The sequence below is a fragment of the Bacillus sp. z50 genome (assembly GCF_058313585.1).
On the sequence record NZ_JBZFQL010000002.1, the window covers coordinates 346028 to 576713 of the forward strand.

The 230686-nt window shown below is 38.3% G+C and carries 237 protein-coding genes and 1 other annotated feature (2 of these 238 cut by a window edge); of the genes, 22 read left to right on the forward strand and 215 right to left on the reverse strand.

Going from position 1 to position 230686, the window contains the following annotated elements; all coding sequences use genetic code 11:
* From asd to AC4G3N_RS07965, 98 genes are all read right to left on the reverse strand, one after another.
* On the reverse strand, positions 1-1038 hold the 5' portion of the coding sequence (asd, locus tag AC4G3N_RS07480) for an aspartate-semialdehyde dehydrogenase (RefSeq protein WP_491089974.1). It extends 6 nt beyond the left edge of the window; only the first 1038 of its 1044 coding nucleotides appear in the window; the start codon lies at positions 1036-1038; its stop codon lies off the left edge, out of view.
* A gap of 181 nt (positions 1039-1219) precedes the next feature.
* Positions 1220-1813 (reverse strand): dipicolinate synthase subunit B, encoded by a 594-nt coding sequence (locus AC4G3N_RS07485; protein ID WP_139891556.1) that lies wholly within the window; start codon positions 1811-1813, stop codon positions 1220-1222.
* Complete coding sequence (gene dpaA, locus AC4G3N_RS07490; protein WP_066100326.1) at positions 1813-2712, reverse strand: dipicolinic acid synthetase subunit A; 900 nt, start codon at positions 2710-2712, stop codon at positions 1813-1815. Before dpaA ends, AC4G3N_RS07485 begins: the two co-directional genes overlap by 1 nt.
* Positions 2713-2831: 119 nt before the next feature.
* A complete protein-coding gene (locus AC4G3N_RS07495; protein ID WP_139891221.1) occupies positions 2832-3089 on the reverse strand; it encodes a YlmC/YmxH family sporulation protein in 258 nt (85 codons plus the stop codon).
* Between the two features lie 148 nt (positions 3090-3237).
* On the reverse strand, positions 3238-4470 hold the full coding sequence (locus AC4G3N_RS07500) for a M16 family metallopeptidase (RefSeq protein WP_066100332.1): 1233 nt from the start codon (positions 4468-4470) through the stop codon (positions 3238-3240).
* A gap of 107 nt (positions 4471-4577) precedes the next feature.
* Positions 4578-5537 carry a polysaccharide deacetylase family protein gene (locus tag AC4G3N_RS07505; protein ID WP_139891223.1) on the reverse strand — a complete coding sequence of 320 codons (960 nt, stop codon included), beginning with the start codon at positions 5535-5537 and terminating at the stop codon, positions 4578-4580.
* A 126-nt stretch (positions 5538-5663) separates the two neighbouring features.
* Positions 5664-7778, reverse strand: coding sequence for a polyribonucleotide nucleotidyltransferase (gene pnp, locus AC4G3N_RS07510; protein WP_491089976.1), 2115 nt, complete (start codon positions 7776-7778; stop codon positions 5664-5666).
* Between the two features lie 207 nt (positions 7779-7985).
* Positions 7986-8255 (reverse strand): 30S ribosomal protein S15, encoded by a 270-nt coding sequence (gene rpsO / locus AC4G3N_RS07515; protein WP_066100335.1) that lies wholly within the window; start codon positions 8253-8255, stop codon positions 7986-7988.
* Between the two features lie 128 nt (positions 8256-8383).
* Entirely contained in the window at positions 8384-9328 is a 945-nt protein-coding gene (gene ribF / locus AC4G3N_RS07520) for a bifunctional riboflavin kinase/FAD synthetase (RefSeq protein WP_490551802.1), read from the reverse strand.
* 39 nt (positions 9329-9367) lie between these two features.
* Positions 9368-10294, reverse strand: a complete 927-nt coding sequence (gene truB, locus AC4G3N_RS07525; protein WP_066102266.1) for a tRNA pseudouridine(55) synthase TruB — start codon at positions 10292-10294, stop codon at positions 9368-9370.
* Between the two features lie 66 nt (positions 10295-10360).
* A complete protein-coding gene (gene rbfA / locus AC4G3N_RS07530; RefSeq protein WP_066102267.1) occupies positions 10361-10720 on the reverse strand; it encodes a 30S ribosome-binding factor RbfA in 360 nt (119 codons plus the stop codon).
* Positions 10721-10734: 14 nt separating this feature from the next.
* Positions 10735-11013 (reverse strand): DUF503 domain-containing protein, encoded by a 279-nt coding sequence (locus AC4G3N_RS07535; protein WP_066100337.1) that lies wholly within the window; start codon positions 11011-11013, stop codon positions 10735-10737.
* Positions 11010-13313 (reverse strand): translation initiation factor IF-2, encoded by a 2304-nt coding sequence (gene infB, locus AC4G3N_RS07540; RefSeq protein WP_066100338.1) that lies wholly within the window; start codon positions 13311-13313, stop codon positions 11010-11012. Before infB ends, AC4G3N_RS07535 begins: the two co-directional genes overlap by 4 nt.
* 19 nt (positions 13314-13332) lie before the next feature.
* A complete protein-coding gene (locus tag AC4G3N_RS07545) occupies positions 13333-13635 on the reverse strand; it encodes a YlxQ family RNA-binding protein (RefSeq protein WP_139891224.1) in 303 nt (100 codons plus the stop codon).
* A complete protein-coding gene (gene rnpM, locus AC4G3N_RS07550; RefSeq protein WP_066102270.1) occupies positions 13632-13919 on the reverse strand; it encodes an RNase P modulator RnpM in 288 nt (95 codons plus the stop codon). The genes AC4G3N_RS07545 and rnpM overlap by 4 nt, the downstream gene beginning before the upstream one ends.
* A gap of 19 nt (positions 13920-13938) precedes the next feature.
* Positions 13939-15075, reverse strand: coding sequence for a transcription termination factor NusA (gene nusA / locus AC4G3N_RS07555; protein WP_066100344.1), 1137 nt, complete (start codon positions 15073-15075; stop codon positions 13939-13941).
* Positions 15076-15107: 32 nt separating this feature from the next.
* Positions 15108-15581 (reverse strand): ribosome maturation factor RimP, encoded by a 474-nt coding sequence (gene rimP / locus AC4G3N_RS07560; RefSeq protein ID WP_066100348.1) that lies wholly within the window; start codon positions 15579-15581, stop codon positions 15108-15110.
* A gap of 154 nt (positions 15582-15735) precedes the next feature.
* A complete protein-coding gene (locus AC4G3N_RS07565; RefSeq protein ID WP_066102272.1) occupies positions 15736-20055 on the reverse strand; it encodes a PolC-type DNA polymerase III in 4320 nt (1439 codons plus the stop codon).
* 250 nt (positions 20056-20305) lie between these two features.
* A complete protein-coding gene (locus tag AC4G3N_RS07570; protein ID WP_491089978.1) occupies positions 20306-22006 on the reverse strand; it encodes a proline--tRNA ligase in 1701 nt (566 codons plus the stop codon).
* Positions 22007-22089: 83 nt separating this feature from the next.
* Positions 22090-23349 (reverse strand): RIP metalloprotease RseP, encoded by a 1260-nt coding sequence (gene rseP / locus AC4G3N_RS07575; RefSeq protein WP_140461282.1) that lies wholly within the window; start codon positions 23347-23349, stop codon positions 22090-22092.
* 17 nt (positions 23350-23366) lie between these two features.
* Complete coding sequence (gene dxr / locus AC4G3N_RS07580; RefSeq protein ID WP_491089979.1) at positions 23367-24509, reverse strand: 1-deoxy-D-xylulose-5-phosphate reductoisomerase; 1143 nt, start codon at positions 24507-24509, stop codon at positions 23367-23369.
* A 36-nt stretch (positions 24510-24545) separates the two neighbouring features.
* Entirely contained in the window at positions 24546-25337 is a 792-nt protein-coding gene (locus AC4G3N_RS07585) for a phosphatidate cytidylyltransferase (RefSeq protein WP_139891228.1), read from the reverse strand.
* 22 nt (positions 25338-25359) lie between these two features.
* Entirely contained in the window at positions 25360-26133 is a 774-nt protein-coding gene (gene uppS / locus AC4G3N_RS07590; RefSeq protein WP_139891229.1) for an undecaprenyl pyrophosphate synthase, read from the reverse strand.
* Positions 26134-26402: 269 nt separating this feature from the next.
* Positions 26403-26960, reverse strand: coding sequence for a ribosome recycling factor (frr, locus tag AC4G3N_RS07595; protein ID WP_139891230.1), 558 nt, complete (start codon positions 26958-26960; stop codon positions 26403-26405).
* Complete coding sequence (pyrH, locus tag AC4G3N_RS07600) at positions 26960-27685, reverse strand: UMP kinase (protein WP_139891231.1); 726 nt, start codon at positions 27683-27685, stop codon at positions 26960-26962. The genes frr and pyrH overlap by 1 nt, the downstream gene beginning before the upstream one ends.
* 152 nt (positions 27686-27837) lie before the next feature.
* Positions 27838-28722, reverse strand: a complete 885-nt coding sequence (gene tsf, locus AC4G3N_RS07605; protein WP_066100367.1) for a translation elongation factor Ts — start codon at positions 28720-28722, stop codon at positions 27838-27840.
* Positions 28723-28853: 131 nt separating this feature from the next.
* Positions 28854-29618 (reverse strand): 30S ribosomal protein S2, encoded by a 765-nt coding sequence (rpsB, locus tag AC4G3N_RS07610; RefSeq protein ID WP_066100370.1) that lies wholly within the window; start codon positions 29616-29618, stop codon positions 28854-28856.
* 155 nt (positions 29619-29773) lie between these two features.
* Positions 29774-30304, reverse strand: a complete 531-nt coding sequence (locus AC4G3N_RS07615; RefSeq protein WP_066100372.1) for a hypothetical protein — start codon at positions 30302-30304, stop codon at positions 29774-29776.
* 11 nt (positions 30305-30315) lie between these two features.
* Positions 30316-30630: a hypothetical protein gene (locus AC4G3N_RS07620; RefSeq protein ID WP_066100375.1), complete on the reverse strand. Its 315-nt coding sequence runs from the start codon at positions 30628-30630 to the stop codon at positions 30316-30318.
* A 16-nt stretch (positions 30631-30646) separates the two neighbouring features.
* Positions 30647-31981, reverse strand: coding sequence for a flagellar assembly protein A (locus AC4G3N_RS07625; RefSeq protein WP_491089980.1), 1335 nt, complete (start codon positions 31979-31981; stop codon positions 30647-30649).
* Between the two features lie 24 nt (positions 31982-32005).
* Complete coding sequence (locus AC4G3N_RS07630) at positions 32006-32779, reverse strand: FliA/WhiG family RNA polymerase sigma factor (RefSeq protein WP_139891233.1); 774 nt, start codon at positions 32777-32779, stop codon at positions 32006-32008.
* 108 nt (positions 32780-32887) lie between these two features.
* The gene (locus AC4G3N_RS07635) at positions 32888-33391 is read right to left on the reverse strand and encodes a chemotaxis protein CheD (protein WP_066100389.1); all 504 of its coding nucleotides are present in this window, start codon (positions 33389-33391) and stop codon (positions 32888-32890) included.
* Entirely contained in the window at positions 33388-34026 is a 639-nt protein-coding gene (locus AC4G3N_RS07640) for a chemotaxis protein CheC (protein ID WP_139891234.1), read from the reverse strand. The genes AC4G3N_RS07635 and AC4G3N_RS07640 overlap by 4 nt, the downstream gene beginning before the upstream one ends.
* An 18-nt stretch (positions 34027-34044) precedes the next feature.
* Complete coding sequence (locus AC4G3N_RS07645) at positions 34045-34506, reverse strand: chemotaxis protein CheW (protein ID WP_139891235.1); 462 nt, start codon at positions 34504-34506, stop codon at positions 34045-34047.
* A gap of 29 nt (positions 34507-34535) precedes the next feature.
* Complete coding sequence (locus AC4G3N_RS07650) at positions 34536-36575, reverse strand: chemotaxis protein CheW (RefSeq protein ID WP_491090088.1); 2040 nt, start codon at positions 36573-36575, stop codon at positions 34536-34538.
* A 12-nt stretch (positions 36576-36587) separates the two neighbouring features.
* The gene (locus AC4G3N_RS07655) at positions 36588-37682 is read right to left on the reverse strand and encodes a protein-glutamate methylesterase/protein-glutamine glutaminase (protein WP_066100401.1); all 1095 of its coding nucleotides are present in this window, start codon (positions 37680-37682) and stop codon (positions 36588-36590) included.
* 3 nt (positions 37683-37685) lie between these two features.
* Positions 37686-38549, reverse strand: coding sequence for a MinD/ParA family protein (locus tag AC4G3N_RS07660; RefSeq protein WP_491089981.1), 864 nt, complete (start codon positions 38547-38549; stop codon positions 37686-37688).
* On the reverse strand, positions 38542-39714 hold the full coding sequence (flhF, locus tag AC4G3N_RS07665) for a flagellar biosynthesis GTPase FlhF (RefSeq protein ID WP_491089982.1): 1173 nt from the start codon (positions 39712-39714) through the stop codon (positions 38542-38544). Before flhF ends, AC4G3N_RS07660 begins: the two co-directional genes overlap by 8 nt.
* Positions 39711-41747, reverse strand: a complete 2037-nt coding sequence (gene flhA / locus AC4G3N_RS07670; RefSeq protein WP_066100412.1) for a flagellar biosynthesis protein FlhA — start codon at positions 41745-41747, stop codon at positions 39711-39713. Before flhA ends, flhF begins: the two co-directional genes overlap by 4 nt.
* 111 nt (positions 41748-41858) lie before the next feature.
* Positions 41859-42941, reverse strand: a complete 1083-nt coding sequence (gene flhB, locus AC4G3N_RS07675) for a flagellar biosynthesis protein FlhB (protein ID WP_491089983.1) — start codon at positions 42939-42941, stop codon at positions 41859-41861.
* A 1-nt stretch (position 42942) separates the two neighbouring features.
* Positions 42943-43719: a flagellar biosynthetic protein FliR gene (gene fliR / locus AC4G3N_RS07680; RefSeq protein ID WP_491089984.1), complete on the reverse strand. Its 777-nt coding sequence runs from the start codon at positions 43717-43719 to the stop codon at positions 42943-42945.
* 3 nt (positions 43720-43722) lie between these two features.
* Positions 43723-43992 (reverse strand): flagellar biosynthesis protein FliQ, encoded by a 270-nt coding sequence (gene fliQ, locus AC4G3N_RS07685; RefSeq protein WP_066100423.1) that lies wholly within the window; start codon positions 43990-43992, stop codon positions 43723-43725.
* A 15-nt stretch (positions 43993-44007) separates the two neighbouring features.
* Positions 44008-44673, reverse strand: coding sequence for a flagellar type III secretion system pore protein FliP (gene fliP / locus AC4G3N_RS07690; RefSeq protein WP_490995877.1), 666 nt, complete (start codon positions 44671-44673; stop codon positions 44008-44010).
* Positions 44666-45352: a flagellar biosynthetic protein FliO gene (locus tag AC4G3N_RS07695; RefSeq protein ID WP_254654688.1), complete on the reverse strand. Its 687-nt coding sequence runs from the start codon at positions 45350-45352 to the stop codon at positions 44666-44668. Before AC4G3N_RS07695 ends, fliP begins: the two co-directional genes overlap by 8 nt.
* A gap of 24 nt (positions 45353-45376) precedes the next feature.
* Positions 45377-45739 carry a response regulator gene (locus tag AC4G3N_RS07700; protein ID WP_491089985.1) on the reverse strand — a complete coding sequence of 121 codons (363 nt, stop codon included), beginning with the start codon at positions 45737-45739 and terminating at the stop codon, positions 45377-45379.
* 16 nt (positions 45740-45755) lie between these two features.
* Positions 45756-46982 (reverse strand): flagellar motor switch phosphatase FliY, encoded by a 1227-nt coding sequence (fliY, locus tag AC4G3N_RS07705; RefSeq protein ID WP_139891241.1) that lies wholly within the window; start codon positions 46980-46982, stop codon positions 45756-45758.
* On the reverse strand, positions 46979-47971 hold the full coding sequence (fliM, locus tag AC4G3N_RS07710) for a flagellar motor switch protein FliM (RefSeq protein WP_139891242.1): 993 nt from the start codon (positions 47969-47971) through the stop codon (positions 46979-46981). The genes fliY and fliM overlap by 4 nt, the downstream gene beginning before the upstream one ends.
* A 45-nt stretch (positions 47972-48016) precedes the next feature.
* Positions 48017-48433 (reverse strand): flagellar basal body-associated protein FliL, encoded by a 417-nt coding sequence (gene fliL, locus AC4G3N_RS07715; RefSeq protein ID WP_139891243.1) that lies wholly within the window; start codon positions 48431-48433, stop codon positions 48017-48019.
* A complete protein-coding gene (locus AC4G3N_RS07720; protein ID WP_139891244.1) occupies positions 48423-48644 on the reverse strand; it encodes a flagellar FlbD family protein in 222 nt (73 codons plus the stop codon). The genes fliL and AC4G3N_RS07720 overlap by 11 nt, the downstream gene beginning before the upstream one ends.
* Before the next feature lie 46 nt (positions 48645-48690).
* On the reverse strand, positions 48691-49482 hold the full coding sequence (flgG, locus tag AC4G3N_RS07725) for a flagellar basal body rod protein FlgG (RefSeq protein ID WP_491089986.1): 792 nt from the start codon (positions 49480-49482) through the stop codon (positions 48691-48693).
* A gap of 83 nt (positions 49483-49565) precedes the next feature.
* A complete protein-coding gene (locus AC4G3N_RS07730) occupies positions 49566-49955 on the reverse strand; it encodes a TIGR02530 family flagellar biosynthesis protein (RefSeq protein ID WP_139891246.1) in 390 nt (129 codons plus the stop codon).
* 18 nt (positions 49956-49973) lie between these two features.
* On the reverse strand, positions 49974-50609 hold the full coding sequence (gene flgD, locus AC4G3N_RS07735; RefSeq protein ID WP_225983672.1) for a flagellar hook assembly protein FlgD: 636 nt from the start codon (positions 50607-50609) through the stop codon (positions 49974-49976).
* A gap of 11 nt (positions 50610-50620) precedes the next feature.
* Positions 50621-51946 carry a flagellar hook-length control protein FliK gene (locus tag AC4G3N_RS07740; RefSeq protein ID WP_491089987.1) on the reverse strand — a complete coding sequence of 442 codons (1326 nt, stop codon included), beginning with the start codon at positions 51944-51946 and terminating at the stop codon, positions 50621-50623.
* Positions 51947-51980: 34 nt separating this feature from the next.
* On the reverse strand, positions 51981-52598 hold the full coding sequence (locus AC4G3N_RS07745; protein ID WP_140461270.1) for a MotE family protein: 618 nt from the start codon (positions 52596-52598) through the stop codon (positions 51981-51983).
* A 14-nt stretch (positions 52599-52612) separates the two neighbouring features.
* Positions 52613-53053 (reverse strand): flagellar export protein FliJ, encoded by a 441-nt coding sequence (gene fliJ / locus AC4G3N_RS07750; protein ID WP_139891250.1) that lies wholly within the window; start codon positions 53051-53053, stop codon positions 52613-52615.
* Positions 53054-53057: 4 nt separating this feature from the next.
* Positions 53058-54368 (reverse strand): flagellar protein export ATPase FliI, encoded by a 1311-nt coding sequence (gene fliI, locus AC4G3N_RS07755; RefSeq protein ID WP_491089988.1) that lies wholly within the window; start codon positions 54366-54368, stop codon positions 53058-53060.
* Entirely contained in the window at positions 54365-55129 is a 765-nt protein-coding gene (gene fliH, locus AC4G3N_RS07760) for a flagellar assembly protein FliH (protein ID WP_491089989.1), read from the reverse strand. Before fliH ends, fliI begins: the two co-directional genes overlap by 4 nt.
* Positions 55122-56141, reverse strand: a complete 1020-nt coding sequence (gene fliG, locus AC4G3N_RS07765; RefSeq protein ID WP_066100433.1) for a flagellar motor switch protein FliG — start codon at positions 56139-56141, stop codon at positions 55122-55124. The genes fliH and fliG overlap by 8 nt, the downstream gene beginning before the upstream one ends.
* 13 nt (positions 56142-56154) lie before the next feature.
* Positions 56155-57747: a flagellar basal-body MS-ring/collar protein FliF gene (fliF, locus tag AC4G3N_RS07770; RefSeq protein WP_491089990.1), complete on the reverse strand. Its 1593-nt coding sequence runs from the start codon at positions 57745-57747 to the stop codon at positions 56155-56157.
* Between the two features lie 107 nt (positions 57748-57854).
* On the reverse strand, positions 57855-58163 hold the full coding sequence (gene fliE, locus AC4G3N_RS07775) for a flagellar hook-basal body complex protein FliE (RefSeq protein WP_139891254.1): 309 nt from the start codon (positions 58161-58163) through the stop codon (positions 57855-57857).
* Between the two features lie 19 nt (positions 58164-58182).
* Positions 58183-58701 carry a flagellar basal body rod protein FlgC gene (locus AC4G3N_RS07780; protein ID WP_491089991.1) on the reverse strand — a complete coding sequence of 173 codons (519 nt, stop codon included), beginning with the start codon at positions 58699-58701 and terminating at the stop codon, positions 58183-58185.
* A 2-nt stretch (positions 58702-58703) separates the two neighbouring features.
* Positions 58704-59096: a flagellar basal body rod protein FlgB gene (gene flgB, locus AC4G3N_RS07785; protein WP_491089992.1), complete on the reverse strand. Its 393-nt coding sequence runs from the start codon at positions 59094-59096 to the stop codon at positions 58704-58706.
* 574 nt (positions 59097-59670) lie between these two features.
* On the reverse strand, positions 59671-60447 hold the full coding sequence (gene codY / locus AC4G3N_RS07790) for a GTP-sensing pleiotropic transcriptional regulator CodY (RefSeq protein WP_066100446.1): 777 nt from the start codon (positions 60445-60447) through the stop codon (positions 59671-59673).
* Positions 60448-60579: 132 nt separating this feature from the next.
* A complete protein-coding gene (hslU, locus tag AC4G3N_RS07795) occupies positions 60580-61995 on the reverse strand; it encodes an ATP-dependent protease ATPase subunit HslU (RefSeq protein WP_066100449.1) in 1416 nt (471 codons plus the stop codon).
* Between the two features lie 16 nt (positions 61996-62011).
* Positions 62012-62554, reverse strand: a complete 543-nt coding sequence (gene hslV, locus AC4G3N_RS07800; protein WP_491089993.1) for an ATP-dependent protease subunit HslV — start codon at positions 62552-62554, stop codon at positions 62012-62014.
* A gap of 38 nt (positions 62555-62592) precedes the next feature.
* Positions 62593-63492: a tyrosine recombinase XerC gene (gene xerC, locus AC4G3N_RS07805; RefSeq protein WP_066100455.1), complete on the reverse strand. Its 900-nt coding sequence runs from the start codon at positions 63490-63492 to the stop codon at positions 62593-62595.
* Positions 63493-63555: 63 nt separating this feature from the next.
* Positions 63556-64860, reverse strand: a complete 1305-nt coding sequence (gene trmFO, locus AC4G3N_RS07810) for an FADH(2)-oxidizing methylenetetrahydrofolate--tRNA-(uracil(54)-C(5))-methyltransferase TrmFO (RefSeq protein WP_139891257.1) — start codon at positions 64858-64860, stop codon at positions 63556-63558.
* Between the two features lie 165 nt (positions 64861-65025).
* Positions 65026-67101, reverse strand: coding sequence for a type I DNA topoisomerase (gene topA, locus AC4G3N_RS07815; RefSeq protein WP_066100462.1), 2076 nt, complete (start codon positions 67099-67101; stop codon positions 65026-65028).
* 269 nt (positions 67102-67370) lie between these two features.
* On the reverse strand, positions 67371-68240 hold the full coding sequence (gene dprA, locus AC4G3N_RS07820) for a DNA-processing protein DprA (protein WP_066100468.1): 870 nt from the start codon (positions 68238-68240) through the stop codon (positions 67371-67373).
* A 75-nt stretch (positions 68241-68315) separates the two neighbouring features.
* Positions 68316-69218: a succinate--CoA ligase subunit alpha gene (sucD, locus tag AC4G3N_RS07825; protein WP_066100471.1), complete on the reverse strand. Its 903-nt coding sequence runs from the start codon at positions 69216-69218 to the stop codon at positions 68316-68318.
* 18 nt (positions 69219-69236) lie between these two features.
* Positions 69237-70397 carry an ADP-forming succinate--CoA ligase subunit beta gene (gene sucC / locus AC4G3N_RS07830; RefSeq protein WP_139891259.1) on the reverse strand — a complete coding sequence of 387 codons (1161 nt, stop codon included), beginning with the start codon at positions 70395-70397 and terminating at the stop codon, positions 69237-69239.
* Between the two features lie 340 nt (positions 70398-70737).
* A complete protein-coding gene (locus AC4G3N_RS07835; RefSeq protein ID WP_066100479.1) occupies positions 70738-71028 on the reverse strand; it encodes a hypothetical protein in 291 nt (96 codons plus the stop codon).
* 105 nt (positions 71029-71133) lie between these two features.
* Positions 71134-71403 (reverse strand): EscU/YscU/HrcU family type III secretion system export apparatus switch protein, encoded by a 270-nt coding sequence (locus AC4G3N_RS07840; RefSeq protein ID WP_139891260.1) that lies wholly within the window; start codon positions 71401-71403, stop codon positions 71134-71136.
* Positions 71400-72878 (reverse strand): hypothetical protein, encoded by a 1479-nt coding sequence (locus tag AC4G3N_RS07845; RefSeq protein WP_491089994.1) that lies wholly within the window; start codon positions 72876-72878, stop codon positions 71400-71402. The genes AC4G3N_RS07840 and AC4G3N_RS07845 overlap by 4 nt, the downstream gene beginning before the upstream one ends.
* Before the next feature lie 18 nt (positions 72879-72896).
* Positions 72897-73667, reverse strand: a complete 771-nt coding sequence (rnhB, locus tag AC4G3N_RS07850) for a ribonuclease HII (protein WP_066100499.1) — start codon at positions 73665-73667, stop codon at positions 72897-72899.
* Positions 73668-73748: 81 nt separating this feature from the next.
* The gene (gene ylqF, locus AC4G3N_RS07855; protein ID WP_066100502.1) at positions 73749-74612 is read right to left on the reverse strand and encodes a ribosome biogenesis GTPase YlqF; all 864 of its coding nucleotides are present in this window, start codon (positions 74610-74612) and stop codon (positions 73749-73751) included.
* Between the two features lie 19 nt (positions 74613-74631).
* Positions 74632-75189 (reverse strand): signal peptidase I, encoded by a 558-nt coding sequence (lepB, locus tag AC4G3N_RS07860; RefSeq protein ID WP_491089995.1) that lies wholly within the window; start codon positions 75187-75189, stop codon positions 74632-74634.
* A 140-nt stretch (positions 75190-75329) separates the two neighbouring features.
* Positions 75330-75674: a 50S ribosomal protein L19 gene (rplS, locus tag AC4G3N_RS07865; protein ID WP_066100509.1), complete on the reverse strand. Its 345-nt coding sequence runs from the start codon at positions 75672-75674 to the stop codon at positions 75330-75332.
* Positions 75675-75809: 135 nt separating this feature from the next.
* A complete protein-coding gene (trmD, locus tag AC4G3N_RS07870; protein WP_066100512.1) occupies positions 75810-76550 on the reverse strand; it encodes a tRNA (guanosine(37)-N1)-methyltransferase TrmD in 741 nt (246 codons plus the stop codon).
* Positions 76550-77068, reverse strand: coding sequence for a ribosome maturation factor RimM (gene rimM, locus AC4G3N_RS07875; protein WP_139891559.1), 519 nt, complete (start codon positions 77066-77068; stop codon positions 76550-76552). The genes trmD and rimM overlap by 1 nt, the downstream gene beginning before the upstream one ends.
* Positions 77069-77084: 16 nt before the next feature.
* Entirely contained in the window at positions 77085-77471 is a 387-nt protein-coding gene (locus tag AC4G3N_RS07880; RefSeq protein ID WP_066102285.1) for a YlqD family protein, read from the reverse strand.
* Between the two features lie 850 nt (positions 77472-78321).
* Positions 78322-78552 (reverse strand): KH domain-containing protein, encoded by a 231-nt coding sequence (locus AC4G3N_RS07885; RefSeq protein WP_066100515.1) that lies wholly within the window; start codon positions 78550-78552, stop codon positions 78322-78324.
* Between the two features lie 14 nt (positions 78553-78566).
* Complete coding sequence (gene rpsP / locus AC4G3N_RS07890) at positions 78567-78839, reverse strand: 30S ribosomal protein S16 (protein WP_066100518.1); 273 nt, start codon at positions 78837-78839, stop codon at positions 78567-78569.
* Between the two features lie 95 nt (positions 78840-78934).
* The gene (gene ffh, locus AC4G3N_RS07895; protein WP_066100520.1) at positions 78935-80281 is read right to left on the reverse strand and encodes a signal recognition particle protein; all 1347 of its coding nucleotides are present in this window, start codon (positions 80279-80281) and stop codon (positions 78935-78937) included.
* A gap of 11 nt (positions 80282-80292) precedes the next feature.
* On the reverse strand, positions 80293-80631 hold the full coding sequence (locus AC4G3N_RS07900) for a putative DNA-binding protein (protein WP_066100523.1): 339 nt from the start codon (positions 80629-80631) through the stop codon (positions 80293-80295).
* A gap of 353 nt (positions 80632-80984) precedes the next feature.
* Positions 80985-81974 carry a signal recognition particle-docking protein FtsY gene (ftsY, locus tag AC4G3N_RS07905; protein WP_066100527.1) on the reverse strand — a complete coding sequence of 330 codons (990 nt, stop codon included), beginning with the start codon at positions 81972-81974 and terminating at the stop codon, positions 80985-80987.
* Between the two features lie 13 nt (positions 81975-81987).
* A complete protein-coding gene (smc, locus tag AC4G3N_RS07910; RefSeq protein ID WP_148630228.1) occupies positions 81988-85557 on the reverse strand; it encodes a chromosome segregation protein SMC in 3570 nt (1189 codons plus the stop codon).
* Between the two features lie 42 nt (positions 85558-85599).
* Positions 85600-86325, reverse strand: a complete 726-nt coding sequence (gene rnc / locus AC4G3N_RS07915) for a ribonuclease III (protein WP_066100529.1) — start codon at positions 86323-86325, stop codon at positions 85600-85602.
* 169 nt (positions 86326-86494) lie between these two features.
* Entirely contained in the window at positions 86495-86728 is a 234-nt protein-coding gene (locus tag AC4G3N_RS07920) for an acyl carrier protein (protein ID WP_066100531.1), read from the reverse strand.
* A 73-nt stretch (positions 86729-86801) separates the two neighbouring features.
* Positions 86802-87548 carry a 3-oxoacyl-[acyl-carrier-protein] reductase gene (gene fabG / locus AC4G3N_RS07925; protein ID WP_066100536.1) on the reverse strand — a complete coding sequence of 249 codons (747 nt, stop codon included), beginning with the start codon at positions 87546-87548 and terminating at the stop codon, positions 86802-86804.
* The gene (gene fabD, locus AC4G3N_RS07930; protein ID WP_066100539.1) at positions 87541-88500 is read right to left on the reverse strand and encodes an ACP S-malonyltransferase; all 960 of its coding nucleotides are present in this window, start codon (positions 88498-88500) and stop codon (positions 87541-87543) included. The genes fabG and fabD overlap by 8 nt, the downstream gene beginning before the upstream one ends.
* Positions 88501-88549: 49 nt before the next feature.
* Positions 88550-89527, reverse strand: a complete 978-nt coding sequence (gene plsX / locus AC4G3N_RS07935; protein ID WP_139891265.1) for a phosphate acyltransferase PlsX — start codon at positions 89525-89527, stop codon at positions 88550-88552.
* Complete coding sequence (fapR, locus tag AC4G3N_RS07940) at positions 89524-90108, reverse strand: transcription factor FapR (protein ID WP_491089997.1); 585 nt, start codon at positions 90106-90108, stop codon at positions 89524-89526. The genes plsX and fapR overlap by 4 nt, the downstream gene beginning before the upstream one ends.
* 102 nt (positions 90109-90210) lie before the next feature.
* Positions 90211-92259: an ATP-dependent DNA helicase RecG gene (gene recG / locus AC4G3N_RS07945; RefSeq protein WP_139891266.1), complete on the reverse strand. Its 2049-nt coding sequence runs from the start codon at positions 92257-92259 to the stop codon at positions 90211-90213.
* Position 92260: 1 nt separating this feature from the next.
* Positions 92261-92605: a hypothetical protein gene (locus AC4G3N_RS07950; RefSeq protein ID WP_491089998.1), complete on the reverse strand. Its 345-nt coding sequence runs from the start codon at positions 92603-92605 to the stop codon at positions 92261-92263.
* A gap of 32 nt (positions 92606-92637) precedes the next feature.
* Positions 92638-93300: an L-serine ammonia-lyase, iron-sulfur-dependent subunit beta gene (gene sdaAB, locus AC4G3N_RS07955; protein ID WP_066100561.1), complete on the reverse strand. Its 663-nt coding sequence runs from the start codon at positions 93298-93300 to the stop codon at positions 92638-92640.
* A 96-nt stretch (positions 93301-93396) separates the two neighbouring features.
* Positions 93397-95073, reverse strand: coding sequence for a DAK2 domain-containing protein (locus tag AC4G3N_RS07960; RefSeq protein ID WP_066100564.1), 1677 nt, complete (start codon positions 95071-95073; stop codon positions 93397-93399).
* Between the two features lie 18 nt (positions 95074-95091).
* A complete protein-coding gene (locus AC4G3N_RS07965) occupies positions 95092-95454 on the reverse strand; it encodes an Asp23/Gls24 family envelope stress response protein (protein ID WP_066100567.1) in 363 nt (120 codons plus the stop codon).
* Positions 95455-95698: 244 nt separating this feature from the next.
* Here AC4G3N_RS07965 and rpmB point away from each other — a divergent pair, with 244 nt between their 5' ends.
* Positions 95699-95887 carry a 50S ribosomal protein L28 gene (rpmB, locus tag AC4G3N_RS07970; RefSeq protein WP_066100570.1) on the forward strand — a complete coding sequence of 63 codons (189 nt, stop codon included), beginning with the start codon at positions 95699-95701 and terminating at the stop codon, positions 95885-95887.
* A gap of 211 nt (positions 95888-96098) precedes the next feature.
* On the opposite strand, the gene spoVM is transcribed toward rpmB, so the two are convergent.
* From spoVM to AC4G3N_RS08055, 17 genes are all read right to left on the reverse strand, one after another.
* On the reverse strand, positions 96099-96179 hold the full coding sequence (gene spoVM / locus AC4G3N_RS07975) for a stage V sporulation protein SpoVM (protein WP_049671465.1): 81 nt from the start codon (positions 96177-96179) through the stop codon (positions 96099-96101).
* 73 nt (positions 96180-96252) lie between these two features.
* A complete protein-coding gene (locus AC4G3N_RS07980; protein ID WP_139891268.1) occupies positions 96253-96897 on the reverse strand; it encodes a thiamine diphosphokinase in 645 nt (214 codons plus the stop codon).
* 248 nt (positions 96898-97145) lie between these two features.
* Positions 97146-97793, reverse strand: a complete 648-nt coding sequence (gene rpe / locus AC4G3N_RS07985; protein WP_139891269.1) for a ribulose-phosphate 3-epimerase — start codon at positions 97791-97793, stop codon at positions 97146-97148.
* A 2-nt stretch (positions 97794-97795) separates the two neighbouring features.
* Positions 97796-98677, reverse strand: a complete 882-nt coding sequence (gene rsgA / locus AC4G3N_RS07990; protein WP_139891270.1) for a ribosome small subunit-dependent GTPase A — start codon at positions 98675-98677, stop codon at positions 97796-97798.
* 18 nt (positions 98678-98695) lie between these two features.
* Positions 98696-100732, reverse strand: coding sequence for a Stk1 family PASTA domain-containing Ser/Thr kinase (pknB, locus tag AC4G3N_RS07995; protein ID WP_066100585.1), 2037 nt, complete (start codon positions 100730-100732; stop codon positions 98696-98698).
* A 5-nt stretch (positions 100733-100737) separates the two neighbouring features.
* Positions 100738-101490 carry a Stp1/IreP family PP2C-type Ser/Thr phosphatase gene (locus AC4G3N_RS08000; RefSeq protein ID WP_066100586.1) on the reverse strand — a complete coding sequence of 251 codons (753 nt, stop codon included), beginning with the start codon at positions 101488-101490 and terminating at the stop codon, positions 100738-100740.
* Positions 101491-101494: 4 nt separating this feature from the next.
* Positions 101495-102580 (reverse strand): dual-specificity RNA methyltransferase RlmN, encoded by a 1086-nt coding sequence (rlmN, locus tag AC4G3N_RS08005; protein ID WP_490551826.1) that lies wholly within the window; start codon positions 102578-102580, stop codon positions 101495-101497.
* A gap of 3 nt (positions 102581-102583) precedes the next feature.
* Positions 102584-103930, reverse strand: coding sequence for a 16S rRNA (cytosine(967)-C(5))-methyltransferase RsmB (gene rsmB / locus AC4G3N_RS08010; protein ID WP_148629556.1), 1347 nt, complete (start codon positions 103928-103930; stop codon positions 102584-102586).
* Positions 103931-103933: 3 nt separating this feature from the next.
* Complete coding sequence (gene fmt, locus AC4G3N_RS08015; RefSeq protein ID WP_066100596.1) at positions 103934-104875, reverse strand: methionyl-tRNA formyltransferase; 942 nt, start codon at positions 104873-104875, stop codon at positions 103934-103936.
* Positions 104872-105357: a peptide deformylase gene (gene def, locus AC4G3N_RS08020; RefSeq protein ID WP_066100599.1), complete on the reverse strand. Its 486-nt coding sequence runs from the start codon at positions 105355-105357 to the stop codon at positions 104872-104874. Before def (AC4G3N_RS08020) ends, fmt begins: the two co-directional genes overlap by 4 nt.
* A 22-nt stretch (positions 105358-105379) precedes the next feature.
* Positions 105380-107794: a primosomal protein N' gene (priA, locus tag AC4G3N_RS08025; RefSeq protein WP_491089999.1), complete on the reverse strand. Its 2415-nt coding sequence runs from the start codon at positions 107792-107794 to the stop codon at positions 105380-105382.
* A complete protein-coding gene (coaBC, locus tag AC4G3N_RS08030) occupies positions 107791-109005 on the reverse strand; it encodes a bifunctional phosphopantothenoylcysteine decarboxylase/phosphopantothenate--cysteine ligase CoaBC (protein WP_066100603.1) in 1215 nt (404 codons plus the stop codon). Before coaBC ends, priA begins: the two co-directional genes overlap by 4 nt.
* Before the next feature lie 178 nt (positions 109006-109183).
* On the reverse strand, positions 109184-109402 hold the full coding sequence (rpoZ, locus tag AC4G3N_RS08035) for a DNA-directed RNA polymerase subunit omega (protein WP_066100606.1): 219 nt from the start codon (positions 109400-109402) through the stop codon (positions 109184-109186).
* A gap of 1 nt (position 109403) precedes the next feature.
* Positions 109404-110021: a guanylate kinase gene (gene gmk / locus AC4G3N_RS08040; RefSeq protein WP_066102291.1), complete on the reverse strand. Its 618-nt coding sequence runs from the start codon at positions 110019-110021 to the stop codon at positions 109404-109406.
* Positions 110022-110030: 9 nt separating this feature from the next.
* Positions 110031-110294, reverse strand: a complete 264-nt coding sequence (gene remA / locus AC4G3N_RS08045) for an extracellular matrix/biofilm regulator RemA (RefSeq protein WP_066100607.1) — start codon at positions 110292-110294, stop codon at positions 110031-110033.
* 59 nt (positions 110295-110353) lie between these two features.
* Positions 110354-111229: a YicC/YloC family endoribonuclease gene (locus tag AC4G3N_RS08050; RefSeq protein WP_066100608.1), complete on the reverse strand. Its 876-nt coding sequence runs from the start codon at positions 111227-111229 to the stop codon at positions 110354-110356.
* Positions 111230-111323: 94 nt separating this feature from the next.
* Entirely contained in the window at positions 111324-113993 is a 2670-nt protein-coding gene (locus AC4G3N_RS08055) for a calcium-translocating P-type ATPase, SERCA-type (RefSeq protein ID WP_066100611.1), read from the reverse strand.
* A gap of 136 nt (positions 113994-114129) precedes the next feature.
* Here AC4G3N_RS08055 and AC4G3N_RS08060 point away from each other — a divergent pair, with 136 nt between their 5' ends.
* Positions 114130-115833 (forward strand): Rqc2 family fibronectin-binding protein, encoded by a 1704-nt coding sequence (locus AC4G3N_RS08060; RefSeq protein ID WP_491090000.1) that lies wholly within the window; start codon positions 114130-114132, stop codon positions 115831-115833.
* A gap of 43 nt (positions 115834-115876) precedes the next feature.
* Here AC4G3N_RS08060 and AC4G3N_RS08065 read toward each other — a convergent pair whose 3' ends face one another.
* From AC4G3N_RS08065 to AC4G3N_RS08280, 44 genes are all read right to left on the reverse strand, one after another.
* Positions 115877-116500 (reverse strand): SdpI family protein, encoded by a 624-nt coding sequence (locus AC4G3N_RS08065; protein WP_491090089.1) that lies wholly within the window; start codon positions 116498-116500, stop codon positions 115877-115879.
* A gap of 39 nt (positions 116501-116539) precedes the next feature.
* Complete coding sequence (locus AC4G3N_RS08070) at positions 116540-116806, reverse strand: autorepressor SdpR family transcription factor (RefSeq protein ID WP_066100620.1); 267 nt, start codon at positions 116804-116806, stop codon at positions 116540-116542.
* A gap of 313 nt (positions 116807-117119) precedes the next feature.
* The gene (locus AC4G3N_RS08075) at positions 117120-117866 is read right to left on the reverse strand and encodes an SDR family NAD(P)-dependent oxidoreductase (RefSeq protein WP_140461250.1); all 747 of its coding nucleotides are present in this window, start codon (positions 117864-117866) and stop codon (positions 117120-117122) included.
* Between the two features lie 138 nt (positions 117867-118004).
* A complete protein-coding gene (locus AC4G3N_RS08080) occupies positions 118005-118493 on the reverse strand; it encodes a YfgJ family double zinc ribbon protein (RefSeq protein ID WP_491090001.1) in 489 nt (162 codons plus the stop codon).
* A gap of 87 nt (positions 118494-118580) precedes the next feature.
* A complete protein-coding gene (locus AC4G3N_RS08085) occupies positions 118581-118841 on the reverse strand; it encodes a DNA-formamidopyrimidine glycosylase family protein (protein ID WP_491090002.1) in 261 nt (86 codons plus the stop codon).
* A 257-nt stretch (positions 118842-119098) separates the two neighbouring features.
* On the reverse strand, positions 119099-119728 hold the full coding sequence (pyrE, locus tag AC4G3N_RS08090; RefSeq protein WP_066100627.1) for an orotate phosphoribosyltransferase: 630 nt from the start codon (positions 119726-119728) through the stop codon (positions 119099-119101).
* Positions 119725-120438, reverse strand: a complete 714-nt coding sequence (pyrF, locus tag AC4G3N_RS08095) for an orotidine-5'-phosphate decarboxylase (protein WP_491090003.1) — start codon at positions 120436-120438, stop codon at positions 119725-119727. Before pyrF ends, pyrE begins: the two co-directional genes overlap by 4 nt.
* Positions 120410-121354: a dihydroorotate dehydrogenase gene (locus tag AC4G3N_RS08100; protein ID WP_491090004.1), complete on the reverse strand. Its 945-nt coding sequence runs from the start codon at positions 121352-121354 to the stop codon at positions 120410-120412. The genes pyrF and AC4G3N_RS08100 overlap by 29 nt, the downstream gene beginning before the upstream one ends.
* Positions 121351-122112: a dihydroorotate dehydrogenase electron transfer subunit gene (locus AC4G3N_RS08105; protein WP_148629550.1), complete on the reverse strand. Its 762-nt coding sequence runs from the start codon at positions 122110-122112 to the stop codon at positions 121351-121353. Before AC4G3N_RS08105 ends, AC4G3N_RS08100 begins: the two co-directional genes overlap by 4 nt.
* Entirely contained in the window at positions 122109-125321 is a 3213-nt protein-coding gene (gene carB / locus AC4G3N_RS08110; protein WP_491090005.1) for a carbamoyl-phosphate synthase large subunit, read from the reverse strand. The genes AC4G3N_RS08105 and carB overlap by 4 nt, the downstream gene beginning before the upstream one ends.
* Positions 125318-126406, reverse strand: coding sequence for a carbamoyl phosphate synthase small subunit (locus AC4G3N_RS08115; protein WP_140461243.1), 1089 nt, complete (start codon positions 126404-126406; stop codon positions 125318-125320). The genes carB and AC4G3N_RS08115 overlap by 4 nt, the downstream gene beginning before the upstream one ends.
* Entirely contained in the window at positions 126403-127689 is a 1287-nt protein-coding gene (gene pyrC / locus AC4G3N_RS08120; RefSeq protein ID WP_140461242.1) for a dihydroorotase, read from the reverse strand. The genes AC4G3N_RS08115 and pyrC overlap by 4 nt, the downstream gene beginning before the upstream one ends.
* Complete coding sequence (locus AC4G3N_RS08125; RefSeq protein WP_066100647.1) at positions 127652-128590, reverse strand: aspartate carbamoyltransferase catalytic subunit; 939 nt, start codon at positions 128588-128590, stop codon at positions 127652-127654. Before AC4G3N_RS08125 ends, pyrC begins: the two co-directional genes overlap by 38 nt.
* Positions 128591-128739: 149 nt before the next feature.
* Complete coding sequence (gene uraA, locus AC4G3N_RS08130) at positions 128740-130044, reverse strand: uracil permease (protein ID WP_491090006.1); 1305 nt, start codon at positions 130042-130044, stop codon at positions 128740-128742.
* Positions 130045-130158: 114 nt separating this feature from the next.
* Positions 130159-130698 carry a bifunctional pyr operon transcriptional regulator/uracil phosphoribosyltransferase PyrR gene (pyrR, locus tag AC4G3N_RS08135; RefSeq protein ID WP_066100653.1) on the reverse strand — a complete coding sequence of 180 codons (540 nt, stop codon included), beginning with the start codon at positions 130696-130698 and terminating at the stop codon, positions 130159-130161.
* Positions 130699-130881: 183 nt separating this feature from the next.
* Complete coding sequence (locus tag AC4G3N_RS08140; protein WP_066100655.1) at positions 130882-131796, reverse strand: RluA family pseudouridine synthase; 915 nt, start codon at positions 131794-131796, stop codon at positions 130882-130884.
* Positions 131789-132262 (reverse strand): signal peptidase II, encoded by a 474-nt coding sequence (lspA, locus tag AC4G3N_RS08145; protein WP_066100658.1) that lies wholly within the window; start codon positions 132260-132262, stop codon positions 131789-131791. The genes AC4G3N_RS08140 and lspA overlap by 8 nt, the downstream gene beginning before the upstream one ends.
* 278 nt (positions 132263-132540) lie before the next feature.
* The gene (ileS, locus tag AC4G3N_RS08150; RefSeq protein WP_491090007.1) at positions 132541-135315 is read right to left on the reverse strand and encodes an isoleucine--tRNA ligase; all 2775 of its coding nucleotides are present in this window, start codon (positions 135313-135315) and stop codon (positions 132541-132543) included.
* Between the two features lie 57 nt (positions 135316-135372).
* Positions 135373-135607: a binding site (T-box leader), on the reverse strand.
* A 59-nt stretch (positions 135608-135666) separates the two neighbouring features.
* Entirely contained in the window at positions 135667-136179 is a 513-nt protein-coding gene (locus tag AC4G3N_RS08155) for a DivIVA domain-containing protein (protein WP_066100664.1), read from the reverse strand.
* Between the two features lie 86 nt (positions 136180-136265).
* Positions 136266-137039, reverse strand: a complete 774-nt coding sequence (locus AC4G3N_RS08160) for a YlmH family RNA-binding protein (protein WP_139891290.1) — start codon at positions 137037-137039, stop codon at positions 136266-136268.
* Positions 137040-137098: 59 nt separating this feature from the next.
* A complete protein-coding gene (locus AC4G3N_RS08165; RefSeq protein ID WP_139891291.1) occupies positions 137099-137359 on the reverse strand; it encodes a YggT family protein in 261 nt (86 codons plus the stop codon).
* A gap of 7 nt (positions 137360-137366) precedes the next feature.
* Positions 137367-137810, reverse strand: a complete 444-nt coding sequence (locus tag AC4G3N_RS08170) for a cell division protein SepF (RefSeq protein WP_066100673.1) — start codon at positions 137808-137810, stop codon at positions 137367-137369.
* 16 nt (positions 137811-137826) lie between these two features.
* Entirely contained in the window at positions 137827-138501 is a 675-nt protein-coding gene (locus AC4G3N_RS08175; RefSeq protein WP_140461239.1) for a YggS family pyridoxal phosphate-dependent enzyme, read from the reverse strand.
* Positions 138502-138505: 4 nt separating this feature from the next.
* Positions 138506-139354 carry a peptidoglycan editing factor PgeF gene (gene pgeF, locus AC4G3N_RS08180; protein WP_139891293.1) on the reverse strand — a complete coding sequence of 283 codons (849 nt, stop codon included), beginning with the start codon at positions 139352-139354 and terminating at the stop codon, positions 138506-138508.
* A 30-nt stretch (positions 139355-139384) separates the two neighbouring features.
* Entirely contained in the window at positions 139385-139636 is a 252-nt protein-coding gene (locus AC4G3N_RS08185; protein ID WP_139891294.1) for a YlmC/YmxH family sporulation protein, read from the reverse strand.
* A gap of 322 nt (positions 139637-139958) precedes the next feature.
* Entirely contained in the window at positions 139959-140735 is a 777-nt protein-coding gene (gene sigG, locus AC4G3N_RS08190) for an RNA polymerase sporulation sigma factor SigG (RefSeq protein WP_066100680.1), read from the reverse strand.
* Positions 140736-140888: 153 nt separating this feature from the next.
* Complete coding sequence (gene sigE, locus AC4G3N_RS08195; RefSeq protein WP_066100683.1) at positions 140889-141608, reverse strand: RNA polymerase sporulation sigma factor SigE; 720 nt, start codon at positions 141606-141608, stop codon at positions 140889-140891.
* Between the two features lie 67 nt (positions 141609-141675).
* Positions 141676-142605, reverse strand: coding sequence for a sigma-E processing peptidase SpoIIGA (spoIIGA, locus tag AC4G3N_RS08200; RefSeq protein ID WP_181161983.1), 930 nt, complete (start codon positions 142603-142605; stop codon positions 141676-141678).
* A gap of 356 nt (positions 142606-142961) precedes the next feature.
* Positions 142962-144113: a cell division protein FtsZ gene (ftsZ, locus tag AC4G3N_RS08205; RefSeq protein WP_066100689.1), complete on the reverse strand. Its 1152-nt coding sequence runs from the start codon at positions 144111-144113 to the stop codon at positions 142962-142964.
* Between the two features lie 37 nt (positions 144114-144150).
* The gene (ftsA, locus tag AC4G3N_RS08210) at positions 144151-145440 is read right to left on the reverse strand and encodes a cell division protein FtsA (protein ID WP_139891296.1); all 1290 of its coding nucleotides are present in this window, start codon (positions 145438-145440) and stop codon (positions 144151-144153) included.
* A gap of 444 nt (positions 145441-145884) precedes the next feature.
* The gene (locus AC4G3N_RS08215) at positions 145885-146631 is read right to left on the reverse strand and encodes a cell division protein FtsQ/DivIB (protein ID WP_257468950.1); all 747 of its coding nucleotides are present in this window, start codon (positions 146629-146631) and stop codon (positions 145885-145887) included.
* Between the two features lie 472 nt (positions 146632-147103).
* On the reverse strand, positions 147104-148192 hold the full coding sequence (gene murG / locus AC4G3N_RS08220; RefSeq protein WP_139891298.1) for an undecaprenyldiphospho-muramoylpentapeptide beta-N-acetylglucosaminyltransferase: 1089 nt from the start codon (positions 148190-148192) through the stop codon (positions 147104-147106).
* A 182-nt stretch (positions 148193-148374) separates the two neighbouring features.
* Positions 148375-149475, reverse strand: coding sequence for a stage V sporulation protein E (spoVE, locus tag AC4G3N_RS08225; RefSeq protein WP_066102297.1), 1101 nt, complete (start codon positions 149473-149475; stop codon positions 148375-148377).
* 140 nt (positions 149476-149615) lie between these two features.
* The gene (gene murD, locus AC4G3N_RS08230) at positions 149616-150968 is read right to left on the reverse strand and encodes a UDP-N-acetylmuramoyl-L-alanine--D-glutamate ligase (protein ID WP_139891299.1); all 1353 of its coding nucleotides are present in this window, start codon (positions 150966-150968) and stop codon (positions 149616-149618) included.
* 1 nt (position 150969) lies between these two features.
* Positions 150970-151944, reverse strand: coding sequence for a phospho-N-acetylmuramoyl-pentapeptide-transferase (mraY, locus tag AC4G3N_RS08235; RefSeq protein WP_491090008.1), 975 nt, complete (start codon positions 151942-151944; stop codon positions 150970-150972).
* 4 nt (positions 151945-151948) lie between these two features.
* Positions 151949-153439: a UDP-N-acetylmuramoyl-L-alanyl-D-glutamate--2,6-diaminopimelate ligase gene (locus tag AC4G3N_RS08240; protein ID WP_066100709.1), complete on the reverse strand. Its 1491-nt coding sequence runs from the start codon at positions 153437-153439 to the stop codon at positions 151949-151951.
* A 216-nt stretch (positions 153440-153655) separates the two neighbouring features.
* A complete protein-coding gene (locus AC4G3N_RS08245; protein ID WP_491090009.1) occupies positions 153656-155584 on the reverse strand; it encodes a stage V sporulation protein D in 1929 nt (642 codons plus the stop codon).
* A 124-nt stretch (positions 155585-155708) separates the two neighbouring features.
* The gene (locus AC4G3N_RS08250; RefSeq protein WP_491090010.1) at positions 155709-157913 is read right to left on the reverse strand and encodes a penicillin-binding protein; all 2205 of its coding nucleotides are present in this window, start codon (positions 157911-157913) and stop codon (positions 155709-155711) included.
* Positions 157913-158263: a cell division protein FtsL gene (gene ftsL, locus AC4G3N_RS08255; protein WP_066100720.1), complete on the reverse strand. Its 351-nt coding sequence runs from the start codon at positions 158261-158263 to the stop codon at positions 157913-157915. The genes AC4G3N_RS08250 and ftsL overlap by 1 nt, the downstream gene beginning before the upstream one ends.
* A 38-nt stretch (positions 158264-158301) precedes the next feature.
* Complete coding sequence (gene rsmH / locus AC4G3N_RS08260) at positions 158302-159234, reverse strand: 16S rRNA (cytosine(1402)-N(4))-methyltransferase RsmH (protein WP_066102300.1); 933 nt, start codon at positions 159232-159234, stop codon at positions 158302-158304.
* Positions 159235-159265: 31 nt separating this feature from the next.
* The gene (mraZ, locus tag AC4G3N_RS08265) at positions 159266-159697 is read right to left on the reverse strand and encodes a division/cell wall cluster transcriptional repressor MraZ (RefSeq protein ID WP_066102303.1); all 432 of its coding nucleotides are present in this window, start codon (positions 159695-159697) and stop codon (positions 159266-159268) included.
* A 275-nt stretch (positions 159698-159972) separates the two neighbouring features.
* Positions 159973-161598 (reverse strand): bacillithiol biosynthesis cysteine-adding enzyme BshC, encoded by a 1626-nt coding sequence (bshC, locus tag AC4G3N_RS08270; protein ID WP_175354214.1) that lies wholly within the window; start codon positions 161596-161598, stop codon positions 159973-159975.
* A gap of 80 nt (positions 161599-161678) precedes the next feature.
* Entirely contained in the window at positions 161679-162068 is a 390-nt protein-coding gene (locus tag AC4G3N_RS08275) for a DUF3397 domain-containing protein (protein WP_077247941.1), read from the reverse strand.
* Positions 162069-162968 carry a 2-dehydropantoate 2-reductase gene (locus tag AC4G3N_RS08280; RefSeq protein WP_148629540.1) on the reverse strand — a complete coding sequence of 300 codons (900 nt, stop codon included), beginning with the start codon at positions 162966-162968 and terminating at the stop codon, positions 162069-162071.
* 395 nt (positions 162969-163363) lie between these two features.
* On the opposite strand from AC4G3N_RS08280, the gene AC4G3N_RS08285 reads away from it, so the two are divergent.
* The gene (locus AC4G3N_RS08285) at positions 163364-163825 is read left to right on the forward strand and encodes an N-acetyltransferase (RefSeq protein ID WP_139891303.1); all 462 of its coding nucleotides are present in this window, start codon (positions 163364-163366) and stop codon (positions 163823-163825) included.
* 94 nt (positions 163826-163919) lie between these two features.
* Here the strand turns inward: AC4G3N_RS08285 and AC4G3N_RS08290 are convergent, their stop codons facing one another.
* From AC4G3N_RS08290 to AC4G3N_RS08305, 4 genes are all read right to left on the reverse strand, one after another.
* Complete coding sequence (locus tag AC4G3N_RS08290) at positions 163920-164474, reverse strand: RsfA family transcriptional regulator (protein WP_139891304.1); 555 nt, start codon at positions 164472-164474, stop codon at positions 163920-163922.
* Between the two features lie 97 nt (positions 164475-164571).
* Positions 164572-165330 carry an enoyl-CoA hydratase/isomerase family protein gene (locus AC4G3N_RS08295; protein WP_066100732.1) on the reverse strand — a complete coding sequence of 253 codons (759 nt, stop codon included), beginning with the start codon at positions 165328-165330 and terminating at the stop codon, positions 164572-164574.
* 59 nt (positions 165331-165389) lie between these two features.
* The gene (gene rpmF, locus AC4G3N_RS08300; protein ID WP_066100735.1) at positions 165390-165563 is read right to left on the reverse strand and encodes a 50S ribosomal protein L32; all 174 of its coding nucleotides are present in this window, start codon (positions 165561-165563) and stop codon (positions 165390-165392) included.
* Positions 165564-165615: 52 nt separating this feature from the next.
* The gene (locus AC4G3N_RS08305) at positions 165616-166149 is read right to left on the reverse strand and encodes a YceD family protein (protein ID WP_066100738.1); all 534 of its coding nucleotides are present in this window, start codon (positions 166147-166149) and stop codon (positions 165616-165618) included.
* Positions 166150-166391: 242 nt separating this feature from the next.
* Here AC4G3N_RS08305 and AC4G3N_RS08310 point away from each other — a divergent pair, with 242 nt between their 5' ends.
* Entirely contained in the window at positions 166392-167603 is a 1212-nt protein-coding gene (locus AC4G3N_RS08310) for a nucleotidyltransferase (protein ID WP_139891306.1), read from the forward strand.
* A gap of 60 nt (positions 167604-167663) precedes the next feature.
* Here the strand turns inward: AC4G3N_RS08310 and AC4G3N_RS08315 are convergent, their stop codons facing one another.
* Complete coding sequence (locus tag AC4G3N_RS08315; protein ID WP_066100745.1) at positions 167664-168683, reverse strand: SepM family pheromone-processing serine protease; 1020 nt, start codon at positions 168681-168683, stop codon at positions 167664-167666.
* Entirely contained in the window at positions 168673-169464 is a 792-nt protein-coding gene (locus tag AC4G3N_RS08320; RefSeq protein ID WP_066100748.1) for a patatin-like phospholipase family protein, read from the reverse strand. The genes AC4G3N_RS08315 and AC4G3N_RS08320 overlap by 11 nt, the downstream gene beginning before the upstream one ends.
* Positions 169465-169664: 200 nt before the next feature.
* On the opposite strand from AC4G3N_RS08320, the gene ylbJ reads away from it, so the two are divergent.
* Entirely contained in the window at positions 169665-170894 is a 1230-nt protein-coding gene (gene ylbJ / locus AC4G3N_RS08325; protein ID WP_066100751.1) for a sporulation integral membrane protein YlbJ, read from the forward strand.
* A gap of 63 nt (positions 170895-170957) precedes the next feature.
* On the opposite strand, the gene coaD is transcribed toward ylbJ, so the two are convergent.
* Together coaD and rsmD are read right to left on the reverse strand one after the other, a co-directional pair.
* Positions 170958-171440: a pantetheine-phosphate adenylyltransferase gene (coaD, locus tag AC4G3N_RS08330; protein WP_066100752.1), complete on the reverse strand. Its 483-nt coding sequence runs from the start codon at positions 171438-171440 to the stop codon at positions 170958-170960.
* A 26-nt stretch (positions 171441-171466) separates the two neighbouring features.
* Entirely contained in the window at positions 171467-172018 is a 552-nt protein-coding gene (gene rsmD / locus AC4G3N_RS08335; RefSeq protein WP_066100754.1) for a 16S rRNA (guanine(966)-N(2))-methyltransferase RsmD, read from the reverse strand.
* A 477-nt stretch (positions 172019-172495) separates the two neighbouring features.
* Here rsmD and AC4G3N_RS08340 point away from each other — a divergent pair, with 477 nt between their 5' ends.
* Entirely contained in the window at positions 172496-172885 is a 390-nt protein-coding gene (locus AC4G3N_RS08340; RefSeq protein WP_066100755.1) for a DUF7147 family protein, read from the forward strand.
* A gap of 33 nt (positions 172886-172918) precedes the next feature.
* On the opposite strand, the gene AC4G3N_RS08345 is transcribed toward AC4G3N_RS08340, so the two are convergent.
* From AC4G3N_RS08345 to AC4G3N_RS08365, 5 genes are all read right to left on the reverse strand, one after another.
* Complete coding sequence (locus tag AC4G3N_RS08345) at positions 172919-173191, reverse strand: YlbG family protein (protein ID WP_066100758.1); 273 nt, start codon at positions 173189-173191, stop codon at positions 172919-172921.
* A gap of 348 nt (positions 173192-173539) precedes the next feature.
* Complete coding sequence (locus AC4G3N_RS08350; RefSeq protein ID WP_066100761.1) at positions 173540-173977, reverse strand: YlbF/YmcA family competence regulator; 438 nt, start codon at positions 173975-173977, stop codon at positions 173540-173542.
* Positions 173978-174166: 189 nt separating this feature from the next.
* Positions 174167-174406, reverse strand: a complete 240-nt coding sequence (locus tag AC4G3N_RS08355) for a YlbE-like family protein (RefSeq protein ID WP_066100764.1) — start codon at positions 174404-174406, stop codon at positions 174167-174169.
* 18 nt (positions 174407-174424) lie between these two features.
* Positions 174425-174826: a spore coat protein YlbD gene (gene ylbD / locus AC4G3N_RS08360; RefSeq protein ID WP_066100766.1), complete on the reverse strand. Its 402-nt coding sequence runs from the start codon at positions 174824-174826 to the stop codon at positions 174425-174427.
* A 177-nt stretch (positions 174827-175003) separates the two neighbouring features.
* The gene (locus tag AC4G3N_RS08365; RefSeq protein ID WP_491090012.1) at positions 175004-176068 is read right to left on the reverse strand and encodes a CAP domain-containing protein; all 1065 of its coding nucleotides are present in this window, start codon (positions 176066-176068) and stop codon (positions 175004-175006) included.
* Between the two features lie 273 nt (positions 176069-176341).
* Between AC4G3N_RS08365 and AC4G3N_RS08370 the strand changes: the two genes are divergently transcribed.
* A complete protein-coding gene (locus tag AC4G3N_RS08370) occupies positions 176342-176707 on the forward strand; it encodes a YugN family protein (RefSeq protein WP_066100769.1) in 366 nt (121 codons plus the stop codon).
* A 43-nt stretch (positions 176708-176750) separates the two neighbouring features.
* Here AC4G3N_RS08370 and AC4G3N_RS08375 read toward each other — a convergent pair whose 3' ends face one another.
* From AC4G3N_RS08375 to cyoE, 8 genes are all read right to left on the reverse strand, one after another.
* The gene (locus tag AC4G3N_RS08375; protein ID WP_139891308.1) at positions 176751-177248 is read right to left on the reverse strand and encodes a hypothetical protein; all 498 of its coding nucleotides are present in this window, start codon (positions 177246-177248) and stop codon (positions 176751-176753) included.
* A 160-nt stretch (positions 177249-177408) separates the two neighbouring features.
* Positions 177409-177876 carry a DUF420 domain-containing protein gene (locus AC4G3N_RS08380; RefSeq protein ID WP_066100775.1) on the reverse strand — a complete coding sequence of 156 codons (468 nt, stop codon included), beginning with the start codon at positions 177874-177876 and terminating at the stop codon, positions 177409-177411.
* Between the two features lie 108 nt (positions 177877-177984).
* Positions 177985-178866, reverse strand: a complete 882-nt coding sequence (ctaG, locus tag AC4G3N_RS08385) for a cytochrome c oxidase assembly factor CtaG (protein ID WP_066100778.1) — start codon at positions 178864-178866, stop codon at positions 177985-177987.
* A gap of 122 nt (positions 178867-178988) precedes the next feature.
* Positions 178989-179321: a cytochrome c oxidase subunit IVB gene (gene ctaF, locus AC4G3N_RS08390; protein WP_066100781.1), complete on the reverse strand. Its 333-nt coding sequence runs from the start codon at positions 179319-179321 to the stop codon at positions 178989-178991.
* Positions 179322-179327: 6 nt separating this feature from the next.
* The gene (locus tag AC4G3N_RS08395) at positions 179328-179960 is read right to left on the reverse strand and encodes a cytochrome (ubi)quinol oxidase subunit III (protein WP_066100784.1); all 633 of its coding nucleotides are present in this window, start codon (positions 179958-179960) and stop codon (positions 179328-179330) included.
* On the reverse strand, positions 179960-181840 hold the full coding sequence (gene ctaD / locus AC4G3N_RS08400; protein ID WP_066100787.1) for a cytochrome c oxidase subunit I: 1881 nt from the start codon (positions 181838-181840) through the stop codon (positions 179960-179962). The genes AC4G3N_RS08395 and ctaD overlap by 1 nt, the downstream gene beginning before the upstream one ends.
* A 33-nt stretch (positions 181841-181873) precedes the next feature.
* On the reverse strand, positions 181874-182941 hold the full coding sequence (gene coxB / locus AC4G3N_RS08405) for a cytochrome c oxidase subunit II (protein ID WP_066100788.1): 1068 nt from the start codon (positions 182939-182941) through the stop codon (positions 181874-181876).
* 90 nt (positions 182942-183031) lie between these two features.
* Entirely contained in the window at positions 183032-183994 is a 963-nt protein-coding gene (gene cyoE / locus AC4G3N_RS08410; RefSeq protein ID WP_491090013.1) for a heme o synthase, read from the reverse strand.
* Between the two features lie 510 nt (positions 183995-184504).
* On the opposite strand from cyoE, the gene AC4G3N_RS08415 reads away from it, so the two are divergent.
* Positions 184505-185449, forward strand: coding sequence for a COX15/CtaA family protein (locus AC4G3N_RS08415; RefSeq protein WP_491090014.1), 945 nt, complete (start codon positions 184505-184507; stop codon positions 185447-185449).
* A gap of 115 nt (positions 185450-185564) precedes the next feature.
* Here AC4G3N_RS08415 and pyc read toward each other — a convergent pair whose 3' ends face one another.
* From pyc to AC4G3N_RS08430, 3 genes are all read right to left on the reverse strand, one after another.
* Positions 185565-189002, reverse strand: coding sequence for a pyruvate carboxylase (gene pyc, locus AC4G3N_RS08420; protein WP_066100794.1), 3438 nt, complete (start codon positions 189000-189002; stop codon positions 185565-185567).
* A 101-nt stretch (positions 189003-189103) separates the two neighbouring features.
* Positions 189104-190291 carry an FtsW/RodA/SpoVE family cell cycle protein gene (locus AC4G3N_RS08425; protein ID WP_066100800.1) on the reverse strand — a complete coding sequence of 396 codons (1188 nt, stop codon included), beginning with the start codon at positions 190289-190291 and terminating at the stop codon, positions 189104-189106.
* A 112-nt stretch (positions 190292-190403) separates the two neighbouring features.
* Entirely contained in the window at positions 190404-190700 is a 297-nt protein-coding gene (locus AC4G3N_RS08430) for an Fpa/YlaN family protein (protein ID WP_373925453.1), read from the reverse strand.
* Positions 190701-190875: 175 nt separating this feature from the next.
* On the opposite strand from AC4G3N_RS08430, the gene AC4G3N_RS08435 reads away from it, so the two are divergent.
* Entirely contained in the window at positions 190876-191379 is a 504-nt protein-coding gene (locus tag AC4G3N_RS08435) for a peptidyl-prolyl cis-trans isomerase (RefSeq protein ID WP_148629532.1), read from the forward strand.
* A gap of 133 nt (positions 191380-191512) precedes the next feature.
* Here the strand turns inward: AC4G3N_RS08435 and AC4G3N_RS08440 are convergent, their stop codons facing one another.
* Positions 191513-192844: a PhoH family protein gene (locus tag AC4G3N_RS08440; RefSeq protein WP_175354235.1), complete on the reverse strand. Its 1332-nt coding sequence runs from the start codon at positions 192842-192844 to the stop codon at positions 191513-191515.
* Between the two features lie 355 nt (positions 192845-193199).
* On the opposite strand from AC4G3N_RS08440, the gene AC4G3N_RS08445 reads away from it, so the two are divergent.
* The gene (locus AC4G3N_RS08445; protein ID WP_066100812.1) at positions 193200-193400 is read left to right on the forward strand and encodes a YlaI family protein; all 201 of its coding nucleotides are present in this window, start codon (positions 193200-193202) and stop codon (positions 193398-193400) included.
* 98 nt (positions 193401-193498) lie between these two features.
* On the opposite strand, the gene AC4G3N_RS08450 is transcribed toward AC4G3N_RS08445, so the two are convergent.
* Genes AC4G3N_RS08450 through typA form a run of 3 tightly spaced genes read right to left on the reverse strand, consistent with a single transcriptional unit; the run spans position 193499 to position 195989 of the window.
* Positions 193499-193786, reverse strand: a complete 288-nt coding sequence (locus AC4G3N_RS08450; RefSeq protein ID WP_139891310.1) for a hypothetical protein — start codon at positions 193784-193786, stop codon at positions 193499-193501.
* Between the two features lie 11 nt (positions 193787-193797).
* Positions 193798-194118 (reverse strand): YlaH-like family protein, encoded by a 321-nt coding sequence (locus AC4G3N_RS08455; protein WP_139891311.1) that lies wholly within the window; start codon positions 194116-194118, stop codon positions 193798-193800.
* A gap of 32 nt (positions 194119-194150) precedes the next feature.
* Complete coding sequence (gene typA / locus AC4G3N_RS08460; protein ID WP_066100821.1) at positions 194151-195989, reverse strand: translational GTPase TypA; 1839 nt, start codon at positions 195987-195989, stop codon at positions 194151-194153.
* A gap of 119 nt (positions 195990-196108) precedes the next feature.
* Here typA and AC4G3N_RS08465 point away from each other — a divergent pair, with 119 nt between their 5' ends.
* Positions 196109-196285, forward strand: a complete 177-nt coding sequence (locus AC4G3N_RS08465) for a DUF5325 family protein (protein WP_175354216.1) — start codon at positions 196109-196111, stop codon at positions 196283-196285.
* Between the two features lie 91 nt (positions 196286-196376).
* Here AC4G3N_RS08465 and AC4G3N_RS08470 read toward each other — a convergent pair whose 3' ends face one another.
* Positions 196377-197168 carry an inositol monophosphatase family protein gene (locus tag AC4G3N_RS08470; RefSeq protein WP_066100824.1) on the reverse strand — a complete coding sequence of 264 codons (792 nt, stop codon included), beginning with the start codon at positions 197166-197168 and terminating at the stop codon, positions 196377-196379.
* A 152-nt stretch (positions 197169-197320) separates the two neighbouring features.
* Positions 197321-197518 (reverse strand): YkzI domain-containing protein, encoded by a 198-nt coding sequence (locus AC4G3N_RS08475; protein WP_066100827.1) that lies wholly within the window; start codon positions 197516-197518, stop codon positions 197321-197323.
* 180 nt (positions 197519-197698) lie between these two features.
* On the opposite strand from AC4G3N_RS08475, the gene AC4G3N_RS08480 reads away from it, so the two are divergent.
* Complete coding sequence (locus tag AC4G3N_RS08480) at positions 197699-198316, forward strand: DUF1054 domain-containing protein (protein ID WP_139891312.1); 618 nt, start codon at positions 197699-197701, stop codon at positions 198314-198316.
* 57 nt (positions 198317-198373) lie between these two features.
* Here AC4G3N_RS08480 and AC4G3N_RS08485 read toward each other — a convergent pair whose 3' ends face one another.
* The 3 genes from AC4G3N_RS08485 to AC4G3N_RS08495 form a co-directional block, all read right to left on the reverse strand.
* Entirely contained in the window at positions 198374-198649 is a 276-nt protein-coding gene (locus tag AC4G3N_RS08485; protein WP_066100834.1) for a UPF0223 family protein, read from the reverse strand.
* 12 nt (positions 198650-198661) lie between these two features.
* Positions 198662-199627 carry an NAD(P)H-dependent flavin oxidoreductase gene (locus AC4G3N_RS08490; RefSeq protein WP_066100837.1) on the reverse strand — a complete coding sequence of 322 codons (966 nt, stop codon included), beginning with the start codon at positions 199625-199627 and terminating at the stop codon, positions 198662-198664.
* A 262-nt stretch (positions 199628-199889) separates the two neighbouring features.
* Entirely contained in the window at positions 199890-200003 is a 114-nt protein-coding gene (locus AC4G3N_RS08495) for a GapA-binding peptide SR1P (RefSeq protein ID WP_077247942.1), read from the reverse strand.
* 372 nt (positions 200004-200375) lie between these two features.
* Between AC4G3N_RS08495 and AC4G3N_RS08500 the strand changes: the two genes are divergently transcribed.
* A complete protein-coding gene (locus AC4G3N_RS08500) occupies positions 200376-200807 on the forward strand; it encodes a DUF1885 family protein (RefSeq protein WP_066100840.1) in 432 nt (143 codons plus the stop codon).
* A 313-nt stretch (positions 200808-201120) separates the two neighbouring features.
* Here the strand turns inward: AC4G3N_RS08500 and AC4G3N_RS08505 are convergent, their stop codons facing one another.
* From AC4G3N_RS08505 to AC4G3N_RS08530, 6 genes are all read right to left on the reverse strand, one after another.
* Positions 201121-201948 carry a polysaccharide deacetylase family protein gene (locus AC4G3N_RS08505; RefSeq protein ID WP_491090015.1) on the reverse strand — a complete coding sequence of 276 codons (828 nt, stop codon included), beginning with the start codon at positions 201946-201948 and terminating at the stop codon, positions 201121-201123.
* A gap of 100 nt (positions 201949-202048) precedes the next feature.
* Entirely contained in the window at positions 202049-203458 is a 1410-nt protein-coding gene (gene lpdA / locus AC4G3N_RS08510; protein ID WP_066100846.1) for a dihydrolipoyl dehydrogenase, read from the reverse strand.
* 3 nt (positions 203459-203461) lie between these two features.
* On the reverse strand, positions 203462-204787 hold the full coding sequence (locus tag AC4G3N_RS08515; protein ID WP_066100849.1) for a dihydrolipoamide acetyltransferase family protein: 1326 nt from the start codon (positions 204785-204787) through the stop codon (positions 203462-203464).
* Positions 204788-204872: 85 nt separating this feature from the next.
* Positions 204873-205850, reverse strand: a complete 978-nt coding sequence (locus AC4G3N_RS08520) for an alpha-ketoacid dehydrogenase subunit beta (RefSeq protein ID WP_066100851.1) — start codon at positions 205848-205850, stop codon at positions 204873-204875.
* 3 nt (positions 205851-205853) lie between these two features.
* Positions 205854-206969, reverse strand: coding sequence for a pyruvate dehydrogenase (acetyl-transferring) E1 component subunit alpha (pdhA, locus tag AC4G3N_RS08525; RefSeq protein ID WP_148629531.1), 1116 nt, complete (start codon positions 206967-206969; stop codon positions 205854-205856).
* Positions 206970-207503: 534 nt separating this feature from the next.
* Entirely contained in the window at positions 207504-208169 is a 666-nt protein-coding gene (locus tag AC4G3N_RS08530) for a YkyA family protein (protein ID WP_066100857.1), read from the reverse strand.
* Between the two features lie 300 nt (positions 208170-208469).
* Between AC4G3N_RS08530 and def (AC4G3N_RS08535) the strand changes: the two genes are divergently transcribed.
* Positions 208470-209024: a peptide deformylase gene (def, locus tag AC4G3N_RS08535; RefSeq protein WP_066100859.1), complete on the forward strand. Its 555-nt coding sequence runs from the start codon at positions 208470-208472 to the stop codon at positions 209022-209024.
* A 151-nt stretch (positions 209025-209175) separates the two neighbouring features.
* Here def (AC4G3N_RS08535) and AC4G3N_RS08540 read toward each other — a convergent pair whose 3' ends face one another.
* Positions 209176-209946, reverse strand: a complete 771-nt coding sequence (locus tag AC4G3N_RS08540; protein ID WP_066100860.1) for a Cof-type HAD-IIB family hydrolase — start codon at positions 209944-209946, stop codon at positions 209176-209178.
* Positions 209947-210614: 668 nt separating this feature from the next.
* Here AC4G3N_RS08540 and AC4G3N_RS08545 point away from each other — a divergent pair.
* Positions 210615-210827 (forward strand): DNA-dependent RNA polymerase subunit epsilon, encoded by a 213-nt coding sequence (locus tag AC4G3N_RS08545; protein WP_491090016.1) that lies wholly within the window; start codon positions 210615-210617, stop codon positions 210825-210827.
* 3 nt (positions 210828-210830) lie between these two features.
* Positions 210831-212498, forward strand: coding sequence for a ribonuclease J1 (rnjA, locus tag AC4G3N_RS08550; protein ID WP_066100868.1), 1668 nt, complete (start codon positions 210831-210833; stop codon positions 212496-212498).
* 40 nt (positions 212499-212538) lie between these two features.
* Here rnjA and AC4G3N_RS08555 read toward each other — a convergent pair whose 3' ends face one another.
* Complete coding sequence (locus AC4G3N_RS08555) at positions 212539-213528, reverse strand: cytochrome d ubiquinol oxidase subunit II (RefSeq protein ID WP_066100870.1); 990 nt, start codon at positions 213526-213528, stop codon at positions 212539-212541.
* Positions 213529-214141: 613 nt separating this feature from the next.
* Between AC4G3N_RS08555 and AC4G3N_RS08560 the strand changes: the two genes are divergently transcribed.
* Positions 214142-214960, forward strand: a complete 819-nt coding sequence (locus AC4G3N_RS08560) for a mechanosensitive ion channel family protein (RefSeq protein ID WP_066100873.1) — start codon at positions 214142-214144, stop codon at positions 214958-214960.
* Positions 214961-215002: 42 nt separating this feature from the next.
* Here AC4G3N_RS08560 and AC4G3N_RS08565 read toward each other — a convergent pair whose 3' ends face one another.
* The 6 genes from AC4G3N_RS08565 to AC4G3N_RS08590 form a co-directional block, all read right to left on the reverse strand.
* Complete coding sequence (locus AC4G3N_RS08565) at positions 215003-216121, reverse strand: N-acetyldiaminopimelate deacetylase (protein WP_066100876.1); 1119 nt, start codon at positions 216119-216121, stop codon at positions 215003-215005.
* Positions 216122-216193: 72 nt separating this feature from the next.
* The gene (dapD, locus tag AC4G3N_RS08570) at positions 216194-216904 is read right to left on the reverse strand and encodes a 2,3,4,5-tetrahydropyridine-2,6-dicarboxylate N-acetyltransferase (RefSeq protein WP_066100880.1); all 711 of its coding nucleotides are present in this window, start codon (positions 216902-216904) and stop codon (positions 216194-216196) included.
* 79 nt (positions 216905-216983) lie between these two features.
* On the reverse strand, positions 216984-217856 hold the full coding sequence (gene ccpC / locus AC4G3N_RS08575) for a transcriptional regulator CcpC (protein ID WP_066100883.1): 873 nt from the start codon (positions 217854-217856) through the stop codon (positions 216984-216986).
* Between the two features lie 107 nt (positions 217857-217963).
* Positions 217964-219469 (reverse strand): MDR family MFS transporter, encoded by a 1506-nt coding sequence (locus AC4G3N_RS08580; protein ID WP_066100885.1) that lies wholly within the window; start codon positions 219467-219469, stop codon positions 217964-217966.
* A 259-nt stretch (positions 219470-219728) separates the two neighbouring features.
* Positions 219729-220175: a cyclic-di-AMP-binding protein CbpB gene (gene cbpB / locus AC4G3N_RS08585; protein ID WP_066100889.1), complete on the reverse strand. Its 447-nt coding sequence runs from the start codon at positions 220173-220175 to the stop codon at positions 219729-219731.
* A gap of 208 nt (positions 220176-220383) precedes the next feature.
* Positions 220384-220623, reverse strand: coding sequence for a YkuJ family protein (locus AC4G3N_RS08590; RefSeq protein ID WP_066100892.1), 240 nt, complete (start codon positions 220621-220623; stop codon positions 220384-220386).
* Between the two features lie 414 nt (positions 220624-221037).
* On the opposite strand from AC4G3N_RS08590, the gene AC4G3N_RS08595 reads away from it, so the two are divergent.
* Positions 221038-221277, forward strand: a complete 240-nt coding sequence (locus AC4G3N_RS08595) for a glutaredoxin family protein (protein ID WP_066100896.1) — start codon at positions 221038-221040, stop codon at positions 221275-221277.
* Between the two features lie 59 nt (positions 221278-221336).
* Here the strand turns inward: AC4G3N_RS08595 and AC4G3N_RS08600 are convergent, their stop codons facing one another.
* The 3 genes from AC4G3N_RS08600 to AC4G3N_RS08610 form a co-directional block, all read right to left on the reverse strand.
* Positions 221337-221975: a DUF3993 domain-containing protein gene (locus AC4G3N_RS08600; RefSeq protein WP_180349914.1), complete on the reverse strand. Its 639-nt coding sequence runs from the start codon at positions 221973-221975 to the stop codon at positions 221337-221339.
* Between the two features lie 228 nt (positions 221976-222203).
* The gene (gene fadH, locus AC4G3N_RS08605) at positions 222204-222968 is read right to left on the reverse strand and encodes a 2,4-dienoyl-CoA reductase (protein WP_066100902.1); all 765 of its coding nucleotides are present in this window, start codon (positions 222966-222968) and stop codon (positions 222204-222206) included.
* 195 nt (positions 222969-223163) lie between these two features.
* Positions 223164-223373 carry a hypothetical protein gene (locus tag AC4G3N_RS08610; protein ID WP_066100906.1) on the reverse strand — a complete coding sequence of 70 codons (210 nt, stop codon included), beginning with the start codon at positions 223371-223373 and terminating at the stop codon, positions 223164-223166.
* 326 nt (positions 223374-223699) lie between these two features.
* Between AC4G3N_RS08610 and AC4G3N_RS08615 the strand changes: the two genes are divergently transcribed.
* A complete protein-coding gene (locus AC4G3N_RS08615; protein ID WP_368072414.1) occupies positions 223700-224488 on the forward strand; it encodes a metallophosphoesterase in 789 nt (262 codons plus the stop codon).
* Positions 224489-224552: 64 nt separating this feature from the next.
* Here AC4G3N_RS08615 and AC4G3N_RS08620 read toward each other — a convergent pair whose 3' ends face one another.
* The 3 genes from AC4G3N_RS08620 to AC4G3N_RS08630 form a co-directional block, all read right to left on the reverse strand.
* Positions 224553-224708: a hypothetical protein gene (locus tag AC4G3N_RS08620; protein ID WP_175354217.1), complete on the reverse strand. Its 156-nt coding sequence runs from the start codon at positions 224706-224708 to the stop codon at positions 224553-224555.
* 93 nt (positions 224709-224801) lie between these two features.
* Positions 224802-225164 carry a fluoride efflux transporter FluC gene (locus AC4G3N_RS08625; RefSeq protein ID WP_077247944.1) on the reverse strand — a complete coding sequence of 121 codons (363 nt, stop codon included), beginning with the start codon at positions 225162-225164 and terminating at the stop codon, positions 224802-224804.
* A complete protein-coding gene (locus AC4G3N_RS08630; protein ID WP_140461227.1) occupies positions 225161-225541 on the reverse strand; it encodes a fluoride efflux transporter FluC in 381 nt (126 codons plus the stop codon). The genes AC4G3N_RS08625 and AC4G3N_RS08630 overlap by 4 nt, the downstream gene beginning before the upstream one ends.
* Positions 225542-225721: 180 nt before the next feature.
* Here AC4G3N_RS08630 and AC4G3N_RS08635 point away from each other — a divergent pair, with 180 nt between their 5' ends.
* Positions 225722-226216: a YkyB family protein gene (locus AC4G3N_RS08635; RefSeq protein WP_491090018.1), complete on the forward strand. Its 495-nt coding sequence runs from the start codon at positions 225722-225724 to the stop codon at positions 226214-226216.
* Between the two features lie 27 nt (positions 226217-226243).
* On the opposite strand, the gene AC4G3N_RS08640 is transcribed toward AC4G3N_RS08635, so the two are convergent.
* A complete protein-coding gene (locus AC4G3N_RS08640; RefSeq protein WP_148629530.1) occupies positions 226244-227149 on the reverse strand; it encodes a chemotaxis protein in 906 nt (301 codons plus the stop codon).
* A 228-nt stretch (positions 227150-227377) separates the two neighbouring features.
* Here AC4G3N_RS08640 and AC4G3N_RS08645 point away from each other — a divergent pair, with 228 nt between their 5' ends.
* Positions 227378-227548 carry a hypothetical protein gene (locus tag AC4G3N_RS08645; protein ID WP_175354218.1) on the forward strand — a complete coding sequence of 57 codons (171 nt, stop codon included), beginning with the start codon at positions 227378-227380 and terminating at the stop codon, positions 227546-227548.
* A gap of 76 nt (positions 227549-227624) precedes the next feature.
* On the opposite strand, the gene corA is transcribed toward AC4G3N_RS08645, so the two are convergent.
* Positions 227625-228581: a magnesium/cobalt transporter CorA gene (corA, locus tag AC4G3N_RS08650; protein WP_077247945.1), complete on the reverse strand. Its 957-nt coding sequence runs from the start codon at positions 228579-228581 to the stop codon at positions 227625-227627.
* A 167-nt stretch (positions 228582-228748) separates the two neighbouring features.
* Here corA and AC4G3N_RS08655 point away from each other — a divergent pair, with 167 nt between their 5' ends.
* On the forward strand, positions 228749-229903 hold the full coding sequence (locus tag AC4G3N_RS08655; protein WP_066100921.1) for an aminotransferase A: 1155 nt from the start codon (positions 228749-228751) through the stop codon (positions 229901-229903).
* A 64-nt stretch (positions 229904-229967) separates the two neighbouring features.
* On the opposite strand, the gene AC4G3N_RS08660 is transcribed toward AC4G3N_RS08655, so the two are convergent.
* Positions 229968-230686, reverse strand: the 3' portion of a protein-coding gene (locus tag AC4G3N_RS08660; RefSeq protein WP_373925465.1) for an NAD(P)-dependent oxidoreductase. Its footprint extends 160 nt past the window's final position; the window shows 719 of its 879 coding nt (coding positions 161-879); its start codon lies beyond the right edge, outside the window — the gene reads right to left on this strand; the stop codon is at positions 229968-229970.

Here is a 230686-nt window from a genome sequence, read left to right on the forward strand (position 1 = left end):
TAGCCCTAATCGAATAAGGCTCTCTGCAATTTGAACAGAATTCCAGGCGGCCCCTTTTAATAGGTTATCGGAAACAACCCACATATGGAACCCGGCATCTTCGTCCAAATCTTTCCTTACTCTCCCAACAAAAACTTCATTCTTCCCAACACAATCTGCCGGCATTGGATAGACTTGATTGGCGGGATCATCCTGAAGGACAATTCCAGGAGCATTTAGTAATATTTCTTTTACTTGCTCAGCACTGACACCGTTATTTTCAATTTCTATATACACGGATTCTGAATGACCAACTGCGATTGGAAGGCGAACGCATGTTGCTGCTACCTGCAGTGACGGCAAATGCATAATTTTCTTCGTTTCATTTACCATTTTCATTTCTTCAAATGTATACCCATTCTCACCGAAAACATCAATCTGAGGAATAGCATTAAAAGCTATCTGATAATGTTTTTCCGCACCTTTAACAGGTAATATAGATGGATTAACAGTCTTACCGGCTAAAATATCGCTTGCTTGCGTATTTAATTCCTCAACAGCTGCTGCACCCGCTCCAGAAACAGCCTGATAAGTGGAAACAATAATTTTTTTAAGTCCATAGGCTTTCCTGATTGGTTCAAGTGCTGCTACCATTTGGATTGTCGAACAATTAGGGTTAGCTATGATTCCCTGATGCTTACGAAGATCATCCTCATTCACCTCAGGAACTACAAGCGGAACATTTTCGTCCATACGGAAGGCACTTGTATTATCCACAACGATAGCACCCCTTTTAACAGCCTCAGGAGCTAATGCTTTAGATATACTTCCGCCAGCACTAAACAGGGCAATGTCTACCCCTTCAAAGCTCTCTGGCTTTGCTTCCTGTACTGTTATGGTCTCTCCATTAAATTCGATTTGTTTACCTGATGAACGAGAAGAGGATAACAGACTTATCTTCCCAATAGGGAAATTCCTTTTTTGAAGAGTGTCAATCATTTGCTGTCCAACTGCACCAGTAGCCCCGACTACAGCTACGTGTAATTTTTTTTCATTCATGTTTGTTACCCCTTCCTATAAAATTAGGTATTTATTTTCATGTAAACTACTAGAAATAATAAGATATGCTGTCATAGCTATTTATATATTTTTTATAAAAGGAGCAACCTTCTTTTCAGAACAATGAATATATTCTTCTATAAAATATATCATAAGATATCTTTTTTTTAAATCATGCACTTTAATCTCTGTATTTTTCGATGATAATAGGCTGGATTTGTTTTGCCTCAAGAGCATATTCCACCGTTTCCACGAGACTTTCCATTCGGGCAACCATAGAATTTGGTTTTTTTTCAGGATCATCCTGGCCAAATGGAATGAAGTATATGTCCTTAGTGCTTAAGAGTCTCATTAAATTCACACCATTTAAACCTAGGGCATCATTTGTCGATATACCGAGAACAACTGGGCGATGATTCCGAAGTGTAGCTTTTGCAGCCATTAAAACGGGTGAATCATTTTGTGCATTTGCAAATTTACTCATCGAAACACCTGTCAGGGGTGCAATCACCATACAATCCAACGGATATTTGGGACCTAAAGGCTCCGCATCGACGATGGTATCAATCGCTTTTCTGTTTGTCAGTTTTTCTATTCTTGCTATCCAATCCTCTCCCTTGCCAAATCTTGTGTCGGTATTTTTAACAGTATAACTGACAACAGGGACAACCTCGGCTCCTGCATGTACCAGCTTTTCAATTTGTGGATATACTTCATCATACGTACAGTGCGATCCTGTCAATCCAAACCCTATTCTCATCCCCTTAACATCCATCATGGTGTCTCCCTTCCATTTCCTAAATCATCCAACAATAACTGTCCCAGCACATTTGCAATAATCTGACCGGCTGTCTTTGGGGCCACTATACCGGGTAACCCTGGTGCTAATATGGCTTTAACTCCACGTTTTTCTGCATATCTAAAATCTGTTCCGCCCGGTTTCGAAGCCAAATCAATAATCAACGTTCGGGACGGCATCCTTGAAATAATTCCTGCGGTAATGATTTTGTGAGGAATCGTATTAATACAAATATCCACATTTTCAACCACAGATTCCAACGCAGATAAATGGAAGGGAGTTAACCCCATTTCCTCTATTCTGGCTATATGTTCTGATTTACGGGCACCAACTTGAACTTTGGCCCCCAGTCCATGGAAAGCACGTGCCACACTCATTCCCACTCTTCCTAATCCAAGAACAATCACATTTGATCCGTGTATCGTAAAATCTGTATGCTGAATGGCCATCATAATGGTACCTTCTACTGTGGGAATAGAATTATAAATAGCTACATCATCTCGTTCAAATAATTGAACTAGTTTACGGTTTGCCTGTTTCGTTATATTTATTAAATAATCATTGCTTATACCGGAATAGATTGTACAATGTTCCGGTGTCTCCTTTAAAAAAGCTTCTGTCAGGATGACTTGCATATTTGAAAAAATGGTATCCAGCTTACCTTCCATATTTGTGCCAGCAACAGGCAAAATAATCGCATCCAGCTCTTTTACCGGCAAATCTTCCAGTTTTTCCTTTACTGCTCCCGTGTATGCATGTGCTAACTGTTCAAAACCTGTTAAATATACCTTTGCGTCCAACTCGGTTAATTTTCGAATCACTTCAAGCTGCCTGGCATCTCCACCAAGAACGGCAATATTCATTCCTGTGAGCATGGAAGATTTTCACCTTCTTTATTTTTTAAAGATCAATTCATACAACCCATAGTATGAAATACAGGAACCAGACGTGATAAAAACGAGGTAAACAAAAAAAAAACGCCCTTCGGCGTTTTTTAAGTTTCCTTTATTGAATTTCCATCAGGAATATCAATGATGACCATATCCGTACCAATCTTTTTTATTTGACTCCATGGCACACGGACCTCATCACCATTCTTTCTAAAACCAAACCATTTTCCAGATGGGATTAAAAGGGCGGTTATTTGTCCGGTTAACTCATCGATCTCAAGGTCAGTTTGACCAAGGACGCCCAATCGTTCTGCTTTTTTTACATCCACAATTTCTTTGCCACTTAATTCGCTCAGCTTCATTTTAGGACACTCCTATCACATTCTGCTTAATCTCACTATATGAATGAGTGACATCCTTTTAGAAGAAAAAGTTGTTCCAAACACGCAAAAAAACAAGCCGGCGCAAAATCCAATGGATGTTCACGCCAGCTTGCCAGAGATTTATTTTTTAATCTAAGTTCCACTCATCTTGCGGACCCAATAAAGCTGCTGCATAGGAGTCTGTAAAAATATCTTCTATACACTGATTTACGCTGTTAAGCGAAACAGCATCGATTAATTCAACTATGTCATCAAGAGTTCGATGTCTACCCAATAACAGCTCATTTTTACCGTTACGGCTCATTCGGCTGTTTGTGCTTTCTAAGCTTAGCATCAAACTTCCTTTCAGCTGCTCTTTACAGTTATCAAGCTCTTTGGCAGTAATGCCGTCATTACGCAATTCAGTAAGAGTTTCCTGTATTGTATCATAAAGCTGATGAACTTGATTTGCCCCTGTTCCACCATAAATAACCACCATACCATTATCCTGATAGGAGGTATGATAGGAATAGACACTGTAAGCAAGCCCTTTTTCTTCTCGCACATTTTGGAATAAACGGCTGCTCATAGATCCTCCAAGTACATTGTTCAGAGTGATTAAGCTATAAATATTTTCATTGCCTATATCATAACCGTTATACCCAAGACATAAATGGGCTTGTTCGGTATCTTTTTTTCTGACAATCTTATTGGTATGGAAAGTTGGTTTTTCCAATTCAGGACGTGCTGTACCGCCTTCATAGCTTCCAAATAAACCTTCAACCTGCTTGATAAAACTCTCATCCACATTTCCTGCAATCGAGATTACCACTTTATCAGGTGTATAGTGATTATAGACATATTGTTTCAATGTCTCTGAATTAATGGTATCAAGAATTTTATCTGTACCTAAAATAGGGTAACCAAGCGGGTGTTTTTCGTAAACAGCCTGGCTTAAAATATCATGAACAATATCATCAGGTGTGTCTTCATACATCTTAATCTCTTCGCAAACTACATTTTTTTCTTTTTTCAATTCCTCTTCAGCAAATGTAGAATTAAAGAACATATCACCAAGAACATCCAGCGCATAAGGTGCATGATCGTCCAATACTTTGGCATAGTAGCACGTATATTCTTTTGAGGTGAAAGCATTTACCTGACCGCCAATCCGATCAAATGATTCGGCTATTTCTTTGGCAGATCTTGTTGTTGTTCCTTTAAAAAACATATGCTCCAAGAAATGCGAAATTCCATTATTTAAGGAATCTTCATTTCGGGAACCGGTTTTAATCCAAATACCAATCGCCACTGAACGAACAGTAGGGATTGTTTCCAATACGATACGGACCCCATTTTGACAAGTATATTTTTTTATCAACAAATGTTCCTCCTATTCATGATGCCCCTCTTTATTACCATACCCAATATGTATACATTTTTATAGCATAGAGAAACTTTCCCGCCAAAATAAAGGCAGGAAAGTCTTCAGGGACTTATACGTTCTTCTTTGAATGCCTCACTGACAGGTACAATTTTATATTCCTTCTCAATGTTCTTGATTAATATATCCATTGATTTTGATGTTGATTCTGTTGGGTGCATAAGAATAAGCGCACCTTTATGTATGTGGTCAAGGACCCTTTTTGTTAAGACTTCCGGTGTGGGTTTTTTCCAATCTACTGTATCAACTGTCCATAATATGGTTTCCATTCCAAGACTTGCTGCAACCTTAACTGTACGATCATTAAAACTTCCGCTCGGAGGTCCAAATAGCTTAGGAGTATATCCTGTTACCTCCTGGATGACCCGATTTGTTTCGCTGATTTCTTTCTCAGCAGCCGCAGCTGATAATTGTTGCATATTTGGATGAGTATATGAATGATTCCCTAATTCATGACCGGCTGCTGCTATCCGCTTGGCTAGATCCGGATTATTCTTTACCCAGCGTCCTTCCAATACAAATGTAGCATGAATCTTATGTCTCTTTAAAGTGTCCAGCATTCCTTCAATATACTCATTACCCCAGGCTACATTAATAATAAAGGATACAACGGGTTTATTTGGATTCGCACGGTATATTGGCGATGGTGACAAGTCTTGTAAATGAACATTAGGGCTGTTTTCTTTGAAAATGAGTTGAGCTTCCTGAAATTTACCCTTAGTTTTCATCTTTTTATAAGATTTCTCAATGTTGACCTGAATGCCATTGTATCCGGGTGTTTTCTTCCACACCTTATCTATAACAGCGTCTACAGGCTCTTGATTATATGTTTTAGCTGCTTGTTCAATTTGTTGGTACAGTTCATCATTTGTATTTGTAACATAAGCGACAGTTCCATTTGGAATACCTTTTACATATTGGTCCATAAATGAGCTTTGCACCAACACCCATGATATAACGCAAATGGTACAAAATGCAAGAAATTGCAACAATTTTTTATCCATCTCTTCTCCTCCTCACACAAAATGTATGAGCAGGTAGGACAGGTTAGAACCGCAAGAATCCATAATTAGATATGAACATGATTAAAAGACTAGGAAACCAATGTCTCCTAGCCGACCAAGTCATGTTTATTTCTGTTCTGCTTTTTCTTTTTGTTCTTTTAGAACTGCTTTACGAGAAAGGTTGACTCTTCCTTGTCTGTCTATTTCAGTTACCTTAACAAGGATCTCATCACCAATTTTTACTACATCCTCGACTTTTCCTACACGTTCTTCTGCCAGTTCAGAAATGTGGACAAGACCATCTTTACCTTTGAAGATTTCAACGAAGCATCCAAATTTCTCAATACGTTTAACCGTACCAAGATAAATTTGGCCAACTTCAACTTCGCGTACCAAATCTTCAATAATCATTTTAGCCTTTTCATTCATTTCCTGATCAGTGGATGCGATGTAGATTGTACCATCCTGCTCGATATCAATTTTTACACCGGTTTCTTCAATAATTTTATTGATTTGTTTTCCGCTTGGTCCAATAACGTCTCTGATTTTGTCAGGTTTAATAGCCATCGTTAAAATCTTAGGCGCATATTGAGAAAGATTTTTTCTTGGCTGCTCTAATGTGCTTGTAAGGTGATTCAGAATATGATTCCGGCCCTTTTGAGCTTGCATTAATGCTTCCTCTAAGATTTCACGAGTCAGACCTGCAATTTTTATGTCCATTTGAAGTGCAGTTACACCTTTTGCTGTACCTGCTACTTTAAAGTCCATATCTCCCAAGTGGTCTTCCATTCCTTGAATATCGGAAAGAACTGTATAATGTTCTCCCTTTTTAATAAGACCCATTGCAATTCCTGCTACCGGCGCTTTAATTGGAACACCCGCATCCATTAATGCCAATGTGCTTGCACAAATACTTGCCTGAGACGTAGAGCCATTAGATTCAAGTACTTCTGACACAAGACGAATAGTATATGGAAAATCATTTTCATTTGGAATAACCGGCTCAAGCGCTCTCTCACCTAATGCACCATGTCCGATTTCACGTCTGCCTGGTCCTCTGATAGGTCCAGTTTCACCAACGCTGAAATGCGGGAAATTATAATGATGCATGAAACGTTTAGACTCTTCAAGGCCAAGCCCGTCCAATATCTGAACATCTCCTAATGCACCCAGTGTAGCAATAGAAAGGGCTTGAGTTTGTCCACGAGTAAATAATCCGGAACCATGAGTACGAGGCAATAAGCCAACTTCAGAGGATAATGGACGAATTTCTTCAGGACTTCTTCCATCAGGGCGGATTTTCTCTTCCGTAATTAAACGGCGAACTTCATCCTTCACCAATTTACTCAAGATTTCATTTACTTGCTTAAGCTTTTCTTCATCAGCTTCTTTTTCTTCAAAGACAGCAACAACTTTTTCTCTTACTGCTTTGATTGCATCTTCACGAGCATGTTTTTCTTGAACTTGCACAGCAGTGTTCATTTCTTCTAAACACATACCTTTAACTTCCTCGATTAATTCTGCATCTAGCTCATAAAGAGTTATTTCACGTTTTTCTTTACCAACTGCAGCCACAATCTCATTTTGGAATGCAATCAGTTTCTTGATTTCATCATGTCCAAACATGATAGCTTCCAGCATGGTTTCTTCCGGCACTTCCTGTGCTCCTGCTTCAACCATGTTAATAGCATCCATTGTTCCTGCAACAGTTAAATGAATATCACTGTTTTCAAGTTGTTCGATCGTTGGGTTAATGACAAACTTACCATCAACGCGACCTACAATAACACCGGCAATTGGTCCTTCAAACGGGATATCAGAAACACAAAGTGCCAATGAGGATCCGAACATAGCTGCCATTTCAGTTGGGCAGTTTTGATCTACACTAAGAACCATACTGACTACTTGTACATCATTACGGAACCCATCTGCGAACAGCGGGCGAATTGGACGGTCGATTAGACGACTTGTAAGTACCGCTTTTTCACTTGGTCTACCCTCACGTTTAATGAACCCTCCAGGGATTTTACCTACTGCGTATAATTTTTCTTCATAGCTTACAGTTAATGGGAAGAAATCTAAATTCTTCGGTTCCTTTGAAGCTACAGCTGTACTTAATACGGCTGAATCGCCATAGCGAATCAAAGCAGCACCATTAGCTTGCTTTGCTAATTGGCCGATTTCAACCGTTAATGGACGTCCTGCCCAATCTAAAGAAAATGTGCGTTTTGTTTGCTCCATTTCTTCATTGCTCCTCTCTACTTACAATAATCTTACAAAATTTATCCTGTTTCTCATCATTTTGACAAGATCTGTTGGATTTCAATCAAATTAATATTAGTATACTCCATAGTTGTCGAGTTAAAAAGCGACATTACCCTTTAACTTTCCTCTTTCTCCTCTATGTATAACAAAAAAGCGGGAAAAATCCCGCTTTTTCTGAGTAGTTTATCGACGTAAACCAAGCTTGTTGATTAATTCGCGATAACGAGTAACGTCTTTATTACGCAGGTAAGTAAGTAAGTTACGACGTTTACCTACCATTTTCAAAAGACCGCGACGTGAGTGGTGATCTTTCTTGTGAGTGCGTAAGTGTTCGTTAAGTGTGTTGATTTGTTCAGTAAGGACAGCGATCTGAACTTCTGGAGAACCAGTGTCGCTCTCATGAGTTTTGTACTCATTAATGATCTCATTTTTACGCTCTTGCGTTAATGCCATCCTAATTCACCTCCTAAAATTTTCAAAATCCCCTATTCCTGAGCGAACGTTGGTGATGCGCTTAGCCAAGGAAAGGTTCTTTTCATACGATATTAAGAATACTACTTCTCGGTTAAAAAAGCAAGTACTTAATTCACTCCAAAATATTCTATTGCGAATTGTTTATCTTTTTCAAGCTGAGTAACCAATTGTTCCACAGAGCTGAATTTCTGTTCACTCCGTATGCGTTTATGCCACTCTACCACAACTCTCTCTTGATAGATATCAGCCTCAAAATCTAATAGATGTACTTCTATAGTGGGAATCTCTTCTTTTTCCATATGAAAAGTAGGTTTATAGCCTACATTACATATACCATTATACCAATTACCTCGTACTTTCATACGTACGCAATAAACTCCGGTACCAGGAAGATAATAATCGGGGTCCACTTCTATATTGGCAGTAGGAAACCCTAATAACCTCCCGCGTTTCTCTCCATCTACAATACATCCTTTAACAGTGAAATACCTGCTTAATAATTGATTAATTGTTTCAGTATGGCCGTTAATTAATTCCTCTCGAATACGAGTGGAACTGATTTTTTCCTCTCCAATATCTTGCTTTGACACGGTTGTTACATCAAACATACCCTTTGCATGGTGCGGAAGAGTTTCCATAGTTCCTCTTCCGTATTGTCCATATGAATAATCAAAGCCGGCAACCACATGCTGAATATGCAATGAAATCAAATAATCATCCACAAATTTTTGTGGTGAAAGACTTGAAAAATCAGGTGTGAATTGGACAATAAAAAGATAATCCAACCCTATGTTCTTCATTAATTCAATTTTATCCTGCAATGGTGTTAAAAGCCTCACGTGCTTTATATGTTTATTCAAAATGACAGATGGGTGAGGATCAAATGTCATCACCGCTGTTGCCAGCCCTTTTTCTTCACCAATTTGTTTTACCGTTTCAATAACCTTTTGATGGCCAATATGAACGCCATCAAAATAACCAAGAGCTACTGCTATTGGCGGAAAGTCCCCCCGCTTATAGTCATGGGGATGTGTAATATTGATTATTTTCATCTCTATTCCCCTCTAATTTCAATCTCCATCCATATCATACTATATAAATGGAATAACTTTAACCGGTTTACACAATCCTTTTTTCTCTGGATGATGCTGATAAATTGCCATTAGTTCTTCTTGTTCATTAAAAATAGCAAAAGGACTCTCCGTATTTTCAGCAGATAGGTTGTCAGAGGTCAGTACAGCACCATTACGGACTTTTTCTGCAATTTCACTGGAAACCTTAATAATCGGCAGATTGGGAACACCTTCTTCTATAGGCTTCAGTACGTCGCTTACAGTGCCCTTCTCCGCATGTAAAGCCAGCTGTTCAAGTGTAATTGCCTCCTCAAGGGTGAAAGCCGCTGAGCGTGACCTGATGAGCTTAGACATATGGGCTGGATAACCTAATTGGTCACCTATCATGCAGGAGAGCGTTCTGATATACGTTCCTTTCCCACATGAGACACGAAAAGAAAACGAAATGGATTCACCTTCAAATAGTTCTCTATCGTCCAAAAGTTCAATTTCATAAATATTCACCTTACGCGAGGGGATGTCTACCTTTTCTCCCTTTAATGCGTACTCATACAAGCGCTTTCCATTTACTTTAACAGCTGAGTAGATTGGAGGTGTTTGAACAATCGTTCCTGTGAGCGAGTTCAAAATCTCGATAATCTTAGTACGTTTTATCGGCTTCTCAATTACCTTCTTATCTACCATGTCGCCCGAAGCATCTTCTGTGGTTGTGGACCAGCCAATAGTCACTTCACCTATGTATTCTTTACCAGCATCCGTTATGTACTCCGCAACTCTGGTTGCTTTTCCAAGACATATAGGCAGTACACCTGTGACATCCGGATCCAATGTTCCTGTATGTCCGACTTTTTTCATCCTCAGTATTTTTCTGACTTTCATAATACAGTCATGAGAAGTAAATCCTGCCGGTTTATTGAGAATCAGGATTCCATTTAACTCTTCCATCACTATCACCCTGTTCTCCTAATTTTTTATATAAAAAGGGGATAGACATAACGTCTATCCTAGTCCTTATTCATTGGGTTCTTTATTTTCCTGATGAATTTGATGCAATAGATTTTCAATTCTGTTTCCATAGTCAATCGACTCATCAAATTCAAAAATAATTTCCGGAGTTTTTCGTAATCGAATACGCTGGCCCAGCTCAGAACGAATAAATCCAGTAGCTTTAGCAAGACCTTTAAGTGTATCTTCTCTTTTTTCGGCATCACCGAGAACTGATATATAGACTTTGGCTTGCTGAAGGTCTCCAGAAACTTCAACATCTGTGACAGTCACAAATCCAACTCGTGGATCTTTGATTTTTCTGCCAAGTATATCACTGAGTTCTTTTTTCATTTGCTCTCCCACACGGGTAGCTCTAAGGCTCATATTTTTCACCTCTTTTAAAGCCATTCTATATTTGTCGCAATACTCTCCAATTCAGGAAAAGAATCGAGGTAGGATAATGCTTTTTGCAATTCCCTTTCAGAACTGGTTCTGGACGACGAGACAACCACGATTGCGATAACCGTGCGTTGCCACATGTCCTGATAGTCAACCTCTGCGACAGAAACATTAAATTTTTGTTTTAATCGCGTCATAACGCGCTGCAGAACCGCTCTTTTTTCCTTTAAGGATTGAGCATTAGGAATCAAACATTCACATTCTGCCGCAGCAATCATGCTCTTTTAATTTCTTCCATTACATATGCTTCGATAACATCGCCTTCTTTAATATCATTAAAGTTTTTGATCGTTATTCCGCATTCGTAGCCTTGAGCTACTTCTTTCACGTCATCTTTGAAGCGTTTAAGTGTATCCAGTTCACCTTCAAAGATTACGATGCCTTCACGGATTAGACGGATTCCACTGTTACGTGTAATCTTACCATCTGTTACATAGCTTCCTGCAATTGTTCCTACTTTGGAAATTTTGATGGTTTGACGAACTTCAGCCTGACCGATTACTTTCTCCTCATACTCAGGATCAAGCATCCCTTTCATCGCTGCTTCGATTTCTTCGATTGCTTTATAGATAATTCTGTGCAGACGTACATCTACTTTTTCAGCTTCAGCAGCACGCTTAGCATTAACATCCGGACGCACGTTGAAACCAATTACAATTGCATTAGAGGCAGTCGCTAAAATAATATCGGATTCAGTAATTGCACCAACACCCGCATGAATAATTTTAACTTTTACGCCTTCAACCTCAATTTTTTGCAAGGAAGCAGCTACCGCTTCAACAGAACCTTGAACATCACCTTTTACAATGATATTAATTTCTTTTACTTCCCCTTGTTTTAATTGATCAAACAAGTTTTCAAGTGTTACACGGGAGCTTTCATTACGTGAAGCTAAGATATGTCTTTGAGCACGAGCTTCCCCAACCTGGCGTGCTGTTTTTTCATCTTCAAATACAACGAAGCGATCGCCTGCCTGAGGCACCTCGTTTAATCCGGTAATTTCAATCGGAGTGGATGGACCCGCTTCTTTAACACGGCGGCCTAAATCATTTACCATCGCACGTACTTTACCAAAAGTATCTCCAACAACAATTGGATCTCCTATACGCAGTGTTCCATTTTGAACAAGTAAAGTAGCGACAGATCCACGTCCTTTATCCAATTCCGCTTCAATAACCGTACCAATGGCTTTACGTTTAGGATTTGCCTTATATTCATTTACTTCACTTACAAGTAAAATCATTTCAAGCAATGTCTCGATACCTTCACCTTTTTTCGCAGACATTGGTACAAAAATAGTATCCCCGCCCCACTCTTCTGGTACCAGGCCATTTTCAACCAATTCCTGTTTTACGCGATCAGGATTAGCTCCTTCTTTATCCATCTTGTTAACTGCCACAATAATTGGAACCTCTGCTGCTTTAGCATGGTTAATCGCTTCAACTGTTTGTGGCATTACTCCATCGTCAGCAGCTACAACGATAATTGTAATATCCGTTACTTGAGCACCACGCGCACGCATTGTAGTGAAGGCAGCATGTCCCGGTGTATCAAGGAACGTGATTTTCTTACCATCTACCTCAACTTGATAAGCACCGATATGCTGCGTAATTCCGCCTGCTTCGCCTTCAGTAACTTTTGTATTTCTGATTGCATCCAGCAATGTTGTTTTACCATGGTCAACGTGACCCATAATCGTAACTACTGCCGGTCTTTCCACTGTATTTTCATCTGGATTTTCATCATCCGCAATGACAGCTTCAAGATCTGTTACATCAATTTTAATGATTTCTTCTACTTCTACGCCATAATCAGCACAAATAAGTTCAATTGCATCTTTATCTAATTCTGCATTAATCGTTGCCATGACTCCAAGCATAAATAGTTTTTTAATAATTTCACTTGGTTCACGATAAATCTTTTTACTTAACTCCTGCACAGACAGAGATTCGGTGAATGTGATTTTCTCCGGTAATTCTCTTTCTTTTCTAGGTGTTGGTTGATAAGTTGACTTACTTTGATGACGTTGGTTATTTTTTTTATTTCGATTATTTCTGAAGTTACCTCTTTTTTGATTATCTTGCACGCTTTTTTTCCCTTCATTACCCTTAGATGCCGGTTTATTCTTTGTATTTTGATTAGTTCCCTGGTTATTCCTAGTTGCTGTTACACCAGGATTAGGTCTTGCGGAACTTTGAGATTGCCTTGAAGCTTGCTGGCCACCTCTTTGCTGGTTACTATTTGTTTGCTGTTTTTGTTGTTGCCCGTTTATATTTCCTCGGTTTTGGTTCTGGTTCTGATTTTGACTAGTTCTAGTTTGGTTAGTATTTTGAGGTTTCTCGGTATTTATCTTTTCCGATTTAGGATTAAACAGTTTTTCTAATTTTTCTACTGCCTGATCCTCTAGAGCCGTCATATGATTATTGACGTCAATCCCCATATCTTTAAGTTTATTAATTACCACTTTACTAGAAACATTGTTCTTCTTCGCATATTCATATACACGTACTTTACCCATTCCTTCACCCCCGAATTAGTTAATCGAGCAAGGAGATTAATTTCTTTGCAAATCCATCATCAAGTACAGCGACTACCACTCTTGAATCCTTGCCTATTGCTTGACCAAGCACGGTTCGGTTTTCAACTCGGCATATCGGTACTTTGTAAAAATGACATTTGTCGGTGATTTTCTTTTCCGTATTTAAAGAAGCATCTTTTGATAATAAAACTATTTTCGCTCGACGAGAGCGTATTTCTTTTATAACCAATTCTTCCCCGGAAATAACTTTTCTCGCTCGATATGCGAGTCCCAAAAGGGACATCCATTGTTTTTGCATCATGGTCGTGATTTGTTCTCCTTAGCAGCCAGCTTTAAAAGTTCTTCGTATATAGAAGAATCTACATCTGCCTCCAGATGATTAGATAGGCTATTCTTCTTTTTGGCAGCGTTAATGGCTTCCTCAGATAGGCTCAAATAGGCCCCGCGGCCTGATTTCTTGCCGGTCGGATCTATTGAAACCTCTCCTTCCTTGGAGCGAACAATCCGGATCATTTCTTTTTTTGGTTTCATTTCACCGGTGCCGATACATTTTCTCAGCGGTACTTTCTTTCGGTTGTTCACCATTTTCACCTCACCAATAGGATCATTCTTCTGTTTCATCATCGAGTCCGAAAGTAAAGCCTTTAAATTCGAGCTCGTCTTCATCACTTTCTTCAGTCAGGCGATTAACAGGATAGATTCCCGCTTCACGCGCATCTGTTTCACTCTTAATATCTATCTTCCACCCAGTAAGCTTTGCAGCAAGGCGAGCATTTTGCCCACGTTTACCAATTGCCAGGGAAAGCTGATAGTCAGGTACAATAACTGTTGTTGCCTTCTCTTCTTCATTCACAATGACTTCAAGTACTTTTGAAGGACTTAAAGCATTAGCTACGAAAACAACAGGGTCATCTGACCATTTTACGATATCAATTTTTTCGCCTTTTAGTTCGTTTACAATCGCTTGAACACGTTGGCCTTTAGGACCTACACAAGCACCTACCGGATCCACCTCATGATTATCAGTATGAACTGATATTTTTGAGCGGTCTCCTGCTTCACGGGCAACAGATTTAATTTCAACTGTGCCGTCAAAAATCTCAGGCACCTCAAGTTCAAATAATCTCTTTAAAAGGCCCGGATGTGTACGTGAAACGAAAATTTGCGGCCCTTTTGAAGTTTTTTCTACTTTTGTTAGAAATACTTTATAACGTTCATGCGGTTGATAGGATTCATTCGGCATCTGCTCATTGGCTGGAAGCAATGCTTCTGTTTTACCGAGAGCTACATATATATATTTAGAATCACGGCGTTGGACAATTCCAGTCATAATGTCTTCTTCACGGTCAATAAATTCATTGTATACAATGCCTCTTTCAGCTTCACGTACACGTTGAGTTACAACTTGCTTAGCTGTTTGAGCTGCGATACGACCAAAGTTTTTTGGTGTAACTTCAAGCTCCAGAACATCTTCTACTTCATAGTTTGGATTGATGCTTTTTGCTTCTTCCAAAGAGATCTCAAGGCGGGAATCAAAAACTTCATCAACAATTTCTTTACGAGCAAATACACGCATGGATCCATTCACCAAATTAAAATCCACACGGACATTTTGAGCCTGATTAAAATTTCTCTTATAGGCTGATACAAGAGCGGCTTCAATCGCCTCTACGAGCACATCCCTTGAAATTCCTTTTTCCTTTTCTAAAATGGTCAGTGCATCGAGTAATTCATTACTCATTTTACTAATCCCCTCCTTACAATCTTAAACCCTTATGAAAAACTAATCGCTAATCTTGCCTTGGCAATCTTATCATAAGGAATAGTTATTTCCTTTTTACGTGTTTTAATTTTAATTTCGATTATAACGGTGTCACCATCAAAATCTTTTAAGATACCTTCAAACTCTTTTTCATTATCAATCGGTTCATATGTTTTAATATGTACATTTTTACCGACTGCCTTCATAAAATCGCTATCTTTTTTTAATGGGCGTTCAGCACCTGGAGAAGAAACCTCCAGGAAATAGTTATTGGAAATTGGATCTTTTTCATCGAGCTTCTCGCTCAACCTTTCAGAAACAATACCGCATTCTTCAATGTCCACACCGTTTTCCTTATCGATATACACTCTAAGGAACCAGTTTCTGCCCTCTTTTACATACTCTACTTCAACGAGCTCGAGGTTTAATTCTTCGAGGATCGGGGCAGCCATTTCCTCGACAATCTCAGTGACTTTCTTGCTCATGCTTTCACTCCTTTACGTCTATGTAAACGACTGAATATCATCCTAATACAAACGAAAGAGTGGGTTTCCCCACTCTTTAGCACATACGTATCAGCAGTAATTCTTACTTGAATATAACATAAAGAGTTGGTTTTTGCAAATTAGCGATTCTGTATCAGAATAAAGAAAGTTGGTTTTGATCAGGCATATCGCCCAAGCAACCGTGATTATCCAAGTATTCTAATATAGTTTTGGAAACTTTGCCTCTTTGCTGCAAATCTTCTTTAGATAAAAATTCGCCGTTTTCTCTAGCTTTCACAATATTGAAAGCCGCATTCGTTCCAAGTCCTGGGATTGAATTGAACGGTGGAATTAAAGTATTTCCGTCAATAATAAATTCATTTGCACTGGATCGATATAAATCAACTTTTTGGAAGCTATATCCTCGCTCACACATTTCAAGTGCTATTTCAAGAACAGTCATCAAGTTTTTCTCTTTAGTAGAGGCTTCGAGACCTTTTTGATTGATTTCATCAATGCGGGAACGAATCATTTCTGATCCTTTCACCATCGCATCAAGGTCAAAATCATCTGCACGAACCGTGAAATAAGCTGCGTAGTACAGGAGTGCATGGTGCACTTTAAAATAAGCAATTCGGACAGCCATTAATACATATGCTGCCGCATGGGCTTTCGGGAACATATATTTAATCTTTTTACATGAGCCAATATACCATCCTGGTACATTGTTCTTCAGCATTTCTTCTTCCATTTCCTCAGAGAGCCCTTTCCCCTTACGGACAGACTCCATAATTTTGAAGGCAAGTGATGGATCAAGACCCTGATAAATTAAATACACCATAATATCATCACGACAGCCAATTACCTGGCTTAGATTACAAATATTATCCTGAATCAATTCCTGTGCATTGCCCAGCCACACATCTGTACCGTGTGAGAGCCCGGATATTTGAACAAGCTCTGCAAAAGTGGTTGGCTTAGTATCCTCAAGCATTTGCCTTACAAAACGAGTACCAAATTCCGGTACACCCAGTGTACCTGTTTTGCAATTGATTTGTTCTGCAGTAACACCAAGTACTTCCGGTGTACTGAAAATCTTCATGACTTCAGGATCGTCTGTAGGAATCGTTTTTGGATCTATTCCGCTTAAATCCTGTAGCATCCGGATTACAGTTGGATCATCATGACCCAGAATATCAAGCTTCAAAATATTATCATGGATGGAATGGAAGTCGAAGTGAGTCGTTTTCCATTCAGAGTCACTCGCATCAGCCGGGAACTGGATAGGCGAGAAATCATAAATATCCATATAATCAGGAACTACAATAATTCCGCCCGGATGCTGCCCGGTTGTACGCTTAACACCTGTACATCCACTTACTAAACGATCTGTTTCTGCTGAACGGAAATGAAGATTATTTTCCTGGGCATATCCTCTAACATATCCATATGCCGTTTTTTCAGCTACCGTACCAATCGTTCCTGCTCGATATACATAATCTTCACCAAACAGGACTTTTGTGTAATTATGAGCCTGCGGCTGATATTCACCCGAGAAGTTTAAGTCAATATCTGGAACTTTGTCCCCCTTGAAGCCAAGGAATGTTTCAAACGGAATATCATGTCCATCTTTCACATAGCTTACAGCGCAGTCCGGACAATCCTTATCTGGGAGGTCAAAACCTGACCCGACCGATCCATCATTAAAGAATTCAGACTTCTTGCACTTCGGACATACATAATGGGGAGGCAATGGATTCACTTCCGTTATTTCAGTCATCGTTGCCACAAAGGATGAACCTACGGAACCACGGGATCCAACCAAGTATCCATCATCAAGTGATTTCTTAACCAGCTTATGCGAAATTAAGTAAATAACCGCAAATCCATGACCAATGATACTCTTCAATTCTTTTTCAAGACGAGCTTCCACGATCTCCGGCAAATTTTCACCGTAGATCATCCGTGCTCTTGTATAGCTCATTTCCCGAATATCCTCTTCAGCACCCTCGATTTTCGGTGTATATAAATCATCTTTAATCGGTTTGATTTCATCAATTAAATCGGCAATTTTATTGGTGTTTGTTACAACAATTTCTTTTGCTTTTTCTTGCCCAAGGAACGAGAAGCAATTCATCATCTCATCTGTTGTACGGAAATGTACATCAGGCAAGCTGTGGCGATTTAGAGGGTTTGCTCCCCCTTGTGAATTGATTAATATTTTTCGATAGATTTTATCATTTGGATTCAGGTAATGAACATTGCCTGTCGCCACAACTGGTTTGTTTAATTTCTCTCCCAGCTTTACAATATTGGCGATTATAGATTCAAGAGCCTTATCGCTTTGAACCAGTTCCATTTCGATAAGAGGAGCGTAAACTTCTTTTGGATGCACCTCAAGATAATCATAGAATTCAGCGACATCCTCTGCCTCTTCAAATGATTTTTGCATCATATTTTCAAATACTTCGCCGCGATCACAGCCGGATCCAACCAAAATCCCTTCTCGATATTGCATAAGGACGGATCTTGGAATCCTTGGGACACGGTAAAAATAATCAATATGAGCAATGGAAACAAGCTTAAATAAATTCTTTAAACCTTCCTGTGTTTGCGCGAGTAATGTGCAATGATACGGACGCGCTCTCTGGAATGCCTTTCCTTTTCCCATATTGTCATTTAATTGATTATGATTCGTAATGCCTTTTTCATTGGCATCCTTTAACATTTTCATTAACAAATGACCGGTTGTTTCAGCATCATAAATCGCACGGTGATGCTGAACAAGCTCAACATCAAATTTTTTCGCCAAATTATTCAGGCGGTGATTTTTCAAATCCGGATAGAGGAAACGAGCCAGCTCCAATGTATCTATGACCGGGTTGGTGGCTTTACCAAACCCAAGCTTTTTATAACCCATATTCAAGAAGCCCATATCAAAGCTCGCGTTATGCGCAACAAAAATTGCATCCTCAGACCAATCCCTGAACTTCGTCAAAACTTCATCGACTTCAGGAGCATTCTCTACAAGGTCATCGGTAATCCCTGTTAAATTAATGGTTGTAGATGATAATTTATGATGTGGATTGGCAAAAGACTCAAAGCGATCAATAATCTCACCATTTTTCATCTTAACTGCCGCAAGCTCGATAATGGTGTCATATATGGCAGAAAGTCCTGTTGTTTCCACGTCAAATACAACATATGTGCTTTCTTCCAAATTTAAATCTGCCGTATTGTAAGCAATCGGCACGCCATCATCCACTAAATTTACTTCTACGCCATATAAGATTTTAATATTATTTTTCTTTCCGGCAGCGTAAGCCTCAGGGAATGACTGTGCGACCGCATGATCTGTTATAGCAATCGCTTTATGTCCCCACTTAGCTGCCTGGGACACTAGTGTAGAGACAGGTGTAACAGCGTCCATTTGGCTCATTGGTGTATGCAAATGTAATTCAACACGCTTTTCATCTTCGGGTGCTGTATCCTTACGATTTTTACCTGCTATTTCATTAATATCATTTGCAATCATTACTAAGTCACGGACGAATGTATCATTTTGTACACTTCCTTGTACACGTACCCACATACCTTTTTTCACACGTGCCAATTGGCTTGCGTCTTCTCTGTCGCGTGAGAACATTTTAACAAGAATGCTATTTGTATAATCCGTAATTTTAAAGGTTAATAAGGTGCGTCCGCTCTTTAACTCTCTTGTTTCAGCATCGAAGACATACCCTTCAACGGCAATTCGACGTTCTTCTTCAACTATCTCATCAAGTGTCTTAAAATCAGCATCCGGCTTGATTTTGTACCCGATAACCAATGGGCCTTCAGGTACTCCGCCATCATCCTTAGCCTCTGCGGCCTTCTTCATATCCTGAACTGCCTGCAGAGCTTTTTCTTCATCTTCTATTTGCTTTTGCTTTTTGAATGTCTCCATTGCCTCACTGTATGCATCTTTATCTACAATGGCATCGAGCTGCAATGGCGGAAAACCAAAACGCTGATAAACTTCTGAAATTAAGCCGGTATATTTCCGTTTAAGCTGGCCGGCCTCTGCATCGTTACGAGCAGTTACAATCAGCTTATTCCCTTCAACCTTTGGAGCTTGTCCATGCAATAATTCCAGAATTGCCGGAGAAATTCCATCGATTTCGCTAATACAGTTTTTCCAATAATCCGTAATCAATTCATTCGTGATGAGTGGATTCCTAACCTCAACCGAATACCCGACAGTGGCTATTGGAGAAAAGACCTGCATTAATTGTGTCGTAAATCTGGTCCAAATACTGCAAGGAATTATATGTTCAAATCTGAAAAAGAAATGCCATTTGCGGGCAACTTTTTCAATGATTACTTTATCGATTTCCGCATTAGAAAAATGCACAACAACCGCATCTTCCGTCAGCTGAAGTTGCTGGAGCAACGTTCTGAATTTATCTTGTTTAATACGAGAATTCTCTTCCATTTCTATCTCTCCCAAACGTCATTCTCCTTTTCCGTCTTGTAATTATAACACAACTCTTTTTTATTCAAATCCCTTCTTGCAAAGATTAATGCTTTCATCAATTCAGAAAACACCTTTAGCCATACTTATTAAAAACCGGTGTTGGGAGTAAAAAGCATTATCCAAACCTTAAAACAACTATCAAAAAAAAATCGGCACGTAAAAAACAAGCTCTCCCCATTGCAAAAGGGAGAGCTTGTACTTTAATATTTTACAGGATTTCGTTTAATCGACCAGCAAGATCAGTAACAGGCACTTCAAAACTTTCCCCTGTTCGTCTCACTTTAACTTCTACGATTCCTTCGGCAGCTTTTTTACCAACTGTGACTCGAACAGGTAGTCCAATTAAATCAGAATCAGCAAATTTAACACCTGCACGTTCATTACGGTCATCCATTAATACATCATATCCAGCTTGCATAAGCTCGTCATATAATTTCTCACCTAGATTCCGTTGATTTTCATCCTTCATATTAACTGGAATAAGATGCACTTGATATGGAGCTATATTAGCAGGCCACATTAAACCTTTTTCATCATTAAATTGCTCAGCAATCGCCGCAACGGTTCTGGATACTCCAATTCCATAGCAACCCATAATCATCGGCTGACTGCGACCATTTTCATCCAAGTACGTACCGTTCATTGCTTCACTGTATCGTGTTCCTAACTTAAATACATGACCCACTTCTATTCCTTTAGCAAACTGAATGGTGCCTTTTCCATCTGGAGAAGCATCACCAGCCTGTATAAAACGAAGATCTTCATATTTCACATTAGTAAAATCACGGTCAGGATTTACATTAATGTAATGTATCCCTTCTTCATTGGCTCCACAAACCGCATTTTCCAAAACTTCAACAGCGAAATCAGCAATAATTGTCACGCGGTTTTCATCCACTCCAATTGGTCCAATAGAACCAACGCTGCAATTCAGTATATCCTGTGTCTCCTCCGGACTTGCAGGTTCAACGATTGTAGCATTAAAGATATTTTTTAGTTTAATATCATTTAATTCATGATCTCCTCTGATCAATACAAGCACAAACTGATCGTCCACTTTCCAAAGAAGTGATTTAATACACTTATCATTAGTTGTATTTAAATATCTTGATACTTCTTCGATTGTTTTTTGATCAGGTGTTGATACTTTAGTCAGTTCTTTAAGCTCTTCACCTGTTTTTACAGCCGTGTTAACAACAGGTGCCATTTCAATATTAGCTGCAAAGTCAGATGTATCCGAATAAGCGATTGTGTCCTCACCTATTTCAGAAAGCACCATAAATTCATGTGTATCTTTTCCGCCCATAGCTCCAGAATCTGCTATAACCGCTCTGAAATCAAGACCACAACGGCTGAAAATATTGGAATAGGCTGTAAAGATACGATCATACACTTCATCCAGGCTTTCCTGGCTGGAATGGAAAGAATACGCATCCTTCATAATAAATTCACGGCCGCGAAGCAAGCCGAAACGAGGACGCTTTTCATCGCGGAATTTTGTTTGAATTTGATAAAGAGTTAGAGGTAAACGTTTGTATGATTTCACCTCATCACGAAGTAAGCTTGTAATGACTTCTTCATGGGTTGGTCCCATTGCAAATTCACGATTATGGCGGTCATGCATTCTCATTAACTCAGGACCATAGGAATACCATCTGCCGGATTCCTGCCATAGCTCTGCCTGCTGCAGTGTCGGCATTAGTAATTCTACCGCTCCTGCGCGCTCCATCTCTTCTCGAATAATTTTTTCAACATTTTGGATTACTTTTAAACCAAGTGGAAGATAACTATATATTCCACTTGCATTTTGGCGCATAAATCCGGCACGAAGCAATAATTGATGACTTTTTACTTCAGCGTCTGATGGCACCTCTCTTAATGTTGGAATCATCGTCATACTTTGTCTCATATCTATTCACCTTTCTATCCTAATCACTTTACTTTATGTATAGCAGGAGCTTAACACGTGTTTAGCCCCCGCTACTGACTATTTTAAAAGAAAAATCGCTGTATATCATTCCAGGTGACGACGATCATTAATAGCATCAATAAGGCAAAACCAATAAAATGGAACATACCTTCCTTTTGCTTATCAACCGGTTTCCCTCTAATTGCTTCAATTGCAAAGAATAACAGCCTTCCTCCATCCAACGCGGGCAACGGCAAGAGATTCATAATCCCAAGGTTAATACTTAAGACCCCTGCCCATTTTATCAAGTAAAAAATACCTGATTTTGCCACCTCTTCTGTGGAAACATATATACCCACAGGACCTGATAATGCATCTATGGAGAATCCTCCTGTGATTAAATCACCAAGTACAATGAAAATTTGTTTAGTCCATAAATACGTTTCCGTAAATCCATAACCGATCGCTTTGATAAAGGATTTTTCCGTCGGAGCATAGACCCCTATGATTCCCCGTTTGCCGGCTGAATCATCCACTAATTTAGGTGTGACATTTATCTCCTTATTTTGGCCATCACGTTCAACCTCAAAAGTCAGTTCATTATTGGCATTCTTTTGAATAGTTGATTGAATATCACTCCATGAATCAACTTTTTCACCATTAATGGAGTGTACGATGTCTCCTGCCTTAAGTCCAGAGCTAATAGCAGGTCCATCTTCTGTCAGTTTGCCAAGCTTCGGCTCATCGACCACAACACCTTGGGCAATCCCAATAATCATGAATAACACAGCTGCTAAAACAAAATTCATCATCGGTCCGGCAAAGATTGCCATCGCTCTTTGCGGTAATGTTTTTGAATTAAACTGGCGGTCATATGGTGCTATTTGAAGCTCAAGGCCATCTTCTACCATTACCGCTTTTGGATGAACCTTAAAGGTTTGGATAGCTTCATCATTTCCATCTTCATATCCACGAATGATTAACTGATGATCCAGATCTGCTTGTTCCACCTCAATAATTCTTGCTTCAGGATATTTATCCTTGTTAGTGACAATGATTTTGTTAATTTCCTGATTTTCGTTAAACAGTACCCCAATTCGATAGCCTGGTTTCAACTCAACTGTTTCTGCGTCTTCACCAGCCATCCGTACAAAGCCTCCAAGCGGAAGTAAACGAATGGTATAGACAGTTTCATTCTTTTTTATTGTAAAGATTTTCGGCCCAAAACCGATGGCAAACTCTCGACAGAGTATACCTGCTCTTTTTGCAAAGATTAAGTGGCCTAATTCATGAAAAAACACTAATCCTCCAAAAATAAGTATAAACGCTAATATTGTTTCCACTTAATCGACCATCCCTTTTAATATAGTGACTCGATATACCTTCTTGTCTCCTGATCGACTTCCTGAATAGTCTCGAGTTCAGGTTTTTTGATTAGCTGATGACGCTCCATAGCTTTTTCCACCAGTGCCTCAATTTCCAAGAATGGAATCTTGCCCTGTAAGAACAATTCGACCGCCACCTCATTGGCAGCATTTAAAACAGTCGGCATTGATCCGCCAATTCTTCCGGCATTATAAGCGTATTGTAAACATGGATAGCGGTCAAAGTCCATCTTTTTAAAATGTAAAGTTGCCGCTTCTGCTAAATTAAGTCTCTTTGAAGAGAAAAGCGGTAACCGATCCGGATATGAAAGAGCATATTGGATAGGCACACGCATATCTGGGGTCCCCAGCTGCGCCATCACACTTGAATCGTGAAATTCCACCATAGAATGGATAATGCTTTCCTGGTGCAATAGGACATCAATCTGTTCATATGGCAAATTAAACAGCCAATGGGCTTCAATCACTTCAAGTCCCTTATTCATCATTGTGGCAGAATCTATTGTTATTTTTGCGCCCATAGACCAATTTGGATGATTGAGTGCATCTTTAACTGTAACATTCTTTAACTCATCTCTTGTTCGGTCTCTGAAGCTTCCTCCAGATGCTGTGATAATCAAGCGTTCAATATTTTTAGCCTTTTCACCCTGTAATGCCTGGAATATAGCAGAATGCTCACTGTCAACCGGCAGTATAGGCGTTTGAAACCTCTTGGCAGCCTCCATAACTAAATGTCCGGCTGTCACCAATGTTTCCTTATTAGCAAGGGCAATTTGTTTACCAGCTTCCATCGCCTGCATGGTAGGAATTAAACCAATGCTTCCCATTACGGCATTCACTACAATATCTCCGTTTACATAAGTAGCTGCCTCTATTAAGCCTTCATGTCCGTATACAATTTTCCTGCCCGGATATTCCGTCTTCAGTCTTTCCGCATCTTCTTTTAGCTGTACACAAATCAGTTCGGGCTGGAATTCCTGAATGATTTTCCGAATTCCGTCCACATTTCTTCCGCCTGAAACAGCTGTTAAGTTAAATTCCTCTGGATGATTGCGTACAATATCTATCGTTTGCATACCGATAGACCCTGTAGCCCCTAATAAATTGATCCTTTTCAAACTAAAGCTCCTCCCCCAGCAATTGTATAGTTACGTTTAAAAAATGAAGAAGTGCAATATGGGAAGAATAAAAATCAAACTATCAAATCTGTCCAAAATTCCTCCATGTCCCGGTAAGATATTACCGGAATCCTTAACACCATAATGCCTTTTATATGCAGATTGTACAAGATCACCCAACTGCCCAAAAATCGAAATTAATAATGCCATTATAATCAGCTTACTTATATTGTAGTCCAAATTAGAGAAAAAATAGAACAGAATTGCAACAACTAATGCACTTCCAACTCCACCAAGGAATCCTTCTACTGTTTTATTTGGGCTGATTTCCGGCCAAAGCTTTCGTTTTCCTAAAGATCGCCCTACAAAATAGGCACCTGAATCAGTGACCCAAATCGTAATTAATACAAAAAGTATCGTTAAGAGGCCATTCTCAACATCTCTTGTCCCAAAAAAGTAATAAAAAGCTACACCTATGTATAGAGAAGACAACAATAGAAAAGCCGCATCATCAAACGTAAAAGCATTTTTAGAAATTACCGTAATCACTAATAACAAAAATGCAATGATAATAACTATATCCATTTTATCGTATTGAATCATATCAAAGAAACTACTGTAACGATCAGGTATCAATAAAACCCATACTAATAAAAACGATAGTAACGATGATATCGTCATTAGCGGCATTTTCTTCATCTTAAGTAGTTCATATAATCCAATTGTCGCCATCGCATAGATTAAAATAAGAAACGGAATATTTCCATAAATTAATATCGGTAAAAATAATGCAATCGCGACTATCGCAGTAATGATTCTTTGTTTCATCCTAAAACCCCTGCCTTCCTCATTATACGCCGCCGTATCTTCTCGATCTGCCCTGGAATTCTTCAATTGCATTGAGCAATTCATGGTCATTGAAGTCCGGCCACAATACATCTGTAAAATAAAACTCCGTATAGGCTAATTGCCATAACATAAAGTTGCTCAGTCGAATTTCGCCGCTCGTTCTGATTAATAAATCCGGATCCATCAGCTGATTGGTCATCAAATACTCAGAGAATCGTTCTTCTGTCAAATCGCTTTCTTCCAAACGACCATCTTTCATATCAGCTGCGGCTTTTTTTACACCTTCGAGGATTTCTGCACGGCTTCCATAATTAAGAGCGAAATTTAAAATTAGACCATCATTATCTTTAGTTTGATCTAATGCTGTAGTGACTGCATTGACAGTATGCAAAGGCAGTCTCTTTTGATCACCCATAATTTGAACCCTAACGTTTTCTTTCATTAATTCCGGCAAAAACGTTCCTAGAAATTCTTCGGGTAATTTTAACAAATAATCCACTTCATCTTTTGGACGTTTCCAATTCTCAGTTGAAAAGGCATAAACCGTTAAAACCTTAACTCCCAATTCATTAGCTAATTTAGTCGTTTTACGCACGACCTTCATACCCTCATGATGTCCAGCTACTCTTGGCAGTGCTCTTTTTCTTGCCCACCGGCCATTCCCATCCATAATAATGGCAATATGGTCTGGTATTTTATTTTGTTTTACCTTTTCTATTCTTTCTGGTATAGAATACTGTTTCCCTTTTTTCTTAACTATCTTCCATCCAAACATGTTATTTCCTCCAAAAGGAATTAATCTTCCCTGCTTATGTATATTTGATCATTTAGCCTTAGTACAAATTCCATAACCTATCATACCACATTTAATTGTCACAAACATTTCTGTTTGTATGTTTGTTTCCTGGCAGTTTTATGGATTTCTAACAGTTAACCTTTTTGGACACACTGTATGATTCTGTTATTATATAATTTCGTCACCTAATACATACTAGGTGTAACAAAAAAGCCCCTTTAGATAAAAGGGGCTTTATGATATAAAAATCAAACTTCCATGATTTCCTTTTCTTTATCTTTAGCAAGAGCATCGATTTTCGCGATATGATCATCCGTCATTTTTTGAACGTCATCAGAATATCCACGAAGTGCATCTTCTGTAATTTCCCCGTTTTTCTCAAGCTTTTTAAGGTCATCATTACCATCACGGCGTACATTACGAATCGCAACTTTCGCTTCTTCAGCTTCCTTCTTCACTTGTTTAACAAGGTCACGACGACGTTCTTCAGTTAGTGCAGGAACACTTAAACGAATAATATTACCATCGTTCACTGGGTTAAGTCCAAGATCAGATTTCAGAATTGCCTTTTCAATATCACCAAGAATGGTTTTGTCATAAGGTGTAATAACCAGCATACGAGCTTCCGGAACGCTGATTGACCCAAGCTGATTTACAGGTGTAGGTGCTCCATAATAATTTACAGTCAATCTGTCTAAAAGGGATGCACTAGCACGACCTGCACGGATAGAGGCTAATTCTCTGGAGAATGCCTGAATTCCTTTATTCATCTTTTCCTTCGTATTGTCTATAACTTGTTTTGCCATTATTCTTTCCCCCTAACAATAGTACCTATAGTTTCACCCATAACGGCACGTTTAATATTTCCTTCTTCCATTATTGAGAAGACAATTAGTGGAATGTCATTATCCATACATAAAGATGATGCTGTGGAGTCCATTACAGATAAACCATCCTTAATTAAATCAAGATAAGAAAGTTCATCATATTTTACGGCACTGCTATCTAATACAGGGTCTGCACTATATACACCATCAACATTATTTTTACCCATGAGAATGACATCTGCTTCTATTTCGGCAGCCCGTAAAGCTGCTGTCGTATCTGTAGAGAAATACGGATTTCCAGTACCTGCAGCAAAGATAACCACACGTGTTTTCTCTAAATGGCGGATTGCTCTGCGACGGATATAAGGCTCAGCTACTTGTCTCATTTCAATAGATGTTTGGACACGTGTCTCAATCCCTTGTTGTTCCAAACTATCCTGAAGCGCAAGTGAATTCATGACTGTTGCAAGCATTCCCATATAATCGGCAGTTGCACGGTCCATTCCAAGTTCACTGCCTGTTTTACCGCGCCAAATATTTCCGCCACCAACCACTACTGCGACTTCTACACCAAGCTCCGCAACTTCTTTCACTTGTTTAGCAACTGAAAAAATTATGGTTGGGTCAATCCCAAATCCTTGAGCACCGGCAAGTGCCTCTCCACTTAACTTTAATACAACTCTTTTATACTTTACGCTGCTCATAGTAACCTCCACCGTCATTAGTTATCGATCTATCACAAGCTTTAATAGTCGATATCCTCATCTAATACTCTGTTTATTTTAAGGAAATGTATTCTTGAAAAATAGGGAACACAACGTGTCCCCTATTTTTATGCTATACACATGTAATTAGATTAGTCTTTTTTAATTTGGCTCATTACTTCTTCAGCGAAGTTATCTTGTTTCTTCTCGATACCTTCTCCTACTTCGTAACGTACGAACTCAACGATTGTAGCGCCATTTGCTTGTACAAATTGACCAACTTTTTGATCTGGATTTTTAACGAATGTTTGATCCAGTACACAAATTTCTTCAAAATATTTACCTAGACGGCCTTCAACCATTTTCGCAACGATTTTTTCAGGTTTTCCTTCGTTTAATGCTTGTTGTGTTAGAACTTGACGCTCATGTTCAACTTCTTCAGCAGTAACTTGGTCACGTGATACGTATTTAGGGTTTAAAGCAGCGATGTGCATAGAAACATCTTTCGCAACCGCTTCTTCAGTTGTACCTTCAACGATAGTTAATACGCTGATACGTCCGCCTTGGTGGATGTAAGCTCCGAAAGCTCCGTTTTCAGGTTTTGTTTTGATTTCAAAACGACGAAGAGTGATGCGCTCACCAATTTTTGCAATAGCAGCATTAATGTGGTCAGCAACAGTTGCACCGTTAGTCATTGTTTGAGTTAAAGCTTCCTCAACATTTGCAGGTTCATTTGTTAAAAGATGTGCAGCCAATTCTTTTACAAGAGTTTGGAATGCTTCATTTTTAGCAACGAAATCTGTTTCAGCATTTACTTCAAGGATAACTGCTTTATCGCCTTCAACAACGATAGAAGTTAAACCTTCAGCAGCAATACGATCGCCTTTTTTAGCCGCTTTCGCAATACCTTTTTCACGAAGGTAATCGATTGCTTTATCCATGTCACCGCTTGTTTCTTGTAGTGCTTTTTTGCAGTCCATCATACCTGCACCAGTTTTTTCACGTAATTCTTTAACCATTTGAGCAGTAATAGCCATTTGGTCTTCCTCCTTTATATCATCCGATAAAATCAGTATGTAGCAGTGTGCGAATCCGTATACACCACTCTATTTTATTTCAAAAAAAGGTGATAAAAGGCACTGTCCTCTTATCACCTTTAAAAAATCAATTAAGCATTTTCAACTGTAGTTGCTTCTTCTGCTTCAACAGTTTCTTCAACTACTGTTTCTTCTGCAACTGGAGCTGTTTCTTCACCTTGTTTACCTTCAAGGATAGCATCAGCCATTTTACCAGTAAGCAATTTAACAGCACGGATTGCATCATCGTTTGCAGGGATTACATAATCGATTTCATCCGGATCACAGTTTGTATCAACGATACCTACGATTGGAATATTCAATTTATGAGCTTCCGCAACAGCGATACGCTCTTTACGTGGGTCAATGATGAACAATGCATCAGGGATTTGTTTCATATCCTTGATACCGCCTAAGAATTTTTCAAGACGCTCTTGTTCTTTTTTCAATTGAATAACTTCTTTTTTAGGAAGAACTTCAAACGTTCCGTTTTCTTCCATTTTTTCGATTTCTTTAAGACGTGCAATACGTTTTTGAATTGTTACGAAGTTTGTTAATGTACCACCTAACCAACGTTGGTTAACATAGTACATACCAGCACGGCCAGCTTCTTCTTTTACAGAATCTTGAGCTTGCTTTTTAGTACCAACGAAAAGCATAGTACCGCCATCAGCAGCCAAGTCTCTTACGAAGTTATAAGCTTCTTCTACTTTTTTAACCGTTTTTTGAAGGTCAATAATGTAGATACCATTACGCTCCGTGAAAATATATTTTTTCATTTTTGGGTTCCAACGACGAGTTTGGTGCCCGAAGTGTACACCTGCTTCAAGCAGTTGTTTCATTGAAATTACAGACATGTTTGTTCCTCCTATGTTTTGTTTTTCCTCCGCTCAAATCATTTTCAGGCTGAAACTGTAGGTTTACAGCACGATCAGTCCAAATCCTCAAGCGTGTGTATTAACACCATGTCATAATATAGCATAATCTCAGCATACAATCAAGTCTTTTTACTTTACTTTTGATTTAATTTAAATAAAAGGTCAATTTCTGTTTTGCCACGGCCCATTTTTTTTGCAATTTCCTCAATTGTTTTCCCTTGATTCTTCATATTCTGGGCCTCAGCCAATATAGGGACTCGTTCTAAATCTTGGTCGATAACATCTGATTCCGTTTTTTCTTCCTTAAGATGATTCGTAACGGATTGCCGGCTCGTATTTTCGTAGGCATTCCGTGCACTCTGCTGTCTATATCCATTTGGTAACCCTGTCATAGTGTGATCTATTTTCTCTTCTTGATCAGATAGCTTTCGAGGTCCTTCAGTGCGTGATATCTTACCAGTATCACCCACAAACAACTGTTTAATTTCATCGTTTTCTTCCTTCATTTCGATTATAAACGTATGGATTAGTTCCTCAACTTCTTTTTGATATTCTTTACATTCCTTCTCGAATTGAATAAGACGATTCTGCCTCAAATAAAGGATAACAATTGCTAAAACAGCCACCATATTGACCATGATGCTTACTATGAGTATAAATGTCATTTTGTCTCCTCTTATCCCGAAAAATCTATTCTCTTTCCCTTATAAGGTTGGGTTTCTGCTTGCGAAAAGGCAGAATGATTTTTAGTAGATTCATCATTCTGCCGCCGTTTTTCCTGCTGCCGGCCCTTGGAATGATTATTCCAATCAACCGAGCTATTCTTTTCTTGCCTAAGTACTGTTTCATTTTTTGCTCTTGTACTCTTTTTTTCCTGTTCGGAAGCATGCTCAATCAGTTGTTGACTACGATTCTGCAACAGCTCCTGGATTTTACCTGCATCCTGCGTTCTGGGTATTGCAACTTGCAATTCAATCGCTTTTAAACTCATGATTCATTGCCCCCTTTTAGAGCGGATAAACAGATATCTCGTTTCCCTTATCAGTAAATCTCACTGACTGGTAATTTTGATTCAGAGGCATGCTATACTTACCCATTTTTATATAAAGATTAGGGTAGCATGCACCGTTAATAATTAATTCCTCATCGATTTGCAGCTCATAATCTAACATTAATCTCTCTTGCTTAAGTTTTTTCATTTCATCCACTAAAAAATCTTTTGTTTTCCTTTGTTTTTCCAGCAAAAGAGCATCCTTTTTGTCATTCGATAACCTTGTTTTTTCTTCAAGCTTCACAGCTATATACGAGAGTTTCGAGAGTGTTTTTTGCATTTTTTGATAACGAGAATCCAAATCCTGCTTAATCATTTCAATTGCATCATTATTTCCGATATGTATTTCAGTACGTGTATAGTGTAAATTCCCTGCATCCATCAGTTCCACTCTCTTGCCAGCCCTTAAAACTCCGCCTATTAGATGTCCTTTTTTACAGGTTACAGATTTCATGGAAGTTACAAAACTATGGAGAATAGCATGTTGAATAATGATATTACCGCTTGATATTACATTTGCATAGTTTATGTATAAGGCGTATAGATCTCCGCCTGTTCGAATACTGCAATTCTTTTCCCCAGTAATTCCGCCCTTGACAATAACCGAGCCGCCAACATTAATGTCTGATCCCTCAATCATACCGAAAACTTTTAAATCGCCACCGCACGAAATCGTATAACCGACGGGTATATTGCCCTCAATATACACATTTCCAACAAAATCAATATTGCCTACCTCCAGGCTCAAATCTCCTTTTACATAAAAAACAGGATTAACCTGTATAGTATGACCTACTATACTGATTTGTCCGTTAATCGTTGAATAGAGGCTTGATTCATGTTCAATGACATTGGGTCCCAATTTATAGACGGCTCTTTTGCCTGGTTTCGGTTTGATTTCATTTCCGAAAATATCCATTCCAAATAGACCATAAGTTGGTTGAGATGCAGCCGCAATTTTATCTCCTGTAGAGATGGATGGGATATCCATTACATTTCGGAAGTTAAACGGTTGCTCCCCTGTGTCTATTCCCTTTGTATATTCGAGTTTTAATTCTCCATCCTGTCCGTTTTCCGGTAATTTCCCTTCAGCAATCAATAAAGGAAAAACAACCTGCTCCGTATTCAGTAAATGTACTTTTGTTTCCTTTTTTATGCCAAAGATAATCGGCAAAGAAACAAGCCATTCATCTATTTGTCTATCAGAAACCGATTGTGCCTGATTCCCTATAGGTATAATCCAGGCCTTCATTTTATCTTGGGAAACCTCTAGTTTATATGGAAAATCCATTATTCCACTCCCAAACCAATAGCTTTAGCGGTAGATTGTTTTTGCTAATAACTCTTTTAATTTAAATAGTGCACGTGAATGTATTTGTGAAATTCTCGAAGTCGATAGCTTCAAAATGTAGCCGATCTCTGTAAGAGTCAGCTCCTGCCGATAAAATAAGTCCAACACTAATTGTTCTTTTTCACTTAGCCTATGAATGAGGTCTCCCATCTCTTTGAGCAATTCTTTTTTAACAAGGGCTTCTTCAGGAGATAGCATGCGCTCGTCTTTCACTGTATACGATTGCGCTTCCTGTTCCGAGTGAGTATCATGCGGCTGTTCATCCATTGATAAAATATTGGAAAAGAAATTCTCATTCGTGATTTTGACAACCTCATCCTCTGTAATCCCTAATTCTTCGGCAATTTCAACAGGTGTGATATTACGCATATTCTTCTGCTCTAACGCTTCTATAGTCGAATCTATTAATTTTGCTTTTTCTCTCGTACTTCTTGGCAACCAATCTTCTTTACGCAATCCATCTATAATGGCTCCCCTAATTCGAAAGGAAGCATAGGTCTCAAATTTTAAATCACGGGATGGGTCGAATTTTTCTAAAGCATCAAATAGACCCATATTCGCTAAACTTCTTATATCATCTCTATTCACATTTTTAGGCAGGTTCACTGAAATTCGTTGTACATGATAACTGACCAATGGCAAGTATTTTTTTGCCAATATGTCTCCAGCCTGCGCGTCCCGGCCTTCAAGCCATTTATGCCAATACGTCTGTTCTTCACCGGTATTCACTTGAGACATTTTGACCCTCCCCTTAGTTGGTTTATTATGGTAATTAAATTATAACAAAAAACAACAGATATACATCCGACAAATTTCCCTTAATTTCGCTCTTTACCGAATGAAAACTTAAATAGAGCAGGAACCCTGATTAACCGTACGAATGTGCAATATACTTGTAATCGGATTAAATTCAATTGTTCTTCCACTGTTTCCGCCAACATCTTCAGCAATTATCTGGATATGATTTTCCATAAGCTGAATTTTCACAGCATCTACATTTCGCGGTCCGATTCTCATCAGATCACTTCCTGAACTGAATTGAAACATTTGCGCTCCACCTGCAAGTTTTGCCTTGAGCAATTGACTTTTTATTCCCTTATTCTTGAATTGTTTAATAAGCTCTGGTATTGCAGTATCTGCATATTTTGCTTTATTAAATGTTTTACCTCTGGCAAGTGAGGAATCCGGCAGCATAACATGAACCATTCCTGCTATCTGTTGAGATGGGCAGTAAAGGACAACACCAACACAAGATCCAAGACCGGCTGTTCTAATAATGGAACCCTTATAAGCAAAATTCATATCTGCAATTCCAACGCGGATAATTTCCTGTTCGTGACGAGGATTCATTCCATATTCACTCCCAATGTAGAAAAGAGTGTATCAAATGATTCAGGATCAGGCAGTAAGAAAAAGTGCCCATTTACATCTTTTTCTTCCTTACTATCAGACTCGGTAAAATCCGTATCAATGATAATCGCATAATCGCCAACTTGGGAAAATTCCAGTAATCCATACCCGAGCAAGGCTCCCACCATATCAATCCCCAGCACAGGAACAGAAGGATATATTTTCATACCAGTAAAATCAGACAAGGAAGATAAATACGAGCCAGATAGAATATTGCCCATTTCTGTCAGGGCAGATAAAGAAATTTCATCATCCAATGAATGATCAAAGGAAAATTGATTGGAACCGGTCATTTGGTTAATAAATCTGGTTGCCTGCGATAAAGAAAGGATAAAATACATATTGCCGGTGATGTCACCTTCTATTCTCATGTAAACACTGGCTACAACATTATCCGCTCCTCCTGCAAGCTCCATTGTTTCGTCAAATGTTGCAATTTTCACGGAAGGGACACTCATCATAACCGGTTTGTTCACTAATAGAGATAAAGCAGTCGCAGCATTACCTGCACCGATATTACCAATTTCCTTTAAGGTATCCAGTTGGAGATGTGTTATGGAATCCAGATATGACATGTCCTGCCCGCCTTCTTCCTATATAGATTGTGTTGTTCCAAGTACTTGTAAAATTCGTTCGAGTTTGATTAATATCAACAAACGTTTATCAACCTTCACAACGCCATTTATAAAATCAATCTCCTGCATACCGATAACTTTAGGCTGCGGTTCAATTAAATCAGCCGGAAACTCTAAAACATCCCTGGCTGAATCAACAATCAATCCCACTTCAAATTCATTAAAGGAAATAATGATAATCCTTGAAGACTCATCATATTCTTTTTGCTCTAGGCCAAACCGCATTCGAAGGTCAATAATCGGTGTAATCGTCCCTTTAAGATTAATTACTCCCATCACAAAGGGTTCTACACCCGGAACTCTTGTAATAGTTGATACTTTTTCGATAGACAGCACATACTCGACAGGTATTGCATATTCTTTATTCACTAACTCAAAGACTATAACTTTCTGCATCTGTCTATTATCATTGTCAGCCATATAAACTCCTCCTTATCTTACAGCCCTGCTTACTTAACAAGAGAATTGCAATCTATAATCAATGCAACTTGACCATCCCCGAGAATCGTAGCTCCTGAAACAGCGAAGACAGAATTTAAGTAATTACCCAATGATTTTAAAACGATTTCCTGCTGACCAATGAATGAATTGACAACTAACCCGGCCATCTTGTCTCCATTACGCACAATTACTAATGACAAAAAGTCTTCCTCCTCCCGACAAACAGGGATAGAAAGAATTGAATGCAGATACACGAGCGGGATAATCTTACCTCTAAAGTCAATGACATCTTGATTATGTGATCTTAATACTTCTTCTCTTTGGACGATATACGTTTCAATTATGGAAGATAAGGGAATTGCGTACTTTTCATCCTGAACTTCAACTAGCATGACTGATATGATTGATAAGGTAAGTGGCAATTTCACAGAAAAAATAGATCCATATCCTAGGCGTGAATTAATAGACACACTTCCACCAAGAGATTCGATGGTATTTTTCACAACATCTAAGCCAACCCCCCGGCCTGATATATCAGAAATCTCCTTAGCTGTGGAAAAACCCGAAGCGAAAAGAAGTTCGTTTTTTTGACGTTCTGTCATGATTTCAGCTTGTTCTTCTGTAATAATTCCTTTATCCACTGCTTTTGTTACAACCACATCTGTATTAATACCAGCGCCATCATCTTCTATTTCTATAAAAACGTGGTTGCCACTATGATAAGCCTTCAGGATGACTGTACCCTCTTCAGGCTTGCCCTTGTCCCGTCTAGCTTCCGGTGTTTCAATACCATGATCCAAAGCGTTTCGTAAAAGATGCAGCAGAGGATCACCAATTTCGTCAATAACAGTCCGGTCTAACTCCGTTTCCGCACCAATAATTTCAAGACGGATGTGTTTATTCAGATTACGCGCAAGCTGCCTGACCATACGCGGAAACCGATTAAAAACTGTTTCTACTGGTACCATCCTCATATTTAGGATTATTGTTTGCATATCACCAGAAATTCTTGTCATATGTTCAACTGTTTCAAACAGCTCTGCATCTTTTAAATCCTTCGAAATTTGTTCGAGTCTTCCGCGATCAATCACTAACTCTTCAAATAGATTCATTAATATGTCAAGGCGCTCAATATTGACCCGTATCATCTTACTATGAGCCACTGCAGTATTAACAGAGGAAGCTTTTTCATCTTCCTTACCCTTTACCTGCTTTGTTGAATGCACCTGCAGCTGATTCGCATTTTCCAGATCCTTTGTGGCTTTATATTCCTGATCCTTAGATGTCTTATTCGGCACCAGCGAAACTCGTACAGACTCAAGCTCTGATACTTTTAAGATTCTCTGTTCGATATCTATTGCAGATTGTTTTGATAGGATCGTTGCCGTAAACTCCTGCCCAAAATCTTCTTCCTCAAGAACATCGACGGGAGGAACCGACTTAATTACTTCTCCCAGTTCAGCAAAAATTTCATAAACCATAAAAACACGGACTGCTTTTAAGATACAATCATCATTTAAAATCACCTTAACAGAGTAAGCTTTAAAGCCTTGGTCGATTGATTGTTCCATGACCGCCCATTCGTATTCGTCATAAATATCCGCACGGGATTCCATTTCTACTGGAGCACCAGGATGTTCTCTATCTGCAGAACCTATCATAACGATTTGACCTGCTACTATGTTTTCTAATTTTTCTATTGTTAAAGAGACATCTCTTTTTCCGTTTCCACCATCTGCAACCGATAAAACCATTGCTTCCAAATCATCAACAGCTAAAAATACAATGTCTAAAATGTCGGTATTAACTTTTATTCGCTGATTTCGGATCTCATCCAACACATTTTCCATTTGATGAGTTAATCGTGCTAAATCATCAAAACCCATTGTCGCAGACATTCCTTTTAATGTATGGGCTGACCTAAAAATTTCATGCACAATCATGACATCATCAGGATTTTTTTCGAGCTCCAATAATAGTTCATTACAAGTTTGTAAGTGTTCCTTGCTTTCTTCTATAAAAACCTCTAAATATTGATCTAAATCCAAGCTCATTTACCTTCACCTCTCACCCTTACAAATTTCATTCAATACTCCAGCTATATGACCCAGAGGAATTATTTCATCCACCAATCCCGTAGCGATTGCCGCTTTTGGCATACCATAGACCACACAAGTTTCTTCAGATTCAGCAATAATTCTGGACTTTTTAAACTTTCTTAAATTCATAATTCCCTTCGTACCATCTGATCCCATACCTGTCATAATAACGGCTACACATTCGTATACAGGGGGCAGTTCGGAAACTGAATCAAACAAGACATCCACCGATGGACGGTGGCCATTAACGGAATTAGTTTTATCCAATTTGGCAATCAGCACACCAGCTTGAACTGAAGCTTTTAAATGAAATCCACCAGGTGCAATATAGGCTGTTCCATTACATAAAATTTCTCCCTCTTCAGCTTCCTTCACAGTTATTTCTGACAACTCATTTAGTCTCTCAGCCAAGTGTTTTGTAAACCCTTCCGGCATATGCTGTACAATGAGAATAGGTACCGTATTCTTTTTAAGTAATGGCAATACGGTATACAGTGCTCGCGGTCCTCCCGTCGAGGTTCCGATACAAATAATTTTTTGGAAGGGAACATCCGTATTTTTTTCATTGACATTTTCAGTCAGATTCAGTTCCTGTGAAATTTCAGCGATTGGCGGCACATTCATCAGGCGATTATTTTGGTCAAACACGCTCATATTTACTTTGGCAGCCTCTTTCACTTTCTGAATCATTAGACTCTTAATTCTGTGTAAATCCTGTGAAAATGAACCAGAGGGCTTTTCGATAAAATTGACTGCACCAAGCTTCATGCTCTCCATAATCATATCTACACCCGATCTGTTAGTACCGGAAAGCATAACCACAGGCATTGGATTTTTTTCCATGATTACCTGCAATGTCGTTATACCGTCCATTACAGGCATTTCTATATCCAGTGTAATGACATCAGGTTTCAGCTTTTCCATTTTCAAAAGCCCATCTGCTCCATTTCTAGCAATGCCCACCACTTCAATTTGTTCATCTTCTTGTAAAAATTCAGTTATCAACTTTCTCATAAAAGGTGAATCTTCAATGATTAGAACTTTAATAGCAGCCAAATCTTAAGCCTGCCTTTCGAAAAGAAAATTCTTCATCTTTTTCATAAACGAAGCAGGTGAATTGCCCTCTTTATCCACGCTTCCCATATACTGAGCAATGATTTTGTTTAGTGCTTCACTAGATGGAGCCCGAGAATTCAAGAGGATAAATGGAATTTGTCTTATGACTGCTTTTTGTACCGTTTTATCATCTGGCAAAATCCCAAGTGCCACGATTTCTTTATGTAAAAACTGTTGCGCAGCTCTCGTTAAACGTAAAATGACCTCATTGCCTTCTTTCCGGCTTGAAGCCCGGTTACAGAGAAGATAGAACGGTGCATCCGTTCTGCTAACAAGATATTTCATCATGGAATAAGCATCCGTTATTGCCGTTGGCTCTGGTGTTGTAATATAAATCAATTCATTCGCAGAAACGATAAATTGCAAGGATTGTTCTGATATTCCCGCACCCATATCCAAAATAATAAAATCATATTCTTCCAGAATGCTTTGAAATTGATGGCTAAAGTGAGCAAATTGTTTTTGATCCATTTTAAAAAAATTTGTTAAACCTGTACCCCCAGGAATATAATGGATTCCTTCAGGCCCGGCAGAAATAGCCATCCTTAGAGGGATCCCCTCATTAAAATGATTTGCTATTGTATATCTGCCCATTTGGCCTATTAAGATATTGATATTTCCCATTCCTACATCAATATCTATAATCAATACTTTTTTATTTTGCTTAGCGAGTCCAATTGAAAAATTTAATGAAAAATTGGATTTACCGACTCCGCCTTTTCCACTTACAACTGCAATTACTTTGGCAGATGGCTCTTCTTTTTTATATTGTATCTTTTGTCGAAGCAGTTCCGCTTGGTCATACATATAAATGACCTCCACATACCATTTTGACAATTTTGTCCGGGGTGGCAGCAATAATATCATCGGGAACATCTTGTCCATTTGTCATATAAATAACTGGAACATGATGTTTAAGAATAAAATTCACCACGGAACCATGATAGGCAGTTTCATCTAATTTGGTAAAAATAGCTCCGTGAATGGGTATTATGGAAAACTGGTTATAGATCGCTGTCATATCAATCTCTTTGGAAGTAGCGGAAAAGACAAGATATGTCAGCATATCGATATTAAAATCAATCAGCCCTTTAAGTTCCTCAACAAATTCCTGATTTCGAAAATTTCTGCCTGCTGTATCTATAAATACATGATCGTAATGGGCAAAACGCTCAGCAGCTTGTTTAAAATCATCACTGTTATACGCCACTTCGACTGGTACTCTCAATATCTCTGCATATGTTTTCAATTGTTCAATAGCTGCGATTCGATAGGTGTCCGTAGTGATGAACGCAATTTTTTTATTATGCTTAATCACATATTCAGCTGCAATTTTTGCAATTGTAGTGGTTTTCCCAACACCAGTCGGACCTATAATATTTATATATTTTCTCTTAAATAATTGCTCACCATTAACGGCAAAATTCTTTAATTGTTCAAGTAAGTAGATATGGACCAGCTCTGATAGGTCCGCCTTAGTCATTTCAGCAGACCTTTGATTATTCCTCCATTTTCCCAATAGATACTCCAACAGTTTGTCGATTATATGCTTATCCAACTCCATTACAACAAGCTGATGGTGTAATTCTCTTAATGGATCTGGAAAGTGATTGTATTTGGATTCTAGTGATAACATTTGTTTCATATCGTGCAATTTTTTAAGTATTTCATTAGATGGGTTATCGATATCTTTTTTTGTTGAATTGGAAAATTGAACAGGTTGTTCAATTGATTCCTTTTTTATGGATGGAATCGTATCTTTATTTACCTTCGTGAATGTTGTTTTTTTACTTTCCACTGAATCGGTATCCAATGCGGCAATCACTTCAAATGATTTCTTTTTAAATAGACCAAGAATACCATTGCTATTGACTACTTTTGAATTTAATATGACGGCATCATTTCCAAATTCCGCCCGTATTTTACTCATCACTTCTTGCATGGATATCCCTGTAAACTTCTTCACATTCATTCAGCATTCACCACCCCTACACTTTGTACCTCTATATTTGCTTCCAATTCGTTATATGATAGTACCGGAAGCTGCGGGAAATATCTCTCTGTCAGCTGGCGCACATACATCCTTACAGCTGGTGAACATAACAATACAGGTGCCTGATCAAGTAAGGCATGCTCCTCAAGCTTTCCTGCTACTGATTCAAGGATTTTCTGTGAGTTAGTCGGATCTAGCGATAGATAATTACCTTGTTCTGTCTGTTGAACACTGTCGGCAACGATTTTTTCAACTCTTCCAGAAAGAGTTAACACTTTTAAATTATCACCCGTTACATATTGGTTTGTGATTTGACGGGCAAGTGCCTGTCTAACATATTCCGCTAAAATGTCAGTATCATTTGTCATCCTTCCAAAATCAGCTAAGGTTTCAAAAATAACTGGTAGGTTCCTAATTGAGACCTTTTCTCTCAATAATTTAGCCAGAACTTTTTGTATATCACCTACAGATAAAGGATTAGGCGTAACCTCTTCTATTAAAATTGGTGCAGACTCTCTGAGATGCTCAATTAATTGTTTTGTTTCCTGACGCCCAATCAAATCAGCTGCATTTGTTTTAATGACTTCAGTAATATGTGTGGAAACAACTGATGGTGGATCCACAACGGTATAGCCTAGCATTTCAGCATATTCCTTGGTCTCTTCCGTAATCCACTTGGCCGGCAGCCCAAAGGAAGGTTCTATCGTATCAATTCCTTCTATAGAATCATCATCCATTCCTGGAGCCATCGCTAAATAGTGATCTAACAAAAGCTCACCCCTGGCCATTTCAGCACCTTTAATTTTCAGCCTATATTCATTAGGCTTAAGCTGAATATTATCTCTGATTCTTACAACGGGTATAACAAGACCCAATTCAATAGCAAGCTGCCTGCGAATCATAACCACCCTGTCCAAAAGGTCTCCGCCCTGATTGGCATCCGCTAATGGAATTAACCCATAACCGAATTCAAACTCAATCGGATCAATACTGAGAAGACTAATGACGCTTTCCGGACTTTTCATTTCTTCCGCTTCTGCGGTATCATCTGGTTCCAGTTCAGAAACAGTGCTTTCTTTTTGTTGAATAGATGTAGCTTTATAAGCCCCCAAAGCCAATAGACCAGAAATAAATAATGTTAGAAAATTATTAATCGGTGTAAAAAGCCCTAATAACAGAATAGTTCCGGCAGCAATATACAGCATTTGTGGATAAGCAAAAAGCTGAGATGTAATATCTGAAGCAAGATTGCCATCTGATGCTGCTCTCGTCACGATAATACCTGTCGCAGTTGAAATCAGTAAGGCTGGCACCTGACTGACAATCCCGTCCCCTACAGATAAAAGTGAAAATTTCACAGCCGCCTCACCAAATGATAAATCCATTTGCATAACACCGATAATCATTCCGAATATCAGGTTGATTAAGACAATAATAATACTGGCTATGGCGTCACCTTTAACAAACTTGCTGGCACCATCCATCGAACCAAAAAAATCAGCTTCTCTCGACACCTTATCACGTCTGGTTCTCGCCTCTTGTTCAGAAATCATTCCGGCATTTAAATCGGCATCAATACTCATTTGTTTACCTGGCATTGCATCAAGCGTAAATCGGGCTGCCACCTCTGCTACACGTTCAGCCCCTTTTGTAATGACAATGAATTGAATAATGATTAAGATTAGGAAAACGACCAATCCAACGATCACTTGACCGCCAACTACAAAGTCACCGAATACATGAACGACTCCACCGGCATCCCCGTGTGTCAGGATTGCTCTAGTCGTAGAAATATTAAGGCCGAGTCTAAATAACGTGAGGAGCAACAGTAAGGAAGGGAAAATAGAAAATTGCAAAGGTTCCTGTGTATTCATTGAAGTCAATAATACTAATAAGGCAAGAGAAATATTGACCATGATTAAAAAACTTATCAACCATGTTGGTAAAGGGATAATTAACATGGCTACAATCATTATGACGGCTATTAAAACTGATAAATCTCTTGCTCGCATGCTACTTCTCTCCTAACGGGTAATTAATAGAACGTGAATCTATCAATATCTTAGATTAATTATGCTAACTATAATCAAACGGCAAAAATGATATCAGGCTAATCATATTTCCTACGACTTGCCTTTCAGTTTATAGACGTACGCAAGAATCTCAGCCACTCCTTTGTAAAACTCTTCAGGAATTGCCTGACCGATATCTGCCTGATTGTACAATGCTCTTGCTAATGGTCTGTTTTCCATCATCGGAATATCATTTTCTTTAGCGACAAGCTTTATTTTCTGGGCAACAAAATCCAGCCCTTTTCCTACTACATATGGTGCATCCAGCTGATTTTCGTCATATTTTAAAGCAATCGCATAGTGGGTCGGATTCGTAATTACTACATCAGCTTTTGGTATCTCCTGCATCATTCTCGACATGGCCATTTCTCTTTGTTTTTGCTTGATTCGAGACTTTATTATCGGATCTCCTTCGATTGTTTTATACTCTTGTTTAATTTCCTGTTTAGACATTCGAATGCTCTTTTCAAAATCGAAACGTTGATAAAGATAGTCCAACAGGGCTAAAAACAATAAAGCTCCCGAAGCAAACAAACCGGTTTTGACTGTAATATCTGCAAGTGTAATTAAGGATGCCCCCATCGTTTTAGTTGAAAGCATCATAATTTCATCCAACCGCGACCAAATAGAATAAAAGGTTATAACTCCAATGACCGAAATCTTTAATATAGATTTGAGCATTTCGACGAGCGCTCTCATTGAAAAAATCCGTTTAAACCCTTTTATTGGGTTAATTTTTTCAAGCTTAAATTGTATAGTTTCGGTTGAAAACATGGCTCCTACCTGCGCAAAATTAGCGATAATTCCGGCTATAAAAGCCGCTAACATAATAGGTCCCAAGATAATAGCCATTTGTTTAAGAAGTTCAATAAACATTAAATATAAATCCGCTTCTGAATATGAGAAGGTAGCAGATAGATTGATTGGATACTTAAAAATAGCTAGTAATCTATCTTTTAAAAAACCACCTGCTATATATAAAATGAGAAATACCCCTAACAAAACAACTGCTGTATTGATATCCTGACTTTTGGCAACCTGCCCTTTTTTCCTTGCATCCTGTCTTTTTTTAGGAGTAGCCTTTTCTGTTTTCTCCCCCGAAAAAAATTGCAAATCCAGTTTTAGTAGGCTCATTCTAACTTCCTCCAAGCAGATGCATAAGCGAACGCATTCCTTCCAATGTTGTATTCAAAAGCCCTTTTACCAGAAGTAAGATGGTTCCCATCGTAATAGTTAACAAAATTAAACTGACAAATATTTTGATTGGAAAACCAATAACAAATATATTCATTTGCGGCACCGTTCTTGCTACAATACCTAGTGCTATATCTACCAAAAACAAACTTCCAACAATTGGGATAGACATTTGAAAAGCAATGATAAATGACTGTGTAAAGAAATGAATCATCAATGTGAGGATTTGCTCATTTCCAAACGGAAGAAAATCTGTTGACAAAGGGATGAATTCATAGCTGTAAAAAATTCCGTCCAATAACAAATGATGTCCGTCAATCGCCAGCAAAAAAAGGAGTGCAAATGTATAAAGATATTGACCCATTAAGGGACTTTGAACCCCTGTCTGCGGATCAATGACATTAGCCATTGAAAAGCCCATCTGAAAATCAATGAATCCTCCGGCTGTTTGAACAGCTGAGAACATCATATACGCAAAAAAGCCAATCATTAATCCGACTAAGGCTTCTTTTAACACCAATAAAAGATATAAACCGTCAATTTCAAAGCCTGGAGAAGATACCGTATAATACATAATCCAGGCGAGCAGAGCACTGATTCCTAAGCGATGCTGTGCAGGAATCGTTCTATATGAAAAGATAGGCATTGTAATAAAAAAGGATGCAAGACGTACAAAAATCAATAAGTATACACTAAATTTGGGAACAATCTCTTCCATAGCCTATCCTACAAACTTCGTTAGATTATTAAAAATGTCAGCCGTGTAAGAGAGCATTTTACTCAGCATCCATGGCCCAAAAAATACAATGCCCAACAAAACAGCAACGATTTTCGGAATAAAAGCTAACGTTTGCTCCTGGATTTGTGTGGTCGCCTGAAAAATACTGACAATTAAACCAATCCCAAGAGCTAGGATCAGTAAGGGAGCACTTATGATTAATACGGTATAAATCCCCTTTTCAGCCAATGAAATTACTGCTTCTGATGTCATCTTTCTCTCACCTGCCTAAAAACTTTGTAATAAAGATTTAACAACTAAATACCATCCATCGACCATCACAAACAGTAAGATTTTAAAGGGTAATGAGATCATGACCGGCGGTAGCATCATCATACCCATGGACATTAGAACACTCGCCACAATCATGTCTATCACCAGAAATGGGATAAAAATCATGAAGCCAATTTGAAAGGCTGTTTTCATTTCACTGATCGCAAATGCAGGTACCAGCGTAGTTAAAGGAATATCTTCAATTGATTCAGGTGTATCCGCCTTAGAATATTCCAGGAATAGCTGTAAATCCTTTTGCCTTGTATGTTTACTCATAAACTCCTTAAAGGGCCCTGCTGCCTTTTCATATGCTTCTTCCAGCTTTATTTCATCCTTAAAAAGCGGTTGAAGCGCCTCATCATTCACTTCAGATAAAACCGGTGCCATTACAAAAAATGTAATGAAGAGCGATAATCCGATCAACACTTGTGTAGGGGGCATTTGCTGTGTCGATAAAGCTGTCCTAACAAAGCCCAGAACAATAACAATTCTTGTAAAACAGGTCATTAAAATTAAAATGCTTGGTGCAAGAGAAAGAACCGTTAATAACAGGAGCAGCTTAACTGATGTAGAAACGGTATCGGCATCCCCACTGCTAAAGAGAGTCATTAAGTCATTCATCTCGGTGTGTTCCTTTCTTGCTTATTTCTTTTGTAATCTGTTTGCGGTCTTCCTTTAGTTGTTTCAACTGTTCATTAAATTGACTTTTGAACGACTTCTCCGTTTGCCTGGAAGTTTTTATTTTCCATTTATCAATGAGCTTGCCTGCAAGGTCCATTGGGGCAATCTGAGTTTCTAATTTCTGATTATGTTCTTCAATTAGCTTGCTGTATTCTTCCTTATCATCAATCACATTGAGTAATTGAACCGAGTCTCCAACACCTACAATGTAGATTTTCTCCCCAACCCTTACCATCTGGACAGAGCGATTTCCACCTAACGGAGTCCCTCCCAGGTTTTCAATAGTTTGGCCGTGCTGATATCCACGATTCTTTTTATTAATGACGCGCAGAAGAATGTACATTAATCCAGCAACAAATAGTAGGGCGAATACCATTCTAAAGATATCTCCAATTGTAATTCCAATGTCATTTGTCTCATTTTCAGCTGAATCAGAGATACTGTTATTATTGGTCTGGTCGATATCCCCTGTCTCTGTCTTACGATCTTTAGTATTGTAATAACTGTCCACACTTTGGCTGCCATTGTCTGGCGCTGCATTTACTGCAATTTCTTTGAATGGTGCAGTAATGGCAAAACACAAAATGAAGAAAAGAATAACCTTTATATAGCTTGGCATCCGTTGCACGTTTACTTCCCCTCTTTACGATAAAGCTTTGCTGATTGCCTCCAAAACTCGGTCAGCTGCAAAAGGTTTTACAATAAAATCCTTTGCACCTGCCTGAATAGCATCAATAACCATTGCCTGCTGACCCATTGCCGAACACATAATAACCTTGGCATTTGGATTGATTCTGCGTATTTCTTTTAATGCTGTAATTCCGTCCATATCTGGCATCGTAATATCCATTGTGACCAAATCAGGATTTGTTTCTTTATATAGCTCAATAGCCTGATGACCATCCGCTCCTTCTCCCACAACATCATATCCATTCTTAACCAGGATATCTTTAATCATCATTCTCATAAATGCAGCATCATCGACTACTAAAATTTTGTGTGACATTCTTTCTTCCCCCAGCTTACTTTAATTTTTTCAGACGGTCAGTTCGGCTAATAATATCTGTAACCCGAACACCAAAATTTTCATCAATTACAACGACTTCTCCTTTGGCAATCAAACGCTTATTCACCAAAATATCGACCGGTTCACCGGCTAATTTATCCAATTCAATAATAGATCCTGATGATAGCTCAAGAATTTCTTTGACGGACCGATTCGTTCTTCCCAGTTCTACGGTTACCTGCAAAGGAATATCCAATAACATATTGAGGTTATTAACCTCTTTTTCATCTAACCGCTGCGTGTGCTCAAATTCAGAAAACGTGGCAGGCTGTACCTGAACCGGCTGGCTATAGGGAGCAGAATTCGTTCCTAGATATTGATTGCTTTGCATATTTATCTCTGTTTTACCTCCCAACAGTGCGTCGTTGATGTGCTCCGCTTGATACGATTGATCAGATGCCGTTTTAGCTACTCTCTCATTACTGGTTCTCACAGTTGGTTCCACTCCACTCATGGAATAGGCAGCTGGTTGATTCTGTTTAATTGTCTCTCCCATCTCAGGAGAAGTTTTCTTCATCAATTCATCTACTAAACTTCTGGCAAAATGCGCAGGCAATAATTGCATGATATAGGAATCTATTAAGTTCCCTATCGTTAATCTAAAAGACACTTTCACAAGCAAATCAGCTTTTGGAAAAACATCATGTCCAGAGCCTTCCATTAAATCTATAAGCTCTATGGATGGAGGCGAGATATCTACACGCTTATTAAAAACAGTCGACATGGAGGTTGCAGCAGAACCCATCATTTGATTCATCGCTTCCTGTACAGCGCTTAGATGAATCTCAGATAAATCCTCAGCTGGAGAATGCCCATCTCCACCCAGCATGAGGTCAGCAATAATAGCAGCATCTGTCTGCTTTATGACCAACAAATTAGAACCAATAAAACCATCTGTATATTCCACCTGAATGGCTACATATGGCTGTGGAAATTCTTCCACTAATTTTTCACTGGCAACTATAGAAACGCAAGGTGTCGTAATATCCACTTTGTGATTTAATAGTATAGATAAAGCAGTTGCTGAGCTTCCAAATGATATATTGCCAATTTCACCAAGAGCATCCTGTTCCATTGATGAAAAATAATCACCTATCGCTGGTGAAGCAGGAAACACTTCCTGATTAGAACTATCTAATAATGCATCAATTTCTTCCTGAGTAAGTCTTTCATTGTTCATCATTCTAAGCTTCCCCCTTTCAAGTTCTCCAATATTTGAATGCCTATCTTCTTATTTACCTTTCCTGCCTGTCCAAGGAATTTAGGAACATCTCCTATGGACAACACGATTGGGCTGTCTATTGGCTGACCTAATTCAATAACATCCCCCACAGTTAGATTTAAGAAGTCTTGGATTAAAATATCAGCAGTTCCCAATTGAGCAATCAGGGGTAACTCTGCTGTTCGAACTTGTTGTTCTATCGCTTGTACTTCATTTGGTTCTCTTTTCTTTTTGTTTGTATGCATCCAATAATGTACAGATAAATTAGGAATAATAGGCTCTAATACTACATGCGGTATACATATATTTATCATCCCGCTAACTTCACCGATTGTAATATTTAATGAAATTACAACCACCGTATCATTTGGGGAAACCATCTGTAAGAATTGTGGATTAACCTCAAACTCTGATAGCTCCGGGTTTATATCGGCTATGTTAGCCCACGCTTCCTTTAGATTCTCAAATGCACGTTCAAATAGATTGGACATAATTTTGGTTTCTATCTCTGTGAGGCTCTCAACTTTATTAAGACTTGAACCTCTGCCGCCTAATACACGATCGAGCATGGTATAAGCGATAATCGGATTAACTTCCATCAAGATTCGTCCATCTAAAGGAGGAACCTCAAAAACATTCATAATCGTCATTTTAGGAATTGAACGTATAAATTCTTCATACGGAAGCTGATCAGCTGTCGCAACATTGATATTGACATACGTGCGTAACTGCGCTGAAAAATAAGTGGTCAGTAAACGAGCAAAATTCTCATGTATTCTTGTTAAATTTCGAATTTGGTCTTTCGAAAACCGTAAAGCTCTTTTAAAATCATAAACTCTTACTTTTCTTTCATTCTCTTCCTTTTTCAATTCATCTGCATCCATTTCACCTGTTGAGAGGGCAGATAATAATGCATCAATTTCATTCTGTGATAAAACCTCGCCAGACAATCGAATCACCTCCGTAGTTTCAGATACTTTTATGTCCGTCGCTTTTTATTGGAGAATAGACGAGGTAGTATAAACTTGAATAACCTTACCTTCCTGCATCAACTCATTCACTTGTTCCTTAAGTTTATTTTCAAATTCCAGTTTGCCCTTTTTATCATTCAGTTGTTCAGCTTTCATCTCAGATAATTCTTTAATGACAATGTCATTTACTTGGAAAATTCTTTTTTCTAATTCCTCTTTTGCCTTTTTACCGTCTGTTTCCATCATATACGTTACTCGAATTAACGTATTATCCGTTAAGTTAGTCGTAATTTCCGGTATTTCAACAGAATATTTAATAACCTCATCAATACTCGGTTCTTTATCTGCAGAGTCGCCTGTGTAATTCATTAACACAACAACCGCGATGATCCCCAGCAAAGAAATAGCTGACAAAAATAAAAGTATTAATTTATTCTTCATCGGTATCCTCCCGGTTCTGCTGATGTCCTAAAACGTTTATGCTGCGATAAAAATGATTAATCATCTGTATAAGTTCTCTTTCCTCAGTTGCGACGATTAACTTTTTTCCATTGGTAAGTGTTATAGTCGTATCTGGATTTGCTTCTACAGACTCTATGAATAATGCATTTAAAAAGTATTTTTTTCCGTTCAATTTGGTTACCTGTATCATAATTGGGAGGGCTAAAGGATTTCTTTAGCCCCTGCCTCCTTTACCATTACCTTTTCAAATTAACTAATTCCTGAAGGATTTCATCAGATGTTGTGATAATGCGGGTATTAGCCTGAAAACCACGCTGTGCCACAATCATATCTGTAAATTCTTCAGATAAATCCACATTTGACATTTCAAGTCGACCTGATGTCAGTTTCCCTCTACCTTCGGTGTCTGCTGTTCCTATGTCGAGTACCCCAGAATTTGCAGATGCTTGAAATGTATTATTACCCGCCTTCGTTAATCCGGCCGGGTTAGTGAATTTAGCTACTCCAATTGTTGCTATAGTGTCACTAGCTCCATTTGCATCGACACCCGTTATTTCGCCGCCCTGTCCAATACTGAAGCTGACTATATTTTGCGGGATAGTGATCTCCTGTTCGTCTATATCTAGAACCTTAAATCCTTCACTTGTCACAAGTGCCCCATCCTGATCTAAATAAAAATTCCCTGCACGTGTATATGATTGTTGATTTCCATTTTTAACTACGAAATATCCATCACCTTCAATAGAAAAATCCAGTGTTCGATTCGTCGTTTGGGCACTTCCCTGTGTATCAACATTATCAATCGAAGCCAGTGAGCTTCCGAGGCCTACCTGAATAGCATTCGTACCGCCCTTATCAGCAGTGGCTCCGCTGGCACCCGAAACAGTTTGGCTCATAGTATCTTTAAATGTAACCCTGCCTTTTTTAAAGCCATATGTGTTCACATTTGCGATGTTATTACCGATTACATCCAATTTTGTTTGGAAGTTTTTTAATCCGCTAATGCCAGAATACATGGAACGTAACATATTATTATTTTTCCCCTTTCAGCTTGGCTGTATCAGTCGATCAACAGCCTGGCTTCCTCTCATGAGGTCCAGCCATCCAGTTTTTATTTTAAAATGATTGCCCCATTAATATTTGTGAAAATTTGGGCTCCCGCTTCGTCTCTATCCATTGCAGTAATGACCGTATTATTTTTTGCATTTACAATGAGGGCTGCATGATCCATCAACACCAATGAATCATTTAAACCCTTGCGCCTTGCTTCAGCCAATTTTACTTCCAGCTGGCCCCATTGATGTTCATCTATCTGTAAATTTCGTTGTTGGATGCGCTGTTGGGCATGCTTGCTGATTGTAATACCTTTATTTGCAGCGTCCAGTTCAGGCCTAAGAAAGCTTTCAAAAGAATCATTTCCACTTTTCATTTGGTTTTTTTGCGCACCTTTAAGTGGATTGGCAATTGGCACTTGTGGCCTGAATATAATTTTTTGATCCATTGACTTCGCCTCTTATCTTTATCCTACTTTAATCAACTGATTGAGAAGCAGAGAGGTTTTCGCTTCATCATTCACCTCTAGTTTAACTTTTCCGTCTCTTTGAAAGACCGAAGATACTTCTGCCGTGTGTTCTTCCCCTTTATCATCCAGCCAAGTCACTTGTTTCCCTATTAGACGACTCGCTTCGGCAAGATTATTGCCCTCTGATAGCTGATTTATGGAAGAAATATTTGCAGGCTCTAATACAGTCCCGTCTTCTAGAATAAATTTCACACTCTCATCAACAAATTGGATGGATTTCACAACACCCTTTCCTTCCACAACCTCCGTGTCCCCACCTTCGTTATCTGGGTTGGCCAGTTTATGATAGGTCACTTCCTGCCCCACAAACTGCGAATAGGTGATTAATAGATTTTGATTTTGTGAGTTCACAAAGCTCTCTAACGTCGTATTCATATTCGTCATTTGCTCAAGACTTGAGAAGGTTGCCATTTGCGCTATAAAGTCCGTATCGTCCATTGGACTGGTTGGATCCTGATTTTGTAGCTGTGTCAGCAATAATTTCAGAAAATCATCCTTATCCAGGTTATTTTTTACTTCCCTCGTTTGATTCTGTAAGGAACTATATAAAAGACTTGTATCAATCGTTGTCAAAATGACTCCTCCTATATTTCCTGATTAATGATTGATTCTTCCAGAACACTTGAAAATCCTGAAAATAATTCTTCATCATGATCCCTAACATTTTGATCTTCTTGATGTTCATGCTGATTTCTTCTCTCTTCCGAAGGAGATTCTTCCTGGAAGTGCGTATCCTGTGATTGTTCTAGGTCTATTTCGTCGAAATCAATTCCCTGTGCAGCCAATGAAACTCTTAGTCCTTGAATCTGAGATTCTAATAGCTCTTTTCCTTTTTGTGTATTGGCAATAATTTTGGCTACCAGCTGGCCGTCTTTTTGTATTAATTCAATTTGCAAGGTACCCAGGTTCTCCGGTGTCAATCGAACAAATAATCTTTGAACACCATTTTGGTTAGTAAAATTCGATTTAGATAAGAGAGATTCAAATGATTTAATGAATTCATCTGCACCTACTGCTTGTCCACCTTTTTCAAGGGTCAAGACAGGACTCTGCTGCTGTGTTTGTAACTGAAGGTCTCCAATCATCACTGTTTGGTTTAACGGAATATCTGCACTTTTAGCAGACATAGGATTGAATCCGACAATGGAACCACCATTTTTGAAGTTTAATGAATAGGTTTTAGATTGCAGATTGTATGTGTTCATGCCTATATCTCTTAATGAAGCAGGATTGTTTTTTACATCAGACAGAATTGGTTTTTTTGTTTCATCCAAGGCTGTCAATTTGTATTTCCAGTTCATTAAAAGAGCATCTAATTGACCAACATTTTCTGCTCCTTTTTGATTGAACGTATGCTTATGGCTCATCACAACCAATTTTCCGAAATTCAACAGAGTAAGAAATGCATTTCTTTGATTATTTGTTAAACCTTCAAATGGTTTTGCTAACCCATTAGTTAATATGCCATTAAGTGTTTCAATATCATCTTCAACAGGAGGCAATTGAGTAAAATCGATCTCCTTAAATGTATCGTATGAATCCAATAAATTCCTTAATGCCTCTTTAATTGCTTCAGAAGGATTTTCACCCAGAAGCTGTTGAATAAACTCTGATTCTGGAAGAGCTTCCTGGTTATTGGTTAGCAGCATATTTAACAGCTCAAATGCTCCTTCCAACTCTTCAAGTCCCTCTTTTTCCAGGAAACTCAAAGTATCATCTACTTCAACTCCATCATGCAGTATTTCATATACTGGATCCTCTGTTTTCTCTGCTTTGTCCAAGCTCTTTTCATCTTGGAGCATTTTATGAAAAGATTTATCCTGAGATTTTTTATTTATTTGCACTTGGTCATTAGGTAAAGCAGTTGTTTTTACAAATTGGTTGTTAGGCAATACACCCATCTGATTCATTTATTCACCTCCTTTCAATCTTTCTGCTTTCCCCTTAAGAATCCTCAGCACCATTACTTTTCTCGGCCGAGATTTTTTCCATTAATACGGCAGCTTTTTTAGCTTCCATCTTTTCCATAATGTCAGCCAAGGCTTCTGTAGTAATAGAGGATAGGATTTTCACCGCTTCTTTCTCATTCATTTCTGCTACTATTAAGGCCGCCTGTTTGGGAGCCATTTTCTCATAGGTATCAATGATATCTTTTGAGGATCTTGAGTTTTGTTCTTTTTTTTGATCTAATTCTGAAATCGTCTGTTCCAGTTGCTCTACGGATAACTGACTGCGCTTGAGTTCAATCTCCTTGTTATCCAGCAATTTTTCAAGACTTTCCGTTTCTTTCTCTTTATCCTTAAGCTCTGACTTAAGACTAGCAATTTCTTTCACATAATCCGCTTGATTTGTTTGATTTGTCTGTTTTTCTGCCTTTTCCTCACTCTCACCTAAAAAGGGAATATTTTCAGCAAGTTTTCCAGCTTGTTCCCCTATACTTTTACCTGAGAAAGTTACGGTGATTACCAGAATTCCAGCTATGAATATCAGAACAATCAATATAGTAAGGAACAAATTCAGTTTACTAAATCCTTTGTTTTCCTTTTCTTCCATACGATCCAACTACTACGCCTCCATCATGAACGGCTCATGTATTGTTGAATAGATATTTCATCCATTTGCCGATTTTCTTCGTATTTCATTGTATTAAAATATCTTTGAAAATCTTTCTCTTTGATTTTCTCGTATTTTTTAACCTCTACATTGCTTTCTATCAGAAGCTGGTGATAAAAGTGCATTTTAGATCGTGTATCCATCACACGCTTTTGATAATGGGCAATCATCTTTTCATGATTATCCAAAAAATGCTGATTATATCTGACCTGCTGTACGGACAATCCCTGTTTTAATTGTTCAGATTGTGAATCCAATAACTCTTCTTTCTTTTTCAGCACTTGATAGAGATTTTCGGCCTCTGATTCAAACTCTTTTACAGCTTCTGTATATTTTGACTCTGAATCATTCTTTTCTTTTTCTTTTATCGTTAATATTTTTTCGAATTTATACTGATAGTGCATTGAATCATCCACCCATCTCTACTAATAAGTGCAGTTGTTCGATACTTTGCTGTTTCGTCACTTTTTCATTTACATCCTGTTTTAAATAATCAATGATTGCAGGATATTTAGTAATAGCTTCATCAATGATTGGGTTGGAGCCCTTTTTATAGGCACCAATATTAATTAAATCTTCTGCTTCCATATAAGCAGCTAAGGATTGTCGTACCTTTTCAGCTGCTTTAGCATGAGCCGGTTCTATAATATGAGCCATTATTCTGCTGATACTTTTTAAAATATTGATTGCTGGAAACTGTCCCTTATTAGCAAGGTCTCTGTCTAAAACAAAATGTCCATCTAATATCCCACGTACTGTATCAGCAATAGGTTCATTCATATCATCACCATCTACCAATACCGTATAAAAGGCTGTAATCGTTCCCTTACTGTTCGTTCCAGTTCTCTCTAGCAATCTTGGCAGAATACTGAAGACAGATGGAGTATACCCTTTAGTTGTCGGCGGTTCCCCAACAGCCAGACCCAATTCTCTCTGTGCCATAGCAATCCTTGTAACCGAGTCCATCATCAGCATGACATTCATCCCCCGATCGCGAAAAAACTCAGCTATGGCTGTTGCCGTATAAGCAGCCTTTATTCTCATTAAGGGCGGCTGATCTGATGTGGCCACAACTACTATAGATCTTTTTAATCCAAGAGGACCTAAATCTCTTTCGATAAATTCTCGGACTTCTCTCCCACGTTCACCAACAAGAGCTATCACATTTAAATCAGCTGTCGTATTCCTGGCAATCATTCCTAATAATGTGCTCTTTCCTACTCCGCTTCCCGCGAAAATTCCAACCCTCTGACCTTTTCCAACCGTTAGTAAACTATCAATCATGCGGACACCTGTTTCAATTCCCTCATTAATGGGCGGACGTGACATTGGATTTGGAGGATCCTGCTCCGTTGCTGTAGAGGATAAACCGTATGGAAGTGACCCTCCATCAAGTGGGTTTCCGATAGCATCAAGTGCCTTGCCTATTAAACCTGTTCCTACTTTGATCTCGAGCGGTTTACGAGTCGCCTCGACAATAGAGCCGGGTGCTATCTCACTTACAACACTATAGGGCATTAAAATGACAATCTCATCCCGGAATCCTACTACTTCAGCCTTTACCTTGTTCTTTTTGCCGGTATGGATCAAGCATACATCTCCAATTGAGCTGGCCGGCCCCTGAGACTCAATCATAAGACCTACCACTCTTTTAATTCGCCCATATCTCTTAAACGTATCGAGAGTATCAATTTGATCTATTAATTGAGAGACTTTCATGAGAGGTCCTCCTCAAGGATTTCCTGAAGCTTAATTCTGATTTGTTCCAGCTGTTCATCCACACTTGCTACCAAACGTCCATTGGATGATTCAATTACACATCCATTTCCTTCTAACTCATCATTCGGATAGATATAAAACTCTGTTTCTCTTGGAAATAAGGACATTAATTCTTTTTTATGTGTTAAGACAAAAGAGTAATGAAGCGGAGGAATATGTAGTTCAATATTTTTATATTCTCGCGCTTCCTTAATTGCTTTTTTCACAATAAATAAATAATCTTCCTCATTTTCGTCTAAGTGCTGATTCATAATTTTTTCAGCTACCTTTATTCCGAGGTTGAGGATGGTAAACTCAGACTTTTCCACAACAGATTGGTATTCTTTTTTAGCTTGGTTCATTGTCTCTTGTGCAAGGTTCAGCATGTGCTGATATTCTCTTTTTGAGTCCGAAACACCCTGTTCCTTACCAATGAGATACCCTTCCTGTCTGGCCTCTTCAATGAGAATTTGTTTTTCCTTATCCCATTGCTTTACTTCTTCCTGTATCTTTAGATAAACTTGATCAGCCTGTTTCTGAGCTTCTAAAACAATTGCCTCAGCTTTTTGATTGGCTTCCATCAAGAGCCGATTTAGATCAGAAGCTACTGACTCTTCTTGAAAAAGGGACTCATTCTGTTCATTCATTATTTTTTTAATCCGGATTATTTTCTTCTCTTGCGCATGTGTTTCTGTATAATGGGACTTTATAATTCTAGACAATAATGTCATCTCCCCCACCACGGGCTAGGACGATTTCACCGGCATCCTCAAGGCGTCGAATAATCGCAACAATTCTTGACTGCGCTTCTTCTACATCCCGTAAACGAACCGGTCCCATAAATTCCATCTCTTCTGTAAATGTATCGACCATCCGTTTGGACATGTTTTTATAAACAATTTCCTTAACCTCTTCACTGGCGACTTTAAGAGATAGCATTAAATCTTCGTTTTCTACATCTTTAATCACCCTTTGGATGGCTCTATTATCCAAGGTGACAATGTCTTCGAATACAAACATTCGTTTCTTAATTTCTTCAGCCAATTCAGGATCCTGTATTTCTAAAGCATCCAAAATGGTTCTTTCTGTTGAACGATCAACACCATTTAACACTTCTACAACGGCTTCAATTCCACCGGTTTGCGTATAGTCTTGCGTAACAGTGGCAGATAGCTTTCGTTCTAGAATTTGTTCTACCTCATTGATGATTTCAGGCGAGGTGCTGTCCATTAAGGCAATCCGTTTCGCTACATCTGCCTGCATATCCTGAGGAAGCTCTGATAAAATCTGTCCTGCCTGTCCCGCTTCCAAATAAGATAGTATTAAGGCAATCGTTTGAGGATGCTCATTCTGTATAAAATTCAGAATTTGGCCCGGATCTGCTTTTCTGACAAAATCAAAGGGCTTCACCTGCAGAGATGATGTTAAGCGATTGATAATGGCCTGTGCCTGGTCACTGCCCAATGCTTTTTCTAATACAGTTTTGGCATAACCAATTCCACCCTGAGAAATGTAATCCTGTGCCAGCGCAATCGTATGGAATTCATCTACGATGTCTTCCTTCTCTTTTGGGCCTACCTTTCGTACGCCTGAAATTTCTAAGGTCAGCTTTTCAATTTCCTCTTCCGATAAATGCTTATAAACATTTGCAGATACATCCGGCCCCATTGAAATGAGCAGGACTGCAGCCTTTTGTTTTCCCGTTAGACCACTTTTTTTATCTCTGATAGACATGTCTTCTTACCCCCTAGTCTTCCGTAATCCATGATCTTAAGAGTTTCGCAAATTCATCAGGCTTTTCTTTCGCCAATTTTTCTAGTTGCTTTCTTTTAACAGTGGCTTCTGATTCTGCTTCGTCTTCAATATCGGCTACCAAAACAGGAGGGATCGGTTCTTCATATTGTTCTATCTCAATTTCTTTATTTTTTCTGGATTTGATAATAAAAATCAAAAGCAGAATAATCGCTAAACATAATACACCGCCAATTACATAAATCCACCACGGAGTACTGTTTTCCTGCTGTTCGTCAAATGTAACTTTCCCATTAAATGGCTGGATGGAAATCGCAATTTTTTCCTCTAATTGATCATCTGTTAGAGGATTTTCATTTTCTGATTTATCGATACTTGTTCGCACAATCGTCCCCAAAATATCTCTTATATCAGTTATTCTTTCTTCTGGGAGAGAGTTGGTGTCATTAGCATCAGGTGGTTCAACCATAACCTGAATCCCCAAATCTCTTACTTTGTATGGAGATTCACTAATCTCTTTACGTATTCGGTTAACCTCTGTGTTTACTGTTTCCTCAGTCTTCTCATAATCACCATTTCCATTTGATCCTTCAAGATACTGCGATCCCAGTGAGTCTGAAGGATCTTCAGTAACAGGTGTACCGCCTTCTGCTCCTGTTTCGCCTGTATAGCTCTCTGATAGTTTTTGGGCACTGATCGTCAGGCCTTCCATATTCTCTTCATCCACGGGTTCCACAAGATTCTCTTCTCTATTTTCTTGGGTAAAATCCACATCAGCTGTTACAGAAACAACAACTTTATCGTTACCCATGATCGTTCCAAGCATACTTTGAACTCTGCGTTGTATATCCTTCTCAATCTCTTTCTTTATTTCATTTTGGGATGCAAAACTATCCGTACTATTGCTGCCACTATTATTTAAATCAAAGTACTCAAAGTATTGATTCATAATGACGATATTATCTGTAGGAAGATTTGGGACGCTTTTTGATACTAAATGATATAAGGCTTGTATTTGCTTCTCTTCAAATTCCTGTCCAGGCTTTGTATTTAATACTATGGAAGCCGAGGCCTCCTCTTTTGTATCACTAACGAATACCCCCTTATCAGGGAGGGTGAGAATAACCTCAGCACCTTGAACTCCTTCTATCCCTTTAATAAGGCCTGCTATTTCATTCTGCATAGCATCCTGTTTAATGACATTAAATTCATTATCAGTCATACCAAAGCTTGCATTTTCACTGAAATATGAATAATCTATGCTTCCTGACTTCGGAATACCCTCTGCAGCAAGCTCAACTAGCAACGTATCTGCCATTTCACTTGGAACTAGTATCGTACTGCCATTATTAGCGATTTCCGACGTGATTCCTCTGCCATCCAGATTCTCTTTTATAGATCCAGTTTCTGTTGGTGAAAGATCACTATATAGAGGAACGAGCGTTGTTCTTGAAGTAAGAAAAACAACCGCAGCAGCAATTAGTATTACTGCAGCCATCATACTGATATAGAGTGTTTTCTGTTTACTTGAACGGCTCTTCCAAAAATCTTTTATTTGATTTCCAATTTTTATGAACGTTTCCTTCATCGTGATCCCCCGAACTTAGCTTTTGCATCAATATTAACGTCCACAGAGACTTCCCTGTCATATGTAGGGAATATTAATTTCGTTGGGACAATGCATATATTATTTTTCTACATGCTCATTCTCATTATTTCCTGATAAGCTTCGACTGCTTTATTGCGGACTTCCATAGCCGCCTGCAGCGTTATACTCGCTTTTTGGGATGTAATCATTACATTATGCAAATCAACATTTTCACCAAGTGCTAATTTTTGTGTCATCGTAGCTGATTCTTGCTGAGTCGTATTAATTTCTTCAATAGATTTCTTTAGGACGGACGCAAAAGAGTTTTGAGATTCGTATGGTGTAGTATTGGGTGAGTTAGGTAGTTTTTGAGTAAAAATTGAAGAAACAGAGTTGTTTAATTGAATTGGTTCCATCCCTTATAGCCCCCTAATTTTATTTTCCTATTTCAAGTGCTTTCATCATCATCCCTTTGGATGCATTGAATACTGTAATATTCGCTTCATATGACCTTGTTGCACTGATTAAATCAACTGTCTCACGCAATGGATCAACATTGGGCATTTTAACGTACCCCGTTTCTGGATCAGCATCTGCATGGGCTGGATCATAGACCAGTTTATAATCGGGCTCCTCGATATAACCAGCTTCATTGGCTGCCTGATTGCCAGGGTCGTAAACCATATTGACATCTTCCTTAATCGCAGCAACTCTAACACCATTACCAACAGAAGAATTATTTGTTTTATTCATAGCTGTATTCAAAAAATTAGAAAACCCATTATCCTTTGTTTGCAATTCAATTGATTTCCTTTGATAAGGTTGCCATTCACCATCAACATACTTGCCTCTTGTTGTTTCAGCGTTGGCCATATTGGATGAAATCACATCCATACGCAGTCGCTGTGCTGTTAACGCACTGGATGTAATGTTCATGCCAGTGAACAAACCCATACCTACTTACCTCCCTGTATAACACTTTTTAATGTTTGAAAATTGCCATTCAGCCGTTCAATCAATGCATTGTAATAGATTTGGTTAGTAGCCAAATCGCTCATTTCACTATCCATATCCACACTATTTCCTGTACTATTATAATTCCAACTGTTACTGGTTACTTGAATGGCACTGCTTCCTGTTTTCTCAAATTCAAAGTGCCTGCTATCGGTTTTAAAGGATTGATTATTTATTTGTGCTGCTTGATCTAATTCAGATTTAAAACTCACATTTTTTGCTTTATAGTTAGGCGTGTCGACATTTGCAATATTTTGGGAGATAGCTTTTGATTTTAATGACGAGTAATTCAACCCTTGTTCAAGCAAGCTGACTGTGTTGGAAAAAAGCTTCATTTTATCACCCTTTCATACTTAAAGAGAGTTTTCCCTACTCTATTAGTTATTCATTTACTACGACAAATCCTTCTATATATTGAACATCTATCCAATATACTACTATATTCACTATTATTTTACAGAGTAATATTACATATTTCTTTATTTTAAGTATAAATAAGACAAAATAGTCACATTTATAAATTATTTGTCATAATTTATATTAAAGAAAATTAACATAAAATGATAAGTACAATAGTCCTATTTTGACCAAGAAAAATTAACTTTTTTTATTTTTTATGGTTTATTTTTGAATTTACCTGGCTATTTTCACATTTTGTTCAAATTTCAACTAACAAAAAAACGAACCCATTTTTAGGAGTTCGTTTTTTTTCATTACTAATAGAAGTAAATAAAGTTAGTTTGAAAACCCTTCATTGATTTCCCATTATTAAGTAATAAGAGTGCAATAACATTACTATCAACATCTTACGTTAATTGTAGTGATGTTAATTACGTCCAACCGGCTTCTTTTATCCAGTAACAAAAAAACCGAAGTCACTTTTTGACTTCGGTCTATCTATTTGCTGTATTAGCGTTTTAATCCTTCAAGCTCGTTTAAGAATTTAGCATTCAATACTTTGATATAAGTACCTTTCATACCTAAAGAGCGAGATTCGATAACACCGGCACTTTCTAACTTTCTTAATGCGTTAACAATAACAGAACGCGTAATTCCTACTCGGTCAGCTATTTTGGAAGCAACCAATAAACCTTCATTACCTTTTAATTCTTCAAAGATATGCTCAATAGCTTCTAATTCACTGTAAGATAATGAACTGATAGCCATTTGAACAACAGCCTTGCTTCTAGCTTCCTCTTCAATCTCTTCTGCCTTTTCACGCAAAATTTCCATTCCAACAACAGTAGCACCGTATTCACCTAGAATCAAATCATCGTCAGCGAATTTTTGTTCTACACGGGAAAGAATTAATGTACCAAGGCGCTCACCGCCGCCTACGATAGGAATAATTGTAGTCCAGCCTGATTTGAATAATTCTTTGTTTTCTACAGGGAAAGCTGTATATTCGCTTTCAACATCAAGATTGGAAGATGTTTCTTTAATATTGAAAAGATTATTTGTATACTCTTCAGGAAATTGACGATCTTCGAGCATTTTTTTCATACGCTCATTTTCAATTTGTTGGTTTATTTGAAAACCAAGTAATTTTCCTCTGCGGCTAACTACGAAGATATTCGCCTGAATTACTTCGCTTAAGCTTTCAGCCATTTCTTTAAAATTAACTTGCTTTCCGCCTGTTTGTTGCAGCATCGAGTTTATTTTTCTTGTTTTATTCAGTAAATCCATTGTTTACTTCCTCCTATAATGTCTTCTTTTATGGATATTTATCAAGTTTATTGAGTGAACAGGATAATGGAAAAGAGTAAAATGTAACTAATTAGTTGTACCCTTGAGCAATAATCTGAAACATCAAACTACTTATAATATAAACTCACTTAAGTCTTTATTTTTAGATATTGCGCCCAGTTTTTCATCCACATACTTAGGGGTAATCATAATATGCCCCATAGAAATTTCAGGAGCTTCAAATGATAAGTCCTCTAAAAGCTTTTCCATAATAGTATGTAATCTTCTTGCTCCAATGTTATCCGTGTTTTGGTTCACTTCAAAGGCAACCTCGGCTATCCTACGAATAGCTTCGTCTGAAAATTCAATTTCTATACCTTCTGTTTCTAATAATGCTATATATTGTTTAATCAAAGCATTGTCAGGTTCTATTAACACTTTATAAAAATCATCCACAGATAATTTTTTAAGTTCTACTCTGATTGGAAAACGACCTTGCAGTTCAGGAATAAGGTCAGAAGGCTTTGCAATATGGAAAGCACCTGCAGCAATAAATAACACGTGATCCGTTTTAACAGTACCGTATTTCGTTACGACTGTCGAACCTTCAACAACAGGAAGAATATCTCTTTGGACTCCCTCTCTCGATACGTCTGCTGAAGAGGCACCGCCGCTCTTACTCGCTATTTTATCGATTTCATCAATAAAGATGATACCAGTCTGTTCAGCTCGTTCAATAGCTACCTGTGTTACCTCATCCATATCAATCAATTTTTGCGCTTCTTCATTTGCCAATACCTTACGTGCATCTTTAATAGCTAGTTTTCGTTTTTTCTGCTTTTTAGGCATTAGATTACTGAATGCATCCTGCATATTCATACCCATTTGTTCCATACCGGATCCCTGAAGCATATCAAACATAGATGGGGGCTGTTCTTCTACCTCTACAGTAATTACTTCTTCTTCTAACTCACCTTTTAATAAACGCTCTTTGATTAATCTGCGTTTTTCATATATATTTCTTTCATCTTCCTGATTATCTTGATCAGATGGATTGGAAGTATCACCTGAACCGCCGAATATCATCTCGAAAGGATTTTTAAAGGAAGACGACTTTTTGCCTGAAGGTACTAACAATTCTACAATTCGATTGTTAGCATTTTCCAATGCTTTATCTTTCACTTCCAGCATTCTTTCTTCTTTTACAAGTCTAACAGAAGTTTCAGCTAAATCACGCACCATGCTTTCTACATCACGTCCGACATAGCCAACTTCTGTGAATTTTGTTGCTTCCACTTTAATAAAAGGGGCTTTAACAATTTTAGCAATTCGACGAGCTATCTCAGTTTTCCCAACACCAGTCGGTCCAATCATAAGGATATTTTTCGGTACAACCTCATCACGCATGTTTTCTTTTAAGAGACCGCGTCGATACCTATTTCTTAATGCTATAGCGACTGCTCTTTTAGCATCCGCTTGCCCAATTATGTATTGATCCAATTTCTCAACTATTTGTCTCGGTGTTAGATTTTTGATGTCCTGTTTCATTATGACCCTCCTTTGTTCATAGCTCTTCCAAAATAATATTAGAATTCGTATATACACAAATTTCAGATGCAATTGTTAACGAAGCATGAGCAATTTCTCGGGCTGTCATATTTTCACCGGAAAAACGTTTCAGGGCACGTCCAGCGGCCAGCGCATAATTCCCACCGGAACCAATCGCCAATATACCATCATCAGGCTCAATCACTTCTCCGGTACCTGAAATCAGCAGCATATGATTGGTATCCATTACGATTAACATAGCTTCAAGCTTACGTAAAACTTTATCGCTTCTCCAGGATTTAGCAAGTTCAACCGCTGCACGCTGTAAGTTTCCATTATATTCATGTAACTTACTCTCGAACATTTCAAATAATGAAAAAGCATCCGCAACTGAGCCTGCAAAACCGGCTAACACTTTTCCATTAAATAATTTTCTCACTTTTTTTGCAGTGTGTTTCATTACAACGGCATTTCCCATTGTTACCTGACCATCACCAGCCATAGCACATTCCCCATTATGTTGCACTGCAAAAATGGTAGTAGCATGAAATTGTTCCATAATACAACTCTCCCTTACTAAAATTAAGGCAAATATCTTTAAGCTCTCGGATGGCTGTTTCTATAAACTTCTCTTAGTCTTTCCTTACTGACATGCGTATAAACCTGCGTCGCCTGTATGGAGGAATGACCGAGAAGTTCCTGTACAGAGCGTATATCCGCACCGCTATTTAATAGGTGTGTCGCAAAACTATGCCGCAGCATATGTGGATATAGATGTTTATTAACGGAAGCTTTATCTATAATATTCGTTAAAATATACCGAACACCCCTTGGAGTTAAAGGGTTACCTCTTTGGTTAACAAACAGAAACGTGTGCTGTTGTGAAGATTTTTGTATCAATTCATTTCTGGGTCCTTCAATATATTCCTGCAATGCTTTTTTAGCATGTTCACCAAAAGGAATATAACGATCCTTCTTCCCCTTCCCATGAGCAAGAACAGTCATAAGAGAAAAATCCAAATCCCCCAGTTCCACACTGCAACATTCACTTACCCTCATACCTGTGGCATACAAAAGTTCTAATATAGCCAAGTCCCGCTTTCCTATGGTCGAAGTATGATCGATAGCTGAAAATATCGCTTCCATCTCTTCTTCATACATAAACCTAGGCAGCCTCTGTTCCTTTTTTGGCAATGAAAGCATTGCAAATGGATTTTCATCCACCATATTTTCCCTCATGAGAAACTTATAAAACGATCGTAAGCAAGATATTTTCCTGCTGATACTTCTTTTAGACAAATTACGTTCAGTGAGATTCGTAACATATAATCGAGCATCGGGATATGTGACTGTTTTCAAACTGGAAATAACTTGTTCACTCATGAACAAGAAAAATTCCTCTATATCCTGTTTGTAATATGCAATAGTATATTTTGAATAGTTTTTTTCGATTTGTAAATACTTTATATAAAATTCTAAAGAAGTTCCATTATTCAAAAAAGTCACTCCTTATCAAGGGCTACTAAATACTAACATATAATAGTAACCCTTGCAATTATTTTACAAACTATTCAAAAAGTTCCGAATTGTTTGTAAAGCACGTTCAGCGTGAGCTTCAGCTCGTTCTTGTTTGGATTTAATTTTCCTTCCTAAATCCGGGAATAAGCCAAAATTAGCATTCATAGGTTGGAAGTTTTTAGAATTGGTTGAGGTGATATAGTGAGCCATGCTTCCCATTGCTGTTTCCTGAGGAAAGGTTAATGGTTCCTGTCCTGAAGCCATCCGAGCTGCATTAATACCTGCAATTAAGCCTGACGCTGCCGATTCTACATATCCCTCTACACCTGTCATTTGACCTGCGAAGAATAAATTAGGCTTTTCTTTTAGCTGATATGTAGCTTCCAGCACTTTAGGCGAATTGATAAAGGTATTTCTGTGCATAACACCATATCTTACAATTTCAGCATTTTCCAGACCTGGAATTAATCTAATCACTTCTTTTTGCGGGCCCCATTTTAAATGAGTTTGGAAGCCAACAATATTATACAATGTTCCAGCTGCATCATCCTGACGAAGCTGCACAACTGCATACGGTCGTTTTCCCGTTTTAGGATCTTCAAGGCCAACCGGCTTCATCGGGCCAAACAGCATGGTTTTCTTTCCTCGCTTTGCCATCACTTCAATAGGCATGCATCCTTCAAAGAAAATTTCCTTTTCAAACTCTTTTAACGGAACAGTTTCTGCTTCAATTAGCGCGTCATAAAAAGTATTAAATTCCTCTTCAGTCATTGGGCAATTTAAATAAGCTGCTTCCCCTTTATCATAGCGTGATTTCAAATAAACTTTGTCTAAATCAATACTGTCTTTTTCAATAATCGGTGCAGCCGCATCATAAAAATAAAAATAGTCCTCTCCTGTTAATTGGCTGATTTCACGTGATAATAATTCACTGGTAAGAGGCCCCGTCGCAATAATCGTTATCTCATCTTTTGGTATTTCCGTTAATTCCTCATTATGAATCGTTACATTCGGATGATTTCTTAATGTTTCTGTTACTCTGCCTGCAAACTCATGGCGGTCAACAGCCAGTGCTCCTCCAGCCGGTACAGAACAGTGATCTGCAGAATCAATAATAAGTGAGTTTAATTGACGCATTTCCTCTTTCAATACTCCAACCGCATTGGTTAAAGTATTTGCTCGCAAAGAATTGCTGCAAACCAATTCAGCGAACTTATCTGTATGATGTGCCGGAGTTTGTTTCACAGGTCTCATCTCATATAAATCAACCTGTATGCCTCTCTCGGCCAATTGCCAGGCCGCTTCGCTGCCAGCTAATCCGGCACCTACTACTATTACTCTTTGCATTATGTATACCCTCCAGCTATATTTATTACGTAAATCGTTATATCATGTAACACATTTAAAAACAATATGTTTTATAAGTCATACGTATCTGTTATTAAAAAGTTTCAGGATATTTCACGTATTTTATTGAGATTTAAGAAGGAAGAGCCTCAGCTCTTCCTTCCTTTAACTTTGTGGTTCTTCCTTATAATTGCAATCAAGACATGTAACTTGAATGCCTTTTTTAAGTTTTTTCTCAACTAACGGTCCTTGACATTTTGGACAAGGTCGCTGTATTGGCTTATCCCAAGAAATGAATTCACAGGCCGGGTAACGATCACAGCCATAAAAGATGCGGCGTTTTTTGCTTTTTCGTTCAACGATATTGCCTTCATGACATTTAGGACATTTCACACCGATTTCTTTGACAATCGGCTTGGTATTCCGGCAATCCGGGAAATTACTGCATGCAGCAAATTTTCCGTAACGTCCCATTTTATACACCATCGCCGATCCACATTCCTCACATGATTCGCCTGTTGGTTCATCCTTTATTTCGATTTCTTTCATCTCTTCTTCAGCCTTGGCTAAATCCTTTTCGAACTCTTTGTAGAAATGATCGATAATATTAACCCATTCAACTTCACCATCTTCTACATTATCCAGTTCGTTTTCCATTTTAGCTGTGAATTCTACGTCCAGGATGTCAGGGAAGAATTCACTCATAACTTCAATAATAATCTCGCCAAGCTCTGTCGGAACAAAGCGCTTATTATCTAGAGCTACATACCCTCTCTTTTGGATAGTGTCAAGTGTTGGCGCATAGGTTGATGGTCTGCCAATGCCTAATTCCTCAAGGGTTTTAACCAGCCTTGCTTCTGTATAACGAGGAGGCGGCTGAGTAAAATGTTGATTTGACTCGATGTCCTTCGAAAATACAACATCCCCTTCTTTCAGATCTGGCAGTAAATTTTCCTTTTCTTCATTATTATCATCATTGCCTTCAATATATACTTTCATAAAACCGGCAAATTTTACTTTTGACCCATTTGCTCTGAATACGACATCACCGTTTTTTAAATCTACGGCCATCGTATCCATAATGGCAGGCGCCATCTGGCTGGCAACAAATCGTTCCCATATTAATTTATATAAGCGGTATTGGTCCCTGGAGAGATATTGCTTCATCATAGAAGGTTCCCTGATCACCCCGGTCGGCCTTACTGCCTCATGGGCATCCTGTGCTCCAGATGTTTGCTTATCCTTCCTTTGGGTCTTTGGTAAGTACTCTTCCCCAAACTGAGATGTAATCCATCCGCTTGCTTCTTTTTGAGCAGTTTCTGAAATCCTGGTAGAGTCCGTTCTCATATACGTAATCAGACCCACAGTTCCTTCTTTGCCAATCTCAATACCTTCATACAGTTGCTGAGCAATCATCATGGTTTTCTTTGCTCTGAAATTAAGTTTACGAGCTGCTTCCTGTTGCAGGGATGATGTTGTAAACGGAGGAGCTGGATTACGTTTTCGCTCCTTCTTCGTTACCGATTGTACTAAGAATTCGTTTCCATTTAATTTTGAAAGTATATTATTTACATCGTCTTTGGATTGCAACGGAACTTTCTTGCCATTCAAAGATTGAAAGTTAGCTTCAAAATCCTTCTTGCCTTTCAGAAACGATCCATTAATGGACCAATACTCTTCCGGTTCAAATGCCGCTATTTCTTTTTCACGATCGATAATTAGACGTACAGCAACGGATTGAACACGTCCGGCACTTAGGCCTTTTTTTATTTTTTTCCATAGAATTGGGCTTATGCTGTATCCCACAATACGGTCTAATACTCTTCTCGCTTGCTGTGCATCTACCAGATTCATTTTAATAGGCCTTGGATGTTTAAATGACTCTTTAATTGCGTCTTTTGTTATTTCATTAAATACGACACGGCAATCAGAGCTTACATCCACACCGAGACTATGAGCTAAATGCCACGCGATTGCTTCCCCTTCTCTGTCGGGGTCAGCCGCGAGATAGACTTTCTTAGCTTTTTTTGCGGCTGTCTTTAAATCTTTTAGTACATCACCTTTACCGCGAATGGTGATATATTTCAATTGATAATTGTGTTCAAAATCTACACCCATCTGGCTCTTCGGTAAATCACGTACATGGCCCATGGATGCTTTCACTTTATATTTTTTTCCTAAATATTTTTCAATGGTTTTCGCTTTAGCAGGCGATTCCACTATAACTAAATAATCCGCCATTTCTTTCCTCCTTAAGAGGGTATCATTCTCTATATTCATGCATGTATGATTATGAAGGTTTAGATTTACTTCTGTCAATGGTATGTTCTAATGATTTTTTTACTATTAACAACAATCAATATAATCTGAATAATTACCCTGACCAAAAAACCTTGTCTGAAGCACAATGTATAACAGAAATTATAATTTTGCAACTTAAAGAGTTTTAAAATAGCCTAACTAACAAAATGGTAATCTTCATCCATCATGTCCCGAAGCTCTGTTTAATGTCACCACTCATAGAGAATGTCATTCGCATGATTGATTAATTTGGCACCCTCTTTAATCAGTTCATGCGGACCTGCAGACAGTTCAGAAAACACACTTCCCGGTACCGCATAGATATCTTTACCCTGTTCTAATCCATGCTGGATTGTGATAAATGTCCCACTTCTTTGTTTTCCCTCTACCACTAGTATCGCCCGTGATAAACCACTAATAATTCTGTTTCTCATAGGAAAATGCCAGGGTTCCGGTTTCATGATGGGTGGATATTCAGACAATACTACACCATTTTTCATAATTAATTCAGCAAGTGCTGTATTTTCCTTTGGGTAAATATTAAAAAGCCCACCACCAATAACAGCTATAACCTTTCCACCGCTTTGGAGAGCTTTAATTTGTGCATGTGAATCGATCCCTCTTGCTAATCCACTTGCAATACATACATCCGCCTTAACTAAATCGGGAATTAGATAGTTAACCATCTTTTTTCCGTATTCAGTAGGGGCACGGCTACCTATTATGGCTAATATCCTTGAATTATGCAAGAGTTCAAGATTTCCTTTGCAATATAAAATCCATGGTTGTTGATAAATAACAGAAAGTTGTCCGGGATATAGGTCATCGAGGAATGTTATACAACGGATGTGGTTTTTCTCATATATAGAAGGCATTTTTTGAAGATCTTCATTGTGGAGGTCTTTCATGAATAAGGAGATTTTTGACGAGGGTAACTCCAATGTTTCCACCCAATAACGGTAGGGCTGATCATACATCTTCTGAAGGTTCGGATCATCTTTCAATATGCGAAATTTAGCTTTCCAACTCATACCCCGACAATGATCCAGGTGCACAAGCCTATTCTTCCATTCATCCATAACAGCTTCACCTCTTAATATTTAATATATAAAGACGCTCCCCTTAAAAAGGATAAGGGGAGGCTTGTCTTATTATTAATGCGTTTTACATTTATCGTATAGCCCTTTTTCTTTTAATACGCTTAGCATCGTTTCACCCATTACAGCCGGAGTTTCCGCCACTTTTATACCGCATTCATTCAACACACGAATTTTCTCATCGGCTGTTCCTTTTCCACCGGAAATAATGGCGCCTGCATGGCCCATTCGTTTCCCTGGAGGAGCAGTACGGCCTCCGATAAATCCGGTAACCGGTTTTGTCATATTTTCTTTCACCCATTGGGCTGCTTCTTCTTCCGCTGTACCACCTATTTCACCGATCATAATCACCGCATACGTTTCAGGATCTTCATTAAAAGCTTTTAAAACGTCGATGAAATCAGTTCCATTGACAGGGTCGCCACCAATACCAACTGCTGATGACTGTCCAAAGCCCGCCTGAGTTAATTGATGCACCGCTTCATAGGTTAATGTACCCGAGCGAGAAACAACGCCAATATGCCCTTTTCTGTGGATATAACCAGGCATGATCCCTACCTTACATTCTTCAGGAGTAATAACGCCCGGACAGTTCGGCCCGATTAGACGTGTTTTCTTCCCTTCCATATAACGTTTTACTTTTACCATGTCCAATACAGGGATATGCTCTGTAATACAGATGACGAGATCAAGCTCTGCATCAACTGCTTCAAGAATGGAATCTGCAGCAAAAGGAGCTGGTACATAGATAACTGATACATTGGCACCTGTTGCTTCTTTTGCTTCAATTACGGTATTGAAGACAGGAACACCTTCAGCCTCAGCGCCGCCTTTACCAGGTGTTACACCGCCCACAATATTCGTGCCGTATTCTAACATTTGCTTCGTATGAAAACGGGCTGTAGATCCTGTAATACCTTGTACAATCACTTTTGAATCTTTATTAACAAATACGCTCATTTCATATATCCTCCAGTCTTAGCCTATTAACGAAACGATTTTTTGTGCACCATCAGCCATTGATTCTGCAGCTGTGACATTAATACCGGATTCCTCTAATATCTTTTTACCAAGGTCTACATTCGTACCTTCTAGGCGTACGACCAGCGGTACCTGTAAGCTAACCTGTTTAGCTGCTTCAACAACACCCTCAGCAATAACATCACATTTCATTATGCCGCCAAATATATTTACAAAAATCCCCTTAACATGGCTGTCTGAAAGGATAATCTTAAATGCTTCCGTAACTTTTTCAGCCGTTGCACTGCCCCCAACATCCAGGAAGTTGGCAGGAGTGCCACCATAGTGATTAATAATATCCATTGTTGACATCGCAAGTCCTGCTCCATTAACCATACAGCCGATATTGCCATCAAGGGATATATAGCTTAGGTCGTATTTGGAAGCTTCGATTTCTTTTGGGTCTTCTTCCTCAAGATCTCGATAAGCGACAATATCCTTGTGGCGATAAAGCGCATTTTCGTCAAAATTCAACTTAGCATCCAAAGCCATCACTTCTCCGTCGCCTGTAACGACCAAAGGATTGATTTCAGCAATAGAACAGTCTTTTTCAATAAATGCCGTGTAAAGACTAGTCATAAATTTAGCTGCTTTGTTGATTAATTCATTTGGTATATTAATATTAAAAGCTATTCTTCTAGCTTGGAATGGTGTTAATCCGATTACAGGATCAATAACTTCCTTGAAGATTTTTTCCGGTGTCTTTTCAGCAACTTCTTCTATTTCTGTTCCGCCCTCTTCAGAAGCCATTAACACAACTCTTGAAGTTGCTCTATCAAGAACAAGCCCAACATAATATTCTTTCTTGATGTCACAGCCTTCTTCAATAAGTAAGCGTTTTACTTCTTTACCATCCGGACCCGTTTGATGCGTTACCAATACTTTGCCGAGTATTTCACCAGCATATGTACGAACCTCATCCAGCGATTTGGCAACCTTGACACCGCCAGCTTTCCCTCTTCCACCCGCATGGATTTGAGCTTTCACAACAGTAACCGCAGTTCCAAGTTCACTTGCTGCGTTAACTGCTTCCTCAACAGAAAAAGCGACTTTTCCATTTGGAACATTTACCCCGTATTGTCTGAGGATCTCTTTACCTTGATACTCATGGATATTCATTTCTTATCCTCCCATCAAAACTTTCAGACTATAAAAAATATATTGCGTTTTCATTGTATTAAAACTAGTATTCAAAGTCCAATAATTTAAAGCGATTTCACCAAATATCGGTAATTTTTTTACACTTATTACATAAAATGATAAAGAAAGCATACTAAAAGAAAGGCTGAAATCATCATTTTCAGCCTTCAAAAAAGATATATATTTTGGCATTCCGTAGAAAACTTCTTCGGATAAGTTACTATAGTAATAGAAGATAATTCTATCCACTACTCCCTCAAAATCTCACAACTTTTCTTTTTAGCTTTTCGCTTCATCCCAACTTCAGGAGCTATATCCATTAGGTTTGTTTTCGATACAATTTAACAAGCGAAACGATGATGGCAATCAAAAAGACGGCGATACTATTCCACAGCAAAATAGCTGCTATGTTAAATCCGTAAAAGAACGCAAATCCATCTTCTATCAGCCAGACGGCTAACATTCCAGCGACTAAACCAAACACACCGGCCAATAATAAAGTGACTAATGCAGCTAGATACAAATTGCGCTTTTTATTAAAAACAAAGAACGCAATTAAATTCGCTGCCAGAATGAAAATAATCATTAGAAACAGAAAAAAATCGATCACGCCCACTCCTTATTTACCCATATTTTTCAAACTAAAAGACCTGTCCACAATACACAGGTATTCTATGGCGATATTCTCTATCTCTTAGGAAACCCTTTCTATAAATTATTTACTAGTTTTATGGTCAACCTTATATATAAAGGCAAAAACCTCTGCAACTGCCTGATAAAGTTCCTCAGGAATCGATTGATTAATCTCAAGCTGTGATAGTAATTCTGTAAGACTAGGATCCTTTCGGACAGGAATCTCATGTTTTACAGCTTCCTTTAAGATATGATCAGCTACAATACCTTTTCCCTTAGCTATTAATTTTGGGGAGACATCCTGATTTTCCTCATATTTTAAAACAGAGGCAGATTTTCTGCTTTTTTTCATATTTTATAATCAACCCCGGTATACCCAAAAGAGGGATAATATGATTTACTTATTTCAGAACTTACAGACTTCTCCTGCGAAAAATCAGCAATTTTTACAGTTGATAGAATATACCCCTTCTCCTCTAAATTTTCCTTCAGTATGGTCACCAGGGAACTGGCAGCAATATTTGCCTCCTTTTTCTCCCCAGTCCATATCTTTAAACTAATGATCCGGTTTTGGATATTCATATCAATAACGGTTTCTTTTAAGTGGGCTAGCTCTAAATAAAATACAATTCGGCAATATGCTGGATCAATTGTCCCATCTTCTCGTTTTCGACCAGTCCATTGCAATGTCAAATCACCTTTAACCGAAGTTAAGGGAACTGGAATCTGCATAAATACATTCTGCAGTGGTCCGGTTTCCTGGGATAATAATTGAAACGCGGCTAACCTTGTCAGAATGGCTTCAGCCTGGTTTTTTAGTTGGATGGGTGTTTTTTCGGCCGTCAATTGTATCAATGTATCCTTTACTATACTTGTCTCAGGCTGTTTTGATTGATCCTTAATTCCTAGTGATTGCATGATGGAGTTCATCGCTTTATATAAGGTGTTATTCTTATCAAGATGACTAAACAGATCACTTTTCAAAATTTTTTCCTGAACCTTTTGCCATTCTTCTGCTGTTAGTTCAGGGGGACGTGTGCTATTTCCACTAAATACCCTTTCTATCCATTCCTGTAATCTATTATGACTAGAATTCGATAAAATTACCTCTCCTTCCTTAAGGATCAGCCCAGCCTTTTGAAAAATTTCCATATTCTCGTCCATAAGAGACATAGCTATCCCTTGAAAGGCTTCCCTCTTACCTGTCTGAAGAAATTCCTCTAATCTATTTATTATATGAGCATATTTACCTAGATTGTCGGAAGTCTTAAGATATTTTGTCAGGGAATCAAGCATACTAGTTAATGATTCTCCAGTTTTCAGTGATAAAAGAGCATCCAACACAGTTTTATGTATCGGAAGCTGGTTCATGTACGCTAATTTAATGGTTGGCATTCCTATCGATGGATCGCCTGTTGAATTCAGCCAGTTTAAAGCCCTGGTAAAGCTATCTTTCGTCACAGCCAGCTGGTTGGCAATCACCATTTCAGCCAGATTTCCCCCCGCCCTTGATGCCTTTATCTGGAATGCACTTAATAGTTGAGCGGGCAAATCGGGCTTTGATATTCCACTGCCAAAAGGCAATACCTTTAATTGCATCAAACCATTTTCTGTTTGCCTGACCTGAAATAATTGGCGCACATGCGCTTCCACTGATACATCCAATTTCGCTATCATTTTTGTTCCATTTACGAGAACTTCCGCCATATTATGAGGATAAAATTTCGTGATTTTTCCAGCAAATATTTGGCCATCTCTGAAGCCTGTTGATACCTTGCTATAAGGCAGTTTATTGATCCATGAATCTATATTTATGACAGGCTGCAAAAAATCACACCTCTCTTATCAGTAATTATTCTTTAAAGGAGCAAATGTCATCCTGTGCCAATCAACCGGACCATACTTTTCGATAGCTTCTAAATGACTGCTCGTTCCATACCCCATATGCTTATCAAATCCATATTGTGGATAGATTTCTGCATATTCCTTCATAAGTCTGTCTCTCGTTTCTTTGGCAATGACTGAAGCAGCTGCAATAGAGATAGACTTGGCATCCCCTTTAATCAGCGACATCTGTGGTATAGGCAAATCTAACTTCATAGCATCTATCAATGCATATTCCGGGAATACTTTTAACTGATTCACTGCTGAAAGCATCGCCTTTTTGGCAGCTTCATAAATATTTATTTTGTCGATTTCCTCACTGTGTATAATGCCAACCCCAACCGCAAGCGCATTTTCCAGTATGTACTCGTAGTATTGCTCTCTTTTTGCAGCAGAGAGTTTCTTTGAGTCAGTAAGGCCGGCTAAATAAAAGTTTTCAGGCAAAATCACAGCCCCTGCTACTACAGGACCAGCAAGCGGCCCTCTGCCTGCTTCGTCTATGCCCACTATATATTGATATCCTTCATCCCTTAGTTGGTTCTCAAAAACCGATATGGAGTCGAAATGGCGTCTTTCCTCTACTTTCCTGGCAATCGCTCTTTCAAAGCCTGAGAGGGCAACCTGGACGCCTTTACGCTGATCCTTGCGGCATTCCTGAACAAACGGATCCTCGATGGTTTCTAGCTCTTTAAGCTTATTTTTTATTTCTGAAATGGTAAGTGAATTCGTCATTTCTGCTATCCTTCCTAATTAATATCGGTTTTGGCACACAAATGTAAAGACCCCCAAACAAGGGGGCCTTCTAGTTTTTTATTATATATCAGATTCCAATTCAAATGGAGATTCAAACGTTAATCTTCCAAATTTTTGTGTACGGATATCTCTTATAATCAATTCAGCAGTTTTATCATAATCCACTATGCCACCGCCAGCTAAACATCCTCGCAATTTCCCTACTTGGTCAAAGGCTTCCACAATTTCTTCTGGAATTTCCTCAAGCTTATACCCATCGAGCAAACGCGCTGGATATTCCCTCTCCAAAAATTTCAATCCATAGATTGCAATATCATGAAGATTTAAAATGGTATCCTTAATAGCTCCTGTTACAGCTAGTTTACAGCCGACTTCCTGATCCTCAAACTTCGGCCATAGGATACCAGGAGTGTCCAATAGTTCAAGCTCCTTACCAACTTTAATCCATTGCTGCGCTTTTGTCACACCTGGCATATTACCGGTTTTGGCAATATTTTTTCCAGCAAGCCTATTTATTAATGTAGACTTCCCAACATTGGGAATTCCGACAATCATGGCACGGATTGCACGTGGTTTTATTCCTCTAGATTTCATCTTTTCTATTTTTTCTTTAAGAACTTCTTGAGCTCCCGCCATAATACTTTTCAAGCCTGTCCCTTGATGTGCATTTACGGCTACGGCTTTAATTCCCTTAGCTTCGAAATAGGCTAACCATTGATTTGTTTTACTTTGATCTGCCATATCTGCCTTATTTAAAATCACCAGCCGCGGTTTATGCTGAATAATTTCATCAATCATAGGATTTCTAGATGATTGGGGAAGCCGAGCATCTACTAGCTCAAATATTATGTCTACCAGCTTTAATTTTTCTGTTACTTCACGCCGAGCTTTAGCCATATGCCCGGGAAACCATTGTATCGTCATACTTTCACCTTTTCAGTCATTAGTCAACAATTCTAAATTCTTTTAACGGCCAGTACACTAGACTGGTTTTGCCCAAAATCTCACTTTTCTTGATCGTTCCAATATGGCGGCTATCTTTCGAGTATCTTCGATTATCCCCCATCACAAACACTTCACCCTCGGGAACCGTTTCCTGGCCAATAATTTCTTCCAGTGTAAATGGTTCTGTCAAAGGTCCTTCAATCATTTGTTCCTTGGCTTCATCCAGGTAAGGCTCTTCATATGCCTTGCCATTAATATATAAAGTATCATCTTTATATTCTATTTTATCTCCAGGTAAGCCAATTACTCTTTTAATGTAATCTTTTTCTTCTGTAGCGTGAAATACCACTATATCAAATCGCTCAGGTTCACCGATTTTATAGGACATTTTATTGACTACCATTCTATTTTCATTATGAAGGGTTGGCATCATCGATAAACCATCAACCAATATAGGTGCAAATAGGAAATATCGGATGATTGCTGCCAATACTATTGCAATAACTAAAGCTTTAACCCACTCGAGGATTTCACTTTTCCCTTTAGACTTAGCCATATTCGTACACCGCCTATATCTTCTCTATATATGTATAAATATATACTTTTCACATAAAAAGGCAATAATTTGATGTTTAATGTGAAAAAGGAGCTTGTGTCAGCACAAGCTCCTTGTATCCACTCACGTTAAACACGTAATTATCGGATTTCTTTAATACGTGCTGCTTTACCGCGTAGGTTACGCAAGTAATAAAGCTTAGCACGACGTACTTTACCGCGACGGATAACTTCCAATTTAGCGATACGTGGTGTGTGCAATGGGAATGCACGTTCAACACCTACACCATAGGAAATTTTGCGGACTGTGAAAGTTTCACTGATTCCGCCTCCACGACGCTTGATTACTACGCCTTCGTATACCTGAATACGTTCACGAGTTCCCTCAACAACCTTAACGTGTACTCTTACAGTATCACCGGAACGGAAAGTAGGAAGATCAGTTCTTAATTGATCCTTCGTGATTTCTTCGATTAATTTATGCATCGTATTCAACTCCTTCCACCCAATGCTCTTGCCACCCCTTCTCGAGATAATGACAGCGGAACATTGTTATAAAAGCAAGGCTTTACAGCCTAACTCACAAAATGTATCTTATCATATAAAACACCTAAAGCGCAACTATCTATCTTCATTTTTTATTTCTTCGAGCCATTTTTTTTCTTCTTTGGTCAGATCATAATGATTCAATAAATCCGGACGCCTTTGCCAGGTTCTGCGCAAAGATTCTTTCTTTCTCCATTCCTCAATATATTTATGGTTTCCCGAAATGAGAACATCCGGGACCTTCATCCCGCGAAAATCAGCCGGACGCGTATAATGAGGGTGTTCCAAAAGACCTGAACTAAATGAATCCAGTACAGGTGAATCCTCATTCCCCAGCACCCCTGGCAATAGCCGCACTACACTATCGATGATCACCATTGCTCCAAGCTCTCCACCCGTTAATACGAAATCACCAATTGATATTTCGTCTGTTACCGCATGTTCGCGTATCCTTTCGTCATACCCTTCGTAATGCCCGCACACGAAAATAAGCTGATCTTCCTTTGCCAGTTCCTCTGCTTTAGCTTGGTTATAGCGTTCCCCCTGTGGACATAAAAGGATGACCCGAGGCTTTTTCTTCTGCTCTTTTGGAGTGATTTGCTCCAAGCAATCAAAAATCGGCTGAGGTTTCAGTACCATTCCTGCCCCACCGCCATATGGGTAATCATCAACAGATTGATGCTTGTTATCTGAATACTCCCGGAAATTATGGGTATGGTATTCAACTGCCTGTTTTTCAGCAGCCTTCTTAAGGATGGAGGATCCAAACACTCCGCTGAACATTTCAGGAAATAAGGTTAGGATATCGATTCTCATTAATCAAGCAGTCCTTCCATCGGATCAATCGAGATCATTTTTGCATCTACATCAATTTCTTTAACAACATCATCAATATAAGGAATCAATACTTCTTTACCGTTTTTCCCGCTGATGACCCATACATCATTTGCTCCAGGTGAAAGGATTTCTTTTACCACACCCAATTCGGCACCATCTGCAGTACGTACTGTGCATCCGATGATTTCATGGTAATAATATTCCCCTTCATCAAGGCTGCCCATTTGTTCCTCTGATATCTTTAATACGCCTTCTTTATAAGACTCCACTGATTCTATCGTGCCATGCCCTTCAAACGTCAATAAATAAAAGTTTTTGTGTTGTCTTGAAGATTGAACAGTGACTTCAACAGGCTCATTTGAGCTCTTTTTAAAGATATATAAAGTGCTCCCATTTTTATATCGTTCTTCCGGGAAATCAGTGCTTGAAATAACCCTGACCTCGCCTTTTATTCCGTGGGTATTAACAATTTTGCCAACTTTAAACCATTTTTGCATTTCTTTCTGTTCACCTCTATTTAAATTCATCAATGATTCCATCTTTAATAATGATGGTTTTAGTTTGTACAACTTCTTCCCAATTTTGCCCGACTTCAACATCAATTATTGCCTGAACTTCTCGTTCCTTTAATTCACTCCCATAGGGGAGAATATCAAGCTGTTGAATTTGAAAGTCCAGCAGCTTCACTTTTTCCTTACGCATATCGATTTCTTTCTCAAAATGCGTTTTTAAGCTTGCGGGTTGAAATTTCTTTGTTTTTTCCAGCTTCTTTAATTCAAAGCGCAATTGATCACATTCTTTATTCAAAACGCTTTTTTTATATTCAAACTGCTCCAACAGCTGTATTTTACTCTTCTCAGTTAATACCTGTTTCACTATAACATTTTGAAGTATTTTCATTATGGCACCTCTTTCATACATACCAATCCACCAATTGTATTACGGTACTGAAGAAATCCTGAAACTTATCAACTCATCATCATTATAGCTACTTTCAAATCACGGTACTATGTATGGATTATACACTTCACACTTTAACCAACCCAAAACCCTCATAATTCATAACTTAATACTATCCCGAACCACAATAAATGACAACCAAAAGCTGAGGCGACTGTTCAGACCCGACAAGCATAAGAGGAGGCACGTAGGGAGGCGTCCTTTCCTCCCGCAGTGGCTACACTTATGTCTCGAGGGTCTAGGAGCCGAAGCTAGATGACAACCAAAAGCTGAGACGGCTCGCCCAGAAGCGAGGAGCATAAGACAGGGGCTCGGAGGGGAGGTGCTCTCCCCTCCCGAAGAGACCATGCTTATGTCCTGAGCTTCTAGCCGTCGAAGCTGGATGACAACCAAAAGCTGAAGGGCCCATATTCAAGGAACGAAGACTAAATTCGCCACGTCCTGTGGCAACGTCTTCATGACCTACATCCTGTAGGCCCGCGAGGAGCATAAGACAGAGGCTCGGAAGGGGGGGGAAGGTACAAAGACTAAGAACGCCACATCGTGTCGCAACGTCTTTGTGTCCAACATCCTGTTGCCCTCCTGTAGAGGCTATGCTTATGTCCCGAGCTCCTAGCTCATGAAGCTGGATGACAACCAAAAGCTGAAGGGCCTAATTCAAGGAACGAAGACTAAAAACGCCACATCCTGTGGCAACATCTTCGTTACCTCATCTCCTTGCCCTCTTGCTCAGCCCTTAGTGAGTATGCATGAATATATAAGAAAAAGGAGGGATTGCTCCCTCCTTTTTTCAATCGCGTATTTCCAGATAGACTTTTTTGTCATTCTTGGATGCAGCAGTATACACTACTGTTCGAATAGCTTTAGCTACACGCCCCTGTTTGCCGATTACCTTCCCCATGTCTTTCTTATTGACCGACAGGGTAAAAACAATCTTATTGGCTTGTTCATCCATTGCTACGGTCACGTCATCCGGATGATCGACAAGAGGCTTTACGATTGTTTCAATCAATTCTATCATAACGGACCTTTATATTACTTGCTTTGCTTCGCGTTGTGGAATTTTTCCATGATGCCTTCTTTTGACAACAAGTTACGAACTGTGTCAGATGGTTTAGCACCATTTTGAAGCCATTGTAAAGTAAGTTCCTCGTCAATTTTCACTTCAGCTGGGTTTGCAACTGGGTTGTAAGTTCCAACTGTCTCAATGAAACGACCGTCACGAGGAGAACGAGAATCTGCTACTACAATACGATAGAAAGGAGTCTTTTTAGCTCCCATACGTTTTAAACGAATTTTTACTGCCATTTTATACTTGCACCTCCGAATAGTATCACACAAGATAGTATATTACCAAATCAATATACCCTTGTAAAGTGTTTTTTCTTAACACCCATATTTTTTTACATAAAAGGTAGCTTAAAGCCGCCTTTTTTCTTACCTTTTTGCTGCATGCCAGTCATTTGCTTCATCAACTTCTTCATGTCTTCAAATTGCTTTAGAAGTCGGTTTACTTCCTGAATCGGTCTTCCGCTTCCTTTAGCAATCCGTTTACGTCTGCTGGCATTAATAATTTCAGGCTGATCCTTCTCTTTCTTCGTCATTGATTGAATGATTGCCTCAACATGAGCAATTTGCTTATCATCAATGGAAAGATTGTTCATCCCTTTAATTTTGTTTGCACCTGGAAGCATTTTTAAAATGTCATCCAGCGGTCCCATTTTTTTGACCTGTGCTAGCTGTTCGAGGAAATCATCAAATGTGAAAGAGTTTGTACGCATCTTCTTCTCGAGTTCGCGTGCTTTCTCCTCATCAACATCAGTTTGGGCCTTCTCAATCAGCGTGAGAACATCGCCCATCCCTAGAATCCTTGAAGCCATTCGTTCCGGGTGGAATGGCTCTAATGCATCCATCTTTTCACCCATACCGACAAACTTAATCGGTTTTTCAGCTACTGAACGAATGGATAATGCTGCACCACCGCGTGTATCTCCATCCAATTTGGTTAAAATAACACCGGTGATTTCGAGTTGGTCGTTAAAGCTTTTAGCTACATTGACTGCATCCTGTCCTGTCATGGCATCTACAACTAAGAAAATCTCATCTGGTTTTACAGCTTCTTTAATTTCAGCCAATTCGCCCATCAGATTTTCATCAATATGCAAACGCCCTGCTGTATCGACTAAAACATAATCGCAATGCTCTTCTTTAGCTTTGGCAACCCCTTGCTTGGCAATTTCTACAGGACTTACTTGATCTCCCAAAGAAAAGACAGGCATAGAGAGCTGACCACCTAAAGTTTCAAGCTGCTTAATTGCTGCGGGACGATAAATATCGGCTGCAACTAGCATTGGTTTACGATTATATTTCTTGCGAAGCAGATTAGCCAGTTTACCTGTGGTTGTTGTTTTACCGGCACCCTGTAAACCAACCATAAGGATAACAGTTGGAGGACGATTTGAAACAGCAATCTTGCTTTGTTCGCCACCCATTAATTCCGTCAATTCTTCCTTAACGACCTTGATTACCTGTTGACCAGGTGTCAAGCTCTTTAAAACTTCTTGACCAATAGCCCTTTCATTGACACGTTTGATAAAATCCTTAACTACTTTAAAGTTAACGTCTGCTTCAAGAAGTGCGAGCTTTACTTCTCTCATCATTTCTTTTACATCAGCTTCCGTCACTTTACCCTTGCCTCGGATTCTTTGCAAAGTGCCCTGCAGTCGGTCGGCTAAACCTTCAAATGCCATTATGCCGCCTCCTAATCTAACTTTTCAAGAGATGCTATAATCTCAATCAGTTGTTCTTTAACATCATTTTCATTCATCTGTTCTGTTAAACTTCCTAACTTATTGAGCAAAAGGCTGCGTTCCTGTGATTTATAAAACAGTAAAAGCTTAGCCTCGTATTCTTCAAGCATCGCTTCTGTTCGCTTAATATTATCATAAACGGCCTGGCGGCTCACCTCATATTCATCGGCAATTTCACCCAGGGAATAATCGTCCAGATAATAAAGAGACATATAACTTTTTTGCTTTGGTGTCAGCAATGATTGATAGAAGTCATATAGGTAATTCATCCGCATTGTTTTCTCGAGCATTACTGACCCTCCAACTCTGTTAAGTGAAATACCTTTACAATATACAAGTTTAATCGGAAAATCAAAGAATGTCAAGAACCCTTTCCTGAAGAGGCAAGGCTTGTATTACCAATGCTTTACTGTCATATTTCAGTTTTAAAAACACATGCAAAAGAGCGCAGTTTTTATTTAAAAAGATAGATTCATCTAAGGTGACGCCAATGGTAAATCTCTTCTATCCTTGCTCCTTTCGAACCAACTGCCTTTTCCCGAATGATTATCCCTGTCTAAAAATCCTCTAAAATTACGACATAGACTCCGTAAAAGAGAAAAGAGCCCGTATAAACACAGGCTCTTCCCTTCAAAATAATGGTTTACTCTTCTGCTTCATCTACTAACTCGGCAAATAATCCATATACAAATTGTTCTGCATCGAATTCCTGTAAATCATCCATTTGCTCACCCAGGCCAGCGAATTTAACTGGAATGCCGAGCTCATTGCGAATGGCAATGACAATTCCGCCTTTCGCTGTTCCATCTAGCTTTGTTAATACAATCCCGGAAACATCTGTGGCTTCCTTAAATGTTTTGGTTTGAATTAACGCATTCTGTCCAGTGGTGGCATCGAGAACCAACAACACTTCATGCGGCGCACCCGGTACTTCCCGTTCAATAACCTTCTTAACCTTTTCAAGCTCTTTCATAAGGTTAACCTTGTTTTGAAGTCTTCCTGCTGTGTCACATAGAAGGATATCCGCTTTACGTGATTTAGCAGCCTGCACAGCATCAAACATAACAGCAGCTGGATCTGAACCTGCTCCCTGCTTAATGACCTCTACACCAACCCGATTGCCCCATACTTCTAATTGTTCAATCGCACCGGCACGGAAAGTATCTCCCGCTGCCAAAAGGACCTTCTTACCCTCACTCTTATATTTATGAGCAAGTTTTCCAATCGTTGTCGTTTTACCCACACCATTCACACCTACAAACAGAATAACTGTCAGTTGATCTTCCTGAATGTTTACAGCATTGGATTTCTCCTCACCAGCCTGATAAATTTCAACAAGCTTCTCAGATATAACGCTTCGTACATCTTTTGTATCTTTTATATTGCGGCGTTTCACTTCAAATTTCAGCTTATCAATCAATTCCATTACGGTTTCAACACCGATATCCGCCTGAATCATGACATCTTCAAGCTCTTCAAAAAAGTCTTCATCCACTTCTCTGTAGCGGGCAACTAAATCATTGACCTTTTCGGAAAATGAATTTCTTGTTTTAGTCAATCCCTGTTTAAACTTTTCAGATGTACTAGTTGTTTGTTCACTAAATTTTTCTTTTAGCTTCTTAAAAAAACTCATGTATTTACCACCTTTAAGTTGATTCAATTAATTCCTTTGATTCCTCTAACCGGACAGAAACAAGCTTCGAAACTCCTGATTCCTGCATGGTAACACCATACAGGACGTCCGCTTCTTCCATTGTTCCCTTGCGGTGCGTGATTACGATAAATTGCGTTTCTTTACTGAATTGCTTTAAGTATTGGCTGAAACGGTACACGTTTGCTTCATCAAGCGCCGCTTCCACTTCATCCAATATACAAAACGGAACCGGTCTTACGCGTAAAATAGCGAACAAGAGAGCGATGGCTGTTAGTGCACGTTCCCCACCTGATAATAAACTGAGATTTTGCAGCTTTTTACCAGGAGGCTGTGCAATGATATCCACACCGGTATTTAGTATGTCCTCTGGATCTGTCAACTTGAGCTCTGCTCGACCCCCGCCAAACAGGGAAGGGAACACCAAATTAAATTCTTTTTTAATTGCATTAAAGGTAATCTCGAAACGGCGCTTCATTTCTTCATCCATTTCATCAATCACATCAAACAATGTATCTTTTGCTTCCTGCAAATCATCTCTTTGAGCTGTTAAAAATTCATATCGCTCCGAAACGCGATCATATTCTTCAATCGCACCAATATTCACTGTACCAAGCTCTTCGATAGAAAGCTTAATTAATTTCACTTTCCGTTTTGCTTCTTCAGGTTCAATCGTAAGTGGATATTGTTCTTTAGCTGCTTCAAAGGTGAGTGTATATTCCTCGCGAAGCGTATCCAAACGGGTATCCATTTCCACATCTAAACGATTGAGTTTGATTTCTTCGTCTTTTAATGTTTCTGATAACCCTCTATGCTGGCGTTTCCACTCTTTTAGTTCCATTTCATTTTCTTCAACAAGCTCTAATAGTTCCTGTCGCTTTGCTCGTGAAGCTTCAATTTCACGAACCGCTTGTTCTTTTTGTTCTAGCTTCTCTGCTGCAGTTTGTTCCAGATTTGTTTCACCCGTGGAGCTTGATGACATTTCACCATTTAACAGGGAAAGATCTTCTTCATTATCACGAATGTTTTGTTTTACCTCATTTAATTCTGATGTCAACCGTTCTACTTCATTTTGCTGATGCTGAAGCTGTTCGGTTTTTGATGCTAATTGAATCTTTAATTCATTCAATTCCTCTACAAGGGAGTCCTTGCTAGATTGATCCATCTGCTTTTGCTCGGTATACCTGCTAATATCAGCATCCATTTGTTTAATGGATTGTTCATAGGAGGAGAGACTGTTTACCAATTCCTTTATACGACTTTCTTTCATATGGCGTTCTTCATCAAGTGACGATTTTTCCATATCATAAATCGTTAATCGTTCATTGACATTGCGTTCTTCAAGCTGCAGCTCTCTTATTTGCCCTTTAATAGATTCTTCATTCAAACGAAGCGTTTCACCAGCTTCACGAAGACGGGTGACTTGTTTCTCAGAATCAGCCAAATCGGCTTTTATTTTCTTTACATGAGCTTCCAGCTTGGCTGTCTGCTCGTCCATTTGGGCGATTTTTTCAACAAGCTCCTCTTTTTCTCCCTTACGTGAAAGAATAGATGAACCCGACTGTCTGTTCGCTCCACCTGTCATTGCTCCACCTGGACTGACAATATCCCCTTCCAGGGTAACAATTCTATATCGATATCCTGTAAGCTTTGCGATTTCATTAGCTCCGACCAAATCCTGAACAATAAAAACATTTCCCAAAAGACTCGTCATGACTTCTTTATACTTCTCATCATACTGAACAAGATTAGAAGCAAGCCCAATAAAAGCCTGATGAGACCCAGCAGTCTGTATAACCTGAGAAGGGACAGACTTACCTTTTATTGTGGATAAAGGCAAGAACGTAGCTCTTCCAAGTCGATTGCGTTTTAAGAAAGCAATCGCTGTACGTGCATGATGTTCTTCTTCCACCACAATATTTTGCAGGGCTCCACCCAGAGCAGTCTCAATGGCAACCGCATAATCCTTCGGCACATTAAGTAACTCAGCAATAGCGCCTTCAATTCCATGTAAGTTTTTATTCTTTTCTTTAAGAATTTCTTTTACACCCTGGAAAAATCCGGAGTAATCCTCTTCCATTTCTTCAAGCATTTCTTTTCTTGATTTTGCTTTTTGCAAATATTGATATGCCTGATAAAGAGTTTTTTCCTGTTTTTCATATTGGGTTTTTAAATTTTCATGCGAATGCTGTAATTCACGATAACGATAAATTTGATTCTCTAGATCCTGCTGAACGGCATGGAGTCGGATTTCCGTTTCTTTCAAGCGAGCCGTCACCTGTTCCCTAGAAGACAATAATTTGCCATTATCAAGATCTAATTTTGCATGCTTACTTTGCTGTTGGCTTAATTGCTGTTCTAAATAGGTCAGCTCATGTTTCGCCGCAGCCTGTTGGTTTAACTGTTCAATATACTCACTTTTCAGAGCATCAATTTTAGCTTCCAGGTCTCCCGCAAAGTTACTAAGCAAATTTTGTTTTTCCTGTAATTTTTGTTTAAAGTTTTTCGTTTCTGCCTGAAGAAGATGCAATGTACCCACTTTTTCATCTCGGATACGTGAGACCTGAATCAATTTATCTCGCCAGTTTTGCAGACTTTTTTCAAGATGCTGCTTGTTTTGGCTTGCATTCTTCATTCTTTCAATTAAAACTTGTTTACGGCCTTCTACCTTTTCAAGTTCTTCACTGACAGATAACAAAGTAGACTGTAAAGACTGAATACGATTATCTAGCTCAGTCAACTGCAAGCGAGTCGCTTCTACTGCGGATTCCTTTTTCTGAATTAATAAACTGAATTCAGAATCCTTTACTTGATGCTCTTCAAGCTGCTTTGATAATGAAGTCCATTTTTCGTGAAGGACTTCAATTTCATATACAAGCAAGGCAGCTTCAAATTCCTCAAGTTCCTCTTTTTGCTGAAGATAATCGCGGGCAATGGATGCCTGTATCTTGAGTGGCTCCACCTGTCCCTCCAGTTCATGTAAAATATCATGAACACGGTTCAGGTTAGCCCTTGTTTCCTCAAGCTTAACTTCCGCTTTCTTCTTCCTTGTTTTATATTTTAATACACCAGCTGCTTCTTCAAATATAGTGCGGCGTTCCTCCGCTTTACTGCTTAAAATCTCTTCTACTTTCCCTTGGCTTATAATTGAAAAAGCTTCCTTCCCAAGTCCTGAATCCATGAATAAATCAACGATGTCTTTCAAACGACATGGTTTTTTATTAATGAAAAAGTCACTGTCACCAGAACGGGTCACCCTTCTTGTGACACTAACTTCATGGAAATCAATCGGAAGGAACTGACTTTCATTATTTAATGTAAGGGTAACCTCTGCAAAGTTAAGAGCCTTTCTGGAGTCACTTCCAGCAAAAATAATATCCTCCATTTTGGAGCCCCTCAACGATTTTGCAGATTGTTCACCCAACACCCAACGGATTGAATCTGTGATATTGCTTTTTCCGCTTCCATTCGGACCTACTACAGCAGTTACGCCCGAAACAAATTCAACGGAAATGCGTTCAGCAAAAGATTTGAAACCTACTATATCCAATCGTTTCAAAAACAATTGTTTATCTTCTGACATGGTACCCAACTGCCTTTTAATCATTTATTTACTGCTTTTCTGCAAGTGCATCAATGCTTGCTGCGCAGCATGTTGTTCTGCTTCTTTTTTCGATTTGCCCTTACCTGCTCCAAATTCCTTCCCATTCAAGGATACTCTGGCGATAAATTCTCTGTTGTGTGCAGGACCTTTTTCATTAAGAATTTTGTATTCCAATGTACCAATTCCGTCTTTCTGAACCAATTCCTGTAACTGGCTCTTAAAATCCATCACATGAGAAAAAGCACCGTTATCTATTTTTGGATAGACTGATTTTTTGAGGAACTCAATTACGACATCTAACCCCTGGTCTAAATATAATGCCCCGATAAAAGCCTCAAAGACATCTGCCAGAAGAGCCGGACGTTCCCTTCCTCCAGTCATTTCTTCCCCTTTTCCAAGTAATATTAAAGGACCAAAGGAATATTCAGTGGCAAACTTAACAAGTGAAGGCTCACAAACGATAGCAGCTCTAAGCTTTGTTAATTCTCCTTCACTCATCGTATTGAATTTTTTGTATAAAAATTGTGATACAGTCAATTCCAATACCGCATCCCCCAAAAATTCCAATCGTTCGTTATCTTCATATGGCTTGCGACGATGCTCATTCACATAGGATGAATGTGTAAATGCTTGTTTTAATAAATTGATGTTTTCAAATGAAACACCAAGCCGATCCTGAAATGCGATAAAATCTGCATCATTGTTTATCTTTCTTTTACTCTTCTGCATATTGACCCCCTGCTAAATCTGACTAAAAAGTTTCTCACATTTTAGTATATATAAATCCAAAGAATTGGAAAAGGTACAAATTGATAACGAAATTCTTTGATATATACAGGCTTTTATTATAATAGCATGAAAAGCCCCGTATTTATACGGAGCTTTTCATAAGAACTAATTAGTTTTGGCTTTTTATGTAGTTCACAGCATCGCCAACTGTTGAAATTTTTTCAGCATCATCATCTGAAATTTCCATACCGAATTCATCTTCAAGTTCCATAACCAATTCCACAACATCAAGGGAATCAGCACCAAGATCATCTTTAAAAGAAGCTTCAAGTGTTACTTCGGATTCATCTACACCAAGGCGATCTACGATTATTTTAGATACTTTCTCTAATACGTCTGACACAACTTCACCTCCCTTCAAGATTGCATCTAGTATATTGTACAAGGGTTAATCGACATATTCAATCTTTGAGTTATTACATAACCATTCCGCCATCGACATGAATCGTTTGGCCAGTAATATATCCGGAATCTTCCGCAGCCAGGAAAACAGCTGTTTTAGCCACGTCTTCCGGCTTACCAAATCGGCCCAATGGTATTTGCTTCAACATTTGCTCTCCAACATTCTCCGTTAATGCATTGGTCATATCTGTTTCAATAAATCCAGGGGCAATCGCATTTACAGTAATCCCACGTGTTGCCAATTCTTTAGCCGATGTTTTGGTTAACCCTATGACTCCTGATTTAGCAGCTACATAATTGGCCTGACCGGCATTTCCGCTCACACCCACCACAGACGAAATATTAATAATCCGTCCCTGCCTTTGCTTCATCATTTGCCTGGATACAGCTTTTGTACAAAGGAAAACACCTTTTAAGTTTGTATTGATGACAGAATCCCAATCATCTTCCTTCATACGGATCAACAAATTGTCACGTGTGATTCCTGCATTATTTATCAAAATATCAATCTTGCCAAATTTTTCAGTTACAATTTTCACCATATCAGTAACAGACTCAGCATTTGTCACATCCCCCTGGATGGATATTGCTTCTCTGCCAATCTCCGTTATTTCTTTAACAACATTTTCAGCTTTTTCGCTGTTCCCGGCATAATTAACAGCAACTGAAGCCCCTTCTTTTGCCAGAGCAATAGCAATGGCACGACCGATTCCTCTAGATGCGCCCGTCACAAGCGCAATTTTCCCATCCAATTTACCCATTTGCTTTAACCTCCGCATCAAGTGAACTGACCACATTTTTACATGATTCAATATCTTTGACTGAGTATACTTTAACACCGCGGTTGATTTTCTTAACTAGGCCTGAAAGAACAGTTCCAGGACCAAATTCGATAAAGGTTGTCACACCTTCATGAATCATATACTCAACAGATTGCTGCCATTTCACTGGAGAATACAGCTGTTTGACCAGACTGTCTTTTATTTCATTACCTGTTCCAGCTAGGGTTCCCGTATAGTTCGATATGATTGGATAATCAGGAGTCCTAATTTCTATTGTATTGAGTGTATCCGCAAGCTTACTCGCTGCGGGTTTCATCAACGAAGAGTGAAAAGGACCGCTGACTTCCAGGGGAAGCACTCTCTTTGCTCCTTTTTCCTTTGCAAGCTCTCCTGCCAATCTTACCCCATCCATTGTTCCAGAGATAATAATTTGGCCTGGGGAATTTAAGTTTGCTAATTGTACAGGTTCACCTTGATTCGTTATCGTTTTCGTTACTTCTTCTAGACTTGACTCATCCATACCAAGAATAGCACTCATCGTGCCTATCCCAGATGGAACAGCCTGCTCCATATATAAGCCTCGATTTCGTACGAGTTTTACCGCATCCTCGTATTGAATGGACCCAGCTGCAGCATAAGCCGTATATTCACCCAGGCTGTGGCCTGCCATATAATCAGGTTTTAAATCAGACATTTCACGAAATACGCTAAGAAGCGCTAAACTTGTAATTAACAGACTCGGCTGAGCATTGTATGTACGTGTCAATTTCTCTTGCGGTCCTTCGAAAATAAGCTTACTGAACTCTTCAGCCAAGCATTCATCTGCTTTTAAAAAGAGATTTTTCACATTTTGATAATTGTCGTAAGCATCTTTTCCCATACCTACAGTTTGTGAGCCCTGACCCGGAAAAATAAAAGCAAATTTAGTCATCATATCCCCCTTACTATTCGTCCCCTTACATTCGTTCCCTTTTCTTCGTTTATTTTATTGCCTCATGAATCGTTTCTGCAACATGATGTTCTACCATGATTTTCGCCTGACGAATGGCATTATAGAATGCATTTGCATCTGAGGAACCATGTGCTTTTATGACAGGAGCTTTTAATCCAAATAGACCTGCACCACCGTATTCAGAGTAATCCAGCTTATTTTTCAGTTCTTTAAACCCTGGCTTTAAAACAGCTGCGGCCAGTTTGCTCTTTAGATCGACCATCATCGCTTCTTTTAACATTTTAAATAAAGCAGAAGCCGTACCTTCAGTTGTTTTTAAAACCATGTTTCCGGTAAACCCGTCGGTTACGACAACATCAGCTACTCCATTTAACAAATCCCGAGCTTCCACATTACCGATAAAATTAAAGTCAGCATCCTTCAATAAAGCAAATGCTTGCTTGGTAAGCTCATTTCCTTTTTTATCCTCGGTACCAATATTCAATAAACCAACTCGCGGTTTTTCAATATTGCGGACCTTCTCAGCATAAACAGACCCCATCAAGCCATATTGGTAAAGATGCTCCGGCTTCGCATCAGCATTGGCTCCCACATCCAACAGAACAAATCCTTTTCCATCAATTGTCGGTAATGTTGGGCTAAGTGCAGGTCGATCAATTCCATCAATTCTTCCAACCACAAAGAGACCTGCGGCCATTAGAGCTCCCGTATTTCCTGCTGAGATGCACGCATCGGCCTGTCCATCTTTTACATACTGAGCAGCAAGTACCATAGAGGCATTTTTCTTTCTTCGCACGGCTCTTACCGGTTCATCATCACCAGTTATAACCTCATTCGTATGGATAATGGTTATCCGTTCATCTGAAGTTAAATGCTTTTTAATTTCAGCTTCATCGCCAATAAGCATAATTTCTAGTTCCGGGAAAGATTTAATCGCTTTTTCTGCGCCTTTCACAGACTCTTTTGGTCCGTGGTCTCCACCCATAGCATCTAATGCAATTTTCATTCTTGTTCATCCTTTTTCTCTGTAGTCGTTCGGTACATGGAAAACTCCCCTTTAAATACAAGCTCCTTACCTACATAGCTATGCACAGTAATCAGGGATCTTCCTTTATCGTTATCCACTTCAATAACCTTGGCTTTGGCAATCACACGATCGCCTTCATACACAGATTTTGTGAAGTGGATGGCAGCTTTTGCTGTTAACGCCAGTTCCTCATTAGTTACCGCAACGGCCAATGAATTGGCTTGTGCGAATAAATGATGCCCTCTGGCTATTTTATTTCTCTTAAATACATGTTCAGGTTTTATATCCAACAAGGAAATAGCACTGTGATCTAAATCAAGATCAATAATATCCCCGATTATTTCATCAACAGGTAAAGATTTAATCTCGTCTGTCATTCTTTTCTCGGCGACAGACTTTATTCTTTCTCTCAATTCCGGGATGGATAGTTCGAGGCGATCCAGACGAATCGTTTGGATACTAACCTTTAATTGTTCAGCCAATTCCTCATCGGTAATAAAAGGATTATCCTGTATCATATCCTTTAATATAGCTTGTCTATCCTTCTTGTTTCTTTTCAAAAACCTTCACCTTCCGAAGTATTATGACTAGGTACTAATAGTAGTATATAATTTAAAAAACCAGATTGCAAGAATTTTTCGGGTTATCATGCAATCTGTTAATCAATCTAATTTCTCTCCCTCTAGAACCCCAGAGCCAGCCAGATAATCTCTTAGATATTTATACTTTTCGTCAGTCCAGAATTCATTTCCGGAAATTAATTCTTCAGCATCCTTCCTGGCCGTTTCAAGCGCGCGGTAGTCATGCACCATGTCTGCTATCTTAAATTCAGGTACCCCACTCTGCTTTCTGCCAAAAAAGTCCCCTGGTCCTCTTAACTCTAAATCCTTCTCACTCAATGCGAAACCATCAGTTGTATCGCACATTGCATTCAACCGTTCAATTCCCACCTCTGTTTTTGGGTCTGCTATTAAGATACAATAGGATTGTTCTGCACCCCGTCCTACACGGCCTCTTAATTGATGAAGCTGCGACAAACCAAATCTTTCGGCATCATAAATCACCATCACAGTCGCATTAGGAACATTCACCCCCACTTCCACGACGGTCGTTGATACGAGGACTTGAATATCATTATTTCCGAAACCGCGCATGATTTCATCCTTTTCATCTGAATGGAGCTTACCATGCATAAGCCCAACAGAATATTTCGGGCTAAAATACTGTGTCATAGCCGTATGAACATCCAATACATTTTGCAAATCCAGCTTTTCTGATTCCTCAATCAGTGGACAAATCACATATGCCTGCCGTCCATTGTCCAATTCCTTGCTCATAAATGCCAGAATTCTGTCTAACATATTATGCTTGGCCCAATACGTTTCTATCTTTTTCCTTCCAGATGGCATTTGATCAATGATTGATACATCCATTTCACCAAACACCGTTATCGCAAGAGTTCTGGGAATAGGCGTAGCGGTCATGAATAATACATCGGGACTCTCCCCTTTTTCCCTCAATATACGACGTTGCTCCACACCAAACCGATGTTGTTCATCTGTAATGACAAGGCCGAGGTTTTTGAAATTAACATCCTTTTGTATTAAAGCATGTGTTCCTATTAATATATCGATTTCACCTTGTTCAAGCATCTCCATCATTTCTCTCCGGCGTTTTCCCTTCACACTCGATGTTAGCAGAGCTACATTTACACCAAAGGGCTGCAGAAGTTCAAACAGGGAATTGGCATGCTGCTCTGCCAAAATTTCAGTCGGTACCATTAAGGCGCCTTGATACCCGGCAGTCACTACAGCATAAAGAAGGATTGCTGCCACTACCGTTTTTCCAGAACCAACATCCCCCTGGAGCAGTCGATTCATACGATAAGGAGACCGTAAATCCTGCGCAATTTCATTTACGACCTTTTTTTGAGCATCTGTCAGCTCAAATGGTAAAGAAGCGATAAACTTCTTCAATTTCGTATTATCGTACATATGAGACTGTCCATTTGAATTTTCCCTTTTAACTTTCCTAAGGGCCTGCATTTTAATTTGAAACAATAAAAATTCCTCGTAGACAAATCTCCTGTGTGCATGCTTTACTTCAGCGGCGTTCTGAGGAAAATGCAAGTAACGTAAAGCAAGACCTCTTTCCGGTAATTTATATTGGGTAAGATAATGTTCAGGTAAAATTTCTACAAGATCTTCTCTATGAGCAAGATACGCATTTTTAATCCATTTGCGCAGTGATTTGACAGAGATATCACCTTTTGTATGATAAACTGGTTCAAATTCCTGTTCCCTCGCCTCTGAACCCAGTTTATATTCAGATGCCGTCAGGGTTAAACGGTTTTTATCCCATTTCCCTGTTACCGTTATCGTTTCATTCAGTTTTAATTTGTTTTTCATATAGGGTTGATTGAAGAATGTAACAGTAATAATGTGGCGTCCCGTTAAAAGTTTAACATTTAAGCGGGATTTTTTTCGTCCGAAATAGGTTAAATTTGGGGCTGATTGAATAACACCCTCAATCGTTAGACGTTCATCATGGGCTGCTTCCACGATATCTTTAATTCGAAAATCTTCATAGCGATACGGAAAATATTCAAGCAAATCCGCAACTGTATAAATGCCAAGATTATTAAGCTGCAGAGCGGATTCAGGTCCTATCCCCTTTACTGTATCTACTGATAAATCATTTAGTCTACTCATTTTATATCCTTTGAAATCCTAAGTATTTTTCATTTATTTCTTTGCACGTTGGTGTAGCAGCTAATCCACCTTGAGCTGTTTCATGCAATGATATCGGCAACATTTGTATGATGTTAACCATTGCTTTAATTCTTTCATCACAGAGGATGCTAAACCGTATATGAGAACGAATGTCATCCCATCCTCTTTCGATAGCTTGTTCCAAAACGGCTAGAATTTGATTCATCTGCCTGATAAGCGTTTCCTTTGATATGACGATGCACTTCATTCCCTGCTGAATCATGTCAAATATCTTCTCACCTTTATTTTCAGCAAGTTTAACTAATTCGGCAACATTGCGAAACATACAGTAACCTCCTAATAAAGGGTAGTCTGCTTTTAATCTGAAACTTTTGTAACTTGTGTCACATGATTCAGCAATGAAATTTCCTCTACTATATCATCACCGATATTTTGATCGACCTCAATTGTCATTAGAGCCATTTTTCCTACATCTTTTCGCGATACTTCCATATGACCAATATTAATTTCATGCTTGGCTAGGACATTAGAAACACTTGCTATAGCTCCGAAACGATCGTCGTGTACAACTAAAATGGCCGGGTGATGGCCTGATAAACGTAATTCAAACCCATTCAGTTCAAGTATTTCTATTTTTCCACCGCCTATCGAAATGCCGACTAATTCCATTTCTCCGGTATCATCGCCCATTCTAATTCTGGCTGTATTTGGATGATCAGTTACAGCATCTTCTTCTACAAATGTGATTTCTATGTTCTGCTCTTTTGCTATGTCAAGAGATTGAATAAGACGTGTATCCGAAGTATCGAAATCTAATAACCCAGCCACAATGGCGACATCGGTTCCATGTCCCTTGTACGTTTTGGCAAATGAACCATAAAATGAAATAATCGCCCATTTAGGCTTTCTATTAAACAGGCTTCTCGCCACCCGTCCTATTCGTGCAGCCCCAGCCGTATGAGAACTGGAAGGACCAACCATGATTGGGCCGATTATATCAAATCCACTTTTATATTTCATTTCTAATCCTCTCCCAGTAAAATCAAAAAAAATCTTTACATACTGAAATAGAAGGGGTATCCCCCTTCTATTAATGTGATGATTTATATATGCTTTTTATTCAGCAGCAAAAATATAGGAGTACAACGGCTGTTTTCCGTTATGCACTTCAACTTCTACTTCTGGGTAGCTATCCGCACAGTATTGAACTAGACGGTCCACTTCATCCTGTGAGCTCTCTTCACCATAAAGAATCGTTAAGATTTCAGCATCATCCAGAATGTTTTCAAGCACCTGTTTAGCCGCTTCCACTCTATCCTTGTTTTTCACTTTTATCTTACCATCAATTAGGCCCATATAGTCGTTTTTCTCGATTTCAAGACCTTCAATGTTTGTGTCACGTACCGCAAACGTAACTTGTCCTGTTATAACACTCTCCAGCGCGTCTTTCATTATACCTTCATTCTCGCTTGCTGAAGCAGCAGGATTAAAGGACAACAAGGCAGTTAACCCTTGAGGTATCGTCTTACTTGGAATCACTGTAACAGCCTTTTCCATTACATCGGAAGCCTGTTCAGCTGCCATAATAATATTTTTATTATTTGGAAGGATGTATACATGATCTGCATTAACAGATTCAATTGCTTTTACGATATCTTCAGTTGAAGGGTTCATAGTTTGTCCGCCTTCAATCACCACATCTGCACCGATGCTTCTGAACAAATCAGCAATTCCTTCGCCCATAGCAATCGCTACTACACCAAAATCTTTCTTCTCTGTTTTTACAGGTGCAGTTTCTCGTAAGTCATTCGCAGTTTCATTTAGTATCGTTGAATGCTGTTCACGCATATTCTCGATTTTGATTTTAATCAAGCTGCCGTATTGTTGAGCGTAATTTAAACAGTTCCCAGGATTTTCTGCATGAACATGGACTTTTACGATATCATCATCTGCAATGACAAGCAGGGAATCACCGTACTGGCTCAAGTCATTTCTGAACTGCTCTTCATTGAAAGGATTCTCAGCAATCTTTTCAGGTTCAAAACGGACCATGAACTCTGTGCAATATCCAAATTCGATATCTTCTGTTTTCATATGTCCCTGAACATTGATATGATGCTCTGCTTTTACAAGCTCATCCATCTTAGGCATGGATTCAGGTGTTTCAGCAAGCTTTTCACCTTTTAATTCAGCCAGAAATCCTTCATAAACGAAAACTAATCCCTGACCACCACTATCTACTACGCCTACTTCTTTAAGCACTGGCAATAAATCTGGAGTACGTTTTAATGAAGCTTTAGCTTCTTTCAAAATAGCTTCCATAATTGCAATGATATTTGTTTCCGTTTCAGAAGCTGCAAGGCCTGCTTTTGATGCTTCTCTAGCAACCGTCAGGATCGTTCCTTCAACAGGTTTCATAACCGCTTTGTAGGCAGTTTCTACACCAGCTTCAAATGCCAAAGCAAATTCTTTACCATCAATGGTCGCTTTTGGCTCAATATTTTTTGCAAATCCCCTGAATAATTGGGATAAAATAACGCCTGAGTTTCCACGCGCTCCCATCAACAATCCTTTAGCTAAAGAAGAACCAACCTTACCAATATGGTCCTGTACATTATTTTTCACTTCTTTAGCACCTGATGTCATGGAAAGATTCATATTTGTTCCTGTATCACCATCAGGCACAGGAAATACGTTTAATGAATCAACTAATTTAGCGTTGGCAGACAGCCTGTTCGCACCCTGTATGACCATTTCGGCGAATCTTTTGCCGTCAATAGATGTTATAGCCACTCAAATTTCCTCCTTAAATTACGGATTCGTAACACGAACCCCTTGAACAAAGATATTAACGGATTCTACCGAAAGTCCAACAGTTTGGCTTAATGTATATTTAACCTTAGATTGAACATTATGAGCTATTTCGGAAATTTTTGTTCCGTAGCTTACAATGATATACATATCAATATGTAATTCATCTTCAACCTGTCTGACTACGACTCCTTTGGAAAAGTTCTCTTTACGCAGTATCTCACTGATTCCGTCTTTAATCTGATGTTTTGAAGCCATACCGACGATCCCGTAACAATCTACGGCTGCTCCACCAGCAATGATTGCTAATACATCATTAGAAATATCTATTTGTCCGTATTTTGTACTCATTTCAATGGACATGTTTGTTCCCCCTTTATAGTAACCATAGCTAGAATCCATTTTACTATAATCACTTTTGAATGGAAAGCCTTTATCCTTTTCCAATTAATCAAAGATAAAATAGTATGTCAAGGTTTTTTTCTTGAAAGACCCTTTCAATTGTATTGCATTATAGCGATAGGTATGTTAAATTATTAAAGTATCTTTTGAAGAGACCGACTAAAAAAGAAATGATTAATATAGGCAGTAAGGAGGGAATTGGGCTATGTCACGCAAATGTGTTATTACCGGCAGAAAAACAACTTCCGGAAACCATCGTTCTCATGCCATGAACGCTAACAAACGTACATGGAAAGCTAACGTTCAAAAAGTTCGTATTCTTGTTAACGGAAAACCGAAAAGAGTATACGTTTCTACAAGAGCGTTAAAATCTGGTAAAGTTGAACGCGTATAATAAACGAAAACAAGCATCCTTTTAAAGGATGCTTGTTTATTTTTCCCATCATAACCCCTGTTTAGTCTTGTGTTCTTGAATATTTTTATGAAAATAAAACCACCGAAGGAAAATTTTTATAATTTCCAGGACTTAGCCTAAGACAAAAATTTTATAAAGAATTAAATTAAACATAAGAAAAACACCCTTTTACAGGGTGCCATATATTTAATTATCCTTTCTTAAAAGCTCCCAACATCGCCTTGACGATTCCTCCCAAAAAGCGGGGCAATTTAATTGTATAAAATTTCATTGTGTCCCTCCTTAGCTCTGCCCGGTTCTCATTATACATTTTCATTTATATAGTAAAAATTCCAACACATAAATCAATCTCTGCTTCTTACCACCAATAATATGCCTTTCAAAAACGAAAAAGTACCAGTTTTAAAATTTAATTCATTGCTAACCGATAATGTCCGGCCACGGTAAAGAGTGACATTTGATAATGGATATTTAAAGTTTACAAGGGTGATTCCCTCTATTTCTTCTGTTATTGGTATAAACGATATGTATTTAAACTCAGTCTCATCCAATACATAGGAACCAGGTTTAAAAAGTCTGATCTCATTGTTACGATCCACTATTCTTGTAGGAATTCCTTCTTTCATATGCTTCTCATCTGCAAGCATCATGATATTGGCCAATGTATGGTCCATTCTGCCGCCCGTTGCCCCATAAATCGTGATTCTGTCCGGCACTTGCTTATAAGCCCATTCAAGAGCTAATTCCAGGTCGGTAGCATCTTTTTCAGGAGGATACTCATAAAAGTGTTCACTGTGCTCTCGTACACGGTTGAGCTCATCCTTAGAGATTGAATCGAAATCACCAAACACACTATGTAGATGAATACCCGCCTCTAAAATTTGTAGCGAGCCCCGATCAACACCAACCCAAATCATCTCTTTGCTATTTAACTTCCTTAAATCCGGAATATATATATCAGGACCGCCTGCGACGATATTTATTTCCATAAAGTCAGCTCCTTTACTTATTTTCACAAAAAAAGGGTTATCCTCTTTTAGCGAATGGACAACCCTTTACTTTTTTATTATATGATTCTTTACTAATTCAGATACCAGATCGGTTTCCCCCTGGTATACAAATCCTGCTCACTTCTTTTATACTTACAATGATCTGGCTAATAGACTTAGAATCATTTATAGACCACATAAACTGCTCTTCTAACTGAATTTATAACAGGGAAAAAACTCACACAAAATTATTCCCCACGAATGGCAGCGATTGCTTTCTTTCTATCATCCTTATTATATATAGCCGAACCTGCCACAAGAACTGTTGCACCTTTTTCAATGCACAACTTGGCAGTTTCCTCATTTACACCGCCATCAATCTCAATTTCGATAGACAAGCCTTTTTCTTTGATCATTTTATCCACCTGCTCAATTTTATCAAGGACACTTGGAATAAAGGCTTGTCCACCAAAGCCAGGATTGACCGACATTAAGAGGACCATATCAAGATCATCCAAAATATATTCCAAAACGGCAGGTGACGTCCCTGGATTTAATACTACCCCTGCCTTAACCCCATAGGATTTAATTAATTGGATCGTACGATGCAAGTGTGTACAGGCTTCCGCATGAACTGTTATATAGTCAGCACCGGCCTTTGCAAATGCTTCAATATATTGGTCAGGATTTTCAATCATGAGATGAACATCAAGCGTTAATTTAGTGATGGGGCGTACAGAATCAACAATAAGTGGACCAATCGTTATATTAGGAACAAAATGACCATCCATAACATCGATATGAATCCAATCTGCTCCCCCTCTTTCTACATCCCGTATTTCCTCTCCCAATTTCGAAAAATCAGCTGATAATATGGATGGAGCAATTTTAACCATCGTTAATACCTCGGCTTTCTATCTTTTATTTCCTCCAGAAACTGCAAATAATGCTCGTATCTATATTTCTGGATTTCCCCAATTTCAACACCATGCTTTACAGCACATTTTGGCTCTTTTACATGCAAGCAGCCTCTAAATTTGCATTCTGAGCTTCTTTCCCTGATTTCAGGGAAACAGCCTGGCAGCTCCTCTGCTTCAATTTCAGTAAATTCAAGCGAACTAAAACCAGGTGTGTCAGCTAATAACCCATCACCAAGGTCAATAAGCTCCACATGTCTTGTTGTATGCTTCCCCCTGCCCAAATGGGAGGAAATGATATTAGTTTTCAAATTAAGAGAAGGATCAAGCACATTCAACAAAGAAGACTTGCCTACTCCGGATTGTCCTGCAAATACTGAGATTTTCCCCCTCAAGAAAGGCATTAACTCTGATACTCCTGCTTCTTCCAAGGAAGACGTTAATATAACATCATAGCCAATTGCCCTGTACTGATCGGCATATTCATGAATCCTTTTTTCATCTTCAGGTTCCAGTAAATCCATTTTACTGATACAAATAATTGGAGCAATATTCTTCGATTCAACCAAAACTAAAAATCGATCCAATAAACTCGTACTGAAATCCGGTTCTGCAGCGGAAAATACGAGAATCGCTTGATCCACATTTGAAATAGGAGGACGTACCAATTCATTTTGGCGTTCTTTAATTTCCATTATATATCCATCTGTTGGATTTTCCGCTTGATAAATAACTGTATCTCCAACAAGCGGAGTTACCTTTTGTTTTCTGAAAACACCTCGGCCTCTGCATTGAATGATTTGACCTTCATCCGCCACATAATAAAAGCCGCTCAGTGCTTTAATAATTTTTCCTTCAGGCATATGTTCCCTCCTTCAAAGTTAACTATCCGAATAACTAATAACGCCCTCATCATAAACACTGTTATCCTTTATAATCTTATACCCTGCTTTTCCATCATGCGGGATTGTAAATTGCAACGTTTTTTTGACAGTTGAAGTCATTTCAAACGTTTCAACAGGTTCTGTCATATTGTTATTTAAGTCCTCAATTAGGATGGTCACGGTTTGTGGCACACCGGCTAATTCTTCATCATACGTTATGGTAACCTCTTTACTCATAACCTTAGGAGGAATTTCTTCTTCTCCTTTTGAAACTGTTACTTTGACTTCCGACCCAATCTCAACAGCAGTGCCGGCAGCCGGTTCCTGGGAAATGACTTGTCCCTCTTTAATTTTCGAACTGTACTCCTCTTTTGCGATTGTAATCTTTAACCCGGTATCAGCCTCATAATCATCCAGTGCTCTCTGGTTGTAATCCGTTAAATCTTTCAGGGTGATTTTGGCTGGGCCGCTGCTTAGCGTTAATTTCAAAATGGTTTCCGATGGGATGACCTCATCCCCTTGCCTAGGATCCTGTTCAAGTACAGTCCCTACTTCTGAATCATCATTTACCCGCTCTATCTCAATATCTTTGAATCCGAAACCCTCAATGAGTGATTTAATATCTTCATAATTCCGATCCTCATAATCGAGAACTTCTACCTGCTCTTTGCCACTGCTGAAAAATACATTAATAACTGAACCTTCCTTAACGGTATCACCTGCTTCAGGATCAGTGTTTATAACATTTCCCGCGGCGATTTCTTCATCAGGCTTTTCAACCGTCTCACCGATTTCAAAACCTTGCTCAATTAGAGTCGACAGAGCGTTTTCCAATTGTTCATCCCTTACATCAGGTACTTTAACATCCTTTGCTGCGAGCATTCCCGGCAAAAACAAGACAGCCAGAACAGCAATCAAAATTAGACTGGCTAAAATAACCCCAATTATTTTAGGCCATTTTTTCTTTTTCTTAGGCTGTTGCTTTTGCTTTTTTGTTTTATCTTTCTTTTGCTTTTGTTTTTGCTTTTTGTTTTTTAACAATCCCTTTTTACCGCTTGATTGTTCCGCTGGTTCCATCATCACGGTATCTTCGTCCAGAGTCAGGATTTTCGTCTCATCATGATTTCCAAACATTTCATCGTTTGTAATAATCGGAATCGCTTTTGTCGCGTCATCATCACTTGGGATGATAAATTTGCTTTCATTTAATCTGTCTGGATTCAAGGCCGTTTCTATGTCTTGTTCCATTTCCTCCACACTCGAATATCGGTGAAATGAATCCTTTGCGGTTGCCTTTAGGATAATATTTTCCACACTTTGAGGTATAGCTGGATTCCATCGTCTTGGAGACGGTGTCTCTGATTGCAGATGCTTCAGGGCAATCGAAACAGCAGACTCACCGGAAAAAGGTAATCGGCCTGTAAGTAATTCAAACATCACTATCCCCAAAGAATAGATATCGGACTTTTTATTCGCCATACCGCCTCTTGCTTGTTCAGGAGACAAATAATGAACCGACCCAAGAACAGAGTTCGTTTGAGTTATGGACGTTGCACTAAGAGCCATTGCAATCCCAAAGTCAGTGATTTTCACATTGCCGTCATGATCAATTAATACATTATGCGGCTTAATGTCTCTATGTACAATATGGTTCTGATGGGCATGTGTGACCGCTGATGTAATTTGTTTCATAATATCCAAGGCTTTCTCAACCGGAATTGGCGAATAGGCTTGGATATATTGCTTTAAGGTCATACCATCGACAAATTCCATCACAATATAATATATATCGCCTTCTTCTCCAACATCATAAATACTAACAATGTTTGGGTGAGTCAGGCTTGTGGCTGATTGTGCCTCCCTATGAAAGCGCCTGATAAATTCCTCATCGTTGGAAAAGTCCATACGAAGAATTTTTAATGCTACATCACGATCAAGAATCATATCTCTTGCCAGATAAACATTAGCCATACCGCCTCCGCCAATCATACGGAGGATTTTATATCTATCGCTAATTCGTTTGCCGGTCAACATATAACTCACCCTCTTTCACTTTCAAAGCTGTGCAGAAGGATTACTAGAGTTATATTATCTTCTCCTCCGTTTTCATTAGCTTTTTGAATAAATGTATCTGCAATATGGTCTAAAGAATCATTGCCTGTAATAATGGTTTCTATTTCAGTTTCAGATAGTTTATCAGAGAGGCCGTCTGAGCATAATAACAGACGGTCCCCTTCCTCAAAACTGATTGTTTTAATATCTACATCCACACTATTTTCTGTTCCAAGAGCGCGAAGGATGACATTTTTTCTAGGATGATGTGCGGCGTCTTCTTTAGATATTTGACCGGAACGGACAAGCTCATTAACCAGGGAATGGTCTTCAGTTACTTGTTTAAACCCACTATCATTCAGCAGATAACATCTCGAATCTCCAACATTCACAATGGTGGCTGATTTGTCTGTACAAACTACGCCAACTATTGTTGTCCCCATTCCTTCACATTCCTCGTGTGCCATGGAGTGCTCAAAAATTTCATGGTTAACCCTTTTAACCTGCTCCTCCAAAAACAATTCGATTGAACTTGGTGAATCAGACTGCAACTCGGTTTCCCATGCTTCTTTTAGTTTGGAAACAGCCATTTCACTTGCTACATCACCAGCTTTGTGACCACCCATTCCATCGGCAATGACAGCAAAAACCATTTGAGAATTTTCCTTGTAAAATATACCGCCCTGATCCTCATTATGGATTCTCACCTTGCCCCGGTCTGTCCTAAAAACTGCCTTCATCCCATCACCTCGTCTCTTCTTTCCTCTCTTTTGCTCTTAGTTGTCCGCAAGCCGCATCAATATCATGCCCTTGCTCTCTTCTCGTAGTAACATTAATGCCTTGATCCTTCAATGTTTTTTCAAACAGATCGATTTGCTCTCTTGGTGTCCGGACATAATCCCGTTCTGGAACATAGTTGACCGGTATTAAATTCACATGGCATTTTATATCCTTGATAAGTGCCGCAAGTTCAAGCGCATGCTCTACTTGGTCATTTTCACCACCAAAGAGACCATATTCAAATGTAATCCTTCTGCCCGTTTTTTCAACATAATACTTAACAGCTTCCATTAACTGCGGAAGCTTGTAGGCTCTGTTAATAGGCATAAGCTTACTGCGAAGCTCAGTGTTTGGCGCATGCAGGGAAATCGCAAAATTAATTTGTAATTTTTCATCTGCAAATTTATATATTTTAGGAATGATTCCGCTAGTTGAAACCGTTATATGACGCGCTCCGATATTTAACCCTTTATCATGGTTAATGATTCGTAAGAATCCCATCATATTATCATAGTTATCGAATGGTTCCCCGATACCCATGATTACTACGGAACTAACACGCTCATTAGTTTCATCAAGGGCCTGCTGCACTTTTACAACCTGTGCAACAATTTCACCTGCTTCAAGATTTCGCTTTAACCCGCCCAGAGTGGATGCACAGAATGTACAGCCTATTCTGCAGCCAACCTGTGTGGTTACACAGACTGAGTTTCCATAATCATGGCGCATTAATACGGTCTCGATTGAATAACCATCCTTCAATTCAAATAAGAATTTAATCGTGCCGTCTTTTGATGTTTGCTTGATTAGTGTATTTAAAGTGGTTAATGTAAATGATTCTTCCAATTTTGTACGTAAATTTTTGGAAAGGTTCGTCATATCTTCATAAGTAGAAACCCTTTTTTCATATAACCATTCAAAAATTTGTGTTGCCCGGAATGCTTTTTCTCCGTTTTCTTCAAGCCATTCTTTCAGTTGATCTAATTGTAAGGAATATATAGATGGGAGTTGCTCCTGTTTCTTTACTTCCTTAGCTGTTGTTTGTTCCATTCCTTATGCCTTCTTTCGAATAGAAGCAATAAAAAATCCGTCGCTTCCAAAATATTGAGGTAGTACTTGCAAACTATTATCCATTATATAAGGTCTTACCGGTTCCGGCATTCTTTCCTTTAGGGTAAGATCCTTTTCAAACTCAGGATGCGCCTGTATAAACGCATCAATCACATCATTATTTTCATCATTGCCAACAGTACAAGTACTATAAACTATTGTACCGCCTTTTTTTACCAATTGGGATACTTGATGTAAAATATCAAATTGAATTTTCGCAAGCGCGCTCAAATCGTTCTCGCTTTTTGTATACTTGGCATCCGGTTTACGCTTTAACACTCCTAGTCCTGAACAAGGAGCATCCACAAGGACTTTATCAAACATCTCTGTTTCAAAAAATTCTTGAGTTTTTCTGGCATCCATTTGTTTGGTTACAATATTCGATAAACCAAGACGTTTTGCCTGCATATCAATTAATTTAGTTTTATGTGCATGAAGGTCAAGTGCGTAAATTTGCCCGGTATCGTTCATCTTTTCTGCCATATGCATGGTTTTCCCGCCTGGAGCCGCACAGCTATCAAGAATCGTATCATTTTCTTTCGGTGCTAAAGCATAAGCCACAAGCATGGAGCTCTCATCCTGAATACTAAAAAGCCCTTCTTTAAAGCTTGCTGACAAAGCCATATTACCTTTGAGGCAGCGAATTCCTTCTTCTATTAAAAGACTTGGTTCAACCATGTATCCTTCGCTTTTCAGCTTTTCCATCAATTCTTCCCTGCTGATTTTCGTCAGGTTTACTCTGCCGGTTTGAACAGGAGCGTGCAAGTTCTCCTCACACATTTCCTTGGTTTTAGCCACTCCAAATTCCTCTGCCCACTTTCTTACAAGCCATAATGGATGGCTTGTTGAGACTGAGATTTTTTCCAGGGGATCTTTTATGTCATCCAATGATGGAACTCCTTCACGTTGGATAGACCTCAGTACACCATTAACCAATGAGGCAATTCCGCGATGGCCGCGTTTTTTTGCAATTTCCACTGCTTCATGGATAGCAGCCCGATCAGGAACCCGATCAAGATAAAACATTTGAAAAACTGTCATTTCAATGAGCAATAACACCCAGGATTGAAGCTTTTTAGGGTTTTTGATAAACGGTTTAACATAGTATTCCAATGTCATTTTCCGTTGTATCGTTCCATACGTCAGCTCGGTCAACAACCCTACATCCTGTGGGGAGAGTTCATTTTCTTTTATGGCATGGTTTAATGATAGATTACTGTATGCCTGGCTTTTTTCGACAGACACCAGAATATCAAGCGCAACTTCTCTTACATTCTTTTTTTGTGGCATTCTTTATTCTCCCAATTTCATTCCTGTTGATATGATTGCAGTACCTCGGAGCATCTGTTCAGCAGTCATTCTCTTTTTACCAGCTAGTTGTAAATCAGTAATTTTGATTGCTGTATCATTTCCTGTCTTCACAACGAAACCATCTTTTTCGATATCAAGCACTTCACCGGCACTACCTTGCTTGGCGGTCTTCACTTTTTCGCCCCACCAAACCTTTAAAACTGTTCCATTTAACAAAGTATAGGCTACAGGCCATGGATGTAAACCGCGGATATGGTTATAAACCTCTTCTCCGCCTTGTGCCCAATCGATTAATTCCTGTTCTCTTTTAATATTGAAAGCGAAGGTAGCATCTTCCTCATTTTGTTTAATTGGAGTGATTTCTCCATTCAATAATTTTGGAATGGTCTCAGAAACCAGTTGTGCACCAGCTTTACTCAATTTATCATGTAAACTGCCTGTATGGTCAGTTTCCTCAATTGGAACTTCTACTTTTGACAGCATGTCACCTGCATCCAGCTTTTCTACCATGTACATAATGGTTACACCTGTTTTTTCTTTCCCTTGCATGATTGCATAGTGAATAGGTGCACCACCACGTAATTCAGGCAGTAAGGAGGCATGAACGTTTATACAACCATACTTTGGAGCCTCTAATAAACGATTCGGCAGGATTTGTCCAAATGCCGCGGTAACAATTAAGTCTGGATTTAAAGCAAGTACCTTGTCAACTTCTGAATCCACACGAATTTTTTCTGGCTGGAGAACTGGAATACCATGTTTCTCGGCTGTCACCTTTACAGGAGGTGGTGTCAAAATGCGTTTCCGTCCAACCGGACGGTCAGGCTGGGTTACGACACCAACGATTTCATATCCATCATTTATTAAACGTTCTAATACACCGACAGAAAAATCAGGTGTTCCCATAAATATTATTCTAGTCATTCTACTTCATACCCTTCTAACTCTTCTTCACTTATATAACGCACAACTTTTGAAGTAAATAAGATTCCTTCCAAATGATCCATTTCATGTTGAATAGCTCTGGCCAAGTAATCCTCAGCTTCTAAAATATACGTTCGTCCCTGACGATCCTGTGCTTGTATCTTAACATATGCAGGTCGTTCAACCTCTCCATACAGATTGGGAAAACTTAAACAGCCCTCCACATCACGATCCTTACCCTTCGTGGAAAGAATTGTCGGATTAATTAATTCAAATGTTCCAGACTCATCATCTACATCAACAATCGCTACTCTAATATTTTTGCCGATTTGCGGCGCAGCCAATCCCACGCCATCCGCGTCTATCATTGTGTCGTACATATCATCAAGTAACTTCGCTAATTTACGATCAAAAACTTCAACCTTTTTACAGGGAGTTTCAAGAATTTTATCCGGATGTTTTACTATAGGTAATACTGCCACTTATTCTTTTCCGCCTTTCTATTTACATCATAATGAACGGATTGACATCAATCGATAATTGTAACCCTGATTGGGTGGCATTACGTCCATATGTTTCATTCAATTTTTTTAAAATTGTACTTAGATTAGGTTCCCGCTTGTATTTTATCAGACATTGGTACCTATATCTATTGTTGATTCGAGACATTGGGGAAGCAGATGGTCCAAATACAACCGTTTCCGGCCCTACCTGCCGCTTAATAAATGCTGCTATTTTCTCGGCTGCTTCCACCGTTTTCATCACATCTTCATGAGAAATTGTTAAAAGCGCGATATAATAATAGGGAGGATAGTCATTTTGTTTCCGTAAGAACATCTCTCTCATAAAGAAATCGTCATAATCCTGCTCTGATGCCAGTTGAATGCTGTAATGTTCAGGAGTATAGGTTTGAATTACCACTTCGCCTGGCAATTCATGTCTTCCGGCACGCCCACTGACCTGCGTTAGTAGCTGAAAGGTACGTTCTGATGAGCGGAAGTCAGGTAAGTGCAGCATTGTATCTGCAGTAAGAACCCCTACCAAAGTCACTCTTGGAAAGTCGAGGCCTTTGGCAATCATCTGCGTACCAAGAAGAATATCTGCTTGTCCATCTTCGAATTTTTTCAGCAACGCTTCATGTGCTCCTTTGCGTCTGGTTGTATCCACATCCATTCGAATGACTCTGGCATGCGGCAGCAATTTCCCCAGCTCTTCCTCAACCTTTTGAGTTCCTGTACCAAAAAAACGGATATGGTCACTGCCGCAGTCAGGACAAACCTCTGGAACCCGTTCTTCAAGACCGCAATAATGGCATTTCATAAGCGCTTGAACACGATGATATGTCATTGATATATCACAATTTGGACATGTAACTACTAGTCCGCAGTTTCGGCACATCACAAAGGATGAATGTCCTCTTTTATTTAACAAGAGAACAGTCTGTTCCCCTTTGTCTACACGATCCTTCAGCTTTTCAAATAATAGGCCGGAGAACATCGAGCGGTTTCCCCCTCTCATTTCATCCCTCATATCAACGACTGAAACAGCTGGTAAAGCCTGATCGTTTACTCTGCTATTTAATGTTAACAACGTATATACACCTTTTTTCGCTCTTGCAAAACTCTCCAGAGACGGTGTAGCACTGCCGAGGACAACCGGACAATTGTGATAGGCCGCCCGTTTAAGTGCTACATCGCGTGCATGATAACGAGGTGTTTCTTCCTGTTTATAACTACCCTCATGCTCCTCATCAATAATAATCAGACCTAAATTAGTAAACGGTGCAAATACAGCGGAACGGGCACCAACTACAACCTTAACTTCTCCGCGTTGTATTTTGCGCCATTCATCATATTTTTCACCATGAGACAGGCCGCTATGTAATACGGCTACCAAATCTCCAAATCGTCGCTTAAATCTAGTCACCATCATGGGTGTTAAAGAAATTTCGGGCACCAAAACAATGGCTTCCTTCCCTTTATCTACGATTTGCTTGATGGATTGTAAATAGATTTCCGTTTTGCCGCTTCCCGTTACACCATACAATAGGAAATTTTCATTTCGATTTTCCTTTATAGCTAACTTAATCGGATTAATAGCTGCCTGTTGGTTATCTGTTAACTTCAGGCATTGATCCTTTGTAAATTGGCCTTCCGCATATGGATTACGATATTCCTCTTTCTCAGTAATCTGAACGATTCCTTTTGAAACAAGAGGTTTGATGGCAGAGGAACTGTTAATATTCGTTTCTTCCAGCACTTTTGCCAGCAATTGCTCTCCAGGATGTTCTACAAGATAGGATACTAGTTTTTTCTGATTGCTGGCATTCGCATTTAAGTGGTCTAATTGTTCAAGCAACTCGTTCCTTGTTAGCAATGACGCTATATATTTTTGCTTTTTTATTTTTGTTTTATCAGATACCTGAACAGTAATTTCAAGATTTCCATTGTCAATTTCAGTCTTTATACAGGACAAAAGCTCGTCATTTTGAATCTTAATCCAGCTGACGGCTTCCGCTTTACTGAACAAATACTGGATTTGTATTGGGAGATCATTTGTCTGCTTACCTGGAGCAAGCCGGATTTGTTTTTCATACTTTGCTTTCAATGCTGCTGGAAGCATTGCCTGGAATGCTGATATTTTAAAACACATCGTCTCATCCGCGAGCCAATGTCCTACATCCAATAATTCGTTATTTAGCGCTGGTTCAATATCTAATAAACTGCTGATTGATTTTAAGCCCTTTACTTCTGTATGCTCCTTTAGTCTTACGACGAAGCCAAGCAACTTCCTTGGGCCAAAAGGAACTGTCACTCGCATTCCCTCACGAATAATGCCGGCCCATTTTTCCGGGATTTTATAATCGAATGGACGGTCCGTTTGCTGGGCCGGTACATCTACGATTACTTCTGCTATCATAAAGAGTGATCCTCATTTACTTGCAGTGATTCTATTTCTTTCAATATTTCTTTGGCAACTTCAGCTTTACTTAGTAAAGGAAGTTCTCTGAAACTGCCATCCTTTTTATATAAGGTAACAATATTGGTATCCGTTCCGAACCCGGCACCTTCATGGGTCACATTATTAGCGACAATCATATCAGCATTTTTCTTAACCAGCTTTTTCTTTGCATACTCATCCAAATCATTCGTTTCAGCTGCAAAACCTATCAAGATTTGGTTTGTTTTTCTCTTACCAACCTCTCGGAGAATATCCTTTGTACGAGTCAGTTCAAGCGTACTGTCGCCTGCTTGTTTCTTCACCTTTTGATTCTCATAAACAGCTGGTTTATAATCAGCTACAGCAGCTGTACCAATAATAATATGCTGCTCATCCATTACATCCATTACCGCTTCATACATTTCGGAAGCACTTTCTACTTTAATTACTTTGACACCTGCAGGAGCGTCCAATGACACCGGGCCTGACACCAATGTAACCTCAGCTCCCATGCTTCTTGCCACCTCCGCTAAAGCATATCCCATTTTACCGCTCGAAAAATTGGATATATAACGTACCGGGTCGATTCGTTCACGGGTTGGACCAGCTGTAATCAGGACTTTTCTGCCACTTAATGATTTCTTTTCTTCAGCAAAAAAATCTTCTAAATTAGCAACAATTGTTTCGGGTTCTTCCAGCCTTCCCTTACCAACATACCCACAGGCTAAATAGCCTTCTGAAGGCTCCATAAATAAATAGTCATCTTCCCGTAGCTGCGCCATATTTCGCTGTACAGCTTTATGGTGATACATATGGACATTCATAGCCGGGGCAATCATAACAGGCGCCGTTGCTGCCAGCAAGGTAGTTGAAATCATATCATCGGCAATTCCATTTGCCAATTTCCCTATAATATTGGCTGTAGCAGGTGCAACCAGAATGACATCCGCCCAGTCAGCGAGCTCAATATGTGCGATTTTACCAGGGATTTTCTCGTCGAATGTATCTATATAAACATCGTTTTTGGATAAAGCCTGAAAAGTTAACGGCATCACGAATTTAGTTGCTGATTCACTCATTATTACCTTTACTTGCGCACCGGCCTGAACAAGTTTACTTGTTAAGGCGGCCGATTTGTATACAGCAATACCTCCTGTTACACAAACAAGTATCTTCTTATTATCAAGCATCTAATCACTCCATAACTGGTATTCTTGAGAATTCCTTTATATACATCTTTTATATCATATATTATCTATTAAATTTGCACTAATATGTTTTACTATAATTCGAAAACATATCATCAGCCAGCAAAAAAAAACAACCTTATTATCAATCGTAAGGTTGTTTTTTCGAAAGCATTGCCTATTAAAAGTCTTGACGACCTTCAGTTACCACTCGATACGTTAAGTCACCAGAATGGATTTCCTCAAGCGCTTTTCCAACATATTTATGAGATACCGGCTTTGCAATTTTTGTGCTTTCTCCAGATTCCTGCATATAACGTGCACGTTTAGCTGCAACGGATACCAAAGAATATTTAGAATCAATTTTTGTCAATAGTGAGTCAATAGATGGGTATAACATATTATTTATCATCCTCCAATAATTTTTTGTATCTTTTTTCTACTCGTTCACGGCGTAGATGTTCAGCCACCACGATTGCATTGATGCGCTCGCACGCATGCTCTACACGATCATTTTCAACTACATAATCGTAAAGATTCATCATTTCGATTTCTTCCCGAGCCGCTTTCATTCGGTTACGGATTAACTCATCTGTTTCCGTGCCTCTTGTTACGATTCGATTTTCAAGCTCCTTAAGGCTTGGCGGAGCAAGGAAAATAAATAAACCGTCAGGAAACTTCTCACGAACCTGACGCGCTCCTTGTACTTCTATTTCAAGAAATACATCCTTGCCTTCATTTAACGTTTGGCGAACGTATTCAATTGGTGTGCCATAATAATTTCCCACATATTCAGCATGCTCCAAAAGTTCATCATTGGCAATCATATCTTCAAATTGTTCCTTTGATTTAAAGAAATAATCCACCCCATCAACTTCTCCCTCACGAGGTTTTCTGGAAGTTGCTGAAATTGAATATTGAAAATCAACATCCGGCTGAGAAAAAATCGCCTTTCTGACTGTACCTTTCCCCACTCCAGATGGACCTGATAAAACTATTAATAACCCTTTTTCCTCCAAAACAATCACCTATCCTTCCAACACGCTCTCATCACGGTCATGTAACCTCGCAGCCACGGTCTCCGGCTGTACCGCTGAAAGAACCACATGGTCACTATCGGTTATAATCACTGCGCGTGTTCTTCTTCCATATGTAGCATCTATAAGCGAACCCTTGTCCCTGGCATCCTGAATAATCCTTTTAATAGGTGCAGATTCAGGACTTACAATGGTAACAATGCGATTAGCAGAAACTATATTCCCAAATCCAATATTAATCAACTTTATGGACATTGAAGCAGCCTCCATCCCTCTTACCTAGTGTATGCTTGTATGTACTGTCATAAACTGTATTATTCTACATTTTGAACCTGTTCCTTCATTTTCTCAAGAATTGTTTTCATCTCGACAACTTTTCTTGCAATTATTGCATCGTTTGCTTTAGAGCCGATTGTATTTGTTTCCCGATTCATCTCCTGGATGAGAAAATCAAGCTTTCTTCCAATCGGACCGCTTGCCTCCAATGATTCTAGAAATTGTGCAATATGGCTTTTCAACCTTGAAACTTCTTCATGTATGTCTGCTTTATCTGTAAATAAAGCTACTTCTGTTAACAGCCTGTTTGGATCAAAGATATCTCCAACTGCTTCTTCAAGCTTTTGTTTGAGACGGCTGCTATATTGCTTAACAACTTCCGGTGCACGCTCCCTGACATCCTCAACCTCTGCATCAAATTTTTTAATATGCTCAGTTAAATCGCTCTTTAGGAACTCACCTTCTGTTTCCCGCATATTTGACAAGCGAGAAGCAGCTTTTTCTACCGTACCAAGCAGCATTTTCTCAAGATCGGCATTAACTTCTTCCTTCTCATCAATAGAGATAATATGTTCGAGATGAAGCAAATCAGTCATCTCCGGTTCTGCAAACGCACTGTACTTATTATTGAATTCAGTAGATATATTCATGAATTGGTCAATTAAATCCCAATTAGGTGTCATCGTTCTTTTAACGGTTCCTTCACCCTGAAGGCTGATAAATACTTCTATTCTACCTCTATGCAGCTTTTGCTGAATAATCTTTTTAATCCTGTCTTCATACATGAGCAGTTGACGAGGTGATCGGATACTGCATTCAAAAAAACGATGATTCACACTTTTCATCTCAATGGTTATGGATAAAGAATCGTTTTCTGTCTTCGCTCTTCCATACCCTGTCATGCTTAAAATCATCCGGCCCCAGCTCCAATCAGTAACATTATACACGCTAATATAAAATAAAAAGGTAATAGAGCTCACTCTACTACCTTAAAAATTATATCACAATTTATTTAGATTTACTTACATAAAATGTACCCGCCAATAAAAAAGTTGGAATAGACGCCATTCCGACAATTAATAGCCAATCACGAGGGGCAATCGGCACCGTATGGAAAACGGTTTGTAAAGGTGGATAGTACAAGGCAATCAGCATAAGAATTAAAGAAGAAACGACTGCCCATACAAGATACATATTGCCAAATGGGTTTCTTGAAAAGATTGATTTTTCACTTCTGCAGTCAAATACATGGATTAATTGTGCAAGAACCAAAGTTACAAAGGCTACGGTCTGAGCATATTGTAAATTATCAGGGTTTGATTTATATACAGTTATAAACGCGAGCAATGTGGCGATACCAATCAAGAATCCTCTTGATATGATTTTCCACCCCAATCCCCTAGCGAATACGCCTTCTTTTGGATGACGCGGACCCCGCTTCATCACATTTTCTTCAGGTTGATCGAGTCCCAGTGCCATAGCCGGCAATCCATCGGTAACCAGGTTTACCCATAAAATCTGGATTGGCAATAAAGGCAAGGGCAATCCTATGACCATCGCAAATAGCATAACTAAAATCTCTCCTACATTTGATGCTAATAAATAGCGTACGAATTTACGAATATTTTCGTAAATATTTCTGCCTTCTCTTATGGCCGATTTTATGGTTGCAAAATTATCGTCCAATAAAATTAAAGAAGATGTTTCTTTGGCCACATCTGTACCGGATATACCCATCGCTATTCCAATATCTGCAGCCTTTATAGCAGGTGCATCATTCACTCCGTCTCCTGTCATAGCCACTATATGTCCTACTCGTTGAAAGGCACTGACTATTTTTAATTTATGCTCTGGTGAAACACGGGCAAAAACAGTCGTCTCATCAACGATATTTTCCAAATCATCCACAGACATCGCATCTAAATCTTTACCGGTCAGCACACGGTCTCCTTCGCGGAATATCTCCAATTGTTTACCGATAGCCTTTGCTGTTATTAAGTGATCGCCGGTTATCATCACCGTTTTAATACCGGCATCGCGACATTCCAGCACCGCTTTCCTTACTTCTGGACGCGGTGGATCCATCATTCCTTCAAGGCCAAGGAATATCAATTCATTTTCAGCATCCGTTTGGTCAAGAATTGCTTGATTGGCTGGTACACTTTTGTAGGCAACCGCAATTGTCCTTAATGCTTGTTCAGCCATATGTTCAGTTGTATTCCCTATGGACTCACGAAGTTGCTCGTCCATATGCTGCACTCTTCCATTGGACATAACCGTTGTACATTTCCCAAGTAAAACATCAGGTGCCCCTTTAGTAATGACAAATTGCCTTCCGTTATGATCCTTTACCAATACACTCATTAATTTACGTTCTGATTCAAAAGGAAACTCCTTTAAAATCTTATACTTTTCGAATAAAAGCTGGCGGTCAATTCCCTTCTTCATAGCGGCAACAAGCATAGCTCCTTCAGTCGGATCCCCATCTATATAATACTTTTTCTTTTTAAGCTTAAGCTCAGAGTTGTTACAGAGGATACCATAGGTTAGCAATTGCTTCAGCTCTGTATCATCCTGATGACCGCTCACACATTCAAACTTACCGGTTGGATCAAACCCCTTCCCAGACACTGACCACTGCTGCCCTGAAACCCAAACCTTAGTCACCATCATCTTATTCTCAGTCATCGTCCCTGTTTTATCAGAACAAATGACTGATGCACAGCCCAATGTTTCTACAGCAGGCAGTTTCCTTACGATTGCTTTCTGTCGAATCATTCGCTGGACTCCCAGGGATAAGGCTACCGTAACAATAGCCGGTAAACCTTCCGGAATAGCAGCTACGGCTAAAGATACTCCCGCAAGAACCATGGTGTATAAGTTATTTCCTTGTAAAACACCAATTCCTACAACCAATAAAGTCAGCAGTAATGCAACAACAATGAGTATCTTTCCCAGTTGTTCCAGGCGAAGCTGCAAAGGTGTCTGTTGCGTATTGGCATTTTGCAGCAGATCTGCGATTTGGCCCATTGCCGTTTTCATTCCTGTCGCAACAACTATACCCTCACCTGACCCACGTGTTACCATCGTTCCCATAAATGCCATATTAACCTGATCGCCGATTCCGTCTTGCCCATCTCTTTTTGGTTCTTCCGTTTTAGCAACAGGGAGCGATTCACCTGTCAATGCAGATTCTTCTATTTCAAGATTATACTGCTGGAAAATCCTCATATCTGCACCAATACGGTCGCCACTTGAAAACTTTACTATATCTCCCGGAACACATTCTTTAGCCGGAATTTTCGACCATAACCCATCACGTAATACAATCATTTGAGGTGCAGCCATTTCCTTTAAAGCCGACAGCGATTTTTCTGCTTTCCTTTCCTGAAAGAACCCTAATAAACCATTAATCAATACGATCATGATAATGGCAATTGCATCAATATACTCTCCCAGCAAACCTGAAACGAGAGTAGCCGCAAGCAGGATAAGGACCATAAAATCTTTAAACTGCTGAAAAAACAGAATTAAAGCAGATTGCTTTTCTCCTTCTGCTAATTCATTTTCTCCGTATTGGTTTAACCTTTTTTTTGCTTCCTGATGACTTAACCCTTTTTTTGTATGTACTCCAAAAGCGGATTGTAGCTTTTCTTTGTCCATTTCTGCAAGTTTCATGTGACGGATACAACCTCCTTAACAATCCGAATAACTTTCTTTGGTACATGTTTATTCAGAGTTGTCCTAAAAAATGCTATACTTGTTTGAATGGAGATTTATAATTCGAATACTTACTAAAGAAGGTGTCACATATATGTCCTTTGACGGTTTTTTTACAAGAGCAATGACCGAAGAATTATCAGAGACGTTAACTGGTGGACGAATAACAAAAATTCATCAGCCCTATAAAAATGAATTACTGCTAGTCATTCGCGCAGGCAGAACCAATCATAAGCTTCTGTTGTCTGCACATCCCAGCTATGCTCGTGTACAACTAACAGAAGAAAACACGGATAACCCTTCAGAAGCACCCATGTTTTGCATGCTGCTTCGTAAACATTTGGAAGGCTATTTTATAGAGAAAATCGAACAGCCTGAATTGGAAAGAATCATTAAATTTGAGATTAGAGGGCGCAATGAAATCGGCGACATAACTCAAAAATTATTAATCATAGAGATAATGGGCAAACACAGCAATATTATTCTTGTTGATAAAGAAAGAAATATGATCATAGACTGTATCAAGCATGTACCGCCTGCTTTAAACAGCTACAGGACATTATTGCCAGGTCATTCCTACGTTTTGCCGCCAGCTCAGAATAAAATCAATCCGCTATCAGATATAGATAAAGGCTTGACACATATTGATTATTTTGCTGGCAAAATTGATAAACAATTGGTCACACAGTTTGCTGGTATCTCTCCTCTTCTTGCGAAAGAAATAACATACAGGGCTGGACTCGTAAACAGGGAGACCGTTCCAGAGAGCTTCAATATAATAATGGAGCAATTAAAATCACATAATTATCAGCCAACATTGGTTACAGGTGATAAGGAAGCTTTTTACCTCATCCCCCTTCAGCATTTGAAAGGTGATAAGAAGGAATTCCCTTCGCTAAGCTTATTGTTAGATCGCTTTTATTATCAAAAAGCGGATCGGGATCGCGTCAAGCAGCAAGCGCATGACCTGGAAAGAATTCTCTCAAATGAAAAAGAAAAAAATGAAAAGAAACTTATAAAATTAGAAGAGACTCTGCAGGATTCAGAAAAGGCAGATATATTCAAGAAATACGGGGAACTGATAACCGGTCATATTTATGCTTTAAACAAAGGAATGAAGAGTGCTGAAGTAATTGATTATTTTGATGAAAATCAACCTACTCTTTTGATTGAGCTCGATGTCCGAAAAACCCCTTCTGAAAATGCTCAATGGTATTTTTCTAAATACCAAAAGGCAAAGAACGCCAAATCCTTTGTAATCGATCAAATCGAAAAAACAAATGAGGAAATTCAATATCTCGATAATTTAATCCATCAAATGAACACCGCCTCACCAAGAGATTTGCAGGAAATCCGCGAAGAGCTTGAAGAAGGTGGATATGTAAAAAAAAGATATACCAAAAAGCAAGGGAAGAAAAAAGATCTGAAGCCTGTCCTTGATTCCTATTTGTCCAGTGATGGCATTGAAATTTTGGTAGGTAAAAATAATAAGCAGAATGAATATTTAACCAATCGCTTAGCGGCTAAAAATCAGCTTTGGTTCCATACAAAGGATATTCCGGGATCCCATGTTGTCATCCGCGATACAAATCCTACCGAACAAACGATAAAAGAAGCCGCCATTCTGGCTGCCTATTTCAGTAAGGCAAGGCAATCAAGCCAAGTCCCGGTAGACTCCACTCTAATCAGACATGTAAAAAAACCAGCCGGCTCAAAACCAGGCTTTGTAACCTATGATAATCAAACAACCTACTATGTTACACCGGATGAAGAATTGGTTTTATCCTTAAAAGCATAGAAAAAACGCAGCGGACTAAATCTTCCGCTGCGTTTTCATTATATCATTCTTTTGTTATTGCTCTAAATAGAAAATATGAATAGCCTGTTGGCACAATCACTATAATGGCAGTTACACCTATGATCATATAATACTCCCAATCTGCAGGCATGAAAATCGTAAGGAAAATGAGTAGGCCCCCACCCATAAATAACTTGCCGCCTAAACGATGCGTCTTTCTCCAAACTTCATCATTGCTGAGTGTCCAGGGCGTTCGTATACCAACAAAAAAATTAGTTCTTGCTTGCTGAATATAATTTCCAAGAATCATAAATAGCAGACCTACAATAGGCCCAGCCAAACGTTCCATTGGGATATCAATTCCCAGACATATGAGTAATGTAATCATATTGATAACAAAAAACAATGTAATAAGTGCATAATTAATGATCAGATAACCTTTTGAAAAATAATTAAAATTTTTCTTTTTCGGATCAATTTTAGGAATTACCATCATGAGAACATAAGTAAAAATCATAATGGAATGCAAGGTAAAAAAAGCAGCTCCCTTCGATTGAAATCCATCTGCTCCATCTTTACCCCAATGAATCGGCACCTCTGCAGGTAAGGATGGGAAAAAGGCCAGCCAGCTAATGATTGATATGGCAATTAAAGTAATTGGAAAAATATTCCTTTTTCATAATTTTCCCCTCTTTCTTTATCTGTTTTAATCTTTTTGGGGCTGAGTAATCCCATATGCCCAACTGATCAGATCCTGCAGAACAGTTGTATTTAAAGAATAATACACATATTGCCCCTTTTTGATATGATGGACTAAGCCTGCGCTTTTCAAGATTTTTAAATGCTGAGATATGCTTGGCTTGGACATATCAAAATGTTCATGTATCTCCCCGGCTGTTAAATCACCATCTTTTAATAAATCAAGAATTTTTCTGCGTGTGGGGTCCGATAAAGCTTTAAAAGTCTCATTCATTTTCAATAACCCCCATAAATATTTGATGATGTATAAGTAATTAAGTAATTACTTAAATAATAAACGGTAAAGATAGCCTTGTAAATAGGTAGCAACCTAAGAATTAAAAAATTTAATTATGAACAGGATCAAAGTGTATCCACAGTTATATTAATCTGTTTTTGTTTTCTTCTTGAAATTTCCCTCTTATACACAACTCGCTAAAGTATGGAAGCAAAAAAAGACTGCAATAAAATATATCAGGGATCATCCCTGATATTTTTTAGCCTCCGTGATGGCCAGTCAGTTGATTTTCACCTATCGCCCGATTGAGCTATCTAGCTAATAGTCCCCCATCCACGACATACTCCGCTCCCGTTATATAGGAGGCGTCGTCCGAGGCTAAAAACAAGACTGGTTTAGAGATTTCTTGTGGGTCTGATAATCGTCCTATCGGAGCTGTAGCATACATATCCAGTTGTTCTTGTGTATAGGTTTCTTTTAGCAGCGGGGTTAATACACCTCCTGGACATATCACATTGATTCGAATATTCTTGTCGGCGTATTCTACGGCTGCTGCTTTCGTCAACCCGTTCACTGCATGTTTGGCTGCCGTATACGCCACATTGGGGGTTCCATTGACATGTCTTAATCCTGCGGTAGATGATATATTCACAATGGAGCCTCCACCCGCCTCGATCATATGCGGAATTAACGCTTTCATCCCATAGAAGGTTCCATGTTGGTCTATACTTATGATTTTGAGGTAGTCTTCATCTGCCAAATCGGTCAGCGAAGACACAGGACCAGCATATCCAGCATTATTCACCAAAACCGTCACAGGTCCAAAGGCTTCAACCGCTTGGTTTATGACATGTTTCCAATCGTCTGGATTGGTTACATCGTGTTTCACAAATAGTGTGTTCTCCCCGAGCTCTTTCGATAACGTCCTTCCCTCCGCTTCGAGTACATCCGTAATCACCACTTTAGCTCCTTCTTTGACAAACTCTCTAACGTGTTCAGAACCCATTCCTCGTGATGCACCCGTGATAATTGCCACTTTTCCATCCAGTCTCCCCATGCTCTTTTCCTCCTTTTTATTCACATTCACACTCATATTTTTACCCAATTTTTGGTATTTGCAAGCGTCTTTTAGTGGGATTGTCTAACTAAAACTGATGTTTCCTGGATGAACAAAATCAAAAAAAGACAGAATATTTCATTCCGCCTTTGACAACCTCTGACACGCAGGACAAAAGTACGAGGTGGTGCTTCCTGTTTTGATCGATTGAATGGTCTCCCCGCATCTAGGGCAAGGTTCCCCTTTTTTATACGCTATCTGAAAATCACTCGTCGAGTACCCACCGTTGTGTCCATAAAAATCCTTTTCAAGAGAAAAACTCCCCTTGGATAAAGAATGGTGCAATTGTTCCTGCATGCTGTCATAGAGGTTTTTGACCTCTTCTTCCGATAGGTCGGATACTTTCTTCTGAGGATGAATTCCGCTTTCAAACAAGATATCGTGAATATACATATTGCCGATTCCGCCAACGTTTTTTTGATTCAACAAGAAGGATTTAATTCCCGCTTTTTTCCCGTTAACCAACTGTCTGAAATAGTCATAGGTAAATTCCTTATCGAATGGGGTGAAAGCAATAGCTTTGATTATTTTTTCTTCTTTGATTTCTTGATCATTGGCGATATACACTTTTCCAAACCACCAAAATCGGATGGAAAACCCTGTCCCATCTTGAAATTGGATGAGGAATTGATATTTTTCCTGAACGGGATTGGATTAAATAGGTTCAAAATAAAGCAAATCCCCTCCCATCCCGAGCGAAATTAACATGTTTTCTCCATTCGATAGGGAAACGATGATCCCTTTCCCTTTATTTTGAACCGCTTTAACCGTTGATCCTATTACTCGTGATGAAAATACCAACCCCGAAACATTGCAGCACTTTTCCTGCTTTATTTCCACCCGTTCGATTTGTTTGCCCGAGAGAGAGTCATTCATCTGGGTACTTAATTGATAGATTTCGGGTAACTCTGCCATTCTCCATTCCCCCTTTTATGCAAATTTACCTCATCGGAGACTATTCGAAGAACCGAACGAACAAAAAGGCTGAATATAACCACTCAGTCTTTTTCATTATGATATTTTTTGTTGGCAGCTTGCTGCATACTCTTCCTCTAATTCTAGCAATCGGTCAATCAGATTATATATTTATCAACATCTAAGTTTAACAGACACAAATAAAAAGAGATAAAATCCAACTATTTCAGATTTTATCCCACTGATTCTTTATGTTTTTAGTTAACCCAGCTCTCATCATAAGGGTTTTGCTTCCATTTGCGGAGCTTATTCAGCTCCTCCTTTGTCACGTACTGATGTTCTTCCGCAACTTCGATAAGAGTTGAATAATCGCTTAAGGGGTAATATGGAACCTCGCTATCAGCAAATGCAATTCTTGCTTTATCCATTTCATATGTAAAGATCGATACAACCCCTAGTACATCACAACCGGCTTCACGTAATGCCTTGGCACATGTGATCGAACTTCCTCCTGTTGAAATCAAATCCTCCACGATGACTACTTTATCATTCTTTTCCGCTTTCCCTTCAATTTGATTTCCTTTTCCATGCCCTTTTGCACTGGAACGAACATAAATCATCGGCAAATCTAGCTGTTCACTTACCCAGGCAGCATGCGGAATGCCTGCTGTAGCTGTTCCTGCAATAATCTCAGCTTCAGGAAATTTTTCTTTTATTAATTGAGCTAGGCCTCTCGCTACATCCCTCCGTACTTCCGGGTAAGACATCGTTAATCGATTATCACAATAAATCGGGGATTTGATACCTGATGACCAAGTAAATGGATTGCTTGGCTGTAAGGCTACAGCTTGAATAGATAATAAATGCTCTGCTATTTTTCTTTTCATATCGGTCTCTCCCATTCTTCAACTATCTTATAATAGGCCTCTATTGGATTCTCTGCCGTTGTAATACTTCTTCCCACAACGATAAAATCACTGCCCTGCCTACTAGCCATAAACGGTGTAGCCACTCTTTGTTGGTCTTCTGCTGTATCACTAGCCAGACGAATTCCAGGAGTAACGGTTATAAAATTTCGGCCAACCTGATTTTTAATTTGCTGGACTTCATGTACGGAACAAACCACTCCATCAAGGTCTGATTCTTTTGCTAATTGACTATAATGAATGACACTTTCAGCCAGGGTTGACTGAATGAATTGCTCTCTTTGCATCTGCTCTTCACTTGTACTCGTCAATTGAGTAACTGCTATACATAGCGGTCTTTTTTCTCCAGGAGGAGTACCCTTTTCAAGACCTTCAAGTGCATATTCCATCATCTTTCTTCCGCCTGCTGCATGAACATTAACCATATCGACTCCCAGTCTTGCCACTGTTTCCATTGCTTTCCCAACCGTATTGGGAATATCGTGCAATTTTAAGTCCAGAAAAATGTCATGTCCCAATTCTTTAATTGCCGTAATGATAGAAGGACCTTCCCCGTAATAAAGCTCCATACCTACTTTAACAGCCAGTTTTTCCTCATTAAATTTATGTAAAAAACGCAAGGTAAGCTCTCTATTAGGAAAATCAAGCGCGATAACCGGTGTACTGCGCATTCTTATTCCAACTCCTTCCTATACATTCAGATATACGATCAAACCCGAGTGATAAAATAAGATCTGGCAGAGCGTCAATAATCTCTGGCATTACAAACGGATTAATGAAGTTTGCTGTTCCAACCGCAACCGCACTCGCACCTGCATAAAGGAATTCAATAACATCCTCTGCTGTTTCAATGCCGCCCATGCCAATGATAGGAATCGAAACCTGCGAGCTAACATCATGAATCATTCGAATCGCAACCGGTTTAATGGCTGGCCCTGATAAACCGCCTGTCCGATTAGCCAAAATCGGCTGGGATGTTTTGAGATCAATACGCATTCCTATTAGTGTATTAATCATCGTCAGTCCATCAGCACCACCATCTTCAACTGCCTTCGCAATGGATACTATATCGCTGACATTCGGAGACAATTTAACATAGACTGGCACTGAAGATACTTCTTTTACCGCTTTAGTTAATTCTTTAGCCACAGACGGATCGGTACCAAATTGAATACCTCCGCATTTTACATTCGGACAGGAAATATTCAGTTCAAGAGCATGCACATTTGGAGCTGTACTGATCCGTTTCGCCGTCTCCACGTAATCCTCCATCATGGTTCCTGCCACATTAGCAATAATCGGTACATCGTACGTATCAAGCCATGGAAGCTCCTCATTCATCACATGCTCCAAGCCAGGGTTTTGAAGTCCAATGGCATTTAGCATCCCTGCATTTGTTTCCGCAACCCTTGGAGTCGGATTTCCAATACGCGGTTCAAGTGTCGTTGATTTAATGATGACGGCACCCAGCTTATCGAGATCATAGAACTGGCTGTATTCCCTCCCAAAGCCGAAACAACCAGATGCCGGCATAATCGGATTTTTTAAGGCTAATCCAGGCAGATTGATGCTTAATGGATTATTCATATGACGACCTCCTCTGAACGAAATACCGGGCCATCGATACATATCTTCCGGTATCCATTTCCCGGGGTACGGCACACACAGGCAAAGCAGGCACCTATTCCGCAGCCCATTCTCTCTTCAAGCGAAATAAACACCTTTTTCCCTTTATATTTATCCTTAACGGCCTTTAGCATTGGTGTTGGCCCACATGTATAGACCACATCAATGTCCATTGGAACTGAAGCATTTGTTACATAGCCTTTTATTCCGTAAGTCCCGTCTTCAGTTGTGATAATGGTCTCCCCAAGCTCAGCAAATTCGTTTTCATAAAAAATATCTACTGCGGTACGGAGGCCCAAAATATGAATCACAGATACACCTTTAGCCGTTAAATCTCTTGATAGCTGCAATAAAGGTGGTATTCCAATTCCTCCGCCTATCAAAAGCGCTTTTCCTCCCGGGTTCACATCCTCAACCGTAAACCCGTTGCCAAGCGGCCCAAGCACATCGACTTTTTCCCCTGTTTTTTTTTCAGAAAGAATCCTGGTTCCTTTCCCTTCCGCTCTGTAAACGATTGTAAAACGAGATTGCTCAGGGTCAATTTTACATATACTGATTGGCCTGCGCAGCAAAGGATCTATTCCGTTCGATACTTTGATATGTACAAATTGCCCAGGCATTGCCATGGAGGAGACAAGTGTCCCCTCCATAGTCATTTCAAATATATTCGGCGCTATCATTCGATGGCTGACGACTGTCATCATCTCTTTTTGAATCATAAGCTGATTGCCTCCTTGGCTGTTTGCATATGGTTCATTTTAGTTGTCGAAAACGTTAGCGATTCCAGTACTGTTAAAATGGCATTGGCCGTATCCAAGGAAGTCATGCAAGGAATCCCATTTTCAACCGACTCACGACGAATTCTAAAGCCATCACGTTCAGGCTGTTTTCCCTTGGTTAACGTATTAATAACCAGCTGTGCTTTGCCATTATGAATCATATCCAATAAGTTCGGCTCTTCACTGCCAATTTTTCCAACAATTCGACATGGAATATTCGCTTGATCTAACGCTTGAGCCGTTCCCTCTGTAGCAATGATTTGATAGCCGATTTCATTGAAACGTTCCGCAAGTAAAACGGCCTCTTCTTTGTCTTTATCCGCAACAGTCAAGAGGACAGTTCCATATTGCTTAATTTGAATTCCTGAAGCAATCAACCCTTTATACAAAGCCTTTTGCAATGTATCGTCTTTTCCCAGTACTTCACCCGTTGACTTCATTTCTGGTCCGAGCGTAATTTCAACCTGGCGAAGCTTTGCAAATGAAAATACTGGTACTTTTACGAACACACCCGCCTTTTCAGGGACAAGGCCATTTTCAAGACCATAATCCTTAAGCTTTTGTCCCAAAATGACCTTAGTGGCCAAATTCGCCATTGGAACATTAGTGATTTTGCTTAAGAACGGTACCGTCCTGCTTGAACGGGGATTAACTTCAATTACAAACACTTCATTATTAGAGACTACATATTGGATATTAAACAGACCAATTATATTCAAACCCTTTGCTAGTTTAATCGTATAATCTATTATTTTTTCTTTCGTATTTTCTGACAGATTCTGTGGAGGGTAGACTGCTATAGAATCACCAGAATGGACTCCAGCACGTTCAATATGCTCCATGATACCCGGAATAACAACTGTTTCACCATCAGAAATTGCATCTACTTCAATTTCTTTCCCTGTTAAATAACGATCGATTAATACAGGATGCTTCGGATTTATCTTCACGGCATTTTTCATATAATGAAGCAAATCCTCCTGATCATCCACGATCTCCATTGCCCTTCCACCAAGAACATAGGACGGTCTTACCAAAATAGGGTATCCAATCTCATCAGCCACTTCGACTGCTTCCTCCACTGACAAGGCTGTTTTCCCTTTAGGCTGCGGGATATTCAGTTCTGTTAAGGCTTGCTCAAACATATCGCGATTTTCAGATCGATCCACATCCTCTAAAGACGTACCCAGTATCTTAACTCCTCTTTCTACAAGGGCTGAGGCAAGATTAATGGCTGTCTGACCGCCAAATTGTACAATAACCCCTTCTGGTTTTTCTAAATCAATGACATTCATCACATCTTCAATCGTTAAGGGCTCAAAATATAGTTTGTCTGAAATGCTAAAATCTGTTGAGACCGTTTCCGGATTGCTGTTTATAATAATCGCTTCATAGCCGGCTTCTTTAATCGCCCAGACAGAATGAACAGTTGCGTAATCAAACTCAACTCCCTGCCCGATTCGAATGGGTCCGGAACCAAGTACAACGACACTCCTCTTTGGCGTTACGATTGATTCATTCTCATCCTCATAAGTGGAGTAAAAATATGGTGTTTCAGATTCAAACTCCGCAGCACAGGTATCGACCATTTTAAATACCGGTTTGATTTGATTGTCCATGCGCCACTGATACACTTCCAATTCAGAGCTTTTCCAAAGCTTTGCTAAGATATAATCAGAGAAACCAAGTTTTTTGGCTATTAATGTATATCTCGGATGGAAGGGGGCTTCTAACAGTTTAGCTTCCATCTCAACAATCTTTGCAAATTTATGCAGAAAGAATAAATCAATCCGAGACCATTCATGGATTAACTGAATCGTTAATCCGCGCTTTAACCCTTCAGCAATATAAAATAGTCGTTCGTCTGTTGCTATTTTAATTTGTTTTTCTATCTCTTCATCTGTGATCATCTCAGCCTTAGGCAGTTCAAAGTGCAAGATTCCAACCTCTAGGGAGCGAATTGCTTTTAATAGAGATTCCTCGAACGTTCTGCCGATTGCCATAACCTCACCAGTTGCTTTCATTTGCGTTCCGAGGGTTCTGTTCCCTTCCTCAAATTTATCAAAAGGCCAGCGTGGTATTTTGGTTACGACATAATCAAGTGCCGGTTCAAAGCTCGCATAAGTTTTTCCGGTTACGGGATTGATCATCTCATCGAGTGTCAAACCAACTGCAATTTTAGCTGCAAGCTTTGCGATAGGATAACCGGTTGCTTTAGAAGCAAGGGCAGACGAACGGCTCACCCTTGGGTTAACCTCGATAATGTAGTAATTGAAGCTATCTGGATCAAGAGCAAGCTGAACATTGCAGCCTCCTTCTATTTTTAAAGAACGTATAATTTTCAACGACGCATTGCGCAATAATTGGTATTCCCGGTCACTCAATGTTTGGCTCGGTGCCACTACAATCGAATCTCCCGTATGTATTCCGACAGGATCGATATTTTCCATGTTACAAACTACGATTGCATTATCATTCGAATCTCTCATGACCTCATATTCAATTTCCTTGAACCCTGCAATGCTTTTTTCCAGCAAGCATTGGGTGACAGGACTGCTCTTGAGACCACCGGCTACAATCTCGCGTAATTCCTCTTCGTTTGAACAGATTCCGCCGCCTGTCCCTCCAAGTGTATAAGCCGGTCGTACAATTACAGGGTATCCTACAGTCTGAACAAAAGCCTCGGCTTCTTCCAGATTATGAATGATCGCACTGTCAGGAACCGGTTCACTCAATTCGTTCATTAAGCTTCGGAATAGATCACGGTCCTCAGCCTGCTCAATTGCCGATAGCTTTGTTCCCAGAATTTCAACACCGCATTCCTCGAGCACTCCAGATTTGGACAGTTCTACAGCCAGATTTAATCCAGTCTGCCCTCCAAGAGTCGGCAATAGAGCATCAGGGCGTTCTTTACGGATAATTTTACTGACAAACTCTAACGTTAATGGCTCAATATAAACCGCATCTGCAATTTCCGTGTCTGTCATAATTGTAGCCGGGTTGGAATTAACCAAGACAACACGATACCCTTCTTCTTTTAATGCCAGACAAGCTTGTGTACCCGCATAATCAAATTCTGCTGCCTGGCCGATTACAATCGGTCCGGATCCAATAACCAGGATGGATTTAATATCTGTACGTTTACTCATTTTACTGCCTCCTTCAGTTTGGATCTCTCAATCATGCTAATGAATTGATCAAATAAATAATTTGCGTCCTCCGGGCCAGGCGATGATTCCGGGTGATATTGGACGGTGAAAGCATCGTAGTATTTATGTCTTAATCCCTCAATCGTTCCGTCATTTAATGCAATATGCGTAACTTCCAAGTCTGTTTGTTCAATAGAGTCATATTTCACTGTGTATCCATGGTTTTGCGAGGTCAGTGCAATTTTGCCTGTTTTTAAATCTTTAACTGGGTGATTGGAACCGCGATGCCCAAATTTCATTTTTTCAGTTTCTGCATTACATGCTAGAGCAAACAACTGGTGCCCAAGACAAATGCCGAACATTGGCACTTTTCCGATAATTTTTCTTATCATTTCAATCGCTTCCGGTACATTTTCAGGGTCTCCCGGTCCATTTGTCAGCATGATACCATCTGGACGAAGTGTCATAATTTCTTCAAAGGTAGTATTATAAGGCACAACGATTACATCACAGCCTCGATTATTTAATTCTCTTAATATTCCATGCTTCATTCCGAAATCCACCACGACTACTCGATAACCGCGTCCTGGACTGGGAAACGCTTTTTTTGTAGATACCTTTTGAACCTGATTACGAGGCAGCACAGTTGCTTTCACTTGGTGGAGCATCGTTTCAGCATCTTTAGTTATTGAACAAATTACACCTTTTACTGTACCTCTTTCACGAATCATTCTTGTCAATTTCCGAGTATCAATCCCTGCAATGCCAGGAATATTCTTTATTTTCATGTATTCATCAAGAGAAAAATCACTTCTCCAATTCGAAGGAAAATCAGCCACTTCTTTTACAATTAGGCCACTGAGACTCGGAGCGATTGACTCAAAATCATCCCTATTGATTCCATAGTTGCCGATTAAAGGATAAGTCATCGTAATAATTTGACCACAATAAGAAGGGTCAGATAAAATCTCCTGATAACCGGTCATCCCCGTATTAAATACAACCTCACCAATTTTATCGCTTTCTCCTCCAAATGCTTCACCAATAAAAATTGTTCCATCTTCTAAAATTAATTGTCTCTTCATTCAGTTAGACTTCCTTTCTGCCAAACTACTTTACCTTCCACAATCGTCATAACCGGCCATCCTTGACAGCTCAGGCCAGCAAATGGTGTGTTTTTTCCTTTGGAAAGAAAGGTTTGAGGATTAATTACTTGCTCTTCTTCTAAATCAATCAGAACTAGATCCGCTTGTCTTCCTTTTTCTATTTTTCCGTAGTTAAGTTTAAATGCTTGAGCTGGTTTTATCGTCAAGAAATCAATTAATTGTTTCAGGGTCATCGCTCCCTTTTTCACCAAATATGTATACAACAGCGGAAAAGCTGTTTCTAATCCAACTATGCCAAACGGTGCAAGCCTGATATGTTGTGATTTTTCTTCTTCTGAATGGGGGGCATGATCCGTAGCGATAAAATCAATCGTCCCGTCTAACAGGCCTTCTAGCAATGCTTTTTTGTCATCCTCACCTCTTAAAGGCGGATTCATTTTAAAATTAGGATCCAGCTCCTTAATGTCCATTTCGGACAGTAACAAATGATGGGGGGTTACCTCTGCTGTTACATGTATGCCTGCTTTCTTGGCATCACGAACCGTTCTTACAGATTCCTTCGTGCTTATGTGGCAAACATGATAATGGCACCCTGTTGTCTCGGCCAGTAATACATCCCTGGCAATATGGACCGCTTCACATACTGAAGGGATGCCGGGTAATTCATGTTCTCTCGAATAGATTCCTTCATGTACACATCCACTTTGAATTAACGAATTATCCTCACAATGAGCGACAATGGTCATATCCAGTTTTGCAGCTTTTTTCATAGCTTCAAGCATCATACCAGCTGACTGGATGCCGACTCCGTCATCTGTAAAGGCAAATGCTCCGGATTTTTTCAGAGATTCAAAATCAGTTAATTCCTTTCCGAGCTCCCTGACTGTAATTGATGCATAGGGCAATACCCTTGTGCTCGCCGTTTCTCTTATTCTATTATTTAACGAACGTAAATGTTCGGCTGTATCCGGAACGGGTCGTGTATTCGGCATAGCAGCTACAGTGGTAAATCCGCCTTTTGCTGCAGCCTGTGTACCTGTTTCAATCGTTTCTTTATGTTCTCCTCCCGGCTCTCTTAGGTGAACATGCAAATCGATAAAACCAGGTGCCAATAAAAATCCTTTAGCATGAATGATGTTTGCCTGCTGATTTTGCAATTCATCCTGGATATCGGAAATCACTCCGTTTTGAATTAAAATATCCTTTGTGACCTGTGTTCCATCCTCAAGATAAAATTGCGCACTTTTTATAATTGTATTCATGATTTGCCGCTCCTCCCCTTTGCTCGATACTATTTTTTAAAGCAGCCATTCTCACATATACTCCATTGGTCATTTGTTTAAATATTCGCGAACGTGCGCATTCAACTAAAGAATCATCAATTTCCACACCTCTGTTCACTGGCGCGGGATGCATAATTATACAATTACTCCTCAGCCGTCTCTCCCTTTCAATCGTCAAGCCATATCTGTTCAAATATTCTATTTTGCTCATTGGCATTTCCACTGAATGACGTTCATGCTGGATCCGGAGCAACATAACTACATCTGCGTTTTCGATAGCGTCATCAATTGGTTCATAGGCCACATTACTTCCCGGAGGATTCGCCCAAGTTTGTGGGCCTGAGAAAACAACCTTTGCGCCTAATCGGGTCAGTGTTTCCGCATTTGATCGCGCTACGCGGCTATGCCTGATATCTCCTATGATTGCCACTTTTAAACCTCGAAACGTTTGAAATTCCTGTTTAATGGTCATCAAGTCCAATAAACATTGTGTAGGATGATGCCCGCATCCATCACCAGCATTCATTATGGATAAATATACACCACTTTGTATTAAATTTGCAAAAAAATTATCTTCTGAATGACGAATTACTACGGTTTCCACTCCAATTGCTTCTAAAGTCTTCACTGTATCGGATAGGCTTTCGCCTTTTAATACACTTGATGTTTGCACTTCAAAAGGGATTACATCCAGCCCAAGCTTCCGCTGTGCCATTTCAAAGCTGATTTTAGTACGCGTGCTCGCTTCAAAAAATAAATTTGCTACAAAGTGTCTTTTTGCTGGCATCCACGTTTCCCCATTAGCAAATGCCTCAGCATCTAAAAGCAAGCCTGTAATTTCCTCAATCGACAAATCTGTCATCGTAAGTAAATGTTTCACAATCAACCAGCCTCCCATATTCTAAAAAAAACCCTAATTCGTTTTTTACGAATCAGGGTTTTAGTTTATTTAGTCGATTCATCCCAATATCGCATACTGGAATTGTCGTACTTAACCTAATCCCTGTATTTTACTTGTTGGATCTACTATCAACCCTGACTTTCGCTGGTTTCCTTACCGGGAAGTACAAGATTTAAGATGACACCTACAATGGCGGCTAATGCCATTCCTGAAATGGAGGCATGATCGGTGATTTTGAGCATTGCACCACCTACACCAATGATTAAAATGACAGAGGATATGACTAAGTTTCTATTTTTAGATAAATCGATTTTGCTGTCGATCAACATCCGTAAACCACTTGATGCTATGATACCGAACAGAAGAATGGATACCCCACCCATCACAGCTGATGGAATGGATTGAATAAGGGCTGAAATTTTTCCAATAAATCCGAACAGGATTGCAAAGACTGCCGCTCCGCCTATAACATACACACTGAATACCCGTGTAAGAGCCATAACACCTATATTTTCTCCATAGGTTGTATTCGGAGGACCACCAAGACAAGAGGCAATCATAATGGATACTCCATCTCCTAACAATGAGCGATGCAATCCTGGTTTCTCAACAAAATTACGTCCTGCGATTTTACTAATAACCAATTGATCACCTATATGTTCTGATATAGGGACGATGGCAATCGGAATCATAACCAGAATAATCTCCCAGCTTAACGTTGGCGTATAATCAACAAATGGCATCGTGAAGTTTGGAAGCTGGAACCAGGCTGCTTCTTTTACCGGAGTGAAATCTACAATTCCAAAGAAGAGGGCTGTAATATAACCACCAATAATACCGATTAATACTGGAATCAGTGAAAAAAAGTTTTTTAAGACTACACTGCATATGATCGTGATGACAAGTGTAATTAAGGCAACCGTAATATGTTTTGTGCTGTAAACAAGCACTTCTGCATTCGGATTTTCATACATGGCCATATTGACTGCTGTTGAGGCAAGACCAAGACCAATTACCATAATGACAGGACCAACTACTACAGGCGGTAAAAAATTTAGGATTGTTTTAGTGCCTAGTTTTTTAACTAATAAAGCAACGAGTGCATAAACAAGTCCAATCAAAAAGCCGCCTACTAAAGCAGAACCAACACCGCTGCTTTCATTTAGTAAAGTAATCGGATAGATAAAGGCAAAGGATGAACCAAGATAAGCAGGTATTTGCCCTTTGGTGATCAGAATGTAAACCAGTGTACCTATACCGCTTGTCAATAGGGCAATTCCAGGATCCAGCCCTGTTAGAATCGGTACAAGAATGGTTGAACCAAACATCGCAAATAAATGCTGCAGGCTTAATATAAACCATTGCTTCGGAGTAGGTTTTTCATTGACATCGTACCTTATTTGAGGATTGTTTGCTATTTCTGTAGAAGTCATAATTATTGCCTCCCTGATGAAATTAATAGGTTTCGAAGGGAGATGATTATTTGCATAAGCAAATATCGCATGCTCCCCTTTTCAGCCTCACAGGACTGAATTAAAAAGGTTTTTTTATTCAAAAATGGAGACTTGTTCACCATCATCCATTTCTTTTAATTTGACGACAATCTTTTCATTTTTTGCAGTAGGTATATTCTTGCCTACATAATCAGCTCGGATTGGAAGCTCTCTGTGCCCTCTGTCGATCAGGACAGCTAATTGGATTTGAGCCGGTCTGCCAATATCTATAAGAGCATCAAGAGCTGCTCTCGCCGTTCTGCCAGTATATAAAACATCATCAACCAGAATGACTTTCTTATCTTTTAAGCTAAATGATACATCTGATCCATTTACCTGTGGATCCCCACTTTTTGTCTTTGTGCTTAAATCATCCCGGTACAAGGTAATATCCAGTTCACCAACAGGAATTTCCGCTCCTTCAATTTCGTGAATTCTTTCTCCCAGACGTTTAGCAAGAAAAATACCACGGGTACGAATACCGATCAACACACAATCACTCACACCCTTATTTTTCTCGATAATTTCATGAGAAATCCTTGTTAACGCTCTTGAGATTGCCTTTTCATCAAGCAAGATTGCTTTCTCTAACATATCATCGTCCCTTTCCTAAAAAACGTAAAAAATCCTTTTGCCGTGTAGGCAAAAGGATATAATAAACCATAGAAAAAGACATACATCTTCCATTAGTTTTCACGTACCTTTTCAGCCTCACGGGACTGTATTTAAAGGACCCTATTCAGTTGTATCTATATTACTTTAGGATTGTTATCCTTGTCAACAGTCAATTCTTAAAGTTTCCAAATAATCGACAAAATATGCTGGTAATGGAGCTTCAAATTCCAAATATTCCTCTGTTCTAGGATGGACAAATCCCAGAACTGCTGCATGTAAAGCCTGTCCATTTAAATCAGGAGTTTTTCTTGGTCCATACTTAGGGTCACCAGCAAGAGGATAACCAATATATTTCATATGGACACGAATTTGATGAGTGCGTCCTGTTTCAAGCTGACATTCAATAAAAGTAAAGTCTTTAAATCTTTCCAGTACATGAAAATGTGTAACTGCATGCCTAGAATTATCGTCTGTTACTGTCATGCTTTGACGATCTCGTTTATCACGGCCTATCGGCGCATCTACCGTTCCTGCATCATGTGGAATGATACCGTGGACAAGTGCCTTATACTTCCGGGTAACTGTTTTTTCAGTTAATTGCTTTACAAGTCTCTCATGCGCATAATCATTTTTAGCGACCATGAGCAATCCTGAAGTATCCTTATCGATACGATGGACGATACCTGGACGCATCACACCATTGATCCCTGATAAATCCTTGCAATGGTACATTAAAGCATTTACAAGTGTACCTGATCCATGTCCTGCTGCCGGATGTACAACCATGCCTTTTGGTTTATTGACAACAATGACATCCGCATCCTCATAATAAATATCAAGAGGAATGTTCTCAGCTACAACATCAAGTTCCTCTGGCTCTGATGGTGTGATTTCAATAGAGTCACCAGGCTGACATTTATAATTTGCCTTTATCTGTTTGTCATTCACCAGAATATTCCCTTCTTTTATCCACTGCTGGACTTGAGAACGTGACCATTCTTCATTTAAAACGGAAAGGACTTTATCAAGCCTTTCACCTTTTTGTTCTTCTGTTACTATCAGTCTTTGACTATCCATTCTTTAGCTCCTTAGCTCTTTTTTCCTCCATAAACATAGCAATAACCAATAATCCAACTCCTATACAAAGAGCAGAATCTGCCACATTAAAGACAGGAAAACTGTATGAGAATATATACGTATGCACAAAATCAACCACTTCATTGCGGAAAATCCGATCAATAAAATTACCAATCGCTCCCCCAAGAATAAGTCCAAGGGATATCCCCGTCAACTTATCGGTACTGAATTTTCTTATGTAAAAGACAATTCCAATAATAACCACGGTTGTTACGATGTAAAAAAACCACATTTGTCCCTGAAGAATTCCCCATGCCGCCCCTCGGTTTCTGTGCGAGGTGATGTATAGAAAGTTTTCAATGATTGGTATACTCTCCCCTAAGGTCATATACTTAACGACCAACCATTTTGTAAATTGGTCAATCATGATAATGAGCAACGCAATCAAATAATACATATATAACATAAGCTTGCCCCCTGCCTGCTTAAAATGTACACACTGCTTAACAAATTGTAGCATATCTATCTAACAAATGTTTTAGAACTTTAACAAAAATACAGGCCCTTTCGAATAAATGAAAGGGCCTATAGAAGGAATAGCATCCTAGTATTTTGGACAGGTTGGTCTATCACCTCTACTGCCCACACATAAAACTTATCTAACACTTCAAATGAGAGTATGCCTCACTTTTCGCTGATTGCTTAAGCACTCAGGAAATCGGTTCTCTATCATTTTAAATAACCTTATCCGAGTTCTGGATATTCGTTATCTACCACTGTAGAGCAGCGTTCACATAAAGTTGGGTGTTTCTCAATTGTACCAACCTCTTCACTAATATTCCAGCAACGTTCACAAGTTTCTCCATTTGCTTTTGTGACTAAAATTGCCGCATGCTCTAACTTAATAGCTTCTTCCGGTGCATCGTAAATGTATCCGGCAACTTCCACTGAAGAAACGATAAATAATTGTTCAAGGCTTTCTTCAATGCTTTCAAGCAAATCTTTTGTTTCTTCACTTACATACAATGCTACTTTCGCATTTAATGATTTACCAATTACTTTTGAATTTCTTGCTTCTTCAAGCGCTTTAAGGACATCATCACGTAAATTCATGAACAAATCCCATTTCGCTTTAACAGCTGTACTATTTGGATAATTTTCAACCGACGGCATATCTGTTAATTGTACGCTCTCTGCATCAGCATCATCGATAAAAGTCCAAACTTCATCAGCTGTATGCGGCAGAATAGGAGCAATCAATTTAACTAGCTTCATAACGCATTCATGCAGTACAGTTTGAATTGCACGGCGGCCATCACTGTTTTCCGCATCGCAGTATAGAATATCCTTTGCATAATCCAGATAGAAGGAACTTAAATCCTGTGTACAGAAATTATTGATACCATTATAGATATCAGCAAATTCATAATTGTCATAGGATTGTTTTACCTGATCAACCAAATCATTTAACTTAATGAGCATATATTGGTCCACTTCACGAAGATTTTCGTAAGAAACAGCATCATGCTCTGCGTTAAATCCGCTCAGGTTTCCAAGCAGGAATCTGAATGTGTTACGAATTTTACGATATACTTCGGATACTTGTTTCAGAATATTATCAGAAACACGTACATCAGCCTGGTAATCGACACTCGCAACCCAAAGACGCAGAATATCTGCACCCATTTGATTAATAACTTTTAATGGGTCAATTGTGTTTCCTAGGGATTTACTCATTTTACGGCCTTCTCCATCAAGTGTAAATCCGTGGCTTAATACTTCCTTGTAAGGAGCTTTACCAGTAACAGCAACTGACGTGATCAAAGAGGAATTAAACCATCCACGATATTGGTCTGAACCCTCGAGGTAAAGGTCAGCTGGTCTTCTCAAATCTTCTCTTGCTTCAAGAACTGATTGATGGGAGGAGCCAGAGTCAAACCATACGTCCATAATATCTGTTTCTTTCGTAAATAAGCCATTAGGGCTGCCTTCATGTGTAAAGCCTTCTGGGAGAAGATCTTTTGCGTCTTTCTCAAACCAAACAGTGGAACCGTATTGTCGGAATAAATCGGATACATGCTTAATCGTTTCATCCGTAATGATTGCTTCACCATTTTCTGCATAAAACACCGGAATCGGTACGCCCCATGCACGCTGACGGGAAATACACCAGTCTCCACGATCACGAATCATGTTAAATAATCTCGTTTCACCCCATGCAGGTACCCATTTAGTTTCTTTGATCTGCTGCAATAGGTCTTCACGGATATCATCAACTGAAGCAAACCATTGGTCAGTTGCACGGAAAATTGTTGGCTTTTTCGTTCTCCAATCATGCGGATAAGAGTGTGTAATGAAATCAAGTTTTAACAGAGCACCGACTTCCTCGAGTTTATCCGTGATTTCTTTGTTTGCTTTATCATAGAATAATCCTTCAAATCCAGGAGCATCAGAAGTCATATGGCCTTTTCCATCCACTGGGCAGAGTACTCCAAGATTATATTTCTGACCTACGATAAAGTCATCTTCACCATGTCCTGGCGCAGTATGAACACAACCTGTACCTGCATCAGTGGTTACATGCTCTCCTAAAATAACAAGTGAGTCACGGTCATACAATGGATGTTTAGTGACTACATATTCCAGTTCAGCACCTTTAACAGTCTTCTCAACTTCAGCATTCTCCCATCCAAGTGTTTCTTTAACGGAAGGCAATAATGTTTCAGCCACAATATATTTTGTACCATCCACATTCACAAGTACATAATCAAGGCGTGGGTGAACAGCAATTCCAAGGTTAGCTGGAATGGTCCAAGGTGTCGTTGTCCAAATAATGAACTTCGCTCCCTCTTCCACTACTCCTTTGCCGTCCTTCACATCAAATGCAACAAAGATAGATGCTGATTTCTTGTCGTGGTATTCGATTTCCGCTTCAGCTAGTGCAGATTCACTGGAAGGAGACCAATAAACCGGTTTTAATCCTTTATAGATATAGCCTTTTTTCGCCATATCACCGAAAACTTTGATTTGCTCAGCTTCATATTCAGGTTTCAGTGTGATGTATGGATTTTCCCAGTCTCCTCTTACACCTAAACGTTTAAATTGAGTGCGCTGCTGATCAATTTGTGTATAAGCATATTCCTCACAAAGTTTACGGAATTCAGCGATTGTCATTTCCTTACGATTTACTTTTTTGTTTTTAGTTAGAGCTGTTTCAATTGGTAAACCATGAGTATCCCAACCTGGTACATATGGCGCATTATAACCATTCATTGATTTAAAGCGAACAATAAAATCCTTTAAGATTTTATTCATTGCATGCCCGATATGAATGTTTCCATTCGCATAAGGAGGTCCGTCATGCAGCACAAATTTAGGAAGGTCCTTTGTACGCTCCTGTACTAATTTGTAAATATTTTTTTCTTCCCAACCTGCTTGAACTTCCGGTTCTCTTTTTGGTAAATTCCCACGCATTGGAAATTCTGTTTTAGGCATCAATAATGTGTCTTTAAATTCCATTCCATTCACTCCTTAAACTTCCTCATAAATAAATACAAAAAAGCCTTTTCATCCCGGTAAAGGGACGAAAAGGCTATATTTCCGCGGTACCACCCTTTTAGAATATTGCCTGACAATATTCCTCTTGGTATTCGTAACGTGAATGACTCGCCGCTATTTACTGCCAGCCAAGCTGGGTTCAAAAGCAGACTCAGGGATGATCTTCCATCCAGATTCTTTTACCGGACTCCCACCTTCCCCGGCTCGCTACAAAAAGTATGATCTGATGTACTGTTCCCGTCTTCGTTTTAACATTTTTTGAATAGATTTGTTAAAATATTATATTCAATAACTTACGATAAAGTCAAGACCTTACATTTCTTCTTCATTCAGGTCGATATCAAATTCAGTGGCATCCACGTCATATTTAAGAAGTTTATCCCAATCTTCACTGTTTAATAAATCAAGCTGGGCTTCAACAAGCATTTTAAAACGCATTCTGAATACTTTAGATTGCTTTTTAAGGTCTTCAATTTCAATAGCAATTTTTCTTGCTTTAGATAATGCCTCATTGACAATTCGGTCAGCATTTTTTTCTGCTTCCTTCATAATCAATTTAGCCTCTTTTTGAGAATTTCGTTTGACATCTTCTCCGGCTTCCTGAGCAATGACGATTGATTTATTCAACGTTTCCTCAATGTTGGAGAAATGCTCAAGGCGTTGTTCCAACTCTTCCACTTTAGCTTCAAGATCTTTCTTATCTCGAAGGACCAACTCGTAATCTTTAATTATTTGGTCAAGAAACTCATTTACTTCATCTTCATCGTAACCGCGGAATCCTCTGCCGAATTCCTTGTTATGTATGTCTAGCGGTGATAATGGCATAGACTGCACCTCCGAATACTGATTCTTCTCTTAATTATTATACTATGCTTTCGACAGTAATGGTGATATTCCTTCTAAATTCCTGATTATTTTTGTATACCACACTTTATTTTCCATTTATCTTTCTTTGTTTTTCCTTCAATGGAAAATATCTTCATTCTTCCTATCCCACGAGTGGATAACACATCACTTTCTCTGATTTCATATGATGGATTATCGACTTGTTTCCAGTTTACCTTAACACGCCCCTGCTGTACGAGTGTTTGGCTCTTTTGCCTCGAAATATTGGCGATAGCCGACAATATCGTATCAATTCTCATGGAGGAAACTGTCACTTGGCATTCCTTCCATTGTTCCGTAACAGTCATAGCCTGATCAGCAGGTATTTCCTGAAACTTTACACCCGCATTGCCCATTTTAGATATATTCATCTCCAGATAGGATGCTACATCTTTTGCAACAACGAATTGTACTCGCTCGCCTTCAATCCATATATCACCAAATTTTTCTCTCTTTAAGCCAACAGACATTAACGTGCCAAGAATCTGCCTATGTTTCAGTGTCGTAAATTTTGCAGAATAAAATAATTCATAAATGGTCAGTTCGTAATCCTCGATTTGCGGTTCATAATAGTCCGGATAGAGGAGCGCTCTTTGCCGCTCGGCCGCTTCGCTTCCTCCAAAAAAGGAAACATGTACATCTCCATTTGTACCAATTAGCATCCTTACAATCTCTGATTCTCTGGGGTCAAGAAAATCTGTCAGTTTAGGGGCATATTGCTCCTGCACTTGATCAATCCATCCAAGCACCTGATCGATAAATTCTCTTTCTTCCTGACGAAAATGCTGATAAATATCCATTTACATCCTCCAGCTAAAATATAAAAGCTCCCTGTTTTGAAAGGGAGCTAACATTCTTCTTAAAAAATGCCTGCCAACGCGGAGATTCCTACTCGTGCCATATTTAACACAAGAATCGCTATAATTGGAGAAATATCAATCATGCCGAGCGAAGGTACAATTCTCCTGAATGGTTCCAAAAACGGCTCACATATGCGTGCTAAAAACATTCCAATTCCTGTATCCCTTGCATTTGGAAACCACGACATTAATATGTAAATAATTAAGGCCCAGGAATATATATCTACTGCTTTATAAAGTATATAAAAAAATATATCCATTATTTACTTACCACCTTATATCCTCCAGTTCATCTTCTTGAGCATATCCAGAGATGGAACCTGAAACATCAACATTATCAGGGGTACATAAGAATATATTTGACCCGATACGCTGAATATCCCCACCGATTGCATAGACTGTCCCACTTAAAAAGTCAACAATTCTTCTAGCCTGGTCTGGTGAAATCCTTTGTAAATTCACAACAACCCCACGGCGATTTTTTAAATGGTCGGCAATCTCCTGAGCATCTGCATACGCTCTTGGTTCCAGCAATACTAACTTAGAAGATTTCTGTATGCTTTGAAGACTCACTATATTTTGTTGTTTTTGCTGCTGATCATGTTTATTCACTTTTGCCGGAACTTTTTCTTCTTCAACATATTGTTCCTCATACTCATATTCTTCATCCTCGAGTGCAAAGAACGTTTTCATTTTTGATACGATTGACATCATTTACACCTCTCTTTTATTCATTCCCTACCAAGGCAGTTCCGATTCTAACCATGGTTGCACCCTCTTCAATGGCGATTTCATAGTCATTAGACATGCCCATTGAGAGTTCTGTGCATGGGGCATTGGGCAACTTCATATTTTGTATCACTACTTGCAATTCTTTGAGTTTACGGAAACAAGTACGTATTTCTTCTTCATCATCTGTGAAAGGAGCCATCGTCATAAGTCCCATTACCCTAATTTTTTCAAATTCAGCAAGCTGTTGTACAAACTCAATTGCAACCTGAGGCTGTATTCCATGTTTAGTATCTTCTCCGCTTACATTTATCTGAACAAAACAGTCAATCGGGCGCGTGGCTCTCTTTTCTATTTCTTCAGCCAATGATAAGCGATCAAGAGAATGTAGAACGTCCACACGATTTATGATCGTTTTTACCTTTCTCGTTTGAAGCGAACCGATAAAATGCCAAACTGGTCGTTCTTTTATACCCTCTTGCTTGGCTATTAATCCTTCCGAGCGGTTTTCACCAAAGTTTTTAATTCCGGCTTTATAGGCTTCTAGAGCACGTTTTGTTGAAACATATTTTGTAACAGCAATTATTTGTATATCTTGTGGATTACGACCTGCACGTTTTGCAGCACTCTCGATTTTTTCATGAATGATTTGCAGGTTTTCCGTCACTTCCAATATCCTACTCCTCCTTCCAGCCGATTAACCCCAACATTCGACCAGTTTTCCCCTCATCACGTCGGTGAGAAAAAAAGTAAGAATCATCACAACTTGTACAAAAACCAGTTGTCATAATATTCTCTGGTAAAATACCGGCTTTCTGAAGAATTAAAGCATTCGCCAGCTTTAAATCAAGCTGATATTGATTCTCCGTAATTTGATTATAAGCGGTTTTTGTCTGTTCTTCTAGTATAACCTCTAAATAGTTAATTACTTTTTTGTCGACCGTATAACAGTTTTGGCAAATAGATGGCCCTATTGCAGCATATATCTCTTCAGGCTGAACACCTTCATCCTGTCTCCAGATATCAATCATAGATGAACCTATGCCAGCAACCGTCCCCTTCCAGCCTGCATGTACAATCCCAATCAAATGATGGTTAGGCGCCATAAAATATACGGGTACACAATCTGCAAAACAAAGCGTCAATAATATTCCGCTTTCTTTTGTATATAAACCATCCGTTGCTTTTAATGCTGTTTTATAATCTATAGCACCAAGCCCGGCATGACTTTTGTCAATTTTCAAAATAGACGCTTCATGCGTCTGCTCAGCTCCAACCCATCTTTCAACAGGAAAATGGAGCTGGTCAGCTAGAATACGCCTGTTTTCTATTACTTTTCCATCTAAATCAAAGACGTGAAAAGCTGTATTCATCGACTGAAACGGAAAATCGCTGATGCCTCCGTTCTTCGTAGTAAATCCCGCCAATAAATTCGGATGCCAATCCTTCCAACCTTTTATCGACATAAATGATTCGGAAAACTGAACAAATGGTTCCAAGCTAATACCCCTCGATTTTTCTTTCATTTTATCACAATCCCGCATAATTTTCTTCTTCTAATCATTAAAACTTCCGTATCCCTTGTATTCCACAAGAATCACATCTTCTCCAATCATTTTAATTTTATACCACGGAATGACAGTGTCTTCCTCTTTATTTAAAAACGAAAGCATTTTACTGTTTGCTACCGTTATACTTTCTATTTTCCCAGTACTTAGATTAATTTCAATATCTTCAACATTTCCCAATCGTTTTCCGTCGAATGTATTTACGATATCTTTGACTTGTAACTCAGAAATTTTAATCATACTCTATCTCCTCCACTCGGGATCTGTAGTTACAGGCATTATATGAATGGAAAGAACAATAAAGAACTTCTCTCTCTGGCACGCCCTCCTATCCATCAAATCTTGAACGTTATAAGAAAAGGATTTAGTTTCTTTCATATCTGGCTATCTACAAAACCATAAAAAACAGATGCTGGTGATGCAAGAATTTTGAGTTCCCCTCTTTTAAATAGGAATGAAGACTCTGCTATAATAAATTGGCCTAATATAAATAAAAACTATCCTGCAAATGAGGATAGCTTAAGGGCAATACATATTTAATTATAAGTTCATTAATCAGCAGCTAGATATTTTTATTCATTTGGCGAATAGCCGCTTTTTCCAAGCGGGATACCTGTGCCTGTGAAATTCCGATTTCCTCAGCAACTTCCATTTGCGTTTTCCCTTGGAAGAAACGTTTCTTAAGGATCATTTTCTCACGCTCATTTAACCTGCGCATGCCATCTTTTAATGCAATCTCATTAATCCATGTGCTATCTTTACTCTTCTCATCACTGAGCTGATCCATTACAAAAATTGGATCGCCTCCATCATTGTAGATAGGTTCAAATAATGACACTGGGTCCTGGATTGCATCTAGTGCGAATACTACCTCTTCATACGTAACATCAAGAGCTTTTGCAATTTCTTCAGATGTCGGTTCTCTCGATGTTTCACTCATCAGTCTCTCTCTGACCTGTAAAGCCTTGTATGCAATATCTCTCAACGATCTGGAAACCCTAATCGGGTTATTATCCCGTAAATAACGGCGAATTTCCCCAATAATCATTGGAACAGCATACGTAGAAAATTTTACATTCTGACTTAAGTCAAAGTTGTCAATCGATTTCATTAAACCAATGCATCCAACCTGGAAGAGGTCATCAACATACTCACCTCTGTTATTAAAGCGCTGAATGACACTTAGGACAAGTCTAAGATTACCGTTAACCAACTTCTCCCGTGCTGATGATGATTCTCCAGATTGCATCTGTTTAAACAACTCTCGCATTTCATCATTTTTTAAAACAGGTAATTTTGATGTATCCACACCACATATTTCTACTTTGTTTCGTGTCAATCCATTCCCTCCTAGCAGGAGCTGCTGTACAAAGTAAAGTATCTCCGCGGGAGGGAATTATATGCATATGAAAATTATTTCCGTATAGTGACTAAATGAAAAATCCCTGATTTCATAAAGCTTTTATACGACTAAATATTTTTTACACCTTCCTTAAACCATTTTATTAAATTCTTTTCTAAGCCTTTTTATAATTCGCTTCTCAAGACGGGAGATATAGGATTGCGATATCCCCAGTAAATCAGCAACATCCTTTTGTGTTTTTTCCTCCCCTCCAACCAAGCCAAATCTTAGTTCCATAATCTGCTTTTCCCGATCATTCAATTGTTCCAGTGCTTTAGCCAAAAGTTTTTTATCAATACTTGTCTCTAAGTTTTTTGTGATGATATCATCATCTGTGCCCAATACATCTGATAAAAGCAATTCATTCCCATCCCAATCAATATTCAGCGGTTCATCGAATGAGACTTCGGAACGTGTTTTACTATTCCGTCGTAAATACATTAAAATTTCGTTTTCTATACATCTTGATGCATATGTTGCCAGCTTTATTTTCTTTTCAGGATTAAAGGTATTTACTGCTTTAATAAGGCCGATTGTGCCAATACTGATTAAATCTTCAATGTTAATACCTGTATTCTCAAATTTACGTGCTATGTATACAACTAAACGAAGATTTCGTTCAATTAGCATAGATCTTGCTGTTTCATCTCCAGCAGGCAGTTTATGAATTAATATTTCTTCCTCTTCCTTACTGAGTGGCGGTGGAAGAGCCTCACTGCCGCCAATATAATACACTTCATCTGACTTAAGCTTTAATTTAACTAAAACTTTTGTCCAATAATAGGATAGTCTAAAGCGGAAATTTCTCAATTGTTTAACCCCTTTCCTAATCCTCAACGTCTATTTTCTTCCTGAAATGAGTATAGTGATTATTACATTAAGAGGCAGATGCTGAATCACCGGCCGGTACCATTTTTGGATGAACAATGGAATCGAAAAGCCCTTCTCCTGATAATTGCTGCATGGTAAAAGAAATTAAACATTTTTGAACCTCACGACATTCATTGGCTACTTTAATGGATAGGACATCTGGTTTAAATGCAATTAACAATTGACTGTCATTCCCAACAACCTTACACGGAATAATTCTCATTTTTTCTTGCCACTCATCAGGGAAATCAGCAAAATCGCCATGCAAATTCTGGATCCCTTTGTCAATTAACTTGGATACAGACGCAGGTATCATTGTTTCCCTTCCATAGAGTGAAATAATTGCTACAGGAGAACCGGATAATGGATCGAGTAATTGATTCCCTGTGTCAACAAGCCCTTCTGATTCAAATGAAACGCCATTAATTTCAACAATCATGGTAACCCTCTGCTCTTTATTCCACTTGGCTAGATCAAGGATGTTAATGTGTTTTTTTGAAAAATGCCATGCCAATGGAAATCCAATCATGACAAAAATCCAACTGACCGGGTCACCGAAGCTGCCTGCTCCACTTGTGAATCCGTTGAAATATTCAGTCACTTCAAAGCTAAAAAAATAGTGACTGCCTAAGAGGATTCCACCAATTGTAAAGGTTACAGCATATAAAGTTACAACTCTTTTAAAAAATGCTCGGATACTTCTAAAACCAAATGCGGTTAAAACCATCAAAATAGAAACCATGCTTTTCAGCCAAATTTGATCAGCTAAATAGGAAAAGGGAGTGATATATAGCCAAACAACCATAGATCCCACTAATCCTCCAGCTAGCATTCTAATCCATTTTATTTGGTTTTTTAGTAAAACCGCAGTCCACACTAATATACTTGTATCAAAGACCCAATTGAGAAACCAAATGGCATCAATATAAATAGTCATATTGTTTCCCCATACTTTTTTTAATAGAACATATGAGAAATTATAACCTGACATAATCCAAAAGGTTGTCACTTCATGTAAAGAGTGCAACCGTTTTTTATTTATATTTTCATCAGTATTTGTCGATGGTTTACTGCAAAATTTCCCCAATCATATTTAATTTGAACTATTAGAACTATCGGGGTGAAAAAAGGAATTGAGATAATCAATCAGATTCTTAATTAAAATGTTTGAAATAGAACTATCGGACTAAATCCATAGAATGAGCTATAAACCCTGCAGCGGGAATCTACAAAAACAAAAAAAGATGATGATGTAATTTACTATTACATCATCATCTTCCTCTATGAAATATATTATCTACGACGATTACGATTTCTTAAGAATGTTGGAATATCAAGTGTATCATCAGTATTGCTGCTCACTTGATTATTTCTGCTAGGTTCTGAAGTATAAGATTCCTCACGCTTAGGTACTTCGCGCTTGATTGGATTCGTTTGAGGAGCAGGGCGTGATTGGCCAAAGTTCGGTCTTGCCGCCGGACGTTGTTGTTCAATTTCATTGAAGCCAGTCGCAATCACAGTTACTACAATTTCATCTTTCAGATTCTCATTAATAACAGAACCAAAAATCATATTTACTTCCTGATCGGAGGCTGATGCTACAATATCGGCAGCTTCCTGAACTTCGAATAAGCTTAAGTTCGTTCCTCCAGTGATGTTCATTAACACACCTTGAGCACCGTCAATGGATGTTTCAAGCAATGGACTGGAGATAGCTTTTTTAGCCGCTTCAGCAGCACGGCTTTCACCTGATGCAACCCCGATTCCCATTAAAGCGGATCCTTTATTGGACATAATTGTTTTCACATCTGCAAAGTCCAGGTTAATTAATCCTGGCACTGCGATTAAATCAGAAATACCTTGTACACCTTGTCTTAAAACATTATCTGCTTCACGGAAAGCTTCAAGCATTGGTGTACTTTTATCAACGATTTCCAATAATCGATCATTTGGAATAACAATTAATGTATCAACAGATTCTTTCATAGCCGCAATTCCACCCTGAGCCTGCGTGGAACGCTTACGGCCTTCGAATGTAAATGGTCTTGTCACTACACCAACAGTCAGGGCACCCAACTCACGGGCAATCTGAGCTACAACTGGAGCAGCTCCTGTTCCGGTACCACCGCCCATACCAGCTGTAACAAATACCATATCTGCTCCTTGAAGGGCTTGCTCAATTTGTTCTTTACTTTCTTCAGCAGCTTTTTTTCCAACATCCGGATTGGCGCCTGCACCAAGTCCTCGTGTCAATTTACCGCCTATTTGCATTTTTATTTCAGCTTTTGATAGATTCAAAGCTTGGGCATCTGTGTTAACCGCAATAAATTCTACCCCTTGTAAGCCATGTTCAATCATTCGGTTAACGGCGTTATTTCCGCCGCCCCCTACTCCGATTACTTTTATCGTTGCTAACGAATCAATATTTGTATCAAATTCTAGCATGGAAAGTCCTCCTATTATTTTCGGTAAAGTGTTTCCCTTATTCGAAAAATACTCCGAAGAATTTTTTCATTTTTGTACTCACTTTATCTTCTGGATTTTTTGGTGCTTTTTCTTTTGGAGCTGGTTTTTGAGCCGGACGCTTTTCTGTTGTTTCTCTGGTAGCAGCAACAGTATGCGCTCCTAACTTCAAGCCTTGCGATCTGGCTTTGTTACATGCATATGTGATAAGACCAACAGAAGTTGTGTACTGAGGTTCTCTGACACCTATGTAATTTGGTTCCGCTCCACGAACGCGATTTTGCAAGATATTCTGTGCTAAATCCAGTATACCAGGGGTTTTTACTACTCCACCAGTGAGAACATACCCCCCAAGCAAATCAGTTACACCCATATTCACTATAGCATCTTCTACCATTTCAAAGATTTCTGTTAATCTATCTTCCATAATATCAGATACGATAAATTGATTGCAGGTCTGTTGTTTTTCGCTGCCAATCACCGGTACTGTGAATGTTTCTTCTTCCGCATCATCATCAATAAATGCATGACCATGTCTAACTTTAATTTGTTCGGAAACATCAGTTGGTGTTTTTAACACAATGCTGATATCTTTTGTAATATTATTTCCGCCAAGCGGGATAACTGTAGCTCCTTTTAACTCCCCATCTTCAAATACAGCGACTTGTGTAGAACCGCCACCTATATCAACTAGGGCTATTCCAAGATTACGCTCATCCTTGGATAAAACAAGTGAGCCGGCCGCCATAGGCTGCAATGCAATATCAGTTATTTCTAAACCTGCACGTTCTACAGCGCGAAGGGTATTATGTAAAATGGTTCTGAGTCCGGTAATTAATACGCCCCTCATTTCAAGGCGAACTCCAGTCATACCTTTTGGGTCGCTGATTTCATCTATTTCATCCACTTTGTAATGAACAGGAATAACATCAATAATTTCTCGATCAGAAGGAATTGTAACTAATTCCGCCTGTTCTCTAACACGAGTTTTATCCTCTTCTGTAATCTCTCGATTGTCATTGGATACAGCGACTACCCCATGGCATGGCTGAAGCATAATATGATTGGCGCTGATTCCGACAATCACTTTACGAATCTCCATACCTACCATTCTTTCAGCTTGTTCAACTGCTTTTCGAATGGATTTGACAGTTTCATCTATATCAACAATCTGACCTTTTTTCAAGCCTTCAGATGCTGCATTCCCCACACCGATTATGTTCAAGGAGTCATTTTCCATTTCTCCTATTATCACTTTCACAGTGGATGTACCGATGTCAAGGCTAACATAAATTTCATTGTTGTGCACCCTTTGGCACCTCCTTTAATAGCTATCTATATTATGTTTGAGCTTTTTGAAACCCTACAAAACAACTATTCGCCAAAACCCTTTATTATCCTGTTATTTCCTGTAAAATATCAGAATGTATAAAGAATGTCTGTTTTTTAATGATAAGAAATATTTTAGAAAAACAATTTGTTATTTCATATTACCTTATTAACTACAAGTCTACACCAATATGAACGCCTAGAAAAGTCAAATTTGTAGCATATATCATATAAAAAAAGAATTTTCTCACATCTAACCAATTCATTCTGTTTTATTTCAGAAAATTAAGCTACTAAAATAATACGCTATGTCCTAAAAATTCATTTTCTATATCAGTTGACTTAAAATTACGTTCAAAGATTCTTTTTATGTTCCTAAATACAATTTTTGGAATTACCTTCATTTTTCACTCCTTGAATCTGACTAATAAGAATGAAAATATGAACCAACTTCGAGATCGATAACCCCTTTGCTGCCTTCCTCCAATTGACTCACAATTGCAGCATAATGCACCAGCTTCTCAGCAAGAGTTTCTCCACTCGCAGTTACTTCAAAACCGTCATTCATGTAAAGAGTGACTTTCGTTTTATCAGTCTTAGATGGATTGTGGTGAATCTCAGATATTGAGTTCATCACATCCTCGGACATTTCTTCAAGCTGACCAATAACGATTGACAATGGTTTCCCCTCTTTAAATGAAACAAGTAAAGGCCCTGAATCAGGAATATGGCTTAACTTCTTGTCCAATATCTTACCATTCGATAATATTGGATAATATTCCTTTCCCTTTTGTACATAGGCGGTGTATTTATATTCACTGACTTCCAATGTTATATGGTTGGGAAATCCTTTTTTTAATTTAACATCCTCAATCTCGGGATGTTTTTTAATCATCGTTTCAATTTTGTCACCTTTAATCTCCCAAATATTATCCTCTACTTCCAAACCGCTTTGCTCAATGATTTCTTTATCTGTCAAATACGCATTGCCTTCGACCTGTATAGATTGGATTCGACTCAATGGAGATTGCAAATAGATAATACTGAATATAAGTAAAAAGAAAATCGTCAACAGCCCAATTAGGCGCCTATTTGCTTTCTTTTTTCTCATCTGTTTCAATTTAGGAATTCGATCTTCAAGAGATACCAAATTCTTATCCAATACAAACACCTCATTTAACCAACAACTAAGAATCTGCATACCCTCGTCGTTTTACATATACATAATAAAATATTCTCACCATGATATATAGGTATTATTGCAAAATTATATCGATGGGTGAAGATTTTATTTTTAAATTTCAAAGAACTCATTTACCAAAAATTGATAGATAACGCATCAATTATGAGAAAATTATAACATATAATCTCTTATTTTTTTCTGCTTTTTTAAAGGAATGAATCAAGAAATCCACTTCCGATCCCAACGGTTAAAAAACAGGAGGATTGGATTATCATGAATCGGAAGGGACGAGGTATTCATTTTTCATAGCAGGCCATCAGAAGGTAAAACCAACATATCTAATGAGTCCTTTAATCACAATAGAAAAGAACATAAGTATAAGTCATTAACCGTAAGTCCTGCTTGATATCTTTAGAATCAAGATTTTTATTCCTCTTTGATTTCATTTAGTCCTATTTATTTACTGCAGATCCTGCATCATTTTTAATAAACGCTCAGCCGAATCAGGTATACCCATTTGCTTCGCTGACTTCTTCATAGATTCAATCCTGTCTGTATCGAGCATTATTTCATCAATCGCTTTAATTAAGGTGCTACCATTCAATTCACTTTCTTTTATCATGGTTGCTGCCCCTTTTTGTACTAAAGCCTGTGCATTCTTTTCCTGATGATTATTCGTTACATAAGGACTTGGAATCAAGATACTGGCTATTCCCAATGCTGTTAATTCAGCCAAAGTGGTCGCTCCCGCTCGCGATACAACCAAATCAACCGAAGGCAATATTTCCGGCATATTGTGTATAAATGGTTTTACAATGACATTATCTGGAGTTCCAACTAAATCAAGCTCTTCTTTTACAGATTGATAATGAACGTCACCAGTTATATATATCACTTGGTATGGTTTATCCTTTAATACTTCAACATTTTTTAAAACAGCTTCATTAATTGCTTTTGCTCCGCGGCTTCCTCCGAATATGAGCACAGAAGGAATGCCTTTCTTAATGCCCAATTGCTGAATTGCATTTGAGCCAATATGTGATACAACCTCTGAGCCCCTCGGATTTCCAGTAAAGACCACTTTTTCCTTCGGGAAATATTGCCGAGCCTCTTCAAAGCTTATAGCCACTTTATTAACATATCGACTTAAAAATTTATTTGTTAAACCTGGCACACTATTTTGTTCATGTATAATCGTTGGAATCTTCATTTTGGACGCTGCATAAACAACCGGTCCACATACATATCCACCGGTCCCGATGACGACATCCGGCTTAAACTCTTTTAATAGTTTTTTGCTGTTTGAAACACCTTTTAAGAAGCGCCATATTGTTTTAACATTTTCTAAGCTTAAAGATCGTTTAAATCCTGTAATCTCAATAGCTTTAAAATCAAGACCTTCTCGACTAACGAGGTCTTTTTCTAATCCTTTTTCGGTACCTATATATAAAAAAGATGCCTCCGGATTTAACTTCTTAATTTCTCTTGCCATGGCCAGTGCAGGGTATATATGTCCTCCTGTACCTCCACCACTTAATACTATTTTCATGATTGATTCACCTTTCACTTAACATACATGTTACTAACTATATGATTTACCCATATTCTACTACACTCTAAACCAGGTTTACATAGGTTCTTCATTATATATATTACTTAAAAATACCATTATACTTAAATAATGATAATCTGTAAAAAAAAAGAAGCTAAATGGATCAGCTTCATTTCACTCTAATAATTAGAATACCTGCTTATATTGAGCAATACACCAACCGCCATTAACATCAAGGTCAATGAAGAACCTCCATAGCTTAAAAACGGCAATGTAATCCCAGTAACCGGCATAAGTCCTGTCACAACACCAATATTAATCATCACCTGTATGGCAATCATAATGATGATTCCAACTGCTAAAAAGGCTCCAAATAAATCAGGTGCTCCAAGGGCGATTCTGATACCTCTCCATAACAGGAGAGAGAATAAAAGTATTACAAGTGAACCACCTATAAAACCCAGTTCTTCGGAGAGAATCGCAAAGATGAAATCTGTTTGCGGTTCAGGCAAATAGAAGAACTTTTGTCTGCTTTGGCCCAGTCCGAGCCCAAACAACCCGCCAGGTCCAATAGCATAGAGTGACTGAATGATTTGAAATCCGCTCCCGAGAGGGTCCTGCCAAGGGTCAAGAAATGATGTGATTCTCTTCATCCGGTAAGGTGCAGATATAACAAGTGCGACAAAGCCTGCCACCCCAAGCATTCCAAGACCGACGAAGTGACTTATCCTGGCACCTGCAATAAAAATCATCGCTATACATGTTCCTACCATTACAGTTCCTGTTCCAAGATCAGGCTGCATCATAATTAACCCAAATGCTAAAAAGACAAGACCTAACGAGGGTGCTAAACCTTTCTTAAAAGAAGTTATGTACTTTTGTCTTTCAGATAAGAATTTAGCGAGGAAGACGATCATTGCGAGCTTCATAAATTCAGAAGGCTGAATGGAAAAAGCTCCTACTCCAATCCAACTCCTCGAACCATTTCTTAATGTTCCTATTCCCGGGATGAGCACCACCAACAATAAAATAAAACAAATGATGATTAAAGGTTTTGCCCATCTTCTCCAATTCCAATAATCAATATTCATAATAACCAGCATAGCTACAATTCCTACACCTGCAAATAATAATTGTCTCTTTGCAAAGAAAAAGGTGTCATCAAATTTATAGGTAGCCCATATTGCACTGGCGCTGTATACCATGATTAGCCCTATTGAAAGCAAGGAAAACATTGCGATGATCAAAATAAAGTCAGGAGTGGTTTTTTTTGCAGGCACTTCCATGCACCTCTTTGTTTTAAATTAGGGAAGTATTCCTGGGCGTGATAAATGCTAACAAAAAGAGACGACTTCAAAATCGTCTCTATTGCATTTAGGCAGTGCCTTTCATGAGAAATACTGACTCTTGAACAAGCTCCCTATTTTAACTTATGCACGGCATCCATAAACATGTCTCCCCGGGCTTCAAAAGTTTTATATTGATCCCAACTTGCACATGCCGGTGAAAGTAAAATAGTATCGCCACTTTCTGAAAGTTTATATGCTTCATTGGCGGCTATAGCTACATTATCGACATGTTTGATTATAGATATCCCTGCTTCCTGTGCAGTTTTCGTTAATTTTTCAGCTGTTTCTCCAAAAACAATCATTGCCTTAACATGAGTGAGAAGCGGAATTAATTCATCAAATTCATTTCCTCGATCCAAGCCTCCAGCTAACAGGATTAATGGACTTTTAAACGAGGATATAGCGGCTGACGCAGCCAAAATATTTGTTGCTTTGGAATCGTTATAAAATTTTCGTCCATTTATTTCTGCAACAAATTGAGTACGATGTTTAACACCGCTGAATGTTTTTAGTACATATTGAATCGCTTCATTAGCTACACCATATAATTTAACAGCAGCAACAGCGGACAAAATATTTTCGAGATTATGCTTACCAGGCAATACTACCTCATCTATAGCGATAATCTTTTCATCTCTGAACCAAATAAATCCGTCATTCGTGTAAGCACCTGTTTCATCCACGGATTCAGTGCTGAACGGAACTGAAATAGCAGCTGAACGCTCTGCCGCCTCTTTGGTAGGCGCCTGACTGGCATTATACACTATGAAATCAGTATCCTTTTGGTTTTTGGTTATTTGTGCTTTAGCGAATGCATATTCTTCTTTCGTCCCATGATAATCCAAATGGGCATCAAATAGATTTAAATAGACTGAAATATAAGGTCTGAACGTTTGAATACCCATCAACTGAAACGAGGACAATTCAATTACTATAACATTCTCCGCCGTTGCTTCCTGAGCCACTCCGCTTGCTACCGTTCCTATATTCCCGGCTATAAGCGGCTTTTTCCCTCCGCGTTCAAGCATCTCATAGATCAATGTAGTCGTAGTTGTTTTTCCATTCGTACCTGTTATTCCAATAAAAGGAGCCTCAGATATTCGATAAGCAAGCTCTACTTCAGTAATAATTTCTATATTCTTTTTCAGCGCTTCCTGTATCATCGGATTTGTATACGGAATCCCGGGGTTTTTTACGATTAACTCGAACCCTTCATCCAATAATTCAATCGGGTGGCTACCGCAAACGACCTTAATACCTTCTTCCAGTAAACCTTGAGCTTCTGGGTTTTCATTCAAAGGCTTAAAATCATTTACAGTTACAAAAGCACCAAGTTTATGCAAAAGTGAAGCCGCACTTACCCCGCTCTTTGCCAGCCCGAGGACAAGCACTTTTTTTCTTAAATAATCATTTATTTGCTTCATATTATAACCACACCTCTAAGTAGATTCCTAAAATAGCGAAAAGTAAGCCAACCGTCCAAAACGTTACAACTACACGCCACTCTGACCATCCGCTTAATTCATAATGATGGTGTAATGGACTCATTTTAAATACACGCTTACCTGTCGTTTTAAAAGAAGCTACCTGAATAATAACGGATAAAGTCTCAATAACAAAAACACCGCCAATAATAACAAGAAGTAATTCTAATTTTAGCAATATCGCCACTGTCGCAATAGCTCCACCTAAGGCAAGTGATCCCGTATCACCCATAAACACCTTCGCAGGATGAGCGTTAAAAACTAGGAATCCCAACACAGCCCCGACAACAGCTACACAGAATAAAGCAATATCATATTCTTTTAAATCCCAGGCTAATACAGCAAATGCTCCAAACGCGATAGCAGAAGCCCCAGATACCAACCCATCAAGACCATCAGTTAAATTGACAGCATTCGAAAAACCGACTAACCAGAAAATAATAATAAAGATGTAAAACCATCCAATATCAATGCTGTAATCAGTCAATGGAATACTAATTTCAGTAGACATATTGCTCTGTCTCATAATGAAATAAAAGATACAAGATATAACTATTTGCCCAAGCAATTTTTGTCTAGATGTTAATCCAAGATTTCTCTTCATGACGATTTTAATAAAATCATCCAGGAAACCAAGTAAACCAAAACCGATGGTTACAAATAGCAGTAAATAGGTTTCAGTACCCGGATCTCTAAATTTACCAGTCATTACAAGGGTTGTAACAAGGATTGACAGTAAGAATACAACCCCTCCCATCGTAGGTGTACCTGTTTTTTTCTGATGGGATTTCGGTCCTTCTTCTCTAATACTCTGACCAAATTTCAAACGTCTTAGGAACGGTATAAAAATAGGGGAGAGAAGAACCGTAATTAAGAATGATACGAGTATAGTAAAAAATAAAACTTGCTCCAGCATGGTTCTACTCCCTTTCGTCTCTTCGGTTCAAATTTAATTTCTGTTCAATTGCTTCTAATGCGACTTCTTTATCGTCAAAATGAAGAACTTCCTTACCAATGATTTGATAATTTTCATGACCTTTTCCGGCAATCAGGACTACATCACCAGGTTCAGCACTGAACACGGCATCATAAATTGCTTCCTTACGATCAGCAATAACTTTGTAATCATAGCCGGCGACACCATTTTCCATATCAGAAAGAATGGATAAAGCATCTTCACTCCTCGGATTATCAGATGTGAATATGGCATTTGAACTATATTCACATGCTACCCGAGCCATAATTGGACGTTTTGTACGATCACGATCACCACCGCAGCCAACGATCGTATATACTTTTTTAGAAGCAAACTCATTGATTGTCTTCAGAACATTTTCCAAGCTATCAGGTGTATGTGCATAATCTACTATAACTGTAAATTCCTGTCCTCCGAAGACCGGCTCAAAACGCCCCGTCACTCCTTTAATATTCTGTAAAGACGATAAGATCTGATTGATATGAAGACCTGAAACAAGTCCAACAGCAATGGCAGCCAGACAATTGTATACGTTGAATTTTCCAATCATCGGGATTGTTATTGGACAGCTATGGTCTGGCGTTGTCAAAGTAAATTTTGTTCCTTCTGAAGTAATAATAATATCAGTTGCCCTAACATCTGCTTTTTGAATAATTCCATATGTTACCACACTAGCAGAAGTTGATTTTTCAAACATGATGGATGCTGAATCATCAGCGTTTAAAATGGCATACTTCGGCTTATTATCCTGATAAGTATTTCCTAAACGTGAGAATAATAAGCTTTTTGCATAACGGTAATTATCCATTGTTCCATGATAATCAAGATGGTCCTGTGTTAAGTTTGAAAAAACAGCAATATCGTAATCACAGCCAAATACACGCCCCATATCGAGTGCATGCGAAGATACTTCCATAACTGCAGTATGTACACGATTGTTCACCATATCTGCAAATGTTTTTTGTAAGGTTAGGCTATCAGGTGTTGTATTTTTTGTTTCGAACTTTTCAGATCCAATCTTCGTATACATGGTTCCGATTAAACCTGTTGTATAGTTTGCATCCTGAAATATTCTTTCTACCAGATGACTAATTGTTGTTTTTCCATTTGTTCCGGTAATTCCGATTAGATTAAGCTTTTGTGTAGGGTGGCCATAAAAGAAATCAGCCAGTAAAGCCATTAACTTTTGTGTGCTTTTAACAATTACGACAGGTACAGAGAGTGATAGAGGCTTCTCTGCAACAATAGCGACTGCTCCATTTCTAACCGCCTCTTCTGCAAGATCATGGCCGTCGACAGTATATCCCTTAATACAGATAAACAAGCTGCCTTCCTTTACCTTGCGGTGGTCATTCTCAATGGATGAAATAAGAGGGTTGCCATCTCCCTGTTTCTGTTTAAACGGTATTCTAGAGATTAATTCATCGAGTTTCATAAAACTGTTCCTTTCTTTTTAAAGCAATCTTCACTATTGTATCGTAATTTAAGCCGTTTAGAAATAATAAAGTATATAATCTTCTAGTCAGGTAAAAGAATAACCGCTTACACTTTTTTCAGATTACGAAGAGGCAGCTGAAAAGAACTTTTATCAGCTGCCAATTTGTTATTCTATGCAGAAATATCCTGAAAGCAGCACCACTTTTATAACCTATTATTCCTCTGTATCATCCTCTTCCAGATATATTCGGATGGAAGAACCCTCTTTCAATTTGACACCTGCTTGCGGTGATTGCTGCACAATCCGATTTCCGCTCCCAGACTTTTCTACTTTGAAGGTAGAATATTGCTCACCCAAATCCTTTAGTGTCATTCCAATCAAATCAGGAACTTCTTCCATTCTCGGATCTAAATAGTTTTTTTCTTTCTCTACTTGATTTTTACGCTGCTCAATACCAAGTGCTGGCAAACTATCCTTCATGATCCTTCCAACAATAGGAGCTGCTACGACCCCTCCAAATTGAACCGTTCCTTTTGGATTATCAATCGCTAAATAGACAACCAATTGCGGATCATCAGATGGTGCAAACCCGATAAATGAGACAATGAAATTATTTTCTAGGTATCTGCCGTTTTGAGCCTTCTGAGCTGTACCGGTTTTCCCGCCAACTCGATAACCATCAACAAATGCACCTTTCCCTGAACCTTGTGCCACTACTGTTTCAAGAGCTTCACGAATTTCCTTTGAAGTTTCCTTTGAGATAACATTCCTTTTCGCCTTTGGAGTTTTCTTAATGATGGTATCACCTGTGACAGGATTTACAATTTCTTTTGCGATATAGGGGGTATAAAGTGTTCCGCCGTTAATCGCCGCCGACACAGCCATCACCTGTTGGATTGGTGTAACTGAGACTCCTTGGCCAAAAGCAGTTGTTGCCTGTTCAACCGGGCCAACTCGATTTATATTAAATAAAATCCCTTTCCCCTCTCCCTGTAAATCAATACCCGTTTTTTCTCCAAATCCAAAGTCATGAATATAATTAAATAATTTTTCTTTTCCGAGTCTTTGACCAAGCTCAACGAACCCAGGGTTACAGGAGTTCTGTACTACCTCAAGGAATGTTTCAGATCCATGTCCCCCCCGTTTCCAGCATCTTAAACTAGCTCCGCCTACCTTTGTATAGCCTGGATCATAAAAATGATCATTTTTCAAATCCACTTTTCCTTCTTCAAGCGCTGCGGCCAACGTAATAATCTTAAATGTAGAACCTGGCTCATAGGTACTCCATACAGGTAAGTTCCGATTATAAACCTCAGGTGCCACATTTCTAAAATTCGACGGATCAAATGTAGGCCTGCTCGACATTGCCAGTATTTCTCCTGTATTAGGATTAACGGCAATAGCAACAATACCATCGGGGTTATATGTTTCTTCGGCAATTTCCAGTTCTCTATCAATAATCGTTTGAATTCTGCTGTCAACTGTTAGCTTTAAATCATACCCATTTGCTGGAGCTTTATAGTCATCAGCCATATTCTCCATCCGTTTTCCTTTTGCATCAGCATAAAACTTAACATACCCTTTTTGTCCCTTCAGCTCATCATCATAGGCCAATTCAAGGCCCATCAATCCTTGATTATCGATACCCGCAAATCCAAGAACATGTGCCAGTGTAGATCCTTTAGGATAATAACGAATTGAGTCCTCAGCAATATAGACTCCTTTTAAATCTAAGTTTCTAATTTCTTTTGCTTTATTGTGGCTGATTTTTCGGCCTTCAGGTATCTTTACGATAGACGTATTTGAGGTTATGAGTTTAAAAGCTTTATCCGTCCTCATATTCAGTACTGAGGCTATTTGTTTAGCTGTATCCGCTGGATTCACCACCTGGCGAGGGACAATATAAACAGTAGGGGCGGATTTATTGGTAGCATAAACCACTCCATTACGGTCCTTGATCTCTCCCCGTTTTGGCTCAAATGGAACATTTCTGCTCCACGAATCTTTAGCTAAGCCCGTCAAAAAATCTCCTAAATAAAACTGAACATATCCTAGTCTGATGATGATTACCAGAAATACGAACAATCCGATCAACAATGCTGCGATTAATCGTTTTCTGACAGTAATATTTGATGCTCTCATGCCCATCCCTCCAATGCACGACTCTTTTTCACTGTATGCTTGTACCCTTTGGTTTATGTATGCACATTATGAAAAGAAAAAAAGAGCCTGATAGCTTTAAAAGCTATCAGGCTCTGAAATAAATCTAATCGGATTCTACATCCTCTTCCTTGGTTTTTGAACTATTCTCTTTTGATTTTTCATATATGGTTTTAGGATTCTCAAATTGAACAACTAGGAAAGTATCATCCTTCAATTTTGTTCCTGCTTTTGGTTTTTGAGTAACAGCATACCCGGAGCCTGAAGTATTTAACTCCACCTCCATTAAGGAAGCCGCCTTCATAACATCCCTAATTGACCATCCTGAAAAATTAGGTACTGTTAAGTCGCCATCGGTCAGAAGAAGAACCTTCTCTCCTTGAATAATCTGAGATCCTGCACTCGGCGATTGTTTAGAAACACTCATCCCTTTCCCTATAACAATAGGTGTCAGGCCAAGCTCTTCAACCTTCGCCTTAGCAGTCTCAACATTCGTTTCTTTTAATTCAGGAACTTCACTAGTGGATTTTTTCTTTGTATTATCTGATTTAATATTTAGGTACTTTAATGTATTTTCCATTACTGAGTTAAATACTTGGGAAACTGGGGCTGAACCAGACTCAGTAGCGCTGATTTTCGGCTGTTGAATAGCCACATATACTACAACCTCAGGATTATCCTTCGGTGCCATTCCTAAGAAAGAAAATAAATAATTTTCATGACCAGTAGCGTAACCCGCGCCAGTTTGACTGCGAATCTGAGCCGTTCCCGTTTTACCTATAACATCATAGCCATCCAATTTATATGGCTTACCGGTTCCATGTTTAGAGGTTACGACCGTTTCCAATATATCACGCACCTCAGCTGCCGTTTCCTTGGAAATCGGTTTGCCTGCTACAGTAGGTTTCGTTTCCTTCAATACTTTTTTCGTGTTGGAGTCCACAATTTTTTCAACTACATAGGGCTTCATCATTTTTCCGTCATTTGCGACGGCAGTTGCTGCCTGAATCATTTGGATCGGTGTAACAGTTGAACCCTGCCCAAAGGCAGTCGTGATTTGTTCAGATTTATATTTATAAACAAATTTACCGGTCGTTTCACTCGGGAGATCAATACCTGTTTTTTTACCAAAACCAAAGCTTTCAAAGTATGTTAAAAGTTTTTCAGTTCCGATTTTTTCATCAGCCAATTTAGCAAAAGCAACATTTGAAGAACGTTGAACCCCTTCTAGATAGCTAATCGTCCCCCACCCTGCTCCACCATTATGGTCTCTTATCGGTCTAGAACCTTTAATCTTAAACATGCCTGATTTATATTTTTCATTAGGATTAAATACTCCTTCTTCAACAGCAGCAGCCAACGTAAAAATCTTCATGGTAGAACCTGGCTCAAAAGATTCTTCAACCGCTAGATTCTGCCAGGTATCTGCAAGTCCATCCCTTGTGTTTAAATCAAAAGTAGGGCGCTGTGACATAGCCAATATTTTCCCTGTCTTTGGATCTGCTACGACACCAATCATTTTAGTTGGGTTGTATTTCTTATTGACTTCCGACATTGCGTCTTCTAAAAAGATTTGAATTTTTTTATCGAGCGTCAGCTGAACAGAAGCTCCATTCGAAGGTTCGTTCACTACCGTCTCTTTATTAGGAAGAATATTTCGCCATAGGTCACCCTCAAACTTGATAGATCCATCCTCTTCCTGTAAATACTTATCCAATTCTTTTTCTAGCCCTAACGCTCCAGTTGTTTTCCCTGTTTCTTCATTATTCTCAACAAACCCTATTACATGTGAGGAGAAGATTCCATTCGGATAAAATCTCTTCGTATCCTTTACAAACGTAATACCTGGTAAATTTAATCCTTCGATATCATTTTTTTGTTGATGGGTTAAATCACGTCCAGCAGCACCAAATTCAGTTTGATAAAGTCCCTTTTTGTTCAAACGACTTAATATTTCGCTTTCATCCATATCAATGTGCTCAGCCAATACTCTTGCTGTTTCTTCCTTATCTACAACATGTTTTGGCTTTTTCGGATTTTCAGTTACAGATGAATTAAGGAGGGCAATTAGCTTATAGGTTGACGTATCCCTTGCCAGCACCTCACCATTTTTGTCAACAATCGTTCCTCTTTGTGCCGACAAGGTACGGGTGACTTCATACTTATCCTGCGCTTTAGCAGCAAGCTCCTGTCCACCGGCAACACCAGTATACTGAATATACAAAAAGCGAAAAAATACTACACAAAAAAGCAGCCCAAATATTACAAATAAGAGTGCTGCTCCCCTATTGCGGCTTTTTCGATTACTCATTAATCTTGCACTACCTTAACATTTTTATCTTTTAGTGTTAATCCCAATTCTTTTGCTTTTTGCCAGATTCGGTCATATGTACTTAACTCCGCCACTTGATCTGCATAATCTTTATTAAGCTTTTCCTGATTCTCTATCTTGCTTTCAAGAGCAATAATTTCATTATTCGTTGAGTATATATTCGCTTGTGCGGAAATGATTTTTACAGCAAAGAAAGCGATAAACAATGAGAACGTTAAATATAGAATCTTCTCACCAATCGTAATGCCGCCTTTTACTTTAACCTTCTTTGTTGTTGTTCCTACATGACGTTGCTGTTCTTGCTGAAGTTTTCTTGCTAAACTACTCAAGTTTATCCCCTCCCATTAAATAATTTTTCATAATCTATTCATTTCTTTTCTGCTATTCTTAATTTAGCTGAACGCGCTCTTTTATTCGCTTCCACTTCTTCTTCACTCGGTAAAATCGGTTTTCTGGTTATCAACTTTAAATCCGGCTCGAATTCTTTTGGAATAATCGGCAATCCATGTGGCATTGGCGGTAATTCCGAATGTTCTTTAAAGAAGCTTTTGCAAATCCGATCTTCCAACGAATGGAACGTAATCACTGAAATTCTGCCGCCTTTATTGAGCATAGGAAGCACTTTTTCTAAAGATACTTCAAAAACTCTCAGTTCATCATTCACGGCTATTCGTATGGCTTGAAAGATTCGCTTAGCGGGATGTCCGCCTTTTCGCCTTGCTGGAGCAGGGATAGCTTCCTTAATAATATCTACCAAATCAAAGGTTGTACGAATTGGCCCAATCTCTCTGGCTTGTTCGATTTTGCGGGCAATTTGTTTCGAAAACTTTTCCTCACCGTACCTAAAGAAAATCCGGACCAACTCTTCGTATGTCCAGCTATTCACTACATCATAAGCTGTTAAAGGAGATGATAGATCCATTCGCATATCAAGTAATGCGTCATGGTTATAGCTGAATCCTCTTTCCGGGGTATCAAATTGAGGAGATGAAACACCCAGATCGTATAGAATACCGTCTATCTTTGTAATACCTAATTCAGTGAGTTTTTCATCAAAATAAACAAAATTACTATTAATTAATGTTACCTTGTCCATATAAGGCTCTAGCTTCTTCTCTGCATGCTTTAATGCAGTCTCATCCTGGTCAAACGATATTAATCTTCCTTGTCCGGATAAAGACTTCGCAATTAATTCACTGTGTCCTGCGCCCCCAAGGGTACAATCAACATAGATACCGTCAGGTTTTATATTCAGTCCATCCACAGCTTCTTTTAATAGTACAGTCGTATGATTAAACATTTCTTCACCTTCCTGAAAGGAAGTATGCGCATTAAATATCAAAACCAATCATATTTTCAGCAATCTCTGAGAAAGATTCTTCTGATTCCGAGAAATATTCTTCCCATATTGATTTACTCCATATTTCTATCCGGTTAGATACTCCTAAAACTACGCATTCTTTTTCCAATTTTCCATAGTTTAAAAGTGGTCCCGGGATGTTCACACGTCCCTGTTTATCCAGTTCACATTCAGTCGCACCTGAAAAAAAGAAACGGGTAAATGCTCTTGCATCCTTCTTCGTAAGTGGAAGGCCTTTTAGTTTTTCTTCAAGTTGAGACCATTCATCCAGTGGATATCCAAACAGGCATTGATCAAGGCCGCGTGTAATTACAAACATATCGCCTAAACTTTCCCGAAATTTAGAAGGTATGATTATGCGTCCTTTTGAATCAATTGAATGATGGTATTCACCCATGAACATGTCCTTCACCCCACTTCTCCACCTTAGAGTACCACATCGCCCCACTTTTCTCCACAATTTATATAAAAAAACTTTAATATTTGAATAAAATTTCAGACTATGATTCATTGATTTCAGCCAAGCCTAGAAAAACAAAAAAAACTGCCTTTCTAAGACAGTTTTTTCTAGATATTATTATCTGTTTTTTTATGTTCTATTTGGACAAAAGCTTCCATAATTCACTCTTTATTTATTGTCAAACGAAGCAAATCTCCACTTAAGTTCTTACAGCATCTTTATATGGTTACGACATAATGCGACCCATCAAATTCGAGCGATTCCGCCAAGAGGCAATCGACCCATAATGTCCCATATTGATTGAAAAAGTAAAACGGATTGAGAATTCTTTCCTGCAGGCCGCCTGCCGGATGGAGACTATTTTCGACACGATTGTATTTTGCAATCGTTTCTTCATTTTTTCTCTCTAAATGGCTCTCCACCTTTTTCTGCATAAAAAGGAGCTGTTCTTTAATCAAGTGGCGATTTTTTTCGAAAAGAGGTTCCAATCCTTTATCGAATTCAACCGCTTTTTGTTGCCACGTAAGATGAGCAGATTCCAGATTTTTAATTATACTGCTATATGTATCCGGAGCCTGTTTACGCAATTCTTCCAGATAGAACTCCCTATCCTCTGAACAACCTTTTCTCAAAACTTTTTCCAAGGGAAGATTAAGTTCCTCTAATAATCTTTCAATATTTCCTTCCAATAACGTAAAGGAAAGTCGAGGCCATATCGGTGGCATCTTTTCTCCAGTCATGGCAAACGCAGGTTTAATTTCACTCCAATAGGCAATCTCGCCGGGTCCAGCTATAAATCCTAAGACAGGAAACAGTTTTTCCTGTAAAAGTGGACGAGATACAACATTTGTACTGAAATACTCTGGATGTTTAGATAGTAAACGATCCAGCTCTATTTGTGATAATTTAATTCCGCTTCCCTTCCCAATTAAGTCACTTGAACCTTCTTCACGTTCCAACAGCAGCCGGTTAAGAGTTGAAGGCTCGTAGTAAAATAAGTTCGTACATTGTTCATCAAGATCAATAATCGGATTATATCCGTTTTTTTTCAAAAGATTTTGCTGTTCAATTACGGCTTTGCTAATTCCTGCTTCATAAGCAATTTGCTGATAGACAGGCCCAGCCAGCTTCCTAAAGCCTGGGTCACCTGAATCCACCATTAAGAGACCATGCATTTTAAAGAGATCATTTATAAGAATAGCGAAAAAATCGGTGATGGTTTCGGATTGATCAATTGCTTTTTCCGCCCAATCCAGCAATTCGTTCGTACGCTCTGTCTCTCCCCATAAGGAAAATACATCCTGCAGCCAATCTTTCGCTATATCCGGATTCATATTAATATCAGATATCATTTTTTTCGATAAAGGTTTTTCCGGGTACACGATTTTTTTAGTTTCATGCCCCTCTTCAGCGTAAACATGATTAATCTCTTGGTAATCATGATCCTCACCAGCAATCCAGAAGATTGGGACTACCCTTTTATTTAATCTTTCACTTTGTTCCTTTGCCAATTTTATAATCGAGATAACTTTATGAATAGAATACAGCGGTCCAGTCAATAATCCTGCTTGCTGGCCCCCAACGATTACTAAAGCATCCTCACGCAAGGCATCGATATTTTCCTTTACTTGCTCTGATATTCCATATTTACTCATGAAGGATTCAATATAGGTTGCCATTTCATCTCGTGGATAAGTTCGACCATCAAGCCAATCCGCCCGATCTTGAATATGCTTCTCATTCTTCCAATCATACTCTGCAAAAGATTTATTTATACTTCCCTTGATATAGTCAGATGCAAAACTATTCATAGCTGGAAGATTCATTTTTATGTATTCCATCATCAATGGTTGTCTCCTTTTGAACAAATTCATATAACAGTATATCATTCCCTTTGAAAGCTTTAAAAGGTATTGCTACTCGCCTATGTAAATACTTTTACTATTCTCTCAAGAATCCCAATTGCGGCCAATAAAAAATAGGCGGCAGAGAATAACAGGAATGAAGCTCTCCAAAAACCAGTGAAAACTCTTTTCAAGTCAACCTCTTCCCTTACTTTGTAATGCATAAACAACACAGCGGAAGCGATTATAATCAAGACAATTAAAATAATCCATAAGTATGAATGTTCAAAAAGAGCGATGATTGCATAATGAACTGCCATAATCAAAAAAACCGTCGTAGCGTCGGCAGAAAGCCTGACTGCCTTTTTGTTATTTTTAAGCATCTGTCGGGAAATTGTATATACGGTCAAATAAACAATAATTGGCATGATTACGCAAATAGCGATAAGGCCTGCTAATAAGCTGTCCACTCACATCTCCTCACTTTCTTCCATACCACGCACCATATTAAACAGCATTTTACATTGAGGTGCTGGGATATCATTCTTATCTGCTTCGCGAATACAATATCCAAGGATTGCCTCTATTTCAGTTTTTTTACCCAACTGAAGATCCCTTAACATAGAAGAGGTATTCTTAGCTGTTCGACCACATATTGTAATAACTCTCTCTAAATAAATCTGATGCTCAGTTTCCGGAATTAATAACGAATGACAAACCTCCTGACAGATGGATTTCAACAGCTTAATGTAATATGTATTTTTTATTAATTCACCGTTGCGAACCCCTAATATACTGGTCAACGGGTTTATAACAGAATTAATAATCAATTTTTCAGTATGAATTGATTTGATATCAGGGAGCAATTGCACCGGAAAACCATCCGTATCCAAATATTCCATACCCGGCAGCTTCCTTCCTCTATATAAGCCCATTTTTATCATTCCAATTCCTGTATGGTGAACCGTATGATTATTTTCCCGAATGGCACCATGCTCAACAATCCCAGTATAGATTGTGGAAACCAGCAATTCAGGTAAATGAGCGAAATGGCTCATACCGTTTTGTAAAAAGACAACTGCAGATGCATTCTCTTCTAGTAGAGACCATAGTTCTATGAGAGCGGTCTGCTTTACGCTTAGAATGATGATTTCTTGTCTTTGAATTAAATGTTCCGAATCATCAATACATACCGCATTAATATTTTTATAATTAACCTCACCCTGCATGTCAATTAGGGTAATTCCTTTTTCATTAATTTCGTCCGCTTGTAATGATGTGTGCGTGAATAGCGTAATTTGATGGTTATCACTCAGCTTGGAGGCTGCCAATAATCCAATTGCCCCTCCTCCTATTATCCCAATCCTCATGTTTTCCTCCAAGTGATCTTTTGCAATAATTGTAACATTTGCTATGTATGATGAAAAGAAACTCCATCCTGTTTTAGTCAATCGTCATTTAGCTGAATTATCGATGGCTTCCTCTCTATTTCCTTGTAGTTTGGAGGAATAGCATAATCGCTTATCAACCACTTCATTCTTGTGGCTGGATTAATCATGAACTCCGCTCTATTTCTTTGTCGATTGGCCGGATTACCTACTTATTCGGCTGAATTTCACACTTATTCACACTTATTCGGCCGATCACTCACTCAACCAGTGTTCAGCAGCCGTCCTGACGACTAAAAATTATGATTTTTCTATATATTTAGCTATAATGGAAATATAAGTATAAACTTTTCACATACATTTAAGGGGGCTATGAAGTGAGTGTAAAGGTTGAAAAATTACGCGTTAACTACCGCACGCTTGAAGAATTCAAGAAATTTAAGGAATATGGTTTGCAGGAATTATCCATGCTAGAAGATCTGCAGGCAAATCTTATTGAAGATAATAGCGAATCACCTTTTTACGGCATCTATTTTGGGGATAAATTAGTGGCCAGGATGAGTCTTTATAAAATCGATGCCAGGTTTGATAAATATTTTGACCCTCCACAGGATTACTACGAAATATGGAAGCTTGAAGTTTTACCGGATTATCAAAAAAAGGGATACGGCTCCATGCTCGTCCAATTCTCCAAAGACCTTGGCCTGCCGATCAAAACAAACCCAAGAGTCCATTCGCGTACTTTTTGGGAAAAACAGGGCTTCGAACCTGTAGAGTATGATATGGAAAGAGATTTAGGAGAGAACCCACTGATTTGGCAGCCTAATAATGATAAATAGATTGACTTTAAGCTTTCCAGCGAGAAAGCTTTTTCTTTTCATCAAACATTAATAGAAGCACACCTTTTAAAAAGGCATGCTCCTGTAGCAATCATCATTTTTCCTCCGATAATTGACGTGCCCGATTCAGTAAATCAAGCAATCCACGGTAATCCTTCTCCATCTGCTTAAATCGTATTTCTACTGTATCTCTCTCTTGAACTAAATAATCTGCGTGCTTTTTTAACTCTGAGTATTCCAGCAGTAATTCTTCAGGCGAGCGGAATGATCGTTCTTCCAACCTACTCTTTAAGTTGGTTAAATAGGCAATAACCGTATCTAGAGAAAGATTGAGCTCAGCATCCCCGACTATTCCGACCGAGATTTTTTGTTCCTCACACTGCGGCTGCTCCACCTCCAATTCCGCAGTCCCTAGCGATTTTTTAAGATCTTTACGTACTTTTTTAGCCAGCTCTATCCCTTCCGAATATTGCTTACGGACATAAGAATTCCATCTAAAGCCACATGCAGCCGGAGTTCTCGACAACCCTTTACCAACCTCTTCAAATGCTTTTAATTGTGTGCTTCCCTCACGGATATGGCGTAATACCACCTCCGCCAAATATACATCCTCATCCTGCGACCATCCATCCTGCCTTGAACCTGTCATCCACTCTTCCCCCCAATAAGCATTCATAATATTCAATCATATGCGTCTAGTAGGAAAGATAGAATAAACAAGATTCTATTAACATGATAATCGCTTCTTATTGAGACTTTTTCTGAAATCGTTCCACAGTCTCCATATGGAATGGTAATACCCATAACTCTGAACATCGTTTAATCTCTTCTTGCATCCGTTTATACAAATCAGATGCTTTCTTTTTGCGGATAGTCATACTTTTATACGCCATCAACGCATTAATATCATTTTTAATAATAGGCTCAATAATCCCTACTATGGTTTTCTCATCTATATTTGACACAACGCCATTTGCAAATCCATACAAGCTTGCCTCTTCTTCAGTAAATTTTCTCCCCGACATCAGCCATTCCAGTCCCTTGGATTCTGCCACCCTCTCAAGTAAAAGAGCTCCACCGCCCCAACCGGTGGTAATTCCCTGCTGAATTTGAATAAAGCCCATAAAAGATCCTTTTTTTACATATCGAAAATCACATGCTGTAGCCAGTTCCAATCCACCGCCGACAGCCGGTCCATTTAAAAAAGCAAAAACAGGCTTCGGCAAAGTAGCTATTTTATATAAAATTTCTCCCATACGCGATAACATTTGGTAAGCATCTTTTTGATTATCAAGAAGATGAAAGACTTTTAAATCACCACCCGAACAAAAAACATTACCAGTTCCTGTGATCACCATGGCCTTACAATTTCCATCCGTTTTCACTTGTTCGATGGACTCTTCCAATAAATCCATAACCTCAAAATTTATGGCGTTCCTAACATGCGGCCGGTTTAGCGTAACAAGCAAATATCCTTCTTTTTTCTCCACAATCACTTCTTTCACCGTGAATCCCCCTTAAAAACAAAAAAGAACACAGGTTTCCCTGTGTTCTCTCGAGTTGATTATTTATTTACAACTTCTTTTCCTTTGTATGTTCCACATGCTTTACAGATACGGTGAGATAATTTCATTTCACCGCAGTTTGGGCATTCAACCATACCAGGGACTTGAAGTTTGAAATGCGTACGACGCAATCTCTTTCTAGTTTTCGAAGTTCTTCTGAAAGGTACAGCCATGTTTTACACCTCCTTAAAAAACGATGGTTCTATGGAAGACTTATGTAGTCTTTCATTTTTCACTGTTATCATCATTGTTGTCAAAAAAATGGGCCAACTTTGCCAGTCTTGGGTCAACTTTTTTAACTTGTTGGTCCTCTAAGATTAATTCCCAGTCATCTCCAGCTAGCGGAGCAGCACCTACAGGATGATCCGTATCACAGAATACCTGCAATGGAATCTCCGTGAGAATTATTTCTTTGATTACCGGCGTAAGATCCACTACATCACCCTCAGCCACATGATATTCTCCATCCTCAGTCTCCATACCTTCATATTGATTAAAAAGGTATGTCTCTGTTGTTTGAACATCGATTGGGAATGGGACATCAACTAAGGTTCTTGAACATGGTAATGTCAATGTACCAGATATTTTCAAATGAAAAGTAACTCGATTGGAACTCAAGTCAGCTTTCCCAAATACACGAATTGGTGAAATATCACGAATTTGCGGATCTGCCTTTTTCAGTTCAGAAAGATCTGCTGTCTCATCTACATTAAAACCATTGTCGCGAAATTTTTGCAGTTGTGGAATTGTCCATTTCATATTATATCACCTCAAGGCAACAAAGGTAATTATAGCTTTGGTAAATTCATTTGTCAATGTTTTTTCTTTACAGCCATATGTGATACCCTTATGCAAATTTTAAGCGCTTATCTATTTATTTTACCCGAAATGTTTCATTTTGAAAACAGAATTAATCAAGTGCAAGTTTAGGGAATGCTTGCTTCCTGATTCCTCCATCATATACTATAAAAAAAACAACCATTTATCAGGAGGTGTACAATATGAATGCCCTGGGACTTGTAGTAGAATATAATCCTTTTCATAATGGACATTTATATCATTTACAACAAGCCAAAGCTATTACAAATGCTGATGTGACCATAGGCGTGATGAGCGGAAATTTCCTTCAGCGGGGGGAACCAGCCCTGGTGGATAAATGGACAAGGACTTCCATGGCCTTAAAGGCTGGTATTGATCTAATCATCGAACTTCCATTTGTTCATGCTGTTCAAAAGGCTGAATATTTCTCCGAAGCATCTATCCTATTATTAGAGGAAGTTGGCTGTCAGTCTGTTTGTTTTGGCAGCGAGCAAGGAGAAATAGAACCTTTTATACATACATACTCAATTATTCAGGAAAATTCTAAGGAAATCGATCAATGGATACAGCACTATAGCAAGGAGGGATACAGCTACCCCAAGGCTGCCTCTCTGGCCTTTTCGGAACTACAAGCGCGTCATCCTTCTATGCTTTCTTTAGACCAGCCTAATAATATCCTTGGATATCACTATGTATCCGCGATTTTAAAACATAAATTATCCATCGAGCCAGTAACCATTAAACGAACAGGTTCCGGATATCACGATCCAACTCTCATGCCAGGTACAATAGCAAGTGCAACTGGTATACGGAAAGAATTAATGGAAAGCGGTAAACTGGATGCTATCTCTTCCTTTGTTCCGGATACAACATTTGCCCATCTAAAAGCATATCTAACAGAGCAGCGCACTTTGCATAATTGGGAGTTGTATTGGCCATTTTTAAAAGTTAAATTAATCACGACGCCCGCAGAATCTCTTGCCCAAATTTACGAAATGAAAGAGGGCTTAGAGAATCGATTAATTGAAGCCGCTGAACGCGCCAGTAATTTCATGGATTTTATGTCATTAATTAAAACAAAGCGTTATACCTGGACTCGGCTACAAAGAATACTAACCTATACGCTGTTAAATTTCACAAGAGATGAAATGCCAAAAGACCTGACTCCGCCATATATTCGCGTATTGGGATTTACAGCTGCCGGGCAGCAATATTTAAAAAGCATAAAAAAAGAAAAGGGAAATCAGATCGTATCACGCCTAGCAGCCTGTAAAAATCCTTTAATAAATATTGATAAGAGGGCTGCCATTGTTCATGCTGCCGCTCTTCCCTCAGCTATTTCTATGAAAGCTCAAAAACGTGAATATATGTCACCCATTGTATTAACTGATTAAAAAACGAAGCCATTGATTCACCGTACGAATCAATGGCTTATGCTTTAAATCAAGCAGCTCTTATTTCATGCTTTTTAAATAATCCAGTGCATCATCAACTGTGTCCACAGGAACAATAATCATATCTGTTCCAATCTCTTCTGCTGTTTTTACAGCAATTTTATAATCCGATTCCTCAGCACCTTGTTGATTGGGTGCAAAAAACACTTCCGCATCTGCACGATCAGCTGCTACAATTTTCTGATCAACACCACCGATAGGACCGACTGTTCCATCATCAGAAATGGTACCTGTTCCTGCTATTTTCTTCCCTTTCGTGTAATCCTCTTCCGTTAATTGATTAAAGATCTCCAATGTAAACATTAACCCAGCAGAAGGCCCCCCAATGCTATCTGCGTTTATCTCGATATCTCGGTCTGTTTCAACACTTCGATCCTCAACCAAGGTAATGCCAACGCCAACTCGTCCAGTTTCCTCTAGCATCTCCAATTGAAGTGTCTTAACAATATTTTTATTATCACGCTTTATTTCTAATTTCACTTGGTCCCCAGCTTTTTTCGAGGAGATATAGTCTATGAAAAATTCACTTGACTCAATTTCACTTCCATCGACTTTAATAATTCGATCTCCAGGTTTCAATACTCCGTCTGCAGGTTTACCCTTGGCAATCTGCAGCACATATATGCCTTCTACTTTTACTTTGGCTTCATAGCCTGCTTTTTTATACCCGTTCAGGATAGCGGATGTTTGGGAATCATCCATCAATTTCAATTGTCTAACCGTATATTCTTCATCGGTTTCATCCTGACTTCTAATTTGTTCCAGTTCATAAATCCTATGATAATCTGCTATTTTAGCCCATGCATATGTATAAATATTCGCTCTGCCCATTCGGATCGTTGTCAGCATAAAAGAGCCATCTGCTTCACTTCCATTTTCAACCTCTACAAATTGCTCCAATGTCTCCGCCGACCCAGGGGTGGAAACATAATAAGGCAATTTATAAAATGCAGCCAGAAATGCCAGCAATAGAACTGCAACCCCAATTTTGCCTATATTAAGTTTACGCTTATGCTTCATCTTTTTTCTCCTTCCAATGCTGTATGGCCTCTTTAATCTCCGGCAGTTTTTTTCTTGCTTCTTGCTCCCCAATCATAATAATTTCAAGAATGTTTGTAAATGCCAATGAACTAAATGATTCTACAGCAGGCTGAATCATTACGTCAGCGTTAATCCCTTTCATTTTGACAATTTCCATTTGCAGTATATCTAAACTTTTAAAAATAACATCGTATATAGATTCAATATCCGTATCTCCTCTTGTTGCAGAGACATCGCTTGCAATCACAATATCCGCTCCCATTTCTTTCACAACCGATACAGGGACCCGATCCATTAATCCTCCATCTACAAGTAATTTCCCATTAATCCTTTTGGGCACAAAAATGCCTGGTATAGAAATACTTGCTCTTACCGCTTCATAAACAGGACCTTCCGTAAAAATAACTCTCTCTCCTTTTTCTATATCCGTTGCCACTATAGCCAATGGAATTGAAAGATCCTCTATATTTTGATTTTTTGTAAATAATCGAATGTATTCCTCAATCTTTTTCCCGGCTACAAAACCTAATCTGGGTACAGTCAGATCCATAAAGTATTTTCTTTTAAATTGCAACGAAACTTTTTGCAGCAGTTCTAAATCTGATCCACTTGCATAAAAACTGCCTATTAAAGCTCCCATACTGCTCCCGGCTATGCAGTCGATATTTATACCTTCACTATTTAGCACTTTTAATAAACCAATATGTGCAAATCCCCTTGCACCACCAGAGCCAAGCGCTAATCCAATTTTAGGTTCCATTTCTTTTGACTCTCCTTTATCCGTACTGATTTAAGGCATGTTCCCTTAATAGGAGTCTTAGTTCTAAATTATTTTACTTTGAGTATATTTTGTTATTGGGGACAACCCAGCTATATACAAAACTTCTTTTGATTTTACTAAATATATTTTAGCACCAGATTATTTACCACGCTTAAATTTAATAAGGGAAGGGATATAAATTGGATAAATCAATCTTAAAATCAATGCTTTTTGCGTTAATTGCAGTTATTATGGCAGCTGCATTGATCTTGATGCCACAGGAAGCCTTCGAAGCCTCTGTTCGAGGGTTGAATATATGGCTTGAAATTGTCTTTCCTTCCTTATTGCCTTTTTTAATTATTGCAGAAATGTTGATTGCATTTGGTGTCGTAAAACTACTGGGTGTCTTTTTAGAGCCACTAATGCGTCCATTGTTTAAGGTACCAGGAGTAGGAGGATTTGTATGGGCAATGGGACTTGCATCCGGTAATCCTTCTGGAGCAAAACTAACAGCTAGGCTGAGAGATGAAGGTCAGCTATCCAGAATAGAAGCTGAACGGTTAGTGTCGTTTACCAGCTCATCGAATCCATTATTTATTTTCGGTGCTGTATCTATCGGTTTTTTTAATAATGCTAAACTTGGAATACTTTTAGGATTAACTCATTATGCAGCGAATATTTTCGTCGGTTTAGTAATGAGGTTTTACGGGAGAAATGAAGAGAAAAAAAATCTTAACCGCAGTAAAAAAGATACAAGTATTTTCCCAATCATGACAGCTTTAAAAAGTATGCACCGTACCCGTCTAAATGACCAGCGGCCATTTGGAAAAATATTAGGAGACGCAGTTAATTCCTCCATACAAACCCTTTTGATGATTGGAGGATTTATCATTATTTTTTCCGTGATCAACAAGCTATTGTTTCACTTACATATTACCAGCTTCTTTGCATCCATTTTCAGCAGCCTGTTCCACACGCTTCATCTGCCATCTACTTTAAGCATCCCTTTTATTTCGGGGTTATTTGAAATCACGTTGGGATCGCAATTAACAAGCCAAGCTGGCGGTGCAACACTATTGACACAAGCAATCATAGTCAGTGCTTTACTCGCATTTGGAGGATTCAGTATACAAGCTCAAGTTGCCAGCATCTTAGCCGAAACAGATATACGCTTTAAACCATTCTTTCTTGCACGCCTCATCCATACATTTTTTGCTGCGATACTTACATTGATTTTGTGGAAACCTGTATATCTGCGATTATCTACTTCTGAAAATACATCAATCACCGAATTTGTTTTTTCAATGGAAACGCAGGGATTATCCAGCACTATCTTCAGTTTCTTCCTTAATTACGGTGCATTGATTACTATTCTTTCTTTGGCTGGCTACACCCTTTTATTATACATACAGTATAGGAAATCCATATAAAAAGCCAATCCCTAATTTAAGTAGGATTGGCTTCTTTTTAACAGCAATATAAATGAGTACATTTTATTCAGACATCTTTATTCTCAGCCGTTTTTGTACACATTCAGGAACAAGCTCTGAAACATCTCCACCGTACTTCGCTACTTCTTTTACGATCGATGAGCTCAAAAAAGAATATTGATTATTTGTCATGATAAAGAATGTTTCAATTTGATCGTTTAATAAGCGATTCATAGAGGTGATTTGCATCTCATACTCGAAGTCAGAAACGGCTCTCAACCCTCGGATGACTGCATTTGCATTTCTTGCCTTAGCATAATCCACGAGCAACCCCTGAAAGCTATCCACTTTCACATTTGGTATATGGGCAGTTGCTTCTTCAATGATTTGCACTCTCTCCTCCACAGTAAATAGAGATTTTTTAGCAGAATTATGAAGGACACCGACATATATTTCGTCAAATATGTTTGCTCCTCTTTGAATAATATCAAGATGTCCATATGTTATAGGATCAAAACTTCCAGGACATACAGCTATTTTCTTCACTATTCTCCCCCCATTTCTATAAATATTTAACGCTCAAAAAAGGACACAGCCGTAATGCCATACTTTTCAACACGGAACTTAGTAAAATTACCAATCTTTTCAGGCAACGTTAATTCTTCTCCATGTTCGCATATTATCATACCGTCTTCTGCCAATAATTCAGCACTTTCGATTTCTTCAATAAGAACAGGTATCATATTAGCTATTTTATAGGGAGGATCCATAAAAATGAGGTCAAATTGAGCTTTTCTCTTTCCAAGAGCTTTTAATGATCTTAAAGCATCACTCCTATGTACCTCGGATTGACTTTCGAATTTACATGAACTGATATTCGTTTTAATAATTTGAATAGCTTTTGAGTCCTTATCAACAAAAACTCCTTTTTCCATTCCTCTGCTCAAGGCTTCAAGCCCAAGGGATCCGCTTCCTGAAAATAAATCCAGAACCGCTCCACCTTCAAAATATGGTCCTACAATATTAAATAAAGATTCTTTTACTTTGTCCGTTGTTGGCCGGGTTGTCATGCCTGGAACAGCCTTTAATGGCCTTCCTTTACAAGTACCTGAAATGACTCGCATAATCTGTCACCAAATTTCATATGTATTCAACTTTCTAAAATATCCTACCACAAAATCTTGATTTCACAAATAGAAATCAAATTTCTGCGATCAGTGAATAGTTCAGGTTGATTTGGTCATACTACTAACAACAACATCTTCAGAGGTGTTGTTGCCAACCGCGGAGAAGACTTACGTTTCCCCATAAGTTCTTCCTCCGGTTTCTCCTCTCCCTTTGCCTTCTGCGTTTGTAAAAGCGCGTAGAAGGAAGCCCTGGCGCCTATGTGTGCCAGGGCTTTTCTTTTAGGTGAATTAACTACAGATCAACCGACACCCATTTTTTCCACAGTGAACAAGGTGGACAGTTTCAAAAATAACTAATTTGATTAATAGAACAGTTGATTCGAACACTTTATTGGGATACATTTATATTCCTAATGAACTAGACCGGATTATGATACACTTATCAATATCCGATTTACAGGAGGAAAAACAAGAATGAATCAACGTTTTATAGAACTAGGCCCCGGATATTCTGACCTTTATGAGCTATTGGAATTAGCAAAGGCTAATCAATATCGAATCAATTATTTTTTATGCTTACAGTCAGAGGGACCTAGCGGCAAAGTCATGTCGTTTGTATTGGTTATGAAAAAATCAAGCTATGGCGACTTCATCCCACTTTATATTTGCAGAGAAGGAATACCTGTTTTAGTTAATAAGCCAAGCAAGCGTTATGAACTTTTTGACCAAGCAGCCAAGGAGCAAGGTAAAGAAATTATATCGTTGGAAGTTAGGCATTCATCTACTTTTGCTGACCCTGACCTTTATTATCAGTATTTAATAGGTATCCTGCGCATGAACCGTTTTTTACCCCCATGGCAATAAAGAAAAACCGGACCCATTAGGATCCGGTTTTCTTTAAATGCCTATTCTATATTCTTCCTTTTCTTTTTCATGCTTTTTACTCTCAAATTCAGTTTTAATAAAAGGTTTTTGAGAAAATTCAACTTTTTTGACAAAAGCATAGGAAGATAATTTTTCTGAAACTGCTTCTATTTCGTCCATATTTACATATAATACGGCATATTTTAATTTGCGGGAAACATAATGCAGATTGCCTGTTTTACGCAGAGTTTTCACTTGTTTTAGACTATGCAGCCAAACAATCAGGCTTTGCCTTTCTACAAACATATACATACCCCTTTAGGATGCAATTTATATTTAGTGTACCATATTACTAAAAGATGTATCAATATTTAGAAATGCTATGCAGAATTAGTGAATAAATCTAGAGATTGCAACTAACTCGATTATCTCCTTGGATAGGTCTGCACTATCAGAGTTTATATCAAAAATGATAGGAGTACTTTAAATGAAACTGCATAATAGAAAAGATATCGATCCCACTTTCCTATGGAGAATCGGATAGGTTTATCATACAACCTCAACGTTTGTATTAGTTGCTACAAAATCTAATTTCGGCCATATACCAAAAGGCAACCCCATTTGTTCTGGGATTGCCTTTTTTTCTCGTTCCTATCAGGAACATCCACAGCTTCCTCCGCTGCCACAGCCTCCGCTACAGGATGATTCAAAAAACGGATTTCCTGTCGGGACTTTTATATGAGGGGATACTGAATGACCAATCAGCATACTAATTTCATCAAGTAATTGCTGTAAGTTTGTTTCAGCCTGTTTATATTCAATAACAGATGGATGAAGGTCCATTTCTCTTTTAGCCTCACGAATTGCTTTAGAGACAGTACGATAATCCGGATGGTATCTTCCGAAACGCTGTACTTCTTCGTAAGCGTCCTTTAAAGAATTAAACGCTTGAATTTTTTTCTGGGCCGTTTTATCCTTATACATCTGAGTTAAACTTAAAAAGTATTGCTTAGCTATATCTGAGTTCATTATATCTTTAGCCAATTGTTCAGCATGGTCAATGATTTCAACCGTTTCAATAGTAGCAAGCATGAAAATACTCACCTCCAACTTTATCATACCATGTAATATCCAAGGATGCTATAACTTAGAAATATTATCCACCTATAAAAGATATATGGCTTGTCCCCTATTACTTTGGTAAGTAGAAGAAGTAATTCGCTGCCAAACACCCCTTACTTCATCTACTCTTACAGAACGTCCTCATTTTTTTAGGAACCGTTATTCACCAGTATTCATTGACTGAAACATCGAAACCATCATAGAAGCCATTTGAACGCTGTTTGAAAGCTGATGAACACGATCCGGAATCGTTTTTTTAAAAAAGTACTTAGCTTCAGTATCAAATTTCGAAAAATCCTGTGGATTTCTGCACAAACGTCTGTACCAGATTGGTTGTTGCCTCAAAAAACTCAGTAAATCTTCATCTGCCTCAATTAATTCATAGATATCTTGTCTCAAGCTCTCACTCCTACCTAGCTAATCTTGCCGAAATTTGAAAGGATGATTATTCTGGACGGAAGGTGGTGCACTTTCTGATTGTCCGGAAGATTGAAATTGAGACATGACTCCCTGAACCACTCCTAAAACCTGACTAAAATTCCCAATTTGTTTTTGAATTTGATCAGGGTCCATTTTTTTAAGTTGATTTAAAAGCTGCGAAATAAACTCGCCCTTATCTGTTTTTTCAGTCTCATCCTTTTCCTTTTTTTCCTCTTTATATTCATTCCACACTTCATCCTGATCACCCAGCAAAGACCAATCTTCATAAATTTCCTGCCATGTTTTCTTACCCATTCTTACATCTTTTACGATTTTCGGATTACTCTTAAGAAAAAGCTTAAAATCCTGGACAGAAGGATGCAATTTGGAATCATCCATTTAATTTCACCTCACCACATGACATACGCCTAGGGTAGTATATGTTTCGAAATATAGAAAAGTGATGCATATTTCCAAAGAATTCCGCACATAGACTTCCTTTATACAAATAATATTTACACACAAAAAAGAGCACTGAGGAGAAATACTTTCCTTCAGTGCTCTTTTTTGTATCATTTAATCAGATAACGCAACAAAGTTTTGAGTATAGTATCTTTTATATACTCCCACACCAAGGCGCGTAAAATCTTCATTTAACATTATATCTCTGTGCCCTTTACTATTTAACCATCCTTCAACAGCCGCAATTGCATCTGTATACTGAGCAGCTATGTTTTCGCCAGCTGAGTAGTAAGAAACACCGCCTTCCTTCAAACGATCACCAACATCTTTATCATCGGGTGATACATGATCGAAATACTCATTCACCATCATGTCTTCGCTATGTTTAAATGCCACAGCTGAAATTTTTTCATCAAATTCAAGGGTACCTAAGTCAAAACGTGTTCGTATGATATTTGTCAAATCAAGAATTTGCTGCTGACTTCCTTCTTCAACCAGCTTCCATTCTTCATCCGTTAACTCTTCAGGTTCATCCAATTCTCCACGGTATGTCAGCTCATATGGCTTATGCATAATCAATGTCTTTGCATCCATAAACCTCACACCTGATACCTGACCGAGAATTTTATCCAAATAAACCTGAGCATACATATCGCCAAACTTTATTAGAGGGCGATAATGAAGATCTTCTTCCGACAACTCGAAACGATATTCAGTGCCTTTCCAATTCAGTTCTATATAACTATTCATATTCAATTCCTTATACAAGGACTCCACTGTTTGATCAATAAAGAATGGATATAAATTAATATCTTCTGCTGAACTGTATAGGGTTACAATTTTTTTATCTTTTTCGTTTACGCCAAATTGTATATACTTACTTAATGTATCATTATAGATCCACCAGTTATATCCATAAACTGAAGGATCAATACGGTCTGGCTCCCCATATTCATCCAGTAACTGATTACTGGTTTTACCAATCCATTTAGATACACCCTGTTCAGGTCTGGATTCGTTATCTGTTAATTCTTTAATCTTATCCGAAGTTTCCATTGTATTTTCATTAACGGAATTTTGATCAATGATAGCTGTATTTTCTTTGACATCATCTTTAACCGTTACATAGATGCCGAAGATAGTGATTAAAATTAAACTAAAGAAAACCCTAAAGACCAATTTCAGAGGTGGTCCCTCCTGTCATTCTTACTTTATATTTTTTTATTATACCATTAGAATTCAAACAAACCTATCACTTAAATGTAAACAATGAAAAATAAGTATAATATAAACATATTGGATAGCAAAATGAACGAATTTACCTTTCTGCCTCTATAAAAGAACAATTTATTGCAGATAAGGTAAAATAATACTAAAATTAAAATTGAGAATTTCCAAAACTTGTTTCATACCGAACAAAGCATTTTCTAAAAGGGGATAGGAGGAAATAAGATGAGATTTGAAAATACAGGACTTGAAAAATACCAAGTTAACCTTAACAGGCTCGATGAGGTTATGAGTGAAAACGGTTTAGTCAGAGCCGAACAATGGGATTACGAACGCGTATCCTACGATAAGAAATATGAATTAAGGGATGGCACTTTTTATTTACGTGTCTTTGGCTATGCGGTTGAAGGTGACGTAGGTGCACATCGGGCAACTATCCAACTCATGACACCAGTCCTAGGTAAACACTATTATCCACATGGTGTTGAATATGGTGAAACAGAGCATTTTCCTACATCTCTTCAAAAACAATGCGAGACAGTTCTTGCGGCAGTTAAAGCTGAACTGGATATATTTGTAGAAGTGGAATAAAGGATTATTAAATAAGCCTGCAGATTGTATGATCTCCGCAGGCTTATTTTATTTTTTTTCTCATTAAACAATAATCCCCCTCCACTCCCACTGCTTTAAATCCATACTTTTTTAAGGTTTCCTTATAATAAAAACGTTTATCTGCTATTTCTGTTTGGATCATTTGGGCAATCCCTATTTTATGAATATAATAGAAAAAACCCTCCATAACTTCAGAAACAAACTCTTTTTCTGTCTGAGCATCTGTAAAGCTTAAGGAAAAGGTTAATTTTTCACCTTCTCCCTCCAACTCCAATTCTCCAATGAATTTTTGGCTTTGCAAATCAATAATAAAACAGATCCACCAACCTACATCCCCACCTTCCAATTCATATAATTCTATTAAAAGAGGGAGTATACATTTTACGCGATCAGATGGGAAAGATTCAGGAACAATTACCGGCGATACCATTTTGAAATCATACGGGTACAAAATAAGGGACTTAGCCAATGAGATGGAACAAGGAAAGATAAGAATGCGATTAGTCCTAATTTGTTTCATTACCGCACCTCCGATTAATTGCCTCTAAATAAAGCCTATGATAAACATCAGCCAGTCCTGACAAAATCCATTCCTAAGCCGCCATGTAAAAGAAAGAAACGAAAAAAGGTCATCTCTAATTCTATGAGACGACCCGTTTTACCTATGCAACTTTTATTTTTTATGAACCAATAATCGCTTTAAATACACTTGTTGTTTTACCACCTTCGTATATTACATAAAGCAATAAATATACAGTGACACCAGCAACCGCGTTCACCATCCAAATGACGCTTGTAGGCGGAGCGATTTTTCGATGTTTCTCAATCTTCCCTTTAAAACCATAATACAGACTGATAATCCCCATTACGGCTCCTATTGTAGCCAATGTAATATGTGAGATTAAAAAGATTGTATAGTAAATTTTTATTGATTCAGGTCCTCCAAATGCCGTGTTCCCTATAAATAACGTTCTGCTTGCATAAATAATGAAGAACACAACTGCAAAAACAGCTGCCCAAAACATTAATTTTTCGTGGACCTTTATATTCCCTTTTTTTACTTGCCATACTCCAAAGCCTACAAGGATTGCGCTGATTACGATACAAGCCGTGCTGATCGTAGGCAGGACTGGTAATGAACTGCTCATAATGGTGGAACCTCACTTTACTTATTCTGTTAACTCTATAATTGTAAAATACTAAATTTGAAAACTCAAATTATTTTACAGTATTCACTAAAGTTTCACTATTATTAATTAGTTCCCTAAATGCGGATTTGCCTCCATAAAACGTTTTGTTTCTGCATCCGCATGTTTGGTATCTTCTTTAAACCAAGTGAAGAAAGTTGTAGCCAGGATAATTCCATATACTATTTCTTGAATTATTTTCATAATTACACCGCCTGTTTGCTGATCTTCAACAGCCGGCATATTTATAAACATTTGAGGACTGCTTAAGTCCAAAGTGGATAAGGTACCGGCAGGAACACACAATTTCATCGCCTCCATCCATACAGCTGGATCTGCATAGGTTGCATACATGGGATCTTTAGAAAAGATGATAAGCGCACAGGCCGGTGTAATTAATATACCATTGGCAAAGATATAGCCAATTTTCTTTAATCCTGATAATCGCTGGCTTTCTTCGATTTTATTAACTAGATGCCACCACATGAACAGCGAGGAAATAAACAATACCACTGTGAAAAGCCCATGAAGCAACATATTGACTTTGACGATATCAAAAATTGACGGAACATGGTAAAAAGAAAACAGTCCATTAAAGAAAATCAATGTTATTAATGGTTGTGTAATCATTAAAAACCATTTTTTAAATACGAACTTTTTTAGTAACCAATCCGGCAATCCCAATAGAAAAAATGGTGGAATAACTAAAAATAAAAAAGCCATTTGAACCATATGAACCGTAAAAGAAAGATGTCCCAATAAATCTATTGGCGACCCCTTTATCATGTATAAAAGAATCATAGCTATCGAGAAGTATACAGCTTCTTTCTTTTTAAATTGGTCACCTGCTTTAAAATAGGTGATATAAAAATAGAAGGCTATGATCAATAGTGTCACGAGGAACAGGTAAGGACTCCATAGGGCCCTAAATCCAAATATATCTAATTCCATTTATCTCACCTCATAATTAGTTTTCCTGCCCAGAAATTCACAAGAAAATATCAAATAACCCAGAAATCATATAGTTTTAGTTTCTAAAAAAAATCGGCTTAACAAGTTAAGCCGATTCCATCTTAAATCCACACAATTAATACAAATGCAAGGATAGTAGTCACACCGATCAGTAACCCGGTATACATAAATCCTGCCATCGTTCCATGACCTTCTTTATTCATATGCATGAAATAATAGAGCTGAAAAATGACTTGGATTACCGCAAGCAACAAGATGAATGGTAAAACGAACCACTTGGAAAATCCATCATAACCTACTGCAAAGAACGCAATTAAGGTTAGAAAGATCATCATAATAAATGTAATAACCTGCATCTTCATATCTTCCGCATTTTTCTTACGTCTATATTTAAGAGCTTCTTTACTAAGATGTGTTTTAGGTTGATTTTCCATTTATCATCACCCCACCATTCCCATTAAGTAAACGACTGTAAAAATGAATACCCATACAACGTCGATAAAATGCCAGTATAGGCTCGCAACATAAAATTTCGGAGCATTATACAGATTTAAGCCACGTTTCGAATTACGGAGCATTAACGTAATAATCCACAATAGTCCAAAGGTTACATGGGCACCATGGAAGCCGACTAATGTGTAGAAGGCGGATCCAAATGCAGAACCTGTAAATGTGTGATGATATTCATGCACATAATGATTAAATTCATAGATTTCTAAGCCCAGGAAAGCAGCCCCTAATAAAACAGTGATTAACAGCCAAAACTGCATTTGTTTAAAATCGTAGTTTCTCATATGATACATCGCATAAACACTTGTTAATGAGCTGGTTAACAGCAGCATAGTAGCAATAAACGCCAGCGGCATATCAAATAAATCTTTGGCTAGAGTCATTTCCTTATTAGGCGGTACACTATCTTTCAGAGCTAAGTATGTTGCAAATAATGAAGCAAAAAGCACTGTCTCTGCAGCGAGGAAAAGCCAAAAACCTAAAAATTTATGCTTTCCGTCATCTGTATGTTTCTCAGGATGAGATGGCCATGTTTCTGGTGTGAATTTTTGCCCTGCATTCATTACACCTCAACCCCCTTATCACTTTTAGCATTAGAAGATACCAAATCTTCTTTATGGATATGATACCCATGATCATCTTTAACGGAACGGATGAGCATAGCTATAAAGGTAATCAACAAACCAATCACCATTACCGGGACTGTCCATTCTTTATCCGTTGCATTATAAAGTGCTCCAAATGCAGCAACAAACAATCCAAAAGAAATAATAACAGGAAGAATTGAATTGTTAGGCATATGGATATCACCAAGAGGTTCAGCCGGTGTCATCGCATTTCTACCTTCCATTTTTTCAAGCCACCATGCATCATATCCTCTTACTAATGGTAATCTTTCAAAGTTGTATTCAGGAGCCGGTGAAGAAATTGCCCACTCAAGTGTACGTCCATCTTGCCATGGGTCATTACCGACTTTAACATTTTTAACTGAAGTAACTACGATATTAACCAATAATATAATGACTGCTACAGCCATCATGAATGCACCGACAGTAGATATTAAGTTGCCATTATCCCATCCCTGTCCGTCCAAATAAGTGAAAACACGTCTAGGCATTCCCATTAATCCAAGGAAATGTTGAACAAAGAATGTTAAATGGAATCCGATTAGGAATAACCAGAATGTGATTTTACCCATGAATTCATTCAATACTGTACCGAATATTTTTGGCCAGTAAAAATGTGTACCTGCCAACAAGGCCAGAACTACTCCACCGACGATAACATAGTGGAAATGGGCAACAACGAAATAGCTATCATGATACTGATAGTCAGCCGGAGCTGCAGCATTCATAATTCCCGTTACTCCACCCATTACAAAAGATGGAATAAATGCAACGGCGTATAACATAGGGGTCGTAAACGTAATCTGACCACCCCACATCGTGAAAATCCAGTTGAAGATCTTTATACCAGTCGGAACAGCTATCGCCATTGTTGCTACTGCGAATATCGCATTTGCGACTGGCCCAAGACCAACCGTAAACATATGGTGAGCCCATACCATGAATCCTAGGAAACCGATTAAAATAGTTGCAAAGACCATAGATGAGTATCCAAATAATCTCTTTCTCGAGAATGTTGGAATAATTTCAGAGAATATTCCGAATGCCGGAAGAACCAAAATATATACTTCCGGATGTCCAAAGATCCAGAATAAATGTTCCCAAATAATTGTATTTCCACCCAAAGCCGTTACAAAGAAACTGGAACCAAACATACGGTCAAACATCATTAGTGTCAAACCAACTGTAAGCGGCGGGAAAGCAAATAGAATTAAGGCAGATGCCACAAATGTTGTCCACGTGAAAAGCGGCATACGCATAAACGTCATTCCAGGTGCTCTCATATTAATAATTGTGGCCAGGAAGTTAATTCCCCCTATTAACGAGCCCATACCTGATATCTGAAGTCCAAGTATGTAAAAATCTATACCGTGACCTTCAGAAGCCAATGATAGAGTTGCATAAGATGTCCATCCGGCATCAGGCGCTCCGCCCATAAACCAGGATAAGTTTAAAAAGACTCCTCCAAAGAAAAACAACCAAAAACCTAATGAATTTAAAAATGGAAATGCTACGTCTCTAGCCCCGATTTGCAGCGGCATAATCGCATTCATAAATCCAAGCAATAAAGGCATGGCGGCAAGGAAAATCATGGTTGTTCCATGCATGGTAATAATTTGGTTAAACATTCCACCACTGATAAAATCATTTTCTGGCTTTACAAGCTGAATTCTTATAAACATTGCCTCAAGCCCACCCAGCAAGAAGAAAAATCCACCTGCAAAGATATAGAGCTTGGCAATTTTCTTATGGTCAACAGTCGTTAAATAATCCCAAATGACACTAAGAAACCCCTTTTTTTGAGCAATAGTACTCACGTTTTAACCTCCCCTTTGAAAACTAGCAAACTCTTATTTTTGCGATAAGGTTTCCAGGTACTTAGTAAGCGCATCGATTTGTGAATCAGAAAGCTCTCCGTAAGTGTCAGTCATTTTGTTTCCTTCTTTAACTGACTCCGGATCCTTAAGCCACTTCTTCACATTTTCTTCATTATTTTCCAAATAACCCGCTACTACTTCACGATCAGCAAAATTTGATAGATTAGGTGCTAATCGAGCCTGCTCCGGTCGCTGATCATTGGAATCGATCGCATGACATCCGATACAGCTTTTATTGAAAATTTCCTGGCCTTCACTTGCTGTTGCATCAGTAAGTTTTACTTCCGTGTGCTTTGTTTCTTTCATGCTGGCTACCCATTGGTCAAATTCATCCCTTGGCAAAGCTTTCACTTTGAAATCCATTAATGCATGGGAAGCCCCACATAATTCAGCACATTTTCCATAAAAAATCCTGCCGGCTTCTTCACTTTTTCCATCATCAAACTCAAGCCAGAAGCTATTTTCTCCCTCTGTGTTCGTATCAAGCTTACCCCCAGCTGAAGGAATCCAGAAGGAATGCTTTACATCTGACGCTGTTAAATTAAAGTAAACCTTTTCATCAGTTGGAACAACAAGTTCTTGCCCTGTCATGATACCTTCGCCAGGATATTCAAACTCCCACCAGTAATAATTAGCCCTTACATTTACAGTTAAGGCTGTAGGATTCCCATCCTTATCCTTTTCATCCTTGGCAGATACATCTGCAAAATCAAATGTATAATAAATCGTTGGAACTGCAAGGATGATTAATAAAACAATCGGGATAACCGTCCAAAGTATTTCTAATTTGTGGTTACCCTCAATTTGCTTAGGGATTGTATTATCTCCCTTTTTACGACGAAATTTTAAAATTGCAAGTACAAAAAGAATAACAACAACAATGATTACCAATACCATAATGGCAGTACTGAGTATCATTAAATCATACTGTTTCTTCGCTACCTCACCTGCTGGATCCAATGCTGATAGATACGGCTTTCCACAACCCGAAAGTATTAGCATCAAAACAGCAATTAAGGATGCAATGCGCCATTTTTTCATAGCAAATAATTACCCCTCTTTCGTAAAAAATTTCTTCTTTCCAAAGGAACATCTTATATATTGAATTTCTTTAAGAAAGAACCCCCAATGTTAAAAACGATTAATTAAAGAAACAATGACCATTGCCACAAAAGAAATAGTCATATAGTTTAATGAATAAATGAACATCTTATTGGCCCACTTTAAATCTTCTTCTTTGGAAAACTCCTTTTTTAATGAGAATCCCTTTAAAGTTAATATAAGCCAACCTATATTTAAAATTGTTGCCAAAACTACAAAAGAAACCCCGATTGGTTTCAGTATAAATGGAATTGGAAACAATAAAGCTACCCATATAAGCATATGAATCTTAGTTTCTTTAAATCCTTTTACTACAGGCAGCATAGGAATTCCAGCCGCTCTGTATTCCTCCGTCCGCTTCATAGCCAATGCGTAGAAATGTGGAGGCTGCCACACAAACATTAATAGAAATAATCCCCAGGCAATCGGATGTAATCCTGGGTCAATGGCGGCCCACCCAATTAGTGGCGGTATAGCACCAGAAAAACTGCCGATAACAGTATTTGAGACAAACCGTCTTTTTGACCACATTGTATACAGCAATACATAGGCCAATACCCCAAGTAACCCCATAAAAGCTGCCATTGGAGTAGCCATTAATAGAATCAATAATCCAGTTACCACCAGTGCCAGGCCCATATACAACACTTTTATAGGGTTCACCTTCCCAGTAACTGTCGGACGCTTCTTTGTACGAGACATAAACACGTCGATATCCCGGTCTATGTAATTGTTTAAGCTGCCAGCGCCAGCTATGATCAGTGCTGACCCTATAACACCATATAGAACGAGATCAAGATTCCCTAGGAAACTCTGGTCAGTAAAATAAAGACCGAGCCAAATACCTGCAAAAACAGTGATTAAATTTGAATTGACGATGCCTACCTTTACTAATACCAAAAAGTCCTTAAATGCTGTACTGTTCATATCCTTCTCCACGTCTAGTCCCTTCTGGTTTTCATACGAGGTCTGCGATGCCGGTTTAGGTTTCATGCTGTTACCTCCTATCTGAATAGTAGATTTCCAAACTTTTAGTTTCAAGCGATATATTCACAAATTATAACAGTGATATTTATATAGAAAAATTTGCCTAATATATATTTAAACACAGATTACACTTCTATTGTGAAAATAATTTGTCCATTTTTTGTCATAAGTGTGACCTAATCATTATATAGTGGTAATTTTATCCTGTAAATATATTTTTGTAACATTGAAAGTATGAAAACCTTATTTAACCAATTAAATCCCCTCTCTATTTCTAACAAACTCTTCTTTAAGTTTCAACTATAAACAATTACATGAATTTTCAATTATCACTAAATAAATAATTTCTTTGACTATTTAGAAACTTTTCTTTGTAATTATAGTAAAAATTATTTATGATATGTTAGTAATGATTATCAAACTTTGTAATATTTACCTCATTATACGGTTCCAGTTATTAGGAAACAAATGTTTAAGCTTACTATTTTATAAAAACAAAGCAGGTGTTAGATTTACATGCAAAAATCTTTGAAATGGTTTGCCGTTATGACATCCTTTGTCATGCTTGTAATCTTAATCGGCGGTGCGCTCGTCACAAAAACAGATTCTGGTTTAGGATGTGGACGCTCCTGGCCGCTTTGCAACGGAGAATTGATTCCCACGGATATCACGCCCGCACTACTAATTGAATTCGCACACCGTCTTTTTACCGGCCTTGGATCCTTCATGGTAGTTGGATTAGCGATCTGGTCATGGAAAGCCATTGGACATATTAGAGAAACCAAATTTCTTGCTCTCCTATCTATTGCATTTCTAATCATTCAAGCATTGCTGGGAGCTGCCGCCGTCGTTTGGAGTCATTCTGATGCCGTGCTGGCTTTGCATTTTGGGATATCACTCATCTCTTTTGCCGCCGTTCTACTTTTAACTCTACTGATTTTTGAAGTTGATAAAAAGTTCGATGCGGAAAAGCTGATAATCCCGAGGAAAATGTCCATTCACATTATCGCTCTATTTATTTATTCCTATATTGTTATCTATACCGGTGCGCTGGTACGTCACGCAGAAGCAAGTCTCGTCTGTCCTGAGTGGCCCCTTTGTTTTAATGATGGTACTATAGTCCCTCATAATATGTATCAGTTTATTCAAATGGGGCATCGCGCTGCTGCAGGCCTCATCTTTATCTGGATTTTATATATTTTCGTCTATACTTGGCGCAATTATCGCCATATAAAAGTTTTATACTGGGGATGGACGCTCTCCCTTATTCTTGTCAGTTTACAGGTTATAGCAGGTGCTTTTATCATTTATACCCGTTTAAACTTGTATGTAGCCCTCTTACACGCCATATTGATTTCTTGTTTATTTGGAGTTTTTTCCTATTTTATCCTTCTTGTAACGAGATCACGGAAAAGCAAAGCTGCAGAAGCCTCGAATCCGTCTGTTAGGAAAACAAGCTGATTAGAATGTATAAAATCATCCTTTTGCATCACATTATACAAACTAGGGAAATAATCCAATACATAAAAAGGAACGTGAGTTAAAAACCCACGCTCCTTTTTATTGTGTTTTAGTTTTATTTATCAAGCACAATCAACAAATCGCCCGTCTGTATGGCTTCTCCATCATTAACATAAATCTCTTTGATGACTCCGTCAAATGGTGCCTGAACTGTTGTTTCCATTTTCATTGCCTCCGTTATGATTAAATGGTCTCCTTTTTTGACTTTTTGTCCATGAGACACTAATACCTTCATCACGGTTCCAGGCATTGTTGCACCAATATGGTTTGGATTGGAAACGTCCTGCTTTGGTTTCGACTGAATAAGAGTTTTAACACTTTCGTCCTTAACTACCACTTCTCGAGCCTGTCCATTGAGTTCAAAATAAACCATTCTTGTGCCATCTATACGTGGCTCACTAATTGAAATTAGTTTAATAATTAAGGTTTTTCCCTTTTCGATTTCCACTTCTATTTCCTCTCCAATGGAAAGTCCATAGTGGAACGTTGGTGTATCTAACTCTGTTATATTGCCATACTCACTATTCGAGTTCACATAATCAAGGAAGACTTTTGGATATAGTGCATAAGCGAGTGCATCAAACATCGTAACTGGACGTTTGATTTTCTCAAACAACTCTTCCTTTATCTTCACAAAATCCACGTCCTCAAGCAACTCACCTGGGCGAACTGTAATAGGAGATCTATTTTTTAGAATTACCTTTTGAAGTTCTTCAGGGAAACCGCCATATGGCTGTCCTAAATATCCGCTGAACAATTCAATAACTGAATCAGGGAAATCGATCAAATGGCCTTTCTCCAACACACTACTTTCTGTCAAATCATTTTGTACCATAAACAAAGCCATATCGCCTACTACCTTGGACGATGGTGTTACTTTGATAATATCACCAAACATCATACTTACTCGATGATACATTTCTTTTACTTCATCCCAGCGTTCACCTAAACCAACTGCTTTCGCTTGCTGCTGAAGGTTGGAGTATTGACCGCCTGGCATTTCATGTACATAGATTTCTGTATGGGGGGACTTCATTCCACTTTCAAAATCAGCATAGTAACTTCTGACCCCTTCCCAATACTCTGATAACTTTTCGACTGGCTTAATATCGAATTGCGGCTGCCTCTCATGACCCTCCAATGCATAATAAAGAGAATTTAAGCTTGGCTGTGAGGTAAGTCCAGCCATTGATCCAAGTGCCGTATCAACGATATCCACACCGGCATCAATCGCTCGTGCGTACTGATAGATACCATTCCCGCTCGTATCATGTGTATGAAGCTGGATCGGTATGTCAACTGCATCTTTTAACTCTGAAATCAGGCGGTAGGCTGCTTCCGGCTTCAATAAGCCTGCCATATCTTTAATAGCTAATAGATGTGCTCCCTGTGCCTCTAGCTCTTTAGCAAGATTTCTATAGTATTGCACATCATATTTTTGCCTGCTTAGGTCGAGTATATCACCTGTATAGCAAATCGCTGCCTCGGCAATTTTTCCTGATTGGCGAACATAATCAATTGTCTTCTCCATTCCCTTAACCCAGTTAAGGCTATCAAAAATTCGGAATACGTCTATTCCCGCATAGGCAGATTTTTCAACAAATTCCCGGATAACATTATCAGGATAATTCTTATAGCCAACTGCATTAGATGAGCGCAGGAGCATCTGGAATAATACATTAGGGATTTCCTGTCTAAGTAATAATAATCTTTCCCATGGATCTTCCTTTAAGAACCGGTAGGCTACATCAAATGTTGCCCCGCCCCACATTTCAAGTGAAAACAGATTCGGCATAAGCTTTGAGGTTGGTGCAGCAATCTCTTGTAAATCCTTCGTTCTCACTCTGGTAGCTAAAAGTGATTGGTGTGCATCCCTGAATGTAGTATCTGTGATTAACACATTTTTTTGTTCTTTAACCCATTGAGCCAGCCCCTCTGGTCCCAGTTTATCTAATAATTGCTTGGTACCTGTCTGAGATGCTAAGTAATCGTGAGTTTGGGGAACTTTTGGTTTTTCGAAAACCGGTTTCTCCTTAACACCTATGCCCGGAAAACCATTGACAGTCACATTAGCGATATAATTCAGCATTTTGGTTCCACGATCTTGTCGGTTAGAGAAAACAAAAAGCTCAGGTGTTGTATCGATGAATGATGTATCGTATTCTCCTGCAATAAATTTTTTATGCTTTACCACATTTTCAAGGAAAGGAATATTTGTTTTAATTCCTCTGACACGGAATTCTCTTAAATTACGCAGCATTTTTATAGCTGCCTGATCGAATCTGGTAGCATGAGTGGATACTTTAACAAGCAAGGAATCATAATATGGTGTAATAACCGATCCATGAAAAGCATTTCCAGCATCCAGACGAACACCAAAACCGCCGCTAGAACGATAAGCTGCAATTCGGCCTGTATCCGGCATAAAATTATTTAAGGGATCTTCCGTCGTCACCCTTGCCTGAATGGCATACCCATTGATATGTATATTGTCTTGTTTAGGTATGTTTAATGAAGTACCGTGTAAACTGTGTCCCTCAGCAATCTTGATTTGAGATTGAACAATATCAATGCCCGTAATCATCTCAGTGATTGTATGCTCAACCTGGACACGAGGGTTTACCTCGATAAAGAAAAATTCATCTCCAGAAACAAGGAATTCTACCGTACCCGCATTTACATATTCTACATTCTTCATTAATTGAACTGCAGCGTCACATATCCTTTCTCGTAAGGAATCGGTAAGTGACACACATGGAGCTACCTCGACTACTTTTTGGTGACGGCGTTGCACAGAGCAGTCCCTTTCATACAAATGGACAATATTTCCGCTTTGATCACCCAGTATTTGAACTTCAATATGCTTGGGATTCTCAATAAATTTTTCTACGTAAACTTCATCATTGCCAAAAGCAGCTTTTGCCTCTGATTTTGCCCGGTTATAGGCTTCTTCTACTTCCTCTGGGTTACGAACAATGCGCATACCCCTTCCGCCGCCGCCGAGAGAAGCTTTTATAATAATCGGGTAACCATTGATTTCTCCAAACTTCGTAACTTCTTCCAAACCAGAAACTGGTCCTTCACTTCCTGGAATAATAGGAATACCTGCCATTTTCGCTTGCTCTTTTGCCTTTACTTTATCTCCAAACATATCGAGATGATTTGTTTTAGGACCAATAAAAATAAGTCCCTCTTCTTCACATCGTTTTGCAAATTCGATATTTTCAGAGAGCAAACCATATCCAGGATGTATAGCATCTACATCACTCATCTTAGCAATCTCAATAATTCCTTCAATATCAAGATAGGCATCAATCGGCTTTTTACCGGCACCAACTAAATAGGCTTCGTCTGCTTTATATCGATGATAGGATTTGTAATCCTCTTTTGAATAAATAGCAACAGTTTTAATATCCAATTCATTGCAAGCTCGAAAAATACGGATAGCAATTTCTCCACGGTTGGCAGCCAATACTTTTTTAATTTTTCTCATCCTGAGCACCTCACAGCTTCCTGAAAATTATGACAATATAGTAATTTTTTAGTAAAAATAATGAGTAAGAAGATTATTCTTACTCATTATTTTAAGCCAGCTTATCCCTGGAGTGTCTCCCCTTTTTCAACTGGTTCTTTTTTGTAGGCTGCATCATATCTCGTCATCATAGAGACATTGACCAGTAATCCGACAGATATCAAAAGAATAATTAAGGAAGAACCACCATAGCTGATAAATGGTAAAGTAACCCCAGTAATCGGTATTAGTCCAGCTACTCCACCTAAGTTAACCATAGCTTGAATTCCAATCATACTGGAAATACCTACTGCCAGCATACTCCCAAATGGATCATTCGATTTTATCGCGGTATGAATCCCTTTTAATACAATCGTAGCCAAGCATATAATAACAAATCCTACCCCAATAAGTCCTAACTCTTCAGAAATCACAGACATTATAAAGTCAGTGTGCGGTTCAGGCAGATAACCATATTTCTGCGTGCTTTGTCCAAATCCCACACCGGTAATGCCACCATTGCCAATTGCCACATAAGAATTGACCAACTGATATCCTTCATACTTCTCACTGGAAAACGGGTCTAAAAATCCTACGAAACGTTCAAGCCTTTTTGGAGTAAAGATCTTGTCTTTAAAAAGAAAAATGATTGGTGTCGCAACAAGGATAGCTCCGAACAAAATCGATAGCAGTTTACCTAAACTCTTAAAATTCATACCAGAGCATAAGATAATAGTACAAGAACTCATAAAAAGAATGAATGCCGTCCCGATATCCGGCTGCAAAACGATCAATAAACAGATAACTAACAAGAATAATAGTGGTGGTACTACACCCTTATTAAAGACATTGATATATTTTTGTTTATTCGAATAGACTGCGGATAAGTATATAATCATACCTAACTTAATAAACTCTGATGGCTGCAAACTCCCTAGCGCTCCAAGCTTAAACCAGCTCTCCGCATTTCCGGCGGTGTGGCCAATAAAATTTAAAGCAACGAGAGAGATAATCGAGCCTAGTACGATGATCACCAAAAACTTTTTATTTTTAAAAACCGGATAAGGTATAGCAGCTACAATGAAAAACAGGATAAACCCGATGATTAAATGCCTAAATTGTTTTATGTAGAAAAAATCGCTCGGAAGTCCAAATCTTGACACAGCCGTTACCATACTGGCGCTATAGACCATTACAAGACCAAAAATACTTATAGCGATAATGACAGCGATGAGGGTAAAATCATACGATTTTAAAATACGTTTTATCATATAGGTCTCCTTGAATAAATTTCATTTTAAAAAATATGCTTGTTTAAAAATTATATAAAGAAAAACAAAAAAACTCAAACAACATCGGCATCGTTTGAGTTTCGACTGCTACTTATTTTCTTAAGGAAGCATCATGAAGAGCAGAAAGTTCTTGTTCAAGGAATCCCAATAGCTCTTTACCGTCTTTCTCTTCTATTAATCCTAATCGAACGGCAAAGTCAATTTCTCTGGAGAGACCAAACATTTGGGTATCTAAAACTTCTTCATATAACGGACACTGAGGCATAGTCAAATTGTCCATTTGCACCTTTATTAGTTTAAATATTTTATCAGCGTCAGCCTTTAACAATGCGTAGGCCTTTTCTTGATGATTGACAAGGATATCAGATGTCAATGTGCAACCCCCCATTATGGCCCAATGAACCAATCTATTATAAAATTCTACCCTTAAAATCGTAAAATTGCAAGAAAAGGTAATGTCAAGGAGTTTAGTTTTTTCTAAAAAAAGATAACCTTCGTGCAGCGAATTACTGTACATACTCATTCAGCAGCTATAAGATTAAAATTGGAAAGGAGAGTCAATTATGAAAGATATTCTACAAATAAAAGGGAATGTAAAATTCCCGATATATCTCGACCCTGGCACTTGGATATTTGATGACAGGAAATTCGATCTTGATGCTTGGCATCCAGAAAACAATCAGAAAGAAAATCCTGAACAGGAGACCTATTTAAAACAGGTATCATCACAATGGGATAAAGAGATCATTGAAGGGGCATCCCCACCGCCAAGTAAACCTGTAATAAAAACAAAGAAACAGCAGCTTACTGAAAACAGTTTCGGGATTGTATTAAAGCCTTTTTTCTTGAACACTGAACCTGAAAGTACTTCTGCAGCTGTTATTGTACATACAGAAAATGCTAATTTCACATTCTCTTTTGAGGAAGCGCTTCAACTGGTTGCTGGCTTTTCTATTAAAGGGCGACCAATCAAAGCGGATGAGGGTGGACCCATTCATATTTACCACGGCGATGGCTCCAACAGGCAAGCACCCATTAAAAACGTAACAGGTTTTACAATTCAATAAAGAGTTCAGGAGCCGTATAGACGCTATATGGCCCCTGATAACTACAAGCTACTAATACACAAACACTCTAAATGATTTGGAGCAGGAAGTACACTGACCCATTCCTGTTAGGATAATTAGATAGAAGATTCACTCATAATAAATCTGCCGCTAATTGAGCTAATCCGGAACGTTCCCCCTTCACTAAATTCACATGGCCTGCAATGGCTTCATTCTTAAACTTTTCCAAAACATATGTCAGCCCATTGTTCCATTCATCCAAATAAGGATGATCAATTTGAGCAGGATCCCCCAGTAAAATAATCTTACTGCGCTCACCTACACGTGTCAGTATGGTTTTCACTTCATGTTTGGTAAGGTTCTGAGCTTCATCCATGATAATAAAGCTATCCGGTAAGCTGCGTCCTCTTATATATGTTAAGGCCTCCACCTCAATAGAATTTATACCAGCTAAAATAGAGTCCAATTCACCTGGCTTTTTTGTGTTAAATAAAAATTCAAGATTATCATAGATTGGCTGCATCCATGGACGCAGTTTTTCTTCTTTTTCACCAGGCAGGAAACCCAAATCTTTCCCCATTGGTACAATTGGCCTTGCTACCAGTAATTTATTATACTCCCCCAAATCCTCTGTTTGAAGCAAACCTGATGCGAGTGCTAAAAGTGTTTTCCCTGTACCTGCTTTTCCAGTTAATGTGACTAACTGGATATCACTTCTTAATAATAATTCGATTGCCATATGCTGCTGCACATTTCGCGGCTTTATACCCCAAACATGCTCCTGATTATATCGAAGCTTTTTTATTCTTTTTTCATGTCCGCTAATAATTCCTAAAGCAGAAAGCGAAGTTATTTCTGTGCATTTCATAATGACAAATTGATTTAAATGAATCCCCTCTGCTACATCAGCAGGAGCTGCTATCTCTCCCTTGGAATAGAATTCATTTATATCAGCTCGCGAAACAAATATCTCGATAAAGCCGGCGTACATCTGATCCTCATGTATAACTCGATCACTCAAAAAATCCTCTGCTAAAAGTCCCAGTACATCCGCTTTTACCCGCATTAGAATATCTTTACTTACTAATATTACGCTCCGCCCATTTTCTTTTGCCTGTTCTTCCAGCGATAAATTTTTGGCAATTGCCAATATACGATTATCATTTGTTTTTTCTGCAAAGTATTCTGCGACATTGTGGGGTGAGCGATGATTCATCTCTATTTTTAACACCCCACCATTCGACAATGGGATTTTATGATGAAGCTTACCTTTTGTACGCAGCTGATCAATAAGTCTTGAAACATAGCGGGCGTTTTTCCCTACTTCGTCCAAGTTTCGTTTTTTTGAATCCAGTTCCTCCAATACTACTGCCGGGATGATGACCTCGTTATCCTGGAATGAAAAAATAGACATTGGATCCTGCAATAATACATTCGTATCTAGAACATAAATTTTGCTCAAAATATATCCTCCTGTGTCATAATTTCATTACCTATCCAGAGCTTTACAACACGCTGATGACTTATTGAAATACAACATTTAATAAGCAAGAGTTGCATTTTTCACGTTTAATCAAAATAAGCCGGATGGAATTTTGTTTTTAATAGCTGGACAAATCTGATGCTCAAATATATGTATTTACATACAAAAATAGAAGAAAATAACCCATTTCCTTTAAATTGTTTTATTCTTAAAGTTTGAAAAAAATTTTAATCATTCATCTTATCCGTTTCAAATAACCAGACCATTCCATAACCATGTATGGAAAATCCTTATATGGTATAATGACTTTACATGCAATAGATTGGGGTGTCCTGTAATGCGAGTTAAATGTGTAATCTGTGATAAAATCGAATCAATTGATGATGAAACGTTAATGGCTAAACGACTTAGAAATCGTCCAATTCATACATATATGTGTCAGGAATGCAATAAACGTATCGAAGAACGAACAATTGCACGAAAAAGCACTGGAAATTTCAGATTATATCGGGCGGCTAAAGAAGAGGACACGTGGTAAACTACATATACCTGAAAGAAATCGGGCTGTTTTACCTGTAATCTTCAAATAAAAACAAAAAAACAGAGAAGAATGAGATACTCATCTTCTCTGTTTTTTTATGATGGATAATTACGGTAATGATCCGGATTCTGGAGTATTTGATTGAGCATAACCTCAATCATATCCTCCGGAAACCTGAATTCATTTACAGACTCTTCATTTTTATAGGTGACGATATACCAACCGCCACTTTTTTTATAGTGATAGTCTGATATACCAAACTTCTCCTGCAAGGTATTTTCGAACCAGAGGACTGTTTCATTTGCTGCGGTATCTTCAGGTCGATGATCAATGACAACTTTTATCGTTAACCAATTATAGATCGTATCCTGAACAGAGTTCATTCGCTCACTCCTTATTCCGCATTTACCTCGTTTTTCATTTCCTTACGGAGTCTATATTTATAAATTCCCAGAAAAGCAGCAGCCACTACCAGTACTTCTGCTACAGGCAAGAATAGTGCCAAAAAGGTCAAAAAGCTGCATCCAAAGGCCATAATGGCATAGACTACTATGCTTTTTCCAAGACTTAATTTTCTAGCAAACCCCAGTTTATACACTATTCCGCAAAGTACTATAATCGTCAAATATAGAGCCCACACCCCTATTTGTGAATATTGTGGGTCTCCTATTCGATACAAGTCTGCAAAGAACGGCAGGTTATTTGTAATATCCACTTTAAAACGCTCCCTCTCCCCAAAGGTAAAAGTTATTCAGCGAATTTCTTTTTCTTAGCTGCTTTTTCACGTTCGTTTTTATCCAAAATCTTCTTACGTAAACGAATTGATTCTGGTGTTACTTCGCAGTATTCATCATCATTTAAATATTCCAATGCTTCTTCAAGTGACATGATTCTAGGTTTTTTCATAGTAACTGTATTATCTTTTGTAGCGGAACGAACGTTTGTTTGTTGTTTAGCACGAACAATATTGACAGTTAAGTCATTTTCACGATTATGTTCCCCAACAATCATACCTTCATAAATTTCAGTACCTGGCTCTACAAAGATAACGCCGCGGTCTTCAATTTGAATGATACCGTATTGAGTAGCTTTACCTGTCTCAATGGATACAAGAACACCTTGTCTTCTTCCTCCAACCTGACCTGCCTGCATAGGTTGATAAGAATCGAATGTATGGTTCAAAATACCATAACCACGAGTTAATGTTAAGAATTCAGTTGTATACCCGATCAATCCACGGGAAGGAACGTTAAACACTAGACGTACTTGTCCGCTTCCGTTATTGACCATATCCAGCATTTCGCCTTTTCTTTCCCCTAATGATTCCATGATTGCACCTGTGTATTCCTCAGGAATATCAACTTGTACGCGTTCCACAGGTTCACATTTAACACCATCAATAACACGGATGATTACTTCAGGCTTAGACACTTGAAGTTCATATCCTTCACGGCGCATATTTTCGATAAGAATGGATAAGTGTAACTCTCCGCGTCCGGAAACAATCCAGGCATCCGGAGAATCAGTAGGATCCACACGTAAACTTACATCTGTTTGGAGCTGGCTCATTAAACGCTCCTCGATTTTACGTGATGTTACCCATTTACCTTCTCTGCCGGCGAATGGACTGTTGTTTACTACAAATGTCATTTGTAATGTAGGCTCGTCTATACGCAGAACTGGAAGCGGCTCCTGAACATCTACTGGGCAAACTGTTTCCCCAACGTTAATGTCTTCCATACCGCTGACAGCAATCAAATCACCCGGTAAGGCTTCTTCTACTTCCACACGTTTCAATCCTTGGAAGCCGAATATTTTAGTTACACGGAAATTTTTCGCAGTTCCATCAAGTTTCATTAAGGATACTTGTTGTCCAACTTTCATTGTGCCACGGAAAACACGGCCAATTCCTATTCTTCCTAAATAATCACTATAATCCAGCAAAGCAACCTGGAATTGCAGCGGTTCTTCACGATTGTCAACAGGTGATGGAATATTTTCTACGATTGATTCAAATAAACACTCCATATTTTCTTCTTGATCAGCCACATCAGGGCTTAAAGAAGCGGTACCGTTAATTGCTGATGCATAAACAACTGGGAATTCCAATTGTTCTTCAGTAGCACCCAATTCAATAAACAAATCAATAACTTCATCAATTACTTCCTCAGGGCGAGCAAAGTCACGGTCAATTTTGTTAACAACAACGATTGGCGTAAGTTTTTGTTCTAATGCTTTTTTTAGTACAAAACGGGTTTGCGGCATACAACCCTCATACGCATCAACGATTAAGAGAACACCGTCTACCATTTTCATGATACGTTCTACTTCTCCGCCGAAGTCTGCGTGTCCCGGTGTATCCAATATGTTAATACGTGTATCTTTATAGTTAACGGCAGTATTTTTCGCTAAAATTGTAATACCGCGCTCTCTTTCAAGATCATTGGAATCCATTGCTCTTTCAGCAACTTGTTCATTAGAACGGAATGTACCTGCTTGTTTTAACAATTGGTCGACCAAAGTTGTTTTACCATGGTCAACGTGAGCGATAATCGCTATATTTTTGACGTCATTTCTGTATTGCAAACTATTTCAACTCCCAGATTTTATGCTTATCGAAACCAACCTTGTCATTATAACATACTGAAACTAGAAAGCTGCTATCGTATTGTGTACAATGAATATGAAGATTGGGGTGATTACATATGAATATTAACTTTATATTTATGCTGCTAGCAGTTCTCGCTGTGACAAGCTTATGCGGAATTGCTATATCCATCGCTGAAGGAAGTGTAGTGGCCATTGTCCTATGCTTGTTAGCTTTTATCGGCATTATGGGAAGCGGCTTTACACTAAAAAAGCGTTGGAGAGAAAAACTTTAGACTATTCTTTTAACTAAATAATTTTACCGCAATATCATATTTTAAGCAATAAAAAAGCATCAGTACTGATGCTTTTTCTCTTTTATAGCCATCAGGATGATAAATACTGCTCAAGAATCACTCCATGTAAAGCTGGCGATGACACTAGGAATGAGCTCTTCTTTAGATAATGAATCGGGTTACCTTGCAGATCAGTCACTTTTCCACCCAATTCTTCAATAATCACGGCTCCCCCCGCAAAATCCCATGGCGCCAATCTCATCGATATATAAGCGTTCATTCTCCCAGTAGCAACATAGGCAATTTCAAGGGCAGCAGATCCATAGGACCTGGTCCCTCTTATATCTTTGACAAGTCTGCCCGTCAGATTCTTATCAATTTTTTTATTGTCCGTCAGCCAAATTGGATTTAAACCTATAATAGATTCGGGAAGTGGAACTTCCTTTATCTTAGGAATCTCGCTATCATTGAGAAAAGCTCCTTTTCCCTTTATACAGTGATACAGTTCATCATGGACAACATCATATATTAGCCCAATCTTTCCAATACCATTTTCTATTATACCTATTGATATCGCAAAATTTCTTTGCTGGTGCACAAAATTCATTGTTCCGTCTATAGGATCGATAATCCAAACTACTCCATCCAGTGACTGCAAATCATGGCCAGAACCTTCTTCACCGAGAATATGATGAGTAGGAAATTGTTCAGATATTTTTTCTTTAAAGAATTGCTCTATTTCCATATCCATATTAGTGACTAAATCATTTACATTTGATTTTGTGTTAATATCTAAAATTGATTCAAATGAGTTAATAATCTTTACCCCTGCTTCTTTAATCCATTGAACCGCCATCTCGTGAATGTTGGACCATTCCGCCATTTTTCCCACCTCAATTAAAATCTTTTCTATAGTATGTATATTAATTCCAGCTTAATTCGAATGACATTAAATAACAAGAAAAGACGAACATCATGAACGAGAACATGCAGTTCGTCTTAATCAATCAAAAAATCATATAATAATATCCACTATTAAAGTGCTTTTAAGCGCAGAAGTTCTTTTCTTATTCTTTCAAGTTTTTGTTTTGAACAATTTTTTTGTTTTTCATCATCCTGCTGAATAGCTTCATATAAGGTAGCCAATTCATAATCCAGTTCCATCCGGAGAACTACTTTTCTATGTTTCTCGACTTCTTGAGCTTTCAGTTTGTGATTAACTACCTGTTTCATAAAAATCCTCTCCTTGCATTTATTTTAAGAAAATTCAGAAATTTAATTGTACTTTGTACTATAGTATGTTCTTTCTGGATTATTGCAACCAAAATAGACAAGCGCCTAGTTACATATGCATAATATTATTTGGCCTCTCTATTCTTATGCTAAAATAAGAGAGAATAGGAGGTAATATATATGGTTATAAAAGGTTTCACAAATGAAGACTTTAATGTATTTACAATAGATGGTCTCGACCAACGAATGGATGCAATCAAAACCTTAATACGTCCCAAATTTGAAACATTAAGTCAGATTTTCACAGAGGAATTATCTGTTTTAACACAAGATCCAATGTATCCCCATATTGCAAAGCATGCTCGTCGTACGATTAACCCGCCGAATGATACATGGGTATCTTTTTCATCCAATCCACGCGGTTACAAAATGCAGCCACATTTTCAAATCGGTCTGTGGGAAACCCATTTATTTATTTGGTATGCAATTATTTATGAAGCCAAAGACAAAGCGCAAAAGGGACAACGATTGGCTAGCCAAACTGAATCGATAAAAAATCTTATCCCATCTGATTACGTGTGGTCTATTGATCACATGAAGCCGGAAGTTATTCCTCACAGTACATTATCAACCGATGGCTTAAACGATATGTTTAATCGTTTACAAACAGTCAAAAAAGCTGAATTATTATGCGGCTATCAAATTCCACGCGAGGAAGCTGTTCAACTTTCCGGTGATCAATTAGTTGAAATTATTCATGATGTATTTGTACATTTAATACCCCTGTACAATGTCTAATAAACTCGAAAAAGACATTAACCCCCATTAGCACTATGCCAAGAGGGTTAATGTCTTTTATCGGCTTAATTTTATAAATCCTTCATTAGCACTGTTTTTTGCTCGCTTAATTGCTTGATAGGCAGAGTAGCCACTCACTTCTTCAAACTCATTGCACAATTTCTTTTCCTCAGATTTAGAAGGAACAATTCGCTTAAACTCATTGTAAAGGTTCATTAACTGTTCCCTTTCTATCCCGTTCTCATAAGCTTTCTCGATTCCTTGAAAAAAAGATATAACCTTTACGATCTCATCAGTAGACCATTCATAATCAATCGGATATTGATAATCCATATGTACCACCTCTTATGTTGTAATTGCTTTCCAGCGTTCTCTTATAGCTGCTGCTTCCGCTAGCATTCTACTGAACAATTGCTCTACTGTTGGCTCATCCTTAATTATACCAACAACTTGACCAGCCCAACCAAAACCAGCTTCTGAATCTCCATTATATATAAATGCTTTGTTTCTTACACCACTAATATAATCTTTTAAATCCTCATATGTACAATTATTATCCTCCATTCCAAGGATAATATCCGTAAGCGGATTATGAATGGCACGTCCTGGAGCACCTAAGCTCTTTTTAATCACTACCGTATCCTTTTCAGAGCTATCTATGATTGCTTGCTTATAAGCGGCATGAGCATGTATACATTCTTTCGTAGTAATGAATCGTGTACCCATTTCTATACCTTCAGCACCCAGGGCCAGCGCTGCCATTAAACCTCTTCCATCTCCAATACCTCCAGCAGCAATAACAGGAATGGAGACATGATCAACTGTCTGAGGCACCAGGACCATTGTACTCAACTCATCTCTTCCTATATGGCCTCCACCTTCATAGCCAACCACCATAACTGCGTCTGCTCCAAGTTCTTCAGCTTTCATAGCATGCCTTACCCCTGCAGTCAATACGAGTGTTTTTACTCCAGTACCCTTAAACATCTCTAAAAATTCTTTCGGGTTTCCCCCTGTAACAGAAACAACTTCTACTCCTTTGGAGAGTACCACTTGTACAAATTCTTCATAAGGTTTACCGTGGTTACCAATAGCAAAATTAACTCCGAATGGGGAAGAAGTCATAGAACGTACCTTATCAATTTCACTAGCTAAATCCTCAGGACTGCTCAATGACATAGCTGTAATTTGACCAAGTCCACCAGCGTTTGAAACGGCGGCAGCCAATTCAGCATAGGCTAGATAAGCCAGCCCCCCTTGAATTATTGGCAGCTCTATGCCAAGCAACTCTGTTACACGCGTTTTCCACATAAAACACCCTCCTTTGTCGTTAGGATTGCTTTTACACAATGGCAATATATGATTCGCTTCTTAATTGAAAAGTGAAACCAATCATTTGTGTATCATTAATTTATCATATAAAGAATAAGTAAAGAATACACCGTGTTCTTGCGAGTAAATAAAAAAGACAACCCCTGGAAAATTGAAGGTTGTCATCGCTAATGTTAACTTTTTATAGTTTTCAAGATTAAATGATTATAGTTTTTGAAATGAACCGGTTTTGGTCTAGTGACTATTCTTGTTCACAACTGTGGCAATCAGTGCATGTTGCATACAATACTGTTACTTTTTCGTCTTCAAAATGATCGATTGTATTGTTGCATCCTGTACATACGATTGTACCCATTCATTTCATCTCCTTTTCTAAATGTAAACACCTTCCAAGAAAGCGTTTTAATTCCATAAATCAATAATAGTATAACTCATTGAATATTTCAAGCCCAAATTGTATAACACATTAAAATATTTTTCGTTAAATTGTGTATAATATATTATTAATATGACAATTAGACACTCTTATCCTGCAAATGTATCAGTAAGTGTAATATCAATATTTAAACAGTTAAATTGGCTATTATTCTAATGATTTTATCCATGAATTCCTTCATTAATGAAATTAAATACACTTAACCAAGAAAAGCGTTTTCATTATCACCCTTGTTATCCATTTTCAGGTAATGATAAACTAATTAAAATAAATTAATTCAGGGAGGTTCCTATGACTTTATCAACGTTTATAAAAATGAAGGGATCCATAAAAGATGACATAACTATTGAGGACATTAAACAATTGATCAATCAGTATAGACAATCAATCTCGCATACTTCCGAACAATTAGCATGGGATTATAGTAAAACTGCATTTCCTTATGTTTTGAAAGTAACAGACGAAGGGAAACATAATTGGTTTTATTTATACTCAGAGGAAAAGGACTATCACATGATAGCCATTGGAGTGGATTATGAATATATACAAACCCCTGATGAAAATAAACAAAGAGTCCCTTATATCCAAATCAGTCTATCTCAACACTCTACAATTGGTGATAAATCGAAGGCTAATGAGTTTGCTAAATTTTTATCAAAGAAATTAAAAGGGGAACTTCATTTATTTAACGGGAGAATCATCCATTTTAATCTAAAAAAGTAGAGCCATACTTTATACTTTAAATTGGTTTATTTAGAGGGCTTATAACCTATATGTACCTAATAGTGATGATCAAGCTACTGGTTGAATAGCTATCTAGAAAGTCGTCAAATCATGAATCATCTACCGAGCAAGGACAGATCTAGTTTTGCCAACACATATTAACTCAATCCGGAGGTTTCCCCTTAAGCAGGCGCTAACCATACCAAAGGATTTCTGTACAAACATATTACCCACCCATCCACTCTTCAACTAGTTACTTAAAAATAGTATTGAAAAAGGCAGCCTAATTACTGAGGCTGCCAGAACTCTTCCATTAAAAAGATTTTATTTCACGAGGATTTATCACCCTATAACCCTTTGCACGTAATCCTTCAACTAATTCTGGCATTGCATCATTAGTCCATTTACGGTCATGCATAAGCAGGTTTGCTCCCTGATACAATTCTTTGCTAGTAAGCATAACTTTCACTAAAGCGTCCTTATCTTGGTACTGTTTTTCCCAATCGTATCCTATTGTCCAATTCATTAACTGCATTTTTTCTTCTTTGGCTATTTGTTTTGAGAACTCTGTGTTTTGCCCATATGGAGCTCTAAAAAATCTGGGCCTTTCACCGGTTATAGTTTCCACCATATCATTCACTTTAATAATTTCTTCTTTTTGCGCCTCTTCATCCAATTCTGGCAGGACGGCATGGCTATATGTATGGTTACCGATTTCAAATCCCATATCATAGATTTGTTTCAATATCTTTTTTTGCGCATCCGATTCCAAAAAATGTCCGTTAACGAAAAATATAGCAGAGGCATTCATTTCTTTTAATTTTTTTGCCATTGCTAAACTATATCGATCCGGTGCATCATCGATGGTTAATAGAGCTACTTTCTTTTCACCATCTTCTATAGGCTCAATTTTCCAATTTGTTAGATTGACCTGATAGTTTTGTGAAATCTCCTCTATCGGCTTCGCTGCTGTTTCTTTAGGTACCTCTTTGTTAATTTCAGCTTTATTAGGCTTTGTTCCCTGATTTGATTGTGTCTGTTCTACACTTTTATTAGGTGTATCTTCTTTCGCCTTCTCTTCTTCTCCGCAACCAGATAGCAACAGAACCATAGATGTAAGCAAAGCTATAGCATATCTCATGAAATTCCACCTTTCGACAACCTTATCCTATATTTTACCACTTTACCGACAAAATAAAACACCCCTGTCCAAAAAGGATAGGGGTGTAAAAAATAATTAATTATTTAATAATGTGGATTGGGCTTCCCATCGCAACTTCTGCTGCTTCCATTGTGATTTCTCCCAATGTAGGGTGAGCATGAATAGTCATAGCGATGTCTTCAGCAGTCATTCCTGCTTCAATTGCAAGGCCTAGCTCTGCAATCATATCAGAAGCACCAGGTCCAGCAATTTGAGAACCGATTACTAATCCGTCTTCTTTACGTGTAATTAACTTCATAAATCCTTCTGCAGAATTTAATGCTAAAGCACGTCCGTTTGCTGCAAATGGGAATTTAGCAGCAACGATATCTAAACCTTCTTCTTTTGCTTGTTGTTCAGTATAACCAACTGTTGCAAGTTCCGGTTCGGAGAATACAACTGCAGGAATACCTAGATAATCAATCTCAGCTGCATGTCCTGAAATAACTTCAGCAGCGATTTTACCTTCATAAGAAGCCTTATGAGCTAATTGAGGGCCAGAGATGATATCACCAATCGCAAAAATATTACTTACAGATGTACGGCATTGCTTATCTGTTTTAATGAAGCCTCTTTCATCTAGTTCAATACCGACTTGTTCTAAACCAATTTCATCAGTATTAGGTTTTCTTCCAACTGTTACCAATAGATATTCAGCTTCAACTTTTTTCTCTTCGCCTTTTTCTTCGTAAGTAACAATTACACCATTTTCAGTTTCTTCCACGCCTTTAGCTTTAACTTTAGTGAAGATATCTACATCTTTCTTCTTCAAGTTACGTTTAACGATAGAAGACATTGGTTTTTCGAAAGCAGCCAAGATTTCGTCCATACCTTCTAGAATGGTTACTTTAGTACCAAAGTTAGCATATACAGAACCAAGCTCAACTCCAATTACTCCACCGCCGATAATAGCCATGCTTGCAGGGATATGATCAAGGTTTAAAGCACCAGTGGAATGAATGACACGATCAGAATATTTAAATGTCGGTAATTCAATCGGTCTAGAACCTGTTGCGATAATAGCGTTTTTAAATGTATATGTTTGAGCGCTATTTTCAGTCATAACACGGATGTTATTAGCGTCTACAAAGTAAGCTTCACCTTTAACGATGTCTACTTTGTTACCTTTAAGTAATCCGCCAACACCACTTGTTAATTTTTCTACTACAGTACCTTTCCAGGCTTGAACTTTAGAGAAGTCCACTTTTACGTTTTCAGCAGTGATACCAAGATCTTCAGAATGTTTGGCATCATGATAACGGTGACCTGCAGTAATTAAGGCTTTGGATGGAATACATCCAACGTTCAAACATACGCCACCAAGGTCTCCTTTTTCAACGATTGTTACTTTTTGTCCAAGTTGCGCAGCACGGATTGCAGCCACGTAACCTCCTGGACCAGAACCGATTACTATAGTATCTGTTTCAATTGGAAAATCTCCAACTACCATGTCTTATCCCTCCATCAATAATAATTCTGGGTCATTTAATAAACGTTTAATGTGATTTAATGCATTTTGACCAGTAGCTCCATCAATCATACGGTGGTCAAAGCTTAAAGATAATGATAATACAGGAGCAGCTACAATTTCACCATCACGAACGATTGGTTTTTCTGCAATACGTCCGATTCCAAGAATCGCAACTTCTGGGTGGTTAATAACTGGTGTGAACCATTGTCCACCGGCAGAACCGATATTTGAAATTGTGCAAGAAGCACCCTTCATTTCATTAGGAGCTAATTTACCATCACGAGCTTTTCCGGCAAGTGTGTTGATTTCATTAGAGATAGCAAACATAGATTTACGATCTGCATCTTTAACTACAGGTACAAGAAGTCCTTTTTCAGTATCAGCTGCAATACCGATATTGTAATAGTGTTTATGGATAATTTCTTGTGTAGCATCATCAAGAGATGTATTTAATGCTGGGTACTCTCTTAATGCACTTGTTAAAGCTTTAACAACGTAAGGAAGGAATGTTAGCTTAATTCCTTTTTCAGCTGCAACTTCTTTGAATTTCTTTCTGTGAGCAACCAATTTAGTCACATCTACTTCGTCCATCAATGTAACGTGTGGAGCTGTATGTTTAGAGTTAACCATCGCTTTAGAAATAGCTTTACGAATTCCACTCATTTTTTCACGAGTTTCAGGATATTCTCCTGCAGGAATAGCCGCTGCAGCTGGTTTAGAATCTTCTTTGGCAGCAGGAGCTTCTTGTACAGGCGCACTTTCTTGTCCACCATTCATAAATGCTTGGATATCTTCTTTTAATACACGGCCATTTTTGCCTGTGCCTTTAACCTTGTGAATATCCACACCGTTTTCTCTAGCAAATTTTCTAACAGATGGCATTGCGATTACACGGTCACTTGCAGTTTCTTCTGCTTGTGGCTGTGAACCTGCACCAGTTGGAGTATCAGAGTTTGCTGGAGCTGCTGCTTCTTTCTTAAGGTCTTGTCCGCTTTCTAAAGTAGATTGAACTTGAGCTTCAGTTTTTTCTTCACCGTGCTCATCACCTTTAAATTGTACATCTTCATAACCTGGTGCATCAAAAGTTACAAGTACATCACCAACTACTGCTACAGTACCTTCTTCAACTAATACTTCTTGAACAGTACCTTCTACTGGAGATGGAATTTCAACAACAGATTTGTCATTTTGCACTTCACACAGTACGTCATCTTCCTGTACTTTATCACCTGGTTTAATAAACCATTTTACTATTTCACCTTCATGTATACCTTCGCCGATATCCGGGAGTTTAAATTTAAAAGCCATGGCTTTTCTTCCTCCTCTTTCTTTTCAGTTTTTAAAGTTATGATTGTGTTAGTCAGGAAATGCCACGAAAGCATCTCCTGTTATGTTAAAATTCTAAAACTTTTTTTGCAGTTTCAAGTACATCTTTATGATTTGGCAACCATATAGGCTCAGCTTGAGAGAATGCAAATACTGTATCAGGAGCAGTTACACGCAATACTGGTGCTTCCAGGCTTAGAATGGCACGGTCGTTGATTTCAGCAACAACTTGAGCAGCAATACCTGCTTGTTTTTGTGCTTCTTGTACAACAATTGCGCGTCCAGTTTTCTCAACAGATGCAATAATTGTATCAATATCAAGCGGGCTAATTGTTCTTAAATCGATTACTTCTGCAGATACACCTTCTTTTTCAAGTTGCTCTGCAGCTTTAAGTGATTCCTGAACCATTGCGCCATAAGTAATAATAGAAAGATCAGTACCTTCACGTTTCACATCAGCTTTACCTAATGGAATTGTATATTCCCCTTCAGGTACTTCTTGACGGAAAGAACGGTATAATTTCATGTGTTCTAAGAAGATTACCGGATCGTTATCACGGATAGCAGAGATTAACAAACCTTTTGCATCATAAGGTGTAGATGGAATAACCACTTTTACACCTGGTGTTTGAGCCATTAAACCTTCAAGGCTGTCTGCATGCATCTCAGGTGTATGTACACCACCACCAAATGGTGAACGGATTGTAATTGGTGAAGTATAAGTACCACCGGAGCGATATCTCATACGAGCCATTTGACCAGCAATAGAGTCCATAACTTCGAATACGAAGCCGAAGAATTGGATTTCAGGAACAGGACGGAATCCTTGCAATCCAAGTCCAATTGCCAATCCACCAATACCAGATTCAGCTAAAGGGGTATCAAAGATGCGGTCTTCTCCAAACTCCTTTTGTAATCCTTCAGTAGCACGGAAGACACCACCGTTTACTCCTACGTCCTCACCAAAAACGAGAACTTTAGGATCATTACGCATTTCAGTACGTAATGCATCAGTGATGGCTTGAATCATCGTCATTTGGGCCATGGCTTATTTCGACTCCTTTTCTTTGTAAATTTCATATTGTTCTTCTAGGTTGTATGGAAGCTCTTCATACATATTCATAATTAAATCAGTTACTTTTTGTTTTGGAGTATTATCCGCTTCTTTAATAGCAACTTTGATATCTTCTTTTGCTTGTTCAATTACTTCATTTTCTTTCTCTTCGCTCCATAGTCCTTTTCCTTCTAGGAATTTACGGAAACGAACAAGTGGATCTTTTTTCTCCCACTCGTTATCAAGGTCAGCTGTACGGTAACGTGTTGGATCATCACCAGCCATTGTATGTGGACCATAACGATAAGTTAAAGTTTCAATTAAAGTAGGACCTTCTCCATTAATTGCTCTTTCGCGTGCCTCTTTAACTGCAGTGTAAACAGCTAATGGATCCATACCGTCTACCTGAATACCTGGGATACCGGCAGCCATTGCTTTTTGAGCGATTGTTTTAGCAGCTGATTGTTTTTCAACCGGTGTAGAAATCGCAAAACGGTTATTTTGAACGATAAAGATTGCAGGAGCTTTAAATGCACCAGCAAAGTTGATTCCCTCGTAGAAATCACCTTGGGAAGCACCGCCGTCACCTGTATATGTGATTGCAACAGATTTCGCTCCATTTTTCTTCATACCAAGAGCTACACCTGCACATTGGATATATTGTGCACCAATGATGATTTGCGGAGAAATCACATTAACGTCTGCAGGAATTTGATTTCCAGCAAAATGGCCACGAGAGAACAAGAAGGCTTGAGTCAATGGAAGACCATGCCAAATCATTTGTGGTACATCTCGGTAACCAGGTAAAATGAAATCTTCTTTTTCCAAAGCAAATTGAGATGCCAATTGTGAAGCTTCTTGTCCAGCTGTTGGAGCATAAAAACCAAGACGACCTTGTCTATTCAAAGAGATAGAGCGTTGATCAAGAATACGAGTGTAAACCATTCTTCTCATTAATTCTTGAAGCTGTTCATCGCTTAAATCAGGCATAGCTGATTTATTTACGACTTCTCCCTCTTCATTTAAAATTTGCAACGTCTTGAACTGGTCGCTAACGCTTTCCAACTGCTTCTCTGCCTCAATAAGGACTTTCTGTTGTTTAGAAGCCATAGGATTCACATCTTCCTTTCTATAAATGGTTAAATATCCATCTTTAAATTATCATAATGCCAGTTTTCCACACCTAAACCATTAGATAACTGTATTAGTTTCCTCTTGATAAAAAGTAGTACAACTGTATCAATGGTTAAAGTTTACACGATTTAAATAATTGCCGTCAACTTATATGATTCGAGTATGTAAACATTTTCACAAACTTTCTTTAACGACAAACTGTTATACATTAATATTTTTTTATACTAATACAGAATGTGGAAAAAGCGCTTACAAAGATGAACTTTCTGTATTTATAATCCCCTAAACTAAAGTAATATGGGCAAAATAACTAACCTTATTAAACATGCAATACTAAATGTATAAAACCTAATAACCATTTTTAAATTATAATAAAAATAATCATACTCGATACTGGTCGAAAATCAATTAGGTTTTACTACTTAACAAAACATACCAAAACTTATCGAATTGATTATCGACAACCTGGAATTTCTATAAAAAAAAGCCATCACTCCTGATGGCTTTTTCTTATTCTGTATCAACATCTAGTTTTGCCCTTTTATAGAAAGCAATCTTTTGTTCATTATATTCATTCGTTAAGTCATTAAATTTTTTGTTTGAGTTCATCAGTGAATTATACGTTTCATTGATTTTCTCAATTTGTTCTTGTAAATCTTCTTTGGTCACATCCTCTTTTTTAAAGAGTGTGTATAACTCATTCTCCTGTGTAAGACTCTTTGTATAATGTTTATACAGTTCATCATACTCATCATATCTTTTCGTCATTGTATCCTTTAATTCATTCGCTTCTGCTTTTAAGGATGAGTCTTCAAGATCGTTTATATGACCATTTAAATCCTTAAATTGTTCCTTAGCTTTATCGATAGCTTCTTTTTCCTTCTTCATTAACGCTTGTCTTTCTTCTATTCCTTTAATAGCATCATTTGATAATGATTGTATTTCTTCTATTTCCTTCATACCCAATTGTATAATCTTTCCATACAGTTCATTATCTTCTTCCTCCAGCTTTTGAAGCGGCTCTTGTTGTTTTTGGAAGTCTTCCTCCAATGCAGCCACTTCCTCCAGAGTATCATAAATTTTCTCTTCTGGACTGCTATTGTTTAGACATCCTGTTAATGCAAGGATTACTACTAACATACCTGTAAGTGTAATAATTTTTTTGTATTTTTCCATGATTAGCACTCCTATCTATCCCTACTTTACTATAACGAAATGGAAATATTTTGACAACAAATAACATATATAATAGGAGTAATACCCCCGAAATTACTTAGTAATCTAAATATAAGGTAATATATTGTAGTATGATTGCTATTGATTAATTCCTAAACTTAAAATACGCTACTACGTAAAGATAAGTAAGGCGTACAGACCCCTTATATGTTTGTTAAGATTACAGAAGTCATAATTAACTTTTTATGCAAGGTTTGATAGACTATAGAGTATAAATGGACAGTTTTATGAGGTGAAATAATGATTACAATGCAAGATATTATCAGAGAAGGGCATCCCACTCTACGAAAAAGAGCGGGGGAAGTACAAATTCCGCCTTCCAAAGAAGACCAAGAAATTCTCAAAAGCTTAATGGAATATGTACAAAACAGCCAGGATCCAGTAAAAGCAGAAAAATACGGTCTACGTCCTGGGGTTGGGCTGGCAGCTCCTCAAATTAATATTTCAAAACGAATGATTGCCATTCACGCTACAGACGATAAAAATAAGCTCCATAGCTATTCTCTCTTTAATCCAAAAATTATTAGCCATTCTGTTCAGAAGGCTTATTTAAGTACCGGAGAAGGCTGTTTATCAGTAGATCGTGCCATACCAGGCTATGTTCCCCGTTACAATAAAGTAAAAGTACAAGCTTATACGCTTGAGGGGGAAGAGATTACTTTAAGATTAAGCGGCATGATGGCCATTATTATTCAGCATGAAATTGATCATTTAAATGGAGTCATGTTCTATGATCATATAAATCCTAAAGATCCATTTGCCCATTTAGACAATGCGGTAGCCATTGAAAAATAAAAACCGGTGATTAATCACCGGCTGTGACTGTAGACATTTTCCCTATTTAGGTTGGTCTACAGTCTTTTTTTGTTCACTTATTTATAGAAACTATGTGGCTAAACCGCTCTGCCCTATTTTATGACTAGTCAGTTGCTGATTACTAACAAATTTATATAAGCTTTAATTCCTTTAATCCGTAATAAATCCCATCTGAATCTACGCTTTTTGTAATAAAGTCCGCTTCTTTCTTTAACAGCGGTACACCATTTCCCATGACCACACCCGTACCTGCTGCCTTAATCATTTCAAGATCATTTAATCCATCACCAAATGCATAAATTTCATCCATAGAGAATCCCTTGCGCTCAATCACATACTCAATTCCTTTAGCTTTTGACCCTCCATTTGGTACTACATCCATTGCATATGGATGCCAGCGTATGAATTGCAGATCCGAATAGTTTCCTTCATAAAGAGACGTATGATGTTCCTCACAAAATAAAAGAGCTTGGTAAATTTCATGATTTTTATAAAAGTCTCCCTTTTCCTCGGGATGTGGAAAATGAAGAGATCCCATACTCTCTTCTATAAAGGGATCATGTGTAACGTTGGCTTTCATTGTTTTCTCATTCATATAGATCATGGAGTGACCATTCGCCTTTGCTTCTCTCGTTAATTTTTCTAATTGTGATTGAGATAGAGGGTTTTTATAAATCATCTCATGCTCAAAAACAACATATTGACCATTAAAGCTGACAAAAGAGTCGATTTCCAGTTCATGAATAAGATGGCTGAACATAAAAGGTGCCCTACCTGTCGCTATTGCAACGTATGTCCCATTTTTTCTAAGTAAATGGATTGCTTCCTTAGTGGATTCCGGTAATTTCTTTTCAGAATTTAGAAGTGTCCCATCAATGTCAAAAAATACAATTTTACCCATAAACATTTCCTCCCAGATGCGCAATACTATATATAACGTATTATTGTCTACAATCATACTATCATAATAAATAGTAAACCTCTGCATGAGGAATCTCATACAACAGGAAAACAGCTATGATTAGTTATCTTGACTCTTCAGGAAAAATAGTAACGGTTAAAGATATTAGTTATACTTAGATTATGAATCAGACGCGATTGTAAATAAATTACAATATAAGCTTTTGAATCCAAGCATATACTATTTATGAGTGGGACGATAAATTTATTTTTACGTTTAGGTACTTATATCCCTCAAGCATATTTACCAAACGCTTAATTACCATTAAAATAATAGATAAAGGAGATGGTCAGCCATGTTAAAAAAGCTCAGAAAAAAGCTTCTCAAACAATGGAAAGACCTGATGGGCAGGAAATCAATTGCATAATTTTTTGAAAAGCCCTTCAAATATCCTTGCGGAGGGCTTATTCTATACGGTAAAGTAGATAACAGTCCTTAAAGAAAATTGTTTAAACATGCAAATGTTAGGAAATTTTCTTATAATAGAGATGATGAACTGTTTAGACCGACAGTCTAAGATGAATATCAATAGATAAGGTGGCCTGGTTGTTGCTCCTTGCCACCTCTTTATTTATAAATTTTACAAGAGTAAGTTAGGAGAGATTTACATGATTTTTAAAGTTTTTTTTCAGGAGAACGCAGCTGAGACACCCGTTCGCGAAAATACTAAATCTATTTACGTTGAAGGGAAATCGGAAAGAGATGTCCGCCAAAAGTTAAAAAGCCTTCCATACAATATTGAATTTGTTCAAGTTCTTAAAGATGAATATTTGGAATTTGAAAAACAGAATCCAGATTTCCATATTACGGAGACCAAATAATATATGAAATTTGTCAAGAACGACCAAACAGCTGTTTTCGCCCTCGGAGGGCTAGGCGAAATCGGCAAAAACACATATGGCGTTCAATTCCAGGATGAAATTATTCTAATTGACGCCGGAATAAAGTTTCCGGAAGATGAATTACTTGGCATTGATTATGTCATACCGGATTATTCCTATATCGTAAAAAACGCGGACAAGATTAAAGGTTTGTTTATTACTCATGGTCATGAGGATCATATTGGCGGGATACCTTATTTACTAAAGCAAGTGAATATTCCACTTTATGGAGGCAAATTGGCACTTGGATTAGTAAAGAAGAAATTAGAAGAACACGGTTTACTAAGACAAGCCATTATCCATGAAATTAAAGAGGACGATGTGATCAAGTTCCGGAAAACATCTGTTACTTTCTATCGTACCACTCACAGTATCCCGGATGCATACGGCATTGTGGTTAAAACACCACAGGGCAATATTGTACATACCGGTGATTTCAAGTTCGATTTTACTCCGGTTGGAGAACCTGCCAATTTAACTAAAATGGCTGAAATTGGTAAAGAAGGTGTTCTATGCCTTCTCTCAGACAGTACAAATAGTGAAATCCCTAATTTCACTATGTCTGAGCGTAAAGTTGGCGAAAGTATACATGATATATTCCGAAAAGTAGAAGGACGCATTATTTTCGCAACCTTTGCTTCGAATATTCATCGCCTGCAGCAAGTTACAGAAGCAGCTGTACAAAACAACAGGAAAGTAGCCGTTTTTGGTCGCAGTATGGAAAATGCCATCGAAATTGGACTTCAACTTGGTTATATTACCGCACCAAAAGAAACATTTATTGATACTCAGCAATTAAATAGATTACCGGCAAACGAAGTAACGATTCTTTGTACTGGTTCACAGGGTGAACCGATGGCTGCCTTATCTAGAATTGCAAACGGTACTCACAGACAAATCCAGATTAATCCTGGTGATACAGTTGTATTCTCATCATCACCAATACCAGGTAATACGGTTAGTGTATCACGCACCATTAATATGTTATTCCGTGCTGGAGCCGATGTCATTCATGGTCCTTTAAGTAATATTCATACATCTGGCCATGGTGGACAGGAAGAACAAAAATTAATGCTCAGATTGATGAAGCCTAAGTTCTTTATGCCAATCCATGGAGAATACCGCATGCAGCGAACACATGTACAAACAGCTGTGGATTGCGGTGTCTTGGAGGAAAATTGCTTTATCATGGACAACGGTGAAGTGCTGGCACTTACTCAGGATAGTGCTACCGTTGCTGGCAAGGTACCTTCCGGCAATGTCTATATTGATGGAAGCGGAATCGGGGACATTGGAAATATCGTCCTTCGCGACCGTCGTATTCTTTCAGAAGAAGGTCTTGTGATAGTTGTTGTCAGCATCAATATGAAAGAGTTCAAAATTGCTGCTGGGCCGGATATCATTTCTCGCGGGTTCGTCTATATGCGTGAATCAGGAGATCTGATTAACGATGCTCAAAACCTAATCACTCAGCATTTAAATAAAATCATGGCACGTAAGACTACACAATGGTCTGAAATTAAAAATCAAGTTACAGACACACTCGGACCTTTCTTATACGAAAGAACCAAAAGACGTCCGATGATTCTGCCTATTATCATGGAAGTATAAAAAGCACAAACGCGAGTACCTTAACAGGTACTCGCGTTTTTCATTTTGTTCGGAATAACATTTTATTGATCAATAGAGTAAATGGAGTCAGAAGCAATAATCCGATTACCAATAAGCATCCTAATGTTAACCATAAGTGGCTCCCATTAAACGAGTCCAATGTAATGAACGGATCAAGTATAAAAGGCAAATGTGAAATACCATATCCGTAGAAAGCAAACAAAAACTGAAGTAATACAAATATAAATGCTAAACCATGTCTTTTATTTCGAATGATTAAGTATAGGGCAGCCATAAAGCTAATTAAAGAAAGCGCAAATAACCACCAAATCTCCAGAGCATTTTGAAAATGACGCAAATTATGTCCCCTTAATGAAATAGTCGCTAAAGCAACTGCAATGATCGTAGGAACACTCCAAAAAAGAGCATAGCCTCGCACAGTCATACTTGCCTCCTTATCATTAGACTTTTCCTTATAATAGAGCAAGAATACGGCGCTTATAAACAATACACTTACAATTGTCAGAAACACGACACTCCAGGAATAAGGACTGAGGAACAATTTTTTTACCAGGAGAAACACTCGTTCTCCTTCTTTTTTTATAAAACCTCCCTCAGATATCGTAAGCCCAATGGATAAAGAGGCAGGAATAAGGATCCCAGTCGAAACATAAACGAACAAAAATGACCAGCTTGTTTTGTTCCCTTTTTTATACAAAAAATGTGCCATAAATCTGATGACTACCAGTAATAAAACGACCAGCCCTGGTAGAACCAATGCTCTGCCAAAATAATTAAATGTATCCGGAAAAAATCCAATTAATCCTGCCACAAAAAATATAAAGAAAATAATCGTAATATGCCAGAGTCGTGGATCATAATGACCTGTCGATTTAGGAATTCCCACCTGCTTACCTTTAAAACGACCATAATATGTAAAAAAACCAACCCCAAACTCAATGGAAGCAATTATGACATATACATAAAGGAAGGACCATAATACCGTTATTGTCAGCAGTTCAAAATTCAAGGTTACGACGCCTCCTTTTTAGTTTTATAAAGTGATTATTACCTATCCATACTATTTACCGGAAAGAGAGAACCGCTCTTCATTCTTCACATGTTTCTTGAATGTCCCACGGAACTATTAATCACCGATTGATTTCCAATCAACGAACCCTCTTTTCGCCTAAAATTCCAATATATATCCAAAATAAATATCACATATGCAAATAATACATAATCCGGTTAAATGTTTACAGTATTTTCAACCAAACTTTTTGGGAAAATAGTAAAAGTGGCTATGAACACACCAGTAACATAACTCAAGGGTCAATATTTAAAATGTGTAGAAATTGATAAAAGCAAGCTTTATTATCTATAACTTTATCATTGTATCAGTTTATGTTGAATAATGATTATGTCTTTTCAAACATTTTACCTTTCACTTGGCAAATCATTCAACTTCCTTTATGGTATATCTATATTATTCTATTATGATAGTAAAAGGCTGCATACATTTTCCTTCAAGATGAAGGTTATAGTATACCAAAAAAATTGTATCTATCATAATTGAATACTTCCGTTTATATCAATAAAGAAGTTGTTAGGAAAGGATTGGTTTAATGGAGAATTCGTTCATAATGGGTTTTAAATTTTCAGATCTCAAGTGGGAAACCTGGCTTTTCGATATTGGAATTTGGGTTCTAAAAATCTTTTTATTTTATTTAATCTATAAAGTAATACGCACGTTTACTTTTAAAATCATTGAAAAGATTTTCTCGCGCATGCAGGCCAAAGAGAATCTTTCTGAGAACCGTACGAAAACATTGGAATCCTTAACGAAAAACGCTTTTGGGTACGTCTTTATATTTATCTTAATAGTCACCATCCTGGAAATGTTAGGAATCAACGTTAGTGCGATTCTAGCCGGTGCCGGAATCGTTGGTTTAGCGGTCGGCTTTGGGGCCCAGGGATTAGTGAGTGATGTAGTAACCGGCTTCTTTATCCTGCTCGAAAAACAGATTGATGTTGGGGATGAAGTGACAATAGGAGTTATTAAAGGCGTTGTAGAAGTAGTCGGACTTAAAACAATCCAAATAAGAGGTTATGACGGAAGCCTCCACTATATTCCCAATCGACAAATTGCCATACTAAGCAATCATTCACGTGGAGCTATGAGAGCTATGGTGGAAATTAAACTTAAAGCAGAAGATAATTTGGAGGAAATCACAAAATCAATTAAAGAAATATGCCATACAATGGCCGAAAAAGATGAAGATATCCTAATGGGACCCGAGATTCTTGGCATCCAGGATATGGGTACAGCTGATTATACAATTCAAATTGTAGCCCGAACAACAAATGGACAGCAATACCATGTTGAACGTCAGCTGCGCTCTAGGATTAAAATAGCCATCGATCAAATAAGGCTTCAATACGCTGCTGAAGGAACAGAATAATATAGAGAACCCGGCTGCTATCTCTTTAGCCGGGTTCTCTTTTTATATTGATTTCATTCGAATATAATCTGTTATAACCGATACAGCAAAGGGTAGTGCCTTTTCATCAGGATTTAATTTAGCATGGTGCAATCCATACGATGACTGAACACCAAGCCAGAACATAAAGCCTGGAATCTCCTTAATCATGTATCCAAAGTCCTCACCCGTCATTGCTTCCTTGCAATTGACGAATGTCGTATCCTGCCGCTGATACAGAAATTTCATAAACTCTTCTGTTAGATTAGATTCGTTATATACTTGATAGTAGGAAGAACCAAAATCAACATTAATCTTACAATCAAGAGCCACTTCCATTCCTTTTGCCATTTCCAGTATTCGATTCCGGATCAATAGCATAGAATCCTCAGATAGCGTCCGAATCGTCCCTTCTATCCGCGCATTTTCAGCAATACTATTTTGGACAGTCCCTCCTGTTATTTTCCCAATTGTAACAACAGCCGAATCAAGTGGATTAATATTTCTTGCTACAATAGTCTGAAGCTGAGTAACAAATTGACAGGATGCAATCACCATATCATTCGTCAGATGCGGATAAGCAGCATGTCCACCAACCCCTTTAAAATCTATAAAGATCTCCGAGGTATTAGCAAAGAGTAAACCTGTTTTGGTAGCGATTGTTCCTACCGGATATTCCGGAGCTATATGCAATCCAAAAATCAAATCAGGTCTCCACTTAGAAAACTGCTCAGCAGCAATCATCTCCTCTGCTCCTCCAGGGCCCTCTTCTGCGGGCTGGAACATAAATAATACATGGTCATTGATTGGATTTTCCACTAAATCTGTTAATACACCAAGGGCGATGGTCATATGAAAATCATGGCCGCATGCATGCATATAATCTGCATGCTCGGATTTAAAGGGAAGCTCCGTTTCTTCTCGAATCGGCAAACCATCAATGTCAGCACGGTAGCCTATGGTTTTCTCAGGAGATAGCCCTTTTACTCGAACAAAAATTCCTGTTCTCCATTTTTCCCATTCTATACGATCCTGAGGAAGATTTCTTATGTAATCTATCAAATATTGTTGCGTCTTAAATTCCTTATAACCAGGTTCAGGGATCCTATGCAAATCTCTTCTTATAGAAATTAACTTTTCCAAATTGCAGCTCACCTCATCTCCAATTTAAAAACAGGCGCGGAAATCATCATCTCCACGCCCCTTCCATTTTTATTATAGCTGACGAAGCTCATCCTTAATTTCAATTTTGGATTTAGTCTTTTCATCAATTGTTTTAATTACTTTAGCCGGAACTCCAGCAACTACTGTATGAGCAGGAACATCTTCTACTACAATTGCTCCAGCCGCTACTACAGCTCCCTCTCCTACTCTGACGCCTTCTAAAATAACCGCATTAGCACCAACAAGTACATTATCTTCGATTACAACAGGATTGGCAGATGGAGGCTCTATTACGCCAGCCAACACTGCTCCTGCTCCAATATGGCAATTTTCACCGACAGTTGCACGTCCGCCAAGCACGGCATTCATATCAATCATAGTCTTATCCCCGATGCTTGCACCAATATTAATGGACGCTCCCATCATAATCACCGCATTATTTCCAATATGAACCTGATCACGGATAATCGCCCCCGGCTCAATACGTGCATTAATCCCTTTTAAATCCAGCATTGGAATTGCGGAATTTCGACAATCATTTTCAATAACATAATCTTCTATTTTCGCCTTGTTTTCCTCTAATGTTGGTTGAATATCAGACCATTCTCCAAAAATCACCCCTGTGTTACCGGTAATAAATGTTTTAACCTCAGGATTAAATACCAGCTCACTGATTTCTCCCTTTATGTATACTTTAACCGGCGTTTTTTTCACACTGTTTCCGATAAAGGATATAATTTCATTTGCATCCATCATTTTCATAGTATATTTCTCTCCCCTAAATAATTTTCTATTACTTTATCAAACAAGAGTAGGAAAAACAAGAATAGAGATTTCATTTCTATTCAATTAACATTTCCTCAATCAAACTTACAAAAGCCTTAACCTGTCTTAATTCTAAGGAAGCATCGTAGCTTACAAGCCATGTCTTTCTTTCAACAGACTGCCCCTCCAAATCATACAAGGGATGTTTAAAATACGAGGCTTCACCTTCTCTTAAAGAAATACCGGGCAATATGGCATACCCAATTCCATTCATCACCATTTGTTTACAGGTTTCAATTTGATCCACAAGAATGGTACGTGTCGGTGGAATTCCATAATGGCGGATCCACCAATTTTGAATCTCTCGATAATAGTTCGAATCACTTTTAAACAAGATAAATGGGCGTTCTGTAGTTAACGCATCTGATAATTGGTTAAGCTCGGTATCCACAAGGTATAAGTGATCACTGAACAATAGCTTTTTATAACCATGCCAGTCAGGAACCCCTCTCAATATACCAATATGAGACTCTCCATTATAGATATTTTCGATCATTTCACTGCTCCAGCCTGTCACAAGTGAGATCTTAACATTGGGATATTTGTTAACATATTTCTTTAAAATCATCGGGAGCCAATATTGGCCGACTATAGAAGCACTCGCAATTTTTAATGTACCTTGTACATTATGATTGAGAGCATCTACTTTTTCTCGTGTTTTTTCTTTTAATTTCAGGGATTCCCTGGCATATTGAACGACAATTTCTCCCGCCTCCGTCAACGTCATTCCTTTTGCTGATCTAATAAAAAGCGGTGTTCCCCATTCTCTTTCTATTGATTGAAGACGTTGTGAAAGTGCCGGCTGAGAGACAAACATTCTTTCGGCAGTCTTACGTAAATTCAGTTCAACAGCAAGAGTATCCAATAATTCAAAATCAGTTATAACCATTTGTTCTCCTCACAAACCAATCTCTTCTTAATCAGACATTCATTTTATTTTACCTTTATATTCTGCTGAACTGCAAATATTACAATATAGCAGATTTAATGAGGCTGTTACGATTTCTCTTTTGGCATTTTCAATATCAAGAACAAGCTCAGTATAGCCAGTAGTAAGACAATGAAATACACAATACCCAATGAATGTGTTAATCCACTTTGGATCTGTTCCAATCTTTCCGGCTCTAAAGAAGATCGAATCTCAGTGTTAAGCAATTCGTTTACCGAATTTAAATCTATATTTTCATTTTGTGAATAATAAGCGTTTAAACGATTATTCAATATACCTCCCAATAATGCGGCACCGATTGTGTTTCCCAGATTTCTCATGAACATGTTTGCAGCTGTTGCAGCACCTCTTTGTTCCCAATCCACAGTAGATTGGATGGACACGATAAAAGCAGTGCTTGTAAGCCCCATTCCCACACCAAGCAAGAAGGATCCAGAAGCGGCCAAAAACACATATCCATGGGAGGGCAAAAATGTAAAAGCCAGTGCACCCAGTATGATAAAGATTCCACCTGTTATACAAGTAGTACGATACCCTATCTTCAAAATCATATTGCCTGATATAAAGGATGCTATCGGCCACCCTATAGACATGGCAGTAAGAGTAAATCCTGCTATCATTGGGGATTCCTCCATTACTCCCTGTACAAATGTTGGTAAATAGCTTGATACTCCAATTAAAACAATACCGGTTGTAAGAGAGGTTAAATTAGCAAACAATATTGATTGATTCTTCCAGATAGAAAAAGGCATAACGGGCTCTACAGTTCTGTTTTCATGCTTCACAAAGCAAAACACCAAAATTAGCAGGAGTATAATTAACAACGAACTTTTTAAAGAAAGCCAGGAAAATGAAATCCCTCCTTGCACAAATAAAAACATTAAAAGCGACAAAGAAACAGCAAGCATTGCTGAACCCATATAATCTACCTTTTGTTTTTTAACCGTCTTTTGCTCATGGAAGAAAAATAGCAAACCTCCTAAAGAGAGAAATCCTAACGGAATATTAATCCAAAAGATCCAGCTCCATGATATGTACTCGATTAATAATCCGCCAATAGCAGGTCCCAAAATAGCCGATATTCCCCAAACACTTGATAAATAACCCTGAACTTTTGCTCGTTCTTCTTTCGTATATATATCCCCTACAATTGTCATTGCAACGGGCGTAATGGCTCCAGCTCCAAAACCCTGTATTAAACGAAAAAAAATTAAGCTTTGCATGGACCATGCATATCCAGAGCCGAGGGAACCAAGCAGAAACACTGTAATCCCAAATAACAATACTGGTTTTCTGCCAAATAAATCAGATAACTTCCCATAGATCAATACCGTTACCGTATTCATTAGCAAATAGGCTGAGAAGACCCAACTATACAGGGAGAAGCCTCCCAGATCACCAACGATCTCAGGCATTGCAGTTGAAACGATAGTACCCTCGATGGCACCCATGAATAAAGCCAATAGGATTGAAATTAATACTAAAGGGCGTTTTGTCTTCTTCTTTGCCCTTTTGAAAGACTTTTTTTCTATGCTTGAATCGATTGAATTCATTTTTCCACGCCCCTCCCTATCATTTTAACGAAGTTCCTATCCTGGATAAAGTTAATTTGGAATATTATATCTATTAAAAGTTTTGTTGAGTTATTAGCATGTCTTAGAGTGTTTTATTGATAACATTGTTTAAAGTCACTTTTAAATTTAAGTTATACAACTTTATAAACCATGTAAAAAACGCCTGGATCTTTATCCAGGCGTTTTAAAAAATGTTTATTTTTTAATCCACTCATCATTATCGATTGAGATACTGATATTAATTATATTTAATGATTTTTATTAAACGATTTGTATGCTTCATAACCTGCCTTCTGGTCAATATACCTTCGAAAGCTCCCTCAGTACCTACCACACATACAAATGGATGATCAATGAGAAGTTCCATTGCTTTTTCAATTGAATCACTTTCTTTAAGACATGGAAGATTGGGATCCATCACTTCTGCAACCTTCATCTCTTCCAGTTTTTCAAATTCAATTCGCTCCAAGCCCAATATTGCATCCATTATCTTTGGTGTACTAATTAATCCATGCAGCTTATAATCATGTCCCAGAACTGGTATAGCAGTATATCCGCTTCTAGTAAGAACCAATAATGCATGTTCGAGATTATTTTCCTGCTGTACATGAGCAACACGTTCAGACGAAATCATTAAATCCTTTACAGTCAGTTCGAATCCATCTAATTTTTGCATATCTAACATGGTTAAGAACCCCTTATATAGTTAGTTCCTGGTTATCCACTTTTGGTTTTATTCGGAAGACTTAACTGTTCGATTTGTCAGTAATTATCTTCCCTTCCCCACTTTAAAAATTTAAGTTAGAGATTTTCAGAAGCATAACCTACATGATTAGGAACAAATACCTTCATCATGATAATGGAACATAACCAAATCATCTCAAATTTCCAAATTAGCTATAAATTAACTCAAAAATTTCAATGGCAATCATATCAATATTATCAAATTGATACTTCATAGTTTTTCCTTTATCCTGAAAAATCTCTAATTCGAATGTTTCAGTTTTATCGAAATAAGATACTTGACATTTAACTTGACCTTCAACTTCAAACACACGTTGTGCTGTATCTGATACTTTCCCTTGCTCCTGTAAGTTTTTCAAACGTGATAAAATTCCTTGTAATCGTGACATATCTAATATATGCTCCTTTCATGACTTACCAACAAATAAAATATATTGTCGCTTATGGACTGGCCATTAGTAACAGAATAGAGGAATAGGCATTATTTGTATACCCAAATTCATTATAACGTATTTGATGGTTACACCTTTTATTTCATCTCTTTTTTTAGAGACTTCATCATTTTATCATAAAAACGTTCCAAGAAAAATTCCAGCGCCATATTTTTCACTTTAAAGCAGACTCAATCAAAATAAATTGACAAGATCTCTCTGGTGTTGGCAATTCTTTTTCTCTTTCTAGTTCTTTAATTTGATAAAAGATAGCCCTGCCTGATATCCTACTTAAAATTTGTACTATAGTAAACAAAAAAGTTTCATGTATACTGGTAGATACAAATTAAACAAAAGAAAGGATAGAAAAAAGTGGAACCAGTTCTTTTTTTTACGCAACCAGGCTGTCCGCCATGTGCTTACGCCAAAAATTATTTTGATGAGCACAATATTCCCTATACCTTAAAAGATATTCAGAAGGATGCAAAAGCAAAAAAAATACTTATGACCAAATATGATTCATATTCTACCCCAACGTTTGTCATTGGTGATCAAGTAATCATTGGATTTAACCAGGAACGAATTATGGAATTGTTAAATATTAGAGATTAATACAAAAAAGCTAATCCTCATTCAAGCAGGATTAGCTTTTCCATTCATGCCATCAGTATCTAGAAAGCAATCATCCCAAACCAATGAGACATATGATTAATGAACCCGTAGCTAATATAATCTGTCAATCTGTTTATGAAAGTCGGATTGGATGGCTCCTTATCCACACTCGAATTTTGGGCTATTTCTTGACTGTCATCAAGTGTTTTCGGATCGAAAGCAATTTGGTAATCATTAATTACCCATTTATTATGGTCATACATCAGCCCGATTGCCTCGTAATGCCCTTCATAGCTGACTGGTCCATCTGTATTGCCTGGAAACCATTCATACACATACCATTGATCATTAGCAGAACTATATCCTAGTTTAGTATGTTCACTATATGTAAAAAAAGGAATATAATAAAGGGCTATATCCGTACCATAGGTTTGATAGCCACTACCATCCACACTTTTTTGTACATTCATGTTTATAAAATCCTCAGTGTATTCCTCTGAGAAGGAATTTTTTAATAAATCTCGAATATTGTCCATTGATCTTGGTTTTTCTGAAAGAGATACCTGCAATTGAAATGCGCTATCTAAAAGATTAAATGCATCTTGTTTATCCAGTGTACTTTTAGCATCTACTTTGACAAGAGGAGAAACCGCTAATACAAGCATGGTAATAAACAACGAAGTTAAAACCTTTTTCATTATGATCCTCCTTTTTAAGTACATATCTCAAGGCCTTTATTAGCTTATTCCCCTTTTTACCAGAATAAACACTTTTTACTGAAAAATAATACAAGGATAGTGAAAACTAAAATATCATCTTAAACAGCTAGTCAAATGAACGCACAAAAAACAGTTCAATTAAATCAGCATATTGAACTGCTCTTTAAAGATTTCAATTCTTATTAAAACCATTCATCCATCCTATGCCTAAAACGGAAATTGATTGAGATGAGCACCGCCATCCATTGTAATACAATCACCATTAATATAGTATGCCCGATCAGACAGTAAATACAGGGCTAAATCTGCAATTTCCTCCGGTGTTCCTAATCTTCCAAGCGGAACACTTTCAAGCGTTCTTTGAGCTGCTTCTTCCGATTGAAATAACTTATCTGCTCCCCCAGTTCTTTCAATCGGCCCGGGAGCTATCGCATTTACGCGGATTCCATATTTTTTACCCCATTCCACAGCCAAAGTTCTAGTCATTGTCAGCACACCAGCCTTTGCTGAGGCAGAGTGAATGACATATGGACCTGCATCCCACGCATAGGTAGCGACCATATTGATGATTGATCCTTTAATGCCATTTTCTATCCAATACTTGCCGATGAGGCTGCTGCAGTAAAAAGTACCATTCAAAACAATATCAATGACAGATTTCCAGCCATTCGGTGATAGATCCTCTGCCGGACAAATAAAATTACCTGCTGCGTTATTAATCAAATAATCGATTGTACCAAATCTGTTAACCGTCTCTTCAATGGTTCTTTTAACATCCTCCACATTTCGAACATCCATCTGAACAGCCAGTATATTCTCCTGATTTTCTGCAAATTCTTTAATGGTGTTATCCAGTTTTTCTTTATTCCTTCCGGTAATGACTACTTTAGCCCCCTCATTTGCAAAACGTTGAGCCATAGCCTTTCCCATTCCACTAGAACCACCAGTTACAATCACTACTTTTCCCTTCATATGAGCCCTCCAAATAAAATGAATGATTATTCACTTTTATTATATCACAAAATTCTGTCAATAATATCCAGAAATGCTGAATTAGCAAAATAGATGAAAAATATAGATATAACGGGATTTTTAAATTTTAGCCAATCAAATTAAATGATAAAAGGGCCGCCTAATGGCCGCCCTTAAAAATTTTATATGTTTTACTTATGATTGATTGATTAGTTCATTAAGTTTAGAAAGAGTACTAATCAATGTTTCCTTTTTATTCGTACCTTTGCCATTTACTTTTAAATCATTAAGCATAACAAATACTCTGCCGGGATCTCCTTTTTTATGGAATCCATACATATATACTTTTATCATTCCTATTTTTGCAGGAAGATAGATCATTTCATATGATTTGGCTTTATTCATCTGTAACACCCTCGTCCTCAGAATGAAACATCCCATTCAGTTAACTAAATATATAAATCATTATTTCTATAAATCTAAATACCTATTGTATTTTAATTTTACCTTATTTTAGGTAGTTAATCTATAGACCAAATAGCACATAAATTTTGTAATCAAAAAGTAATACTCATACATCTTAACAATTTTCTTAATGAATGATAGGATTAGACTGACTATTATGAGATAGGAACTTTATAATGAAGAAAATAACCAGAAGATTCTTTTTAAAAAAATCATTTGCCTATATAGCTACTATTCTTTGCTCTCTTATAGGAGGGCGATTTTATATGAAAGATATTGAACCCTCCTGGGTTGATATAACACGTTTTTCCTATTCCCACCCACTTATTCCAGACTCCTTTCAAAATATTAGAATTGTCCAATTCAGTGATACTCATTTGGGTTTCCAATATAATTTGACAGATTTAGAAAAAACGGTTGAAACCATTCATTCACTTAATCCCGATATTATTTGTTTTACAGGTGACCTGATGGATAATCCGAATGAATATAGAATAACTCCTAAGCTCAATCAATTATTAAGTCAGCTGGAGGCACCTCTTGGTAAATATTGCGTTTTTGGCAATCATGACCATGGCGGTTATGGTACGGAAATTTACAAAGAGACTATGGTTAGTAATGGATTTACCCTGTTAGTAAATGAATCAAACTTTATAACCCTGCAGAATGGCCGTCAAATCGTAATAAGCGGGGTAGATGATGCAATGCTCGGCAAGCCCAACCTGGATGTAAGTATACCGGTACAATCCAGTGATTTATTTACCATTCTTCTATCTCACGCTCCTGATTATGCTGATTATGCCGCCAGTTACCCAGTTCATTTACAATTAAGCGGACATAGTCATGGAGGACAAATTCAGTTTCCTCTTTTGGGTGCGATTGTGACTCCCCCTTTTGCAGAAAAATACAGGGAAGGATCCTATAAAGTTGGCCCTTTATCCTTGTATGTAAATCGTGGTTTAGGTACAACCCGAATTCCATACCGGTTATTTTCACGTCCTGAAATCACGGTCATTGATTTGCAGAAAGGCCAAGAAGGCTTAAAAAAACGATAAAGGCAAACGAGCAGACCCTACATTCTGCCCGTTTGCCTATTTTCTGGCTGTTTTATGCCATGTGTTATTTCTTCTTTTTCAGATACTTCTCTTCAGCTTCAATAGCAGGAATTGGTCTTGAAAAATAAAAACCCTGTGCTTTTTCACATTGTATATCTAACAGAAAATCTACCTGTTTATTACCTGTATAGCTTTTAATGTTACTCTTTAAAGTTGTCATAGTCAGGGCACCTAATAGTTCATTTTTTGAAATAAATTACATTTCTTTCGATTATTTTATAATACATTGTCGAATTTTCATAGAGACGAGCGGTTAATGTCCTATATTTTTCATAAGATGATAGCACAACATACAACAAACTGACGTTCCTGCCAAAGAAAAACTTACATAAAGCAATAACTTGCGGTGTTCCCGGCTCAGCATTAAATCCAAGGCTTCAATTGCAAAAGTTGAGAATGTAGTAAAAGCCCCCAAGCTTCCTATCACAGTAAACATATGCATACCGCTTCCCCGCTCTATTCCTATCCCGGCCGATATACCAATTAAACACGAACCAATTAAATTAATAACAAGAGTAGCTAGAGGAAATGAATGATTATATTTTTTTAACCAGCCAGTCATTACATATCTTAAACATGCTCCGAGAAAACCACCTAATACAATTAATATAATCAACGCGCTTCCCTCTTTATCCAACTAGACATAATAAACCCTAACCATGCCATTAAGAGACCTGCAATCATACTCAGAAAAAAATAAATAAGACTATATAGGGGATAAGTTGCTGCGAGATTGGTTATTTCCAATGCAAAGCTACTCATCGTTGTAAATCCTCCACATAAACCAGTTCCAAAAAATAATTTTAATCTTTCATTTCCCTCATTTTTAAATAGCGAATAGGTGAGATAGGCTAAAACAAAGCTTCCAAAACCATTTATGAATAAGGTGTTAAACGGAATAGGACTGCCAGATGACGGGATCAATAAACTTATCCCGTATCGAGCTAACGCACCCATTGCCCCTCCGCAACCAGTAAGTAGCAGCTTTTGCAAGGTATCACACTCACTTTCATAATTCTTTTACCTTCAATTTCTCAATAGTCTGTTTTGAAAATTAATTCGTTCAAATAAGATATGAAACGTTTTTCCTTTTATCCCATAGCAGAACACGTTATAATCAGTTATATGCTTTTACTTATTATCATGAAATATTCTTAGAAGAAAGGAACATTTATGAATCAAAATAATGGGAATCTTCCTAATCCCGCCTGTTTTACTGCCGATGAACTGGGAGAAGCGATTTATTCTGTGAATAGACATGCAAAAACTGCATCAGACCCTAAATTTCTATACAATCTAAAGAAAAAAACGATTATTAAAATGCTTGAAGAAGGAAAGGCAAAGAAAATAGGCCTTCAATATTCAGACCATCCTCATTTAAGCTTCCAACAATCAGATGTACTGATACAATGCGGAAAGTATACATTCCATATTCCGCCCTCAAAGGACGACTTTCAAACATTAACACATCTTGGTCATTTATCAAAAGAGGTAAGAAACCCCTCTTCACGTCTTTCTTTATCTAAAGCAAAAAAACTATTGATGTCTTATACAGGATGCAAGGAAAATTCAGATAATGATCGCGCTAAAGACTATAAAAAGAAATACCAAAAACCGACTTTTACGCGTCTTGGTGAATCCTATCCATATCAAAATTGGAAAAAGTAAAGCTGCTGAACAAAGGGTTCAGCAGCTTTACTTTTGTAAAAGTTTGTCTAACTGTTTGACCAGTTCAACTATTTCAGGTTTACTAATTTGTGCATCTGCTCCTACCAACTCTCCCTTATTCCTTAAATCGTCCGTAATTAATGATGAAAAAATGATAACAGGCAAATCCGACAAGGTAGGATTTTCTTTAATTCGTTTGGTTAGATGGTGACCATCCATTTGTGGCATTTCTATATCTGTAATTACCAAATGTACATCATTCAGTAAGGTTCCTGCTAGTGCCTTTCCCTCTATAAAGGTTAGCGCTTCCTTGCCATTTTCAAAGAAATCGAGTTGTTCATAACCGGCTTCTTTTAATGTCTGCATCAACAGCTTCCGCAACAGCGGTGAATCCTCAGCAATTAATAAATGCTTATTAGATCGTTCTCTAACTCCTAATTTTTGAATCTGATTAATGGTTATTCCTGATTCAGGATTGATTTCCAAAATAATTTTTTCATAATCAAGCAGTAAAAGCATTTCATTATTCATTTTAATGACACCAGTAATCTGACTATCCAATCCCTGGTACATATCAGATGGTTTTTCTATTTGGTTCCATGAAATCCTATGGATTTGGGTAACGGTATGTACATGAAAAATGACCTTTATTTTATTAAACTCAGTCACTATAAATTTATCTTTTTCAGGAGCTTGGGATGCTGGGAGATTCAGTGCACTGGCAATATCTACTACAGGGAGTATCTCTCCACGAAGTTCAATGATTCCTTCAACATGATGATGTGTTTGTGGAACACCGGTAATCCGTACTGGGTTAATAATTTCTTTAACTTTGATAACATTAATTCCAAATTTATGCTCGCCAATACCAAATTCCACGATTTCCAACTCATTTGTTCCGCTCTCTAGCAGGATTCCTTTTTGTTCATTCATTTTTAACAGCGCCTTTCCATATCTCTTACGATTAATTGCAGTAAGATAAAGCCTTCTTTCTAGTATCGGCTTAAATTAATGTTTTTTTATAAATATTTAAATTTAAATCGATAATCGTGTTTATTTTGTGAAACTTTGCTCAATGATATAGACGCTTTAACAAATGAGGACTATTATACAGATAAAAGCATAACTTAAATCAATATGCTGGAAAGAAGGGGTTGACTTATGAAAGGTACTGCCATTTTATATGAAGATAACCATGTTATTACTTGTTTAGAGAATATTCAATTTAGCGAAGTTGAAAAATACACACATAACCAAACTGATGAATCTTACGCAACTCCTCAGCTTACTATGTGGCATCCAGAAGAAATCGATTGGGATTACGGATATTAATATAAATAAAGGACCCAGTCCTGTAAACATGACCTAAGCGGCTTTAGTTCTAAATACAATAGAGCTAAGCCGCTATTTATTTTTCATTTCTGTACAGCCTTCGGAATAACCAACCTTTCAGCATAAAGAGAATCATCATTATAACTGTGATGATGATCATAAAAAGAAGAACATACCAAAAACCATTGCGAAAACTTAAACCAGGCATTTCAGAAAAATTCATACCATATAAACCTGCAATAAATGTTAATGGCATGAAAATAGTCGTAATAATCGTCAAGGTCATCATTGTTTCATTCATTTTATTTGAACTGACCGCCATATAACTATCTCTCAGATCTGTCGAGAACTCTTTGTAGCCATCAACCAATTCTTTTAATTTCAATAAATGATCATACACATCATTAAGGTAATGATGATGTTCAGAAAGAGCACTGATTCTCTCAGAATGAATAATCCTGTACATCAAATCATTCATGGGCAAGATAATTCTTCTTAGTCGCGAAATCATCGTTCGAATTTCGTATAACTGACTCATTGGATCATTATTAAGAGAATGCTGCAGGTGATCTTCCAAGACATTTAATTGCTCCTCTATTTGATAGGCCTTTGGAAGATAAGCATCTACCACTGCATCAATAATTTTATGCAGGACATGGATAGAAGTATCCAATTGATCTGTTACTCCCCATACTTTATCTATTTCCTCTATATGATCTTCATGAACGGTTACGATTGCTTTTTCATTTACGTAAATATCAATCTCATTTCTTTCGAAGTTTTCATTTAAGGAATGAATGATAAAAAACATATAGGATTGATAAAAATCCACTTTAGGTCTCTGGTTGATTCGATCAAGACAGTCCTCTATAGTGAGAGGGTGAAAATTAAAATACGTACGGAGTATATTAGCCTCATATTCTTGCGGTGCGAGGATATCAACCCATACCAGGCTATAATCACGCTTCTGTAAGTCCTCCAAAGTCATTTCCTTTATACCATCAGTTTGATCCTTAACAAGTATTCGGTACACTATCTTCCCCCACCTAAGCAAAACGAATTACCCATAGTATTCCAAACCAAGTATGCATCATTCACCCAATCTTGCATACAACCATTTAGAGTAGGATAGTGTACACTTTCCTAAAGCAACCTTATAATAATAAAGATAAGAACTGTAATTAGGAGGTATGACCTGGAATGGAACACTTAATTAATCCTCATGTAAAAGAGATAGAAATATCCGGTATTCGGCAGTTTTATAATATGGTATCTGATATTGATGATGTCCTGTCCTTTACAATAGGATTACCTGACTTCCCAACACCCTTACATATAAAAGATAAAGCAATAAACGCCATTCAAAAAGATTGTACCACCTACACCCACAATGCCGGTTTACTCGATCTCCGGCAAGAAGTATCAAAATTTATGTATAGCCATTATTCACTTAAATATAATCCGGATGATGAAATTTTGATTACTGTAGGAGCAAGTCAGGCGATTGATATTGCCTTCAGGACTATTTTAACACCTGGAGATGAAGTCATTCTGCCTGGCCCTGTTTATCCCGGTTATGAACCATTAATTCACTTAGCAGGGGGAAAAGCAGTCCATGTTGATACAAGAAGCACCTCCTTTAAATTGACTCCACAATTAATCACAGAAAGTCTAACCGAAAAAACAAAATGTATTGTTCTTCCCTATCCGTCCAACCCAACAGGGGTATCATTAACGAGAGAGGAACTGGAGGAAATTGCTGACCTTGTTAGAGGAAAAAATATTTTTATCCTGGCTGATGAAATCTATAGTGAATTAACTTTGGACAGAACTCATACATCGATTGGTTCCATTATAAGAGAGCAAACCATTACTATAAATGGTCTATCAAAGTCACATTCCATGACCGGTTGGAGAATCGGCTTTCTGATGGCACCAAAAGCAATCATTAAACATATGATAAAGGTTCATCAATATAACGTATCCTGTGCCTCCTCTGTCTCACAGATGGCTGCACTCGAGGCTATGAGGAACGGTGAACATGATCCAGCTGCTATGAGAGAGGAATATAAAAACCGTCGTGATTATGTTTTTAATAGACTTGCGGCGATGAATCTCCAGACTGTATTACCGGATGGCGCATTTTACTTTTTCATTAAAATACCAGATGCCTTTAAAAATTCACTCGATTTTGCCCTCAAGCTGGTTCAATTTGAAAAAGTAGCTGTTATACCTGGATCTGCTTTTTCAAAATATGGAGAAGGATATTTCCGATTATCATATGCTGTTTCCATGGAGCAGCTTAAAGAAGGATTAAACAGACTTGAACATTTCCTAATTCAGCAGATAAAATAACAAGAGGCATTTCGTTAAAGGCATGATACCTTTTCGAAATGCTTCTTTTTTTAATGAGACTAAGTTACTGATTGGATGCCTCAGTATAATATTTATACAAGGCTTGTGTTCCACGGTTCTCTTCTCCCATATCCGCCAATTTTTCATACATAGCTTTGGCTAAAGTTAGCCCTGGAAAGTCAAGACCTAACCGTTCGGATTCTTCTAATGCAATTTTTAGGTCTTTTAAGAAATGTTTGATATAAAATCCCGGTTCAAAATCACCTTTTAATATCCTAGGCGCTAAATTGGTTAAGGAAAAACTTCCAGCAGCACCAGTTGAAATGCTTTTCAAAACTGTTTCAGGATCCAGGCCAGATTTTTCGGCATAAACAATCGCTTCACATACACCAATCATATTCGTAGCAATGGCTATCTGATTGCATAGTTTAGTATGTTGGCCCGAGCCAGCATCGCCCTGATGGATAATATTTGTCCCCATTGCTTTAAATACAGGCATCATGCTCTCAAAATCAGATTGATCACCACCAACCATAATGGCAAGATTAGCATTTTGTGCACCAATATCTCCTCCGGAGACAGGTGCATCAAGGACATGCAATCCTAATTCCTTACCAGCAGCATATAACTTTTGTGCTAAAGACGGAGCTGAAGTGGTCATATCAATTAAATAAGTACCCGGCTTGGCATATTTTAATAAGCCTTCCGCCCCTAGATATATCTCTTCAACGTCAGAAGGATAGCCAACCATCGTAATAATAACATCGGCTTCCTCAGCGATTG

Bases quoted from the DNA above. Each gene is read 5' to 3' on its own strand.
- AC4G3N_RS07485 (WP_139891556.1), bottom strand. From the start codon at position 1,813: ATGGATGTTAAGGGGATGAGAATAGGGTTTGGATTGACAGGATCGCAC.
- dpaA (WP_066100326.1), bottom strand. From the start codon at position 2,712: ATGCTCACAGGAATGAATATTGCCGTTCTTGGTGGAGATGCCAGGCAG.
- AC4G3N_RS07495 (WP_139891221.1), bottom strand. From the start codon at position 3,089: ATGAAGCTGAGCGAATTAAGTGGCAAAGAAATTGTGGATGTAAAAAAA.
- AC4G3N_RS07505 (WP_139891223.1), bottom strand. From the start codon at position 5,537: ATGGATAAAAAATTGTTGCAATTTCTTGCATTTTGTACCATTTGCGTT.
- pnp (WP_491089976.1), bottom strand. From the start codon at position 7,778: ATGGAGCAAACAAAACGCACATTTTCTTTAGATTGGGCAGGACGTCCA.
- rpsO (WP_066100335.1), bottom strand. From the start codon at position 8,255: ATGGCATTAACGCAAGAGCGTAAAAATGAGATCATTAATGAGTACAAA.
- ribF (WP_490551802.1), bottom strand. From the start codon at position 9,328: ATGAAAATAATCAATATTACACATCCCCATGACTATAAGCGGGGGGAC.
- truB (WP_066102266.1), bottom strand. From the start codon at position 10,294: ATGGAAGAGTTAAATGGAATCCTGATTCTCAATAAACCGGCAGGATTT.
- rbfA (WP_066102267.1), bottom strand. From the start codon at position 10,720: ATGAGCCTTAGAGCTACCCGTGTGGGAGAGCAAATGAAAAAAGAACTC.
- AC4G3N_RS07535 (WP_066100337.1), bottom strand. From the start codon at position 11,013: ATGATTGCTGCGGCAGAATGTGAATGTTTGATTCCTAATGCTCAATCC.
- infB (WP_066100338.1), bottom strand. From the start codon at position 13,313: ATGGGTAAAGTACGTGTATATGAATATGCGAAGAAGAACAATGTTTCT.
- AC4G3N_RS07545 (WP_139891224.1), bottom strand. From the start codon at position 13,635: ATGATGCAAAAACAATGGATGTCCCTTTTGGGACTCGCATATCGAGCG.
- rnpM (WP_066102270.1), bottom strand. From the start codon at position 13,919: ATGGTGAACAACCGAAAGAAAGTACCGCTGAGAAAATGTATCGGCACC.
- nusA (WP_066100344.1), bottom strand. From the start codon at position 15,075: ATGAGTAATGAATTACTCGATGCACTGACCATTTTAGAAAAGGAAAAA.
- rimP (WP_066100348.1), bottom strand. From the start codon at position 15,581: ATGAGCAAGAAAGTCACTGAGATTGTCGAGGAAATGGCTGCCCCGATC.
- AC4G3N_RS07565 (WP_066102272.1), bottom strand. From the start codon at position 20,055: ATGGAAGAGAATTCTCGTATTAAACAAGATAAATTCAGAACGTTGCTC.
- AC4G3N_RS07570 (WP_491089978.1), bottom strand. From the start codon at position 22,006: ATGAGACAAAGTATGACGATGATTCCAACATTAAGAGAGGTGCCATCA.
- AC4G3N_RS07585 (WP_139891228.1), bottom strand. From the start codon at position 25,337: ATGAAACAAAGAATCATTACTGCGATAGTCGCGATTGCATTATTTTTA.
- uppS (WP_139891229.1), bottom strand. From the start codon at position 26,133: ATGTTTGGATGGAAGATAGTTAAGAAAAAAGGGAAACAGTATTCTATA.
- frr (WP_139891230.1), bottom strand. From the start codon at position 26,960: ATGGCAAAACAAGTTATAGACAATACGAAGGAAAAGATGAATAAAGGA.
- pyrH (WP_139891231.1), bottom strand. From the start codon at position 27,685: ATGAGCAGCGTAAAGTATAAAAGAGTTGTATTAAAGTTAAGTGGAGAG.
- tsf (WP_066100367.1), bottom strand. From the start codon at position 28,722: ATGGCTATTACTGCTCAAATGGTTAAAGAATTACGTGAAAAAACTGGT.
- rpsB (WP_066100370.1), bottom strand. From the start codon at position 29,618: ATGTCTGTAATTTCAATGAAACAACTGCTTGAAGCAGGTGTACACTTC.
- AC4G3N_RS07615 (WP_066100372.1), bottom strand. From the start codon at position 30,304: ATGACATTTATACTCATAGTAAGCATCATGGTCAATATGGTGGCTGTT.
- AC4G3N_RS07620 (WP_066100375.1), bottom strand. From the start codon at position 30,630: ATGAGTTTAAAAGCGATTGAATTGCAAGTTGCAATACCCAGAACGCAG.
- AC4G3N_RS07625 (WP_491089980.1), bottom strand. From the start codon at position 31,981: ATGGATTTTCCATATAAACTAGAGGTTTCCCAAGATAAAATGAAGGCC.
- AC4G3N_RS07630 (WP_139891233.1), bottom strand. From the start codon at position 32,779: ATGTCTCAAGTGAATACCGGTGAAGAACAGACGTATTGGCATAAATGG.
- AC4G3N_RS07635 (WP_066100389.1), bottom strand. From the start codon at position 33,391: ATGAATCCTCGTCACGAACAGGAAATTATCCGCGTTGGAATTGCAGAT.
- AC4G3N_RS07640 (WP_139891234.1), bottom strand. From the start codon at position 34,026: ATGTCATATCTGGATTCCATAACACATCTCCAACTGGATACCTTAAAG.
- AC4G3N_RS07645 (WP_139891235.1), bottom strand. From the start codon at position 34,506: ATGGCTGACAATGATAATAGACAGATGCAGAAAGTTATAGTCTTTGAG.
- AC4G3N_RS07660 (WP_491089981.1), bottom strand. From the start codon at position 38,549: ATGTATGACCAAGCGGAACTGCTTCGACAAAAGATACAATATAAAAAA.
- flhF (WP_491089982.1), bottom strand. From the start codon at position 39,714: ATGAATGTGAAGAAGTTTACAGGGATATCCATGCAAGAAGTGATGAGT.
- flhA (WP_066100412.1), bottom strand. From the start codon at position 41,747: ATGCGAGCAAGAGATTTATCAGTTTTAATAGCCGTCATAATGATTGTA.
- flhB (WP_491089983.1), bottom strand. From the start codon at position 42,941: ATGAGCCTACTAAAACTGGATTTGCAATTTTTTTCGGGGGAGAAAACA.
- fliR (WP_491089984.1), bottom strand. From the start codon at position 43,719: ATGGAAGAGATTGTTCCCAAATTTAGTGTATACTTATTGATTTTTGTA.
- fliQ (WP_066100423.1), bottom strand. From the start codon at position 43,992: ATGACATCAGAAGCAGTAATTTCATTGGCTGAAAAGGGGATTTATACC.
- fliP (WP_490995877.1), bottom strand. From the start codon at position 44,673: ATGAATGACTTAATGACTCTCTTTAGCAGTGGGGATGCCGATACCGTT.
- AC4G3N_RS07695 (WP_254654688.1), bottom strand. From the start codon at position 45,352: ATGCCAAGCTATATAAAGGTTATTCTTTTCTTCATTTTGTGTTTTGCC.
- AC4G3N_RS07700 (WP_491089985.1), bottom strand. From the start codon at position 45,739: ATGTCACACAAAATTTTAGTAGTCGATGATGCTGCATTTATGAGAATG.
- fliY (WP_139891241.1), bottom strand. From the start codon at position 46,982: ATGATGAACAATGAAAGACTTACTCAGGAAGAAATTGATGCATTATTA.
- fliL (WP_139891243.1), bottom strand. From the start codon at position 48,433: ATGAAGAATAAATTAATACTTTTATTTTTGTCAGCTATTTCTTTGCTG.
- AC4G3N_RS07720 (WP_139891244.1), bottom strand. From the start codon at position 48,644: ATGATACAGGTAACCAAATTGAACGGAAAAAAATACTTTTTAAATGCA.
- flgG (WP_491089986.1), bottom strand. From the start codon at position 49,482: ATGTTACGTTCCATGTATTCTGGCATTAGCGGATTAAAAAACTTCCAA.
- AC4G3N_RS07730 (WP_139891246.1), bottom strand. From the start codon at position 49,955: ATGGATCAAAAAATTATATTCAGGCCACAAGTGCCAATTGCCAATCCA.
- AC4G3N_RS07740 (WP_491089987.1), bottom strand. From the start codon at position 51,946: ATGAATCAGATGGGTGTATTGCCTAACAACCAATTTGTAAAAACAACT.
- fliJ (WP_139891250.1), bottom strand. From the start codon at position 53,053: ATGCACTATCAGTATAAATTCGAAAAAATATTAACGATAAAAGAAAAA.
- fliI (WP_491089988.1), bottom strand. From the start codon at position 54,368: ATGAAAGTCTCTCAATTAATAGATCAAATTGATACTCTCGATACGTTT.
- fliG (WP_066100433.1), bottom strand. From the start codon at position 56,141: ATGTCTATCAGAGATAAAAAAAGTGGTCTAACGGGAAAACAAAAGGCT.
- fliF (WP_491089990.1), bottom strand. From the start codon at position 57,747: ATGAAGGAAACGTTCATAAAAATTGGAAATCAAATAAAAGATTTTTGG.
- fliE (WP_139891254.1), bottom strand. From the start codon at position 58,163: ATGGAACCAATTCAATTAAACAACTCTGTTTCTTCAATTTTTACTCAA.
- AC4G3N_RS07780 (WP_491089991.1), bottom strand. From the start codon at position 58,701: ATGGGTTTGTTCACTGGCATGAACATTACATCCAGTGCGTTAACAGCA.
- flgB (WP_491089992.1), bottom strand. From the start codon at position 59,096: ATGAAGCTTTTTTCCAACACAGTCAGCTTGCTTGAACAAGGGTTGAAT.
- codY (WP_066100446.1), bottom strand. From the start codon at position 60,447: ATGGATTTACTGAATAAAACAAGAAAAATAAACTCGATGCTGCAACAA.
- hslU (WP_066100449.1), bottom strand. From the start codon at position 61,995: ATGAAACAGGACATCAAAAATCTAACACCGAGACAAATAGTTGAGAAA.
- hslV (WP_491089993.1), bottom strand. From the start codon at position 62,554: ATGGAACAATTTCATGCTACTACCATTTTTGCAGTGCAACATAATGGG.
- trmFO (WP_139891257.1), bottom strand. From the start codon at position 64,860: ATGCAAAGAGTAATAGTAGTAGGTGCCGGATTAGCTGGCAGCGAAGCG.
- topA (WP_066100462.1), bottom strand. From the start codon at position 67,101: ATGGCGGATTATTTAGTTATAGTGGAATCGCCTGCTAAAGCGAAAACC.
- dprA (WP_066100468.1), bottom strand. From the start codon at position 68,240: ATGGATGAATGGAAGAATAGGCTTGTGCACCTGGATCATTGTCGGGGT.
- sucD (WP_066100471.1), bottom strand. From the start codon at position 69,218: ATGAGCGTATTTGTTAATAAAGATTCAAAAGTGATTGTACAAGGTATT.
- sucC (WP_139891259.1), bottom strand. From the start codon at position 70,397: ATGAATATCCATGAGTATCAAGGTAAAGAGATCCTCAGACAATACGGG.
- AC4G3N_RS07840 (WP_139891260.1), bottom strand. From the start codon at position 71,403: ATGAAAAAAAGCAGAAAATCTGCCTCTGTTTTAAAATATGAGGAAAAT.
- rnhB (WP_066100499.1), bottom strand. From the start codon at position 73,667: ATGACGAATTCACTTACCATTTCAGAAATAAAAAATAAGCTTAAAGAG.
- ylqF (WP_066100502.1), bottom strand. From the start codon at position 74,612: ATGACGATACAATGGTTTCCCGGGCATATGGCTAAAGCTCGGCGTGAA.
- lepB (WP_491089995.1), bottom strand. From the start codon at position 75,189: ATGGCTAAGTCTAAAGGGAAAAGTGAAATCCTCGAGTGGGTTAAAGCT.
- rplS (WP_066100509.1), bottom strand. From the start codon at position 75,674: ATGCATAAATTAATCGAAGAAATCACGAAGGATCAATTAAGAACTGAT.
- trmD (WP_066100512.1), bottom strand. From the start codon at position 76,550: ATGAGAATCGATATCCTAACCTTATTTCCTGAAATGTTCAGCGGAGTG.
- rimM (WP_139891559.1), bottom strand. From the start codon at position 77,068: ATGCAAAAATGGTTTAAAGTTGGCAAAATTGTTAATACCCACGGAATA.
- AC4G3N_RS07880 (WP_066102285.1), bottom strand. From the start codon at position 77,471: ATGAAAATACTTCAAAATGTTATAGTGAAACAGGTATTAACTGAGAAG.
- AC4G3N_RS07885 (WP_066100515.1), bottom strand. From the start codon at position 78,552: ATGATAGAATTGATTGAAACAATCGTAAAGCCTCTTGTCGATCATCCG.
- rpsP (WP_066100518.1), bottom strand. From the start codon at position 78,839: ATGGCAGTAAAAATTCGTTTAAAACGTATGGGAGCTAAAAAGACTCCT.
- ffh (WP_066100520.1), bottom strand. From the start codon at position 80,281: ATGGCATTTGAAGGTTTAGCCGACCGACTGCAGGGCACTTTGCAAAGA.
- AC4G3N_RS07900 (WP_066100523.1), bottom strand. From the start codon at position 80,631: ATGCTCGAGAAAACAATGCGGATGAATTACCTATATGACTTCTATCAA.
- ftsY (WP_066100527.1), bottom strand. From the start codon at position 81,974: ATGAGTTTTTTTAAGAAGCTAAAAGAAAAATTTAGTGAACAAACAACT.
- rnc (WP_066100529.1), bottom strand. From the start codon at position 86,325: ATGCAGAAGAGTAAAAGAAAGATAAACAATGATGCAGATTTTATCGCA.
- fabG (WP_066100536.1), bottom strand. From the start codon at position 87,548: ATGGGTAAATTGGATGGGAAAATTGCGCTTGTGACGGGCGCATCTAGA.
- fabD (WP_066100539.1), bottom strand. From the start codon at position 88,500: ATGACTAAATTTGCTTTTATTTTTCCGGGTCAGGGCTCACAAACTGTA.
- plsX (WP_139891265.1), bottom strand. From the start codon at position 89,527: ATGAAAATTGCATTAGATGCTATGGGTGGAGACCACGGACCAAAAGAG.
- recG (WP_139891266.1), bottom strand. From the start codon at position 92,259: ATGAGTAGACTAAATGATTTATCAGTAGATACAGTAAAGGGGATAGGA.
- AC4G3N_RS07950 (WP_491089998.1), bottom strand. From the start codon at position 92,605: ATGTTTCGCAATGTTGCCGAATTAGTTAAACTTGCTGAAAATAAAGGT.
- sdaAB (WP_066100561.1), bottom strand. From the start codon at position 93,300: ATGAAATATAAAAGTGGATTTGATATAATCGGCCCAATCATGGTTGGT.
- AC4G3N_RS07965 (WP_066100567.1), bottom strand. From the start codon at position 95,454: ATGTCCATTGAAATGAGTACAAAATACGGACAAATAGATATTTCTAAT.
- rpmB (WP_066100570.1), top strand. From the start codon at position 95,699: ATGTCACGCAAATGTGTTATTACCGGCAGAAAAACAACTTCCGGAAAC.
- spoVM (WP_049671465.1), bottom strand. From the start codon at position 96,179: ATGAAATTTTATACAATTAAATTGCCCCGCTTTTTGGGAGGAATCGTC.
- AC4G3N_RS07980 (WP_139891268.1), bottom strand. From the start codon at position 96,897: ATGGAAATAAATATCGTCGCAGGCGGTCCTGATATATATATTCCGGAT.
- rpe (WP_139891269.1), bottom strand. From the start codon at position 97,793: ATGGTTAAAATTGCTCCATCCATATTATCAGCTGATTTTTCGAAATTG.
- rsgA (WP_139891270.1), bottom strand. From the start codon at position 98,677: ATGCCTGAAGGAAAAATTATTAAAGCACTGAGCGGCTTTTATTATGTG.
- pknB (WP_066100585.1), bottom strand. From the start codon at position 100,732: ATGTTGACCGGCAAACGAATTAGCGATAGATATAAAATCCTCCGTATG.
- AC4G3N_RS08000 (WP_066100586.1), bottom strand. From the start codon at position 101,490: ATGAAGGCAGTTTTTAGGACAGACCGGGGCAAGGTGAGAATCCATAAT.
- rlmN (WP_490551826.1), bottom strand. From the start codon at position 102,580: ATGGAACAAACAACAGCTAAGGAAGTAAAGAAACAGGAGCAACTCCCA.
- rsmB (WP_148629556.1), bottom strand. From the start codon at position 103,930: ATGCCACAAAAAAAGAATGTAAGAGAAGTTGCGCTTGATATTCTGGTG.
- fmt (WP_066100596.1), bottom strand. From the start codon at position 104,875: ATGACTAGAATAATATTTATGGGAACACCTGATTTTTCTGTCGGTGTA.
- priA (WP_491089999.1), bottom strand. From the start codon at position 107,794: ATGATAGCAGAAGTAATCGTAGATGTACCGGCCCAGCAAACGGACCGT.
- coaBC (WP_066100603.1), bottom strand. From the start codon at position 109,005: ATGCTTGATAATAAGAAGATACTTGTTTGTGTAACAGGAGGTATTGCT.
- rpoZ (WP_066100606.1), bottom strand. From the start codon at position 109,402: ATGTTATACCCATCTATTGACTCACTATTGACAAAAATTGATTCTAAA.
- remA (WP_066100607.1), bottom strand. From the start codon at position 110,294: ATGTCCATAAAGTTGATTAATATTGGATTTGGGAATATAGTTTCTGCT.
- AC4G3N_RS08050 (WP_066100608.1), bottom strand. From the start codon at position 111,229: ATGATTTTAAGCATGACAGGGTATGGAAGAGCGAAGACAGAAAACGAT.
- AC4G3N_RS08055 (WP_066100611.1), bottom strand. From the start codon at position 113,993: ATGAAACTTGCAGAAATGGACAAAGAAAAGCTACAATCCGCTTTTGGA.
- AC4G3N_RS08060 (WP_491090000.1), top strand. From the start codon at position 114,130: ATGTCCTTTGACGGTTTTTTTACAAGAGCAATGACCGAAGAATTATCA.
- AC4G3N_RS08070 (WP_066100620.1), bottom strand. From the start codon at position 116,806: ATGAATGAGACTTTTAAAGCTTTATCGGACCCCACACGCAGAAAAATT.
- AC4G3N_RS08075 (WP_140461250.1), bottom strand. From the start codon at position 117,866: ATGGGGAGACTGGATGGAAAAGTGGCAATTATCACGGGTGCATCACGA.
- AC4G3N_RS08085 (WP_491090002.1), bottom strand. From the start codon at position 118,841: ATGGCAGAGTTACCCGAAATCTATCAATTAAGTACCCAGATGAATGAC.
- pyrE (WP_066100627.1), bottom strand. From the start codon at position 119,728: ATGAAAAGAAAAATAGCAGAGCATTTATTATCTATTCAAGCTGTAGCC.
- pyrF (WP_491090003.1), bottom strand. From the start codon at position 120,438: ATGCGCAGTACACCGGTTATCGCGCTTGATTTTCCTAATAGAGAGCTT.
- AC4G3N_RS08100 (WP_491090004.1), bottom strand. From the start codon at position 121,354: ATGAATAATCCATTAAGCATCAATCTGCCTGGATTAGCCTTAAAAAAT.
- AC4G3N_RS08105 (WP_148629550.1), bottom strand. From the start codon at position 122,112: ATGATTCAAAAAGAGATGATGACAGTCGTCAGCCATCGAATGATAGCG.
- carB (WP_491090005.1), bottom strand. From the start codon at position 125,321: ATGAGTAAACGTACAGATATTAAATCCATCCTGGTTATTGGATCCGGA.
- AC4G3N_RS08115 (WP_140461243.1), bottom strand. From the start codon at position 126,406: ATGAAGAGACAATTAATTTTAGAAGATGGAACAATTTTTATTGGTGAA.
- pyrC (WP_140461242.1), bottom strand. From the start codon at position 127,689: ATGAATACAATTATAAAAAGTGCGCAATTTTATCTTGAGGATGGAACA.
- uraA (WP_491090006.1), bottom strand. From the start codon at position 130,044: ATGACTTCTACAGAAATAGCAAACAATCCTCAAATAAGGTACGATGTC.
- pyrR (WP_066100653.1), bottom strand. From the start codon at position 130,698: ATGTTAGAGAAAGCAATCTTGCTTGATGAAAAGGCAATCTCAAGAGCG.
- AC4G3N_RS08140 (WP_066100655.1), bottom strand. From the start codon at position 131,796: ATGGATAGTCAAAGACTGATAGTAACAGAAGAACAAAAAGGTGAAAGG.
- lspA (WP_066100658.1), bottom strand. From the start codon at position 132,262: ATGTTATATATGTATTATTTGATTGCGTTGCTCATTATCATGATTGAC.
- ileS (WP_491090007.1), bottom strand. From the start codon at position 135,315: ATGGAATTTAAAGACACATTATTGATGCCTAAAACAGAATTTCCAATG.
- AC4G3N_RS08155 (WP_066100664.1), bottom strand. From the start codon at position 136,179: ATGCCATTATCACCGCTAGACATACATAACAAGGAATTCGGCAGAGGA.
- AC4G3N_RS08160 (WP_139891290.1), bottom strand. From the start codon at position 137,039: ATGGATATTTATCAGCATTTTCGTCAGGAAGAAAGAGAATTTATCGAT.
- AC4G3N_RS08165 (WP_139891291.1), bottom strand. From the start codon at position 137,359: ATGGATATATTTTTTTATATACTTTATAAAGCAGTAGATATATATTCC.
- AC4G3N_RS08170 (WP_066100673.1), bottom strand. From the start codon at position 137,810: ATGTCAATCGTATCAAAAATGAAAACGTTCTTTGCACTCGAGGATGAA.
- pgeF (WP_139891293.1), bottom strand. From the start codon at position 139,354: ATGAAAGAAAAATCGAGGGGTATTAGCTTGGAACCATTTGTTCAGTTT.
- AC4G3N_RS08185 (WP_139891294.1), bottom strand. From the start codon at position 139,636: ATGATTAAAATTTCTGAGTTACAAGTCAAAGATATCGTAAATACATTC.
- spoIIGA (WP_181161983.1), bottom strand. From the start codon at position 142,605: ATGACTATTTATATTGATGCCATTTGGTTTCTCAATTGGGTCTTTGAT.
- ftsZ (WP_066100689.1), bottom strand. From the start codon at position 144,113: ATGCTAGAATTTGATACAAATATTGATTCGTTAGCAACGATAAAAGTA.
- murG (WP_139891298.1), bottom strand. From the start codon at position 148,192: ATGAAAATAGTATTAAGTGGTGGAGGTACAGGAGGACATATATACCCT.
- murD (WP_139891299.1), bottom strand. From the start codon at position 150,968: ATGAAGCAAATAAATGATTATTTAAGAAAAAAAGTGCTTGTCCTCGGG.
- mraY (WP_491090008.1), bottom strand. From the start codon at position 151,944: ATGCTGGAGCAAGTTTTATTTTTTACTATACTCGTATCATTCTTAATT.
- AC4G3N_RS08240 (WP_066100709.1), bottom strand. From the start codon at position 153,439: ATGAAACTCGATGAATTAATCTCTAGAATACCGTTTAAACAGAAACAG.
- AC4G3N_RS08245 (WP_491090009.1), bottom strand. From the start codon at position 155,584: ATGAGAGCATCAAATATTACTGTCAGAAAACGATTAATCGCAGCATTG.
- AC4G3N_RS08250 (WP_491090010.1), bottom strand. From the start codon at position 157,913: ATGAGTAATCGAAAAAGCCGCAATAGGGGAGCAGCACTCTTATTTGTA.
- rsmH (WP_066102300.1), bottom strand. From the start codon at position 159,234: ATGTTTAATCATACGACTGTACTATTAAAAGAAGCTGTGGATGGACTG.
- mraZ (WP_066102303.1), bottom strand. From the start codon at position 159,697: ATGTTCATGGGTGAATACCATCATTCAATTGATTCAAAAGGACGCATA.
- bshC (WP_175354214.1), bottom strand. From the start codon at position 161,598: ATGATGGAATACATAAAAATGAATCTTCCAGCTATGAATAGTTTTGCA.
- AC4G3N_RS08280 (WP_148629540.1), bottom strand. From the start codon at position 162,968: ATGAGGATTGGGATAATAGGAGGAGGGGCAATTGGATTATTGGCAGCC.
- AC4G3N_RS08290 (WP_139891304.1), bottom strand. From the start codon at position 164,474: ATGACAGGTTCAAGGCAGGATGGATGGTCGCAGGATGAGGATGTATAT.
- rpmF (WP_066100735.1), bottom strand. From the start codon at position 165,563: ATGGCTGTACCTTTCAGAAGAACTTCGAAAACTAGAAAGAGATTGCGT.
- AC4G3N_RS08305 (WP_066100738.1), bottom strand. From the start codon at position 166,149: ATGAAATGGACAATTCCACAACTGCAAAAATTTCGCGACAATGGTTTT.
- AC4G3N_RS08310 (WP_139891306.1), top strand. From the start codon at position 166,392: ATGAATGCCCTGGGACTTGTAGTAGAATATAATCCTTTTCATAATGGA.
- AC4G3N_RS08315 (WP_066100745.1), bottom strand. From the start codon at position 168,683: ATGAAGCATAAGCGTAAACTTAATATAGGCAAAATTGGGGTTGCAGTT.
- AC4G3N_RS08320 (WP_066100748.1), bottom strand. From the start codon at position 169,464: ATGGAACCTAAAATTGGATTAGCGCTTGGCTCTGGTGGTGCAAGGGGA.
- rsmD (WP_066100754.1), bottom strand. From the start codon at position 172,018: ATGCGAGTCATTTCAGGTACTTGTAAAGGAAGGCCATTAAAGGCTGTT.
- AC4G3N_RS08340 (WP_066100755.1), top strand. From the start codon at position 172,496: ATGAATCAACGTTTTATAGAACTAGGCCCCGGATATTCTGACCTTTAT.
- AC4G3N_RS08345 (WP_066100758.1), bottom strand. From the start codon at position 173,191: ATGTTTGTAGAAAGGCAAAGCCTGATTGTTTGGCTGCATAGTCTAAAA.
- AC4G3N_RS08350 (WP_066100761.1), bottom strand. From the start codon at position 173,977: ATGCTTGCTACTATTGAAACGGTTGAAATCATTGACCATGCTGAACAA.
- ylbD (WP_066100766.1), bottom strand. From the start codon at position 174,826: ATGGATGATTCCAAATTGCATCCTTCTGTCCAGGATTTTAAGCTTTTT.
- AC4G3N_RS08370 (WP_066100769.1), top strand. From the start codon at position 176,342: ATGAGATTTGAAAATACAGGACTTGAAAAATACCAAGTTAACCTTAAC.
- AC4G3N_RS08375 (WP_139891308.1), bottom strand. From the start codon at position 177,248: ATGAAACAAATTAGGACTAATCGCATTCTTATCTTTCCTTGTTCCATC.
- AC4G3N_RS08380 (WP_066100775.1), bottom strand. From the start codon at position 177,876: ATGAGCAGTTCATTACCAGTCCTGCCTACGATCAGCACGGCTTGTATC.
- ctaG (WP_066100778.1), bottom strand. From the start codon at position 178,866: ATGGAATTAGATATATTTGGATTTAGGGCCCTATGGAGTCCTTACCTG.
- ctaF (WP_066100781.1), bottom strand. From the start codon at position 179,321: ATGGAAAATCAACCTAAAACACATCTTAGTAAAGAAGCTCTTAAATAT.
- AC4G3N_RS08395 (WP_066100784.1), bottom strand. From the start codon at position 179,960: ATGAATGCAGGGCAAAAATTCACACCAGAAACATGGCCATCTCATCCT.
- coxB (WP_066100788.1), bottom strand. From the start codon at position 182,941: ATGAAAAAATGGCGCATTGCATCCTTAATTGCTGTTTTGATGCTAATA.
- cyoE (WP_491090013.1), bottom strand. From the start codon at position 183,994: ATGAAACCTAAACCGGCATCGCAGACCTCGTATGAAAACCAGAAGGGA.
- AC4G3N_RS08415 (WP_491090014.1), top strand. From the start codon at position 184,505: ATGCAAAAATCTTTGAAATGGTTTGCCGTTATGACATCCTTTGTCATG.
- pyc (WP_066100794.1), bottom strand. From the start codon at position 189,002: ATGAGAAAAATTAAAAAAGTATTGGCTGCCAACCGTGGAGAAATTGCT.
- AC4G3N_RS08425 (WP_066100800.1), bottom strand. From the start codon at position 190,291: ATGATAAAACGTATTTTAAAATCGTATGATTTTACCCTCATCGCTGTC.
- AC4G3N_RS08430 (WP_373925453.1), bottom strand. From the start codon at position 190,700: ATGGGGGGTTGCACATTGACATCTGATATCCTTGTCAATCATCAAGAA.
- AC4G3N_RS08435 (WP_148629532.1), top strand. From the start codon at position 190,876: ATGAAAGATATTCTACAAATAAAAGGGAATGTAAAATTCCCGATATAT.
- AC4G3N_RS08445 (WP_066100812.1), top strand. From the start codon at position 193,200: ATGCGAGTTAAATGTGTAATCTGTGATAAAATCGAATCAATTGATGAT.
- AC4G3N_RS08450 (WP_139891310.1), bottom strand. From the start codon at position 193,786: ATGAACTCTGTTCAGGATACGATCTATAATTGGTTAACGATAAAAGTT.
- AC4G3N_RS08465 (WP_175354216.1), top strand. From the start codon at position 196,109: ATGAATATTAACTTTATATTTATGCTGCTAGCAGTTCTCGCTGTGACA.
- AC4G3N_RS08470 (WP_066100824.1), bottom strand. From the start codon at position 197,168: ATGGCGGAATGGTCCAACATTCACGAGATGGCGGTTCAATGGATTAAA.
- AC4G3N_RS08475 (WP_066100827.1), bottom strand. From the start codon at position 197,518: ATGAAACAGGTAGTTAATCACAAACTGAAAGCTCAAGAAGTCGAGAAA.
- AC4G3N_RS08480 (WP_139891312.1), top strand. From the start codon at position 197,699: ATGGTTATAAAAGGTTTCACAAATGAAGACTTTAATGTATTTACAATA.
- AC4G3N_RS08485 (WP_066100834.1), bottom strand. From the start codon at position 198,649: ATGGATTATCAATATCCGATTGATTATGAATGGTCTACTGATGAGATC.
- AC4G3N_RS08490 (WP_066100837.1), bottom strand. From the start codon at position 199,627: ATGTGGAAAACGCGTGTAACAGAGTTGCTTGGCATAGAGCTGCCAATA.
- AC4G3N_RS08495 (WP_077247942.1), bottom strand. From the start codon at position 200,003: ATGGGTACAATCGTATGTACAGGATGCAACAATACAATCGATCATTTT.
- AC4G3N_RS08500 (WP_066100840.1), top strand. From the start codon at position 200,376: ATGACTTTATCAACGTTTATAAAAATGAAGGGATCCATAAAAGATGAC.
- AC4G3N_RS08505 (WP_491090015.1), bottom strand. From the start codon at position 201,948: ATGAGATATGCTATAGCTTTGCTTACATCTATGGTTCTGTTGCTATCT.
- lpdA (WP_066100846.1), bottom strand. From the start codon at position 203,458: ATGGTAGTTGGAGATTTTCCAATTGAAACAGATACTATAGTAATCGGT.
- AC4G3N_RS08515 (WP_066100849.1), bottom strand. From the start codon at position 204,787: ATGGCTTTTAAATTTAAACTCCCGGATATCGGCGAAGGTATACATGAA.
- AC4G3N_RS08520 (WP_066100851.1), bottom strand. From the start codon at position 205,850: ATGGCCCAAATGACGATGATTCAAGCCATCACTGATGCATTACGTACT.
- pdhA (WP_148629531.1), bottom strand. From the start codon at position 206,969: ATGGCTTCTAAACAACAGAAAGTCCTTATTGAGGCAGAGAAGCAGTTG.
- AC4G3N_RS08530 (WP_066100857.1), bottom strand. From the start codon at position 208,169: ATGGAAAAATACAAAAAAATTATTACACTTACAGGTATGTTAGTAGTA.
- def (WP_066100859.1), top strand. From the start codon at position 208,470: ATGATTACAATGCAAGATATTATCAGAGAAGGGCATCCCACTCTACGA.
- AC4G3N_RS08540 (WP_066100860.1), bottom strand. From the start codon at position 209,946: ATGGGTAAAATTGTATTTTTTGACATTGATGGGACACTTCTAAATTCT.
- AC4G3N_RS08545 (WP_491090016.1), top strand. From the start codon at position 210,615: ATGATTTTTAAAGTTTTTTTTCAGGAGAACGCAGCTGAGACACCCGTT.
- rnjA (WP_066100868.1), top strand. From the start codon at position 210,831: ATGAAATTTGTCAAGAACGACCAAACAGCTGTTTTCGCCCTCGGAGGG.
- AC4G3N_RS08560 (WP_066100873.1), top strand. From the start codon at position 214,142: ATGGGTTTTAAATTTTCAGATCTCAAGTGGGAAACCTGGCTTTTCGAT.
- dapD (WP_066100880.1), bottom strand. From the start codon at position 216,904: ATGAAAATGATGGATGCAAATGAAATTATATCCTTTATCGGAAACAGT.
- ccpC (WP_066100883.1), bottom strand. From the start codon at position 217,856: ATGGTTATAACTGATTTTGAATTATTGGATACTCTTGCTGTTGAACTG.
- AC4G3N_RS08580 (WP_066100885.1), bottom strand. From the start codon at position 219,469: ATGAATTCAATCGATTCAAGCATAGAAAAAAAGTCTTTCAAAAGGGCA.
- cbpB (WP_066100889.1), bottom strand. From the start codon at position 220,175: ATGTTAGATATGCAAAAATTAGATGGATTCGAACTGACTGTAAAGGAT.
- AC4G3N_RS08590 (WP_066100892.1), bottom strand. From the start codon at position 220,623: ATGTCACGATTACAAGGAATTTTATCACGTTTGAAAAACTTACAGGAG.
- AC4G3N_RS08600 (WP_180349914.1), bottom strand. From the start codon at position 221,975: ATGAAAAAGGTTTTAACTTCGTTGTTTATTACCATGCTTGTATTAGCG.
- fadH (WP_066100902.1), bottom strand. From the start codon at position 222,968: ATGAAGGGAAAAGTAGTGATTGTAACTGGTGGTTCTAGTGGAATGGGA.
- AC4G3N_RS08610 (WP_066100906.1), bottom strand. From the start codon at position 223,373: ATGAATAAAGCCAAATCATATGAAATGATCTATCTTCCTGCAAAAATA.
- AC4G3N_RS08615 (WP_368072414.1), top strand. From the start codon at position 223,700: ATGAAAGATATTGAACCCTCCTGGGTTGATATAACACGTTTTTCCTAT.
- AC4G3N_RS08620 (WP_175354217.1), bottom strand. From the start codon at position 224,708: ATGACAACTTTAAAGAGTAACATTAAAAGCTATACAGGTAATAAACAG.
- AC4G3N_RS08635 (WP_491090018.1), top strand. From the start codon at position 225,722: ATGAATCAAAATAATGGGAATCTTCCTAATCCCGCCTGTTTTACTGCC.
- AC4G3N_RS08640 (WP_148629530.1), bottom strand. From the start codon at position 227,149: ATGAATGAACAAAAAGGAATCCTGCTAGAGAGCGGAACAAATGAGTTG.
- AC4G3N_RS08645 (WP_175354218.1), top strand. From the start codon at position 227,378: ATGAAAGGTACTGCCATTTTATATGAAGATAACCATGTTATTACTTGT.
- AC4G3N_RS08655 (WP_066100921.1), top strand. From the start codon at position 228,749: ATGGAACACTTAATTAATCCTCATGTAAAAGAGATAGAAATATCCGGT.